196 protein-coding genes and 4 pseudogenes (2 of these 200 cut by a window edge) are annotated in these 230686 nt (G+C 60.5%); 83 read left to right on the forward strand and 117 right to left on the reverse strand.

Annotated features, from left to right (window positions below; all coding sequences use genetic code 11):
• Positions 1-1565, forward strand: partial view of a 2Fe-2S iron-sulfur cluster-binding protein gene (locus CRX69_RS16100; protein WP_107322321.1) — the 3' portion only. The gene continues 487 nt to the left of window position 1, outside the view; the window shows 1565 of its 2052 coding nt (coding positions 488-2052); the start codon falls outside the window, past its left edge; its stop codon occupies positions 1563-1565.
• Positions 1566-1759: 194 nt separating this feature from the next.
• Here the strand turns inward: CRX69_RS16100 and CRX69_RS16105 are convergent, their stop codons facing one another.
• Positions 1760-2665, reverse strand: coding sequence for an AraC family transcriptional regulator (locus CRX69_RS16105; RefSeq protein WP_107322322.1), 906 nt, complete (start codon positions 2663-2665; stop codon positions 1760-1762).
• A gap of 110 nt (positions 2666-2775) precedes the next feature.
• On the opposite strand from CRX69_RS16105, the gene CRX69_RS16110 reads away from it, so the two are divergent.
• Positions 2776-3123, forward strand: a complete 348-nt coding sequence (locus CRX69_RS16110) for a carboxymuconolactone decarboxylase family protein (RefSeq protein WP_047225688.1) — start codon at positions 2776-2778, stop codon at positions 3121-3123.
• A gap of 151 nt (positions 3124-3274) precedes the next feature.
• Positions 3275-3718, forward strand: a complete 444-nt coding sequence (locus CRX69_RS16115; protein WP_076384354.1) for an HIT family protein — start codon at positions 3275-3277, stop codon at positions 3716-3718.
• Between the two features lie 30 nt (positions 3719-3748).
• Here CRX69_RS16115 and CRX69_RS16120 read toward each other — a convergent pair whose 3' ends face one another.
• The 3 genes from CRX69_RS16120 to CRX69_RS16130 form a co-directional block, all read right to left on the reverse strand.
• Positions 3749-4999 (reverse strand): MFS transporter, encoded by a 1251-nt coding sequence (locus CRX69_RS16120; RefSeq protein WP_107322323.1) that lies wholly within the window; start codon positions 4997-4999, stop codon positions 3749-3751.
• Between the two features lie 120 nt (positions 5000-5119).
• Positions 5120-6886: a S8/S53 family peptidase gene (locus tag CRX69_RS16125; protein WP_107322324.1), complete on the reverse strand. Its 1767-nt coding sequence runs from the start codon at positions 6884-6886 to the stop codon at positions 5120-5122.
• 111 nt (positions 6887-6997) lie between these two features.
• On the reverse strand, positions 6998-7894 hold the full coding sequence (locus CRX69_RS16130; RefSeq protein WP_172833794.1) for an AraC family transcriptional regulator: 897 nt from the start codon (positions 7892-7894) through the stop codon (positions 6998-7000).
• Between the two features lie 143 nt (positions 7895-8037).
• On the opposite strand from CRX69_RS16130, the pseudogene CRX69_RS16135 reads away from it, so the two are divergent.
• The 3 genes and pseudogenes from CRX69_RS16135 to CRX69_RS16145 all read left to right on the forward strand — a co-directional run.
• A pseudogene (locus CRX69_RS16135) lies at positions 8038-8118 on the forward strand (3-oxoacyl-ACP reductase); the annotation flags it as partial.
• Positions 8119-8134: 16 nt separating this feature from the next.
• Positions 8135-8536 (forward strand): VOC family protein, encoded by a 402-nt coding sequence (locus tag CRX69_RS16140; protein ID WP_107322325.1) that lies wholly within the window; start codon positions 8135-8137, stop codon positions 8534-8536.
• Positions 8533-9510 (forward strand): saccharopine dehydrogenase family protein, encoded by a 978-nt coding sequence (locus CRX69_RS16145; RefSeq protein ID WP_107322326.1) that lies wholly within the window; start codon positions 8533-8535, stop codon positions 9508-9510. Before CRX69_RS16140 ends, CRX69_RS16145 begins: the two co-directional genes overlap by 4 nt.
• A 22-nt stretch (positions 9511-9532) precedes the next feature.
• Here CRX69_RS16145 and CRX69_RS16150 read toward each other — a convergent pair whose 3' ends face one another.
• Positions 9533-10456 (reverse strand): LysR substrate-binding domain-containing protein, encoded by a 924-nt coding sequence (locus CRX69_RS16150; protein ID WP_107322327.1) that lies wholly within the window; start codon positions 10454-10456, stop codon positions 9533-9535.
• A 113-nt stretch (positions 10457-10569) separates the two neighbouring features.
• Here CRX69_RS16150 and CRX69_RS16155 point away from each other — a divergent pair, with 113 nt between their 5' ends.
• Complete coding sequence (locus tag CRX69_RS16155; protein WP_177513909.1) at positions 10570-11820, forward strand: cation:dicarboxylate symporter family transporter; 1251 nt, start codon at positions 10570-10572, stop codon at positions 11818-11820.
• 3 nt (positions 11821-11823) lie between these two features.
• On the opposite strand, the gene CRX69_RS16160 is transcribed toward CRX69_RS16155, so the two are convergent.
• The 3 genes from CRX69_RS16160 to CRX69_RS16170 all read right to left on the reverse strand — a co-directional run bounded on the left by CRX69_RS16160 (position 11824) and on the right by CRX69_RS16170 (position 15559).
• Positions 11824-13419: an argininosuccinate lyase gene (locus CRX69_RS16160; RefSeq protein ID WP_107322328.1), complete on the reverse strand. Its 1596-nt coding sequence runs from the start codon at positions 13417-13419 to the stop codon at positions 11824-11826.
• 62 nt (positions 13420-13481) lie between these two features.
• Positions 13482-14723: an OprD family porin gene (locus CRX69_RS16165; RefSeq protein ID WP_076384365.1), complete on the reverse strand. Its 1242-nt coding sequence runs from the start codon at positions 14721-14723 to the stop codon at positions 13482-13484.
• A gap of 329 nt (positions 14724-15052) precedes the next feature.
• Entirely contained in the window at positions 15053-15559 is a 507-nt protein-coding gene (locus CRX69_RS16170; protein WP_076384367.1) for a transporter suffix domain-containing protein, read from the reverse strand.
• Positions 15560-15675: 116 nt separating this feature from the next.
• Here CRX69_RS16170 and CRX69_RS16175 point away from each other — a divergent pair, with 116 nt between their 5' ends.
• From CRX69_RS16175 to CRX69_RS16185, 3 genes are read left to right on the forward strand one after another with little or no spacing between them, the layout of a single operon-like run.
• On the forward strand, positions 15676-17202 hold the full coding sequence (locus tag CRX69_RS16175; RefSeq protein WP_047225699.1) for a TolC family protein: 1527 nt from the start codon (positions 15676-15678) through the stop codon (positions 17200-17202).
• Positions 17195-18334, forward strand: a complete 1140-nt coding sequence (locus CRX69_RS16180; protein WP_107322329.1) for an HlyD family secretion protein — start codon at positions 17195-17197, stop codon at positions 18332-18334. Before CRX69_RS16175 ends, CRX69_RS16180 begins: the two co-directional genes overlap by 8 nt.
• Positions 18324-19352 carry a DUF2955 domain-containing protein gene (locus tag CRX69_RS16185; protein ID WP_107322330.1) on the forward strand — a complete coding sequence of 343 codons (1029 nt, stop codon included), beginning with the start codon at positions 18324-18326 and terminating at the stop codon, positions 19350-19352. The genes CRX69_RS16180 and CRX69_RS16185 overlap by 11 nt, the downstream gene beginning before the upstream one ends.
• Before the next feature lie 204 nt (positions 19353-19556).
• On the opposite strand, the pseudogene CRX69_RS16190 reads toward CRX69_RS16185, so the two are convergent.
• From CRX69_RS16190 to CRX69_RS16225, 8 genes and pseudogenes are all read right to left on the reverse strand, one after another.
• Positions 19557-19652, reverse strand: a pseudogene (locus tag CRX69_RS16190) (transposase domain-containing protein); the annotation flags it as partial.
• Positions 19653-20663, reverse strand: a complete 1011-nt coding sequence (locus tag CRX69_RS16195; protein WP_047225703.1) for a zinc-dependent alcohol dehydrogenase family protein — start codon at positions 20661-20663, stop codon at positions 19653-19655.
• A 55-nt stretch (positions 20664-20718) separates the two neighbouring features.
• Positions 20719-21015 (reverse strand): ArsR/SmtB family transcription factor, encoded by a 297-nt coding sequence (locus tag CRX69_RS16200; protein WP_047225704.1) that lies wholly within the window; start codon positions 21013-21015, stop codon positions 20719-20721.
• 227 nt (positions 21016-21242) lie between these two features.
• A complete protein-coding gene (locus CRX69_RS16205) occupies positions 21243-21809 on the reverse strand; it encodes a nucleotidyltransferase family protein (protein WP_107322331.1) in 567 nt (188 codons plus the stop codon).
• 121 nt (positions 21810-21930) lie between these two features.
• Entirely contained in the window at positions 21931-22740 is an 810-nt protein-coding gene (locus CRX69_RS16210) for an NYN domain-containing protein (protein WP_107322332.1), read from the reverse strand.
• A 307-nt stretch (positions 22741-23047) separates the two neighbouring features.
• The gene (locus tag CRX69_RS16215; RefSeq protein WP_107322333.1) at positions 23048-24049 is read right to left on the reverse strand and encodes an NAD(P)H-quinone oxidoreductase; all 1002 of its coding nucleotides are present in this window, start codon (positions 24047-24049) and stop codon (positions 23048-23050) included.
• Complete coding sequence (locus CRX69_RS16220; protein ID WP_047225708.1) at positions 24046-24384, reverse strand: carboxymuconolactone decarboxylase family protein; 339 nt, start codon at positions 24382-24384, stop codon at positions 24046-24048. The genes CRX69_RS16215 and CRX69_RS16220 overlap by 4 nt, the downstream gene beginning before the upstream one ends.
• An 11-nt stretch (positions 24385-24395) precedes the next feature.
• On the reverse strand, positions 24396-25832 hold the full coding sequence (locus CRX69_RS16225) for an NAD-dependent succinate-semialdehyde dehydrogenase (protein ID WP_107322334.1): 1437 nt from the start codon (positions 25830-25832) through the stop codon (positions 24396-24398).
• Positions 25833-26074: 242 nt separating this feature from the next.
• On the opposite strand from CRX69_RS16225, the gene CRX69_RS16230 reads away from it, so the two are divergent.
• The 5 genes from CRX69_RS16230 (at position 26075) to CRX69_RS16250 (ending at position 32514) form a co-directional block, all read left to right on the forward strand.
• Complete coding sequence (locus CRX69_RS16230; RefSeq protein WP_047225710.1) at positions 26075-27001, forward strand: LysR family transcriptional regulator; 927 nt, start codon at positions 26075-26077, stop codon at positions 26999-27001.
• 383 nt (positions 27002-27384) lie between these two features.
• Positions 27385-27867, forward strand: coding sequence for a formate dehydrogenase subunit gamma (locus CRX69_RS16235; protein ID WP_047225711.1), 483 nt, complete (start codon positions 27385-27387; stop codon positions 27865-27867).
• Positions 27861-29420, forward strand: a complete 1560-nt coding sequence (locus CRX69_RS16240) for a formate dehydrogenase beta subunit (RefSeq protein WP_107322335.1) — start codon at positions 27861-27863, stop codon at positions 29418-29420. Before CRX69_RS16235 ends, CRX69_RS16240 begins: the two co-directional genes overlap by 7 nt.
• The gene (gene fdhF, locus CRX69_RS16245) at positions 29417-32293 is read left to right on the forward strand and encodes a formate dehydrogenase subunit alpha (RefSeq protein ID WP_076384379.1); all 2877 of its coding nucleotides are present in this window, start codon (positions 29417-29419) and stop codon (positions 32291-32293) included. Before CRX69_RS16240 ends, fdhF begins: the two co-directional genes overlap by 4 nt.
• Positions 32290-32514, forward strand: coding sequence for a formate dehydrogenase subunit delta (locus CRX69_RS16250; RefSeq protein ID WP_076384381.1), 225 nt, complete (start codon positions 32290-32292; stop codon positions 32512-32514). The genes fdhF and CRX69_RS16250 overlap by 4 nt, the downstream gene beginning before the upstream one ends.
• 98 nt (positions 32515-32612) lie before the next feature.
• On the opposite strand, the gene CRX69_RS16255 is transcribed toward CRX69_RS16250, so the two are convergent.
• The 8 genes from CRX69_RS16255 to CRX69_RS16290 all read right to left on the reverse strand — a co-directional run bounded on the left by CRX69_RS16255 (position 32613) and on the right by CRX69_RS16290 (position 40711).
• Positions 32613-33131, reverse strand: a complete 519-nt coding sequence (locus tag CRX69_RS16255; RefSeq protein ID WP_047225715.1) for an AidA/PixA family protein — start codon at positions 33129-33131, stop codon at positions 32613-32615.
• 303 nt (positions 33132-33434) lie between these two features.
• A complete protein-coding gene (locus CRX69_RS16260) occupies positions 33435-33797 on the reverse strand; it encodes a Na+/H+ antiporter subunit G (protein WP_047225716.1) in 363 nt (120 codons plus the stop codon).
• The gene (locus tag CRX69_RS16265) at positions 33794-34072 is read right to left on the reverse strand and encodes a K+/H+ antiporter subunit F (protein ID WP_047225717.1); all 279 of its coding nucleotides are present in this window, start codon (positions 34070-34072) and stop codon (positions 33794-33796) included. Before CRX69_RS16265 ends, CRX69_RS16260 begins: the two co-directional genes overlap by 4 nt.
• On the reverse strand, positions 34069-34557 hold the full coding sequence (locus CRX69_RS16270) for a Na+/H+ antiporter subunit E (RefSeq protein ID WP_047225718.1): 489 nt from the start codon (positions 34555-34557) through the stop codon (positions 34069-34071). The genes CRX69_RS16265 and CRX69_RS16270 overlap by 4 nt, the downstream gene beginning before the upstream one ends.
• Positions 34554-36236 carry a monovalent cation/H+ antiporter subunit D gene (locus tag CRX69_RS16275; protein WP_107322336.1) on the reverse strand — a complete coding sequence of 561 codons (1683 nt, stop codon included), beginning with the start codon at positions 36234-36236 and terminating at the stop codon, positions 34554-34556. The genes CRX69_RS16270 and CRX69_RS16275 overlap by 4 nt, the downstream gene beginning before the upstream one ends.
• On the reverse strand, positions 36233-36577 hold the full coding sequence (locus CRX69_RS16280; protein ID WP_047225720.1) for a Na+/H+ antiporter subunit C: 345 nt from the start codon (positions 36575-36577) through the stop codon (positions 36233-36235). The genes CRX69_RS16275 and CRX69_RS16280 overlap by 4 nt, the downstream gene beginning before the upstream one ends.
• The gene (locus CRX69_RS16285; protein ID WP_047225721.1) at positions 36577-39504 is read right to left on the reverse strand and encodes a monovalent cation/H+ antiporter subunit A; all 2928 of its coding nucleotides are present in this window, start codon (positions 39502-39504) and stop codon (positions 36577-36579) included. The genes CRX69_RS16280 and CRX69_RS16285 overlap by 1 nt, the downstream gene beginning before the upstream one ends.
• Before the next feature lie 181 nt (positions 39505-39685).
• On the reverse strand, positions 39686-40711 hold the full coding sequence (locus CRX69_RS16290; RefSeq protein WP_047225722.1) for a DMT family transporter: 1026 nt from the start codon (positions 40709-40711) through the stop codon (positions 39686-39688).
• Here CRX69_RS16290 and CRX69_RS16295 point away from each other — a divergent pair.
• Both CRX69_RS16295 and CRX69_RS16300 read left to right on the forward strand, forming a co-directional pair.
• A complete protein-coding gene (locus CRX69_RS16295) occupies positions 40706-41269 on the forward strand; it encodes a helix-turn-helix domain-containing protein (RefSeq protein WP_047225723.1) in 564 nt (187 codons plus the stop codon). The genes CRX69_RS16290 and CRX69_RS16295 overlap by 6 nt on opposite strands.
• Before the next feature lie 15 nt (positions 41270-41284).
• Complete coding sequence (locus CRX69_RS16300; RefSeq protein ID WP_076384385.1) at positions 41285-42724, forward strand: FAD/NAD(P)-binding protein; 1440 nt, start codon at positions 41285-41287, stop codon at positions 42722-42724.
• A 157-nt stretch (positions 42725-42881) separates the two neighbouring features.
• Here the strand turns inward: CRX69_RS16300 and CRX69_RS16305 are convergent, their stop codons facing one another.
• The 3 genes from CRX69_RS16305 to CRX69_RS16315 all read right to left on the reverse strand — a co-directional run bounded on the left by CRX69_RS16305 (position 42882) and on the right by CRX69_RS16315 (position 46069).
• A complete protein-coding gene (locus CRX69_RS16305) occupies positions 42882-43994 on the reverse strand; it encodes a Gfo/Idh/MocA family protein (protein ID WP_047225725.1) in 1113 nt (370 codons plus the stop codon).
• Between the two features lie 215 nt (positions 43995-44209).
• Positions 44210-44977, reverse strand: a complete 768-nt coding sequence (locus CRX69_RS16310; protein ID WP_047225726.1) for an SDR family oxidoreductase — start codon at positions 44975-44977, stop codon at positions 44210-44212.
• 24 nt (positions 44978-45001) lie between these two features.
• Entirely contained in the window at positions 45002-46069 is a 1068-nt protein-coding gene (locus tag CRX69_RS16315) for a phosphotransferase family protein (protein WP_107322337.1), read from the reverse strand.
• A 180-nt stretch (positions 46070-46249) separates the two neighbouring features.
• On the opposite strand from CRX69_RS16315, the gene CRX69_RS16320 reads away from it, so the two are divergent.
• Complete coding sequence (locus CRX69_RS16320; protein WP_107322338.1) at positions 46250-46645, forward strand: DUF4280 domain-containing protein; 396 nt, start codon at positions 46250-46252, stop codon at positions 46643-46645.
• A gap of 144 nt (positions 46646-46789) precedes the next feature.
• Here the strand turns inward: CRX69_RS16320 and CRX69_RS16325 are convergent, their stop codons facing one another.
• The 10 genes from CRX69_RS16325 to tssB form a co-directional block, all read right to left on the reverse strand.
• Entirely contained in the window at positions 46790-47332 is a 543-nt protein-coding gene (locus CRX69_RS16325) for a toxin-antitoxin system YwqK family antitoxin (RefSeq protein ID WP_107322339.1), read from the reverse strand.
• Between the two features lie 13 nt (positions 47333-47345).
• Positions 47346-49355: a type VI secretion system tip protein VgrG gene (gene tssI, locus CRX69_RS16330; RefSeq protein WP_107322340.1), complete on the reverse strand. Its 2010-nt coding sequence runs from the start codon at positions 49353-49355 to the stop codon at positions 47346-47348.
• An 18-nt stretch (positions 49356-49373) separates the two neighbouring features.
• Positions 49374-49817 carry a hypothetical protein gene (locus CRX69_RS16335; protein ID WP_047225731.1) on the reverse strand — a complete coding sequence of 148 codons (444 nt, stop codon included), beginning with the start codon at positions 49815-49817 and terminating at the stop codon, positions 49374-49376.
• 55 nt (positions 49818-49872) lie between these two features.
• Positions 49873-52416, reverse strand: coding sequence for a type VI secretion system ATPase TssH (gene tssH / locus CRX69_RS16340; RefSeq protein ID WP_107322341.1), 2544 nt, complete (start codon positions 52414-52416; stop codon positions 49873-49875).
• Position 52417: 1 nt separating this feature from the next.
• Entirely contained in the window at positions 52418-53443 is a 1026-nt protein-coding gene (gene tssG / locus CRX69_RS16345) for a type VI secretion system baseplate subunit TssG (RefSeq protein WP_107322342.1), read from the reverse strand.
• On the reverse strand, positions 53407-55197 hold the full coding sequence (tssF, locus tag CRX69_RS16350) for a type VI secretion system baseplate subunit TssF (RefSeq protein WP_107322343.1): 1791 nt from the start codon (positions 55195-55197) through the stop codon (positions 53407-53409). The genes tssG and tssF overlap by 37 nt, the downstream gene beginning before the upstream one ends.
• Positions 55181-55624: a type VI secretion system baseplate subunit TssE gene (gene tssE / locus CRX69_RS16355; RefSeq protein WP_107322344.1), complete on the reverse strand. Its 444-nt coding sequence runs from the start codon at positions 55622-55624 to the stop codon at positions 55181-55183. Before tssE ends, tssF begins: the two co-directional genes overlap by 17 nt.
• A 13-nt stretch (positions 55625-55637) precedes the next feature.
• Entirely contained in the window at positions 55638-56135 is a 498-nt protein-coding gene (locus CRX69_RS16360; RefSeq protein ID WP_047225736.1) for an Hcp family type VI secretion system effector, read from the reverse strand.
• A 180-nt stretch (positions 56136-56315) separates the two neighbouring features.
• Positions 56316-57797 carry a type VI secretion system contractile sheath large subunit gene (tssC, locus tag CRX69_RS16365; protein WP_047225737.1) on the reverse strand — a complete coding sequence of 494 codons (1482 nt, stop codon included), beginning with the start codon at positions 57795-57797 and terminating at the stop codon, positions 56316-56318.
• A 30-nt stretch (positions 57798-57827) separates the two neighbouring features.
• Positions 57828-58385, reverse strand: coding sequence for a type VI secretion system contractile sheath small subunit (tssB, locus tag CRX69_RS16370; RefSeq protein ID WP_047225738.1), 558 nt, complete (start codon positions 58383-58385; stop codon positions 57828-57830).
• A gap of 223 nt (positions 58386-58608) precedes the next feature.
• On the opposite strand from tssB, the gene CRX69_RS16380 reads away from it, so the two are divergent.
• Genes CRX69_RS16380 through tssA form a run of 5 tightly spaced genes read left to right on the forward strand, consistent with a single transcriptional unit; the run spans position 58609 to position 66137 of the window.
• On the forward strand, positions 58609-59070 hold the full coding sequence (locus tag CRX69_RS16380) for a hypothetical protein (RefSeq protein WP_047225739.1): 462 nt from the start codon (positions 58609-58611) through the stop codon (positions 59068-59070).
• 52 nt (positions 59071-59122) lie between these two features.
• Entirely contained in the window at positions 59123-60454 is a 1332-nt protein-coding gene (tssK, locus tag CRX69_RS16385; protein ID WP_107322345.1) for a type VI secretion system baseplate subunit TssK, read from the forward strand.
• An 18-nt stretch (positions 60455-60472) separates the two neighbouring features.
• Positions 60473-61234, forward strand: coding sequence for a DotU family type IV/VI secretion system protein (locus CRX69_RS16390; protein WP_107322346.1), 762 nt, complete (start codon positions 60473-60475; stop codon positions 61232-61234).
• Positions 61231-65052 (forward strand): type VI secretion system protein, encoded by a 3822-nt coding sequence (locus CRX69_RS16395; protein WP_107322347.1) that lies wholly within the window; start codon positions 61231-61233, stop codon positions 65050-65052. Before CRX69_RS16390 ends, CRX69_RS16395 begins: the two co-directional genes overlap by 4 nt.
• Entirely contained in the window at positions 65049-66137 is a 1089-nt protein-coding gene (gene tssA / locus CRX69_RS16400; RefSeq protein ID WP_107322348.1) for a type VI secretion system protein TssA, read from the forward strand. The genes CRX69_RS16395 and tssA overlap by 4 nt, the downstream gene beginning before the upstream one ends.
• On the opposite strand, the gene CRX69_RS16405 is transcribed toward tssA, so the two are convergent.
• On the reverse strand, positions 66134-67087 hold the full coding sequence (locus tag CRX69_RS16405) for a 2-hydroxyacid dehydrogenase (protein ID WP_107322349.1): 954 nt from the start codon (positions 67085-67087) through the stop codon (positions 66134-66136). The genes tssA and CRX69_RS16405 overlap by 4 nt on opposite strands.
• A 402-nt stretch (positions 67088-67489) precedes the next feature.
• Between CRX69_RS16405 and CRX69_RS16410 the strand changes: the two genes are divergently transcribed.
• Entirely contained in the window at positions 67490-68770 is a 1281-nt protein-coding gene (locus tag CRX69_RS16410; RefSeq protein ID WP_076384405.1) for a serine/threonine transporter, read from the forward strand.
• A gap of 256 nt (positions 68771-69026) precedes the next feature.
• Here the strand turns inward: CRX69_RS16410 and acnB are convergent, their stop codons facing one another.
• Positions 69027-71627 (reverse strand): bifunctional aconitate hydratase 2/2-methylisocitrate dehydratase, encoded by a 2601-nt coding sequence (gene acnB, locus CRX69_RS16415; protein ID WP_047225746.1) that lies wholly within the window; start codon positions 71625-71627, stop codon positions 69027-69029.
• A 408-nt stretch (positions 71628-72035) separates the two neighbouring features.
• Here acnB and CRX69_RS16420 point away from each other — a divergent pair, with 408 nt between their 5' ends.
• Positions 72036-72506 carry a DUF1289 domain-containing protein gene (locus CRX69_RS16420; RefSeq protein ID WP_047225747.1) on the forward strand — a complete coding sequence of 157 codons (471 nt, stop codon included), beginning with the start codon at positions 72036-72038 and terminating at the stop codon, positions 72504-72506.
• 27 nt (positions 72507-72533) lie between these two features.
• Here the strand turns inward: CRX69_RS16420 and CRX69_RS16425 are convergent, their stop codons facing one another.
• Positions 72534-73397 carry a universal stress protein gene (locus CRX69_RS16425; RefSeq protein ID WP_047225748.1) on the reverse strand — a complete coding sequence of 288 codons (864 nt, stop codon included), beginning with the start codon at positions 73395-73397 and terminating at the stop codon, positions 72534-72536.
• A gap of 159 nt (positions 73398-73556) precedes the next feature.
• Between CRX69_RS16425 and CRX69_RS16430 the strand changes: the two genes are divergently transcribed.
• Complete coding sequence (locus tag CRX69_RS16430; RefSeq protein WP_076384407.1) at positions 73557-74162, forward strand: MiaE family protein; 606 nt, start codon at positions 73557-73559, stop codon at positions 74160-74162.
• 135 nt (positions 74163-74297) lie between these two features.
• On the opposite strand, the gene CRX69_RS16435 is transcribed toward CRX69_RS16430, so the two are convergent.
• From CRX69_RS16435 to CRX69_RS16450, 4 genes are all read right to left on the reverse strand, one after another.
• Entirely contained in the window at positions 74298-74786 is a 489-nt protein-coding gene (locus CRX69_RS16435; RefSeq protein ID WP_107322350.1) for a GFA family protein, read from the reverse strand.
• A 190-nt stretch (positions 74787-74976) separates the two neighbouring features.
• Positions 74977-75594, reverse strand: a complete 618-nt coding sequence (locus CRX69_RS16440) for a DNA-3-methyladenine glycosylase family protein (RefSeq protein WP_107322351.1) — start codon at positions 75592-75594, stop codon at positions 74977-74979.
• A gap of 23 nt (positions 75595-75617) precedes the next feature.
• Positions 75618-76700, reverse strand: coding sequence for a bifunctional transcriptional activator/DNA repair enzyme AdaA (locus CRX69_RS16445; RefSeq protein ID WP_047225752.1), 1083 nt, complete (start codon positions 76698-76700; stop codon positions 75618-75620).
• Between the two features lie 66 nt (positions 76701-76766).
• The gene (locus CRX69_RS16450) at positions 76767-78221 is read right to left on the reverse strand and encodes a TrkH family potassium uptake protein (RefSeq protein ID WP_107322352.1); all 1455 of its coding nucleotides are present in this window, start codon (positions 78219-78221) and stop codon (positions 76767-76769) included.
• Positions 78222-78423: 202 nt separating this feature from the next.
• Here CRX69_RS16450 and CRX69_RS16455 point away from each other — a divergent pair, with 202 nt between their 5' ends.
• Positions 78424-79011: a LysE family translocator gene (locus tag CRX69_RS16455; protein ID WP_047225755.1), complete on the forward strand. Its 588-nt coding sequence runs from the start codon at positions 78424-78426 to the stop codon at positions 79009-79011.
• Positions 79012-79039: 28 nt separating this feature from the next.
• On the opposite strand, the gene CRX69_RS16460 is transcribed toward CRX69_RS16455, so the two are convergent.
• Positions 79040-79864, reverse strand: coding sequence for a helix-turn-helix transcriptional regulator (locus tag CRX69_RS16460; RefSeq protein WP_107322353.1), 825 nt, complete (start codon positions 79862-79864; stop codon positions 79040-79042).
• Positions 79865-80001: 137 nt separating this feature from the next.
• On the opposite strand from CRX69_RS16460, the gene CRX69_RS16465 reads away from it, so the two are divergent.
• Positions 80002-80964 carry a sensor domain-containing diguanylate cyclase gene (locus tag CRX69_RS16465; RefSeq protein WP_107322354.1) on the forward strand — a complete coding sequence of 321 codons (963 nt, stop codon included), beginning with the start codon at positions 80002-80004 and terminating at the stop codon, positions 80962-80964.
• Positions 80965-81218: 254 nt separating this feature from the next.
• Here CRX69_RS16465 and fabI read toward each other — a convergent pair whose 3' ends face one another.
• The 8 genes from fabI to gloB form a co-directional block, all read right to left on the reverse strand.
• Positions 81219-82013: an enoyl-ACP reductase FabI gene (fabI, locus tag CRX69_RS16470; RefSeq protein WP_003202751.1), complete on the reverse strand. Its 795-nt coding sequence runs from the start codon at positions 82011-82013 to the stop codon at positions 81219-81221.
• Between the two features lie 19 nt (positions 82014-82032).
• Entirely contained in the window at positions 82033-83643 is a 1611-nt protein-coding gene (locus CRX69_RS16475; RefSeq protein ID WP_076384417.1) for an ABC transporter ATP-binding protein, read from the reverse strand.
• A gap of 1 nt (position 83644) precedes the next feature.
• Positions 83645-84664, reverse strand: a complete 1020-nt coding sequence (locus CRX69_RS16480) for an ABC transporter permease (protein ID WP_047225759.1) — start codon at positions 84662-84664, stop codon at positions 83645-83647.
• Position 84665: 1 nt separating this feature from the next.
• The gene (locus CRX69_RS16485; RefSeq protein WP_047225760.1) at positions 84666-85739 is read right to left on the reverse strand and encodes a microcin C ABC transporter permease YejB; all 1074 of its coding nucleotides are present in this window, start codon (positions 85737-85739) and stop codon (positions 84666-84668) included.
• Positions 85740-85742: 3 nt separating this feature from the next.
• Positions 85743-87596: an extracellular solute-binding protein gene (locus CRX69_RS16490; RefSeq protein ID WP_107322355.1), complete on the reverse strand. Its 1854-nt coding sequence runs from the start codon at positions 87594-87596 to the stop codon at positions 85743-85745.
• Positions 87593-89425 carry an extracellular solute-binding protein gene (locus CRX69_RS16495; RefSeq protein WP_076384419.1) on the reverse strand — a complete coding sequence of 611 codons (1833 nt, stop codon included), beginning with the start codon at positions 89423-89425 and terminating at the stop codon, positions 87593-87595. Before CRX69_RS16495 ends, CRX69_RS16490 begins: the two co-directional genes overlap by 4 nt.
• A 162-nt stretch (positions 89426-89587) precedes the next feature.
• On the reverse strand, positions 89588-91018 hold the full coding sequence (locus tag CRX69_RS16500) for a transglycosylase SLT domain-containing protein (protein ID WP_076384421.1): 1431 nt from the start codon (positions 91016-91018) through the stop codon (positions 89588-89590).
• A 99-nt stretch (positions 91019-91117) separates the two neighbouring features.
• Positions 91118-91885 (reverse strand): hydroxyacylglutathione hydrolase, encoded by a 768-nt coding sequence (gene gloB, locus CRX69_RS16505; RefSeq protein WP_107322356.1) that lies wholly within the window; start codon positions 91883-91885, stop codon positions 91118-91120.
• 65 nt (positions 91886-91950) lie between these two features.
• On the opposite strand from gloB, the gene CRX69_RS16510 reads away from it, so the two are divergent.
• From CRX69_RS16510 to CRX69_RS16525, 4 genes are all read left to right on the forward strand, one after another.
• Positions 91951-92709, forward strand: a complete 759-nt coding sequence (locus CRX69_RS16510) for a class I SAM-dependent methyltransferase (RefSeq protein ID WP_047225765.1) — start codon at positions 91951-91953, stop codon at positions 92707-92709.
• An 89-nt stretch (positions 92710-92798) separates the two neighbouring features.
• The gene (rnhA, locus tag CRX69_RS16515; RefSeq protein WP_047225766.1) at positions 92799-93251 is read left to right on the forward strand and encodes a ribonuclease HI; all 453 of its coding nucleotides are present in this window, start codon (positions 92799-92801) and stop codon (positions 93249-93251) included.
• A 159-nt stretch (positions 93252-93410) separates the two neighbouring features.
• Positions 93411-94172, forward strand: coding sequence for a DNA polymerase III subunit epsilon (gene dnaQ / locus CRX69_RS16520; RefSeq protein WP_047225767.1), 762 nt, complete (start codon positions 93411-93413; stop codon positions 94170-94172).
• Positions 94173-94444: 272 nt separating this feature from the next.
• On the forward strand, positions 94445-95059 hold the full coding sequence (locus CRX69_RS16525; protein WP_047225768.1) for a GNAT family N-acetyltransferase: 615 nt from the start codon (positions 94445-94447) through the stop codon (positions 95057-95059).
• Here the strand turns inward: CRX69_RS16525 and CRX69_RS16530 are convergent.
• Together CRX69_RS16530 and CRX69_RS16535 are read right to left on the reverse strand one after the other, a co-directional pair.
• Positions 95025-95918 carry a LysR substrate-binding domain-containing protein gene (locus CRX69_RS16530; RefSeq protein ID WP_047225769.1) on the reverse strand — a complete coding sequence of 298 codons (894 nt, stop codon included), beginning with the start codon at positions 95916-95918 and terminating at the stop codon, positions 95025-95027. The genes CRX69_RS16525 and CRX69_RS16530 overlap by 35 nt on opposite strands.
• An 86-nt stretch (positions 95919-96004) precedes the next feature.
• Positions 96005-96268 (reverse strand): hypothetical protein, encoded by a 264-nt coding sequence (locus CRX69_RS16535; protein WP_047225770.1) that lies wholly within the window; start codon positions 96266-96268, stop codon positions 96005-96007.
• 184 nt (positions 96269-96452) lie between these two features.
• Here CRX69_RS16535 and CRX69_RS16540 point away from each other — a divergent pair, with 184 nt between their 5' ends.
• Positions 96453-97010, forward strand: coding sequence for an NADPH-dependent FMN reductase (locus CRX69_RS16540; RefSeq protein ID WP_047225771.1), 558 nt, complete (start codon positions 96453-96455; stop codon positions 97008-97010).
• Positions 97011-97116: 106 nt separating this feature from the next.
• Positions 97117-98400 (forward strand): arsenic transporter, encoded by a 1284-nt coding sequence (locus tag CRX69_RS16545; RefSeq protein WP_107322357.1) that lies wholly within the window; start codon positions 97117-97119, stop codon positions 98398-98400.
• A 129-nt stretch (positions 98401-98529) separates the two neighbouring features.
• Here the strand turns inward: CRX69_RS16545 and CRX69_RS16550 are convergent, their stop codons facing one another.
• A complete protein-coding gene (locus CRX69_RS16550; protein WP_107322358.1) occupies positions 98530-99495 on the reverse strand; it encodes a DUF1853 family protein in 966 nt (321 codons plus the stop codon).
• Between the two features lie 103 nt (positions 99496-99598).
• Between CRX69_RS16550 and CRX69_RS16555 the strand changes: the two genes are divergently transcribed.
• From CRX69_RS16555 to CRX69_RS16590, 8 genes are all read left to right on the forward strand, one after another.
• A complete protein-coding gene (locus CRX69_RS16555) occupies positions 99599-100489 on the forward strand; it encodes an NAD(+) kinase (protein ID WP_003202709.1) in 891 nt (296 codons plus the stop codon).
• A complete protein-coding gene (locus CRX69_RS16560; protein ID WP_171061363.1) occupies positions 100486-101460 on the forward strand; it encodes a metallophosphoesterase in 975 nt (324 codons plus the stop codon). The genes CRX69_RS16555 and CRX69_RS16560 overlap by 4 nt, the downstream gene beginning before the upstream one ends.
• A complete protein-coding gene (locus CRX69_RS16565) occupies positions 101457-102329 on the forward strand; it encodes a rhomboid family intramembrane serine protease (RefSeq protein WP_107322359.1) in 873 nt (290 codons plus the stop codon). Before CRX69_RS16560 ends, CRX69_RS16565 begins: the two co-directional genes overlap by 4 nt.
• Before the next feature lie 44 nt (positions 102330-102373).
• Positions 102374-102634 carry a YeaC family protein gene (locus CRX69_RS16570; protein ID WP_047225776.1) on the forward strand — a complete coding sequence of 87 codons (261 nt, stop codon included), beginning with the start codon at positions 102374-102376 and terminating at the stop codon, positions 102632-102634.
• Positions 102631-103461: a DUF2797 domain-containing protein gene (locus tag CRX69_RS16575; protein WP_047225777.1), complete on the forward strand. Its 831-nt coding sequence runs from the start codon at positions 102631-102633 to the stop codon at positions 103459-103461. Before CRX69_RS16570 ends, CRX69_RS16575 begins: the two co-directional genes overlap by 4 nt.
• A 13-nt stretch (positions 103462-103474) precedes the next feature.
• Positions 103475-106132, forward strand: coding sequence for an aminopeptidase N (pepN, locus tag CRX69_RS16580; protein WP_047225778.1), 2658 nt, complete (start codon positions 103475-103477; stop codon positions 106130-106132).
• A 412-nt stretch (positions 106133-106544) separates the two neighbouring features.
• Positions 106545-107597, forward strand: a complete 1053-nt coding sequence (locus CRX69_RS16585) for a WD40/YVTN/BNR-like repeat-containing protein (RefSeq protein WP_107322360.1) — start codon at positions 106545-106547, stop codon at positions 107595-107597.
• A gap of 43 nt (positions 107598-107640) precedes the next feature.
• The gene (locus tag CRX69_RS16590; RefSeq protein ID WP_047225780.1) at positions 107641-110016 is read left to right on the forward strand and encodes an efflux RND transporter permease subunit; all 2376 of its coding nucleotides are present in this window, start codon (positions 107641-107643) and stop codon (positions 110014-110016) included.
• Between the two features lie 61 nt (positions 110017-110077).
• Here CRX69_RS16590 and CRX69_RS16595 read toward each other — a convergent pair whose 3' ends face one another.
• The 3 genes from CRX69_RS16595 to CRX69_RS16605 all read right to left on the reverse strand — a co-directional run bounded on the left by CRX69_RS16595 (position 110078) and on the right by CRX69_RS16605 (position 117607).
• Positions 110078-114775 carry a dermonecrotic toxin domain-containing protein gene (locus CRX69_RS16595; protein WP_107322361.1) on the reverse strand — a complete coding sequence of 1566 codons (4698 nt, stop codon included), beginning with the start codon at positions 114773-114775 and terminating at the stop codon, positions 110078-110080.
• Positions 114776-114911: 136 nt separating this feature from the next.
• Entirely contained in the window at positions 114912-115631 is a 720-nt protein-coding gene (locus tag CRX69_RS16600) for a FadR/GntR family transcriptional regulator (RefSeq protein ID WP_047225782.1), read from the reverse strand.
• A 239-nt stretch (positions 115632-115870) separates the two neighbouring features.
• Positions 115871-117607, reverse strand: coding sequence for an IlvD/Edd family dehydratase (locus tag CRX69_RS16605; protein ID WP_047225783.1), 1737 nt, complete (start codon positions 117605-117607; stop codon positions 115871-115873).
• A 193-nt stretch (positions 117608-117800) separates the two neighbouring features.
• Here CRX69_RS16605 and CRX69_RS16610 point away from each other — a divergent pair, with 193 nt between their 5' ends.
• The 9 genes from CRX69_RS16610 (at position 117801) to CRX69_RS16645 (ending at position 124754) form a co-directional block, all read left to right on the forward strand.
• Entirely contained in the window at positions 117801-119123 is a 1323-nt protein-coding gene (locus CRX69_RS16610) for an MFS transporter (protein WP_107322362.1), read from the forward strand.
• A gap of 147 nt (positions 119124-119270) precedes the next feature.
• Positions 119271-120263 carry an AraD1 family protein gene (gene araD1 / locus CRX69_RS16615; protein ID WP_107322363.1) on the forward strand — a complete coding sequence of 331 codons (993 nt, stop codon included), beginning with the start codon at positions 119271-119273 and terminating at the stop codon, positions 120261-120263.
• Positions 120264-120275: 12 nt separating this feature from the next.
• On the forward strand, positions 120276-121856 hold the full coding sequence (locus CRX69_RS16620; protein WP_107322364.1) for an aldehyde dehydrogenase (NADP(+)): 1581 nt from the start codon (positions 120276-120278) through the stop codon (positions 121854-121856).
• Between the two features lie 235 nt (positions 121857-122091).
• Entirely contained in the window at positions 122092-122388 is a 297-nt protein-coding gene (locus CRX69_RS16625) for a DUF5629 family protein (RefSeq protein WP_173406906.1), read from the forward strand.
• Positions 122375-123550, forward strand: coding sequence for a lactonase family protein (locus CRX69_RS16630; RefSeq protein ID WP_107322366.1), 1176 nt, complete (start codon positions 122375-122377; stop codon positions 123548-123550). The genes CRX69_RS16625 and CRX69_RS16630 overlap by 14 nt, the downstream gene beginning before the upstream one ends.
• A 155-nt stretch (positions 123551-123705) precedes the next feature.
• Positions 123706-123885, forward strand: coding sequence for a hypothetical protein (locus CRX69_RS16635; protein WP_047225788.1), 180 nt, complete (start codon positions 123706-123708; stop codon positions 123883-123885).
• A 162-nt stretch (positions 123886-124047) separates the two neighbouring features.
• Positions 124048-124173, forward strand: a complete 126-nt coding sequence (locus CRX69_RS28080; RefSeq protein ID WP_256676792.1) for a hypothetical protein — start codon at positions 124048-124050, stop codon at positions 124171-124173.
• Between the two features lie 114 nt (positions 124174-124287).
• Positions 124288-124500, forward strand: coding sequence for a hypothetical protein (locus CRX69_RS16640; protein WP_047225789.1), 213 nt, complete (start codon positions 124288-124290; stop codon positions 124498-124500).
• On the forward strand, positions 124497-124754 hold the full coding sequence (locus CRX69_RS16645; RefSeq protein WP_107322367.1) for a hypothetical protein: 258 nt from the start codon (positions 124497-124499) through the stop codon (positions 124752-124754). The genes CRX69_RS16640 and CRX69_RS16645 overlap by 4 nt, the downstream gene beginning before the upstream one ends.
• A 19-nt stretch (positions 124755-124773) precedes the next feature.
• On the opposite strand, the gene CRX69_RS16650 is transcribed toward CRX69_RS16645, so the two are convergent.
• The 17 genes from CRX69_RS16650 to CRX69_RS16730 all read right to left on the reverse strand — a co-directional run bounded on the left by CRX69_RS16650 (position 124774) and on the right by CRX69_RS16730 (position 146931).
• Positions 124774-125391: a glutathione S-transferase gene (locus CRX69_RS16650; RefSeq protein WP_107322368.1), complete on the reverse strand. Its 618-nt coding sequence runs from the start codon at positions 125389-125391 to the stop codon at positions 124774-124776.
• Complete coding sequence (locus tag CRX69_RS16655) at positions 125388-129029, reverse strand: SbcC/MukB-like Walker B domain-containing protein (RefSeq protein ID WP_107322369.1); 3642 nt, start codon at positions 129027-129029, stop codon at positions 125388-125390. Before CRX69_RS16655 ends, CRX69_RS16650 begins: the two co-directional genes overlap by 4 nt.
• Positions 129026-130270 (reverse strand): exonuclease SbcCD subunit D C-terminal domain-containing protein, encoded by a 1245-nt coding sequence (locus CRX69_RS16660; protein WP_047225793.1) that lies wholly within the window; start codon positions 130268-130270, stop codon positions 129026-129028. The genes CRX69_RS16655 and CRX69_RS16660 overlap by 4 nt, the downstream gene beginning before the upstream one ends.
• Positions 130271-130427: 157 nt before the next feature.
• The gene (locus CRX69_RS16665; RefSeq protein ID WP_047225794.1) at positions 130428-132065 is read right to left on the reverse strand and encodes a BatD family protein; all 1638 of its coding nucleotides are present in this window, start codon (positions 132063-132065) and stop codon (positions 130428-130430) included.
• Positions 132062-133798: a vWA domain-containing protein gene (locus tag CRX69_RS16670; RefSeq protein ID WP_076384459.1), complete on the reverse strand. Its 1737-nt coding sequence runs from the start codon at positions 133796-133798 to the stop codon at positions 132062-132064. Before CRX69_RS16670 ends, CRX69_RS16665 begins: the two co-directional genes overlap by 4 nt.
• Entirely contained in the window at positions 133795-134874 is a 1080-nt protein-coding gene (locus CRX69_RS16675) for a vWA domain-containing protein (RefSeq protein WP_076384461.1), read from the reverse strand. The genes CRX69_RS16670 and CRX69_RS16675 overlap by 4 nt, the downstream gene beginning before the upstream one ends.
• A complete protein-coding gene (locus CRX69_RS16680; protein WP_047225797.1) occupies positions 134867-135361 on the reverse strand; it encodes a DUF4381 domain-containing protein in 495 nt (164 codons plus the stop codon). Before CRX69_RS16680 ends, CRX69_RS16675 begins: the two co-directional genes overlap by 8 nt.
• A complete protein-coding gene (locus CRX69_RS16685; protein ID WP_047225798.1) occupies positions 135358-136302 on the reverse strand; it encodes a DUF58 domain-containing protein in 945 nt (314 codons plus the stop codon). Before CRX69_RS16685 ends, CRX69_RS16680 begins: the two co-directional genes overlap by 4 nt.
• A gap of 10 nt (positions 136303-136312) precedes the next feature.
• Positions 136313-137272, reverse strand: a complete 960-nt coding sequence (locus CRX69_RS16690) for an AAA family ATPase (RefSeq protein WP_047225799.1) — start codon at positions 137270-137272, stop codon at positions 136313-136315.
• 208 nt (positions 137273-137480) lie between these two features.
• Positions 137481-139214, reverse strand: a complete 1734-nt coding sequence (locus CRX69_RS16695) for an ATP-binding cassette domain-containing protein (RefSeq protein WP_047225800.1) — start codon at positions 139212-139214, stop codon at positions 137481-137483.
• Positions 139215-139249: 35 nt separating this feature from the next.
• Entirely contained in the window at positions 139250-140425 is a 1176-nt protein-coding gene (locus tag CRX69_RS16700) for a YcaO-like family protein (RefSeq protein WP_223194324.1), read from the reverse strand.
• A gap of 574 nt (positions 140426-140999) precedes the next feature.
• Positions 141000-141977: a 2-hydroxyacid dehydrogenase gene (locus CRX69_RS16705; protein ID WP_047225801.1), complete on the reverse strand. Its 978-nt coding sequence runs from the start codon at positions 141975-141977 to the stop codon at positions 141000-141002.
• A 12-nt stretch (positions 141978-141989) separates the two neighbouring features.
• Positions 141990-143288 carry an MFS transporter gene (locus tag CRX69_RS16710; RefSeq protein WP_047225802.1) on the reverse strand — a complete coding sequence of 433 codons (1299 nt, stop codon included), beginning with the start codon at positions 143286-143288 and terminating at the stop codon, positions 141990-141992.
• A gap of 56 nt (positions 143289-143344) precedes the next feature.
• Positions 143345-144355, reverse strand: a complete 1011-nt coding sequence (locus tag CRX69_RS16715) for a sugar kinase (RefSeq protein ID WP_047225803.1) — start codon at positions 144353-144355, stop codon at positions 143345-143347.
• Entirely contained in the window at positions 144348-145130 is a 783-nt protein-coding gene (locus tag CRX69_RS16720) for a TIM barrel protein (protein WP_107322370.1), read from the reverse strand. The genes CRX69_RS16715 and CRX69_RS16720 overlap by 8 nt, the downstream gene beginning before the upstream one ends.
• Positions 145131-145279: 149 nt before the next feature.
• On the reverse strand, positions 145280-146305 hold the full coding sequence (locus CRX69_RS16725; RefSeq protein ID WP_076384465.1) for a LacI family DNA-binding transcriptional regulator: 1026 nt from the start codon (positions 146303-146305) through the stop codon (positions 145280-145282).
• Between the two features lie 272 nt (positions 146306-146577).
• Positions 146578-146931, reverse strand: a complete 354-nt coding sequence (locus CRX69_RS16730) for a hypothetical protein (protein WP_107322371.1) — start codon at positions 146929-146931, stop codon at positions 146578-146580.
• A gap of 467 nt (positions 146932-147398) precedes the next feature.
• Between CRX69_RS16730 and CRX69_RS16735 the strand changes: the two genes are divergently transcribed.
• Positions 147399-152267 carry an NAD-glutamate dehydrogenase gene (locus CRX69_RS16735; RefSeq protein WP_107322372.1) on the forward strand — a complete coding sequence of 1623 codons (4869 nt, stop codon included), beginning with the start codon at positions 147399-147401 and terminating at the stop codon, positions 152265-152267.
• Between the two features lie 191 nt (positions 152268-152458).
• Here CRX69_RS16735 and CRX69_RS16740 read toward each other — a convergent pair whose 3' ends face one another.
• The 3 genes from CRX69_RS16740 to pdxR form a co-directional block, all read right to left on the reverse strand.
• Complete coding sequence (locus CRX69_RS16740; RefSeq protein ID WP_107322373.1) at positions 152459-152863, reverse strand: cupin domain-containing protein; 405 nt, start codon at positions 152861-152863, stop codon at positions 152459-152461.
• Positions 152864-153002: 139 nt separating this feature from the next.
• On the reverse strand, positions 153003-153284 hold the full coding sequence (locus CRX69_RS16745; RefSeq protein WP_047225809.1) for an antibiotic biosynthesis monooxygenase family protein: 282 nt from the start codon (positions 153282-153284) through the stop codon (positions 153003-153005).
• 123 nt (positions 153285-153407) lie between these two features.
• Positions 153408-154841 (reverse strand): MocR-like pyridoxine biosynthesis transcription factor PdxR, encoded by a 1434-nt coding sequence (gene pdxR / locus CRX69_RS16750; RefSeq protein WP_107322374.1) that lies wholly within the window; start codon positions 154839-154841, stop codon positions 153408-153410.
• A gap of 205 nt (positions 154842-155046) precedes the next feature.
• Here pdxR and CRX69_RS16755 point away from each other — a divergent pair, with 205 nt between their 5' ends.
• On the forward strand, positions 155047-155487 hold the full coding sequence (locus CRX69_RS16755) for a carboxymuconolactone decarboxylase family protein (RefSeq protein ID WP_076384471.1): 441 nt from the start codon (positions 155047-155049) through the stop codon (positions 155485-155487).
• 25 nt (positions 155488-155512) lie between these two features.
• Here CRX69_RS16755 and CRX69_RS16760 read toward each other — a convergent pair whose 3' ends face one another.
• The gene (locus CRX69_RS16760) at positions 155513-161125 is read right to left on the reverse strand and encodes a putative Ig domain-containing protein (RefSeq protein WP_107322375.1); all 5613 of its coding nucleotides are present in this window, start codon (positions 161123-161125) and stop codon (positions 155513-155515) included.
• 392 nt (positions 161126-161517) lie between these two features.
• On the opposite strand from CRX69_RS16760, the gene CRX69_RS16765 reads away from it, so the two are divergent.
• The 3 genes from CRX69_RS16765 (at position 161518) to hemN (ending at position 164822) form a co-directional block, all read left to right on the forward strand.
• Positions 161518-161961 carry a CopD family copper resistance protein gene (locus tag CRX69_RS16765; RefSeq protein ID WP_047225813.1) on the forward strand — a complete coding sequence of 148 codons (444 nt, stop codon included), beginning with the start codon at positions 161518-161520 and terminating at the stop codon, positions 161959-161961.
• A 96-nt stretch (positions 161962-162057) separates the two neighbouring features.
• Entirely contained in the window at positions 162058-163437 is a 1380-nt protein-coding gene (locus tag CRX69_RS16770) for an oxygen-independent coproporphyrinogen III oxidase (RefSeq protein ID WP_047225814.1), read from the forward strand.
• A complete protein-coding gene (gene hemN / locus CRX69_RS16775; RefSeq protein ID WP_047225815.1) occupies positions 163434-164822 on the forward strand; it encodes an oxygen-independent coproporphyrinogen III oxidase in 1389 nt (462 codons plus the stop codon). The genes CRX69_RS16770 and hemN overlap by 4 nt, the downstream gene beginning before the upstream one ends.
• A gap of 90 nt (positions 164823-164912) precedes the next feature.
• Here hemN and CRX69_RS16780 read toward each other — a convergent pair whose 3' ends face one another.
• The 7 genes from CRX69_RS16780 to CRX69_RS16810 form a co-directional block, all read right to left on the reverse strand.
• A complete protein-coding gene (locus tag CRX69_RS16780) occupies positions 164913-167570 on the reverse strand; it encodes an excinuclease ABC subunit UvrA (protein ID WP_107322376.1) in 2658 nt (885 codons plus the stop codon).
• A 295-nt stretch (positions 167571-167865) separates the two neighbouring features.
• Complete coding sequence (locus tag CRX69_RS16785) at positions 167866-168831, reverse strand: phosphoribosyltransferase (protein WP_047225877.1); 966 nt, start codon at positions 168829-168831, stop codon at positions 167866-167868.
• Positions 168832-168919: 88 nt separating this feature from the next.
• Positions 168920-170173: a hypothetical protein gene (locus CRX69_RS16790; protein ID WP_157952131.1), complete on the reverse strand. Its 1254-nt coding sequence runs from the start codon at positions 170171-170173 to the stop codon at positions 168920-168922.
• A gap of 143 nt (positions 170174-170316) precedes the next feature.
• A complete protein-coding gene (locus tag CRX69_RS16795; RefSeq protein WP_107322378.1) occupies positions 170317-171693 on the reverse strand; it encodes an anthrax toxin-like adenylyl cyclase domain-containing protein in 1377 nt (458 codons plus the stop codon).
• Positions 171694-172031: 338 nt separating this feature from the next.
• Positions 172032-172445: a DoxX family protein gene (locus CRX69_RS16800; protein WP_107322379.1), complete on the reverse strand. Its 414-nt coding sequence runs from the start codon at positions 172443-172445 to the stop codon at positions 172032-172034.
• A gap of 150 nt (positions 172446-172595) precedes the next feature.
• Positions 172596-174155 carry a GMC family oxidoreductase gene (locus CRX69_RS16805; RefSeq protein WP_240539538.1) on the reverse strand — a complete coding sequence of 520 codons (1560 nt, stop codon included), beginning with the start codon at positions 174153-174155 and terminating at the stop codon, positions 172596-172598.
• A gap of 369 nt (positions 174156-174524) precedes the next feature.
• Positions 174525-175286 (reverse strand): alpha/beta hydrolase, encoded by a 762-nt coding sequence (locus CRX69_RS16810; protein WP_047225817.1) that lies wholly within the window; start codon positions 175284-175286, stop codon positions 174525-174527.
• Positions 175287-176105: 819 nt separating this feature from the next.
• Here CRX69_RS16810 and CRX69_RS28270 point away from each other — a divergent pair.
• Positions 176106-176300 (forward strand): annotated as a pseudogene (locus tag CRX69_RS28270) (response regulator transcription factor); the annotation flags it as partial.
• 42 nt (positions 176301-176342) lie between these two features.
• On the opposite strand, the pseudogene CRX69_RS27900 reads toward CRX69_RS28270, so the two are convergent.
• A pseudogene (locus CRX69_RS27900) lies at positions 176343-176522 on the reverse strand (Lrp/AsnC family transcriptional regulator); the annotation flags it as partial.
• A gap of 371 nt (positions 176523-176893) precedes the next feature.
• Between CRX69_RS27900 and CRX69_RS16830 the strand changes: the two are divergent.
• Both CRX69_RS16830 and mdeB read left to right on the forward strand, forming a co-directional pair.
• A complete protein-coding gene (locus CRX69_RS16830) occupies positions 176894-177358 on the forward strand; it encodes a transketolase (protein WP_107322381.1) in 465 nt (154 codons plus the stop codon).
• A gap of 57 nt (positions 177359-177415) precedes the next feature.
• Entirely contained in the window at positions 177416-180121 is a 2706-nt protein-coding gene (gene mdeB / locus CRX69_RS16835) for an alpha-ketoglutarate dehydrogenase (RefSeq protein WP_107322382.1), read from the forward strand.
• 89 nt (positions 180122-180210) lie between these two features.
• On the opposite strand, the gene CRX69_RS16840 is transcribed toward mdeB, so the two are convergent.
• On the reverse strand, positions 180211-182079 hold the full coding sequence (locus CRX69_RS16840; protein WP_107322383.1) for a hypothetical protein: 1869 nt from the start codon (positions 182077-182079) through the stop codon (positions 180211-180213).
• Between the two features lie 182 nt (positions 182080-182261).
• Positions 182262-182705 (reverse strand): CesT family type III secretion system chaperone, encoded by a 444-nt coding sequence (locus tag CRX69_RS16845; RefSeq protein WP_107322384.1) that lies wholly within the window; start codon positions 182703-182705, stop codon positions 182262-182264.
• Between the two features lie 600 nt (positions 182706-183305).
• Between CRX69_RS16845 and CRX69_RS16850 the strand changes: the two genes are divergently transcribed.
• The 12 genes from CRX69_RS16850 to CRX69_RS16905 all read left to right on the forward strand — a co-directional run bounded on the left by CRX69_RS16850 (position 183306) and on the right by CRX69_RS16905 (position 191352).
• Positions 183306-184283: a sigma 54-interacting transcriptional regulator gene (locus CRX69_RS16850; RefSeq protein WP_107322385.1), complete on the forward strand. Its 978-nt coding sequence runs from the start codon at positions 183306-183308 to the stop codon at positions 184281-184283.
• 29 nt (positions 184284-184312) lie between these two features.
• On the forward strand, positions 184313-184669 hold the full coding sequence (locus CRX69_RS16855; RefSeq protein WP_107322386.1) for a type III secretion system major pilin HrpA: 357 nt from the start codon (positions 184313-184315) through the stop codon (positions 184667-184669).
• A gap of 103 nt (positions 184670-184772) precedes the next feature.
• On the forward strand, positions 184773-185639 hold the full coding sequence (locus tag CRX69_RS16860; RefSeq protein ID WP_157952132.1) for a hypothetical protein: 867 nt from the start codon (positions 184773-184775) through the stop codon (positions 185637-185639).
• A 46-nt stretch (positions 185640-185685) separates the two neighbouring features.
• Positions 185686-186042 carry a type III secretion system inner rod subunit SctI gene (gene sctI, locus CRX69_RS16865; RefSeq protein WP_107322388.1) on the forward strand — a complete coding sequence of 119 codons (357 nt, stop codon included), beginning with the start codon at positions 185686-185688 and terminating at the stop codon, positions 186040-186042.
• 7 nt (positions 186043-186049) lie between these two features.
• A complete protein-coding gene (gene sctJ, locus CRX69_RS16870; RefSeq protein WP_107322389.1) occupies positions 186050-186853 on the forward strand; it encodes a type III secretion system inner membrane ring lipoprotein SctJ in 804 nt (267 codons plus the stop codon).
• Positions 186850-187371, forward strand: coding sequence for a type III secretion protein (locus CRX69_RS16875; protein WP_240539539.1), 522 nt, complete (start codon positions 186850-186852; stop codon positions 187369-187371). Before sctJ ends, CRX69_RS16875 begins: the two co-directional genes overlap by 4 nt.
• Before the next feature lie 25 nt (positions 187372-187396).
• Positions 187397-187975, forward strand: a complete 579-nt coding sequence (gene sctL / locus CRX69_RS16880) for a type III secretion system stator protein SctL (protein WP_107322390.1) — start codon at positions 187397-187399, stop codon at positions 187973-187975.
• 101 nt (positions 187976-188076) lie between these two features.
• Positions 188077-188301, forward strand: a complete 225-nt coding sequence (locus CRX69_RS16885; protein WP_107322391.1) for a type III secretion protein — start codon at positions 188077-188079, stop codon at positions 188299-188301.
• Positions 188288-188716 carry a type III secretion protein gene (locus CRX69_RS16890; RefSeq protein ID WP_107322392.1) on the forward strand — a complete coding sequence of 143 codons (429 nt, stop codon included), beginning with the start codon at positions 188288-188290 and terminating at the stop codon, positions 188714-188716. The genes CRX69_RS16885 and CRX69_RS16890 overlap by 14 nt, the downstream gene beginning before the upstream one ends.
• 1 nt (position 188717) lies before the next feature.
• On the forward strand, positions 188718-190793 hold the full coding sequence (sctC, locus tag CRX69_RS16895) for a type III secretion system outer membrane ring subunit SctC (RefSeq protein WP_107322393.1): 2076 nt from the start codon (positions 188718-188720) through the stop codon (positions 190791-190793).
• A complete protein-coding gene (gene hrpT / locus CRX69_RS16900) occupies positions 190790-190999 on the forward strand; it encodes an HrpT family type III secretion system protein (protein WP_177513910.1) in 210 nt (69 codons plus the stop codon). Before sctC ends, hrpT begins: the two co-directional genes overlap by 4 nt.
• Positions 191000-191004: 5 nt before the next feature.
• Positions 191005-191352: a type III secretion protein HrpV gene (locus CRX69_RS16905; RefSeq protein ID WP_107322394.1), complete on the forward strand. Its 348-nt coding sequence runs from the start codon at positions 191005-191007 to the stop codon at positions 191350-191352.
• A gap of 93 nt (positions 191353-191445) precedes the next feature.
• On the opposite strand, the gene CRX69_RS16910 is transcribed toward CRX69_RS16905, so the two are convergent.
• The 14 genes from CRX69_RS16910 to sctW form a co-directional block, all read right to left on the reverse strand.
• A complete protein-coding gene (locus tag CRX69_RS16910; RefSeq protein WP_177513911.1) occupies positions 191446-192867 on the reverse strand; it encodes a hypothetical protein in 1422 nt (473 codons plus the stop codon).
• On the reverse strand, positions 192855-193733 hold the full coding sequence (locus CRX69_RS16915) for a CesT family type III secretion system chaperone (RefSeq protein ID WP_107322395.1): 879 nt from the start codon (positions 193731-193733) through the stop codon (positions 192855-192857). Before CRX69_RS16915 ends, CRX69_RS16910 begins: the two co-directional genes overlap by 13 nt.
• A gap of 142 nt (positions 193734-193875) precedes the next feature.
• A complete protein-coding gene (gene sctU / locus CRX69_RS16920) occupies positions 193876-194952 on the reverse strand; it encodes a type III secretion system export apparatus subunit SctU (protein ID WP_107322396.1) in 1077 nt (358 codons plus the stop codon).
• A complete protein-coding gene (gene sctT, locus CRX69_RS16925; RefSeq protein ID WP_107322397.1) occupies positions 194949-195743 on the reverse strand; it encodes a type III secretion system export apparatus subunit SctT in 795 nt (264 codons plus the stop codon). Before sctT ends, sctU begins: the two co-directional genes overlap by 4 nt.
• Complete coding sequence (gene sctS / locus CRX69_RS16930) at positions 195743-196009, reverse strand: type III secretion system export apparatus subunit SctS (RefSeq protein WP_107322398.1); 267 nt, start codon at positions 196007-196009, stop codon at positions 195743-195745. Before sctS ends, sctT begins: the two co-directional genes overlap by 1 nt.
• A 7-nt stretch (positions 196010-196016) precedes the next feature.
• Positions 196017-196670, reverse strand: coding sequence for a type III secretion system export apparatus subunit SctR (gene sctR / locus CRX69_RS16935; protein ID WP_107322399.1), 654 nt, complete (start codon positions 196668-196670; stop codon positions 196017-196019).
• A complete protein-coding gene (locus CRX69_RS16940) occupies positions 196667-197047 on the reverse strand; it encodes a FliM/FliN family flagellar motor switch protein (protein ID WP_107322400.1) in 381 nt (126 codons plus the stop codon). The genes sctR and CRX69_RS16940 overlap by 4 nt, the downstream gene beginning before the upstream one ends.
• Positions 197037-197717, reverse strand: a complete 681-nt coding sequence (locus tag CRX69_RS16945; RefSeq protein ID WP_157952133.1) for a type III secretion system protein — start codon at positions 197715-197717, stop codon at positions 197037-197039. The genes CRX69_RS16940 and CRX69_RS16945 overlap by 11 nt, the downstream gene beginning before the upstream one ends.
• A gap of 38 nt (positions 197718-197755) precedes the next feature.
• Positions 197756-198316: a type III secretion system HrpP C-terminal domain-containing protein gene (locus CRX69_RS16950; protein ID WP_107322402.1), complete on the reverse strand. Its 561-nt coding sequence runs from the start codon at positions 198314-198316 to the stop codon at positions 197756-197758.
• A 7-nt stretch (positions 198317-198323) separates the two neighbouring features.
• Positions 198324-198767: a type III secretion protein gene (locus CRX69_RS16955; RefSeq protein WP_107322403.1), complete on the reverse strand. Its 444-nt coding sequence runs from the start codon at positions 198765-198767 to the stop codon at positions 198324-198326.
• Positions 198768-198769: 2 nt separating this feature from the next.
• Positions 198770-200119: a FliI/YscN family ATPase gene (locus CRX69_RS16960; protein WP_107322404.1), complete on the reverse strand. Its 1350-nt coding sequence runs from the start codon at positions 200117-200119 to the stop codon at positions 198770-198772.
• Entirely contained in the window at positions 200116-201075 is a 960-nt protein-coding gene (locus tag CRX69_RS16965; protein WP_107323269.1) for an FHA domain-containing protein, read from the reverse strand. Before CRX69_RS16965 ends, CRX69_RS16960 begins: the two co-directional genes overlap by 4 nt.
• 17 nt (positions 201076-201092) lie before the next feature.
• The gene (gene sctV / locus CRX69_RS16970; RefSeq protein WP_107322405.1) at positions 201093-203192 is read right to left on the reverse strand and encodes a type III secretion system export apparatus subunit SctV; all 2100 of its coding nucleotides are present in this window, start codon (positions 203190-203192) and stop codon (positions 201093-201095) included.
• Positions 203192-204304, reverse strand: coding sequence for a type III secretion system gatekeeper subunit SctW (gene sctW / locus CRX69_RS16975; RefSeq protein ID WP_107322406.1), 1113 nt, complete (start codon positions 204302-204304; stop codon positions 203192-203194). The genes sctV and sctW overlap by 1 nt, the downstream gene beginning before the upstream one ends.
• Before the next feature lie 246 nt (positions 204305-204550).
• Between sctW and CRX69_RS16980 the strand changes: the two genes are divergently transcribed.
• The 4 genes from CRX69_RS16980 to CRX69_RS16995 all read left to right on the forward strand — a co-directional run bounded on the left by CRX69_RS16980 (position 204551) and on the right by CRX69_RS16995 (position 207850).
• Positions 204551-205087, forward strand: a complete 537-nt coding sequence (locus tag CRX69_RS16980) for an RNA polymerase sigma factor (RefSeq protein WP_025213859.1) — start codon at positions 204551-204553, stop codon at positions 205085-205087.
• A gap of 97 nt (positions 205088-205184) precedes the next feature.
• Positions 205185-205544: a hypothetical protein gene (locus CRX69_RS16985; RefSeq protein WP_107322407.1), complete on the forward strand. Its 360-nt coding sequence runs from the start codon at positions 205185-205187 to the stop codon at positions 205542-205544.
• Positions 205545-205663: 119 nt separating this feature from the next.
• Positions 205664-206458, forward strand: coding sequence for a lytic transglycosylase domain-containing protein (locus tag CRX69_RS16990; RefSeq protein ID WP_107322408.1), 795 nt, complete (start codon positions 205664-205666; stop codon positions 206456-206458).
• Positions 206459-206512: 54 nt separating this feature from the next.
• The gene (locus CRX69_RS16995) at positions 206513-207850 is read left to right on the forward strand and encodes a hypothetical protein (RefSeq protein ID WP_107322409.1); all 1338 of its coding nucleotides are present in this window, start codon (positions 206513-206515) and stop codon (positions 207848-207850) included.
• A gap of 544 nt (positions 207851-208394) precedes the next feature.
• Here the strand turns inward: CRX69_RS16995 and CRX69_RS17000 are convergent.
• Entirely contained in the window at positions 208395-209393 is a 999-nt protein-coding gene (locus tag CRX69_RS17000) for an F-box protein (RefSeq protein ID WP_157952134.1), read from the reverse strand.
• Between the two features lie 1479 nt (positions 209394-210872).
• Positions 210873-212003 carry an FAD-dependent monooxygenase gene (locus tag CRX69_RS17005; RefSeq protein ID WP_240539540.1) on the reverse strand — a complete coding sequence of 377 codons (1131 nt, stop codon included), beginning with the start codon at positions 212001-212003 and terminating at the stop codon, positions 210873-210875.
• Positions 212004-212384: 381 nt separating this feature from the next.
• Between CRX69_RS17005 and nosR the strand changes: the two genes are divergently transcribed.
• From nosR to CRX69_RS17035, 6 genes are read left to right on the forward strand one after another with little or no spacing between them, the layout of a single operon-like run.
• Positions 212385-214553: a transcriptional regulator NosR gene (gene nosR / locus CRX69_RS17010; RefSeq protein WP_240539541.1), complete on the forward strand. Its 2169-nt coding sequence runs from the start codon at positions 212385-212387 to the stop codon at positions 214551-214553.
• Positions 214554-214606: 53 nt separating this feature from the next.
• Entirely contained in the window at positions 214607-216526 is a 1920-nt protein-coding gene (gene nosZ / locus CRX69_RS17015) for a TAT-dependent nitrous-oxide reductase (protein WP_047225819.1), read from the forward strand.
• 26 nt (positions 216527-216552) lie between these two features.
• The gene (locus CRX69_RS17020; protein WP_107322412.1) at positions 216553-217872 is read left to right on the forward strand and encodes a nitrous oxide reductase family maturation protein NosD; all 1320 of its coding nucleotides are present in this window, start codon (positions 216553-216555) and stop codon (positions 217870-217872) included.
• On the forward strand, positions 217869-218786 hold the full coding sequence (locus tag CRX69_RS17025; RefSeq protein ID WP_107322413.1) for an ABC transporter ATP-binding protein: 918 nt from the start codon (positions 217869-217871) through the stop codon (positions 218784-218786). The genes CRX69_RS17020 and CRX69_RS17025 overlap by 4 nt, the downstream gene beginning before the upstream one ends.
• Complete coding sequence (locus tag CRX69_RS17030; protein WP_107322414.1) at positions 218783-219613, forward strand: ABC transporter permease; 831 nt, start codon at positions 218783-218785, stop codon at positions 219611-219613. The genes CRX69_RS17025 and CRX69_RS17030 overlap by 4 nt, the downstream gene beginning before the upstream one ends.
• 31 nt (positions 219614-219644) lie before the next feature.
• Positions 219645-220172 carry a nitrous oxide reductase accessory protein NosL gene (locus tag CRX69_RS17035; protein WP_107322415.1) on the forward strand — a complete coding sequence of 176 codons (528 nt, stop codon included), beginning with the start codon at positions 219645-219647 and terminating at the stop codon, positions 220170-220172.
• A 50-nt stretch (positions 220173-220222) separates the two neighbouring features.
• On the opposite strand, the gene CRX69_RS17040 is transcribed toward CRX69_RS17035, so the two are convergent.
• The 11 genes from CRX69_RS17040 to CRX69_RS17090 all read right to left on the reverse strand — a co-directional run bounded on the left by CRX69_RS17040 (position 220223) and on the right by CRX69_RS17090 (position 229423).
• Positions 220223-221716 (reverse strand): nitrite reductase, encoded by a 1494-nt coding sequence (locus CRX69_RS17040; RefSeq protein WP_107322416.1) that lies wholly within the window; start codon positions 221714-221716, stop codon positions 220223-220225.
• On the reverse strand, positions 221713-222543 hold the full coding sequence (cobA, locus tag CRX69_RS17045; protein WP_107322417.1) for a uroporphyrinogen-III C-methyltransferase: 831 nt from the start codon (positions 222541-222543) through the stop codon (positions 221713-221715). The genes CRX69_RS17040 and cobA overlap by 4 nt, the downstream gene beginning before the upstream one ends.
• Before the next feature lie 37 nt (positions 222544-222580).
• Positions 222581-223777 (reverse strand): heme d1 biosynthesis radical SAM protein NirJ, encoded by a 1197-nt coding sequence (gene nirJ, locus CRX69_RS17050; RefSeq protein ID WP_047225825.1) that lies wholly within the window; start codon positions 223775-223777, stop codon positions 222581-222583.
• Positions 223778-223800: 23 nt separating this feature from the next.
• Positions 223801-224403, reverse strand: a complete 603-nt coding sequence (ahbB, locus tag CRX69_RS17055; RefSeq protein WP_047225826.1) for a siroheme decarboxylase subunit beta — start codon at positions 224401-224403, stop codon at positions 223801-223803.
• Positions 224378-224821: an Lrp/AsnC family transcriptional regulator gene (locus CRX69_RS17060; RefSeq protein ID WP_047225827.1), complete on the reverse strand. Its 444-nt coding sequence runs from the start codon at positions 224819-224821 to the stop codon at positions 224378-224380. Before CRX69_RS17060 ends, ahbB (CRX69_RS17055) begins: the two co-directional genes overlap by 26 nt.
• On the reverse strand, positions 224814-225326 hold the full coding sequence (gene ahbB / locus CRX69_RS17065; protein ID WP_107322418.1) for a siroheme decarboxylase subunit beta: 513 nt from the start codon (positions 225324-225326) through the stop codon (positions 224814-224816). Before ahbB (CRX69_RS17065) ends, CRX69_RS17060 begins: the two co-directional genes overlap by 8 nt.
• Positions 225323-225781 (reverse strand): Lrp/AsnC family transcriptional regulator, encoded by a 459-nt coding sequence (locus CRX69_RS17070; RefSeq protein ID WP_107322419.1) that lies wholly within the window; start codon positions 225779-225781, stop codon positions 225323-225325. The genes ahbB (CRX69_RS17065) and CRX69_RS17070 overlap by 4 nt, the downstream gene beginning before the upstream one ends.
• Before the next feature lie 2 nt (positions 225782-225783).
• Entirely contained in the window at positions 225784-226962 is a 1179-nt protein-coding gene (locus CRX69_RS17075; protein WP_107322420.1) for a cytochrome D1 domain-containing protein, read from the reverse strand.
• Entirely contained in the window at positions 226959-227288 is a 330-nt protein-coding gene (locus tag CRX69_RS17080; protein WP_107322421.1) for a c-type cytochrome, read from the reverse strand. Before CRX69_RS17080 ends, CRX69_RS17075 begins: the two co-directional genes overlap by 4 nt.
• Positions 227289-227407: 119 nt before the next feature.
• The gene (locus CRX69_RS17085; protein WP_047225832.1) at positions 227408-227719 is read right to left on the reverse strand and encodes a c-type cytochrome; all 312 of its coding nucleotides are present in this window, start codon (positions 227717-227719) and stop codon (positions 227408-227410) included.
• Positions 227720-227743: 24 nt separating this feature from the next.
• Entirely contained in the window at positions 227744-229423 is a 1680-nt protein-coding gene (locus tag CRX69_RS17090; RefSeq protein WP_047225833.1) for a cytochrome D1 domain-containing protein, read from the reverse strand.
• A gap of 198 nt (positions 229424-229621) precedes the next feature.
• On the opposite strand from CRX69_RS17090, the gene CRX69_RS17095 reads away from it, so the two are divergent.
• Positions 229622-230425: a CbbQ/NirQ/NorQ/GpvN family protein gene (locus tag CRX69_RS17095; RefSeq protein ID WP_076384504.1), complete on the forward strand. Its 804-nt coding sequence runs from the start codon at positions 229622-229624 to the stop codon at positions 230423-230425.
• Positions 230409-230686, forward strand: partial view of a cytochrome c oxidase subunit 3 family protein gene (locus CRX69_RS17100; RefSeq protein WP_107322422.1) — the 5' end (the start) only. It continues 310 nt past the right edge of the window; only the first 278 of its 588 coding nucleotides appear in the window; the start codon lies at positions 230409-230411; its stop codon lies off the right edge, out of view. Before CRX69_RS17095 ends, CRX69_RS17100 begins: the two co-directional genes overlap by 17 nt.

Here is a 230686-nt window from a genome sequence, read left to right on the forward strand (position 1 = left end):
CCGGTGACGTTCGGCACCTGGTGGCAACGGACCCATTGGCTCGTCGCCTGATCACGGCGGCTGATTCGTTCTACATCGCCACCTATGTGGAGCGCGACGGCGAACGGCAGGTCGATGCGTCCCACCGCGGCGGCAAGCCAGGTTTTGTGCGCATGGACGAGGACGGCACGCTGACCATCCCGGACTTCTCCGGAAATCTGTTCTTCAACACCCTGGGCAACATCCTGCTCAATCCCCGCGCAGGCCTGATCTTCGTCGATTTCAAGACCGGCGATCTTCTGCAAATGACCGGTTCCGCCCAAGTATTGCTGGACGATCCCGAAATTGCCGCGTTCCAGGGCGCCGAGCGGCTGCTGCGCTTCAAGCCGCAGCGCGTGGTTTACCGCCAGGCCGCGATCCCGTTGCGCTGGAAGGACCAGAGCGCGGGTGACTCGCCCAATTCATTGATGACTGGCAGTTGGGAGCAGGCCGCCGAGCGCTTGCAGGCCGAAGCCCTGCGGACCCAATGGCGCCCATTGCGCGTGGTTCGTGTGGTGGATGAGAGCCACAACATTCGCTCCTTCTACCTGCAAGCAGCCGACGGAGCGGGCGTGCCCCGGTTTGACGCTGGCCAGCACTTGCCCGTGCGGATTTCGCTGGAGGGGCAGAAAACACCCTCGATTCGTACCTACAGCGTGTCCAGCGCACCGTCGGATGATTTCCTGCGCATTAGCGTCAAGCGCGAGGGCTTGGTCTCCTCGCATCTGCATGACCGGATTGAGGTGGCGCAGCAGATCGAGGCGCGAGCGCCCCAAGGGCATTTCACCGTTCAGGCCGCTGAGCGGCGGCCCTTGGTGCTGCTGGCGGCGGGCGTGGGTGTGACGCCGCTGTTGTCGATGTTGCGCGAGGTGGTTTATCAGGGCCTGCGCATGAGTCGGATGCGTCCGGTCTGGTTGGTGCAAAGCGCGCGCACGGTTGCCGACCTGGCATTTCGCGAGGAAATCGATGAGCTGGTCAAGCGTGCCGCAGGCAAGGTAAAGGTACTGCGCCTGGTCAGCCAGCCGCCTACGGAAGGTGTGGGGCAAGGCTACGACGCGACGGGCAGGATCGATGTGGAACTGCTCAAGCAACTGCTGGCGCTCGATGACTACGACTACTACCTGTGCGGGCCCGGCAGCTTCACCCAGTCGCTGTATGACGGGTTGCGCAAATTGCGCATTCCAGACGATCGCATTCATGCCGAAACCTTCGGCCCATCCACACTGGTACGCGACGCCGAAGTCAGCGTGCCAGCGGCCCCGCAAGTGCCTGCATCGAGCGAGTCGGTGAAGATCCTGTTCGCCAGCTCCGGCAAGGAGGCCCGCTGGGAACCGGGCAGCGGGACCCTGCTGGAGCTTGCCGAAGCCCGGGGCCTGAGCCCTGAGTTCAGCTGCCGCGGCGGTTCGTGCGGCACCTGTAAAACCCGGCTAAGCCAGGGGCAGGTGCATTATCTGAACAGTCCGGCCGAGCCGGTTGCCGAAGATGAGGTACTGATCTGTTGCGCAGTACCGGCACAGGGGAGTGAGACCGTGGTTCTGGACGTTTGAGCAGGTGCTACACCCTCGCCAAAAGAGCAGCTTTTTGATCGTTCCCACGCTCTGCGTGGGAATGCATCCCGTGACGCTCTGCGTCACCTTCCAGAAGCGGAACGCGGAGCGTCCCTGGCGACATTCCCACGCAGGAGCGTGGGAACGATCGAATCTCTGGCTCCAATCGCCCAGCCCAGCGCCCTTGCCACAGGCTAGATCGTACGTCGCACTTTTCCTGGTGCTTGCCCATAAATCTCCTTGAACTTCTTGCTGAACGCCGCCTGGGATTGGTAACCGACCTGCACGGCAATATCGCTCAAGCCCAAATGTGAATGGCTGAGCAGACTGAACGCCAACTCCATGCGTATTTGCGTCAACAACACCCAAGGCGATACCCCGGCCACGCGAACGAAGGTTCGCATGAAGTTCGCGCGGGACATGTTCGCGAGGTCCGCCAGGCCCTGGATCGTCCACTCGTAGGCCGGATCTGCGAGCATCGCCTGCCAGGCTCGGCCCAGACGTTTATCGCCCAACAGCGCCAGCGAGCCGCTGTCCTGGCCGTGATTTGCCAGATGCGCACGCAGAATAAGCGTGAACAATGCCTGGGAAAGCGCATCGAGCAGAAAACGGGCACCGACCTTGGCCTCATCGGCTTCCGCACGAATGACTTCCACCAGCGCGGGTAGCGGACCGTTGGCCGACAACGCGCCGCTGGGGATGACCAGGTATTCGGGCAGGGAGGCAAACAGCAGTGAGGCCCGATTGAAGTGAAAGTCGCCACACAGCATGTCCAGTTCTGCACTGGCGTTGCCAATACGATGGACCGGCAGCGCGCCACCTGTGACGAGTTTCGGTGAAGTTGGCGCCACTGTTTTCCCAGGGCTGTGCATCAGGTGTCGCGCACCACGGGGCAGAAGCAGGATGTCACCTGCGCGCATGGGCAAACGCTGCCCATCGGGAAACTCCACCCGGCACTCTCCCGCCAACACGATGTGATAGGGCGCTCTGCCCAGGGCTTGCTGTTCATGATCCAGAGCCCAGTCACCCTGGAACTGACAGCGTAGATCCAGACTGCCGCGCACATTGGCCAGGCTGATGAGTCGATCGATCGCATTCATTTGAGAGCATCGCCAAAAAAACTGAGCGGATTGAACAAAATCGACCCGCGCCGGAGTGAAAAACTGAGGGCGTCGAAACAGTACACCCAACCCACTCAGGAGTTAATGCCATGTTCAATAACTGGTCTGAAATGTTGCCCACCATTCAAAAAGCCTTTGGCGCGCTGGGCAAGAGCAATCCGAAAATGGTCAAGGCCTACATGGCCCTTGGGGAGGCCGCCAGCGAAAACGACGTACTCGATGCCAAGACCCGCGAGCTGATTTCGATTGCCGTCGCGGTGACCACCCGCTGCGATGGCTGTATCGCCGCGCACACGGACTCGGCGATCAAGGCTGGGGCGAGCCGCGAGGAAGTGGCCGCCGCCCTGGCAACCGCGATCTCGCTGAATGCAGGCGCCGCGTACATCTACTCGCTGCGTTCGCTTGAAGCCTATGACACGTTGAAAAACCGCGCGTGACGCCACGCAACGTCAGGCCCCGGCACTGCAAAGTACCGGGGCTTTTGCCCGTTTTATGGAAAACAGCCAGTTGATTGTGCTAAACCTTCTGATCGTTCGATGCCGGCTTGCTGGCAGTCAACTGTCCTGACAACCGCTTAAGGGAATGATCATGAGCCTGCACGGCGATTACGATCCGCAGAACATCTTCGCGCTAATCCTTCGTGGCGACGCGCCGTGCTACAAGATTTACGAAGACGCCGATGTACTGGCTTTTCTGGATATCTTTCCTCAATCGCGCGGCCACGTCCTGGTGATTCCCAAAGCGTCCCAGGCCCGGAATATTCTTGATGTCGAGCCTGCGGCCCTCGGCGCGATGATGTCTGCCGTGCAGCGGCTCACACGGGTCATCGTGGACGAGCTGAAGCCCGATGGTGTGCAAATCGCGCAGTTCAACGGGGCTCCGGCCGGGCAGACGGTCTACCACATTCATGTACACATCGTCCCTCGCTGGGAGGGCGAGGAGGCGGGCATACATGGGCGGGGCAAGGCCGACCCCGAGGAGCTCAAAGTGCTGCAGGCACGTCTGGTCGAGCGCATCCGTGCAGGGGGCTAGCGCTGGCCCGATCCTGACGTAGGTAGCGAGTCAGTACACGGTTTTCTTGAAAGGGCGGGTGACCACGCCCGTGTAAAACGCCAGGATCGCGAGGCCTTGCACCACGACAGCGGCAATCACGATAGCGACGATGGCCTGGCTCGGTTCGGCAAAGACTGAACGGACTAGGCCGAAGAATGCTGGAGCGAAGGCATAGGTGGCTTGACTGATTGCGACCATCAGCGCAATCACCCTGGCGGTCTGTTCGCGGCTGAACTCAGTCTGGGCGATCAACGGCGGCAATGAAGTGGCGTTGCCGATTCCCGAACCGATCAACACCACCGCCACCCAGGCGACCGCCGGATGGATATCCAGGCCCAGGAGCATCAGTGTTCCAAGCATCTGAATCCCATAACCCAGGCAGGCCAGTTGACGGCGGTTGACGCCTTGGGTCATCAGGCGTGCGGCCACGTAACGCCCGCCCATGGCGCTGGCGGTGGCCAGGCCCATGGCGAATGAGGCGTCATGGGCGCCCATGCGTCCCGCCAGAATCGAATACAGGTGGGCGATCAAGCCTATTTGGGCGAACAACCCCAGGGACATGCCCGCTGCCAAGGAACGGAAACTGGCCGATTTGAGGGTTTGCGCCGCAGTCCAGGGTGTGGCGCTCGTGCCAGTCGCTATCGGTTCTGGTTGGTCGGCATTGTCCGGATGTTGGCCGAGGCTTTGAGGGCTTTTATTGAACACCAGAAAGGCGAAGCAGCCGAGCAGCACCACGGCTGCGAGGCTGATCACCAGCGCCGCCGTGGCAAAGCCAAAACGCTCGATCAGCAACACCCACAACGGCGAGAAAATCACCCCACCCATGCTGGCGCCGTTGTAAGCCTTGCCCAAGGCTTTGGGCCGCTCCTTGATATACCAGGGCGCGATCAGGGTGTTAACGGCAGCGGCGCCTAATGTCACCCAACCGATGCCCGAGCAGATGGCCCCGGCATACAGCACCCATAATTGGCTGGCCTGAGCCCAGATATTCACCCCGACCCCCAGCACCACGCTGCCCAGCAGGGTAACGGCCGGTACACCGAAGCGCGCGTAGAGCCTTGGCAGGTTGGCGATGACCAGGGTGCCGCTGAGAAAGTGCAACGTAACGGCCGCCGACACCTGGGCCACCGGCCAGCCGGTGCGATCCATCACGGCCTGCATATAGATTGGCGGCCCATAGAAACCGACCCCCCATCCGATCATTGCCAGGATGAATGTGCAGGTCAGTACGGTCTTTCCAAAAAAGCGGGTGGGTTTCATTGCCATCTCCTCCATGTGGGCTCACAGGTTATGCACCTGAGGCATCGCTCACTTCGAGGAGGGTCAAACTATGGATGTCGCTGCTGCCAATACTTTTTAATCCCACACCCAGTGCCAGGTTCAGCGCACGCGCGTGCGGCTCTGCTCCGCCAGGTCCAGCGCTTTTTGCATGTCCAATCGAGCCGAACGCCCCACGTCCTTGTCGTTTAGCTGATAGCTGCGCTCCGACGGCAGGATGGGCGCGGTGAGGTCCTCGCCATCCATCCGTTCGAAGTCGTGGTTTTCACCAATGGTCATGGCGCTGCGCCGGAGCAGCATGCGTAGCTGCTCGGGCTGAAGTTGCGGGTTGATGGACAGCATCGCCGCCAGCAAGCCCGCGACCATGGGCGTGGCATAGGATGTGCCGCAATGCACTGCGCCGTTTTCGCCGGCGCTGGTGGTCGAGGCGTGGGCGCAAGCGGCGGCGGTGATGTCCACGCGCATGTCGATATTCGAGGAGCTGCGCTTGACCGCATAGCCCGGGTCATCGACGGCAACCCCGGCGCGCTCGTTGCGCTGGTGCCCGCCGACCACCAGCAGTTGTTCGGTGATGAACGACGAGGGCAGGCGGTATTCATCGGTGCCCGAGAACGAAGACCCATTGCCGGCGGAGTTCACCACCACCACGTCGGGATGCTCCTTGCGCAGCCACAGGAAAAACTCTTCCAGCAGTTCCTCGTAACCGCTCATGGCGATGCCTGAGCGCAACAGCGAGTCGACTTCATCGCCTTTGACGTTTTTCGCGCCAACGCGGTGAATGCCCCAGCTCCAGTTGAGCACCCGCACGCCGTCCTCCACAAGATTGACCGAGGCGGCGATGTTGGCGGTGATCCCGGCATCGGAGTTGCGCTCGACAATGACTTCGAAACCACCGCTGGCTCTGTCCAGACCCCGGAGAAAACCGGTGTTTCCACCGTCATCCCAGCGCGCGGCGAGAATGCCGGCGACGGTGGTGCCGTGGTTGTCTGGCGTACTCGCATCGCGCGCATAGACGCAGGTGCGCGGCATCGAGCAGCCGCCGAGGTAGTCGGCGAAATCGGCGGTGTCGAAATCCACGTTACGTTCGATCAGGCCAATGCGCACCGGTTGCGGCGGGGGGGGCGGTTGCCGCGCAGGAATGCGCCGCTGGTAGTAGTTCACCGCGTCGAGAAAACGGTTGGCGGCCCATTCATCGGAGTCCAGGGCCGGCTTCTTCGGCTCTTCGGGGTGAGCGCTGGCTTGCTCGGCCTCTTCTGCCGCCGACTCCTCGATCACCACGGCATCGACACTGGTCTCGCTGCCCATCCGTAGCACCAGCGCGTCGCGCTGCACCAGATCCTTGGCAGGTAGCCGAAGCTGATACAGGTTCAGGGGAGCAATACTGCCGACGACCTTGGCGCCGTATTTTTGGGCGAGACGCTCAGCTTCCTGGCGCCCATCGTGATTTTCCTCGATCAACAGGCTCACCAGATCGACGTAGGTGCTCAAGCCGTCCATGTTCTTGGCGACTTCGTCCGGCCCGGCGGCCAATACGTGACTGTTGCGCAGGCTCAGCCAGGCTGCATTGCTGACGCGCTGCCCGTCTTCCAGCCAAATAGGGCCGCTCTGATAGGCGGCGCTGTCCAGGCGCACGCGCAGGTTTTGCCCTTCGCGTTGGACAATGAGCGCGGGTAGCGTTTTTTCACCGAGTTTCAGTTGTGGCGTTTGAGTATCCAAGCCATGCACCGTCAGGCACCAGTCCTGATGCTGGCTCTGCAGCAGGTCACCGCAGCGGTCCAGGCGTTCCAGACGCAGCGGTTCTTGTGCGGCGGCCGCCGTGCTGGCGGCCAACGTGAGCAACGTAGCGAGGACAGCAGATCGTAAGGACATGAGTCAGGTTTCTTTGCCGAGGGGCCTGGTGTTCCGACTGCCCCGTGGCCTGTTTCGTTCAGCGCGAACAGCAACGGTGACTGACTCACAGCATCCGGGGAAAAAACCGTTTCATCTGATCTGCTCGCCGAGGATTTCACCCTGAATTCTTGCCGCATCGCGTGCTGGGGGCAGTCCGAATACTCGTGCGTAATCGCGACTGAACTGTGTAGCGCTTTCGTAACCGACCTCCAATGCCGCGCTGGTAACGCTTTTGGCATGGGCGACCAGGAGTGTCCGAGCCTGAAGCAAACGCACTCTTTTTTGGTACTGCAGAGGGCTCAGCGCGGTCACGGCTTTGAAGTGACGGTGAAAGGCCGAAACGCTCATCGCAGCCCGTTGTGCCAGCGCTTCCACGCGAATGGACTCGGCAAATTCCCGGCGAATGTACTGGATCGCGAGGCTGACCCGAGCCATGGCGCTATCGGGTGCTGCGATATCACGCAGCATCCAGCCGTGAGGGCCTTGTAACACCCGGTAGAGGATCTCTCGTTCGTAAACTGGGGCAAGGGCCGCAATGTCTTCAGGCCGGTTCATCAACCGCAGCATGCGGACCCAGGCATCCATCAACTCGGGCGTGACTGAGGCTACCGAAAAGCCCGCATCCTTTTCGTATTGGCCGACAGGCTTTGGCAGGTCGGCGAGCAAAGTTGCCAGGACCGTCGGGTCGAGTGTCAGGCTGACCGCCAGGTAAGGTTCGCCGGACGCAGCGGGATGGACTTGGCCGACCGCTGGCAATTCGATGGACATGACGAAATAGGTCGCAGGGTCATAGTCCAGCGTACGGTCGCCGATGGTCATTGACTTACTGCCTTGCAGAATCAGATTGATCATCGGTTCGTAAACGGCGGCCAGCAAATGCGCCGGGATTTCACCCTGGACCATGGCCAGGCGCGGTATGCCCGTTTCCGTGCGGCGGTTCTCGGCCCGAGCAGCCAGGGCGCGCAGTTCATTGAGTGGGTTGGTCATGGGGCCATCTGAACGCAGGCGGATGCGTCCACGCAAGCAAAAAGTAGAAACAGGCAGGATTCGAGCAGGAACGGCTGCGCTCGCTACCAAGGCGATGGTTACTGTGGTGACTCAACTCAGTGACAGTGGCGCAGCGAATGAGCGTGATCGCCATGCTGCTGTCCGAAGAAGGACGCTGGATCAATGCTCAGACGATCGAAGTCGCGGGCAGCTACAACATCTGAATAGCGAGGCTAGCGCATGCTTGATCATATTTTTATCTCAGTCAGCGACATTGAGCGTTCCATCCGTTTCTACACCGCGACACTGACCCCGCTGGGCATTACCGTGCGACTTGATTACGACGGCAAGGACGGACCGCCAGGCCACCCGGATCTCAAGGGCTTCGGCGCCAATGGGCGGATGTTCTTCTGGTTGCGCGAGGGCGTGGTCGAGGGGCGAGCCGTGCATGTCGGTTTCGTGGCGAGCAGCAAGGCCGAGGTCAACGCGGCGTATGCGGAGGCCATGGCCAGTGGCGGCCGCGACAACGGCGCCCCCGGCGCACGTCTGCATTACGACCCCGATTACTACGCAGCCAATGTCCTTGACCCGGATGGCTACAGCCTCGAATTCGTCTACAAGAACTGGCAGCACAATCAATGAAAAAATTAATGATCTACGGCGCGACGGGCTACACCGGGCGCATGGCTGCCGAGCATGCCAAAGCGTTGGGGCTGGAATTTGTCATCGCCGGACGCAATGGCGAAAGGTTGCAGGCTCTGGCTGCTCAACTGAACGTCACGTACCGAGTGTTCAGCCCGGATAGACACGCAGCACAATCCCTGGAAGGCATCAGCGTGCTGCTGAACTTCGCCGGGCCTTTTGCACAGACAGCGCCCGCCCTGATGCAGACCTGCATCAAGGCTGGGGTCGACTACCTGGATATCACTGCCGAGATCAACGTCTATCGGCAGGCCGAACAGCTTGGCGCACAGGCCGTCCAAGCGGGTGTCATGTTGCTGCCCGGCGTCGGCTGGGACGTGGTGCCGACAGACTGCCTGGCCATGCATGTCGCCCGTCGTGTACAGGATCCGCAGTCGCTGAAGATGGCGCTGCAGGTCGCAGGCTCCATGTCACGGGGATCGGCTTTGAGCGTCAGCGAGATCATCGGCGCAGGGCTCTTGGCGCGGGTGGACGGATTGCTGGTTGCAACCCCCGACGCGCAGCCCCGGCATTTCGATTTTGGCGATGGCCCGGCACTGTGCGCACCGCTGTCCTTCGGTGATCTGATCACCGGGTGGCATTCCACCGCAGTCCCGAATATCGCCATGTTCGTGAATATCACCGGTGATGCCTTTCCCGAAGGCGACCTGTCACAACTTTCCGACGGCCCAAGCGTTGAACAACGTGAGGCCAACCGCGCCCGCGCCGTGGCAGAAGTCACAGGAGCTGACGGCACGGTAGCGCGTTCAATGATCGAGACCGTCAACGGCTACACCTACACCCCCCTGGCGGCTGTGGAGGCGGCGCGGCGGGTGCTGGACGGTGAGCGGCGGGCAGGCTTTGAAACCCCGGGCCGGATGTTCGGTGTCGGTTTCGCCGAGACGATTGCAGGGACGACAATCACTGATTTATAGGGCGCTATAGCGCTCCACACGATCACCCTACGGCCTGCTTGCGATATCCCTTCGCCAGGTCCCGAGCCAGCACGACGAAATTGCGCAATGCGGGCGATTCGTTGTCCTGGCGGCAGACCAGCGTCAGCGGTGCGACAAGGCGGGGGCGGGCGCCCAGGATGCGACGGTAGACGACACTTTCCCGGTGAATGTCGCGCATCGAGGCCGGCACGACCGAGACACCCTCACCAGCCGCAACCAGGCTGACATTGGTCAGCATTCTTTCCACTTCGAAAGCGACTCGCGGTTCGAAGCCGACCGCCTCGCAGGCGCGCAACAGATTGGCGTACATCCCCGGCGCGCCGGGCCGACGAACCAGGATAAAGGGCTCGTCACGTATGGCCCGCAGGTCTACGGCATCGGGGTGCTCGGCCAATGCGGGGTGGCCCACCGGCAACACCATCAATAATTCCTCCACCAGCAGGCGATGGAACTCGATCCCGTCTGGTCGGCTGACCGGCGCACGAAGGATGCTCACGTCCAACTGGCCGGCGCTGGCACGTTCGGTCAAGCGACCGGCGTTGCCTTCGGCGAGCGTGATTGCCACCGCCGGGTACTGTTCGCGAAAGGCACGGATGATGCGCGGGATCAGCGGGTGTGCCGCGGCTGATGAGGTGAAACCAATTGCTAATGTGCCTTCCACGCCCTTGGCCACCCTTGCAGCCCGACGCGAACCGTCCTGCACGCGGGCCAGGATGGCCTTGGCCTCCTCCAGAAATATTGCGCCACCGGTGGTCAGGTCAGCGCCCTTGGGATGGCGTTTGAACAATTCGAATCCGAGTTCGGTTTCCAGCGCGCGGATCTGTTGGCTCAGCGGGGGTTGTTGCATGTTCAGGCGCGCGGCGGCGCGGGTGAAATGCCCTTCTTCGGCGACCATGACGAAATAGCGGAGATGGCGAAGTTCCATATAAACGGGAGTCCTGGTGGGGCGGGAGCAGACCGGTGGCGCAACTGCGGCTCTTGATCGGTTAGGATACGGGGCACTGAAGCGACTAAAACAACAATATTGCGCGACGGCCCATGATTTTAGCCAAGCTATACCGCAACGATACCCTGCTGATCCTGATCGCGATTGCCCTGGGCATATCGCTTGGTGTCGTGCAGCCGCAATGGGCGACGCGGATGAAGCCGCTGAGCGATGTTTTTCTCGGCGTGATCGGCCATGCGGTACCCCTGGTAATGTTCGTGCTGGTGTCTTCTGCGGTGGCGGGCTTCGGCGAGCGCGGGCAAAAGACGCGGTGTGCCAGCCGCGTGCTGGCTTACTTCCTGCTGATGACCGTGCTGTCGCTGATCACCGGGGCGGCACTGGCGATATTGCTGGCACCTGGCGTCGGCGGTGAGTCGCTCCCGGCTTCCATCGCGCGGCCGATCAGCGATCTGCCCTCGGCGGTGATGACCAGCCTGGCTCAGATAATGGCTCATACCGTCATTCTTCCCGTGTTGTTGGCTGCATTGGTGTTCGGCCTGGGGCTTGGCTATGCCGGTGATGCGGGCGAGCCGCTGCGGCGCAGGCTGGATGCGCTGGTCGGCTGGCTGCTGTGGGCGCTGCGCAAGGTGCTCAGATTCGCGCCACTGGCCGCCTTCGGGGCGATGGCCTTCACGGTGGGGCGCTATGGGCCAGCATCCGCTTGGTCGCTGCTCAAGTTCGTGGGCACTGTCTACTGCGCCTGTTTGTTGTTTGTCACCCTGGTGCTGGGCCTGACGGCGCGGTGCACCGGCCTGGGGTTATGGCGTCTCATCGTCTATATCAAGGCCGAACTTTGTCTGGTGGCCTTTACCGGCGCTTCGGTGGCGGCGGTGCCAGGGCTGATCGAAAAGCTCGAGCGGGCCGGATGCGATCAGCGGGTGGTGCGGCTGGTGCTCAGCACTGGCTACACCTTCAATCTCACCGGCTCGAATATCTACCTGACCTGTGCCCTGGTGTTTCTCGCCCAGGCCGCTGGGGTAGTGCTGGATGGACCGCTTCTGGTAATGCTGTTGTTGGTGACGCTTGTGACCTCGATGGGCTCGACCAGCGCGGCTGGCTCTGCCTTTTTGACGCTTGCCGCCACGGTGGCCGGCCTGAATCTGGTGCCGCTGGAAAACCTCGGGCTCCTGCTCGGTGTCGAGCGATTGATGAAATGCCGATCACTGACCAACGTGATCGGCAACAGCCTGGCGTGTGTGGTGATCTCGGCCTGGAGTGGTGCGCTTGACCGCTTGGCCCTGCGCGAGGCGCTGATGCCCGGGAGGAAGGCGACGCTTCCCGACGCTGTGGCCGGGAAGCGCTAGGGCTCAGTTCTTCAGCAGTGCGCCAAAGGCATTGTCCAGGCTGGTCTCGGCCTTCGCCAGCCGCTCACGGCGACCATTGGCCCAGTGCTGATCACCGGCCAGCGCGTCGTTCGCTTCCTTGAGCATGCGCTTGACTTCGGCCGGTTGCGGGCCGCCCGTGCCGACGCGGGTCTTGACCATGTTCTGCGGCGACAAAGTGGCCCGGAAAGCTGGCTCAGTCAGCGGCAGGGTGCGGGTCTTCCAGTTGTACTTCTGCGCCGCTTTGGTGAACAGTTGCTGCGCCTCGGCGTAGGGGAAGTTGGCCGGCACGAAACCTTCCTTGCGCGCATGGCCTACCACCAGCGAGGCGAAACTGTGACCGATACGGAAGGGCACCTTGTGCTCGCGCTCCAGGGTGTCGGCCAGCTCCATCGAGGTGGTCCATTCGCCTTCCAGTTCCTCCAGCGCACGCTGCGGATTGATCACCAGCGCATCCAGGACCTGGCGCGTGCGGACGAACATCTGCTGCGCATTATCGAACAGCCCGAGTGCGTCGAAGGCGAACTTGTAGTCGGTCATGCCGGTGGTCACGTTGTGCGCACGCAGAGTGACGGTCTGGGCAAGACCGACCACATCAGTGGCCGATTCCCGCGCGCGCATGATCAGGCCCGGGTTGCGCTTCTGCGGCATGGCGCTGCTGGTGTAGGTGGCGCCTTCCTCAAGCAACAGCCAGGGCCGAATCTGATGATATTGCGTATGGATGTCGCCCAGCATCGCGCCGATACGAATCGCCGAGGATGAGGCAATCCCGGCCGCCTCAATAGGAATGTCATAGGTCGAGACCTGTCCGGCATCCAGCGAGTTTTCCCGGACGCCATCGAAACCGAGCAATTCGGCCAGGCGTTCACGGTTGAGTGGCCAGCCGGAATTGGCCAGCACCGCCGTGCCCATAGGGCTGAGATTCAGACGCTCATACAGCTCGCGTATACGCTGGGCGTCGCGCTCGAACGCGGCCTCATAAGCCAGCAGGTAATGGGCGTAGGTGATCGGCTGCGCCTGCACGCCATTGGTGTAGGCGGGGATCAGCGTATCGACATTGTCCTTCGCCAGCTTCAGCAGTTGCGCGCGAGTGTCATTCATTGCGTCGGTGTAATCCAGCAGTTGGCTGCGCAAGGTCGCGAGACGGTAGGTGGCGTACATGTCCTGGCGACTGCGGCCGGAGTGAATCAGCGAGGCCTGCGGGCCGATCTTGTCGATCATGATGCGCTCGATCTGTAGCACGTCGCTGGGCTTCTTGCCGTCGGGTTTGCCGGCCTGATCAATCACGTACTGAACGCCGCGGGCGATCTCTTGCCCTTGTTGGCGGCTGACGATGTCTTCTTCAGTCAGCATGACGATGGACGCCTTGTTGATCCGGTTGACCCAGGTGAACTGGTTGTCGTGCTTGCTGTGCTTGGCACCAGCACGATCGACCGTCGCGCCAATCTTCGCCGCCTCGGCCGCGCATTCGGCTGTGGTGCGGCAGGGCAGGTCGGCAGTGTCTGCCGCCTGTGCGCTCAGCTGGGTGGTGGCCAGGGCGCACGCCACGGCCAGGCAAAGCAGTGTTTTTCGCAAAGTCATGATCAATATCCTGTTCAGCAAAACCGTTGCCCGCTCGGGCAACGGTGCGGTGTGGGCGGGCGTTAGAGCAGCGACAATGTGTAGCTGAGGATGAAGCGGGTCTGATCGATGTCATTGCCCGTGCTTCGGTAGGTGCCGTTGCGCAGCTTCACGCCGAAGTTCTTCAGCGCGCCTTGCTGGAACACGTAGCCGATATCGGTATTGCGTTCCCACTCACGGCCGTCACGTCCGCCAGGGCCGTCGAAATCGTCGCCCCGCACATAGCGGGTCATGAAGCTCAACCCAGGCATGCCCACGGCCGCGAAGTCGTAGTCGTAGCGCAACTGCCAGGACTTCTCGCCGGGGCTGGCGAAGTCCGGCGAGATCATCACGTAGTTCACCAGATACGAATTGGTGCCATTGATATGCGGAAAACCCGTCTCGCCACTCATCTTCTGGTACGCCGCCCCGAACGCGTGACCGCCAAGCTCATAGGTGAACTTGGCGCCAAAGGCATCGTTGTCGACGTTGGTGTTTCCGGCCTCGGTGGAACGGGCGAAGCGCAGATCGCTCTTGAACGCCTGGTCCTCGCCCAGCGCCAGCACGTGCGCCAGGTTGAAGATGTGCTGCTTGTAGTTCTGATCCAGATGGCCGTAGTGATAGCCCGTGGTCAGTTTGGGCGTCCAACGATAACTGGCGCTGGCGAAATCGAACCGGTCACTGGCCTGACCGCCGCTGATGCCCTTGCCGGCCACCAGCATGTCCTCATTAGCGGGGGAGTTGCGCAGGCTGTTCTGGGTCAGGCGCCCCGCGTTCAGCGTCAGCCCGCTGATTTCCCGCGAGGTCAGCATCCCGCCGCGAAAAGTCTGCGGCAGCAGGCGCGAGTCGTTGGGCAGCACGGTCGGCAGCTTCGGCACCAACGTGCCGGCGTACAGCGTGCTTTTCGAATAACGCGCCTTGGCTGTCACGCCCAGCTGGCTGTACTCATCCGGTGCCTTGTCATCGCCGACCGGCAACAGGCCAGAGTTCTGCCGGTCCGGCCCCGAGTCGAGCTTTACCCCCAGCAGGCCAATCGCATCGATACCGAACCCCACCGGCCCTTCGGTGAATCCGGACTCGTAGTTCAATAGAAAGCCCTGCGCCCATTCTTCGCGTTTCGACTGGTTGGCGTCTTCCTGTCGGTAATCGGCGTTGAAGTAGAAATTGCGCAGTTCCAGCGATGCCTTGCTGTCCGCAAGAAAGTCGGCCATGACCACGCCCGGCAAACTCGCGCCCAGCGTAGCGGTCGCAATTGCCGCGGCGAGCGGCTTCGATGACCTGTGCATTGATGTCTCCTGATTATTTTTATTGGAGGTAGACGCCGCAGATAGAAGGCCACGCAGCGTCCGGGCGAATGCTAGTCACCGGTGCGAGGGAATTGAAAATATATGTTATGTACTGAGTTCAGATGTTTTGCGTATGGGTGGGGCGAGTTAGGGTTTTTTGCGGACTACTTACCGTGCTCAATGTTCATGTGTCGTTGGGGTTTGGGAAGCCAAGGACTGGCTTGCGAAGTCGCACCGCTGGACGTGCCAGCGATCGGGGGCGCCGGTCCTGATTGACGCTGGGCAGCTAACGTCCGCTAGGGTTGAAAGCCTTCGTTTCTATCGTCGACTCACGTCGCACTTGAGTCCGAGACACGTGCAGTTCGCACAAATAACGCGTGCACCTTCTCCCAGAAATTCCCCCCGAGTACAAAAAAGCTGCCAATCAGCATGACGTCACCCAGCAATTGGGCCTGCCAGAGGTTCGGTCTGAGACCTGGCCAGAAGGCATCGACGTAAGGCTCGAGGAATGAGGAGATCAACGGCAAGCAGAACATCACGATGCCGATTCGATGACGAACCGGGCCAACTTCGTCCTTCATGGAAGGCACAAGCCCGGACACGTAACCGACCAAGCTGCCCTTCAACTGCTGGAAGCCGGCCTTGCCCATGACGGCGATGACGAGAATCAGCAGGACTTTGTTGCTGATAAACAGGACCCCAGTCAGCGCTGCGATCTTTGATCCAGGCACATCGAGCGCCGCCGCGACTGGCACCATCAGCCAGGAGCCTAGCATCAGACAAATGATGGCTATACCCAGTTTGAAGCGCCATTTAGCGGTATGGGGGGAGTTCATGGCTGCCGTACCTTTTTGACGGGTCTTATCAAATATAACGATGCTGAAAAGCTTAGCAGTCTGCGGGCGATCAGGGCGTCTATGCTCCTGTAATCTTCCTTGACTGGAAAAAACGCATGCATCTGACGCGATCGGGCCAACTGCTAGTGTTTGGAGTGCTCGGCTTGAGCGGCTGCGTGCGCCTGGGGCCAGACTTTCAGTCACCGAGGGAGGCGTGGCCAGGACACTGGACTACTCCTGCCCTTGAGCAAGTCAGCCAACGCAGCCGGGCCCCGGACTTTCGTCAATGGTGGCAAGTTTTCGGCGACCCGGTCCTCAATCGTCTGATTGCCGAGGCGGATGCCAACAATTCAGACCTTAAAGTTGCCGGTCTGCGGGTGATTGAGGCGCGGGCCCAGCTGGGTATTGCCCAAAGCGGGCGTTACCCCCAACTGCAGCAAGCCAGCGCCGACAGTCTGTACTTCAACCGTCAGCAATCCGGCGGAAGTAGTCCGCAAAACAGTCATTTCTGGCAATACAGTGCGGGGTTCGACATTGGTTGGGAACTGGACTTCTGGGGGCGCTTCAGTCGCGCCATTGAATCATCCGATGCCAGTTACTTCGCCGCCCAGGCCAATTTCGAAGACGGGCTGGTTCTGCTGCGCGCCCAACTAGCCAGTACTTACTTTTCGCTGCGTACCACCGAAGCACGTTTGCGCGTGGCCAAGGAAAACGCCAAGCAGCAAAAGCGCAACTTCGAGATAACCGAGAAGCTGTTCAAGAGCGGCCAGAATGCAGAGCTCGACCTGCAACAAGCCAGAACCCAATACCTGGGCACCCTCAGTACCATCCCCAACTTCGAGGATCAGGTTCTGCGTACCCGTAATTCGTTGGCGGTACTGATTGGACGGCCGCCCGGCGCTCTGCCGCAACTGGTCGAAAATGAAGGATGGATTCCGCTGGTGGACCGTACCGTGCTGCAGGATGTACCGGCCAACCTGCTGCTGCGCAGGCCCGACGTGCGTGCCGCAGAACTCAATGTCGCGGCCCAGTCGGCCCTGATCGGCGTGGCCGAAACCGATTTCTATCCGTCGCTGACCTTGCTGGGCAGCATCGTTTGGACGACTGATACGCTCAATGGCACCCCCAGGAGTCTGGACCTGATCGGTGGCCCGAGTCTGCGCTGGAATCTGTTCGACCATGGCCAGATCAGTAATAACGTGCGCGTGCAGGATGCGCGGTTGCAGCAACTGATCGAAGGGTACCGCGAAAAGGTGCGCCAAGCGGCACGCGAGGCAGATGACGCAGCCAATGGACTGATCAAGTCCTTGGAGCGCGAAGCAATCCTGCGTGAGGCCGAAGTCGCCGCCAAGCGATCACTGGTGCTGGCCAACGCCCTGTATCGGGAAGGGTACTCGGACTTCCAGCGGGTGCTCGACTCGCAACGCGCACTGCTGGAGCAACAGGACAATTACCTGGTCAGCCGAAGCAATGCCGTCAGCAATGTGATTGCCCTATACAAAGCGTTGGGCGGCGGTTGGTACAGCGTCCAACCGAAAGTCGCCCCGGCCACCCGCCAGCAAATGGAAGGGCGCACGGACTGGGGCAACTTGCTGGATGAGCCTTCAGCAGCGGAACCGAAAAAGGTCAACAATCATGAGTGAAGCCGCGCAGTCTTCCACCGATGCCTCTTCCCCCGAGGCGCCAGAACCGCCAGTTGAATCCGGCTCAAAAGGCATCAAGTGGGTACTGATCTTGATCACACTGAGTCTGGTCTGGTACTTGTTGGCGGACCGCTTTACGCCTTATACGCAACAGGCTCGAGTCGGTGCCTTTGTGATACCGGTGGCTGCGGAAGTGGCTGGTCGAGTCATCCGCGTCAACGTGCGTAACAATCAGGACGTCAAGGCGGGAGACGTGCTGTTCGAAGTGGATCCTCAGCCATATCAGATTGCCGTGGACCGTGCGCATGCAGATCTTGAGTCCACCCGTCGACAGATCGGTGCCAGCACCGCTGGCATAGCCGCGGCACAAGCCAATTTGCGAGCGGCCCAGGCGAATGAACTCAAGGCGCGGCAGGACAACCAGCGGCTCGAGGGTTTGTACCGCGAAGACCCAGGCACCATTTCCGTACGCTTGCTCGAAGTATCGCGCGCCAACTACCAACAAGCGCTCAGCCAGGTCGCCGCCGCCCGTGCCGAGGTCCAGCGCGCGCGCGAGCAAGAAGGTGGCAGTGCGGAAAACAACGCTTTGCTGCGCAGCGCCGCCACCGCGTTGTCGAAAGCTGAACTCGACCTGGCTAATACACAGATTCGCGCACGTTCGGCAGGTTTGATCACCGATCTACGCACCGACGCGGGGCAGTTCGCAGCCATCGGCAGCCCAGTCATGACCCTGATCGCCATCCATGATGTGTGGATCAGTGCAGACATGACCGAAAACAACCTCGGTCTGGTCAAGCCCCAGACACCGGTGGCGATCGTCCTGGATGCATTGCCAGGCGAAGTGTTCGACGGGCGTGTACGCAGTGTCGGCTACGGCGTCAGCGTGGGGCCGACGACAGCGCCCGGTACATTGCCAACTGTGCAGAACAGCCGGGACTGGCTTCGTCCGGCACAGCGTTTTCCGGTGATCATCGAATTTTCCGAGGATTCAATGGCCAGGCTGCGTGACACTCGCGCGATACGTGCCGGTGGCCAAGCCGAGGTCATGGCTTTCCCCGCTCAAGGCAACCCGCTGAATCCACTGGGCCGCATATTTCTGAGGCTGATGAGTTGGCTGTCTTATGTCTACTAAGCGGACGCCGAGGACTCAGCGGGCGTTGCGCCTGGCTACAGGCACCGCGCTGTGCCTTGCGGTCAGCTTCGGCATGGCCTTGCCGATTCCCTTTATCGCGCCCGTGCTTGCGGTACTTTTGATTTCCACCCTCAATCGTCCGTTGCAACTCAAGGCCGGACTGACACTGGCCCTGGTCGCGATGTTGACCTCCGGTGTAGGCCTATTGCTTATCCCAATCCTGCGCTACTACCCGTTCAGCGGCGTTCTCCTGGTCGGCGTGAGCCTGTTCCTGGTTTTTCGATTGGGTCTGCGTGGCGGCAATAACCTGATCGTCACGTTTCTGGTGATCGGCCTGACCATGATCTCCTCAGCTGGCTTCGTCGATTTTGACTTGGCGATGATGATCATCGGTGCATTGGTTAAAGGCTTGATCCTCGCTGTCATCGTGCTGGCGATAAGTCATTGGCTGTTTCCCGAGTCAGCCAATACTCCGTCACCACCCGCGGCCCCGGCCTTGCGGGCGGAAGACGTCGACAGGGTTGCGCTACGGGCAGCGCTGATTGTATTGCCGGCGTTTCTGGTGGCCCTGATTGATCCGGCCACTTACCTGCCCATTGTCTTGAAAGCGGTCAGCCTGGGTCAGCAGAGTTCGACAACGACGTCGCGCAATGCCGCTCGAGAACTGATTGGCTCGACCTTGTTGGGAGGCCTACTGGCGGTATTGTTCTGGTGTGCACTGAGCCTCTTTGTACATCTATGGATGTTCTTCCTTTGGATGCTGCTGTTCGGCCTCGTGCTGGCGCGCAAGCTATATGGGCTAAGCCCTACACGGTTAAGCCCAGGGTTCTGGCTCAACAGCCTGATCACCCTGATTATTCTGCTGGGCCAGTCGGTTCAAGACAGCATTGCAGGCAAGGACGTCTACACGGCGTTTGCCGTACGCATGGGACTGTTCATTCTCGTGACGCTGTACGCCTGCCTGATGGTTCATATTCTGGATCAGCGACAACCAAGACGAGCTCAAGAATTAATCTGATGGATAGACCGCTTCATGGGCAATCCTTGCGATGAAATCCTCAGAAATCATGGCAAGGGGTGGCAAAAGCGTTTACTCACTTTGGGGCGATGCAGACTGCCGGTCGTGAAAGTCCACTATCGACTCATACTGTTTTAAACCGCAGGTCTTGAACTGCTCGGCGGTGTTTTCACACAGCCTGGACCCCTTGCTGCCGGTTGTGACAGGCAGCAAGGGGCCAATCTCTCTCGTGCGCTGCGTCGGCAGCCGTGGCAGCAGATCTTTGAGATAGGCATACGGATCATGCCCATGCATGCGTGCTTAGATATCCAGGCAAATTTTGCCGAAATGCTGGTTGGTTTCCTGATACTTGAACGCTTCGACAATCTCGCTCATAGGGAAATGACGATCAATAATCGGGCGCATGCCATTAGCATTGATGGCTCGGATCATGTCCTGCTGCTGGCTGCGGCTACCCACCAATACACCCTGCAGACGCACTTGCTTGATCAGTGCCGGTACAAAATTCATTGCACCGCTTACGCCACTCAATATGCCGATGACGGAGATGTGACCAGCAACCCGAATTGCACTCATCGATTGCTCAAGCGTCGCAGGGCCGCCGACTTCGATGATGTGGTCAACACCACGGCCACCCGTTAGCGCGCGTGCAGTTTCGCCCCAGTTGAGGTCTTTGCGGTAATTGATCACATGATCAGCGCCTAGCGCTTTCAGACGTTCAAGTTTTTCGTCGCTTGAAGAGGTCGCAATAACGGTAGCGCCGGCCATTTTAGCGAACTGCAGGGCGAAAATTGAAACGCCACCAGTGCCTTGGACGAGCACGGTGTCGCCCGGCTTGAGTGAGTCATCGGCCATCAGGGCGCGCCATGCAGTCAGGCCAGCGGTGGTAAGCGTCGACGCTTCAGCATGGCTGTAGCCAATAGGCGCGAGGGTGAACGATGTGGCGTTGGCCGTTACTTGCTCACGAGCGTAGCCGTCAATGCCATCACCTGGCACGCTGACAAAGCCTTCAACCAGTGGCGTACCGTTGATCCATTCCGGGAAGAAGGTGCTGACGACCGAGTCACCTACCTTGAATTCAGTGACATCTGGGCCGACAGCAATGACTTCACCTGCACCATCGGCCATGGGGATGCGTTTTTCGCTAGGGCCCCACATACCGCTGACCACCGCGAAGTCGTGGTAGTTGAGCGAGTTTGCATGAAGACGTACGGTGATTTCGCCACGCGCTGCGGCTCGGACTTCGCTGCTGCCAACCACAACCTTTTCATAGCCGCCACCGGGTTCAACGAAGATAGTTTTGCTGCTCATAGGGGTTCCCTCATGTTTTCTCATTACGCGAAATAACGAAATGAATGTTTAAAAATTACAATTCGATGATCAGCCTAGCCGCAAAGTCATTAATCGCCTGCTCATTGCGCCGGTAGTAAGTCCATTTTCCGATGCGGGTGGTCAGCACGAAGCCTGCACGTTGCAAGATAGCTAAATGTGCAGACGCAGTAGAAGGTGAAAGCCCCGCCTTGTGCTGCAAATGGGTGACGCACACGCCTATCGCAGGATCGCCATGATCCTGTGGGGGGAAATTACTGAGTGGGTCTTTGAGCCACTCCATCATTTGCATGCGAGTGTCATTGCCCAGGGCTTTGAGCTGTTCGAGTATCATGGGCGGCAATGTTACGCTTTTTTACGAAATGTTCAATAAGTAATCTATGGTCCCGCGCAAAGGGTTGAAATCAAAAACGCATCCAGCTGAATCGACCCCGCTATTTGTAGACGCCTTGAATGACTGCTTGGGCAGCCAGTAAAGTCATCAATATCGATATGTCTCACGCTGGGAAGGTGAGAGGGTATGCGCCTTTTGCTTGGCCGGGATACGCCAAGCGCTCCGATTCAACTTTGTGTTTCCACGATCCTGAGCCAAGGCCAGCGAGCCTGATAACTTTTCGCCTTCTGATCGAACAGATCCGGCTTGGGATTCTTTGGGTTGATGCGAAGGAACCCTTGCTCGGTGTCGGTCAGGCCGTTGGGGGCATAAACTTCGCCAGTTTCTATATCCAAACCAATGCAGGTACCCGAAACCAGGTAGCGATCAACTCCGTCTTTAGCCGACTGAAGCTGGGGATAGTCCGCTCCAAACCGCTGGCGGTACCACAGGTGAACGCGAGCCTGATTCTTGATCTCAACGTTCACTTCAAGGTCTTGGAAGAGACGCTGAGCTGAGTTGATGACCTCATTCTCAGCGTCCCAGGACAGATCACTGTCGAAGTAAAAAACGTCGTAATCCTTCACCCCCCAGGCGGGCGGCAGCTGTGACTGATGATTCCAGACGGCTTGGAACAGGCAGCCTGCAGTGAGCATGCATTGATTCAAACCGAGTGAAGGTAAGCGTGAGGTGATTTCCGCATTTATTGGATTGGCCATTGCTATCCTGACCAACCTTTCGACAGTCAATGTCATTTTCGTCCCTTTGGAATCGATCTAGTCCTGGCGACCGGCAATACATCATCGCTTGGTAAAATTTCTCCAATGACGGCGTTTCCACACACTCTGGGCCAAGAGCGGTCATTGGTTTTGGGGGCTACAAACCGGGCTGTCGATGCCGGGCATAGAGAATTGAACCACCCACTCCGGACGTTCCTCTAGCTTGCAGTTCAAACGTATCCGGATACCCCTTGATCAGTTCACTGAGCTTTTTGTAACCATGGGTGCGAGGGTCGAATTCAGGTCTCAATTTGCTGATGTTGGTGCCTAGCGCACCCAGGTGAACCCAGCCATCCTCGTCGGCAATGTCATCCAATATCTTTGCAATAAAACTTACGGGTGCCTTGGGTAGTTTTTTCGCCTCGGGCGTACTGGCGACATTGACGGTCTCAATTTCGGCGAGTGGCTCGGGTTCGGGGCGATCATGTCCATTGCTTGCAGCAACAAGCGCTTCACCGCGCAACAATTCGGTATAGATAAACTTGTCGCAGGCCGACACGAACGGTCTCGGGGTTTTTTCTTCACCAAACCCGTAGACCGTCAAACCTTCTTCTCGTAACCGCGATGCGAGCCGGGTGAAGTCACTGTCGCTCGAGACCAGGCAGAAACCGTCGAAGCGGCGGGTGTATAGCAGGTCCATTGCGTCGATGATCAACGCACTGTCTGTTGCGTTCTTACCTTTGGTATACGCGAACTGTTGAATAGGCTGAATCGAATGGTCGAGCAGCACCTTTTTCCATCCGCCCAACTGAGGGCCAGTCCAGTCGCCATAGATCCGCTTGACGTTGGCGACACCATACTTGGCGATTTCTTCGAATAAACCTTCAACAATTGCCGCCGCGGCGTTGTCGGCGTCGATTAACACTGCCAAGTGTTTTTGCGTGACGGTGGGTGCGTGGATGGCCATAGGTCGTCCTCGAGTTGAGGACTTAAACATACCGTTAAAGCAACGACGAACAAAAGGGGCGCCGCTGCCAGAGGGCATGAAACAGTGGGCGGCAGCGACAACAGGGGAAACCTATGGGCCAGGAAATGAGCCGGGTAATCAGGAGTCCGGGATGCCGATGCTGTTATCCGAGTTACTGAGAAGGCGAATACGACCGTAGTACCTGAGAAGCCATGGAACAACGGGCCTAGTCCTGTGAAGATGGTTTTTTCATCCTGAAGGGTGCCCACCAGGGGCACCGTTTCAGTTCTATCGCAAGACGCCAGACTCAAGCCAAGTCTTCAGGCTGCATGGTCAAAATGATTTTCCCGACGTTCTTGCAAGATTCCATCCGGCGATGTGCATCGGCGGCACGTGATAACGGGAACGTGCTGTCAACGACAGGCTCGAGGCTTGCAGCGCCATCGAAGCGATCAAGCCAATGCTCACGGAAGCGCCTGATCATGTCGTGCTTCTCCAGCTGCGTGCGGGACTTCATGACCGTGCCAATGATTTGCAAGTGACGGTAGAGGATATGCTCCAGCTCTATAGTTACTTTGCCGCCACCGCCGAGGATGCCAACCTGAATCAGGCGGCCGCCATGCGCAAGGGACGCGACGTTGCGTGCGAAGTAGGGCTCGCCGACGAAGTCGATGACGATATCGACGCCTCGACCGTTGGTTTTATCGGCAATGACTTCGGCGAAGTCCTGTGTCTTGTAGTCAATCGCGACATCTGCCCCCAAGTGTTCGACGCGAGACAACTTGCTGCCTTCAGTTGTCGCATACACCGTGGCGCCTGTGGCGTAAGCCAGCTGCACGGCGGCAGACCCAACGCCTCCAGCAGCAGCGTGAATCAGCACCGAGTCGCTGGCCTTGAGCCGAGCCAGATGCATCATCGCTTCATGGGCGGTGACGAAGACCTCCGGAATTGCTGCCGCGTGCACATAGTCCAGTTGGGCAGGGATGTGCATGGCCATGCGGTAGTCGATTCGAGCCAGTTCGGCATAGGCGCCGCCTCCAACAACGCCCATCACTCGATCACCCACCTCAAATCCGATCACCTCACTGCCTGCATCGATCACCTCTCCGGCGATCTCCAGCCCGATGATCAGGGAGTCGCCGAAATTAGGATGGCCATAGCCACCCGTTCGATGAGTCAGATCCGCACGGTTTACCCCCGCGGCATAGACACGCACTAGCAGGTCGGTAGGACGCACTTCAGGAGTGGCAACCTCTGCGAGTTCCAGAACGTCTGCGGCACCAAATTCTCTGATGTTGATGGCTTTCATGCTTGGTTGTTCTCCGATTCGGTAAACGTGGCGTTGGCGATAGCAGACGCGGTAATGGCGCCAGGGAATCCCACGTAGAAAGCCAGGTGCGTGATCGCCGCTGCAATTTCGTCATGGTTAACGCCATTGCCCACCGCCCGGCGTAAATGAGCGGGCAATTCTTCCGAGTGGCCCCCGGCGATCAATGCGGCCACGGTGATCAGGCTGCGGTCGCGGGGGGACAATGCCGGATCGCTCCAGATCTGCGGATAAAGCGTTGAGTCGACGAACTGCGACAGCTTGGGAGTGAATGCGCGCGCCGCCTCGCGGGGACTGCTGAAATTGATCTTGGACATGGGAATTACCCTTAAACCTGGCTGATGAATTTGTGGGTCAGATAGTGCTCGATGCCTTCAATGCCGCCTTCCGAGCCATGACCGCTTTCTTTCATGCCGCCGAACGGAAGCTCGGTGGCGACGATGCGGTATTGGTTGATCCCGATCATTCCGGCCTCCAATCCGTCAGCGACGTCAATGGCGGTTCGCGCACTGGATGTGAATGCGTACGCTGAGAGCCCGTAGGGCAGGCGGTTTGCTTCTTTCAGTCCATCCGCCAATTCATCGAACGGCATCAGCACTGCGATCGGGCCAAAGGGTTCTTCGTGCATGACTCGGGCGTTCAGCGGCACATCCGCCAGAACGGTGGGCTGGAAGAAGAAGCCTTCACGTGACAAGGCTTCGCCCCCGACCAATACCCGAGCACCTTTCTCGACGGCATCGGCCACCAGTTCTTCCATCTTTGCCAATTGCCTTGGGTTGGCCAAAGGGCCCACTTGAGTGTCTGGATGCAGGCCATCACCGATTCTCAGGGCTTTGGTTGCAGCGACAAAATGATCGACAAAAGCTTGATAGGCACCGCGCTGGATCAGAAAACGAGTGGATGAAATGCACACCTGTCCGGTCCCGCGAAACCGATTCGCGACACCTTCGGTTGCAGCCTTTTCAATATCTGCATCTGCGAATACGAGCACGGGGCCGTGCCCACCCAACTCAAGGGTGATGGGCTTAACGCCTTCGGCAGCTCGGGCAGATAGCAGGCGACCGATGGGCATTGAGCCGGTAAAGGTGACTTTGCGAATGATCGGTGAGGCGATCAGATGGCTGGACACTTGATCCGGTACGCCGAAGACCACCTGCAGCACCCCTTTGGGCAAGCCTGCGTCGTCGAGCGCACGAGCCAGGGCCAGCGCTGTGGAAGGACTTTCTTCACCTGGCTTGAGGATAACGCTGCACCCGGCGGCCAAGGCTGCCGAGAGCTTGCGGGCTGGAGTAATGGCCGGGAAGTTCCAGGGTGTGAACGCTGCCACTGGGCCGATGGCCTGGCGTTTGACCAGTTGCAGTACGCCAGGACGGTTGGCCGGTACCACGCGGCCATCAATACGCCGGGCACTCTCGGCGAACCACTCGAAGTATTCCGCCGCACGTATCACTTCATCCATGCTTTCACCCAGCGGCTTGCCTTCTTCCAGTGTCATTTGCGCGGCGATGTGCGGTGCTCGTTCAATGATCAGGTCGGCGGCCCGCTTGAGGATTTTTGCGCGTTTGTCAGGTACGGTCTGGCGCCATTGCTCGAAGCTCAGTCGAGCCACCTCAAGGGCGTTATCAAGGTCACCTGCGGTGGCGAGGGGGACGCGCCCGATCATCCGTCCGGTTGCCGGGTTAACGACAGCAGCAGTGTCGCGCCCTTGGTCACTGATCCATTCACCACCGATGAAAAGATAAAGCGGGTCGTAGGGAGTGTTCATGATGTGGCCTTCATTTGGTTGTCAGGGTTTGGTATGACGCTCGGCGCCTGAGTGGCTTTGCCGCAGGCCTGTTGAGGCGGCCTGTGCAACCAAGTCTATGGAAGGCGACACCGTTGATTTAGTCGGCCCAGAGGGAATCATTGTTGTCAGCAGAGGTAATATCGAGCATCGGGTCGAGCGTGTAGCATCATGGAAAAATGCGTGTTGTCACGGGTATGCGTCAGATCTGAAGGAAGGTCGCAATGGATAAGCTTTCGAACATGTCGGTCTACATAAAGGTTGTCGAGATGGGCAGTTTCACTGCCGTGGCAAATCATCTGGACTCCACAGTAGGTAACGTATCGCGTGCTGTTTCTGCGCTCGAAAATGTGCTCGATGCGCGTCTGTTGCAACGCTCGACCCGGCGCCTGTCGGTCACTGATGCGGGGCGGCGGTTCTATGAGCGGTGCACGAAAATTCTGGCTGATCTTGAGAGTGCGGAAGCCGAAGCAAGCAACGCGGCCTTGCAGCCCAGGGGAACACTCCGTGTGCATTGTGTACCCGGACTGGCTCGGCATCTGGTCACGGGGGCCGTGCTGGAATACCGCAAACATTTTCCGGATGTCACTGTGGATCTATTGCTTTCCCAGCGCATGCCTAACCTGCTTGAAGACCAGCTCGATGTCTCGATTCTGATTGCCCGAACGCTGCCTGATTCGGCGTATGTCAGCCAAAAGATCGGTGTCAGCCATTGCGTTCTGGTGGCGTCACCAGACTATCTGGCTCGACATGCGCCGCCCGTGACGCCGAAGGATCTCGATGATCACCAGTGTCTGCTGCTGGGCACCGTGGACTATGTCAGGGATGAGTGGCAACTGAAGAGCAAGGCGGGCGACGCGACATTTGTCCCTGCCGGGCCAAGTTTCAGCGTGAACGATATGGATGCGATGGCGGTGGCTATTCGGGAGGGGGCTGGAATTGGGTTGCTGGCCGGGTTTACGGCCGTCGAGGATTTGCGCTCCGGGAAGCTGGTGCGGGTTCTGCCTGACTTCCATACGTATGAGCGCAACGTCTATGCCATCTACAACTCACGACAGTTTGTCGATGCAAAAATCACCCGCTTCATCGACACGTTAAAGGATCGGGTTGGTCGTCAATTGGCAGCCACCGCTCAGGAGCTCATCCATTGAAATATCGCGAGTCATAAGTATTTTCACCTCGACAAGACAACTTTCGAGCAACTCGCCTAAGCGCAAGGATATGTAGCCCCCCAAAAACCACCACCGGTAGCATCGGCTGGCCAATACCCAATAGTGAATTAAGCTATGAGGGCTGACCGCCTCCCGGCTCAAGTCGCTTTCAGGACACGTTAAGTCGTCTGTGTGCAATCGCCGGCCCCCGGGAGTGGCAAGCTGTAACGATGCCCCGGACCTGGTGCGCCTAGACACTTGGCCGGAGAGCGAGAATGGTGACTGGATCAGCCACGCGTCCGTGACGTGGCCCGGCACCGCAGCCAAGACTCCGGACGGTCGTCGCGTTGCGGCGGTATCGTTCGAGATGCCGAGGTACGTTTATGCCTGATGAGACGCTTCACCTGCCTCTGATTCATAGCGTGTTGCAGCGCGAAAAGGACACTCCCGGTGCCTTGCTGCCGATTCTCCACGCCATCCAGGAAGGCTGCGGGTACGTTCCCGACGCCGCCGTCCCGGAGATTGCCCATGCCTTGAACCTCAGCCAGGCTGAAGTGCGCGGCGTAATCAGCTTCTACCACGACTTCCGTACCTCGCCGCCGGCGCGCCACACGCTACGTCTGTGCCGGGCCGAGTCCTGTCAGAGCATGGGGGCCGAAGGTCTGGCTGCGCAGTTGCGTGAGCAATTGGCGCTGGATGACCATGGCACCAGTGCCGATGGCAGCATCAGCCTGCGTCCCGTCTATTGCCTGGGTGCCTGCGTCTGTTCACCTGCTCTGGAACTAGACGGCGAGCTGCATGCACGGTTAACCCCCGAGCGCTTGCGCGAGCTGGTGAAGGGTTGTCTGGAGGAGGGCGCATGCTGAAGCTCTGTATCCCCCGTGATTCAGTGGCCCGTGTCGTGGGGGCGGACAAGGTCGCCGTGGCGCTGGTGAGTGAAGCCGAGCGTCGACAACTGCCGCTTGAACTGCGCCGCACCAGCTCCCGTGGGCTCTATTGGTTGGAGCCAATGCTGGAGCTTGAAACCGCCGAGGGCCGGCTGGGCTTTGGCCCGATCACGCCGCAAGACGTGCCGAGCCTGCTTGATGCCCTTGCAGGAGATCCCGCCAGTCATCCGTTGGCCTTGGGGCTGGTCGAGGAAATCCCGTACCTCAAAAGCCAGCAGCGTCTGCTGTTTGCGCGTGCCGGCATCACTCAACCGCTGTCCCTGGACGATTACCGTGCCCAAGGTGGTTTTCTCGGGCTTGCGCGGGCGATCCAGATGGACGGCGCCGACGTGGTCGCCAGCGTGCTCGATTCCGGCCTGCGCGGCCGCGGTGGCGCGGCGTTCCCGGCGGGCATCAAGTGGCGCACCGTTCGAGATGCGGTAGGCGCACAGAAGTATGTGGTGTGTAACGCCGATGAGGGCGACTCCGGCACGTTTGCCGACCGCATGCTGATGGAGGGCGATCCGTTCCTTTTGATCGAAGGCATGATTATCGCGGGCATCGCTGTCGGCGCGACCATGGGCTACATCTATGTGCGTTCGGAATACCCGGACGCGGTAGCCACCCTCAATGCCGCCCTGGGCATCGCTCGCCAGGCAGGTTATCTGGGGACGAACGTGGGCGGCAGCGGTCGCGCGTTCGAGCTGGAAGTCCGGGTGGGCGCGGGGGCCTACATCTGTGGTGAGGAAACCGCCTTGCTGGAATCGCTGGAGGGCAAGCGCGGCACCGTTCGCGCCAAACCGCCATTGCCGGCGCTGCAAGGTTTGTTCGGGCTGCCGACACTGGTCCACAACGTGCTGACCCTGGCCTCGGTGCCCGTGATCCTGGAGAAGGGCGCACAGTTTTACCGTGATTTCGGCATGGGCCGTTCCTTGGGCACGATGCCTTTTCAACTGGCGGGCAACATCCGTCACGGCGGCCTGGTAGAGCGCGCCTTCGGTTTGAGCCTGCGTGAGCTGGTGGAAGGTTATGGGGGCGGTACCGCCAGTGGGCGGCCGCTCAAGGCCGCGCAAGTGGGCGGGCCGTTGGGTGCCTGGGTGCCGCCTTCGCAGTTCGACACGCCGCTGGACTACGAGGCATTCGCCGCCATGGGCGCCATGCTCGGCCACGGTGGTGTGGTGGTTGCCGACGACAGCCTGGACATGGCCCGGATGGCCCGTTTTGCCTTGCAGTTCTGCGCCGAGGAATCCTGCGGCAAGTGCACGCCGTGCCGGATCGGTTCCACCCGTGGCGTGGAAGTGGTGGACCGCTTGATCGCCAGCACCGATGCCGCTGCGCGCCAGGAGCAGGCACGGCTGCTGCAAGACCTTTGCGACACCATGCAGTACGGCTCGCTCTGCGCCCTGGGTGGGATGACTTCCTTTCCCGTCGGCAGCGCCCTCAAGCATTTTCCCGCCGACTTCGGTCTGGCGACCACGGAGGCCGACCAATGATCAATATCTTCGACCCAAGCAGCGATATCGACCTCGGCACCCCGGCGCGTGAAAGCGACGTGCAGGTCAGCCTGACCATTGATGGCCGCGAAATCAGCGTCGCCTCTGGCACCTCGGTGATGCGCGCGGCGGCCATGCTCGGCACCACCATTCCAAAACTCTGCGCCACCGACAGCCTGGAAGCCTTCGGCTCCTGCCGCATGTGCCTGGTGGAGATCGACGGTATGCGCGGCTACCCGGCCTCCTGCACCACGCCGGTGACACAAGGCATGGTGGTGCGCACCCAAACGTCCAGACTGGCCGATCTGCGGCGCAACGTGATGGAAATGTACATTTCCGATCACCCGCTGGACTGCCTGACGTGCGCCGCCAACGGCAACTGTGAATTGCAGACGGTGGCGGGGCAGGTGGGCCTGCGCGAGGTGCGCTACGGCTACGAGGGTGCCAATCACCTGGCCGAAGCCAAGGACGTCTCCAACCCTTATTTCGAGTATGACCCGAGCAAATGCATCGTCTGTAACCGTTGTGTGCGCGCCTGTGAGGAAATCCAGGGCACGTTTGCCCTGACCATCACCGGACGCGGCTTCGATTCCCGCGTGGCAGCGGCCGGCGGTGACAACTTCCTCGACTCCGAATGCGTCTCCTGCGGCGCCTGTGTCCAGGCCTGCCCGACGGCGACCCTGATCGACAAGAGCGTTGTGGAGATCGGCCAGCCGGAGCGCAGCGTCATCACCACCTGTGCCTATTGCGGTGTAGGCTGCTCCTTCCGCGCCGAAATGAAAGGCGAGCAACTGGTGCGCATGGTCCCGGACAAGAACGGCCAGGCCAACCATGGCCACTCCTGCGTCAAGGGCCGTTTCGCCTGGGGTTACGCCACCCACCCAGACCGCATCACCAAACCGATGATCCGCAAGCACATCAGCGACCCGTGGCAGGAAGTCAGCTGGGAAGAGGCGGTCAACTACGCGGCCAGCGAATTACGGCGTATCCAGCTCAAATACGGGCGCGACTCCATCGGTGGCATCACCTCCAGCCGCTGCACCAACGAAGAAACCTACCTGGTGCAGAAACTGGTGCGCACCGCTTTCGGCAACAACAACGTCGACACGTGCGCCCGGGTCTGCCATTCGCCCACCGGTTATGGCCTCAAGCAGACCTTGGGCGAATCCGCCGGCACCCAGAATTTCGACTCGGTGATGAAGGCCGACGTGATCCTGGTGATGGGTGCCAACCCCACCGACGCTCACCCGGTGTTCGGCTCCCAGCTCAAGCGTCGCTTGCGCCAGGGCGCACGGCTGATCGTCATCGACCCGCGTCGTATCGATCTGGTGGACTCCCCCCATGCCCGTGCCGAACTGCACTTGCAACTGCGTCCGGGGACCAACGTGGCCATGCTCAATGCGCTGGCCCATGTGATTGTCACTGAGGGGCTGGTCAACCAGCCTTTTGTCGAGGAGCGCTGCGAGGCGGCGGACTTCGCCCGGTGGCGCGACTTCGTCAGCCAGCCGGAAAACTCGCCCGAAGTCCTCGGACCGGTGTGTGGCGTGCCCGCCGAGCAGATCCGCGCCGCCGCGCGGCTGTACGCCAGCGTTGACAATGCCGCTATCTACTACGGCCTCGGTGTCACCGAACACAGTCAGGGCAGCACCTCGGTGATGGGTATCGCCAACCTGGCCATGGTCACCGGCAATATTGGCCGTGAAGGGGTTGGGGTGAATCCGCTGCGCGGGCAGAACAACGTCCAGGGTTCCTGCGACATGGGTTCTTTCCCCCACGAGCTGCCCGGCTATCGGCACATTTCCAACGAAACGGTACGCGCCCAGTTCGAACAGGCCTGGAACGTGACCCTGCAACCCGATCCGGGGCTGCGCATTCCCAATATGTTCGAAGCGGCCCTGGACGGGACCTTCAAGGCGCTTTACTGCCAGGGCGAGGATATCGCCCAGAGCGACCCGAACACCCAGCACGTGACCGCGGCCCTGTCGGCCATGGAATGCGTGGTGGTGCAGGATATCTTCCTCAACGAGACGGCCAAGTTCGCCCATGTGTTCCTGCCGGGCAGCTCGTTCCTTGAGAAGGACGGCACCTTCACCAACGCCGAGCGCCGCATTTCCCGGGTGCGCAAGGTGATGGAACCGCTGGCCGGTAAGGCCGACTGGGAAGCCACCGTGGCCCTGGCCGATGCCTTGGGCTACAAGATGCACTACAACCATCCTTCGCAGATCATGGACGAGATCGCTCGCCTGACCCCCACCTTCAGCCGCGTCAGCTACGCCGAACTGGATCGTCACGGCAGCCTGCAATGGCCGTGTAACGACGCCGCGCCCGACGGCACGCCGACCATGCACATCGAGCAGTTCGTGCGTGGCAAGGGACGCTTCATGCTCACCGGCTATGTACCCACCGAGGAGAAGGTCAACAGCCGTTATCCGTTGCTACTGACCACCGGGCGGATCCTTAGCCAGTACAACGTCGGCGCCCAGACCCGACGCACCGACAACGTGGCCTGGCACGAGGAAGACCGGCTGGAAATTCATCCGACTGACGCCGAAAACCGCGGTATCGTCGAGGGCGACTGGGTCGGTATCGGCAGTCGCGCCGGGCAGACCGTGCTGCGTGCGAAAGTCACCGAGCGGGTGGCGCCAGGGGTGGTCTACACCACCTTCCACTTCCCCGAATCGGGCGCCAACGTCATCACCACCGACAACTCCGACTGGGCCACCAACTGCCCGGAATACAAAGTGACGGCGGTCGAGATCGTGCGGGTCAGCCAGCCTTCCGAATGGCAGAAGCGCTACCAGGCCTTCAGTGATGAACAGGGACGTCTGCTCAGAGAGCGTCGCCATGCCGAGAAAGCCGAGGTGCGGCGATGAGTTCCGAAAGCCTGATCAAGATGGCCAACCAGATCGCGCAGTACTTCGCCAGTGAACCGGATCACGCACAGGCGGTGAACGGCGTGCGCCAACACATGAAGAACTTCTGGACGCCGGCCATGCGTCGCCAGTTGAGTGCTTGGCAAACCGAGCATCCAGGCGCAGTACTGCATCCTTTGGTGCTGGCGGCACTGACGGAAACGACAGAGGGGGCGGTCTAGCGGGGCCTGCGATGGCGGGAACGGGCACAGCCCTGGCCGGTTCATCGTCGAAGACGTATGACAAAACCGATCAGGGCTGTGGTCAACTCAGGGATCTGTCAGTTGACAGTGATGTAGGGGTCCCAGCTGTAGTTCGGACCAATCTGGTTCAGGTTCCGGTCCAGCAGAACGAAGGTAACGGTGTACCAGAGTTTTCCTGCGTTCAGGGCCGTGGACTGCCAGAAGGTGTAGGTCACGTCAGTTTTGGCGATGCCGTGGGGGGCGCCCTTGTCCAGGTACGGCACCGGGATATTCGGGATGTTGTAGGAGATCGGGGTCGACATGGAACCTGGGTAATCACCGCCCTGGTGAGGATTGCCTTGCTGGACGTTGGTGATCAGTGCGACGCGGTCGAAGTTGCGCGACAGGGTCGTTGCGCGCCAGCGGATGTTGTCGCCGGGGTTCACGTCGATCCACAACTCGTCGCCACCTTCGCCGGTGTTGCCGCTGGCTTGCTTGTCGACCGCATCGCGGCTCACCAGCATGGCCACTGCGCCGCCGACATCGCCAGGATGGGCGATCAGGTAATCGGCATCAATCGTGACAAGCACATCAATTGTTTGGGTCGCTCCAGACATTTTGTTGCTCCTTGATCGTAGTGACATCGACGACCGCGCCCTCAAAGGGCGTCCGGGCCACCCGGTCCCTGGGTACGGTCTCGGGGGGAACGATAGAAGACGGCTTTATGGAGTCAAATTTCGATTTCTTGACGCTGAAAAAGCGCAGCGAAGCGCGACGGCGGCATGTCCTTGATTCGGTTCCGAACCGGACATTTTCGTAAGATGCATCGGGTGAAATTCTGGCGGCATGCGTAGGTGAAGGCGCACAGCGCATGTCTGTCTTTGCCTTCAATGCCGCCACGGACACGCCGCAGGAATTGGTCAGCCGCCGTGCTCGGTCCTGCGGCTGCTGACTTCCGCCGGTACGTCATCCCCGGCCATGCGTTTGCGAAACAACGCGGCGCGGGCCAGCAACAGGGTGGTCACCGGTACCGTGATGGACAGCAGGATCGGTATCAGCCAGGCATGCAGAACCGGCGCGGACTTGAGCGCTGAAAAATAGATGATCGAGGCCAGCGCCACGCACCAGGCGCCCAATGTTGAAGCCAGGGCCGGCGGGTGCATGCGCTGGAAATAATCCTTCAAACGCACCAGACCGATCGCTCCGGCCAGGGCGAACAGGCTGCTGAGCACCAGCAGGATCGCCACGGGAATTTCGACCCACATCGACAGTTCGCCGCTCATTCAATCACCTCGCCGCGCAACAGGAACTTGGCCAGGGCGAACGAGCCGACAAAGCCGAACAGGGCGATCATCAGCGCCGCCTCGAAATAGGTGTCACTGGCGTAACGAATGCCCAGCACCAGCATCATCAGCATCGCCACGATGTACAGATAGTCCAGGGCCAGTACCCGGTCTTGCGCTGACGGTCCCTTGAACAGGCGCAGCAAGGTCAGCACCATCGTCAGGGAGAACAGGAACAGGCTCAACAGGATCGCGTTGGACAGCAATGGGCTCATTCGAAAATCTCCATCAGCGGCCGCTCGAAGGTGGTCTTGAAGTGCGTAATGAATGCCGCTTCGTCTTCCAGATCGAACACGTGCAGCAGCAGGACGCTGCGATCCAGGGCCAGTTCCGACCAGACCGTGCCGGGAATCACTGTGGTGATCATCGACAGCGCCGCCAGGCCATTGGCATCGTGCAGGTCCAGCGGCACCTTGATGAACCGCGAGCGAGGTGGGTGGTGTCCAGCGTTGATCACACTCCAGGCCACGGCCAGATTGGACACCAGCACTTCGCGACCCACCAGCAGGAACAACCGCAGCACTGCCCAGGGCCGCCGAATATGGATGGGCCTGGGGCGCAACGGGCGCATCATTAAAGGTGCCAGCACGCCCAGTGCCGCTCCCAGCAGCAGATGCCCTGCACTGAGGGACAGGTTCAACAGCAGCCAGAGCAACCAGAGTGCCAGGGACAACCACGGAGCAGGAAACAGACGTTTCATGGTTGCACCTCTGTCAGTGTGCTGTCCGCTTTCGGGCCGGGGACGGGGCGGGTAGCGAGCACCGACATCACATAATGTTCGGGGGTGTTCAGCCCGGCGGCCGCCTCCTGGGTGTAGCGCAGCAGTGGCTCGGCCTTGAAGGTCAGCGCGATGCCCAACCCCAGGAGCACGATGATCGGCAGGCATTCGGAAGGTCGCAACAAGGGGGACGGTCGTTCTTGCGGCGTCCAGAAACGCTGGATACCCAGGCGCGAGAAAGCGATCAACGACGCCAGCCCCGACAGGATCAACAGCGCCAACAAGCCCCACGCCTGGTTCGACACCGGTTCCACACTGTCCCCAAGCCCCTGAGGATTGAGCAATGCGCTCATGAGCCCCAGCTTGCCGATGAACCCCGAAAGTGGCGGCATGCCCACCACCAACAGCGTGCAGGCGATGAAACTCAAGCCGAGGAAGGCCATGGTCCAGGGAATGACTTGCCCGATGACGGCTTTCTGTTCGTCATCGAGGTTGATGCCCTTGGGCGGTTGCAAGGATTCCAGTGGCCGAGGCAGGACATCGAGATCGTCCTCCAGCGACGGTTCATTGGCCGAGCGCGAGCGTTCGATCAGCTCGGCCAGCAAGAACAACGCACAGAGTGCCAGGGTCGAGCTCACCAGATAAAACAGCGCCGCACCCACCAGGTTTGGCTGGGCAAAGCCGATGGCCGACAACAGGATTCCGGCGGACACCAGGATACTCAGGCTGGCCATGCGCTCCAGGCGCTGGGCCGCAAGAATGGCGATGGCGGCACAGATGATCGTCGCCATGCCGCCGTAGATCAGCCAGTCGCCGCCGAAATATGCCGAGGCACCGGCCTGGCCGGAGAACAGCAACGTCCACAGGCGCAGGATCGTGTAGACGCCCACCTTGGTCATGATCGCGAACAGGGCCGCCACCGGCGCACTGGCGGCGCTGTAGGCCGGCACCAGCCAGAAGTTCAGCGGCCACATGCCGGCCTTGGCCAGGAACGCCACCGCCAGGATGCCCGCCCCGGCGTGCAGCAAGCCCCGGTCGGCTTCCGGTACCAGGGGCACCTTCAACGCCAGGTCAGCCATGTTCAACGTGCCGGTGACGCCATAGATCAGCGCCGCGCCGATCAGGAACAGCGAGGAGGCCAGCAGGTTGATGGAAATGTAGTGCAACCCCGACGACACCCGCGCCCGGCCCGAGCCGTGCAGCATCAAACCGTACGACGCTGCCAGCAGCACCTCGAAGAACACAAACAGATTGAACAGATCCGCGGTCAGGAAGGCCCCGTAGAGGCCCATCAACTGGATCTGGAACAGCGCATGGAAACTCGCGCCGGCGCGATCCCAGCGGGCTGTGGCGAACAGCAAGGCACTGACGCCGATGATGCCGGTCAACACCAGCATCAACGCCGACAGACGATCGACCACCAATACGATGCCGAACGGCGCCTGCCAGTTGCCCGGCAGGTACACGCCGATGGAGGCGGGCAGGGCCTGGTCCTGGGTCCAATGCAACAACAGCATGGCGATGCCCAGGCCCAGCAGGCTGGAAAACAGATTGATCCGCGCTTTGAGCGGGCGATGCTTCTCGCCCAGCATGAGCATCAGCGCAGCGGTCAGCAGCGGCAGCAGGATCGGCGCGGCGATCAAATGAGGCGTCAACGTCATTCCTTGGGCTCCCGACCGTCCACATGGTCCGTGCCGGTCAAGCCCCGGGAGGCCAGCAGGACCACCAGGAACAGCGCGGTCATGGCGAAGCTGATCACAATCGCAGTGAGAACCAGCGCCTGGGGCAGCGGGTCGGTGTAATGCAGCAGGTCCTGGGGTATGCCGTCCTTGATGATCGGTTCCTTGCCGATGAACAGGCTGCCCATGCTGAAGATGAACAGATTGACGCCATAGGACAGCAGGCACAGGCCCATGACCACTTGGAACGTCCGTGGTCGCAGCACCAGCCAGACCCCGGAGGCGGCCAGCACGCCGATTGCTATTGCGATGACTTCTTCCATCAGGCCGCGCCTCCCGCTACCGGTTGTGCAATGGGTTTTGGATGCAGGCCAGGCTTGTGGGCCCGCACCGACTGGTGAGCCAGAGCGGTGAGAATCAACAGGGTCGAACCGACCACCACGGCGTAGACGCCGATGTCGAAGAACAGCGCGCTGGCCAAATGAATATCACCCAGCACCGGCAACTCGAAATGCCAGGTGTGGGTGGTCAGGAATGGATAACCCACGGCCATCGCTCCAAGCCCCGTGACCGTGGCGAACAACAGCCCCGTGCCCATCCAGCGCAGCGGACGCAGGCTCATTTGCGCTTCGACCCATTGGGTGCCGGCGACCATGTATTGCAGGATGAACGCCACCGACATCACCAGCCCGGCCACGAAACCGCCACCGGGTTGGTTGTGTCCGCGCATGAACAGGTAGAACGACACCACCAGGGAGATCGGCAGCAGCAAACGCACCAGCACCGACGGCACCATCATGAACCCCAGCGCGGTATCACTGGCGTGGCGCGGGTTGACCAGGTCGGTGACCACGTCGGGCGCCAGCAGACGCTGTTGGGCCGGTAGCTGCATGCTTTCCTTGGGTGGCCGGAAACGTCGCAGCAGGGCGAAGACCGCCAGAGCCACCGCCACCAGCACCGTGACCTCGCCAAGGGTGTCGAAGCCACGGAAATCCACCAGCATCACGTTCACCACGTTGCTGCCGCCGCCCTCGGGCAAGGCCCGGCTCAGGTAAAACGATGAAATATCGTTGGGTGTCTGACGGGTCAGCATTGCGTAGGACAGCAGCGCCATGCCGCCACCCACGGCGATGGACAGCAGTAAGTCCCGCAGGCGGCGGATGCGCGCGCGTCGTTCGCTGTTGGGTCGCGGCGCTGCATCCTCGATCCGCCGGGGCAACCAGCGCAGGCCCAGCAGGATCAGCACGGTGGTGACCACTTCCACGGCCAGTTGCGTCAGGGCCAGATCGGGGGCCGAGAACCAGACGAAGGTCACGCAGGTCATCAGGCCGCAGACGCTGACCATGGTCAGGGCCGCGAGCCGGTGATACTTGGCTTGCCAGGCCGCGCCCAGGGCACAGGCAATTGCCAGCAGCCACAGGGTCACGAACACGATGGAGCCAGGGATCTTCGGCCGGTCACCCCACACCAGCGTGCTGTTGAGCATTGGGATCAGCCCGGCCAGTACGGCGGCCAGCACCAGCCAGAACAGCTGCGCTTGCAGGCGCCGGGTGCTGATCTTGCGCTCCAGCCGTCGGCCCTGGCGCATCATCAGCACCAGGCAGCGCTCGAACAGCCGCTTGCCGCTGAATCGGCCAATGAACGGTGGATGCTTGATGTGGCCCAGTTTGAACTGATTGCGCAGCAGCAGATAAAGCACGATGCCGCCGGACATCGCCACCAGGCTCATGATCATCGGCGCGTTCAGGCCATGCCAGATCGCCAGGCTGTACTCGGGCAACGGGCCGCCCACCACCGGCAACGCAGCGGCGGCCAGCAACGAGCCGACCACCTGGGCCGGGAAAATGCCCACCAGCAGACAGGCGAACACCAGCAACTCCACCGGTGCTCGCATCCAGCGTGGCGGTTCATGGGGGGTATGGGGCAGGTCGGTGGCCGGGGGGCCGAAGAACACGTCCACGGTAAAGCGCAGGGAGTAGGCGACGCTGAAGGTCCCGGCAATGGTGGCGATGATGGGTAGCGCCAGCTCGACCCAGGCCGTGGCGGAGATAAACACGGTTTCGGCGAAGAACATTTCCTTGGACAGGAACCCGTTGAGCAGCGGCACCCCGGCCATCGCCGCGCTGGCGACCATGGCCAGGGTGGCGGTGAACGGAATCAGCCGCACCAGGCCGCTGAGCCTTCGAATATCGCGGGTGCCGCTTTCGTGGTCGATGATCCCGGCGGCCATGAACAGCGAGGCTTTGAAGGTGGCGTGGTTAAGAATATGAAACACCGCCGCCACCGCCGCCAGCGGACTGTTGAGGCCCAGCAGCAGGGTGATCAACCCCAGATGGCTGATGGTGGAGTAGGCCAGCAGGCCCTTGAGATCGTTCTGAAACATCGCGCAGTAGGCGCCCAGCAACAACGTACAGGCCCCGGCGCCGCCGACGATGTAGAACCATTGTTCACTGCCCGACAGCGACGGCCACAACCGCGCCAGCAGGAATACGCCGGCCTTGACCATGGTGGCCGAATGCAGATACGCCGATACCGGAGTGGGCGCGGCCATGGCATGGGGAAGCCAGAAGTGGAAAGGGAACTGCGCGCTTTTGCTCAGCGCGCCGATCAGGATCAGCGGCAGCAGGATGGGGTAGAGGGCGTGGTCACGGATCACGTTGCCGGCAGCCAGGACCTTGTCCAGGTCATAGCTGCCCACCACATGGCCGAGGATCATCACGCCGGCCAACAGACACAGCCCGCCGGCCCCGGTCACCATCAAGGCCATGTAGGCACCGCGTCGGGCATCGGCGCGGTGATGCCAATAGCCGATCAGCAGGAATGAGAACAGGCTGGTCAGTTCCCAGAAAAACACCATCTGGATCAGGTTGCCGGAAATCACCAGGCCAAGCATGGCGCCCATGAAGGCCAGGAAAAACGCAAAGAAACGCGGTACCGGATCGTCCGGCGACATGTAGTAGCGGGCATACAGCGACACCAGCGTGCCTATGCCCAGCACCAGCATCGCGAACAGCCAGGCGAAACCGTCCAGGCGCAGCACGACATTCAGGCCCAGGCTCGGTAGCCAGAAGTACTCCTCACGAATCACACCGCCGTCGGCGATCTGCGGGTACAGCAAAGCCACCTGAACGGTGCCGACCAAGGCCACGAGGCCTGCCAGCAAGGATTCGGCGTTACGGGCGTTATGCGGCAGCAGCGCCGCGACACAGCTGCCGATGAAGGGCAAAAGCAATAGAACTATCAGTGACATAGGCTTCTATTCGGCGGGAGTTTGTCAGGGATCATACGTGGCGAGCGTCCGATCACCAACCGCCAGCCTGTCGCAGAATCCTACAAGGCCGGTGGAGTTTTCCTATTTTGCGTGGGGTAGGAGCCGCCGAAGACGGCGATCTTCCTAGAGGCAAAACTTCTCGAAAGGTTTTTCGATTGCCTCAGCGTTCGCGCTCGAGCACCTCATCCGCCTCGTTGACAATTTTGCCGCGGGTTTTCAGTTCACTGACGATCACCGCCGCCACGATCAACACCGCACCTACCAGCGCAATCGCCGGCAACCGCTCGCCGGCCAGGCGCCCGGCGATACCGGCCCACACGGGCTCGCCGGCATAGATCAGCGTGGCGCGGGTGGGCGAGACGCTTTTCTGCGCCCAGTTCATCGCCACCTGGATCGCCGCGCTGGCCGCCCCCAGGCCCACGGCGCTGATCAGCAATAGCCAGGAAAAGTCCGGAATTCTTTCCTGGGTGGGCACGACCATCAAAAATGCCAGCACCGCCGTGCTTGCCAGTTGCACCACGGTTACCCGGCGCACATCGACCTGGCCGGCGTAGGCACTGATCAGGATGATTTCGGCGGCAATGGCGATGGCGCTGATCAGCGTGGCGATTTCACCGGGGCTGAAATTCAACGATGCCCCGGCCGGGCCCGACACCAGCATCAACCCGGTGAAGGCCAGCATGATGCCCAGGCTCGGCATCAAGCCGGGCCGACGGCCCAGCACCAGCCACTGCAACAGCGGCACGAACGGCACGTAAAGTGCGGTGATGAACGCCGATTGGCTGCTGGGAATGGTCTGCAGGCCGACGGTCTGCAAGCCATAGCCGAGCATGATCGCCACGCCGATGAAGCTCCCGGCCTTGAGTTCGAACAGGGTCAGGTCCCGCAGATGCCGCCACGAAAACAGCGCGACAAAGGCAGCAGCGGCGGCAAACCGCAGGCCCACGAAAAACATCGGCCCGCTGACCGTCATGGCGTGTTGCACCAGCAAGAAAGTCCCGCCCCAGATCATGGTGATCAGCACCAGCACGCATTCGGCCTTGCTGAACCTTGAGAAACGGGAGGAAGCTTGAGGGGAGTTCACCGATGCCATGACCTTGCGCGCCACTTGAGGCGGACGCACAATGCGCCCGAAGAAGGTGGGCAGTATAATGCGCAACCCCAGCAGATGAGCAATATAGTGCACAAAGAAAACGGCCAGCGGGCATCCGTCCTGCAACACGTCAGCCAGAACGTCCGCCGCCTGCGGCACGCCGCGCAGCTCAGTCAGACAACCCTGGCCGAACTTTCAGGGGTCAGCCGGCGCATGTTGGTGGCCATCGAGGCCGGCGAAAAGAACGTCAGCCTGACCACCCTTGACCGTGTCGCCGAAGCCCTCGACGTGGCCTTTAGCGACTTGATTCAGGCCCCCGATGCCCGCGACCCGAGTCGCATCAACGAACTGGCCTGGGCCGGTACCATCCCCGGCAGCAAAGCCGTGCTGCTGGCCAAGGCCACCGCCAGTCGCGAAGTCGAACTTTGGGAATGGCGCCTGGAGCCCGGTGAGCATTACCCATCCGAACCTGATGCCGATGGCTGGAGCGAGCAGCTCTATGTGTTCGAAGGCTGCCTGACCCTGACGCTGGGCAGCGCAGAGCACCAGATAGGCGCCGGTGAGTTTTTCATGTTTGCCAGCAACCAGCCCCATGCCTATCGCAATGAGGGTCCGGTGGCGACGAGATTCGTACGCAACGTGGTGATTTGATTCCTGGAGAGCGACATGCATACAGCGCTGGATCGACCTGGCAGCAGCATCACCCGCGAGGCCGATGTCCTGATCATCGGCGGTGGTCTGAGCGGAGCCATGCTGGCGGCGCAGCTACTGCGCCTGCCTGGCCGGCGCAACGTGCTGATCGTTGAGCCGCGCAGCGAGTTGGGCCGGGGCGAGGCCTACAGCGCCGTGGAGCTGGGCCACACCTTGAACGGCAACGCCGCGCGAATGAGCGTCGATCCGGACAACGCCGATGACTTGACTCAATGGCTCGCCGAATTCATCGAAGCCGGTGGTTGGCCCGAGTCGGATCAGCAGCATGTACCGGTCAGCGAGCTGTTCCCGCCCCGGGGAATCTTTGGTTTATATGTGCAGCAGCGTCTGGCCGAAGCCCGGGCGCTGGGAGCCCGCAATGGCTCTGTGGCGGAGCATGTGCGCGGGGAGGCCGTGGATCTGCAGGTCGCCGGTGATGCCGTGCTGCTGACGCTTGACGATGGCCAGACGTTGCGCGGACGTTGCGCGGTGCTCGCCACCGGCATGTTCCCGGCGGCGCGCACCCCGCAGACCGAATCCAGCGGCTTGAATGCCGCCGCGCTGGACCCTTGGGATGTAGCGGCGATGCGTCGGCTCGATCCGCAATCCACGGTGTTGATCATTGGCTCAGGGCTGACGATGGTGGATGCCGTGGTGTCCCTCGAGCAGGCCGGGCATCGCGGACCTATCGAAGTGTTTTCCCGCCATGGCCTGCTGCCCCATGTGCGTCGACAACCGCCTGAGTGGGTGGACTTTCTCGCCGCCGATCACAGCCTCCGCTCGCCACGCCAATTAATGCGCGCTCTGCGTGAGCAATGCCGTCAGGCCCAGGCCGAAGGCATCGACTGGCAGGCCCCTCTGGACACGGTGCGTGCGCACATCGGGCGCTTGTGGAGCCAGGCCAGCGAGGTGCAGCGCCGGCAATTCGTGCGGCATGTACGACCCTGGTGGGAGAGCCATCATCATCGTTCGCCGCCTTTGAGCGCTGAGCTGGTGGCGCGGTTGCACGAGGAAGGGCGGTTGCGGATCCAGGCAGCGTCGTTCAAGGGGCTGGCGCCGTCTGCCGAGGGAGCGGTGAACATCCGCATTCGCCGAAGGGGCGAGGCAGACCTGACGGTGGTGCAGGGGGCTGCGCTGATCAACTCCAGTGGCATTGAATACGATTGGCGCCGGGTTGCACGACCGTTGCCCCAACAACTGCTGGCTCGCGGATTGGTCCAGCCCGGCCCGCTGGCCCTGGGCATCGCCGCCCGTCCCGATGGCGCGGTGCTGGATGCCCAGGGCGAGCCTGCCAGTCGTCTGTTCGCCATGGGGCCACCGTTGCGCGGGATGTGGTGGGAAAGCACCGCCGTGACCGATGTGGCGAGCCAGGCCAAGGCGCTGGCGGCACGGTTGGTTCAGTTGCAATCAACCTGAACATTGTCCCCCGTGGCGAGGGGATTTATCCCCGCTGGGGTGCGAAGCGCCCCTAAAGCTGACGCCTCGGTGTATCAGGCAGATTTTTTGGGGCCGCTGCGCGACCCAGCGGGGATAAATCCCCTCGCCACAAAGGGCGGCACAAATCGGCAGTGTGTCAGCCAGTCACGGTCACCCAGCGCTGTTCCCTCGCCGCCAGGCGAATCGCCGCCGCCAGCCGCTCCACTTCCCAGGCTTCTGCAAAATCGGTCCCGTCGCCGCCTTGGCCAGCGAGGGCCATGATCAGTTCCTGGACTTCCAGGGTCTTCAATTCGTTGTACCCCAACTGATGCCCGGCCGCTGGGCTGAACGCGGCATAGCCCGGCAGATCCGGGCCGGCCAGCAGACGTTGGAAGCCCCCGTGGCCGACGCGGCACAGGCGCAGTTCATTCAGCCGTTCCTGATCGAACGCCAAGGTGCCGAGCGTGCCGCTGATCTCAAAACTCAGGTGATTCTTGTAGCCGTGCTTGAGCCAACTGCTGCTGACCGTGCCTCGGGCGCCGCTGGTGAAGCGCAGCAGGGCGTGGACCTGGTCATCCACGGCGATGGTGCGCTGCTCAGTGTTGCCGGCACTGGCGGGGCGTTGGCTGTGTACGGTCTGGCTGTCGGCACACACGGCCTCGACATCGCCCAATAAATGACGGGCCATGGCCAGCAAGTGACTGCCCAGGTCCGCCAATGCGCCGCCAGCGTGGGCGGCTTCGCAGCGCCATGACCATGGTGAGGTCGGATCGGCCATGAAGTCTTCGCTGAACTCGCCCTGGAAACTGATGATCTGCCCCAGTTCCCCGCGCCGGATCATGTCACGCGCCCGTTGAATGACTGGATTGTGCTGGTAGTTGTAGCCGACCCGCGTGACCACGCCGGCCGCCTTGGCTGCCCGTTGCATCTGGTCGGCCTGTTCCAGCGACACGGCCAGGGGCTTTTCACAATAAACCGGCTTGCCCGCTGCCAGCGCAGCCATGGCCATCGGGAAGTGCAAATGGTTGGGCGTGGTGATGGCGATCAGGCCGACCTTCGGGTCGTCGATCAGTTGTTGCCAGTCGCTGTGGGCCGTCTCGAACCCCCAGCTCTGGGCGCACTGCCGGGCACGCTGGGGATCGGCATCGGCCAGCGCCGCCAGTGTCAGGTTCAGGGGGAGGTCGAACACCGCTTTGGCATTGTGAAACGCCAAGGCATGGGCACGGCCCATAAAGCCAGTGCCAATCAGACCGATGCCGAGTTCGCGCATGAGAAAGAGCCCTTTGAGTTTTTATTTTCAGAAGGGCTCTTTATGGAATAAATATTCGCATATTGCAAATACTGGAATAAATATTCTTTTGTTGGCGCTCACTGCACCACCCCCTGTGGGAGCGAGCCTGCTCGCGATAGCGGTGGATCAGTGACATCAATGCTGGCTGATCCAACGTCATCGCGAGCAGGCTCGCTCCCACAGGGGAAACATCATCAGGAGAGGAAACCCCCATCCACATTCAGCGCCACACCGGTGGTATAGCTGGACGCATCACTGGCCAGGTACAGCACCGCGCCGGCCATTTCGCTTGGATCGGCCACGCGCTTGAGCGGGATCTGCGCCAGGGCGGTTTTCAGGATCGCGTCGTTCTTGACCAGCGCCGAGGCGAACTTGGTGTCGGTAAGGCCCGGCAGCAAGGCATTGCAGCGGATGCCGAATTGCGCGCATTCCTTGGCGAACACCTTGGTCATGTTGATGACCGCGGCCTTGGTCACCGAGTAGATGCCCTGGAAGATCCCCGGCGAGATGCCATTGATCGACGCCACGTTGATGATGCTGCCGCCACCGTTTTCGCGCATCAGCTTGCCGGCTTCGACCGACATGAAGAAATAGCCGCGAATGTTCACGTCGACGGTTTTCTGGAATGCCCCCAGGTCAGTGTCCAGCACGTTGCAGAACTGCGGGTTGGTGGCGGCGTTGTTCACCAGGATGTCCAGGCGCCCGAACTGCTCGCGGATACCGGCAAATACCTGGCTGATCTGTTCCATTTCACCGATGTGGCAGGCGATGGCGGTCGCTTTGCCGCCAGCGGCGATGATGGCATCGGCCACGTGCTGGCAACCCTCGAGTTTGCGGCTCGAGACGATCACATGGGCGCCTTGCTGGGCCAGCAGTTTGGCGATGGCCTCGCCGATGCCGCGGCTGGCGCCGGAAACGAAAGCGATTTTACCGTCGAGGTCGAACAACTGAGTCTTGGACATGCTGTTTCCTTGTTATAGATGCGCTCAGAGCGTGGATTTGCTGATGACCTGCAGGCTCATCTGCTCCAGCAGTTTGTTCATCTGAACGAACTGCGCGAAGCGTTTGTCCTGGGTCTGGCCATGGAAGAAGCGGTAGTAGATCTGTTGGACGATGCCGGCCAGACGGAACAGGCCGTAGGTGTAATAGAAGTCGAAATTGTCGATGCGGATCCCGGAGCGTTCGGCGTAGTAATCGACGAACTCGCGACGGGTCAGCATGCCCGGTGCATGGCTGGGCTGGCGGCGCATCAGTTGTACCGGGGCCGGATCGCCGGCTTCGATCCAGTAGGCGAGGCTGTTGCCCAGGTCCATCAGCGGGTCGCCAATGGTGGTCAGTTCCCAGTCCAGCACGCCGATGATCTGCATCGGGTTCTCTGGGTCGAGGATCACGTTGTCGAAGCGGTAGTCGTTGTGCACGATGCTGGAGGTGGGGTGGTCGGCAGGCATCTTCTCGTTGAGCCAAGCCTTGACCACCTCCCATTTCGGCGCGTCCGGGGTCAGGGCTTTTTCGTAACGGTCGCTCCAGCCACGGATCTGCCGGGCCACGTAGCCTTCGGGCTTGCCCAGGTCGGCCAGGCCGCAGGCCTTGTAGTCAACCTGATGCAGTTCGACGAGGCGGTCGATGAAGCTCTTGCACAGGGCTTCGGTACGGGCAGCGTCAAAACCCAGTTCCGGCGGCAGGTCGGAGCGCAGGATGATGCCCTTGACCCGCTCCATCACGTAGAACTCGGCGCCCATCACCGACTCGTCGGTGCAGTGCACGTAAGCCTTCGGGCAATAGGGGAAACCTTCGCGCAACTGATTGAGGATGCGGAACTCACGGCCCATGTCGTGGGCGGACTTGGCTTTATGGCCGAACGGCGGGCGCCGCAGGACGAATTCCTGTTCAGGGTATTCCAGCAGGTAAGTCAGGTTCGAAGCGCCACCGGGAAACTGGCTGATCTGCGGCGTACCGGTCAGGCCTGGAATGTGGGCCTTGAGGTACGGGTCGATCAGACTGGCATCGAGTTCTTCACCGTCGCGGACACGGGTGGACTGATCAGTAAACGCCATGCTTATCCCTTCTGCTTATTTTGGAGGCCATCGATCATTGGCTAATCTAATGGCAGGTGAGAGGCGTCACAAGCACGCCAGGGTCTTATAGGTTAGCGTGTTGCAGGATAATCAGCGGGCCTGATGCCGGGTGGATGAGCTATGGTTTCAGCGTCTGTCGCTTTTCAGGGAGCCATCGCGATGGGATGCCCGCAAGTCTGTGGCACCGCAACCTTGCAATGCAGTTTCGGCGCCGCCCCGGCGGTGCTCAATGTGCTGCCGGTCAATCGGCTGCTGACCGGCGGGATGCCGGCGGCGAATATCATGGATCACATTCCTCTGGTGAACATCACCAGCTTCGGTATGTGTCAAAGCCTGGCTAACCCAACCGTCGCCGCTGCGACTGCCGCGGCATTGGGCGTGCTGACACCCATGCCGTGCATTCCTGCCACCGCTACGCCCTGGATCCCCGGCGGCCCGCCGACCTTGCTGTTGGGCAACATGCCGGCCATCGATGCCAACAGCACCCTGATGTGTACCTGGGCCGGGGTGATCAAGATCGTCGTGCCGGGGCAGGTGCAGATGCTCATTCCCTGATTGGTGCGGACCTACAGGTAGGGATGATTTCCTGTGGGAGCGAGCTTGCGCGCGATAGCGGCGGTTCAGTTGGTGGAGATGTTGGCTGTACCACCGTCATCGCGAGCAGGCTCGCTCCCACATGGGTAAGGGGAAAGATAATAATTATGCTTGCGCCGGATCACTCCAGCGCCTGAACCACCAGCGCACCCTGGAAATCGGCTTGCCCTCGGCGTCCAGTGGTCGGCCGTCTTCGGCATAAGCGTGTGCCGGTTCCAGCAGTTGGCCGTTGAGGTAGCGGGCCTCGACGGCGGGGTTGCCATTGGGGTGCATGCGTCGATAACGACCGTCACGCACACCGTCACGATAGAACTCGGACTCGGCCAGTTGCCCATCGGGGAAATAGTTGTTCGCTTCACCGTGCAGCAACCCACCCCGATAAGCGGCCTGGCGCTGCAGCCCGCCTTCGGCGGCGTAGAAGCTTGCCACGCCCTGCAGTTTGCCTTTGACGAAGGGCAACACCGCCGAGACTTTACCGTTGGGGTGATACAGCGTGCTGGTGCCTTGCAGCTCACCTTGCTGATAGTTGAGTTTCGCTTGCGGGCGCTGGGTCTCCTCAATCTGCAGCGGGCCGTCGAGGTGGCCGTCGACCAGTTGCCCGCTCAGGTGACTGTCGCCACGCTCCACGTCGAGTTTTTTCGAGGTCATTGGCACGCTCCCGTCAGTTGACCTTCACCAAGCCGCCCTTGATGGTCAGCATGCCGCCGCCGTCCACGGTCTGTTCGGCGGCGGCCTTGTTCACCAGGCTGATGCCGGCGTCGTTGGTCAGGGTGGTGCCGGCCTTGTTTTCCAATGACGTACCGGCCTGGTTGCTCAGGGCGGTTCCAGCCTTTTGGCTGATGGACGTGCTGGCCTGGGCCGCCAGGTCGGCACCGCTCTTGATCGCGAAACTGCCGCCGCTTTGCAGGGTCAGGGTGCCACTGACCTTGATGGTCAGGTTGCCGTCCACCGTCAGTTCATAGTTACCGGTGACCTTGTGCGCGTAGTTGCCCCCGGTGCTGTGGTTCTGGTCCGAACCCACGGTCACGGTGCGGGTGTCCTTCACATCGAGGCTGTCGCTGCCGGTCTGGATGGTCACGCTGCGTTTGCCCTTTTCCAGGGTGACGGTTTCGTCGCCTTCCTTGACCGTGCGAGTGCGCGCGTTCTGCACCGTGAGGGTTTCATCGTGACCGACCGTGGCGGTGGTGTCGTTGAGCACGTTGATGTTGAAGTCTTTCTGGGCCTGGAGAAAAACCTCCTCGGCGTCCTTCTTGTCCTCGAAGCGCAATTCGTTGAAACCGCCGCCGCCCTTGGACGAGTTGGTCTTGATCCCGGACTGGGTCTGGTTGGCCGGCAGCGCGTAGGGCAGGGCGTTGTCGCCGTTGTAGACACAACCGGTCACCAGCGGCCGGTCGGGGTCGCCGTCGATGAAGGTGACGATGACCTCCTGGCCGATGCGCGGCACGAACTGCATGCCAAACCCCTTGCCGCTCCAGGGCAAAACCACACGAACCCAGCAGGATGAACTCTCGTCGTTCTTGCCGGTGCGGTCCCAAGGGAACTGCAACTTGATCCGCCCGTATTCGTCGGTCCAGATTTCTTCGCCGGCCTTGCCCACCACCAGTGCCGTCTGGGTGTGCATGCGGGGTTTTTGCGTGGTGCGGGGCGGTCGATAAGTCGTGGCCTTGGGAATCGCCTCGAAGCGGTTTCGGTAGCTATCGTGGCTGGCTTCGTGGCTGACCGAGGTCACCACCCAATCGATATTCAGCGTCGAGTCTTCATGGCCGGCGAGGGTGAACCAATACCCCGGCACCAGCCAACGGCAGTCGCTTTCGCCGACAAACCGCTTCTCCTGACTGCGCAGGCCATCCACCCGTTGTTTGGTCAACGCATCGCCCTGGCCCTTGGCGTCATAGCCGCCCGGATGCTCGTATATCGAACTCGGCCCGGCGACGGCTTCGGCCTGGCTGAAGAGCGAAGTCGTTGGGGTGGTGAATTGGTAATCGGTCGCCTGGTACACCCCGGCCACCGCTTGCAGGCACACCTGGCCTGAGCGGATGCCATGCAGTTCCCGATCACCTATTTTCTGCCCGAGATAATTCACCGTCGGGCCATTGGGGATCGGCAAGAACGCATCATTGTTGTCAGCCAGCACCAGCGTGTGCGTGCCTTGCTCGTGGCTGAAAAACCAGAAAATCCCGTCTTCTTCCATCAAGCGCGAAACAAAGGCCAGATCGGTTTCGCCGTATTGCACGCAGTATTCGCGTGGTGTGTAGCTGCCGGTGAGTTTGAGCTGGAAATCGGTGAAACCATGGGCCTTGAAAATCGTGGTGACGATGTCCGAGGTGGCGAGGTTCTGAAACACCCGATTGTTGCTCGCCAGGGTCAGCCACCAAAGCCACGGGCGCAATAAAAGTTGATAGCGTTCGGCGGTGGCGTCGGCGGGGAGCTGGCGGATTTCCGCGACCAGACAGTCCAGCGGGCGCAACAAGGCGTCCTTGTGCAGGGTCATGGTGACATGGCTGGCGACAGCGCTGGTGAGGGTCAGCGAAGGGCCGTCGTTGATGCCGTTGAGGATGTGCGAGCCCAACGCATTGAGGCTCTCTTCGCCGGACAGCGATTCCGGATACAGCGCCGACAGCGTGGCCGCGGTGAGGGAGAGGGTGGTGTTGCTGTCGGTGGAGCGGGGCATTGATTGTCCTCAGCGCCTTTAAATATCGTCAGGAAATCCTTCGACCGGGCCTGCCCATAAACACGACTCAACCGGGAAAGGAACATTGTCCAGTTGATTGGTATTGACCCCAATGCGTTGAGCGCAAATTTTGTCAGGCTCGCCAACTTTTTTAATCTTGATGAATCCGCTATTTACGTAATCATCCACTTTCTTCATCTGTTTTGGTTTTATCCATGCGAGGTTGAAATACAAAACATAGACTTCTGACAGTTTGCTAATGCCGAGTTTTTCTTTTTTCTCTCGTATTTCAGACGGTGGTATGGTCGTTAAATAGAAACCTTCTTCATGCTGCTTTTTGAACCAGGCCCACTTTTGAGGTTGATTCATCGTGCATTTCCACTCCCGGACGGCGGGGGTGCCGATTTGATTATCAGTGATGGATTTGGCCGCTGACTGGGTGGTGTAGTGATAGAACTTCATAAGGGCTCCGGTCCAACTCAGAAAGTCTTAACAGGCGATGAACCACGACGGTTTGTCACTCCAACACCCACTCCGCCAACTTCCCCGTCACCTGCGTCATCAACACATTCTCCACATCCCTTGCTCCTGCCGCGCTGCACTTGGCCAACACGGCCTTGACGATCCCTGCGTCGAACTCGAACTGCTTGCCGGTCGCGGCCTTATACCGCCCACGCAGTTTCTCCAGCTTGGCCAGGACAATGGCTTCCAGCGTCGCCTCCTCCAGCGGCCGATACGCCACCACCGTCATGCGCGCCAGGAATGCGGGGCGAAACGCTTGCAGCAAGACTTTATGCAAGGCTTCGTTGAAGGCGTCGCTGCCCAGTTGCGCGGCTGGCGTGTCCAGGAGCAGTTCGGCGCCGACGTTGCTGGTGGCGAGCATCACCGTGTTCTTGAAGTCCACCACCAGGCCGGTGCCGTCTTCCATCAGGCCTTTGTCGAAGACGTTGTAGAAGGCCTCGAGCACATCCGGGTGGGCCTTTTCGATTTCATCCAGCAACACCACCGAGTAGGGTTTGCGCCGCACCGCTTCGGTGAGCACACCGCCGCTGCCGTAGCCGACATAGCCGGGCGGGGCGCCTTTGAGTTGGCTGACGGTGTGGGCTTCCTGGTATTCCGAAAGGTTGATGCTGATCAGGTTGCGTTCGCCGCCATACAAGGCATCGGCCAGGGCGTAGGCGGTTTCGGTCTTGCCCACGCCGGTGGGGCCCACCAGCAGGAATACGCCGACCGGCTTCTGCGGATCGGTCAGGCCGGCGCGGTAGGCTTGCAGGCGCTGAGCGATGGTGTTCAACGCGGTGTCCTGGCCCATAACCCGCAGGCCCATGCGCTGACCGAGGGTGCGCACGGCGTGGGCTTCGTCGGCGAGCATCTTGCCTACCGGGATGCCGGTCCAGCCGGCGATCACGGCGGCGACGGTCTTGCTGTCCACCTGTTCGGGTACCAGCGGATCGTCCTGGCGAATGGCATCCAGGCCGGCCTCCAGACGCAGCAGTTCGGCAGCCAGGTGGTCGATGCGGTTATCGATCTCGGTGTCGGGCTTTTCACCGTCGGCGCGCTCGCTCAAGGCCAGCAGCTCGCGGCGGGTGTCGAGCAGTTCGCGCACCGCTTCGCGCTCTTCACCCCAGCGGGTCTCCAGCTCGCGGATGGCCTGCACGTTGCCGCTCGACTCGGTTTCCAGCAGGGTGATGCGCTCGCGGTGATCCAGTCCGGTGGCCTGTTCACGGCGCAAGCGTTCGACTTCGTCCTTGAGGCTGTTCTGGCGATGGCGCAGGCTTTCCAGGGGCGGCGGCACATCGTGTTGGCCGAGGGCGACCCGCGCGCAGGCGGTGTCGAGCACGCTGATGGCTTTGTCCGGCAACTGTCGCCCGGAAATGTAGCGGTGGGACAGCTTCACCGCCTCCTGAATGGCCGCATCCAGCACGTGTACGCCGTGGTGTTGTTCCAGTTTGGTCGCTACGCCACGGAGCATTTCCACGGCGGTGAGTTCGTCCGGTTCTTCGACCTGCACCAGTTGGAAGCGGCGGGCGAGGGCCGGGTCTTTCTCGAAGTATTTTTTGTATTCCAGCCAGGTGGTGGCGGCCAGGGTGCGCAGTTCACCCCGGGCCAGGGCCGGTTTGAGCAGGTTGGCCGCATCGCTGCCACCTTCAGCGCCGCCGGCACCGATCAGGGTGTGGGCTTCGTCGATAAACAGAATGATCGGTTTTTCAGCGCTGCGTACAGCGTCAATCACGCCTTTGAGACGCTGTTCGAACTCGCCCTTGACGCCCGCGCCGGCCTGCAACAGGCCCAGATCCAGCACGCGCAAAGTGACCTCCTGCAACGACGGTGGCACGTCGCCTGCGGCAATGCGCAGGGCCAGCCCTTCCACCACGGCGGTTTTGCCGACGCCCGGCGCGCCCACCAGGATCGGGTTGTTCTGCCGACGTCTGAGCAGGATATCGATGCACTGACGAATCTCACCGTCGCGTCCGACGATGGGATCGATGCGTCCGTCCCGAGCGTCGGCGGTCAGGTCCTGGGTATATTGGTCGAGCACCGGGTCCTGTTTCGGTGGTGCCTCACCGGGTTTTACCGGGCGCACGCCGCCGACATGTTCCCGCGAGCTTTCGGTCCATTCCAACAGATGGGCGCGCAAGGCCTCCCGGGGAATGCGCAGCAGCGACGAGGCACTGTTGAGCAACAGGCTGCGACGCTCATCACGGTCCAGCAGTGCCAGCAACAACAAGCCGGAACGAATGCTGTCCAGGCCCAGCACGCTGGCCTGCACCACAGCATCTTCCAGCAGGCCGATGGTTTGCGTCGACAGGGCCGGCGTGCGGGTACTGCCGGATTTGAACAGCTCCAGGGCCTTGTTGATTTCTGCCGCCACCGCGTCGCGCTCCAGGCCAAAGCGCGGCAACAGGCAGGCAAAGTCACCGCCTTCGATGTCCAGCAGTTCCAGCAGCAGGTGCTCGATTTCCACATAGTGATGGCTGCGTTGCAGGCAGCGTTGCGCGGCGCGTTCCAGGGCGCGACGGTTGTCCGGGTTGAGGCGTCCGATCAGGCTGGCCAGTTCCATTTCAGGCGATCTCCGGCTGACGAAGGCGAGTTTCGATCCGTTGTACGGCAAGGTTCGGCTGGCGTTGCAGGCCACCGTTCCAGCTCAATCGCGGCGGCGCCTGGCGAACCAGTTGCAGTGGCCCGGCGCCACGGATCAGCAGCACCAGACTGCAATCCAGATCGGGACCGAAGTACAAGGCGTAAAGGCTGGCGAGTAACGGATGGGTCTCGCCGGTGGGCAGCAATGCATTGGCCTGAACCGCGGTCAGCGGGCCGAGGGTCAGGCGCACGCCGGCATGTTCGTCCCAGACCCGAGTGCCGGCGACCGCGCTGTGGCCCAAGCGCAAGTTGCGCCCGCCGGGCTGCAAGCGGCTGCGGCTGGCGGGGGGAATTTCGCGCCAGCCACCTTTGTAGGCGGTCAGTTCCACCGGCAGCCCGAACTGTTCGCGCACGATGGCCGCAAACCCGGCCAGGGAGCGCCGGCCATCGGCGTACAGTGCGGTACACGCCAGCACGCCCGCATCGGGCGCGGCCTGGCGTTCTTGCAACGCCTTGGGCAGCAGGCCGGTCAATGCACGCAATTGCGCCTGCACGGCAGACGCCGCCGGTGCGGTAAAACCCAGGGCGATGCGGTGTTTGCGCATCACTTTGTAGAGCAGGCTGAGCAGACGATGCTGGAACAGGTCGAGAAACTCCGCCGGCGCATGATCGCGCGCCCGTGCCCGTTGTTGCAGCCATTCCTGATAGGCGTAGGGCAAGGGGCCGTCGGGGCCGCCGAGGCCAAAGATCGGCGTGGTCAGGATGGGTGCCGTGCCGGGCTCCTGCTTCAGGCTTTCGACTTCACTGGCGGCGAACAGCGGTGTCAGCGGTCCCCGCAGGCGCAGGGCTTCGGCGTGGGGCGCGGTGCCGCTGCCCAGGGTTTCGGCCTGGGGCTGTTCGCGCTCCAGCACCAGCAATGCCTGAAGCCATTCGAAACGATGCGGGTCGCGCCGCAAACGTTCGCTCAGGTTCAGAGCGTCAGGGGTTTGCCGGCTTGGGGTTGCCATGTTTTCACCTCCCTGTCCGACTGAACGAGTACGGTGCGCACGAAACGATTGGCGGTGGCATAGAGGGAAAAGAACTGCGCCAGCACCCCGGAGAACAGCACGGCACTGCTGCCGACGAAGTGTTGCGGGTCCAGTTGCAGGCTTACTTGCAACCCGTTGCGCCACCCGCGCCAGGCGTCTTCGCCGACATGGGCGATGACCCGGTCACAAGCCAGTTCCAGCACCCCGGCGATCTGCCGCCGGGCGCTGGCCTCGTCCCGCAGATTGTGCAATTCGAGAATTTCCCGCAGCGCGTCGAGAGCCTGGGGACCTTCCACCAGCGACAGGTGGTTGAGGGTCAATTGCGACACCAGTCTCCAGCGCGATTCGCCATCCAGGCGTGGCAGGCTCTGCGGGCTGGGCGGGTTGCGCAGGCGAGCCCAGGCCACCGGCCCGGGACGCTCAAAACCCAGCGCGGTGCCGGACGGCAGGCTCTGGGCCAGATGGCGGTTGGTGCACAGCAACTCGGCGGTGAGGCTGTAGTCCCGCGTGTCAGCCAGCGGGTCGAACTGAGTGTCCACCAGGCTGACCATCAAATCGGTGCCCAGGCGATTGGGGCTCATGCCGCTGACTCGCCGCGCATGCCAGTAATAGGCCTGGTCGTTGCCGTGCTGGCTGCCGTAATAGGCCGGGACTTTGCGCACCCCCTGGCTCGACGTTGCGCGCATGCCGCGGATGCTGTGGATCTCGACGCTGTTCTCTCGATGACTGTCGGCCACCAGGCGGTATTCGCTGCGGGTGCCGTCCGGGCGTAGCGGCTCGGACGTCCTGGGGAACAAGTTGATCACTGGCGCGCAGCCCAGGGCGATGTCGCTGGCCTGGAGCGGAAGGCGGCTGACGGGCGCGCGGTCGAACACGATGTACAGGTACAACGCTTGGCTGTCGCTGGACGCTCCGGCCAGTGGCAGGTCGAAAAAGCCGAATTTGTCGGGGAAGGCAAAGTACTCCGCCAGCAGGCGCATGCCGGGATGCACCCCGTCCTCGTCCGGCAGCAAGGCTTGATCACTGGCGAAACCGACGATCTCCGGCAGGCCGGTCAGGGGTTCCGGCACGCTGCCCGGTGGGCCGGCCAGGACCTTCACGGCATGGGCGCCGAGCAGGTCATACAGCCAGGCGTTGATCATTGGTGAGGCTGCCAGGTGCACCCGCAGAGAATCGATCCCCAGCGTCGACCATTGGCTTTCCCCCAGGCAACGCAGGTTCAGGCGCAAGGCGGAACGCGCCTGCATCACCCCCGTCAGCGCCTGAGCCTCATCGCTGCCCAGCAGCAACGCTTCACTGACTTCGATCGGCCACAGGCGCACGGCGGCCGTGGTGCGAAAATGAATGCTCTGCCCCTTGTCGGTGGTGACGAACAAGGGCGTGTCCCGGGGCAGGGGGTAGCCTTCATTGAGGTTGCCTTTGCTCGGGTCGGGCTCGAACTGCACGATGGCGCAGGACGGCAGAGGACGCAGGGCCAGAGGGTAAAGCTGTTCGAGCAAGGCATCGCTGAACTCGGCGTAGTCGTCGTCCAGTCTTCGCTGCAAGCGGGCGGCCAGCAGTGCGAAGCCCTCCAGCAGTCGCTCGACATGCGGGTCCGGGCATTCGCCGGGAGACAGCTCCAGACGCCTGGCGACCTTGGGGTAACGTTCGGCGAACAGGCTCCCGGCATGTCGCAGCCAGGTCAGCTCACGCTGGTAATAATCCAGCAGTTGCGGGTCAATCGAGTCGCTCATGTCGTACCTCAAGGCCGTCGCCGGCGGGCTCGATGACAAATGCCACGGGCCATGAGTGCTGGTCGCCGCGCAACTCGCCCAATAGCCGTATGTTCAGTTGCTGGGGATGACCCGGCACAGGGTTGACCTGGACCTCGCCCAATCGCAGGCGCGGCTCGAAGTGGTTGATGGCCTGACGGATCTCGCGGGTCAGTTGGCGACGGTCATCGCTGCGCTGCTGTTGTAGCGCCGTCCAGTCAGCGATGCCGTAATCCAGAATGCTCGGCGGTTCGGTCAGCGCCTTCGGGCCGCGTCGGGTGTTGAACAGGCGCAGCAGTTCGGCATGAACCGAGTCCTGCAGCGCCTGCCGGTCGAACGCCCGCTCAGGGTCTTGCGCCGGGCTGGCCAGGCGGTCGAACAGGGGAGGGCGAAGCCCGAAACCAGCCATGGGCGCGGCTTCCTTACTTGGTCATCTTGTTGGCCGCCAGGTCCCACGTTGTGCCCGCCGTGCCTTCCTTGGTGCCGTCGTCTTTCTGCGCGGTGAGTTCCCATTTGATCTTGGTGAAGTTCAGCGACAGGGTTTCCACCGGTTTGCCGCCCGTACCGCCACTGACGCTGACGTTGGACAGCACGACGTTGGTCAGGGTGTAGACGATGAACGGCATGATCTGGCCGCTGCCTTCGGCGGCGTTGCGACCGATGGTGATGATGGCTTCGGGGATCGGTTTACCGGCGCAGCAATATTCGTTGAGGGTGGGGGTAGAACTGTCGACGAATTTGGTCAGGGTGAATTCGCCGATGTGGGGCCTGCCGGACGTACGTTCCGAGTTGCTGACGTCATTGGTGACTTGCATCGCCACGTTGTGGCTGTAGGACATGACTTCGATTTTGTCCGTGAAACCCTCAAGCAGGCTGTCGCCCTTGATGTCGCCGCCGAGGTCGAGAATGATCGCATCCATTGTGTGGAACTCCTGAATAAGACGAGATGGGGGGTGCCCAATACCGATCCGTTAAAGACGAACGCCGAACCTGTGGCGAGGGAGCTTGCTCCCGCTGGGTCGCGCAGCGGCCCCCTCTTTTGTGGGACTGCTGTGCAGTCCAGCGGGAGCAAGCTCCCTCGCCACATAGCTACATAGCCGTCAGGCCGCTACCGGCGGCGGCAGGGTCGCCACCAGGCGGATGGAAGCAGTCAGCTCCTCCAACTGGAAGTGCGGCCGCAGGAACACCGTGGCCTTGTAGGCCCCTGGCTTGCCCGCCACTTCCGTGACGTCCACCCGCGCTTCGCGCAACGGGTACTGCGCCTTGATCTCTTGCGGCGCGTTGTCGTTGATCAGCACGTAATCGGCGATCCAGTTATTGAGGTAGGTCTGCACGTTGTCGCGGGTCATGAAGCTGCCGACTTTGTCGCGCATGATGACCTTCAGGTAATGGGCGAAACGCGAGGCAGCGAGCACATACGGCAACATCGCCGAGATTCGCGCGTTGGCGTTGGCCTCGTTGGTGTTGTAGAGCTTGGCCTTGTTGGTGGTCTGGCCGCCGAAGAACACTGCCACGTCACTGTTTTTCTTGTGGCACAGGGAAATGAAGCCCAGGTCGTTGAGTTCTTTTTCGCGCCGGTCGGTGATCGCCACTTCGGTCGGGCATTTGAGCGACAGGTCCCCGGAGCTGGTGCGGAAGGTATGGGCCGGCAGGCCTGCTACCGCGCCACCGCCTTCGGCCCCGCGAATCGCCGCGCACCAGCCATATTTGGCGAAGGCTTCGGTGATGCGTTGCGACAGCGCCCAGGCGGCGTTGCCCCACAGGTATTTACTGTGGTCGGTGCCGTTGACGTCCTCGACGTAGTTGATGCCTTCCACCGGCAGTGTGTCCGGGCCGTAGGGCAGGCGCAGCAGAAAGTGCGGCAGCACCAGGGACACGTAGCGCGAATCCTCGCTTTCGCGGAACGAGCGCCACTTGATCAGCTCCTGGCTTTCGAAAATTTTCGACAGGTCACGGGGCACGGCCAGCTCGGTGAAGCTGGTCATGTCGAACAACCGGGGGCTGGCGGCGGCAATGAACGGCGCGTGCGCGGCGGCGGCGACGTTCGACAGTTTTTCCAGCAGGCCGATGTCCTGGGGGTGGCGTCCAAACGTGTAGTCGCCCACCAGCAGGCTGAACGGATGCCCGCCGAAGGTGCCGTATTCTTCCTCGTAGATCTTCTTGAACAGCGCGCTCTGGTCGAACTCGACGGCTTTTTCCAGATCGTTCTGCAGTTCTTTCTGGGTCACGTTGAGCAAGCGCAGTTTAAGTCGCGTGCTGGTTTCAGTGTTTTGCACCAGCAGATGCAGGCCGCGCCAGGAGGCTTCGAGTTTTTGCAGTTCGGGGTGGTGCAGCACTTCGTTGAGCTGGGCGCTGATCAACTGATCGATCTGGCTGATGCGGTCGTTGATCATGGCCACGGTGTCCTTGTCGATGGCCATGCCTTCGTCGAGGACCTGGGTGGCGAATTCGGCCAGCATGTCGCGGGCGTAGTCCTGCTGGCTGTCGTCGTGGGCCATGCGGCCTTCGGCGATGATCTTGTCCAGCAGGGACAGGGTCTGGGTCGTGCTCTCGCTGGTTTGAGCGCTGGATGAAGCAGGCATGGCTTTATCTCCCTTGAGTGATGAGCGCGATCAGGCCTGTGGTTCGGCCGGGGCTGGGTCATCGTTGGCGGCTTCGGTCGGCAGGTCTTGCGCATCCTGAGGGCGGGCTGACTTGATCTCTTGCAGGCCTTCGGTGTTGGCGATCACGTCGCGCAGCAGCTTGTCCAGGTCGTCGTTGCCATCAAGCTTGGTCAGCAGGTCCCGCAGACGCTGGCGGGCTTCGAACAGCCGGCGCAGGGGCGTGACCTGCTCCACAACCTTGACCGGGTCGAAGTCGTCGATGTGGCGGAAGTTGAGTTCGATGTTGAGCTTGCTGTCGTCACCGCTGAGGGTGTTATTCACCTGGAGCGTGGCGCGAGGGGAGATGGAGGCCAGTACCTCGTTGAAATTGTCGCGATCGATTTCGGTGAAGCGCCGCTCGTTGAGCTTGGGCAGCGGGTCCAGTGGTTTGCCCGAGAGGTCGGCCAGAATGCCGACCACCAGTGGCAATTCTTTCTTTTCGATGGCATTGCCGATTTCCACGTCATAGGTGATCTGGACGCGGGGAGGACGAACTCTGTCGAGCTTGTGCTGGGTACTTTCTGCCATGGCGGCCGACTCCGATGCATGTAGGGAGCAATGCATCGGGGGGCCCGCTCATCGCATTCCCTTGCTGATCCGCAGGTTGCAAATGGAGGGCAGTAGACCTGTCATTCCCTTGACGAACCTGGTGCATTCGACTGTGTGGGTCGAACTACCCAAGACGCTAGAACAGGTCTATAAAAATGCAAGCAAAAACAATTTTTGACCGCTGAGAAAAGGAAGATTCATTTTGCGTGTTCTTTTTTCCGGATTTTTTTTGAGCGTCGCGCTCACCGGTTGTTCGCTGTTTGCTCCCAGTGTCGACCTCGACAGTCTGACCCTGGACGTCGCGCCCCGAGCCAATGACGACACACCCATCGCAGTGGATTTTGTCGCCGTGAACGACCCGGATCTGCTCAAGCAGCTTTCGGGAATCAGCGCACGCCAGTGGTTTGCCGAGCGCGAACAGTTCCAGCGCGACTATCGTCAACTCATGTCGGTGTGGGGGCTGGAGCTGGTGCCGGGGCAATTCATCGACCGCCAACCCTTCCCTCTGGAGGGCAGGCGCGCCGCTGGACTTTTGGTCTTCGCCAGCTATAACACTCCCGGAGCCCACCGGCTTCGGCTGGACGATCAGCGCCAGGCTTGGCTGAAGTTCGAAAGTCGTGAGATGACCCTGGTGAACGATGGCCAGCTTGCCAGTCAGCCTTGAGTGACCGCGGGCCGCCCAGGGGCGGCGTCATTGGGATGTCGAAGGGAGTCGTATGAGTCTGTTACCTGACGCGGTTTGCTGGCACGAGGGCATGCAGTTGCTGCCCCAGCACTTCCAATTGCAAGGCCTGCGCGCCGAAGCCCTGGCCGCGCATTTTGCCGGCGCCTGCAACCCCTGGTTCTGGGGTGTCAGCCAGTTGGAGGTCGACCCTTCGGCCCTCAGCGCCGGCCAGGTCCGGCTGTTGCAGCTGCAGGGCACCTTGCCGGACGGGTTGCCGGTCAACGTGCAGGCCGGGGTCGGGCCGACCCTGGAGCTGGACATCACCGAAGCGGTGAACAAGACCGACGACGCGACGGTGACCGTGTACCTGGCCATCAGTCCGCTCTGGCGCGCCGGGCAATTGCTGCCGCTCAAGGGTCGGCTGCAATCGGTAGTGGGTGACGCCTTGCCGGACCTCACCAGCGGCGAGTTCCCCGAGTCCATCACGGTGTGGCGGCCGAACCCTCGGCTGTGCACACAACTGAGCAAGGCCGACTCGATCTGCCTGCCGCTGTTGCGCATCCGCAAGGAGGGCGGCGGTTTCCTGCGGGTGGCCTACACACCGCCGACGCCGATCCTGTTGCCGGAATCGATTCTTGGTCGGCGAGTGGCCGGGCTGTGTGCCAGGGCCCGGGAGAAATGCCTGTTCCTGGCCGGGCGCCTGCGTCAGGCCCAGGCGGCCGGTAACCAGGACGATGCCATGGAGATTCGCCGTCAATTGACTGCGTTGTGGGCGCGTTTGCCGGAAGTCGAAGGCGCGCTGAACACCCGGGTGGCGACGCCCCAGGCATTGCATGGTCTGCTGTTGGGGCTGGCTGGTAGCTGGTCGGCGCTCGATCCGCTGGCCGGTGTCCCGGCCTTTGCGCCATTGGATTTTCTTGAGTTGCAACGCGGCTATGAGCCGCTGCTGGACTGGTTGGAAAACACCCTGGAGCTGGTCCGCGCCGGTTATCGCAGCCTGGCCTTCGAGCGCGATGACCAGGTGTTCTCGATCCAGTTGCCCGACGACCAGCCGAACCAGCGCCTGGTGATCGGCCTGCGTATGCCCAACGGCGCCAGTGAGCAAGCCGCCGCCGAGTGGTTGCGGGGGGCGATCATCGCGTCGGCGCCGCACATCCCGTTGTTGAGTCGCCAACGCATGAGCGGTCTGCCCCATCAGGCCATGAGCCGCAACGAACAGGTGGCCTACAGCGTGGGTGACGACACCCGGTTGTTCGTGGTGGCCGCCAGCGGGCAATGGTTCGATGGGCAATTGCCGTTGCACATCGTAGCGCCGGCCTCGCATCAGGCCAGCAGTCCGTGGCAAGTGGTGTTGTTTGTGGCGCAAGCCGGTGAAAGCGCCTGATCGTAAAAGGGGAGTCGTATGCCTGACGGAAGTGGCGGGGCGGTTCGGAGTCTGCATGAGGCACCGCTGAGCAGTGCGTTTCGTCAGGCTTGGCTGAAGTGGTCCCAGGACTGGCAGGACTTGCCCAAGGACAGCGACCCCGCGGTATTGGTCAGCCGGGTGGTGGAGTTTTCCGGTCGAAGCGCCCAGCGGTTGTGGCGGGTGGCCTTTGCCACCGTGGGCGATGCGGCCACCGAGCAGGTCAAGGCATTGGTCTACGCCTTCGTGGCGCTGGTGGACGAGACCTTGCTGTTCACCCCATGGCCGGGACAACTGGCCTGGCAGCAGCATCCCCTCGAGTCGCGCATGTACTCCAGCCGTCAGGCCGGCGAACGGTTGCCGGCTGCGATCAAGAAACTGCTCGATGAGCAGATGCCCGGCACCCGTGACCTGGCCAACGTGTACCTGCAGTGTCTGATTCTCGGTTTTCAGGGCCGATTGCGGGGCGAGCCCGGTCAGGTCCAGCACGAAAAATGGCGGGTGGCGCTGTTCACGTTCGCCTGGCAGCACGAGCCCGATTATGTCGATGTCAGCCAGCGCCTGGCGATGTCTGCGGCGGCCACACCGATACGTGTCCCGGTTCAACAGTCGTTGCCGGACGGTTTGCGCCTGGGCCTGGTGATCCTGGCGATGGTGTTGCTGTTGACCGGGTTGGGGCAGGTGTTCTGGCGTGACATCCAATCAGAGCTTGAACCGGTGCTGCAACTGAACGAGTCGGTGGTTCAGGAGCAGGACTCATGAGCCTCTTGAGCATCGTCGCCCTGGTGTTGCTCGCCATTGTCGCGGTGCTGCTGATTGCGGCGGCGATCTGGTGGCTGCGCACCCAGGGCGGCGCGGCTATCCGCAGCTTCTATGGCGCGGTGCGCCACATGGAGCAGGAGCAAGGCACTCGGGACCGCTATCAGATGCCCTGGTTGTTGATGCTGGGCAACGAGGCCGATGGCGCGCAGTTGTGCGCCCAGTGGCGTTTGCAGCCGACAGACAAGGCGGCGTGGTTCGGCCGCTGGTGGTCGGATGCCGAAGGCGCGGTGCTGGTGGTGCCCCAGGCGCTGTTTTTGCCCGATGAGGGCATGAACATGCAGCGGGGCAACTGGTGGCGCCTGTTGGGATTGATTCTGCGCCTGCGCAGCAGACGGCCGCTGGATGCGGTGATCTGGACTGTGCCGTTCGGCAAGCTCGATGACATCGAGCAGACGACCGAGCTGAGTCTCAAGGTCCGGCGCTGTTTCATCGACCTCTTGCAACGGTTCGGTCTGAGCTTGCCGGTGTACGTGGTGATCACCGGGATGGAAGAACTGCCGGGGTTCCAGGAACTGGTCAGCGCCTTGCCCGCCCAGGCGCGGGAATCGACGCTGGGCTGGTCGTCGCCATATTCGCCCGAGGCGGCGTGGCAATCGCAATGGAGCGATCAGGCGCTGGATCAGGTCAACGCCGCATTGTCCCAGTCGATCATCGAAATCGGCGCGCTGTCGGGGCAGTTGAGCAGCGATCTGTATGGGTTGCCGGAGCGTTTCGAAGGGTTGCGGCGCGCCATGCAGCTGCTGCTGGAACCGGTTTTCCAGGGCAACGCGCAAGGCGAGGCACCGCGCTTTCGTGGCGTGTATTTCACCGCCAGCCAGGCGCCCGCCGTCACTGGCGATGGGTTGACCGCCAGCGACAGCGTTTTGCGCCAAACGGTGTTCGCCCGGCAATTGTGGTCGCGCCGGCTGGTGGCCGAGCGGGGGCTGGCCCAGCCGGTGCCACGCCTGCTGCGCTTGCGCCAGCGCTGGCATCGGCTGGGCGGTGGGGTGGCGCTGGTGGTCGGCGTGGTCTGGCTGGGGAGCATGGTCTGGGTCTGGCACGATTCGGTCGAGCAAGCCGAGGGCTTGTCGCGGTTGGTCCTCAGCGCGCACAAAAACCATGTCGTGGTCGACCCCGACAAGCCGCAACTGGAGCCGACCCGGCACAACGTGCAGAACTACTGGAACGTGCTGGAAAAAGCCCCGCGCTGGCGTTTCGTCTCGGTGGTGTTTCCGACTTCCTGGTTCTCCGCCGTGGACGTACAACTGGACAACGGCTTGCGCATGACCGCCCGCCATCATTGGATATTGCCGCTGCGTGACCTGCTGGTCTCGGACCTCGAACAACTCAAGGGCATCCGCAATACCGAGCGGCGCGGCAACGTGGAAAGCGAAGATCCGGCCCAATGGCAAAGTTACGTGAAAGCCAAGGACCTGGTTGAGCGTGCGGTGCGCCTGGAACAGCACAACCAGATGTTCAGCCAGGCGGTGAACAACCCCAAGGCACCGTTGGACGAGCTGGTGCAACTGAGCAACAACGCCCTGTCGTTGAACCTCAACACCGGGACCTTGAGCCGGGCGCGTTTTTACAATCGGGTGCTGTTCGATGCCCAGAATAGCGATTTGAAAGGCCTGGACCTGAACGCCGCGCGCCCGGTGATTGCCGATAACTTCATGGGCCTGATGCAGCGCTGGCTGGATCATTACTTTCTGGCGGACAACTTCGTGCGTCAGGCCGGTTACCTGAAGCTGCATCTGCAACGGCTTGAGGCCGGCGGCGGCAACTCCTTGAGCGAACTCGAAGAGCTGATGGCGTTGGTCGATGACCTGCAAAGGCTCGTCAGCCTGACCAACTCGGCCTGGGGCCGGGGCAAGGGGCAGGACCTGGTGCCCGGTTACACCCAGTTGATGGACAAGGTGGGCCACAGCACGCTGCTGGGGCCGGATCTTGAGCAGGATCTGCAGAGCCAGGCGGCAAAATTGCAGCAGAGCTTTCGCGACCAGTGGATCGTCCAGACCGGTTCCAGGGACAATCTGTTGGTCCAGCAGGGCAGCGGTTTGCTGGTGCTGCAGGAGCATGTCACGGCGCTGGACGGCGCGGTACAAGCGCTGTTCAAGCGTGACTTCGTGGCATTGGCCATGCAGAAGGCGCCGTCGGACAGTAACGCCGACTCGATGGGCCGGGGTGACAGCGACGATTTCAGCGTTGCCTTGAACTACTTCGCCAGCTACCAGAGCTACGCCAATGAAGAACTGCCGCGCATCCCGCCGGATTATCGTGGGGCGCTGATGGAGGCTGCTGAAAGCGCGGCGGCGCGGGCCATGTGGCTGAGTCTGGATGACAGCGAGCAACCGCTACCGGGCATGAGTTTCAATGTGCAGACCTCCCAGGCCGTTGCCCTGCAAAAAGCTTTCATGGATGTGAAGCGCAGCGATCTGGCGATTCGTTTTCAGCGCCTGCTCAACCGCCGAGCGTTGGCGCAGATCCAGAGCGGCCTGAACGAAATCGACGCCCAGCCACTGTTCACTCAACGTGCCGATGTCCAACGCTGGAACGGCTCGAAGAACTTCGGCTTGCAGTTGTACGGCGCCACTGATCCTCAGGACTTGAAGCTGAACCTCAACCAGCAGTTCGGCGCCATGCTACAGATCGCCGAGCATCGTATGCCTGCGCTGGAATGGCTGATTGTCCAGCAGGACAACCTGTCGGCCCTGGAGCACGATCAGGTTGCCCGGTTCATGGCGCTCAACGACGAACTGCTCAAATACAAAAACCAGAACCCGGCCAGTGCGGCTGCCCAGCTGGAGCAATTGGTAAGTCGCGATTTCATCGAAATGGACACCACGTCCTGCGCGCAGATTCTGCAAACGTCCAGCCTGCCCGGCGGACGTGGCGACCTGGCCGTGCGCACCGTTACGCTGCAACAAAGTGCCTTGCAGCGCTGCCTGTATCTACAACAGAACCAGGCGGCGACCGCCTGGAATGACCTGGCCAATTATTTCAATCAGTACCTGGCCGGGCGCTTTCCGTTTTCCCAGGACGTGCGGGCCAGCGATGCCGACCCGGCGCGGGTCCAGCGCCTGCTGGAGCTGATCGACACGCGGCTGCCTCAGGCACAGGCCGGACTGGCGTTGAGCCGGACGCCGGAGCGATTGGCGGCGGAGGATTTTCTCAACCGTTTGAAACAGGCCGGTGCCTGGCTCGGGCCGCTGTTCGTGCGGGACAAGAGTGGCTTGCTCGGCGTGGAAATGGACGTGCGCTGGCGAACCGATCGCGAGCAGGAACGCGGCGCGGATCAGGTGATCGCCTGGGGGCTGAACGCCGGCAACCAACAGATCAGTTACCCAGGTGAAACCGGGCAGAACCTGCGCTGGATGGTCGGCCAGCCGGTGAGTTTGACCCTGCGCTGGGCCCGTAACGGTTACCAGCGTCCGGCCAACGACCCCTTGCAACCCGACCTGGTGGTGCGCGATCTGGAAGCCGGCTGGGAGTACCAGGGGCCGTGGGCGTTGCTGCGCCTGATGCGCTCACTGGTGTCGAGCCAGCGCCAGCCGAACGCCGACTACACCGATTTCCCGCTGACCCTGCAACTGCCCGTGACGGCCCAGACCCAGGCGACCACGGCGCAACAGACCCAGATGTTCCTGCGTTTGTCGCTGATGAGCCAGGGTTCGAAGCTGCCGCTGTCGATTGCGCCGCTGCCGACCCAGGCCCCCCGTTCACCTTTCATGGCGACCTCATCGAGCACCGCCATCGCAACCCGCGAGGAGGGCTTGTGAGTTTGCCGATATCCCCTTTGCCCGAACTCATCCCCCGGTTGCTTGAGCCGATCAGCGCCGAATCGCCCTGTGGCCAGGATCTGCGCTACGAGCCGGAGTTCGACCAGTTGCGCGAGTTGCGCCGGGAGGACGACACCAGCCTGCCCACAGGTGTGTGGCAATCGTCGATCAAGCGCGCCCAATGGCCGGAACTGGAAAGACTTGCCACTGTGTTGCTGCTCGAGCGCAGCAAGGATTTGATGATCAGCGCCTGGCTGGGGGAGGCCTGGTTACACCTGACCGGGCTGGAAGGACTGCCGGGCAGCCTGGCGTTGGTGGCGGGTCTGTGTGAGCGCTACCCCGAGCAGCTGTATCCCCGGGCCGATGACGGTGACCCGTCGTGGCGGGTCATTCCGCTGGAGTGGCTGGCCCGTCGCTACAGCGAAGTGTTACTGACACGGGTGCCCTTGTTCGATGGCCGGGACCCTGATTTCGACGGTTTCTGCCTGGCCGACTGGCAACGCTTGCAGCGCCAGCAGGTGTTGGTCAACGACAGTAAAAACGCCAAGGCCTCGGCGGAAGCGGCGCGCAACGACCAGAAAAAACTTAGCGAACTGATTCGCACCACGCCATTGTCGTTCTGGCTGCATCGCCAGGGCAGCCTGATGCTGAGCCTGCAGCACCTGCAACGGCTCGAAGCCTGGAGTGATGCCTACCTGGGCGATCAGGCCCCAGGCTATTCCTCCCTGCAGGACGTGATACAGGCCTTGCTGACATTGATAGAGGAGTTCATTGCGATGAACCCACAGCAACCCACCGTCGTGCCGGCGCAAGCACCACCGCCGGTGACGCCGCAAACCGCCCCAGCGCAGGTGGGCGCCGCGGCAACCCTGGCTTTTCAGGAGCCGGCCAGCCGCGAGGAAGCCTATCGCCAGTTGCTGGTCATCGCCGGCTACCTGGCTCGCACCGAACCCCACAGTCCGGTGCCCTATTTGATCCGGCGCGGCGTGGAGTGGGGCAACAAACCGTTGAACGAGCTGCTGGGCGAACTGATCAGTGCCGATGCCGAATCCCGGCGCGTGTGGACGCTATTGGGCGTTCTCTAACGCTCCTCGTCGGGCAAGCGCACCGGCGTCAGTACCGGTTTGCCGGAAAAGAACGCGGTCAGGTTCTGGCCCACCAACTCCACCATAGCGCGGGTGGCTTCCGGCGACAGGCCTGCCACGTGGGGTGTGAGGACGACGTTGGGCAGGTTCTTCAGCGCCTGCGGCACTTCGGGCTCGTGATCGAACACATCCAGGGCCGCTCCGGCAATTCGCCGTTGTTCCAGGGCGCTGATCAGGTCGGCGGTGGCAACCACGCTGGCCCTGGCGACGTTCACCAGAAATCCTTTTGGACCGAGCGCATCCAGGCTCTGCTTGTTTATCAACTGCCGGGTATCCAGGCCGCCTGGCGTGGCGACGATCAGGAAGTCCGAGACCCGCGCCAGTTCCGTGGGCGTGGCGCAGAAGGTGTAGGGCACGTCGTTGCGTACCCGGCGATTGTGATAGCTGACACTCATGTCAAAGCCCAGGGCGGCCCGTTTGGCGATCGCCATGCCCACCGCGCCAAGGCCCAACACGCCCAGCCGCTTACCGGCCAGGGAAGGGCGCGCGCTCCTCGGCCATTCGCCCCGTCGCAGGGCGGCATCGCAATGGGGGATATCGCGCACCAACGCCAGCAACAGCGCCATGGCATGGTCGGCTACCGACGACGCATTGACCCCGGCGCCATTGGTCACCACGATGCCGCGCTGATGGGCGGCCTGCAGGTCCACCTGCTCGTAGCCGGCGCCGATCACGCAGATGATTTTCAGGTTGGGCAGGGCGGCAATTTCCTCGGCCGTCAAACCCAGGGGACCGCGGGTCAGTACCGCGCTGAACCGTTCTCCATGTTCGTGAATCGCCGTCTTGCGCTCGGCAGGCGTTGGCGCCAACTCCAAGTGATAGCCCTGGCGCTCAAGAATCGGCAGGTATTCGTTGACGGTTTCAACCAGTACAAGAACGGTTGCGGTCATGCTGTGCTCCTGTGGGCAATAGGACTGACGAAAAACCTGTGGGAGCGAGCCTGCTCGCGATAGCGGTGTCTCAGGAAATACCATGGCTGGCTGTTCCATCGCTATCGCGAGCAGGCTCGCTCCCACAGGGTTTTGTGCATTATGGCTTATCCTGCGCTGGTAACTGTTTCATCTGTTCTGAGTGTAGGAGTTGGCGCAAAACGGCGATAGGTCGGCGGCTTCATTCCCCGGCGTTATTTGCCGCAGATGCACCGTCCTCACAACCGCTCCTCAGCTAAGTCTTTGCTTCTGCTCGTTAATCCCGGACAATCGCGCCCCTGTTTCGGCCAGGGCGCTGCCTGTCGGGGTTTTCCGACTCGTCCTGGTCGGGTGCATGTGACCGGAATGCGGAGATCCGACCGGATGAATGATCAGGCCACTAGCGTCGAAGAACGCTTTGAAACGACAGCCCCAGCTACGCTCAGCCAGTGGGGGCGGCATGACACTACTTGGATGTTGGGCCTGTTTGGCACCGCCATCGGTGCAGGTACTTTGTTTTTGCCCATCAACGCCGGCCTCGGCGGTTTCTGGCCGTTGTTGATCCTGGCGTTGCTAGCCTTTCCCATGACGTTCTACGCCCACCGGGGGCTGACCCGTTTCGTGTTGTCCGGCCGTGAAGGCGCGGACATCACTGACGTGGTGGAGGAGCATTTCGGTATCAAGGCCGGTGCACTGATCACGTTGCTGTATTTCTTTGCAATTTTCCCGATTCTGCTGATCTACAGCGTGGCGCTGACCAATACGGTGGGCAGCTTCCTGGAGCATCAACTGCATATCCAGCCGCCACCTCGGGTGGTGCTATCGCTGGTGTTGATCCTGGGTTTGCTGGCAGTGGTGCGCTGCGGGGAGCAGGCGATCGTCAAGGCCATGAGCCTGATGGTCTATCCGTTTATCGTAGCGTTGCTGTTCCTGGCGGTGTTTCTGATCCCGCACTGGAACGGTGGCATCCTGACCACAGCGTCCACGCTGCCTGAACCTTCGGCGCTGCTGCATACCTTGTGGCTGGCGATTCCGGTGATGGTGTTCTCGTTCAACCACTCGCCGATCATCTCGGCGTTTGCGGTGGATCAGAAGCGTCGCCATGGCGATAACGCCGAAGTGCGCAGCTCGCAGATCCTCTCGCGCGCCCATGTGCTGATGGTGGTGATGGTGCTGTTCTTTGTGTTCAGTTGTGTTTTGACGCTTTCCCCGTCGCAACTGGCCGAGGCCAAGGCGCAGAATCTGTCGATCCTGTCGTACCTGGCCAACCACTTCAGCAATCCGACCATCGCTTTTGCCGCGCCATTGATTGCGTTCGTGGCGATCTCCAAGTCCTTCCTGGGGCATTACATTGGCGCCAGCGAAGGCCTCAAGGGCCTGATCGTCAAGAGCGGTCGACGTCCGGCGGCAAAGACCCTGGACCGTCTGACCGCAGCGTTCATGCTGGTAGTGTGCTGGATCGTCGCCACCCTTAACCCGAGCATCCTGGGCATGATCGAAACCCTGGGCGGCCCGGTAATCGCGGCGATCCTGTTCCTGATGCCGATGTACGCCATCCAAAAGGTCCCGGCCATGGCCCGTTACCGCGGCCAGGCGTCCAATGTGTTCGTGACGCTGGTAGGGGTGGTGGCAATTACCGCGCTGGTCTATTCCCTGACATCCTGACCGGATTCCCTGTGGGAGCGAGCGCGCTCGCGAAAGCGGTGGGTCAGCTTGCATTGATGTTGGATGTGCTGCCGTCTTCGCGAGCAGGCTCGCTCCCACATGGAGTCTTGGGTGTTCATAGATTCGTCATTCACCACAAGTCTCTGTGGGAGCGAGCCTGCTCGCGATGGCGTCAGTTCAGGTTGCATCGAAAACAGGCATAAAAAAACGCCGCCCCTCGCAAGAAGGGCGGCGTTTTTAGTCGAGCGTTGAAGCCTTAGGCTTGAACGACCGGGATGTTGGCATTGGCAGCCGCTTCACGGAACTCGGCGATCTGGTCGAAGCTCAGGTAGCGGTACACGTCCGCTGCCATGCTGTCGATCTTGCCGGCGTATTCCATGTACTCCTCGACGGTCGGCAGGCGACCCAGGATAGACGCCACGGATGCCAGTTCGGCCGAAGCCAGGTAGACATTCGCGCCGTCGCCCAGACGGTTCGGGAAGTTACGGGTCGAAGTCGATACCACAGTGGAGTTCGGTTCCACGCGTGCCTGGTTACCCATGCACAGCGAGCAGCCTGGCATTTCCATCCGTGCACCGGCCTTGCCGTAGATGCCGTAGTAGCCTTCTTCGGTGAGCTGGTGAGCGTCCATCTTGGTCGGCGGCGAGAGCCACAGACGGGTTGGCAACTGACCCTTGACCTGTTCCAGCAACTTACCGGCAGCGCGGAAGTGGCCGATGTTGGTCATGCACGAACCGATGAACACTTCGTCGATCTTCTGCCCAGCGACGCTGGAGAGCAGGCGGGCATCGTCCGGGTCGTTCGGCGCGCAGAGCACAGGCTCCTTGACGTCGGCCAGGTCGATCTCGATGACTTCGGCGTATTCGGCGTCCTTGTCGGCTTCCAGCAGTTCCGGGTTGGCCAGCCAGGCTTCCATCGCCTGGGCACGACGCTCCAGGGTGCGGGCATCGCCGTAGCCTTCGCCGATCATCCAGCGCAGCAGGGTGATGTTCGATTGCAGGTATTCGGCAATCGATTCCTTGGACAGCTTGATGGTGCAACCGGCAGCCGAACGTTCGGCCGAGGCGTCGGACAGTTCGAACGCTTGCTCGACGGTCAGGGTTTCCAGGCCTTCGATTTCCAGGATGCGGCCGGAGAAGGCGTTCTTCTTGCCTTTCTTCTCGACGGTCAACAGACCTTTCTGGATCGCGTAGTAAGGGATGGCGTGAACCAGGTCACGCAGGGTGACGCCTGGTTGCAGCTTGCCCTTGAAGCGAACCAGGATCGATTCCGGCATGTCCAGCGGCATGACGCCAGTGGCGGCGGCGAACGCCACCAGGCCAGAACCGGCCGGGAACGAGATACCGATCGGGAAACGGGTGTGGGAGTCGCCACCGGTGCCGACGGTGTCCGGCAGCAGCATGCGGTTCAGCCAGCTGTGGATGATGCCGTCGCCCGGACGCAGGGACACGCCGCCACGGGTCATGATGAAGTCAGGCAGGGTGTGGTGGGTGGTCACGTCGATCGGCTTTGGATAGGCCGCGGTGTGGCAGAAGGACTGCATCACCAGATCGGTCGAGAAGCCCAGGCACGCCAGGTCTTTCAATTCGTCGCGGGTCATCGGGCCAGTGGTGTCCTGGGAACCCACGGTGGTCATCTTCGGCTCGCAGTAGGTGCCCGGACGAACGCCGGTCACGCCGCAGGCCTTGCCGACCATTTTCTGCGCCAGGGTGAAACCCTTGGTGCTTTCGGCCGGGGCTTCCGGCTTCTTGAACAGGTCCGAAGCGGGCAGGCCCAGCTCGGCACGTGCCTTCTCGGTCAGGCCGCGACCGATGATCAGCGGGATACGGCCGCCGGCACGCACTTCGTCCAACAGGACCGGGGTCTTCATTTCGAAGGTGGCCAGGACTTCATCAGTGCCGTGCTTGCAGACTTTGCCAGCATGCGGGTACAGGTCGATCACGTCGCCCATGTGCATGTTGGACACATCGAATTCGATCGGCAGGGCGCCGGCGTCTTCCATGGTGTTGTAGAAAATCGGGGCGATCTTGCTGCCGAAGCAGAAACCACCGGCGCGCTTGTTCGGCACGTAAGGCACGTCGTCACCGAAGAACCACAGCACCGAGTTGGTGGCTGATTTACGTGACGAACCGGTACCGACCACGTCACCGACGTAGGCGATCGGGAAGCCCTGGCCGCGCATCTCTTCGATCTGCTTCATCGGGCCGGTCTTGCCTTGTTCATCCGGCACGATACCGTCACGGGCCATTTTCAGCATGGCCAGGGCGTGCAGTGGGATGTCCGGGCGGGACCAGGCGTCAGGAGCCGGGGAGAGGTCGTCGGTGTTGGTTTCGCCGGTAACCTTGAACACCCGAAGGCTGATCTTGTCGGCCAGCACGGGGCGGTTCTTGAACCACTCGCCGTCGGCCCAGGATTGCAGCACGCCCTTGGCGTGAACGTTGCCATTGCGGGCTTTTTCAGCCACGTCGTGGAAGGCATCGAACATCAGCAGTGTGTGCTTGAGTTCTTCGGCGGCTACGGGCGCCAGTTCGGCGTCGTCCAGCAGGTCCACCAGGGTCACGATGTTGTAGCCGCCCTGCATGGTGCCGAGCAGTTCAACGGCGCGCTTCTTGTCCAGCAGAGGGGATTGGGCTTCGCCTTTGGCCAGGGCGGACAGGAAACCGGCCTTCACGTAGGCGGCTTCGTCGACTCCAGGCGGAACGCGATTGGTGATCAGGTCAACGAGGAAAGCTTCTTCGCCAGCCGGAGGATTCTTCAGCAGCTCGATCAGGCCTGCGGTTTGTTCGGCGTTAAGCGGCTGGGGAACGATACCCAGTGCTGCACGCTCTTCGATATGTTTGCGGTAGGCTTCAAGCACAGTTATTACCCTCATCAGTGGTCCCAAATGGGTGTCCGGGACGCTCATCCAGAAACCCACGGTACTCATGCGCGTCGGAGGCTTTTTGAGCCACCACGCCAGAGTTTCCGCGAGTTCCTCACAGAAGCTGCTTTCAAAGTTTTACGCCTGCAGAACGGGGAGCTGATGAGGGTTGGCGTTGGGCTTTCCCCGCTGGAAAGACCCTCGGCCAACACCGCTCTGAAGGAACGACTGTGCTCGTGACGCTTTGAAAACAGCTTCTAACGGACATTGGCGCCTTAAAAGGCTGGCTGATTCTACGGCAAAAAAAAAATAAACGTAAGTTGGCCCCTGAAGTTTGAGGGGTGATCAATCTTAGACAAAGGGCTAACATGCCGGCCTGTCCTGCTTTTGCGTGTGTTTTTCCTTATGCCCAACCAGCTCATCAAGACCCCCTGCGTCGGCCTTTGCTCCACTGTCTACGGTGACCTGGTGTGCCGTGGCTGCAAGCGGTTCCACCATGAAGTGATTCATTGGAACGGCTATAACGAGGACGAAAAACGCGCGGTGTGGATGCGGCTTGAGCAGTTGCTGGTCCAGGTGATGGTGGCCAAACTGGAGGTTTTTGATCCTGCGCTGCTGCGCCAGCAACTGGAAACACGCAAGATTCGTTTTGTGCCGCACCAGTCGGAATATTGCTGGGCTTATCAATTGATCGCCCGTGGCGCGCGGGTGATCAACAACCTGGAAGCCTACGGCATGGTGCTGATGCCCGAATTTCGCGACTGGGACCTGCCGGACCTGCGCGACGCCATTGATCGGGAATTCTTCCTGCTGTCCGAAGCCCATTACCAGCGCTACATCGCGCCGGGCTTCCTGAAGGATGCCATTGGCGGCTGAAGGAGATGGCTTTTGTGGCGGGGGGTGTCAGTCCTTGACCGCCAGCTCCACCAGATGATCCTCGACCTCCTGCGGTTTGAGCACCAGCACGTCGCTTTCCAGCGTGTCGAGCACCGCTTCGGCGGTATTGCCGATCAAGACCCCTGACAACCCGGAACGCGCCACGGTGCCGATCACTGTCACCGCTGCCTGCAGCTTGCGTGCCATGTATGGAATCAGGACGTCCGCCGGACCTTCTTCGATGTGCAGGTGTTGGTCGTCGATGTCGAACTCAGCCTGGAACGCCCGGCATTGTTCGCGGTATTTGGCCTCGATGGTTTCCTTGAGCTGGAACGTCGGATCGGCGGAGGACAGCATCGGTGTGGGATGGGCGCTGATCACGTGCAGGTGCGCCTTGGCCAGGATGGCAATGTCGTAGCCGTGATCGATGATGGTGGAGTGCAGGTGGCGGTGCTCGCCGTCGGCATTGCCCACGTCGACGGCGGCCAAGATCACTTTGTCTTTCCAGGAACCGGCGGTTTTCACCAGCAGCACTGGAGTCGGGCAATGGCGCAGCAATTTCCAGTCCGCCGGGGTGAGCAGGGCTTTTTTCAGCGGGCTGTCGGGAAAGTGTTGCTTGATCACCAGGCCGCAACCTTCGGCCTGCTGTACGTCGATAATGGTTTCGTACAGGCTTTCGTTCCAGGCCTGTTCGGTGGTGACACTGTAGCCGTCGGCCAGCAACGCGGCCTTCAGCACGCTGAGCATGCCGGCATGGTCATGCTTCTTGTCACACACCAGCAGATGCAGGTGGGCCTGGGTGACACCGGCAATCAGCTTGGCGCGCTTGAGCGCGAGGCTTTCCGAATGTTCGGGGTCGATGACCACCAGAATGCTGCGAATGGCTTGCATGATCGGCGTCTCCAGCAATAAAAAGGCATGGCGTTGCTCAACTATAGTTGTTGTATGGCAGTCGTCGACTTGATGCATATCAACGGCGGTGGCTGGTGGTCTGGAGGCAGGCCGGTATAATCGGCGCCCTTCGCTCGACTCTCTTTTTCCGTGAGCCCCATGATCCTTCCCGAAATTCATGAATTCCTTGGTTGCCGCACTCCCGATGCCTGGGTCCAGGCGGCGCTGGCCGACCAGGAGACGCTGCTGATCGACCACAAGAACTGCGAATTCAAGGCCGCCAGCACCGCCCTGAGCCTGATCGCCAAGTACCACTCCCACGTTGACCTGATCAACCTGATGTCACGTCTGGCCCGGGAAGAACTGGTGCATCACGAACAGGTGATGCGCCTGATGAAAAAACGCAAGGTCGGCTTGCGCCAGCTCTCTGCCGGGCGTTACGCCTCGGGGCTGCGCAAAGTGGTCCGCAGCCACGAACCGGTCAAACTGGTGGACACTTTGGTGGTCGGCGCTTTCATCGAGGCCCGCAGTTGCGAGCGTTTCGAGGCCCTGGTGCCGCACCTGGACGAAGAATTGGGCAAGTTCTATTTCGGTTTGCTCAAAAGCGAAGCCCGGCATTTCCAGGGCTACCTGAAACTGGCCTACCAGTATGGCGACGCCAAGGACATCGCCCAGGTGATCGACAAGGTTCGTGACGCCGAGCAGGCGCTGATTGAATCGCCGGATGTGGAGTTTCGCTTCCACAGTGGTGTGCCTGCGGTATAGGGCTGTTTGCCCTGACGCCATCGCGAGCAGGCTCGCTCCCACATTTGATCTTCAGTGAACACAAGTAATGAGTACACCGAAAATCCCTGTGGGAGCGAGCCTGCTCGCGATGAGGCCTCACGCAGCTCTACATCCTTAATCGCTCAAACCCAGGCGCTCATGCCATTGGGCAATGGACTCCTGGGGATAGATCTCGAACTGCTGATCGCCGGCGTGCGCCTCGACTTCCACCCACGGCGCCTTGGAGCCCAGCATCAGATGGGTGTGCTCAGGCGGTACCGGCAACGGCGTGTCGATGGTAGAGGCGAACGGGTGGATCAGCTCAGGCCATTCGGGGCTGAATAGCCACAAGCCTGAACCGCAAAGGGAACAGAAATGCCGTTCGGCGCTGCTGCGGTGGGCGCGTTTATCCCCGTCATTCCTGAGCCGCGCATGATAGATCGAGATGTGCTTGCGACCGCGTACCTTCAAGCTCCGGGCATCGCCCCCCAGGTTTATCGCAAAGCCGCCTCCACCCTGGGTCTTGCGACAGATCGAGCAGTAGCAGCGCTGATAAGGGTAGGGGTGGGCGCTGTCGAGGCTGAACGACACCGCGCCGCAATGGCAGGATCCTTCGAGCTGCATGAGAACCTCCGGTTGGCAATTGGGAAGTGGCTCAGGACAGCCTAGACGGTCGGCATTTTTTGACAGCTGAATTCAGGCCGGCCATGCGGCAGCCATCGCGAGCAGGCTCGCTCCCACATTTGATCTTCAGTGAACACAAACACCGAAATCCCTGTGGGAGCGGCCTGCTCGCGATGAACGATGACGCGCTCTAGCGACCGGGCACCCGCCACAAATACCACGCCGCCACCGTCCGATGTGGGCTCCACGCCTGTCCAATCCCAACCATCTGTTTGCGCGTCGGTTGGACGTCCAAACCCTTGAGCCGCCGATACCCCTCACGCACTCCAAAGTCATCCGCCGGCAGGATGTCGGGTCGCTCCAGGCTGTAGATCAGCAGCATCTCCACGGTCCAGCGTCCGACGCCGCGCAGGGTGATCAAGCGTTCGATCAAGGCCTCATCATCCATGGCCAGCGCCGCGGGGTAGTCCGGCACCACCTCGTCCAGCGTCGCTTGAGCGATGCCCTGTATGGTCGCGATCTTGCTGGCGGAAAATCCGCAGTCGCGCATCTGTTGGAAGTCAGTCGCCAGGATCTGCTCAGGCCTGGGGAATATCGCTCCCGGAAACAGCCGCAGAAAGCGACCGAGAATCGCATCGCCGGCTTTAGCATGCAATTGTTGATAGGCAATCGCCCGGACGAGTGCTTCATACGGGTCGCGGGCCGGTTTGGGTTGCAGCAGGCAAGGGCCGATCATCTCGACATGACGGCACCAGTCTTCGTCGAGGCTTGCCAGAAAGGTGCTCGCATCGTGGTACGGGACAGGCATCAGGTGTTCACTCGGCAGGCTGATCAGAATGCCAGTGGCAGGGACACCTGCACCGCGGCCTTTTCCAGCCGCAACAGAAAAGCCTTGCGTGGCTGCCCGCCACCATAACCGGTCAACGAGCCATCCGCACCGATCACCCGGTGGCAGGGGATGACGATGGCCAGGCGATTCTGGCCGTTGGCCAGTCCCACCGCACGGCTGGCACCAGGACTGCCGAGGGCAGTGGCGATGTTGCCGTAGCTACGGGTTTCGCCGTAGGGGATTTTTTCCAGTTCAGCCCAGACCCGGACGGCGAAGGCGCTGCCGGGCATGTGCAGCGGCACGCTGAACGAGGTGAGCTTTCCAGCGAAATAGTCGGCCAGTTCGGTTTCGATCTGTTGCAAGTGGGGATTGTGCCCCGGGGCGACGGTATAGCCGTAGCGTTGTTGCAACTCTTCGATTTCCCGGGTCAGGGCCGGGCGGTCGAGGAACTCCAGCAACACCAGGCCGCGCCGTTCGGCCATGGCCAGCATCGGCCCCAGTGGCGTTGTCAGGCGGGTGAACAGCAGGGGTTCGCTGTGGGCGGCGCGGCCCGGTGTGATGTGGAAAGACTTCACGAAGGCGTCACGAAATCCGCTCAGGGACTCGTAGCCTGAGTCAAAGGCCGCATTGTCGATGGAAATCCCTTCTTTGATGCCCCCCAGGGCGATGCCCAGCCGTCGAGTGCGCAGGTACGCATGGAAAGTCATGCCGAAATGCTGCTTGAACCAGCGCCGCAGCTTCAGCGGTTCAATGCCTTGTTCCAGCAACAAAGCATCGGTCCAGCGCAGGTCGGGTTCGGCGTCCACGGCCTTGAGCAGCGCCTGGATCCAGGCGGGCGCGATGGCGGCGGCATCCAGCGGCTTGCAACGCAGACAGGCCCGGTAGCCGGCCGACATGGCTTCGTCAGCGTGGGCGAAAAATTCGACGTTTTCCGGCTTCGGCTTGCGCGCCGTGCAGCTGGGGCGACAGAAGATGCCGGTGGTCTTGACCGCCGTGAAGAACACCCCCTCGTAGGCGGTGTCTCGTTCGAGCATGGCGCGGACCATCTCGGCATGGGGTGGGAGCAGCGAGTCGTGTAGGTTCATGGGGGGAGCATAGAGCCAGGCCCGGGATGGCTCCACCGGAAAATCGACAGTGAATTTTCATCCGCCTCAATACTTCCAGAACACCGGCGTGAACAACACCAGCACGGTCAGAATCTCCAGACGACCCAGCAGCATGCCAATGGTCAGCAGCCATTTGGCCGCATCCGGCAAGGTGGAGAAGTTGCCGGCCGGTCCGATGATCGAGCCCAGCCCTGGCCCGACGTTGCACACGGCCGTGGCGGCACCGGTGAGGGCCGTCGTCCAGTCCAGGCCGATCAGCGCAAGCCCAAGGGCGATAGCGCCGATGGTAATGGTGAAGAAAAAAGAAAACGTCAGCAGCGAACGGACGATCTCTTCGTCGATGGGGTGCTTGTTGTATTTTTTCTGAATCACCGCCCGCGGATGGATCAGTTGTTTCAAACTGCCCATCAGTAAGGCGCCGGCCACCTGAAAACGAAAAATCTTTAGCCCGCCGGAGGTGGATCCCGAACAACCGCCGACAAACGTCAGGTAGAAAAATAGCAGCAGGGCAAAGCTGCCCCATAGCGAGTAGTCACCCAGCGCCACACCGGTGGTGGTGACCACCGAAGTCACGTTGACGGCTACGATGCGCACCGCGTCCAGCCAGGCGTAGTCGCTGTTCAGGCTCAGCCAGGTGCCCACCACGAGCCAGGTAATGACCAGGAATCCGAGGAATCCACGGACCTGATGATCCCTGAGCAACGCTCGTTTGTTCCCGCGCAACGTGGCGACATACAAGGTGAAGGGCAGTGCACCGGCGATCATGATAATCACCGAGATCCAGTGGATGGCCGGTTGAGACCAGTTGGCCAGGGACGAATCCGAAGTGGAGAACCCTCCGGTGGAAATCATGGTCATCGCATGGTTGATCGCTTCGAAAGGTGTCATGCCCGCCAGCCACAAGGCCAGGGCGGCCAGGGCACTCAAGCCTAAGTAGAGCCACAGGATGTAGGTCGCCGCCACATGGGAGCGCGGTGTGACTTTCTCCGACCAGTCCGATGATTCGGTCTGGAACAGTCGCATGCCGCCGACCCGCAGCAGCGGCAGGATGGCCACTGCCATGCCGATGAAGCCGATCCCTCCGAGCCACTGCAACATCGAGCGCCAGATCAGCAGGCCCGGGGAGGCATTGTCCAAGCCGGTGAGGATGGTCGAGCCGGTGGTGGTGATGCCGGACATCGTCTCGAAGAATGCGTCGGTGTAGCTGATGTGCTGGATAAACACCATCGGCAAGGCGGCGAAGGTGCAGACAACCACCCAACTGGCAGTGGTCAGCAGGTACATGTCCCGCGGACGCAGTTGTATGTGCTCTGGCCGACCACGTGCTACCAGCAAGATGCCGCAGACAAAGGTGATCAGGCTCGACCACAAGAACGCCGAGAGGTCATCGTTTCGCTCGTACACCATCAGCGTGAGAAGCGGGATTGCCATGCTCGCGGCCAGGGTGATCAGGAAAATGCCGAGGATGAATCCGATAAACCGCACAGCCGCAAGGGACATAAAACACGCCTGAAAGAATGAGCCGCCCAGTATCGATTTCGTTGACCGGACGCTGCGTAAAGTTTGCGTAAAAAAAAGCCCGAAACAGCACCTGTTCGCACGGCGCGCGGTGAGTCGTCGTCATTGGGCAGTTTTGTTCAATACCGCCAGTGGCGTGCAATTTACCTTGAACGCCACCTCACGGACATGAAGAAGGTATGCAATGAGTCTGATTATTTCCATGGCGGCGTTTGCACTCGTCGCGTCCATCACCCCCGGCCCGGTCAATATAGTCGCCCTCAGTTCCGGGGCGCGATTCGGCTTTCGTGCCACCTTGCGTCACGTGGCCGGGGCCACCCTGGGGTTTGTCTTGCTGCTGGTGTTGATGGGGCTGGGGTTGCACGAAGTGCTGCAGCGCTGGCCCGGCCTCACGCGAGTGGTGCAACTGGGGGGCGTGGGTTTTCTGTTGTTCATGGCCTGGAAACTGGCGATGGACAACGGGCAGCTGGGCGCCGGAGACGAGGAGCGGGCGCCGTCGATGTTTTACGGCGCGTTGATGCAGTGGCTCAACCCCAAGGCGTGGCTGGCCTGTGTGGCCGGGATGGGAGCATTCGTGGCCGATGGTGAGGCGCGGTTGGTGTGGCAGTTTGCGGCTATCTACCTGGTGATCTGTTATCTCTCGGTAGGCTGCTGGGCCTATGCCGGCAGTTTTCTGCGGGTCTGGCTGGGCAACCCGGCGACCATGCGCCTGTTCAATCGGACGATGGCGGCGTTGCTGGTGGTCAGTGCGGTGTATTTGTTGTTGCCTTGAGCCATCCCCGCGAAAGCAGGATCGGGTATCAACCGCGATATTGGCCCGGGGTGGCGGCCAGGTGTTGTTTGAAGGCGCGCTGGAAATGCGCCTGGTCGGCAAACCCGCTGTCCAGTGCGACATCGGCAATCAGCTTGCCTTCGCGTAACTGCCGACGGGCGAACTGGATCCGACGATTGACCAGGAAAGCATGGGGCGTCATGCCGTAATGGCGCTTGAAGGCCCGGCTCAGGTACGACGGCGAAAGTTGTGCGGCGGCGCAGATGTCTTCAAGTTTCAAGGCCTCGCTGCAATGGTCATGGATAAACTGCGCCGCTCGCATCAATCCCGGGTGGCTGCCACGGTCCGGGCGCCCGGCTGGGTTGAGCCGGTGTTGCAGGTCGATGAAAAACGCTTCGGCGGCGGCGTGTTTGCGGGCGATGTCGATCCGCTCATCCACCAGTTGGCCGTACAAACCCTGTAAGGCGGCAAACAGCTCGATGTCGCGGCTGTGGGTGGTGGCGAAGCCCTGAAAACCCAGGGTCTCGTCAAAGCCGATTCGGCGCTGCAAGTCCGTCAGCCACTGGGTGTCGACGTACAGCATTACATACGACCATGGCTGATCATTGATCGGGTTGCACGCATGGACATCGCCGGGGTTCATCAATACGACCGTACCGCTCTCTACCTGGAAATTCGATTGCTCATGAAGGTAGGTGCTGCGCCCGGCCGTGATAGCCCCGATGGAAAAGTGGTCATGGGAATGACGCGAATAGCAGACCTTGCGTCCATCGGTGATGCCCCGGGCTTCGATGAAGGGCAGCGCTGCATCACGCCAGAAACGTGGGGCGGCATCATGGGGGGCGGGCTTCATCGGTCGGCGTCCTCGTCTTGAACCTGTGTCGCAGTGTATTAGGCCCTGTCGATAAATGCCTGTTTGATTTGACGCATTGGTTTGAAGGGGAGTGGGCCTGGGCTAGACTTCAACAAGCCCTCTCGATGGAGTTCCCGATGCCTGCGCCAGGTAAACCGGATAACGAAGCCGTTCGCCTCAAGAATCTGCACTCGCTCAAGCTGCTCGACACCGCGCCCGAGGAGCGCTTCGACCGCCTGACTCGCCTTGCCCGGCGTTTGTTCGATGTGCCCATTGCGCTGGTGTCGCTGGTGGATGCCAACCGTCAGTGGTTCAAGTCCAACGCGGGCCTGGACGCCAGTGAGTCCGGACGCGACGTTTCATTTTGTGCACACGCCATTTTGCAGGATCAGATTCTGGAGGTTTGCGACGCGGAGCAGGACGAGCGGTTTCGCGACAACCCGTTTGTCACCGATAAACCCGGCATTCGTTTCTACGCCGGGCAGCCGTTGGCACTGGATGACGGCAGCAAGCTTGGAACCCTGTGCTTGCTGGACACCAAGCCGCGCAAGCTCAATGACGAAGAACGCGAACTGCTGCGCGACTTGGCCAGCATGGCCGAGCAGGAAATGATTGCTGTGCAGATGGCGAGCATGGACGAACTGACCTTGCTGTCCAATCGACGTGGTTTCAAGACGTTGGCCCAGCATGCGCTGAGCGTTTGCGAGCGCCTGTCGCGTCCGGCAACACTGCTGTTCTTCGACCTCAACGAATTCAAGCTCATCAACGACCGCTTCGGACACGCCGAGGGCGATACGGCACTAAAAACGTTTGCCGACGTGCTACGCATCGCCTTTCGCGAAAGTGATGTGATCGGTCGTTTGGGTGGCGATGAGTTCGTGGCGCTGCTCACCGGCTCTGCCCATGTCGAAACCTCGGCGATCATGGCGCGACTCAGGGAAATCCTTGATGAGCGCAATGCGATGTTGCAGCGTGGCTATGACATCCGTTTCAGCGTGGGCCAGATCGACTATGACCCGAAGCGTCATCAGTCCATCGACAGCCTTTTGGCGGATGCTGATGATGCGATGTACATTCAAAAACAGGCTGGTTCGCGCTGACGGCCTCACATCAAGCCCTTATGTGTGCAGGTCCATCGTCATCGCGAGCAGGCTCGCTCCCACAGGGGATTTGCGGTTTGCCCGAAGTCTATGAGCAACTCGGAAAATGTGGGAGCGAGCCTGCTCGCGATAGCGGTGGCCCATTCAACACGAATGCAAGCTGACCCGCCGCCATGACCAGAGCGGAATAAAAAACGCCGCTTGTCCCTTTTCAGGACAAGCGGCGTTTTTACGCAGCGGATGTGACGTGAAGATTACTCTTCGATGTTACCCATGGCGGTGGTGTTGAAGCCGCCGTCCACGTACATGATTTCACCGCTGATGCCCGAGGCCAGGTCCGAGCACAGGAAGGCGCCGGCGTTGCCGACTTCCTCGATGGTGACGTTGCGACGCAGCGGGGTCTGCGCTTCGTTGGCGGCCAGCATTTTGCGGAAGTTCTTGATGCCGGAAGCGGCGAGGGTACGGATTGGACCGGCCGATACGCAGTTGACGCGGGTGCCATCCGGGCCCAGGGAGCCGGCCAGGTAACGCACGCCTGCTTCCAGGGAAGCCTTGGCCATACCCATCACGTTGTAGTTCGGCATGGTGCGCTCGGCGCCCAGGTACGACAGGGTCAGCAAGCTGCCGTTGCGGCCTTTCATCATTTCACGACCGGCTTTGGCCAGGGCCACAAAGCTGTAGGCGCTGATGTCGTGGGCAATGCGGAAGCCTTCGCGGGTGGTGGCTTCGGTGAAGTCGCCGTCCAGTTGATCGCCCGGGGCGAAGCCCACGGAGTGCACGATGCAGTCCAGGCCGTCCCACTTCTTGCTCAGTTCTTCGAAAACCTTGGCGATTTCTTCATCGCTGGCCACGTCGCACGGGAAGCACAGCTCAGGGCTCGAGCCCCAGCCTTGTGCGAACTCTTCGACGCGACCCTTGAGTTTGTCGTTCTGATAAGTGAAGGCAAGCTCAGCGCCCTCGCGATGCATGGCGGCGGCGATGCCGGATGCGATGGACAGCTTGCTGGCGACACCGACGATCAGTACGCGCTTACCGGCGAGAAAACCCATGTGTTGCTCCTCTTTCAGGTTATTCGGCAGTTGTTGGGGCCAGGAAAGCGGCCTCCAGCAACTGCTGTGTATAGGGGTGTTGCGGCGCGGCGAATATGCTGCGGGCATCACCTTGTTCGACCACTTGGCCATGCTTGACCACCATCAACTGGTGGCTCAGCGCTTTGACGACAGCCAGGTCATGGCTGATAAACAGGTACGTCAGGTTGTACTTGGTTTGCAGCGACCGCAACAGCTCCACCACCTGGCGTTGCACGGTACGGTCCAGGGCCGACGTCGGTTCATCCAGCAGAATCAACGCCGGCTTGAGCACCAGGGCCCGGGCAATGGCGATACGCTGCCGCTGCCCTCCGGAAAATTCATGGGGGTAGCGGTTCCGAGTCTCCGGATCCAGGCCTACCTCCTTCAATGCCGCGATTATCGCTTGTTCCTGCTCGGCTGCGGTGCCGATCTTGTGGATCCGCAGGCCTTCGCCGACGATCTGGCTTACACACATCCGTGGGCTCAGGCTGCCGAACGGGTCCTGAAACACCACTTGCATCTCCCGGCGCAGTGGCCGGACCTGTTGCTGCGACAGGCAGTCCAGCTGCTTGCCTTCAAAGCGGATCCCCCCCTGGCTGCCGATCAACCGCAAGATCGCCAGCCCCAGGGTGGACTTGCCGGAGCCGCTTTCGCCAACGATACCCAGGGTCTGGCCCTGGGGCAGGCTGAAGCGGATACCGTCCACGGCCTTGATGTAGTCCACCGTGCGTTTGAACAGGCCTTTCTTGATCGGGAACCAGACTTTCAGGTCCTCGACCTGCAACAGCGGCGGGCCGACCACGTTGGTCGCCGGGTTGCCGCTGGGCTCGGCGGCCAGCAGTTCCCGAGTGTACGGATGCTGCGGCGCGCGGAACAGCTCTTCGCACGATGCCTGTTCGACGATGCAACCGCGCTGCATGACACATACGCGATGAGCAATTCTTCGCACCAGGTTCAAATCGTGGCTGATCAACAGCAGCGACATACCCAGCCGCGCCTGCAAATCCTTGAGCAATTCGAGGATTTTCAGCTGGACGGTGACGTCCAGTGCCGTGGTCGGTTCGTCGGCAATCAGCAGCTCTGGTTCGTTGGCCAGGGCCATGGCGATCATCACTCGCTGGCGCTGGCCACCGGACAGTTCGTGGGGCAGGGCCTTGAGGCGCTTGTGCGGCTCGGGGATGCCCACCAGTTCCAGCAACTCCAAGGTGCGACGGGTAGCGACCTTACCGGACAGCCCCTTGTGAATGCCCAGCACTTCATTGATCTGCTTCTCGATGCAATGCAGCGGATTGAGGGACGTCATCGGCTCCTGAAAGATCATCGCGATCCGGTTACCCCGGATGTGGCGGATAGTCTTTTCTTTCAACCCGAGCAAATCCTGGCCGGCGTACTGGATGGTCCCGCTTGGATGGTGGGCCAACGGGTAGGGCAGCAACCGCAGGATTGAGTGGGCGGTCACCGACTTGCCTGAGCCGCTTTCGCCGACCAGGGCCATGGTTTCGCCACGCTTGATGTCAAAACTGACGCCTTCGACCACCCGTTGCCGACGTTCGCCGACGATGAACTCCACGGCCAAGTCGCGCACTTCGATCAGATTGTCCTGATTCATTTCATTTCCTCGGATCGAAGGCATCGCGAGCTGACTCGCCGATGAACACCAGCAGGCTCAGCATGATCGCCAGTACGGCGAACGCGCTGATGCCAAGCCACGGCGCCTGCAGGTTGGATTTGCCTTGGGCCACCAGTTCACCCAGGGACGGAGCGCCCGGAGGCAAGCCAAACCCGAGGAAATCCAGGGCCGTGAGGGTGCCGATGGCCCCGGTGAGAATGAACGGCATGAACGTCATGGTCGAGACCATGGCGTTGGGCAGGATGTGGCGGAACATGATCGCGCCGTTCTGCATGCCTAATGCCCGCGCGGCACGCACGTATTCCAGGTTGCGCCCGCGCAGGAACTCGGCGCGGACCACGTCCACCAGGCTCATCCAGGAGAACAGCAGCATGATGCCCAGCAACCACCAGAAGTTCGGCTGCACGAAGCTGGCCAGGATGATCAACAGGTAAAGCACCGGCAGCCCCGACCAGATCTCCAGGAAACGCTGGCCGGCCAGGTCGACCCATCCGCCGTAAAAGCCCTGCAAGGCGCCGGCGATCACGCCGATGATCGAGCTGAGGAGGGTCAGTGTCAGAGCGAACAGCACCGAAACACGGAAACCATAGATCACCCGGGCCAGCACATCGCGGCCCTGGTCGTCGGTGCCCAGCCAGTTGACCGAGGAGGGCGGTGCCGGGGCGGGGACCTTCAGGTCGTAATTGATGCTCTGGTAGCTGAACGGGATCGGTGCCCACAGCACCCACGCGTCCTTGGCGGCCAGCAGTTCGCGGATGTATGGGCTCTTGTAGTTGGCTTCCAGCGGAAATTCGCCGCCGAACGTGGTTTCCGGGTAGCGCTTGAGTGCCGGGAAGTACCAGCCGTCGTCGTAGTGCACCACCAGCGGCTTGTCATTGGCGATCAACTCGGCGCCCAGGCTGAGCCCGAACAGGATCAGGAACAGCCACAGCGACCACCAGCCACGCTTATTGGCCTTGAACAATTCGAAACGGCGGCGATTGAGGGGGGACAGGTTCATCTCAATGCTCCCGGCTTTCGAAGTCGATGCGTGGATCGACAAAGGTGTAGGTCAGGTCACCGATCAGTTTCACCACCAGCCCCAGCAAGGTGAAGATGAACAGGGTGCCGAAGACCACCGGGTAGTCACGGTTGATTGCCGCCTCGAAACTCATCAAACCGAGGCCATCAAGGGAAAAAATAACCTCTACCAGCAACGAGCCGGTGAAGAAGATTCCGATGAACGCCGAAGGGAAGCCGGCAATCACCAGCAGCATGGCGTTGCGGAACACATGACCATAGAGCACCCGATTGCGGGTCAGGCCCTTGGCCTTGGCGGTGACCACGTACTGCTTGTTGATTTCATCGAGGAAGCTGTTCTTGGTCAGCAGGGTCATGGTGGCAAAGTTGCCGATCACCAGGGCCGTCACGGGCAAGGCCAGGTGCCAGAAATAGTCGAGGATCTTGCCGCCCATGCTCAGTTCGTCGAAATCGTTGGACGTCAGCCCCCGTAGCGGGAACCAGTTGAAATAGCTGCCGCCGGCAAACACCACGATCAGCAGGATGGCGAACAGGAACGCCGGGATGGCATAGCCGACGATGATCGCCGAACTCGTCCAGACGTCGAAATGACTGCCATGCCGCGTCGCCTTGGCGATCCCCAGCGGGATCGACACCAGGTACATGATCAGCGTACTCCACAGCCCTAGCGAGATGGAGACCGGCATTTTTTCCTTGATCAGGTCGATGACCTTGGCGTCTCGGAAAAAACTGTCACCGAAATCCAGGCGAGCGTAATTCTTGATCATGATCCACAGGCGTTCCGGCGCCGACTTGTCGAAGCCGTACATGCGCTCGATTTCCTTGACCAGCGCCGGGTCCAGCCCCTGAGCGCCGCGATAGGCGGAGCCGGCCACCGACACTTCGGCACCGCCACCGGCAATGCGGCTGGTGGCGCCTTCGAAACCTTCGAGTTTGGCGATCATCTGCTCCACCGGCCCGCCGGGCGCGGCCTGGATGATCACGAAGTTGATCAGCAGGATGCCAAACAGGGTCGGGATGATGAGCAATAGACGCCGAAAGATATAAGCCAGCATCGGTTACTCCACACTCGCCGGGGCGACGATTTTTTGCTCGATGACCTGTTTTTCCACCTCGATGGAAGGCTTGACGTCTGGCTTGACCCACCATGTGGTGGTGCCGATGTCGTAGGTCGGGGTGATTTTTGGATGGCCGATGTGGTTCCAGTAGGCTACGCGCCAGGTCTTGATGTGCCAGTTGGGGATCACGTAGTAGCCCCATTGCAACACCCGGTCCAGCGCCCGGGCGTGGGCCACCAGGCTCTTGCGTGAGTCGGCGTTGATCAGTTGCTCCACCAGTTGGTCGACGGCGGGGTCCTTCAGGCCCATGGTGTTGCGGCTGCCGGGATTATCGGCGGCGGCCGACATCCAGAACTCGCGCTGTTCGTTACCCGGCGAGCTGGACTGCGGGAAGCTGCCCACGATCAGGTCGAAATCCCGCGAGCGCACGCGATTGATGTATTGGGACACGTCGACCCGGCGGATCACCAGTTCGATGCCCAGGTCACTGAGGTTACGCTTGAACGGCAGCAGCACCCGCTCGAATTCGGTCTGGGCCAGCAGGAACTCCAGCACCACGGGTTTGCCCTGGGCATCGACCATCTTGTCGTCGACGATGCGCCAGCCGGCCTCTTGCAGCAATTGATAGGCCTTGCGCTGCTGGTCACGAATCATGCCGCTGCCGTCGCATACCGAAGGCTGGAAGGCCTGGGTGAACACCTGCTCGGGGATCTTGCCACGCAACGGCTCGAGGATCTTCAGCTCGTCTTCGCCGGGCAGGCCGGTGGCGGCCATCTCCGAGTTTTCGAAATAACTGCGGGTGCGGGCGTAGGCACCGTGGAACAGTTGTTTGTTGGTCCATTCGAAGTCCAGCAGCAGGCTCAAGGCCTTGCGCACCCGCACGTCCTGGAAGACCGGGCGGCGCAAGTTGTAGACAAAGCCCTGCATGCCGGTGGGGTTGCCGTTGGGGATCTGTTCCTTGATCAGCCGGCCTTCGGTCACGGCCGGGATGTTGTAGGCGTTGGCCCAGTTCTTGGCAGCCATTTCCAGCCAGAAATCGAACTGCCCGGCCTTCAGTGCCTCGACCGCCACGGTGTTGTCGCGATAGTAGTCGGTGGTCAGCACGTCGAAGTTGTAGAAGCCGCGGTTGACCGGCAGGTCCTTGCCCCAATAGTCCTTCACGCGTTCATAGCGAATCGAACGGCCAGCCTTCACTTCGGCGACCTTATACGGACCGCTGCCGAGGGGGATCTCCAGGTTGCCCTTGTTGAATTCGCGCCCGGCCCACCAATGCTTGGGCAATACCGGCAGTTGGCCGAGGATCAGCGGCAATTCGCGGTTATTGGTGTGCTTGAACTTGAACAGCACCTTGAGCGGTTCTTCGGCGATGACTTCGGCCACGTCGTTGTAATAACCGCGGAACATCGGAGCGCCGTCCTTGGTCAAGGTCTGGAAGCTGAACACCACGTCCTCGGCGCGTACGGGATGGCCGTCGTTGAAGCGGGCTTCGGGCCGCAGGTAAAAGCGCACCCAGGCATTGTCCGGGGCCTTCTCGATTTTTTCGGCGATCAGGCCATATTCGGTGAAGGGTTCGTCCAGGCCTTGTTTGGCCAGGGTGTCGTAGATCAGGCCGATGTCATCGGCGGGGACGCCCTTGCTGATAAAAGGGTTGAGGCTGTCGAAGCCACCAAACCCGCCCTGACGAAAAATCCCGCCCTTGGGGGCGTCAGGGTTCACATAATCGAAATGCTTGAAGTCGGCCGGATATTTCGGCGGCTCGTTGTACAAGGTCAAGGCGTGCTGCGGTGCGGCACAGGCCAGTCCGGCGAACAACAGGCCGCTGGCCTGCAGGAGCAGGGCGCGTAAAGGCTTCATTGATCTTTCTCCGAAGATTTCAGCCACCATGCGCTCAAACCCAGGGTGTAGGGCGGCGTAGTGACAAAGGCAAACCGGTTACGGTAGGCCAGGCGATGATAATTGAGATACCAGTTAGGGATGCAGTAGTGCTGCCACAGCAGCACACGGTCCAGGGCTTTGCCGGCGGCGACCTGTTCGTCACGGGTGCGGGCAGACAGGAGCTTTTCCAGCAGGTGATCGACCACCGGGTTGTTGATGCCGGCGTAGTTCTTGCTGCCCTTGACCCCCGCCTGGCTGGAATGGAAGTACTGCCATTGCTCAAGACCCGGGCTGAGGGTTTGCCCCAGGGTTAGCAGGATCATGTCGAAGTCGAACTGGTCCAGACGCTGCTTGTATTGAGCGCGATCCACCGTACGCAGGCGGGCCTGGATGCCGATGCTGGCGAGGTTTTCCACGTAGGGCTGCAGGATGCGCTCCAGGTTCGGGTTCACCAGCAGGATCTCGAAGCGCAGGGGCTGGCTGTCGGCGTTGAGCAGGCGCTGGCCGTGGATGGTCCACCCGGCTTCCTTCAGCAATCCCAGGGCTTTGCGCAGGGTTTCCCGGGGGATGCCCCGCCCGTCGGTTTTGGGCAGGCTGAAGGGTTGGGTGAACAATGCGGGCGGTAGTTGTTCCCGGTACGGCTTGAGCAGCAGCCATTCGTGGCCCACCGGAAGACCGCTGGCGGAGAATTCACTGTTGGGGTAGTAGCTGAGGGTGCGCTTGTAGGCACCGCTGAAGAGCGTGCGGTTGGTCCACTCGAAGTCGAACATTAGCCCCAGGGCTTCACGAACCTTGACCTGGGCGAACGTGCTGCGCCGGGTATTCATGAACAGACCCTGGGTCTGGGTCGGGATCTGGTGAGCAATCTGCGCCTTGATCACCTCGCCGCGATTGACCGCCGGGAACCGGTAGCCGTTGGCCCAGTTTTTGGCCTGGTGTTCAATGTAGATGTCGAATTCCCCGGCCTTGAAGGCTTCAAAAGCCACTTCACTGTCGCGGTAGAACTCCACGTCCATCCGGTCATAGTTGTATTTGCCGCGATTGACCGGCAGGTCCTTGCCCCAGTAATTCTTGACCCGCTCAAACACCAACTGGCGACCAGGCTGCACTTTGGTAATCCGGTAAGGGCCGCTGCCCAAGGGCGGTTCGAAGGTGGTGGCCTTGAAGTCGCGGTCTTTCCAGTAATGCTGGGGCAGCACCGGTAACTCACCCAGGCGCAGGATCAGCAGCGGGTTGCCCGTACGCTTGAACACAAAGCGGATTTTCAGCGGGTTGAGGATGTCGACCCGTAGCACTTCCTGAAGGTTGGTGCGGTACTGCGGATGACCTTCCTTGAGCAGCGTTCTGTAGGAGAACGCCACGTCATAGGCGGTAATCGGCACGCCGTCGTGAAAACGGGCTTCGGGTCTGAGGTTAAACACCACCCAACTGCGGTCTTCGCTGTATTCCACTGACCGGGCGATCAGGCCATAGCTCGACGTCGGCTCGTCGCCGGAAGGCGCATACTGACCGGTGCCAACCATCAGCGGTTCGTTCAACTCGTTGATGCCGTATTGCAAGAAGTTGGGCGTCGAAACCGGGCTGCTGCCCTTGAAAGTGTAGGGATTGAGCGTATCGAAGGTGCCAAATGCCATGACCCGCAAGATACCGCCCTTGGGCGCTTGCGGGTTGACCCAGTCGAAGTGGGTGAATCTGGCCGGGTACTTGAGCGTGCCGAACTGCGCATAACCATGGCTTTCGCTAATGGTTGCGCCGGCGGGAGAGCTCAAGGCCAGGCTGATCAGGAGCAGGAGGAGGGGACGTATCAAGTCTGAGATCCGATCCAGGCGGCTTGGGCTTTATGGCCCGTACAGTAACAGCTTGTATCGGCAGGAAAAAGGCGGGAGCCGAAAGCTTCAGGGATTACCCGAAACCGTGGCGAGGGAGCTTGCTCCCGCTGGGCTGCGAAGCAGCCCTCTCTTCAGTCAGGCTTAGTGCGGAGAGTAAACCGTCAGCATCTGCCCAGGCTTCAGTGCCTTGCCTACCCGTGGATTCCAGCGCTTGAGGTGCTGCATTTCCACGTTGAAGCGTTTGGCGACCACGTACAGCGAGTCGCCTTGCTTGACCTTGTACTGGGTTTGTTTCTTTTTATTCTTGCTGCTGGCAGCGACTACCGTGTTGACGCGTTTGCGGGTGTCTTGCATGACCAGGGTCTGGCCGATCTTGAGTTTGTTGCCGCTCAATCTGTTCCAGCGTTGCAAGTCTTTGATCTGAACGTTGTTGGCCTTGGCGATCAGCCCCAGGTTATCGCCACGCTTGACGCGATAGGTGCGCTTGGCGCCCGCCACCGTGCTTTCTTCGGCTGAGTCAAAAACCGGTTGGAGCGATCGTTTGCTGATCAGTTCTTCCGGACGCATGGTGGACAGGCTGGCGGTCAACAACTGGGCCTTGGACGTGGGCACCAGCAGGTGCTGCGGGCCATCGATGGTGGTGCGCTGCTTGAAAGCCGGGTTGAGCTGGAACAGCTCGTCTTCGTCGATGTCAGCCACCGCCGCGACTTTGGACAGGTCCATGCGCTGGTTGATCTCGACGACCTGGAAGTACGGTTCGTTGGCGATCGGGTTGAGGTTGACGCCGTAGGCCTCGGGAGAAAGCACGACCTGGGACAATGCCAGCAACTTCGGCACATAGGCCTGGGTTTCGCTGGGCAGCGGCAGGTTCCAGTAATCGGTGGGCAGGCCAAGTTTTTCGTTGCGCTCGATGGCGCGGCTGACCGTTCCCTCGCCTGCGTTGTAGGCAGCCAGCGCCAACAGCCAGTCGCCGTTGAACATGTCGTGCAGGCGCGTCAGGTAATCCATCGCGGCCGTGGTAGAGGCCGTGATGTCGCGACGCCCATCATAGAAGCGGGTCTGGCGCAGGTTGAAGTAGCGCCCCGTGGACGGGATGAACTGCCACAGGCCCACCGCATGGGCCCGGGAATAAGCCATGGGGTTGTAGGCGCTTTCGATCACCGGCAGCAGCGCCAGCTCCAGGGGCATGTTGCGTTCTTCAAGGCGTTCGACGATGTAATGAATGTACAGGCTGCCGCGTTCGCCGGCGTTTTCCAGAAAGGATGGATTGCTGGCGAACCACAGGCGTTGCTGCTCGATACGCGGGTTGACGCCGGCGGTTTCCTGCAGCTGGAAGCCCTGGCGCATACGCTCCCAGACGTCCTGAGGCACTTGAGGGACGGGTTTTTCAGTGAGCCAGATGGGCTTCTGTTTGGCGCGAGCGGCGATGTTCGGCGTGTGCGCCACATCGCTCTGCGGCACCTGGCTCGTGCTCTGGCAGCCCGCCAGGGTGGCGGACACAGCCACTGCGACAGCTTGAGCCAAGCGGGTCAATGTGTCTGACTGGACGGACTTACGTATAGATGACGACATTGGCTGGAAGTAAGTTCCGGGCAAAAATGTCGGCCGATTCTAGGAAGCGCACCCCAACAGGTCAACCTTTCAGAATTTTTGTATCAAACGCCAGCGGCCTTAGAACTTATCTTTCCACGCCCTCAAGGCCGCAAAAACCTCACTCGGCGTCTGGTTACGCTGGCCGTTCCGTTCGTCTGCTTTTTGTTTAACGGATGTTTCAGCGGTACGCAGGAACGGATTGGTGAGCTTTTCAAGTGCCAGGGTCGAGGGCAGGGTCATGACGCCGGCGTTGCGTTGCTGGCTGACTTTTTCCAGGCGCGCGGCAACGTCCAGGTTGCCCGGCTCTACCGCAGCGGCGAATCTAAGATTGCTGAGGGTGTATTCATGGGTACAGTAGACCAGCGTATCCTCAGGCAGAGAGGCCAGGCGGCTGAGGGACTGATGCATTTGTGCAGGCGTGCCTTCGAAGAGTCGCCCACAACCGGCGGCAAACAGGGTGTCGCCACAGAACAGCAAGCCATGATGGTAATACGCGATATGCCCCAGGGTGTGGCCGGGTACGGCGTAGACATCGAAGTCCCAGCCGAGGACGCTGAGCTGGTCGTTGTCCTGCAGCGCCACGTCCCGCGCCGGGATGTTTTCACTGGCCGGGCCGTAGACGGTGGCGTGTGTCGCGTTTTTCAGTGCCTGGACGCCGCCGACATGGTCGTGATGATGGTGGGTGATCAGAATGTCGCTCAGGACCCAGCCTGGATGGGCGTCGAGCCAGGCCTGCACCGGCGTGGCGTCGCCGGGGTCGACGACGGCGCAGCGTTGAGTGGCGTGGTCCTGTAACAACCAGATGTAGTTATCGGTGAACGCGGGCAGGGCACTGATCTGTATCATCGCGGAATTCGCCAAGCAGAAAACAAAGGCGCATCTTAGAACTTCCTGACGCGTTGGAGAATGCAATGACCGATGAAGCGTTCGCTCAGGCTGATCCCGACTGGCTTGCGTTGATCAGCGCCGCTCGTGAGTGGCTGTCCGGCCCTGTCGGGCAATTTTTGCTGGAAGAGGAGCGGCGCATGCTCGAAGACGAGCTGGGCCGGTTCTTTGGTGGCTATCTGGTGCACTACGGGCCTTCGGCGCAGACCCCGCCGTCGGCGCCGCAGGTTCAGCGTAATGTACGCCTGGGGGCACCATTGCCTGGCGTGGAGATCGTTTGCGAAGAGCAGGCCTGGCCGTTGAGCGAGCATGCCGCCGATGTGGTGGTGATGCAGCACGGGCTGGATTTCTGTCTCTCCCCGCACGGGCTGCTGCGCGAAGCCGCCAGCAGCGTCCGTCCTGGCGGGCATCTGCTGATCATTGGCATCAATCCCTGGAGCAGTTGGGGGTTGCGTCACGTGTTCGCTCACGATGCTTTGCGTCAGGCTCGCTGCATCTCGGCGTCAAGGGTCGGTGACTGGCTCAACCTGCTGGGCTTCGCGCTGGAGAAACGTCGCTTCGGATGCTATCGTCCGCCGCTTGCGTCGCCCAAGTGGCAGGCCCGTCTGGCCGGCTGGGAGCGCAAGGCCGGTGAGTGGCAACTGTCCGGCGGCGGCTTCTATTTATTGGTGGCGCGCAAGATTGCGGTCGGGCTGCGCCCGGTTCGTCAGGCGCGACGCGAGCCGATGGGTAAGCTGATTCCCTTGCCGATGGCCAAGGTCAATCGTCGCCACATCGAGCCTTAACCCTTTTCTGATGGTCTGGCGGCATTTCGGTTGCGGGCGTTGTCGTTCCCGTCCGGCAGGCCTTTGCATTTTTTTCTGGATGGATTGGCATGAGCGATAGTGTAGAACTCTTCACTGACGGCGCCTGCAAGGGCAATCCCGGCCCGGGTGGCTGGGGGGCGCTGCTGGTATGCAAGGGTGTCGAGAAGGAACTCTGGGGCGGTGAAACCAATACCACCAACAACCGTATGGAGCTGATGGGCGCTATTCGGGGTCTGGAAGAGCTTAAGCGGCCTTGCGACGTATTGCTGGTGACCGACTCGCAATATGTGATGAAAGGCATCAATGAGTGGATGGCCAACTGGAAGAAGCGTGGCTGGAAAACCGCTGCGAAAGAGCCGGTGAAGAACGCCGATCTGTGGAAGCTGCTCGACGAGCAGGTCAACCGTCACAACGTCACCTGGAAATGGGTGCGCGGTCATATCGGCCATCACGGAAACGAACGGGCCGACCAGTTGGCCAACCGTGGGGTGGATGAGGTGCGGGGTTTCAAGCAGGCCTGATACGAGTGGTGTCGGGGCCTGAACAGGATGATCTGTGGCGAGTGGGCTTTGCTCCCACAGCTTCGCTCCCATAAGCCAGGTTTCAGGTAAGTCCCCTCGTTACCGGAGCGTGTTAACATCGCCGCTTTTGCAAGCATGCCCGTTGAGAGCTGAACACTGATGGCCAACAGATCTGTTGTACTGGATACCGAAACCACCGGCATGCCGGTGACCGATGGTCACCGGATTATCGAAATCGGCTGTGTCGAGCTGATCGGCCGACGCCTGACCGGTCGCCATTTCCATGTTTACCTGCAACCGGACCGCGAAAGTGATGAAGGCGCCATCGGCGTCCACGGCATCACCAACGAGTTCCTGGTGGGCAAGCCGCGCTTCGCTGAAGTGGCCGATGAGTTCTTCGAGTTCATCCAGGGTGCGCAGCTGATCATCCATAACGCGGCGTTCGACGTTGGCTTCATCAACAACGAGTTTGCCCTGATGGGGCAGCACGACCGGGCCGATATCACCCGGCACTGCACCATCCTCGATACCTTGATGATGGCTCGGGAACGGCACCCGGGGCAGCGCAACAGCCTCGATGCCTTGTGCAAGCGCTACGGCGTCGACAACTCCGGTCGTGAACTGCACGGCGCCTTGCTCGACTCGGAGATTCTCGCCGACGTCTACCTGACCATGACGGGTGGCCAGACCAGCCTGTCCCTGGCCGGCAACGCCTCCGATGGCAATGGCACGGGTGAGGGTTCAGGTAACCAGGCAACGGAAATCCGTCGTTTGCCCGCTGACCGCACGCCAGGCCGGATCCTTCGCGCCAGCGAAAACGACCTCGCCGAACATGCCGCGCGTCTGGAAGCTATCGCCAAATCTGCCGGTGCTCCGGCACTGTGGACGCAACTGGTCGAATCCCAGGCCGCGGCGAACTGATCTTGCGCCACGGTCGTACCCTTTGTGGGAGCGAGCCTGCTCGCGATGCAGGCGGCTCGGTCTGTCTGTTGGACCATGGAGATCCCATCGCGAGCAGGCTCGCTCCCACAAGGGCAGTCTTCATTCATTTCTCGCCACAATCGCCAGTACCTTCTAACCTGAGGTAACGGGCAGGCTACGGATACCCGCTTGATGTATGAAGTTTCGAGAGGCAAGGGCAATGGATGGCAGAGCGCCGTTGGTTGTCTCAAGGAATGAGGACTTTTCCCAGTATGCAGCCGGTCATGAATCCCAAGCACCCCGGCCTGTCGGTGCGTGTCGTCGATGACGGCTTTGCCGCCTACATCTGGGGCAGCGACTTCAGTTTCGAGGTCAGCGCCTATGGGACGGCGCAGGTGGGTCGGCCGGTGAGCCAATGGCCAGTGACGCCCATTGCCCCTTATCGTAAATGCTATGGCATCGATCCTGAGGAATTCAGCAGTTTCCGGGACGCTCCGGACAGCGAGATCTTCATGGCTTACCTCGATGACCAACCGGTAGGGCATCTGGTGGTGAGTACCAACTGGAACGGTTTTGCCCACATCGATGAGCTTGCCGTGCATGCCCCGGCCCGTCGCCACGGTGTGGCCAGGGCATTGCTGGACGTCGCTCATTTCTGGAGCCGCAAGAAAAAACTGCCGGGCATCATGCTCGAAACCCAGAACAACAACCTGGGCGCGTGCCGGCTCTATGAGCGTTGCGGTTACGTGCTGGGCGGGATCGATCACCTGCGCTATCGCGGCATTGACCGTCATACCGCCGAGGTGGCGTTGTTCTGGTACCGGTTGTTCGACGATCCACTGGGCATGGCGATCAGTGGCCCAACAGCGCCTCGGCTTGTTCCGTAATCAGTTCCAGCAGCGACTGGAGGGTGGGAGAGGTCGCCGTGCCATTCAGACTCAGCGCATACAGGCAGATGGGAATGGCGGGCGATACCGGGCATACGTCCAGCCCGCCGTCCTTGGCACCTGAAGCGGTGAAGGGGTCGACGATGGCAAGCCCTTCACCAGCCTCGACCATGGCGCGCATCATCTGATGGGTCTGTACGCGGATCTGGATGACCGGCGCGGGGCGTAGCGCCGCCAGCTTATGGTCGAACGCAGGGCTCAGCGGGTCGTGGCCATCCAGGCCCACCAGCGACTGGCCGGCCAGATCCTGAACCGAAATGTATTTTTGCCGCGGTTGCAGCCAGCCGTGGGGCGCCAGCAATTGCAGTTTGCCCTGGGCGATCATCTGGCACTGGATGTCGGAGTGTTCGGGGTCGTGCAGACTAAGGCCCAAGTCACTGTCGCGCAGCAGAAGGCTCTGAACAATGTCTCGGGTCGGTTGGCTGAGCAGGGTGCAAGGGGCGTCCGGATGGCGTCGACGCAGGGCAGCGATACTTTGAGGCAGTAACTGCTGGGCCAGCGGTGGGGTGCAAATGATGCGCAGGGGCGGCGCCTGATAGTGTTTCAGGCTGCTGGCCAGGCGTTGCACCGGTTCGAGGGTGTCATACACGCGGGTGATGCCGTCGCGCAACTCAAGGGCTTCGCGAGTCGCCTGCAATCGCCCGCGCACACTGGCAAACAGCATGAAACCCAACTGCAGCTCGGCATCGCGCAGCGTCGCCTCCACCTCTGCCACCGGTAATTGCAGCCATTCAGCCGCCGTGCCGAGGTGGCCGGTCTGCAACAGCGCCTGGATCACTTCGATGTGGCGTAAACGCATGCAAGCAGTCCATGTTGGGCGGGAGAGCCATTGAGTGGCTGAATCCTAACCCAAGTCCGGGCATGACTTCTGCTCATAACAACAGGTTATGAAGCAATTAGCGTTTCAGCGGGCGTTTGAGCGGGCGGTAGCGTTTCCGGTTCGCGGGTTAATTCAATCTGGGACTGCACCAGCATGAATTTGCCGTCTTCGAGTTGGTTGACGCGATCTCCGATCGCCAGCTTGAAAGTGGTCACAGGCTCCTTGCCGTTACCGTCGGGCGACGGGGTCGATTCTTGGTATTCATGCACTGAATAGACGCGACCTTCGGCGTCCCGTGCATGAAATTGTCCGACAAGTACTGCTGCCATTGCTTAGAACCTCTGGAAATAAATCACTCGATTTGCGGTTCTGTAGACCTTGGTCAAGCGCGGTAAGTTTTCCTACATGAAAAAAATAGTCCAGTCGGAAGGTTTTCGGTTCTCCGCTGGTCCAATTGTTCGCCCGATCATCTATAAATGGGGCTCCCTTGAACCCATCGTCGAGAAGTGTCCAATGAGTAATGTCTACACCGTGGCCGTTTTAGTGGGGAGCCTGCGCAAGGCTTCGATCAATCGCAAGCTGGCTCTGGCCCTGGCGGATCTGGCGCCGAGCAACCTGAAGCTGGAAATCATCGAGATAGGCGACCTGCCGCTCTACAACGAAGATATTGACGTCACACCCCCACCAGCCTACAGCACTTTCCGTGAGCAGGTTGGCGCGGCCGACGCATTGCTGTTTGTCACGCCTGAATACAACCGCTCGGTTCCGGCCCCGATGAAAAATGCCATTGACGTCGGCTCGCGGCCTTACGGCAAGAGCTGCCTGAGCGGTAAACCGGGTGCGGTGATCAGTGCCTCGCCGGGAGCCATGGGTGGTTTCGGCGCCAATCATCATTTGCGCCAGTCCCTGGTTTTCCTCGATGTGCCTTGCATGCAACAGCCGGAGGCTTATCTGGCCGGTGCGGGGAGCGCGTTCGATGAGCAGGGCGAGCTGTCTGAGTCGGTGAGGCCGTTTCTGCAGAAATTCATTGATGCCTATGGCAAGTGGGTTGAACAGCACAAAAAGGCCTGATGCCCGGCATTTTCAGGCATGCATAGCGGGTGAGGGGTTTATCCCCTCGCCACAAGGCGACCCTTCTTTTCCCCCTACTAAATCCCTTCTTTCAAGGCTGTTGCGCATGCTCCTCGCGTCGTTGATTTTTCTGCTGACCATTACATTGGTGATCTGGCAACCCAAGGGCCTCGGTGTTGGCTGGAGTGCAACGCTCGGTGCGCTGCTGGCGTTGTTGAGCGGGGTGGTGCAGGTCGGTGACATTGCCCTGGTGTGGCAGATCATCTGGAACGCCACCGGTACGTTTATCGCGCTGATCATCATCAGCCTGTTGCTGGACGAGGCTGGGTTCTTCGCCTGGGCCGCCTTGCATGTGGCCCGCTGGGGCCGAGGCAGCGGGCGCAAGCTGTTTGCGTTCATGGTGCTGCTGGGCGCGCTGGTGTCGGCTTTGTTCGCCAATGACGGCGCGGCGTTGATCCTGACGCCCATCGTAATTTCGATGCTGCTGGCCTTGCGTTTTTCTCCGGCGGCAACCCTGGCATTCGTGATGGGCGCCGGCTTCATTGCCGATAGCGCGAGCCTGCCGCTGGTGGTGTCGAACCTGGTGAACATCGTCTCAGCCGACTTCTTCGGCATTGGCTTCAACCGTTACGCGGCGGTCATGGTGCCGGTGAACCTGGTCAGCGTCGCGGCCAGCCTGGCGATATTGCTGTGGTTCTTTCGCCGCGACATCCCGCGCGACTATGACCCGCATCAACTGGATGCCCCGGCGAGTGCCATCCACGACAGGGCCACCTTCTTCGCGGGCTGGGCGGTGTTGGCGATTCTGCTGCTTGGTTGCTTCGCCCTCGAGCCGTTGGGCATTCCCATCAGCGCGATTTCGGCGGTCTGCGCCGCGTTATTGCTGGCCGTCGCGGCCCGCGGTCACAAAATCTCCACTCGCAGGGTCATGAAGGAGGCGCCGTGGCAGATCGTGATCTTCTCCCTGGGCATGTATCTGGTGGTCTATGGCCTGCGCAATGCGGGGCTGACTGGCTACCTGGCGCAATGGCTCGATGGTTTCGCCGCCTATGGTGTGTGGGGGGCGGCGATGGGCACCGGACTGTTGACGGCTTTGCTCTCGTCGATCATGAACAACCTGCCGACGGTGCTGATCGGTGCCTTGTCCATCGATGCCAGTCAGGCCACCGGGGTGGTGAAGGAGGCGATGATCTACGCCAACGTCATCGGCAGCGACCTGGGCCCGAAAATCACTCCGATCGGCAGCCTGGCGACTTTGCTTTGGCTGCACGTGCTGGCGCGCAAGGACATCCGGATTGGCTGGGGGTACTACTTCAAGGTCGGGATTGTGCTGACCGTGCCGGTGTTGTTGGTGACGTTGGCGGCGTTGGCGTTGCGGTTGTCTATTTAGACCGCGTTGACTTTATCGCGAGCAGGCTCGCTCCTACATGGATGCAGTGTTGCCATTGAAGTTGCAAACGCCGCGGTCACTGTGGGAGCGAGCCTGCTCGCGATGAGGCCCGGACAGACGCCGCCCATCTCACCCATTCCCCGGCACATCCGGCCAACGATCCGCCACCAGGAACGCTCGCTCGGTTTCTTCCCACTCACCCTCGGCATTTTCACTCAGGCGCACCATCAATTGTGCGGGGGCCATGGGGTCGAGGGCCATTCGCCAGGCATCCAGTTGCCCGGCGCTCCAGGTCTGGTCCGCCGGATAATGGGCCGGGGCGAGCCAGCCAGCCCGGGGCAGGGGTTGCCAGCGCCCCGGCGGACGCTGGGCAACGAACGCCGGCCAGTCCCGCTGATGCAGCCACCTTCCGCGCAAATGCCTGGGATGGGCGCCGGTTGGGGGTTCGGCTTGGCCGGGCCACGGGTAAAGCAGATAGCCGCCTAGCCAGAGTTCCGAGCGAAACAGCTCGATGCCCGAGGGTTCGATGCCCAGCGTTGCCAGGGCCTCTCGGCTTTCCGGGCGAGCGGAGATTGGTAGCTGGTGTTCGCGCAAATGCGCCAGTTTAAGGTCGAGCCGGTCATGGCAGCCCGGGCCGAGCCATTGTGCGGTGTCCTGCCCGTGGCCGTTTTGCGGCCCGAGGTACAACTTGATCGCCAGTTCCAGGTGGTGGATGCCGTCGCCATCGCGCAGCAGCAGGTCCAGTTCACCCAGGGTCTGGCCCTGGTGGCGGATCGGCAGGTTGGCGGCGATCAGCTCAATGCCCGGCGCGTGCTGCACCGCAAACTGCCACAACCGTTCGTAATACAGACCCAGGCGCCGGGTTCTGCCCTGGGACAGGCAATGCAGTAACGGATAGCTGTCGCGGTCCAGTTGTCGCAGCCACTGTTCCAGTTGATGAGGCTGTTGCACCCAGTCGCTGCCGGTCAGGGGATGGCGTTGGGGCCAGGGCGTGTCGATCAGCATCGGCGGGGCAAGGATCGCCCACGCCAGGTCGCGCACTTCGGGATGGCGCAGGCGGCGGGGCAAGTCGAGCAGTTCGGGGAACAGGATCATTTTGCGAGCATAGCCTGCGTCGAAGGCTTAAAGAATTTTGTCTATGGGCGGCTTTCGCCCATAATCGTGTTTTTCGCCCGACGCAGACCCTCGCAGGAGCCCCATGGAGCAATTTCGCAATATCGGCATCATCGGTCGCCTGGGCAGTTCGCAGGTGCTGGACACTGTTCGCCGACTCAAACGTTTCCTCCTGGAGCGGCACCTGCATGTGATCCTCGAAGATACCATCGCCGAAGTCTTGCCTGGTCACGGCCTGCAGACTTCGTCGCGCAAGATGCTCGGCGAAGTCTGTGACATGGTGATCGTGGTCGGCGGCGATGGCAGTCTGCTGGGGGCCGCCCGAGCCCTGGCGCGGCACAACATTCCGGTACTGGGCATCAACCGGGGCAGCCTGGGGTTTCTGACCGATATCCGCCCCGACGAGCTGGAAACCAAAGTGGCCGAGGTATTGGACGGTCACTATCTGGTGGAGAATCGCTTCCTGCTGCAAGCCGAGGTGCGCCGTCACGCCGAAGCCATCGGCCAGGGCGATGCCCTCAACGATGTGGTGCTGCACCCCGGCAAATCCACGCGGATGATCGAATTCGAGCTGTATATCGACGGTCAGTTCGTCTGCAGCCAGAAGGCCGACGGCCTGATCGTCGCCACGCCCACCGGCTCCACGGCCTATGCGCTTTCCGCCGGTGGCCCGATCATGCATCCCAAGCTCGACGCTATTGTGATTGTGCCCATGTACCCCCATACCTTGTCTGGGCGACCCATTGTGGTCGATGGCAATAGTGAGCTGAAAATCGTCGTGTCCAAGGATATGCAGATCTACCCGCAAGTGTCCTGTGACGGCCAGAACCATTTCACCTGCGCGCCGGGTGACACCATCACCGTCAGCAAAAAAGCGCAGAAGCTGCGCCTGATCCACCCGCTGGATCACAATTACTACGAAGTCTGCCGGACCAAGCTCGGCTGGGGCAGTCGATTGGGGGGTGGAGGCGACTGATGCTCGATCCTGCGCGCAGTTACGACCTGATCGGCGACGTGCACGGATGCGCCCTGACCCTGGAACGCCTGCTGGACCGCCTCGGTTATCACAAGCAGGGCGGCGTCTGGCGGCACCCGTCGCGCATGGCCGTGTTCCTGGGGGACATCATCGACCGTGGTCCGCGGATCCGCGAAGCCCTGCACATCGTCCACGACATGGTGGTGGCCGGTCAGGCGCTGTGCATCATGGGCAACCACGAGTTCAACGCCCTGGGCTGGAGCACGCCGGCGTTGCCGGGCAGCGGCCAGCGCTACGTGCGCGAACACACCCCGCGCCATGCCCGTCTGCTCAACGAAACCCTGACCCAGTTCGAGCAGCATCCGGGCGACTGGCATGACTTTCTCAAGTGGTTTTACGAGTTGCCGCTGTTTGTCGATGCCCAGCGCTTTCGGGTGGTCCACGCCTGCTGGGACAACGGTCTGATCGAGCCGCTGCGAGGCTTGTTCCCGGACGGCTGTATCGACGAGCACTTCCTCCAGGCCTCGGCGGAGCCGGGCAGTTTCGCCTGCACGGTGTTTGATCGCCTGCTGCGCGGTACCGACATGCGCTTGCCCCATGGCCTGACCCTCACCGGCGGCGACGGCCTGACCCGTTCGTTCTTTCGCACCAAGTTCTGGGAAGACGATCCTCAGACCTATGGAGACATCGTGTTCCAACCCGACGCCTTGCCCGAACCGGTGGCTCGCACGCCGCTGTCGCCCGACGAAAAGAATAATCTGCTGCGCTATGGCGTGCATGAACCCATGCTGTTCGTCGGTCATTACTGGCGCAGCGGCAAACCCGCGCCGATCCGCTCGAACCTGGCCTGCCTGGATTACAGCGCGGTGCTTTACGGAAAACTGGTGGCCTATCGTCTCGACGCAGAAACCCGACTGGACCCGCATAAATTTGTCTGGGTCGATGTCGAACGGCCGGAGGAACTGCGATGAGCGTCGTGGCGGTCTTGCGCTTGCCCTTGGCCGAGGATCTGAGCGGCTTCGTCAAATTGCTGCAACGCATGCAGGTGCCCCATCGGGTCAGCGAGGAGGCGGGCGAGCAGGTGCTCTGGGTGCCCGATGAAATCTGCGAAGACGTGCGCTCGTTGTATGCACGCTTCCCGAGCGGCGATCCCGAGCACCAGTTGGAGTTGCCGGGCACCGGCAGCACGTCGCGACGGCCTGGTTTCGTCCAGCAACTGACCCGCAGCCCGGTTACAGCACTGGTGTTGCTGCTGAGCCTGATCGTCGGCGCCGTGACGTTGCTGGGGGAAAATCTCGAGACCTTGCGCTGGCTGACATTCCTGGAGTTTCGCGTCGTCGGCGACTATATCCATTTCACGCCCCTGGCCGACAGCCTGGCGGCAGGGCAGTGGTGGCGCCTGGTGACGCCGATGCTGATCCATTTCGGTTTCCTGCACATCGCCATGAATGGCATGTGGTACTGGGAACTGGGACGGCGGATTGAAGCGCGCCAGGGCGGCATCAACCTGCTGGGGCTGACACTGCTGTTCAGCCTCGTGTCCAACTTCGCCCAATATTTCTTCAGCGGCCCGACCTTGTTCGGCGGCTTGTCCGGCGTGCTCTATGGTCTGTTGGGGCACTGCTGGATCTTTCAACTGCTGGCGCCGAACCCGGCCTATCACTTGCCCCGTGGGGTGCTGGTGATGATGCTGGTGTGGCTGGTGCTGTGCCTGTCCGGGCTGATCTCGCTGATCGGTTTCGGCGAAATCGCCAACGCGGCCCACGTCGGCGGGCTGCTCATCGGTTGCTTCACGGGTTTGTTGGGCGGGCTGTTCGCTCGTCGTAAAATGGCCCTCTGACGGCGCCTGTAATATTTGAATATGCGCGATTGCGCGGAGAACCCATGTCCTCGTTCAACGAAATGATCAAAAACATCACCCCCGAGATCTATCAGAGCCTGAAGCTGGCGGTGGAAATCGGTAAATGGGCCGATGGCAACAAGCTCACCGCCGAACAGCGCGAATTGTCGCTGCAGGCGATGATCGCCTGGGAGATGCAGAATCTGCCCGAAGAGGAACGCACCGGCTACATGGGCCCGCAGGAGTGCCAGTCGAAGGCCACAGAAGTGCCGAACATCCTGTTCAAGTCGGATGCCATCCATTGATCGAGATTGGCCGCGGTGCAATCAGCAAGATGTCGGCACGCCTTGACGGGCCGACCGTTCAATACGCCTTTCGCCTGGGCGATACCGAGGTGCCAGTCAACCCGTTGATTGGCAGCACGGTGCGCCTGGAGTTTCTCGGTGCGATCCACTGCAGCCATTGCGGACGCAGGACCAAGACCAGCTTCAGCCAGGGTTATTGCTACCCCTGCATGACTAAACTGGCCCAGTGCGACCTGTGCATCATGAGCCCTGAGCGCTGCCACTTCGATGCGGGCACCTGCCGCGAGCCGGCCTGGGGCGAACAGTTCTGCATGACCGATCATGTGGTGTACCTGGCCAATTCCTCGGGCGTGAAAGTCGGCATCACCCGCGCCACGCAGCTGCCGACCCGCTGGCTGGACCAGGGCGCCAGCCAGGCGCTGCCGATCCTGCGGGTCGCCACTCGCCAGCAATCGGGCTTTGTCGAAGACCTGTTCCGCAGCCAGGTGGCGGACAAGACCAACTGGCGCGCATTGCTCAAGGGCGACGCCGTGGCGGTGGACCTGCCGCAGATCCGCGATTCGCTGTTCGAGAGCTGCGCCGAAGGACTGCAAGGCTTGCAGGAACGATTCGGCCTGCAAGCGATCCAGACCATAGCGGACGTCGAGCCGGTCGAGATCCGTTATCCGGTGGAGCAATACCCGGCCAAGATCGTCAGCTTCAACCTGGACAAGAACCCGATTGCCGAAGGCACGCTGCTGGGGATCAAGGGCCAATACCTGATTTTCGACACTGGCGTGATCAATATTCGTAAATACACGGCTTATCAGCTCGCCGTGCATCAGTAGAAGGATTTGCCCCATGCGCACCGAACAACCGAAGATGATTTACCTGAAGGACTATCAGGCGCCCGAGTACCTGATCGACGAGACGCACCTGACCTTCGAGTTGTTCGAGGACCACAGCCTGGTCCATGCGCAACTGGTGATGCGCCGTAACCCCGAGCGCGGTGCCGGCCTGCCGCCCCTGGTGCTCGATGGCCAGCAGCTGGAACTGCTCTCGATCAAGCTCGATGACACCGACCTCAATCCGCTGGACTATCAGCTGGACGCCAGCCACCTGACCCTGCAACCCAAGGCCCCGGCCTTCACGGTGGACACCACTGTCAGGATCCACCCGGAAACCAACACCGCCCTGGAAGGCTTGTACAAGTCCGGCAGCATGTTCTGCACCCAGTGCGAGGCCGAAGGTTTCCGCAAGATCACCTATTACCTCGACCGCCCGGATGTGATGAGTACGTTCACCACCACGGTGGTGGCCGAGCAGCACAGCTATCCGGTGTTGCTGTCCAACGGCAACCCGATCGCCAGCGGTCCCGGCGAAGATGGCCGGCACTGGGCGACCTGGGAAGACCCGTTCAAGAAACCCGCCTACCTGTTTGCCCTGGTGGCCGGTGACCTGTGGTGCGTCGAAGACACCTTCACCACCATGACCGAGCGCACCGTGGCGCTGCGCATCTATGTCGAGCCGGAAAACATCGATAAGTGCCAGCACGCCATGACCAGCCTGAAGAAGTCGATGCGCTGGGATGAAGAGGTCTATGGCCGTGAGTATGACCTGGACATCTTCATGATCGTCGCGGTCAACGACTTCAACATGGGCGCCATGGAAAACAAGGGCCTGAACATCTTCAACTCCAGCGCAGTGCTGGCCCGCGCCGAAACCGCCACCGATGCCGCGCACCAGCGGGTCGAAGCGATCGTTGCCCACGAGTATTTCCATAACTGGTCGGGTAACCGCGTGACGTGCCGTGACTGGTTCCAGTTGTCCCTCAAGGAAGGCTTCACTGTGTTCCGCGACGCCGGTTTTTCGGCCGACATGAACTCAGCCACGGTCAAGCGTATCCAGGACGTGGCGTACCTGCGCACTCACCAGTTTGCCGAAGACGCAGGTCCCATGGCCCACCCGGTGCGCCCGGACAGCTTCATCGAAATTTCCAACTTCTACACCCTGACCGTGTACGAAAAGGGGTCGGAAGTGGTCGGCATGATCCACACCCTGCTGGGGGCCGAGGGCTTTCGCAAGGGCAGCGACCTGTACTTCGAGCGCCACGACGGCCAGGCCGTGACCTGCGATGACTTCATCAAGGCCATGGAGGATGCCAACGGCGTCGACCTGAGTCAGTTCAAGCGCTGGTACAGCCAGGCGGGTACGCCACGGCTGGCGGTCAGCGAGTCCTACGACGCTGCTGCCCGAACCTACAGCCTGACCTTCAGCCAGAGCTGCCCACCGACCCCGGACAAAATGGAAAAACTGCCATTTGTGATTCCCGTGGAGCTGGGTTTGCTGGACAGCAAGGGCAACGAAATCCCTCTGCGCCTGGCCGGCGAAGCGGCGGCAACTGGCACGTCCCGGGTGATCTCGGTGACCGAAGCCGAGCAGACCGTCACCTTTGTCGACATCGCCGAAAAGCCGTTGCCTTCGTTGTTGCGCGGCTTCTCGGCCCCGGTGAAGCTGAGCTTCCCGTACGATCGGGACCACTTGATGTTCCTGATGCAGCACGACAGCGACGGCTTCAACCGCTGGGATGCCGGCCAGCAGTTGTCGGTGCAGGTGCTGCAGGAACTGATCGCCCAGCATCAGAAAGGCGAAAATCTGGTGCTGGATCCGCGTCTGGTCAGCGCTTTGCGTAGCGTGCTGTCGGACGAATCCCTGGATCAGGCCATGGTCGCGGAAATGCTCTCGCTGCCAAGCGAGGCTTATCTGACGGAAATCAGCGAAGTGGCCGACGTGGAGGCGATCCATGCCGCGCGGGAATTCGCCCGTCAGCAACTGGCGGACAATCTGTTCGAAGCCCTGTGGCTGCGCTATGAGGCCAACCGTGACCTGTCCAAGCGCACGCCGTACGTGGCCGAGGCCGAGCATTTCGCCCGCCGTGCCTTGCAGAACATCGCGCTGTCGTACCTGATGCTGACCGACAAGCCGGAAGTGCTCAGTGCCACCCTGGAGCAGTTCGACACCGCCGACAATATGACCGAGCGTCTCACGGCCCTGGCGGTGCTGGTCAATTCCCCGTTCGAAGCCGAGAAGGCCAAGGCGCTGGAAGTGTTCGCGGAGAACTTCAAAGGCAACCCGCTGGTCATGGACCAATGGTTCAGCGTCCAGGCCGGCAGCCCGTTGCCGGGCGGCCTGGCGCGGGTCAAGGCCTTGATGGAACATCCGGCGTTCAATATCAAGAACCCGAACAAGGTACGCGCTTTGGTGGGGGCGTTTGCCGGGCAGAACCTGATCAACTTCCACGCGGCTGACGGTTCAGGTTATCGCTTCCTGGCGGATCTGGTGATCCAGCTCAATGGCTTCAACCCGCAGATCGCCGCACGGCAACTGGCGCCACTGACCCGCTGGCGCAAATACGACAGTGCCCGCCAGGCGCTGATGAAAGCCGAGCTGGAGCGCATCCTGGCGTCCGGCGGGCTGTCGGCCGATGTGTTCGAAGTGGTGAGCAAGAGCCTGGCGTGACCTTGGCACCGCGGTCTGCCTTGCAGGCCGCGGTGTTCCCATCGCGAGCAGGCTCGCTCCCACAGGTGATCTTCAGTGAGCATATATCTTGTGTTCAACATTGATCCCTTGTGGGAGCGAGCCTGCTCGCGATGGCGTCAGACCTGTCTACACAACAACCGCCTCGATAGCCTGCCATAACCTCCCCGAATACCCCTTCATTCACCCCCGACCGCACTGCGCCACGGTTAACAAAAGATAACGCGGCGTCGATTGTCAGACCTTTCCAAAGCCCGATAGGATAGGTCAGCTTCCGAAGTGGCTCTAGATTGCAGGTTTCAGGACTATGCTCCAGAACAGTCAATCACGATGAGCCCGCTTACGGCGCCCTGAAGGGTTGAATGACCTAACAATAATAATGGGGGAAAGGTCTATGAATGAGCCTGTCATGGCTGTGGGCCGCTGCCGGCCGCCGGTACTGCGCAGAGTCGCGTTGCTGGTCTCGGCGCTCTCGCTGCTGGGCTCTGCCGTGTTGTCTGCACCGGTGATGGCCGTAGCGGCTTCGACATCCGATGTCATCTATTCCGTCGAGTCGGCCAAGGCCAGCAAAACCCTGATGCTCGATGTGGTCCATGCCGGCAAACGCCTGGTGGCGGTCGGTGATCGCGGGCACATTGTCTATTCGGACGATCAGGGCGGTTCCTGGACTCAGGCCAAGGTGCCGACCCGCCAGTTGCTCACCGCAGTATTTTTCGTCGATGACAAACACGGCTGGGCCGTGGGGCACGACGCGCAGATACTGGCCAGCGAAGACGGTGGCAGCACCTGGACCAAGCAATTCGAAGACCTGCCCCGTGAATCGCCGCTGCTGGACGTCTGGTTCAAGGACGCGAGCAACGGTTTTGCCGTGGGCGCCTACGGGGCGCTGTTCGAAACCACCGACGGCGGCAAGCACTGGGAAGAGGTCGGGGATCGTCTCGACAACGAAGACCAGTTCCACCTCAACGCGATAGCTGCGGTGAAAGACGCCGGGCTGTTCATCGTCGGTGAGGCTGGCAGCATGTTCCGCTCCAGCGATTGGGGCCAGACCTGGGAAAAGATCGAAGGCCCATACGAAGGTTCGCTGTTCGGCGTCATCGGCACCGCTCAGCCTTCAACGCTGTTGGCCTACGGCCTGCGCGGCAACCTCTATCGCTCCACCGATTTTGGTAGCACCTGGGAGCAGGTCGAGCTCAAGGCCACCCGCGGTGCCCTGGAATTCGGCCTGTCCGGGGCCACGCTCTTGCCAGATGGCTCCATCGTAATTGTCGGCAATGGCGGCAGTGTGGTGCGCAGCAGTGATGACGGCGTGACCTTCAGCGTGTTCAACCGCCCGGATCGGATTTCCGTGGCGGCTGTCACGGCGGCGGGCAACGGCAATCTGATCCTGGCAGGACAGGGTGGCGTTCATGCCACCACCCCCACCGGCGCTGAATTGAGCAAATGAGCCGCAAACATCCGGCGGGCACAATAACAAGAAGGCGGACCCCATGAGCAGTCATCACCAAGACAAGGCGACGTTCCTCGAGCGCCTGATTTTCAACAACCGCCCGGCAGTGATCGTCATTTGCCTGTTGGTCAGTATTTTCCTGTTCTGGCAGGCCACGCTGATCCGGCCGTCCACCAGTTTCGAAAAGATGATCCCCCTCGAGCACCCCTTCATCGAGAAGATGCTCGAACACCGCAATGACCTGGCGAACCTGGGCAACACGGTGCGGATTTCCGTGGAGGCCACCAACGGTGACATTTTCTCCAAGGATTACATGGAGACCTTGCGCCAGATTCACGACGAGGTGTTCTACATTTCCGGCGTCGACCGCTCCGGCCTCAAGTCGTTGTGGAGCCCGAGCGTGCGCTGGACCGAGGTGACGGAGGAGGGCTTTGCCGGTGGTGAGGTGATTCCCCAGAGCTATGACGGCTCGGCAGACAGCCTCGACCTGTTACGCAACAACGTGCTCAAGTCCGGCCAGGTCGGACGTCTGGTAGCCAACGATTTCAAATCGAGCATCATCGATATCCCGCTGTTGGAGTCCTATCCGGACCCGCAGGACCAGGGCAAGCTGCTGGCCCTGGATTATCAGAAGTTCTCCCACGAACTCGAAGACAAGATCCGCAACAAGTTTGAAGCCCAGAACCCCAACGTAAAGATCCATATCGTGGGCTTCGCCAAGAAGGTCGGTGACTTGATCGACGGCCTGACCATGGTGGTGATGTTCTTCGGCGTGGCCTTCATCATTACCCTGGTGCTGCTGTACTGGTTCACGAACTGCATGCGCAGCACCATTGCAGTGCTGAGCACGACCCTGGTGGCCGTGGTCTGGCAGTTGGGGCTGATGCACGCCGTCGGTTTCGGGCTCGATCCTTATTCGATGCTGGTGCCGTTTCTGATCTTCGCCATTGGTATCTCCCACGGCGTGCAGAAAATCAACGGTATCGCTTTGCAATCCAGTGAAGCGGACAACGCCCTGACGGCGGCGCGGCGCACATTCCGCCAGTTGTTCCTGCCGGGGATGATCGCAATCCTGGCGGATGCCGTCGGCTTCATCACCTTGCTGATCATCGACATCGGCGTGATCCGGGAACTGGCCTTCGGTGCGTCCATCGGCGTGGCGGTGATTGTGTTCACCAACCTGATCCTGTTGCCGGTGGCGATTTCCTATGTCGGCATCAGCAAGCGTGCCATCGAGCGCAGCAAAAAGGATGCGACGCGGGAGCATCCGTTCTGGCGCCTGCTGTCGAAGTTTGCCAGCGCCAAAGTCGCGCCGGTGTCGATCATCCTGGCCTTGATCGCCTTTGGTGGCGGCCTCTGGTACAGCCAGAACCTGAAGATCGGTGACCTGGACCAGGGCGCGCCGGAGTTGCGTCCGGACTCGCGCTACAACCAGGACAACAACTTCATCATCAGCAACTATTCCACCAGCTCCGATGTCCTGGTGGTGATGGTCAAGACCAAGGCTGAAGGCTGCTCACGCTATGAAGCCATGGCTCCCATCGACGAGCTGATGTGGAAAATGCAGAACACCGAGGGGGTGCAGTCGGCGATCTCCCTGGTCACCGTGTCCAAGCAAATGATCAAGGGCATGAACGAGGGCAACCTGAAATGGGAAACCCTGTCGCGTAACCCAGACGTGTTGAACAACTCCATTGCCCGGGCCGATGGCCTGTACAACAACAACTGTTCCGTGGCCCCGGTGTTGGTTTTCCTCAACGACCACAAGGCCGAGACCCTGGACCGCGCCGTGAAGGTGGTGCAGGAGTTTGCCAAGGAAAATAATCGCGACGGCCTGGAGTTCATCCTCGCCGCCGGCAACGCTGGCATTGAGGCTGCAACCAACGAAGTGATCAAGGAATCGGAACTGACCATCCTGGTCCTGGTGTACATCTGTGTGGCAACCATGTGCATGATCACTTTCCGTTCCTGGGCGGCGACGCTGTGCATCGTGCTGCCGCTGGTGCTGACCTCGGTGTTGGGGAACGCCCTGATGGCCTTCATGGGTATCGGTGTGAAGGTCGCGACGCTGCCAGTGGTGGCGCTTGGCGTGGGGATAGGCGTGGACTACGGCATCTATATCTACAGTCGCCTGGAAAGCTTCCTGCGGGCCGGCTTGCCGTTGCAAGAGGCGTACTACCAGACGCTGAAGTCCACCGGTAAGGCCGTGTTGTTCACAGGCCTGTGCCTGGCTATCGGTGTGTGCACCTGGATCTTCTCGGCCATCAAGTTCCAGGCCGACATGGGGCTGATGCTGACGTTCATGTTGTTGTGGAACATGTTCGGGGCACTGTGGCTGCTGCCGGCGCTGGCGCGGTTCCTGATCAAACCTGAGAAAATGGCAGGGCAGAAGAGTAAGTCGTTGTTTGCCCATTAATACATGTGGCGAGGGAGCTTGCTCCCTCGCCACATGTATTACGCCAGCCTTTGAACAGAGATCAAGGCGCCAACGGCAAGAACTTGCTCTGCGCCAACGGCCTGCCGATCTGTCCTCGATGCACATTCACCACCGCATAAGGGCTTTTCGCCTTGGCCAGCATCGAGTGATAGTGCTCCCGGCGTTGCTCCTTGGTTTTCAGATGCGCGACGCTGAAATCCGCTTTCGGCGTATCGGCCGCCTCGTAGTGAAAATGCGCATACCACAGCGGCCAACCGTCGCGGTCATTGATGGCGTACTCCTGAAGGAAATCCTTGCGCTCGCTTTTCAAGGCTTTGCGTTCGCCGAGCCGGGCAACCTGTATCAGGTTCTTTTCGAACAGGTAGCGCAGGTTGCTGTCGGTGGGCGGCAATTTGAAACTCAGTTCGGTACGCAGGGCGCTGCCCCGGGTAGCCAGGCGGGAAGCTGCGTTTGACAGTTCATCGATCAATGTTTGATCTGCTGGTGTGCGCGGTTTTGTCGAGGCGGTGAAGGCCCTTTCCAGTTCTTCGCAGCGTTTGCGGTAGCGACTCGCCTCATTGTTCATGATCTCCTCGATTTCCTGAGGAAAGCGGCACTGGGTTTTATACCGCTCTGCGCTCAGTAAACTGTTTTCCAATTGATCCAGCAGCTTGCGCGCTTCGCTCTTGATCGTTTTGATCGCTCTGGTGCGCGGTGGTGGCGGAACCGGTCGTTGTACTTCGACGATGTCCCAGACGTCATCGTGCTGTGAATACGTGGCGAGTAACTCGTCATCGACTTCGGAGCGTAACTCGACGACTTCAATCGGCAGGGAGGTGCCGGCGGGTTTCAGATCACCAATCAACACGCCGCCCTTACGGGTTTTGATCACCTTTTTTTGCGGACGCCCGCTCGCCGTTTTGGTGCGTTTTTGCGGACGCTTGCGCGGTTGCGGCGCCGGTTTTAGCTCGGCGGACAATGTCTTGGAGGCGTCGTCATAGAGCTGTTCGATCAGCTTGAACAGCCTGTCGAAATAGGATGGGTCAATGTCGCTGGCATTGAGTGCCTTGATGCCCTGCATGGCATCAAGGGAAGCGCCATAGTTTTCGGTCAGACTTTCCAGCACTTCAAGCCGCTCCGAAGGGGGCAGGTCATATGTTCCCAGGTCGGAGTGGGAGCGCACCTGTTCCAGCAAGAACTTGATGAGGTTATGCAGACTGGCGGGAAGGTCGGAGTCGGGGTTTTTGACCAGCAGGGCCCCGAGTATGGGTAACTGCACGGCCTTGGTGGCCAGCGCCGTTCTTTCTTCCTCGGGACGGTCCTTGGTCAGCCGCTCGAATATCTGCGCGCCTTCGGCATCCAGGTTCAATAGCGCGTCCAGGTGTCGATCTTTGAGTTCCAGCCAATAGATGGAACGATCGTTGATGACGCTCATTGCGTCGAGGTACGCAAAGTAGCCTGCGGGGTTGTCGGCGACAGCCTCCTTCAACGCCGGTCCGTTTTTTATGAATTGGATATTGGCGGCATCCAGGGCCAATAAATCCAACTCGACGACAAGAAAGGCTTTACGGGCATTGTTGACCACGTTTTCCATCAGGGCGCGAAGCATTTCCGGGGGCAATGTCATGTCAAGGCCGGCATATTCGGTTGCTTTGTTCAGCAGCCGCAGATAGTCGTCAGTCTGGTCCTGGAGCAATTCATAAAACTGCGTACGTTTTGCCGCACGTTGCTCCTCGGTAAAGGCGCCTTCCTGAGTTCTGCTCATGACTTCCTGGGCAACTTGCACGGCCTTTAGCTTATCGGCTTCCTGTGCATGATAATTCGCCAGCTCCCGGCTCAGTTCCATCCCCCGCTGGGCCCTGAGCTTGCGCAGTTCGGCCACCCGCTTTGGGGGCATACCCCCGCGCAGACGCAGGCGTAGATCCATGGACCAGTTGCCTTGGGTATCCGATTTCAACACCGGACCATTTTTTGCCGAGTCTCGTGGAGCCTGCGGGTCGACGATCACCGTATTGCCGTCCGGCTCCGGACTGATCCGATAGAGTAGGTCTTCCACCAGTGCGTGCCATTTGTTCTGGATGACGTACAAGCCTGTGTAGGGGCCATATTTGATCGGTTCAGGCATTGAAGTGGGACGTGGCACCTGTAGCCGCTGCAGCCGGTTACGTTGTTCCGCTGTCAGGCGCTGGCGGGCACTGGCGAAACTGAGATCCAGGTGCCTGCTGGCGCCCTGCAAGTGTTCGCCGGGCAAGCCCACCGGCCCTTCGAGAATGCGGGGCGACGCAGGCGCGGGCCATTGCTCAGGGATGGTGCGTGGCGCAGGAGGACGCATCGCCTGTTCCTTCAGTGCATCGGGCAACGGTGCATGGGACAAGGCGCTGATGGCGGGAAACTGGTGTACCAGCATGCCGAGGTTGAGCAGCAGATCGACAGCGGCCAGTTCCCGGGTCACCGGGTCTTCGCTGCTCAGGGCCGGGATATCCTGGCTGGCGCTGGCCATCAGGCTCCACAGCCAGAAGGTGACCATCACCGGACCGCGCAGTAAGGGCATCAGCAGCGTATTGAACAGCAGGCTGCCGCCCTTGAGGAGCAAGGCCCAGCGGCTCTCGCTGTTGGAGACTGAATCACGGTCGGCCTGGGAGATCAGGGCGCGGGCATTGCTGCCGTACAGATACTGCATCAGTTCGCCGTTGCGCAGGAACTGCCGCAGTTCATCGTTTGCACCGTCGATGGCCAGCGTCGCAGGGGCGGGCTTGGCGGGGAGGTTGAATTCATCGCCCTGGAAAAACCGCACGATGTGCGGCTCCTGGAAGCCGCCATTGGCATAGATCGGTCGTGCGGCATCAGTCATCCAGGTCAGGATGCTTTTTTGCAGGTCCCCTGGGGTGACGACGGCCTTCAGCAGTGCCTCGCGCGTCGGGAACTCTTGCAACGAGGGCGCGTAAAGTGGGCGATACAGCAGGTGTGGTCCGGTTTGGACATTCTCCGGCTCGATAATGAACATATTGTTCACGATGTCGGGGTGGGCCTCGGGTTTGCGCAGGAAGGCCAGGTGGCGGATGACCACCGACTGGCCGCTGACCTGTTGGCTATCTGCGTCGGGATTGAGGAGCGCTTCAACCAGGCCCAGTCCTTGGCGGGTCACACCGTTTTCGTGGTTGAGCATTTGCTGGAGGGCTTCAAGCGTTAGCTGTGCCGGAATCTGTTCGGCAAACATCCGCTGGCGTTCCTGGGCTTGAGGTACATCGTCCAACAGCCGTTGTTGCAGGTAGCGGGGATAGGCCGAACCAATGTCGACCTGTTCGATCAGCCCGTTCTTGCGGGTAATGAAGTCCGGCGTCAACCACCGGGGCAGCGTCAGGCCCAAGCGATGGCTGAGGATCAGGTTTGCACTCGGTCGGGCGATGAGGTTGTTGATGGCCAGCTCGGTCAGGCTCATCGTCCGTTTTTCGATGATCCCTGTGGTCCCGGGATAACCGGCCGCCACGCTGAAGGTCAGTTCTATATCATCAGGCTGGTATTGGCTGGGTTGAGCCTTGTCCGGGTGGCTGTCGTTGGTTTGCCGCATCTGTTTGAGCAGGGCGTCGGCGGTAAAGGCCTTGATGTCTTCAATGTCGCTGAGAAAGGTGCGGCCCTGGTGGCGTTTTTTCGCGCTGGCCAATGTCAGGCTGTAGTGCTGGAATTTCGTTTGATCGACGATGGAAGCTTTTTTCAACCAGTCGGGCAACAGCGGCTCGATCCGTGCCGACGTTTCCGGCGTCAGACGCGGCGCGTCAAGCAGATAACGGGCAGGGTCGCTCAGCTCCTGGTAGAGCGTCGACAGGTCTTGCAGGCCAATCCGCGAAGGCAACTGCACTGCGTTCAGGTCGGCCAGTTGCTGCTCCAGCACCATAGCCGCCTGGGTGTCGAAGACATTGCCACTGATCTCGTTGCGTTGACAGGTGAGCGTGTCGACCACATACCGGCTGGCGATCAGTGCGCCCCAATGGTGATTGAAGGCTTCCAGGGATGCAAACGACTGCACGGCGCCGCCAGGGCTGCATAGCAGGAGGAGGGTGACGCCCTTTTTGGAGTGGTCCAGGAGAATTTCGCTGCCGGTCAGCACGGTGTTGGAGCCGTCTCGGATGAGCTTGGTTTCCAGGCTGTAAGCGTAGACGGGGGATGGGTTGTTGCGGCGAAAGCGCTGCTCGCGCTCCGGCCAGCGGACGATCTGGTCCAGGGCTTCGCGCGCCTGGTCAGTGAGGCCGGGTTGTCGCAGCCTGCGGATAGACAGCGTGTTCTTCAGTGCATCGCTGAGCCAGCGCCAGCGGCTGAGGTTATTGCTTGTGTCGATTCCGGCGTTCCAATAGCGGGTCAGCGCATCCTCCAGCCCGATCGGTACGGTCCAAGGCAGTTCAAGCAGCAGTTTTTCGATGACCTTGATGTCCAGCTTCCCGTCGTCTGGTGAGAGCTCGCGGGGCGGTGCGTCGGAAAGAAAACAGCGACGCCCACCGCGCTCCGTGAAATCCACGGGCGTGCCGAGGGCCAGGTATTCGAGGACGCGGGGCATGAACGGTTGGAGCGTAAAGCCGCGAGAGGCTGGGTCCGGTGTGGCCAATCGGGTCTTGGACAGGTCGAAGGTCAGCGAGGGGTATTTTTCCTTGATGGCTTGCTCGAGCATGCGTTGCGCGATTTCTTCGAAGGTCGGGCGGCTGGCAAATAGCAGGCTGACCCTTTGTGCCAACGCGGGGAGCGTATTGGCCGGAGCGGGTGCGGTCATATGAAATCCTTTTCATAAATTCATGGCCGCCGGGAGTGACGACGAGGGAAGTATCGACATCCCGCTCCTGCGAGGGCGGTAAATAAATACCACCCTGGCGAATGCGGGTTATGCCTGGCCTCGTCGGGAGGGAAGATCAGGAAGGATCTGCGCCCAGCACCACATTCAGTGCGCTGCGGGCATCGTCAAGCTGCACCAGCGTGGCATGGCGGGCGCCGAGGGCGTCGCGGTTCTCGATGGCGGTGAGGATCGCCTTGTGGCGCGGCATCGCCAGTTCATGCAGGTTGGGCCGCTGGTTGGAGTGCTTGAGGGCTTCGGCGATGGCCACCGACAACATGTTGCACAGGTTGGCGAGCAGGTCGTTGTGGGTGGCATCGGCGATGCGGCTGTGGAAGTCCAGGTCCGGTTGCAGCACCGCTTCGGGGGTCGGTGCCGCCTCCATGCGCTGGTAGGCCTCGCGGATGGCAGCGATGTCGGTATCGTTGGCGAACTGTGCGGCGAGGGCCGCGGCGGCCGGCTCGATGATGCTGCGCACGCTGGTCAGCAGATTGAAGAACTCATTCTGCGGGCTGCTTTGCATCAACCAGTGCAGCACATCGGGGTCGAGCATGTGCCATTCCCGACGCGCCTTGACCACCGTGCCAACCCGTGGCCGCGAATACACCAGACCCTTGGCTACCAGCACGCGCGTGGCCTCGCGCAACACCGGACGGCTGACGGCATACTCCTCGCACAACAAAGCTTCGGCGGGCAGTTTATCGTCGGGTTTGAACCGCCCGGAAACGATCTGCATGCCCAGTTCCTGGACGATGCGCGCGTGCATGCTTTTGCGGTCGGAGGGTTTACGGTAGTCCATGGGGGGTGGCGCGATCCTGTGCGAAGGGGATGCTGCGCATGATAGCAGGCGCGGCGAGGGCGGGTCGCTAGTGCGATTTTGATGTACACCCGAACCCATTGTGGGAGCGAGCCTTTGTGGGAGCTGAGCTTGCTCGCGATGAGGCCCTGCCAGTCAATATCTCTGTTGTCTGTTACACCGCTATCGCGAGCAAGCTCAGCTCCCACAAAAAGCTTGCTCGCGCAAGGGGATGAGTGGGGTCAGTGGGAGTGACGCGGCACCTCGGCGCCGCGGCAACCGACCAGGAAGTCGAAGTCACAACCCTGGTCCGCTTGCAGCACATGGTCGATGTACAGCTGGCGGTAGCCGCCCACCAACAGGTTCTGCGCTGGCGGGAGGTCGGCCAGGCGGGCGGCCAGTTCGGCGTCGCAAATGTCCAGGTGCAGACGCCCGCTGGCGCAGTCCAGTTCGATCCAGTCACCTTCCTTCACGGCCGCCAGTGGTCCGCCGGCTGCGGCTTCCGGAGCCACATGCAGCACCACGGTGCCGTAGGCGGTGCCGCTCATGCGCGCATCGGAGATACGCACCATGTCGGTCACGCCCTGGGCCAGCAACTTGGCCGGCAAGCCCATGTTGCCCACTTCGGCCATGCCCGGATAACCCTTGGGCCCGCAGTTCTTCATCACCAGGATCGAGCTGGCATCGACATCCAGTTCCGGATCATTGATCCGCGCCTTGTACTCGTCGAAGTTCTCGAACACCACCGCGCGACCACGATGTTGCATCAGCTCGGGCGTGGCGGCGGAGGGTTTGAGTACCGCGCCGAGGGGGGCCAGGTTACCGCGCAGCACGCAGATACCGCCGTCGGCCCGGATCGGGTTGTCCAGGGTACGAATGACTTCGTCCTGGCCATAGATCGGTGCGTCCTTGGTGTTCTCGCCAAGACTCTTGCCGTTGACGGTCAGCGCGTCGGGGTTAGGGATCAGGTTGGCTTCGCCGAGACGGCGCAGCACGGCGGGCAAACCACCGGCGTAATAGAACTCCTCCATCAGGAAGCGTCCGGACGGCTGCAGGTCGACGATGGTCGGCATGCCTCGACCGATGCGGGTCCAGTCGTCCAGGTCCAGTTGCACGCCGATGCGTCCGGCAATGGCCTTGAGGTGGATCACCGCGTTGGTCGAGCCGCCGATGGCTGCGTTGACCCGGATGGCGTTCTCGAAAGCCTCCTTGGTCAGGATCTTCGACAGCTTCAAGTCTTCACGGACCATTTCCACCGCACGCATGCCGGACATGTGGGCCAGCACATAACGGCGCGCGTCCACCGCCGGAATCGCGGCGTTGTGCGGCAGGGACGTGCCGAGGGCTTCGGCCATGCAGGCCATGGTCGAGGCGGTGCCCATGGTGTTGCAGGTCCCGGCCGAGCGGGACATGCCGCCCTCGGCCGCAAGGAAATCATCGATCGTGATGGTGCCGGCCTTGACCTGTTCGCTCAACTGCCAGACCACCGTGCCCGACCCGATGTCCTGGCCCTTGTGCTTGCCGTTGAGCATCGGTCCGCCGGTAACGACGATGGCCGGCACGTCACAACTGGCGGCCCCCATCAGCAAGGCTGGGGTGGTCTTGTCGCAACCGGTGAGCAGCACCACGCCGTCAATCGGATTGCCGCGAATGGCTTCCTCCACATCCATGCTCGCCAGGTTGCGCGTCAGCATGGCAGTCGGGCGCAGGTTCGATTCGCCGTTGGAGAACACCGGAAACTCCACCGGGAAGCCCCCGGCCTCGATCACGCCGCGCTTGACGTGTTCGGCGATCTGCCGGAAGTGCGCGTTGCATGGCGTCAGCTCCGACCAGGTGTTGCAGATGCCGATGATTGGCTTGCCATGAAACTGATGGTCGGCGATGCCCTGATTTTTCATCCAACTGCGGTACATGAAGCCGTTTTTGTCGGCGGTGCCAAACCATTGGGCCGAGCGCAGGGAGGGTTTCTTATCAGACATGATCGATTCTCTTATTGTATGACTATATTGTTTTAGCTTGCGCCTAACATAAGCGCAATTTGCTCGGTTTGGAAGTGTTGTTGGGTAAATAGTATTACTATATAGTCCGATTCAACGGAGGGATTGTCCTGGCGCTCATTGGTCAGAGAAATCCCCCAAGGTTCTATAACAACAACAATCGGAGACCGGTCCCATGAGCCAGGAATTGCGGCTGATTCGCCGCATCACGCTGAAACTGATTCCTTTCCTGATCCTGCTATACCTGATCGCCTACGTGGACCGTTCAGCCGTGGGTTTCGCCAAGCTGCACATGGGCGCCGACATCGGCATCGGCGACGCCGCCTACGGCCTGGGCGCGGGGTTGTTTTTCATTGGCTACTTCCTGCTTGAGATCCCCAGCAACCTGATGCTGGAACGCTTCGGTGCCCGGCGCTGGTTCGCGCGGATCATGATCACCTGGGGCGCCATCACCATCGGCATGGCGTTTGTGCAAGGGCCTTACAGCTTCTATGTGATGCGCTTTCTGCTCGGCGCGGCGGAAGCCGGATTCTTCCCCGGCGTGCTGTACTACATCACCCAATGGTTCCCGGTCCGCCATCGCGGCAAGATCCTGGGCCTGTTCATTTTGTCTCAGCCCATCGCCATGATGATCACCGGCCCCGTCTCCGGCGGCTTGCTGGGCATGGACGGCATCCTGGGCTTGCACGGCTGGCAGTGGTTGTTCATCGTCATCGGTCTGCCGGCGGTCTTGCTGACCTGGCCGGTGCTGCGTTATCTGCCGGATGGTCCGCAACAGGTGAAGTGGATGGACCAGGCCGAAAAGGACTGGCTGACCGGTGAACTGAAAAAAGACCTTGAGGAATACGGCCAGACCCGGCACGGCAATCCGCTGCACGCCTTGAAGGACAAGCGTGTCCTGCTGCTGGCGCTGTTCTATCTGCCGGTGACCCTGAGCATCTACGGGCTGGGCCTGTGGCTGCCCACGTTGATCAAGCAATTTGGCGGCACCGACCTGGTGACCGGTTTCGTGTCCTCGGTGCCCTACATCTTCGGCATCATCGGTTTGCTGATCATTCCTCGCAGTTCCGACCGCTTGAACGATCGCTACGGTCATCTGGCCGTGCTCTATGTGCTGGGCGCCATCGGTCTGTTCCTCAGTGCCTGGCTGACGGTGCCGGTGTTGCAACTGGCGGCGCTGTGCCTGGTGGCGTTCGCGCTGTTTTCCTGCACCGCGGTGTTCTGGACCTTGCCGGGGCGTTTCTTTGCCGGCGCCAGTGCGGCGGCGGGTATCGCGCTGATCAACTCGGTGGGCAACCTGGGTGGCTACATCGGGCCGTTCGTGATCGGTGCGCTGAAGGAATACACCGGCAACCTGGCGTCGGGGCTGTACTTCCTGTCCTGCGTGATGGTGTTCGGCCTGGTGTTGACCGGCGTGGTGTATCGCCTGCTGGAGCGCAAGCATGTGCTGCCGGCGGAGCAGTTCGCGGCCAGCGCCCGGGGGGCGACGCGGACCTGAGGTGATTGAAATCCCCTGTGGGAGCGAGCCTGCTCGCGATTGCGATCTGTCAGTCGCATCAATGTTGCTGACCCAACGCTATCGCGAGCAGGCTCGCTCCCACAGGGATCAGCGTGTTATTCAAGCTTTGTTTGCAGGGAGAAAAATATGCGTTTAGTTCAGTTCGAATTGAATAACGGCGAACGCCGCGTCGGCGTGGTCGATGGCGAGCAAGTGCGCGAAGTGCAGGGCGCCCGGACCGTGCGCGACCTGGCTCTGGCGGCCATTGAGGCGGGTGTGAAGCTTGAGCAGCAGGTCAACAGCCTGGGCCTGGGAACCGCCCATGACTACCCGCAGTTACTCAGCGAACTGCGCATTCTGCCCCCGCTGGACCACCCGGACCCGGCGCACCTGCTGGTCAGCGGCACCGGCCTGACCCACCTGGGCAGTGCCTCGGCCCGGGACAAGATGCATCAGCAGGCCGGCGACGAAACAGCCATGACCGACACCATGCGCATCTTCAAGTGGGGCGTGGAGGGCGGTAAGCCTCAGAGCGGACAGGCCGGTGTGCAACCGGAGTGGTTCTACAAGGGCGACGGCAGCATCGTGGTCCGTCCGGGCCATCCGTTCCCGCTGCCGCCGTTTGCCGAAGATGCCGGCGAAGAGCCGGAAATCAGCGGGTTGTATGTCATCGGCCACGACGCTAAGCCATACAGACTGGGCTTTGCGGTGGGTAACGAGTTTTCCGATCATGTGATGGAACGCAAGAATTACCTGTACCTGGCCCATTCGAAATTGCGCAGCTGCAGCTTTGGCCCGGAACTTCGCCTGGGTGAACTGCCTCAACATCTTTCCGGGACCAGTCGTATCCTGCGCAACGGCCAAGTACTGTGGCAGAACGAATTTCTCAGTGGCGAGGCGAACATGTGCCACAGCCTCGAAAACCTTGAGTTCCACCATTTCAAGTACAGTCAGTTCCTGCGTCCGGGTGACGTGCACGTGCATTTTTTCGGCACCGCGACCCTGTCGTTCGCCGACGGCATCCGCACGCAACCGGGGGACGTGTTCGAAATCAGCCAGGCCGAATTCGGCGCACCGCTGGTCAACGGCATTGCCCCGGTGGACGCGGTGTTCAACCCGGGTACTATCGGCACACTTTAAAGGAGACTTTCGATGAACCAGATCCTTGGCCACAACTACATTGGTGGCGCGCGTAGCGCGGCCGGCCAGACACGCTTGCAGAGCCTTGACGCCAGCAGCGGCGAAGCCTTGCCCCATGAGTTCGTCCAGGCGACGGCCGAAGAAGTTGACGCTGCCGCCAAGGCTGCGGCTGCCGCTTATCCGGCCTACCGCCGCTTGAGCGCAGTGCGCCGGGCCGAGTTCCTCGAAGCCATTGCCGATGAGCTGGATGGCTTGGGCGATGAGTTCGTGGCCGTGGTCTGCCGGGAAACCGCCTTGCCGGCGGCGCGGATCCAGGGTGAGCGCGGTCGCACCAGCGGTCAGATGCGTCTGTTCGCCAAGGTCCTGCGTCGCGGCGATTTCTACGGCGCGCGCATCGACCGTGCCTTACCGGAACGCACACCGTTGCCGCGCCCGGACTTGCGTCAGTACCGCATCGGCCTGGGGCCGGTTGCGGTGTTTGGCGCCAGTAACTTTCCTCTGGCATTTTCTACAGCCGGTGGCGACACCGCGTCGGCCCTGGCCGCGGGTTGCCCGGTGGTGTTCAAGGCCCACAGCGGCCACATGGCAACGGCCGAATGGGTGGCTGATGCGATTATCCGCGCGGCTGAAAAAACCTCGATGCCCGCCGGCGTATTCAACATGATCTACGGCGGTGGTGTTGGCGAATGGCTGGTCAAGCATCCGGCGATCCAGGCGGTAGGCTTCACCGGTTCCCTCAAGGGCGGCCGGGCCCTGTGCGACATGGCCGCCGCGCGGCCCCAGCCGATCCCGGTATTCGCCGAGATGTCGAGCATCAACCCGGTGATCGTGTTGCCGCAAGCGTTGGAAAAGCGTGCCGACAGCGTCGCCCGCGATTTGACCGCTTCGGTGGTGCAGGGTTGTGGCCAGTTCTGTACCAACCCCGGTTTGGTGATCGGTATCCGCTCGCCGCAATTCAGCGCCTTCACCCAACAAGTGGCCGCGCTGATCGGCGATCAGGCCCCGCAAACCATGCTCAATGCCGGCACGCTGCAAAGCTACGGCAAGGGCCTGCAGAAGTTGCTGGCTCACCCGGGCATCGAACATCTGGCCGGACGTGCGCAACAGGGCAACCAGGCCCAGCCGCAGTTGTTCAAGGCTGACGCCAGCTTGTTGATCAACGGTGACGAGGCGCTGCAAGAAGAAGTGTTCGGCCCGACCACGGTGTTTGTCGAAGTGGCGGACCCAGCCGAGCTCACTGCCGCGCTGAACGGCCTGCACGGTCAGTTGACTGCAACCATGATCGGGGAGCCAGCGGATTTCGAGCAGTTCAGCGAATTGACTCCGTTGCTGGAGCAAAAAGTCGGTCGCATCCTGCTCAACGGTTATCCAACCGGCGTCGAGGTTTGCGACTCGATGGTCCATGGCGGGCCTTACCCGGCGACGTCCGATGCCCGTGGGACTTCGGTGGGTACGCTGGCGATCGATCGTTTCCTGCGCCCGGTGTGCTTCCAGAACTACCCCGACAGCCTGTTGCCCGAGCCTTTGAAAAACGCCAATCCGCTGGGCATCCAGCGATTGGTCGATGGGGTGCCGGGGCGCGAGGCGCTCTGATCGCAGTCAGGCAGTTGCATTGAAGTTCAATGGGTTGCCGCTATCGCGAGCGGGCTCGCTCCCACAGTGGATGGGTGGTGAATACAAGATGTGTGTTCGCTGCAAATCCAATTGTGGGAGCGAGCCTGCTCGCGATGGCGATCTGGCAGTTGACCGTGCTTTCGAACCTTTTGGCCCAAGGCCCACTCCCACATTGGGTTATCATGAGCACTTTCCCAACGACCGACTGATCGCCATGACTGCCTTGACCGACACCCTGCTGCACGCCCTCGAAACCTGCGACATGCTGATCATCGACGGGCTGCACGCATTCGATTTTTCCCTCGACGAACAAGACCAGTTGCACGTCGAGTGCATGAACGGTCGCACTCTCGAGCATTGGCGCTTCACGCCTGCGCAGATGGAGGCCGCGACGTTCGACGTGGTCAAGAAACACTGGATCATCACCAGCGATTCGGGCGACCACCACTTGGAGTGCGTGGAAGCGACCAGCGGCCACGACGATGAGGAAGACACACATGAGGATGCGTAGTTTCTGGCCCTTGTTGATGGCCGGTAGCGTGGGTGCCATGGGCGTCCAGGCAGAGACCGATGAGCGCCATCAACTGTTGGTGGGTTCCTATACCGCCGGCCAGAGCCAGGGCATCTACCGCCTGCAATTCGACAGCCGCAACGGCCAGCTCGATGCCCAGCCGTTGCAAGTGATCAAGACCGACAACCCATCGTGGCTGACCCTTTCCAGGGACATGAGCCGGCTGTTCGTGGTGAATGAAAACGGGCCGGGGCAAAAAGACCCGGTGGGCAAGGTCAGCAGCTACGCCATTGACCCGAAGACCCATGAGCTGAGCCTGATCAGTCAGGTGCAGTCATTGGGCAACGAACCGACTCATTCGAGCCTCAGTGGCGATGGTCGACATTTGCTGGTCAGCAACTATTCGGTGGTGGAAGACCCGGGAGGCACCCTGGCGGTGTTGCCGGTGGGAACCGACGGTAAGCTGTCGCCGGTGGTGCAACTGAGCAGCCATCAACCGAGTCGGATCAATCCCGAGCGGCAGATGTCCGCCCATGTGCACTCGGCCGTGTCTTCGCCCGATGGCAAGTACGTGTTCGCCAGCGACCTGGGGGCGGACAAGGTGTTCATCTACCGCCACGACCCCAAGGCCAACCCCGAACTGCCACTGACCGCCGCCGATCCGGCCTTCGTGCAGTTGCCGCCCGGCAGCGGCCCGCGTCATTTGCTGTTCAGCGCCGACGGCAAGCATGCGTGGCTGACCATGGAAATGAGCGCCCAGGTGGCGGTGTTCGATTATCAGGATGGGCGTTTGACCCAGCGGCAACTGGTCGACCTGGCAGCGGGCAAACCACAGCCCGGTAGGGCGGCGGCAGCGCTGCATGCCTCCAAGGATGGCAAGTTCCTGTACGTCAGCAATCGTGGCACCACCAACGAAGTGCTGGTGTTCGCCATCGACCCGACTGCCGGCACGCTGACAGAGCTTCAGCGCCGCTCCGTGGAGGGGGATCATCCGCGGGAATTCAGCCTCGATCCGAGCGGGAAATTCCTGCTGATCGCCAATCAGAAGAGCAACCAGATCGTGGTTCTCGAGCGTGACCCCAAGACCGGCCTGCTGGGTAAAACCGTGCAAAAGCTGGCGATGGATGCGCCGAGCGACTTGAAGTTCATGCTCCCTCAGTAAAGCGCAGGCCCCGATTTTCGGGGCCTGCGTCGCTGTATCAACAAGACTGATATTCGCTAGTGTTGCAAAGCATTTCAAAGCGAGACGCCTCGGCGCGTAAGTTTGCTTCACGGCCCAACCGGGCAGGTAAGCCAACTCATCCGAGGACTATCGACATGAATCTGAATCTCTTCTCCGTGATCGCTGCTTCCGCTATCTCCGCCACCGTAGCGCTGCCAGCCAGTGCCAACATTGAAATCAGCGACAAGAAAAATCGCACCCAGAGCTATACCGAAAAATACCTGCAACAGAGCGCCAACTTCTACGCCGCCCTGGACCACAAGACCCAACACTGAACCGCGCTGAAGACTGAAGCCTGCGATCTTTTCATCTTTGAAAAAGAGAAAAAATCGCAGGCTTTGCCTGCTCCTACGAAAAACCCGCTGTAATATCACATGGCCATGTGTTTAAATTTGACGCTAGTAAATTGACTCCTTCTCCAACAAGAGATCGACACTATGGCGATGCGTCTGGCAATGATGCTGCTGTTTCTCTATTCCACCCCCATTGTTTCGGCCGCCCAGCCGACCCCCGGCGAGCCGGACGCTGCTCGTGAGCGATTATTGAGCCTGCTTAGGGACTGATCTGTTTGGATTAGTAATCAATAAAACTGATAGACACTATGCGTATTTGTCGCTATTAAAATCGGTTTAGTTGATTGATTCTGTGGGCACTGAAACATGCCCACGGAGAACCCCATGGCCAGCGCAATCCTATCTTCTGCCAGACACGGCGCGTACATCGCCATCGGCCTGTACGTGGCGATGGTGTTGGTGGTCAGCCTCGGTGCCCAATACCAAGGCTCTGTCGAAACCTCTCTCCAGGCCGCCCGGCCTTCTGTTCATTATGGTTCCCCGGTTGCCCGCGCCGCGCTCGAGCATGGCGCCGCAAAAGGGGCGGTCGGCGCATGAACAGAAGCAAGTTTTGGGTGATCGCATTCCTGGCGTTCATCACCAATGGTTTTTCATTGCTGGGTCTGGGGCAAGCCTCGGCGGGATCTCTGGCGCGGACCATCGAGTGCAACCACAACATCGCGCACAACATCCTGACCGCCAAGGCTTTGGGGGCGTTGGTGGGGAATCCGCCGGTCAAGCCCAGGCTTGCCGTCTTCGGGCCTTTCCAGGTCGATTGTGCAGTGGTGCGCATGTGCAGCGTGGCTGCCTGAAGCAAGCCACAAAAGCTGTTCACCGGGTGGGTGATTGCTTGGCCATGATCGCCACGAACAACTCGGAATCCAGCAAGCCTTGCAGCCAACGCTGTAGGCGAGGGTAGGGCGCTGCGGCAAACCATTCCCGGTCGACATGAGCAAACTGCCGTACGAACGGCATCACCGCCACGTCGGCCAGGCTCTGGTGAGCCGCTGCCAGAAATGCTCGGGTTTCAAGCAACGCTTCCAGCCTGCGCAAGAAGACCTCGCCCTCGGTCCGATAATGTTCCAATGGATACTCGGGATGGCGCTCGGGGTATTTGTAGCGGTTCAGATAAAGCTTGAAGACCTGGTCGTTTTCCTCGATCAACGCGGCTGTCAACGCCTGGCCTTCGAGGTCGCCAAGCAATCTCCAATTATCCGGATCATGCTGCGCCAGGGCCCAGTGCATGATCTCCAGGCTTTCATCAATCACCTTGCCATCGACCTGCAGCACCGGCACCGTACCCTTGCTGGAAAGCGCCAGCATTTCGGGCGGCTTGGCCTTGAGGCTGACTTCGACAATGTTCAAATCGACCGCGCTGTAGCGCAACGCCATGCGCGCTCGCATCGCGTAGGGACAACGCCGGAACGAGTAGAGCGTGGCGCGGCTCATTTCACCTCCACGGTACTCAAGCCATTCCCTTGACGACGAACCTGGATCTGCACCGGGATCCGCTCATGCATTTCCTGCACGTGGGAAATCACCGCAACCTTGCGTCCCTGGGCTTGCAAACCGTCGAGAGCATCCATGGCCAGTTGCAGCGATTCGGGGTCCAGGCTGCCAAAGCCTTCGTCAATGAACAGCGATTCGATTTTCAGCGTGCTGGACGCCATCGAGGCCAGGCCCAGCGCCAAGGCCAGGGAAACCAGGAAGGTTTCACCGCCGGACAACGAATGCACCGAGCGCAGCTCATCGCCCATCTCTGTGTCCATCACCAGAAGCCCCAACATGCTGCCACCGCGTTTGAGCCGGTAGCGGCGCACCAATTGTCGTAGCTGCACGTTGGCGTGATGCACCAGCAAATCGAGGTTGTACGCCTGCGCCAGCTTGCGGAAGCGGTCGCCGGTGGCCGAACCGATCAGCGCATCGAGCCGTGCCCAGCGCTGGTACTCGGTATAAGCCTGTTCGATCTGCTGGGCCAGGGCCTGGTTGGCGTTCTGCCTGCGCTGGTCCTCGGCCTGTTCGGCGCGTAGTTCGGCGCAGCGCTGCTCGCTGGCGGTAAATTGGCTTTGAAGTTCGGTGAGGGCCTGGGCCAGTTGTTCAGATTCCAGATTGCCGTTGTGCTGGGCCTGATGCTGTTGCAGGCGCTGCTCGCGTTCAGTAAGCAACACGCGGGCTTGCTCAATGGCTTTTTCGCTGTTGAGCAGTTGTTGGCGCAGTTGGCCGACGCTTTGCTCGTCCAGGTCAAGCAAGGCGGCCAGAGAGGCATCATCCAGTTCCGGGTGGCTGGTGCGCCATTGTGCGATGCCAGCGGCCAAGGCCGTGTGTTCAGTGTCCAGCGCTTGAGCCTGTTCCTGGCGGGCCTTGAGTTCGGCGGCCAGTTCCACTCGGTTGTGGCGTAGCGCTTGCAGTTGTTGATTGGCCGCTGTTTCGGCGCTGTGGGCCTGTTCCAGGGCCTGGTCGAGTTGCTGCTGCCATTGTTCGGCGCTGGTGTGTTCGCCCAGCAATTGCTTGAGCCGCTGCTGGCAGGCCTGCTGTTGTTCCGTCAGGGCGCTCAGTTGCCGTTGCGCCAACTCCAACTGCTGGAGGCGGGTATGCTGGCGATCCTGCTCTTTCTCCAGGGCCTGCTGACGCTGAAGCTGCTCGCTGAGTTCGTCGCGTTGCTGTTCCAGGTGCGCCAGGCGTTGAGCGATCTGCTGGTCAAGCTGCATGAAGGTCGCGGCCGGCTCGGTGCGCAGGGCCTGTAGTGTGTCTGCCGGCAACAGCGTACGGAAGTGGCTCAGTTCCTCGTCCAGGCGCTGGCGATCCCGGGCCAGCTCCTGCTGTTGGTTGTTCAGGTGCAATGATGCCTGCTGATGCGCAGTTTCAGCCTCGCGCAAGTGCTGCGCCAGGCGCGCGGCGTCCTGTTGCAGCGTCAGCAGGGCGGCCTGGCGTTGTTCGTCCTGACTGATGCGCAGGTTGAGCTGACTGCTTTGCTGGTCCAGCCAGGCGTCGCGTTTGGCCGCATCCTGGGCCAGCAGTTGCACCGAGAGCGGATGGCTTTCAAGGGCGGGCGCCAGACTTTGATGCTGGCTGGCGAGCTGTTCCTGTTGCTGCTTGAGTTCTTTGAGCTGGGCGATGACGCCGCTGTATTGCGCGCGCAGGTCGATGACTTTTTCATGGAGCGACTCGACGGCTTTGCGTGCATTGGCCTCTTCGGTTTCATCAAAACGCCCCAGGTTTTGCAGCAAGGCTTCGGGCTGATGGTAAGGATGCTCGACGCTGCCACACACCGGGCATGGCTGGTCATCCTTGAGCTGTTCACGCAATTGTTCGACGCTTTCGCTGCGGGCCAGGCGCTGACGCTCCAGCAGTTGGCGGGTGACGCTCAGGGTCTGTTCGGCAATCGCCAGTTCGGCCTTGGCTTCGCTGCCTTCGCGTACCAATCGGTCGCGTTCCTGCAACGCCTGTTGCTGGCGCTGTTCAAGCTCGGCACCTCGCTTGTCCAGCTCTTGCTGGCTGGCCCAGAGCCGCGTCAGATCCTCGAATGCACGCAGTTGCTTGCGATTGTCTTGCAGCAGATTAGCGAGCAACTGGATCTGCTCGGCCACCGCTTGCGGTTCGGCGTCGGCTTCCTTGTAGAGCACTTCGAGGTTTTGCCGGTGGGTTGCCAGGTGCTCGGCGGCGTGGGCGGCATTTTGCTCCAGGGTGGCGAGTTCAACCTGACCCTGGTTCAGGCGATTGCCAATCAGCATCAGCTGTTGGAGGCGATCACGATAGGCCTGCCAGGCGTCGCTCAACGGCGCCAGGTGAGTGCTTTGTTCAAGCTCCCCGGCGATTCGCTGCAAGCGCTCGGCCACCTGTTTTTGCTGCTCAAGCAGCGTGTCGATGGTGCGCTGGCCTTCGCTACAGGCGTGTTGTGCCTGCTCCTGGCGTTCGGCGCTTTGGCGAGCCTCCTTGTCGAGGCGGGCGAGGGTGCCTTGTTCTTCAAAGGCCTGGCGCAGCAAGGGGGCGCTGTCGGTGCTTTGTTGTCGGGCTGCGGTCAGCGCCAGTTGCGCAACGCCCAGGCCTTTCTCCAGCTCGGCCTGGCGTTCATGCAGATCGATCTGTTGCTGGTTGAGCTGCTGAACCTGTACCGCCAGGGGTTCGAGCTGCCGGGTCAGTTCCGTCTGGCGGATGAACTGATGCCGTTGCGGCGCGAGTTGTTCCAGGCGGGTCAGCTTCAGGCGTTCGTCGGCCAGGGCGTCCCAGTCAGCTTGGGCCTGTTGCAGTTGCTCGGCGGCGCTGGCCCGTTGCTCTTGCAACTGGCGCAGTTCCTTGAGCCAGGTGTGTTGCTGCTCCAGTTGCTTGAGTTGCGCCTGTTGGGTCTTGAGCTGTTGCTGGGCTTCGTTGAAGCGCTGGTCCAGTTCGGCGCGGGCCTCTGGGGCCAGGGGTGTGACGCCCGTGGCCTGGTCCTGCAATTGCTTGTGGGACTCTTTGGCTTGCTTGGCCTTGTCGAAGGCGCGCCGGCCCAATCGGGTATACAGGGCCGTATCAGTGAGCTTTTCCAGCAGCTCGCTGCGGTCGTTGTCGTCGGCCTTGAGAAATGCGCTGAACTCGCTTTGGGCCAGCAACACGGCACGAGTGAACTGTTCAAAGTTCAAGCCCAGGGCGGCTTCGAGCTGGGCCTTGTATTCGCCTTTCTGACTCGCCAGCAACTGATCGTTGTCCAGATCCCGCAGGCTCTGGCGGCTGGCTTGCAGCTTGCCACCGGCCTTTTCCCGGGCGCGATTGGCTTCCCAGCGCGCCCGGTAGCGACGGCCGTCGATGCCGCGAAAATCCACTTCGGCGTAACCATCGCCAGTACCACGGCGCAGCAGCGTACGCGGATCGCCCGTAGCGATTTCGCCGTCGGCGTCCGGCACCTTGGCGTCGCGCCCGGTGTTGTTGAGGCGCGGCACGGCGCCGAACAGCGCCAGGCACAACGCGTCGAGCAGGGTGCTTTTACCGGCGCCTGTGGGGCCGGTGATGGCGAACAGGCCTGCACTGGCAAGCGGTTCGGCGGTGAAGTCTATTTCGAAGGGCCCGGCCAGGGACGCGAGGTTCTTGAGACGGATCGCGAGAATTTTCATGGCTGCTCGCCCTCCATCTGCACGTCTTGCAACAGCACGGCAAAATCCTTGAGGGTCTGTTCGTCCACTTCGTTGCCGTAGGTGTCCTGCCAGGCGCGGCTGAACAATTCCTGCGGGCTCAACTGATCCAGTTCCACCAACGCGGCGCCGTCATCGACGTTTGTGCTGCCGCCGTTGCCGGCGTATTCGGCGGCGATCCGCACCAGGCGCACGGCTTTGCCTTGCAGGGCGGTTTCCACTTGATGGCGCAGGTCAGGCTGCGGCTCATCGAGGCGCACCCGCACCTCCAGCCAGGGCTGGCGCTGGACATCGGCCAACAGGTCGATGTCCGGCAGGTCCTTGAGTTGCACCAGAATATCGGCCAGGGGTGCCGGGCCCAGGCGCTGCAGATTGACGGCCCGGGGAATCAGCCGTGGCTCGACTTTGACCAGGGTTTCGCCTTCCAGGGTGATATCGAGAATCTGATGCTGATAACCGATTTCCGAAAATGACAATGGAATCGGCGAGCCGCTGTAGCGGATGCGCTCTTCGCCGTTGACCTTTTGTGGTTTGTGCAAATGGCCGAGGGCGACGTAGCTGATGCTCGGGCCGAACAGGCTGGCGGGCAGGGCCTCGGCGTTGCCAATGATCAGGCTGCGCTCGGAATCCTCGGACACCGAGCCGCCGGCCATGTGAGCGTGGCTGATGGCGATCAGCGCCTGGCCCTTCTTGCGTTTGTCGTTGGCGGCGGCGATCAGCCATTCATGGACCTGACCGATGCCCCGCAGGTAATCGTCACCCAGTTGTGCGCCGGTCACCTCGGCAGGCCGCAGGAATGGCAGGGCCAGGCACCAGGCCTTGACCTTGCCCTTGGCGTCGGGCAACGGCAGCAGCAAGCGCTCGACGTCCAATTGCCCGTCGTCCAGCCACAACACCCGGCCCAGGGCATGGGTGCGCAACCGACGCATCAGCGGCGCTGGCAGTTCGATGCGCGAACCGGAGTCGTGGTTGCCGGCGATCATCACAATGGTCAGGTTGGCGTTTTGTTCATGGGCACTGACGATGAAGTCGTACAGCCGCTCCTGGGCTTTGACCGGCGGGTTCACCGTGTCGAAGATATCCCCGGCAATCAGCAGCACGTCGGGCTTTTCACTGGTCAACTGACGCAGCAGCCAGTCAAGGAAACAGGCGTGTTCGAAGTCGCGTTCCTGACCGTGCAGGTTTTGCCCAAGGTGCCAGTCGGAGGTGTGGAACAGACGCAAGATGAACTCCAGAAAACAGATGATGGCCGCGGGAAGAGAGGCGGCTAAAAGATGGAGAGTTTACTGGGAAACAGAGGAGAGAAACCGGGCAACTTCTCCAAATGAGTTGGCACCACTCCTGTGGCTAGCCACAGAAGCGCTATGTCCCGCAAAGGGATCACTTGGGGTAGAGCGGTGGCAAGCCACTGTCGCCGGCCGGGTCCTGGAAGCCTTCCGCAGCGGGAATGGTACGAATGGCTCGCCACAGATCTTCGCCCTGCCAATATTGACCCGTTTCGCTGTAGAGCGCGCCGTTGAGGCCGTCCAGGGCGTCGGACAGTGGCACGAAGCGCGCAGCCATGTCGGCCAGGGTTTCCGGTTGCTGGCGAGCCCAGGCGTCCAGCGCCTGGCGTGTAGCGTGGGAGTCGTTGGCCAGGCAGGCACGCTTGAGGTCGTCCAGCAAGGTCCGCGGGCTCGGCCCGGCCTGGGTCGCGCGCAGGATGGCCGGCTGCGAACGGGCGCGCCACCACAGGCCCAAGCCCAGCAGCGTGGTGCAGGCCAGGATGAAAGTGCTCAATTGCCAATACCGCAAGGTGTCGCTGTCGACGATCGTCACAATCTGAGGTGTGCTTGTTGGCGTGTCCACCATCAGGCTCGGATTGTTCGCCACTTGCAGGGTCCGCGCTGGAAGGCTGGTGCGGTCCAGGTGGTCTTCCCGGGTGTTCCACCAAACCACTTCCACCGGCGGCAGTTCAATGGTCCCGCTGCGGTTGGGCACCAGGGCCTCGCGGTCTTCACGGCTGCCCACCAAACCGCGCTCGCTGCTGCGACTGCTGAGTACCGGTTGGTCGGGGTAGCGCCGCAGGCCGCTGATTTCAGTGGCTGGCAGGGGCGGTAGCTGGGCGCTGGCCAGGCCCTCGGCTTCCAGGGTCAGGCTGCGGGTCAGGGAGTCACCCACCTGGCTGTGGGTTGGCTCCGGGCTCCAGCTCTCGCTCAAGGAAAGGCTGCGCGCCGGCAGCCAGGGCACATCTGCCGGGTAGCTGGCGGGCTTGGGGTTGACGGTCAGGCGCAGTTGCTCGGAACTGACACGCATCAACTGGCCGGGCTTGGGCCCCGACGGCGCGGTTCCCTGGGCCACCGGCTCGACCAGGGTGGCGCTGAAGGTCTGGGCCGGGATCATCAATTCGCCGCTGCGCTGGGGGTAGATGCCGTAGCGCAGTTCGATCACCCCGTGGCGTACGTTGTTGATGACCTTTTCGTAGGTGCGTGATTCGCCCAGTTGCTCGGTACGGGCATCGGGAATGTGCAGCGGTGTCAGGCTGCTGTCGTCGTACAGCGACACCGAATGGTAGATGCGCAAGGTCAGGATCGCCTGTGCCTGCACATAGACGTCGGTCTGGTCGAGGCTGGCCTCGATGAACACCGGGGCCAGTTTGCCCGGCTCATTGCGCGTTTCGCTTTCGATCACTTGCAGGGTGATCGGCTGGCTGGTCACTTCGCCCAATTGCAGGGGCGGGATGACCACGGTGCCACTTTGGCGCGGCAGCAGGGTGACGATCCAGCGGGTGGTGGCGCGATTCTCGCCGTCAAGAGTCGTCAGTTGGTTGACCTGGCGGGTGCCGCGCACTTCGAACAGCGCCTGGAGCGGGCTCAGGTCGGGTTTGCCGAACAGTGTGGCGTCATTGGACTCCAGGGTCAGTTCCACGGTCTCCCCGGAATTCAGGCGCCCGCGATCCACACTGGCAGTCAACTGTACGGCCTGGGTTCCAGATGCCCAGAGCAGCAACACGAGGAGGTAGGCGGTGAAGCGGGTCATGGGGTTTTTCCCTGGGCCTGATGGCTTTGCTGTTCATACCAGAATTTACGTCTGAGCAGTTCGCCCGGATTATCCGGGATCTGGCGCAGCCATTGTTCCAGTGCCTGGCGCTGTTCTTCGTCGTTGCGCTGGCCGGCCGCGGGGCGCAGTGGTGGGGTCGTGGTCCGCTCATCAGGCAACTCGCTGCCCGGCACATCCTGGGCACCAGGCGGTTGCGCTGCCTGGGGTCCCTGGGATTGTTCCGGTGTCGCGGTCGCTTCGGAGGAGGGCTGTCCCGGCGCAGAAGTTTGTGCCTGGGCATTGGCGTTCGGTGCTTGCTCGGCGGGCCCTGGCTGCTCACTTTCACTGGGTTCAGGTTCGGCAGGTTTTGCTGTCTGCTCTTTGAGCAGGCTCTGCACCAGTGCTTTGTTGGTTTGGGCCGGACGCAGGTCCGGTTGCAACTCCAGCGCTTGCTCGTACGCATCCAGCGCGGCGTCCAGTTCGCCGCTTTTGGCCAGGGCGTTGCCGCGGTTGTAGTGGGCGCGGGCGTCGTTGCCCTCGGCAAAGCGGCGAGCGGCTTCGCTGTAGGCACCGGCTTCATACAGGGCCACACCTTGCCATTGGTGGTCCTCGAAGTGGACGGCAGCCTCGGCCGGACGCTTCTGCTTGAGCAGGTGCTGGCCTTGTTGATCGGGGCGCAGCCACAGGTCCTGGAGTTCGAAGGCATGACCGGTTTGCGGCACCATGAACACCCACGGCAGGCAGAACAGCCAGCCGCGCCGTCCGGCGCAGGCGGCCAGCAACAACAGCGGCAGGAGCAGCCAGTAGCCATGGTCCGCCCAGGTATCCAGGCGCAACGTCTGACCGTCGCTGCGCAAATGGCGAGGGCCGTCCAGCAGCCCCAGGCCACGCAGGTCGCTATCGTCCAGGCGCGCCGGGCGATAGCGGCCGTCCAGCTCATTGAGGAAGGACTTGAGGCTCGGGCTGTCCAGGCGCGGTACCAGAATCGCGCCCTGGGCATCCTTGAGGTAACTGCCATCTTCCTGGGTTACCGGGGCGCCTTCGCGTGTTCCGATGCCCAGCATCAGCAATTGCGTGGCAGATCCATCGAGGATCTGGCGGATATGCTCGCGTTCCTGTTCGTTCAACGATGAACCTATCAGCAGGATCCGACCGTGACCAAGTCCGCTCTGATCCAGCAGGGCCATGGCCTTGTTGACCGCCAGGTCGGCGCGATGGCCGTTCTGGGGCATGATCGAGGGGGTGAGTGCTTCCAGGAGGTTGGCGCTGGTGGACAGGTCGTCGGACAGCGGCACCAGCGTATGGGCACTGCCGGAATAGACGATGATTGCGGTCTGAGCATCGCTGCGGCTATGCAGCAAGTCCAGCACCTTGCGCCGGGCTTGTTCCAGACGCGTGGGCGGGACGTCGGCGGCGAGCATTTGCGGTGTCAGTTCCAGCACCACCACCAGCGGATCGGCAGGTTTTTGGCTGGTCTGTTCGACCCGTGCCCAACTGGGGCCCAGCAGCGCAAGCACCACCAACAGCCAGCCCAGGCCAAGGGCAACCCACGGGAGTTTGCTTTCGCGGCCGTTGCCGCCACTGAGCAGCACGGCATGAAACGCCGGCGGCAGGATCATTTGCCAGCGGCCCACGCGTTTCTGCCGGTGCCACAGGTGCCACAGCAGCCACCCCAACAAAGGCAGCAGCAATAGGAACCAGGGACGCAACCAGTGTGGCCAGAGAGCGATCATCGGCGTTTCCCCAGGCGCATGCGCTTGAGTCGACGGCGCCACTCGGAATGCTCTGCCGGTTGGAACAATGGCTGGGTGAACAGCCGCTGCAGAGGGTTGTCCGGCCAGCGTTCCCGGGCTACCAGCAAAACGCTCAGCAGCAGCGCAACGGCCAGGGGCCATTGGTAAAGTGCCTGGGCGGGGCGCGCCTGGGTCGGCTGTTGGGTCACCGGTTCGAGCTGGTCGAGGGTGGTCTTGATCGCCAACAGTTGTTGGCCATCCTGGGCGCGGAAATACTGGCCGCCCGTGGTTTGGGCAATTTCCCTGAGTGTCGCTTCGTCGAGGTCCAGGCTCGGGTTGACCCCGACAAACCCTGCTGTGCCACTTTCTTCCGGATCGGCGCCAATGCCAATCGGGTAGATCTTCACGTCTTCTTCGGCGGCCAGCCGCGCGGCGGTCAGCGGGTCGATTTCCCCGCCGTTGTTGGCGCCATCGGTCACCAGGATCAGCACGCGGCTGTTTGCCGGACGTTGACGCAGGCGCTTGAGCGCCAGGCCGATGGCGTCGCCGATAGCGGTGTTCTTGCCGGCGATGCCGATGCGCGCTTCATCCAGCCACAGCCGCACGGTGCGACGGTCGAAGGTCAGCGGTGCCTGGAGGTAGGCCTGGCTGCCGAACAGGATCAGGCCGACCCGATCACCTTCGCGGCTCTCGAGAAAATCTCCCAGCAGGTGCTGGACCAGCGCGAGGCGACTGATTTCCTCGTCTTGCCAGCGCATATCGGGAAAGTCCATGGACCCCGAGACATCCACCGCCACCAACAGGTCACGACCGCTGGCAGCGATCGGCAACGGCTCACCCAACCATTGCGGGCGGGCAGCGGCAATCAGCAACAGCAGCCAGAGCAGGATGAAGGGTGCCTGCTGACGCCAGGTCGGCAGATTGCTTCGGGCCCGGCGCCCCACGAGACCTTCGAGGTCGCCCAGGAAACTGACCCTGAGGGCCGGCTCGCCACTGTCGGCCGCCGGCAGCACCAGGCGCATCAGCCAGGGCAGCGGCAACAGCGCGAAAATCCACGGCCAGGCGAACTCAAACATGTTTGCGAATCCAGATTTCGACGGCCTGGGTCAGGCCGGCAATGGCTTTGTCATCGAGCTTGCATTCGGGCTTGTAGGCGCCTTCCACCAGCACCATCCAGCGGGTCAGGCCTGCCGCCGGGCAGCGGTTATCCAGGAAAGCCAGCCATTTACGTCCGTTGAGGGTGTGACTCTGGCTGTACGGGTAGTGGTTGCGACACAGGCGCTTGAGCAGCCCGTTGAGCTGTTGCAGCCAGGCGCCGGCAGGGGCGCCATCGTAGGGTTTGGGCAGTTGGGCGAGTTCCGCCAGCGCGGCCAGGCGCGCCGGGTCCAGGGGTTGCTCGGCGCGCACGGTGGAGCGCTTGGCGGGAAGGAACCGGCGCAATTGCCACAGTCCAAGCCCCAGCAACGGCAATACCACCAGCAGCAGCCACCAGCCCGGCGCGGGAGGCCAGAAGCCGATGGGTGGCGGCGTGATCAGTGGCTGCAGTTGATCGAGACTGCTCATCGGCTTTTCCCCGACCGCTTGGGGTTCAGGTATTCGCGTAGCTGTTCGACCATGTCGCCCTGGGTGCTCAGGGGCATGAGCAGAATCCGCAGCTTCTGGGCCAGCAATTCCCAGCGCTCCTGGCGCGCCTCGGCCTGGGCGCGATAGGTCTGGCGCAGTTCGAAATTCAGGGTGTCGAGTTCCAACTGCGCGCCGCGCTGGGCGAAACGCAGCAATCCGGCGGCGGGCAGGGCGTGATCCAGCGGATCCGAAAGCGGCAACAGCAACAGGTCGCAATGGCGTGACAGCAGGCTCAACTGTTGCTCGGCGCTGTCGGACAGCGCGCGCTCATCGCAAATCACGATCACCAGGCTGCCAGGGCGCAATACTTCCCGGGCCCGGCGCAAGGCGTTGCCGAACGAATCGCGGTCCGCTTCGCCCTCGGTATGCAGCGATTGATTGACCCGCACCAGGCGGTTCAGCAGTTGCAGAAGGCTCTGTTTGCTGCGCCGAGGCTTGACCTCGTAATGGGTGTTATCTCCGAACACCAGCCCGCCGACCCGGTCGTTGTGCCCCAGCGCGGCCCAGCCGATCAGGCTGGCGGCCTGGGCCGCGAGCACCGACTTGAACATCAGCCCCGAGCCGAAGAACAGCCGATGGCTTTGCTCGATCATGATGAAGATCGGCCGCTCCCGCTCCTCATGAAACAGCTTGGTGTGGGGCTCCTGAGTACGAGCGGTCACGCGCCAGTCAATGGTGCGTACGTCGTCGCCGGCCTGATAGACCCGCACCTGATCGAAATCCACGCCGCGCCCGCGCAGTTTGGAGTGGTGCAGGCCGATCAGTGGGCTACGTTGGCCCGGCGTCGAGAACAACTGCACTTCACGCACGCGATGGCGCATCTCGATCAGCTCCGAAAGGCTGACGCGGATGCCCGGTACGGGCGCCAGTGGGTTGTTCATGGCTGGCTACTCAAGCGACGGCGACGACGTCGAGAATCCGCTGCACGACGCGGTCCTGGTCAATACCGGCAGCTTCGGCTTCGAACGACAGAATGATGCGATGGCGCAGCACGTCGAACAGCACGGCCTGGATGTCTTCGGGGCTGACGAAGTCGCGGCCGGCGAGCCAGGCGTGGGCACGGGCGCAGCGGTCCAGGGCAATGGAGCCTCGCGGGCTGGCGCCGTAGGCGATCCATTCGGCCATTTCCGGGTCGAACTTGGCCGGCGTACGGGTGGCCATGACCAGTTGCACCAGGTATTCCTCCACGGCGTCGGCCATGTACAACCCGAGGATCTCCTTGCGTGCGGAGAAAATAGCCTGCTGGCTCACGCGGCGCTCGGGCTTGGTTTCGCCGTGCAGCGCTTCACCTCGGGCCTGCTGCAGAATACGACGCTCCACCGCGGCATCCGGGAAGCCGATCTTGACGTGCATCAGGAAGCGGTCGAGCTGGGCCTCGGGCAGCGGGTAGGTGCCTTCCTGCTCGATCGGGTTTTGCGTGGCCATCACCAAAAACAGGGGCGACAGCTCGTACGTGCTGCGCCCGACGCTGACCTGGCGCTCGGCCATTGCTTCGAGCAAGGCCGACTGGACCTTGGCCGGGGCACGGTTGATTTCGTCCGCCAGCACCAGGTTGTGGAAGATCGGCCCCTGCTGGAACACGAAACTGCCGGTTTCCGGGCGGTAGATTTCCGTGCCGGTAATGTCGGCGGGCAGCAGGTCGGGGGTGAACTGAATACGATGGAACTGCGCTTCAATGCCCTCGGCCAGCTCTTTGATGGCCTTGGTCTTGGCCAGCCCCGGCGCGCCTTCCACCAGCATGTGGCCGTCAGCGAGCAGGGCGATGAGCAGACGCTCGATGAGTTTTTCCTGGCCGAGGATCTGCGTTGAAAGAAAGGTTCGCAGCGCCAGCAGCGCTTCACGATGTTCCATCGGTGACTGTTCCTGGAAAGGGTGGCCCAGGCGTTCGGATAACGTCGGGGCTGGGGGCGTTACTTTAATGCATGGCGGGGGGTGGCGACTAACGGGATTTTGTTTGGTGTGCGGATTTGTGATCGGTTTGGATTCATTGTGGGATCTGAGGTGAACACCGACTCTATGAACACCCCTGATCGGCTCCCGCAGGGACTGGCGTTTAGATCTATTCCTGTATGCCTGCTAGTGCCGTGTCCTGAAAGTCATTGAGCAACAATTTGATTGCCGGTCTGTCGGCCAGCTCCTGCCAACACCCGTCGTCAACAATCGCGCCGTCGCGCAGGACGATGACCCGATCAAAGCGCTGTAGATGCTCGAAATCATGAGTGACACAAATTAGCCCGCGTTCTGCGAAGGTATCGAACAGCAAGTCCCATAGGGAGTCGGTCAACCCGGGCTCGATTGATGCACTGGGTTCATCGAACAAATTGAATCGCCCAGGCCTGTTGATCAGACGCAGCAGTGACAGACGCTTGGCTTCACCGCCAGAAATATTCGATGCGTGTTCACTGATGTTCCGTTCACAGACAATGTCCTGTAGCTGCAGTCGTCGTATTGCCTGGTCGAGGTGAGGCGACGCTTTAACGCCAAACAGAACGGACCTTTCAAAGAGACCTTCGAGAAAACAGGGCTGCTGAGGGCAGTACCTCAATGCACTCAAGTGGGCGCGAGGATTCAGTTGCGAAACGGGAGTTGCGTCGATGCTCAACTGATTTCGCGTTTCTTGATCAAGACCAGCGAGAACTTCCAACAAGGTGGATTTGCCCGCACCGCTCTGGCCGATGATCGCCACGGATTGACCTTGAGTAAATCTCAGGCTTTGCGTGATCGACAAGCGAACGTCGCCATTTTCGGTCAGTACGCACGGATCCAGAATCAGTGTCGATGCCCCTCGAAAATTGACTTCCGATTGCCGATTGCCATGGTCAAAATTTGGGAGCAAAAGCAGGCTTTGAAGTCGACGCTGATCGGCAAGAAACTGATCCAGCACACGATAGCCCTCCGTTAACGCGGCGATATTGAGTAAGTAACTGCCGGCGATGGAAAAAATGGCCACCAGTTGTCCGACACTGATACTGGGCTGGTTCGACAGTTGATCAACAACCCCCCATCCCAGTAATCCGCCCGTGGAGAGGCTGACGAACAGAATCTTGGCAGCGCTCAAGAAACCACCCGAGGTTGCCGCGGTCACCGCAGTATTGGCATAGCATTTGAAGGCCTCATTCAACGGCTGTGTGGCGGTTGACTCGGCGTTTTCCAGCTTTATTGCTTTGCCTGCATTGAGCGTGTTGTATAGGTGGGCGCTCAATTCATCTTCCTGCTCGTTGACAGCGTCAATGTGCTTCCTGCGCCATCTGATAATTTTGTGGCTGACAATCAGGTAGATAAATCCTAGACCCGTCATGCTCACAAAAACTTCAATGCCACCCATGTAAAAAAAAGCGCCGCCAACGATCAAGAACTCCAGGCACAGCGGCAGTCCGACGGTAACAAAAAACGTCAATAGTTGTTCGTGAGCGGTAATTCCACGCTCCACCGACTTTATGAAGTGACCGATTCGCCATGAATTGAACCGGGCAAATTCCTTGCGCATAAGGTTTGCCAGCCATTCAATAGATGCGGCCATGATAATTTGCTGGACAAGCTTGGATAGGAAATGGATCTGTAGCGGGCTGATAATTGCCTGCACGCACCCAGCGAGCACAAGGCCTGCCGTAAGAGTGAGCATTAGGTTGACGGTTGCATGTTTCTCGCCGTACAGGGTGTCGACGATTGCCCCCAGGAGCAAAGGTGGGGCGAGTGCGATGAGCTTGAGCACCAGGATTGTTGCAATGGTGGATGCCAGAAGAGTCGTATGTTTTTTGCAGGCAGTTCTAATGAGCGTTTGCATAGGATGCATACGACCGTCCGTTATTGTTTTATGGGTGGCTGGTTTCAACTGCTGAGTAATACATGCTGAGGTACAACGAGTTGCCCATTTCTAATGATGTTGAAGCGTTCAAGTCCAGGGATGTAAGCCTGGGTAACGATGCTGTTGTTTGGGAAGCGCGCTACAGTTCTATAGAATATTTTTTTGTCGGACTTCGATGTGGCTTTGTGCAGCGTGTCTAATTGTGTCGGGACAGTTTCATTGTAGTCGTGTGGTGGGCATTCAAGCTCAGGAAGGTTCAGGTCCCTAACAGGTGCCAAGTCGATTAAATTTTTAAGGATTTTTGAGTGCGACAATAACTTGACAGTTTTTCTATCCATGGAATCTTCAAAGACATCATATAGACTCTCGGATTGGAGTTGTTCAGTCACCGCTCTCTGAATGGCGGTGCAAATGTCCATCGAACAGCCTGAGCCAATAGCTGAGAGAGGCTGGTCTCCAGGGCCGGCTTTGGGAAAGGCAACGGCAAAGTAAACAGATAAGACATCTTTGATAATGATGATCTGCAGTTTATTGGCGGGTTCTAAGGCGGAAGGGTCGTTGAGGAGCGCCTTGTTAAGCAAGCTCGTCGACGGTTTGTATAGGTCCATCTTGGGGCCGATTCCGCATATCGCCATGAAAAAAAGAGATAAGACATGTCGTTCGATTATTTCCTGAATGCCATGCAATAAAGCTTCATTTTCGGTGCAGCCAAAAGCAATGCCTGAGTTGGATGAGTAACGTGCCAAGAATTGCATGGTAGAACGCGTGTCGTTGGAGTTGCTTCGGGCAGCAGCAGGGCAGAGTAGAGCGCTTGGAGCAATCAGGTGTTCTTTTTTATCCAGCGATGTGAGAGTGAAGCAGTCTATTGGTTCGTCGCTGTATGGCAGGCGGGTGAAGAAACCGTCGTATTTAGCTGCTTTCTGACTGGCAATACTGTCGGTGCTGTGCCATGTCGACTCATGATTAGGGGCTAGAAAAGAGCTGGCATGCTCGATGGTTTCTGCCAGCGCACCTATAAGTGCGTCCGGCCCTTTACCCGCACCTGACTCAATAAAATGATTGTCACTATCAAAAAGCTCCGCCGTTGCCACTAGCCTGGAGGGTGTCGTATAGCGGGCCTCGGCTCTAAAACCGAGCGTGTGCAGGGTGGACATGATATTGAATAGAGCTTCGGTAGATGTTAGTTCGCGTTCTGGCATAGAAACCTCTAGGTTTAGGCGCCGAAAGGTGGAAACCTTTCGGCGCCTGTTCACAGGCACTTAATCGATCAATGATTTCAGTTGATCAGAGATGCAAAAAAGTTGGCTTCGGTTGTCAGAAGCCCTTTGGAAAAGCCCATTGCCTGCGGCAGAACATCAAAGGTGTTGATTTCAGAACGCTTCCTACCCATGTCATATACTCCTTTATTGATTATTCAGTGTCGCTTAGCGATCACCTAACTTGCGCGTTTTTGTGCAAGTGCATAATTAATAACACTGGGCTTTTGGATGGGCTAGGATGCAACTTCCGATGCTGGTGTAGGCCTGTTCTTGGCGATCGGTAGGACGTGCCTGAGGGAAGGTGGTTTTTTGTTGAAGTTTGCTTTTCTGGGCTATCTACTCAATGGGTTGAGTGGTTTATTCATCCCGGGATGAAGTGCCGCTAGAGTAATTGAGCAAGATTCAAAGGAGGGGTGTTGCCAGTCGGCTATCCAGTACTGGCAGAACCGGTGGCGAGGGGAGAGATTCCCTCGCCAAAAAGCTGCGCTTGGCTTCATTCTCGTGGACGAACGAATCAACCCTCCCACGCCTCCGGATTCACCAGATTCACCGGTCGCTCTCCCGCCAACGCCATCAGGAGATTATCCACCGCACAGCGCGCCATTGCCTCCCGTGTCTCGTGGGTGGCCGAACCCATGTGCGGCGTTGCCACTACGTTATCCATTTGTAATAACGGTGAGTCCGCACTCAGGGGTTCGCGCTCGAACACATCCAGCCCCGCGCCACGGATCTGTCCGTTGCGCAGGGCGTCGATCAGAGCGGCTTCGTCCACCACCTTGCCTCGGGAGATATTGATGAAGATGCTTTCGGGACGCATCTGCGCGAACGCTTGTGCACCGATCAGCCCTTGGGTTTCTGCCGTCAGAGGCAAAGTCAGACAAATGAAATCCGCCTGTCGCAACAGCGTCTCGAGGTTGCAATAACGGGCCCCGAAACGTTGCTCGACCGCGGGCTTGGGCGAATGGCTGTGGTAGAGCACCGGCATGCCGAAACCGAAATGCCCGCGCTGGGCCAAGGCTTCGCCGATGCGGCCCATGCCTATTATGCCGAGGGTCTTGCCATGGACATCGGTGCCGAAATGTTTGGAGCCGATGCTCTGTTGCCACTGGCCTGAGCGGATCAGGTTGGCCAACTCCACCACGCGCCGAGCCGTTGCCAGGATCAGTGCAAAACCGGTGTCCGCGGTGGTTTCGGTCAGCACGTCCGGGGTATTGGTGAGCAGGATGCGGCGTTCGGTCAGATAGTCGATGTCGTAGTTGTCGACCCCCACCGAGACGCTGGCGATGGCTTGCAGGTTCGGCGCTGAGTCCAGTAGTGGCGCATCCAGTTTCAGGCTGGCCCCCAACAGGCCATGGGCGCCAGGCAAGGCGTCGCGCAATTGGGCCAGGCCTGGCGCATCGAGGTGCTCGATGAGGGTGACCTGGGCCTGAGCTTGCAGACGGTCCATCAGTTGCGCCGAGAGCGCTTTGTACAACACTACGTGCTTTTTCATGGAGGGCTCGATTCAGGACTGTGCGGACGCCGGGTGTGGCGTCGCGGTTTGAGACACGGCGCGGTCGCTGGCGCCGGGCTTGAGGGCCAGGGTCAGTACCACCGACAACAGCAAGGCGCCACTCATTAGTAGAAAGGACATACCGGGAGAGCCGGTGGTGCCGTTGAGATAGCCCACCAGGTACGAGCCGCCGAACGAACCCAACGCGCCCATGCTGTTGATCAGTGCCATGGCACCGCCGGCGACGTTGGCCGGCAGGATCTCTGGAACGATGGCAAAAAACGGCCCGTACGGCGCGTACATGCAAGCCCCGGCAACCACCAACAAACTGTAGGACCACCAGAAATGCTCAGGCCCCAGCAAATAGGAGGCGTAAAACGCGACGGACGCGATCAGCAGCGGCGGCCAGACGAAACGTTTGCGCTTCTGCGCCTTGTCCGACGCCCAGGACACGACCAGCATGGCGACTACTGCCGCCAGGTATGGCAACGACGACAGCCAACCGGCCTCGACAATGCTCATTTGCAGGCCAGCCTTGAGGATTGACGGCAGCCACAGCACGAACCCGTAGACCCCAATGCTCCAGCAGAAAAATTGCAGTGCCAGGATGATGACTTTGGGTGAGCGGAAGGCTTCGGCATAGTTTTTCACGGCCTTGATACCGACCTGTTCAGCCGCCAGCGCGCTTTCCAGGTCTTGTTTTTCCTGGTTGCTGAGCCACTTGGCCTGGGACGGACGATCATCAGCCAGGCGCCACCAGATAAAGGCCCAGAGCACCGCCGGCAGACCTTCGATGATGAACATCCAGCGCCAGTCGAATTGTTGCACCAGATAGCCGGACACCACGGACATCCACAGCATGGTGACCGGGTTACCAAGGATCAGGAAGGTGTTGGCACGTGAGCGTTCGGCCCGGGTGAACCAGTGGCAGAGATACACCAGCATGGCCGGCATGACCGCAGCTTCGACCACGCCGAGCATGAAGCGGATCACGATTAGCCAGTAAGCATTGGAGACCACGCCCGTCAGGGTCGCCAGCGAGCCCCAGAGGATCAGGCTGACAAAAATCAGCTTCTTTACACTGTGTCTCTGCGCGTAGATCGCCCCCGGTACCTGGAAGAAAAAGTAACCAAGGAAAAACAGTGCGCCCAGCAATGAGGACAGCCCCGGGGTGATCATCAGATCCTCGGCCATGCCCGAGGCGGCGGCGAAGCCGTAGTTGGCCCGGTCCAGGTAAGCCAGGCTGTAGGTGATGAAGACGATGGGCATGATGTACCACCAGCGGCGGGTGGCGAGGTTGAGCGTTTGCATGTCGTTGACTCCTGAGCTTGTTGTTTTTGTTGCAGCAGGTGTGTTTTGTGGTGGTTCTAATCGCGAGCAGGCTCGCTCCCGCATGAGGATGCGTCGACCCTGTGGGAGCGAGCCTGCTGGCGATTGGCATCATTAAATTCAGCCAGTAACTCAATGCGCGTCGGCAATCCCTCCATGTCTCCACGGCTCTGCACTGCGCGGCTACCAATCCAGTTGGCGCGCTGTACGGCTTCGGTGATGGCGCGGCCTTCGAGTAACGCACTGATCAGGCCGACCGCGAAGCCATCGCCGGCGCCCACGGTGTCCACCACCTGGGCCACCGGCACGCCGGCAACTACGCCCTGGCCTAGCTGAGTGCGGAAATAGGCGCCATCCGCGCCGAGCTTGATCACGACGATTTCGGCACCCAGGTCCAGATAGAACGCGGCGATGTCGGCCGGGTCGTCGAAACCAGTCAGCAAGCGACCTTCGCCGAGCCCCGGCATGACCCAGTGGGCGAGGGCGGCGAGGCGATTGATTTCGTGAATCATCATCGACTCGCTAGCCCACAGGCTCGGCCGTAGGTTGGGATCGAAGGACAGGCTGCGGCCGGCCTCGCGCATCCGCATCATTAATTCAGAGGACATCTCACGGGCCGTGACCGACAAGGCCGGGACGATGCCGGTGGCGTGCAAGTGGCGGGCTTCGAGCTGCGAGGGGGCGATGGTGTCGATCGACAGATGACTGGCCGCCGAGCCGCGACGGAAATATTCGACTTGTGGGTCGCTGCCATCGTCGCTACGGGATTTGAACTGGAACCCGGTGGGGTGGGCTGGATCGACCGTCACGTGGCGACAATCCAGGCCTTCGTTTTCCAGCGTCTGCACCACGAAGCGTCCTAGGGAGTCAGCACCCACCCGGCTCAGCCACGCCACTTTGAAGCCCAGTCGCGACAGACCGATGGCCACGTTACTGTCGGCCCCGGCGACGCGCTTGTGGAACTGCTCGACATTGGCCAGGTCACCGCGCTGGTCGGCCACCAGCATCGCCATGGTTTCGCCGAAAGACAACACATCGAACTCAGGCATGGGCTGGCTCCCGGCATGATTGGCCTAGGCGGGCAAGGGTGGCGACATGTCCCGCAGTCAACTGCAGCAAATCATCGTCTTGCAGCGGATATTCGGCTGCGCGCATTACACCAGCGGGCATGTGTTTGAACAGTTGTTCCCACAGATGCAGGTCTGTCATCGCCGGAGGCACCGCGACCAGTTTGCCGTCGGCGCGCCGGGCCACGGCCTTGCAATGCACATAAGCCACATACCGCCCAAGCTGTCGGGCGGCCACAGCGGCCGATTGGTCCTGCCATTGCCAGTTGCCAATGTCGAAGGTCATACCGATGGGCAGCGCTTGCTCCTCTGTCGCAGCAAAAAAACGCTGTAATGGTTCGATCCGCCCGCCTTGCAGGGTCTGGTCGTTTTCCACCAGCAATCGCACCGGGCTGGCGGCCAGCGCATCCGCCAGGGCTGGCAGATCATGGGAGTCGGTGAAATAGCCGAGAGAGACTTTCAGCCATGCCGAGCCAAACGCCTCGGCACGTCGCAAGGCAAGTGACAGGGCGGGATTGGGCTTGGGCTTGCCGGCGAGCCACAGCTCAAGTGGAGAGGAAAAAATACTTTGCAGTCCTTTGGCCAAGGCACCGGCGGCCAGTTTAGCGGGCTGTTCAGTGGTGAGCAGTTCTTCGCGCCATTCGATCCGTGAAGCGCCAGCGGCAGCCAGCAGATCGATAAAACTGCCTTGGCCCTGTTGCCGTACCAGATCGGCACCGTAGCTGGAAAGGCTGATGGAGACGGGTGGGTTGTGCATTGTTTTTATACCTCTGAAACCGGTTTCAGTTTTGTGCAAAAAAAAGTTGTGCTTGAGAGGGCCCTATCGCGAGCAGGCTCGCTCCCACAGGGGACTCCAGTGCGATGCAGATCCAGTGTGGGAGCGAGCCTGCTCGCGGTAGGGCTTTATCACCGACCATTTCCCCGCGTGGACCCACGCTCGATCAACCGCGCCGCAAAATCCAGGGTTCGCACCGGCCCGTTATCGCCACGCAAGCGCTTGAGCAAACATTCGAACGCGCTGGCGCCGATCTCGGCCGTCGGTTGGGCCAGGGCGGTGATGCCGCTGCCCACCAGCGGGTACCAATCCAGATCATCGAGGGCGATCAGGCCTACATCGTCGAACAAGTGGCAACCCAGTTCGCGCAGCACCGTCGTGGCGGCCAGGGCGGCAATGCCATTGGCGCAGAACAATGCTTTGGGGCTATGTCCCGGCGGGGCAAGAAAGTTCTTGATGTGCGTGGTCAACTGATCACAGGTTTCCACAACGGTGCCGGCCAGGGCAGGCCGTCGTTGAATGCCGGCCTTGAAACTCTCGACCCGTTCGATCCGCGAGCTGGTGCCGTCGAATGGTTCGGTCACCAGCAACAGATCGCGGTAGCCCCGCTGTTCGAGATGATCGAGCGCCATCTCGACGGCCGCCGGATTGTCCAGGCCCACCAGGTCGCTTTCCAGTCGATCGACCTTGCGATCGACCAGCACCAGGGGCATTTCACTGCGCAGTTCCAACAATTCATCACGGTGGTGGCCGAGGGTGTTAACAATCAGCCCTTCGATGTTATAGGCGCGCAACAAGGCCAGATGCTGGCGTTCCTGCTCATCGTCGCGGTCGGTGTTACACACCACCAGGCTGTAGCCGTGGCGACGGCAGGCTGTTTCCACGCCGTGCATCACGGCAATTGAATAAGGGTTGCGGATATCGGCCACCAGCATGCCGATCAGGCGTGTGCGTCCGCGCTTGAGGCCGCGGGCCATCTGATTCGGACGGTAGCCCAGTTCGCTGATCGCTTGCTCGATGCGTTGAGCGATGGCCTCGGAAAGCAGGGCGCGATCCTCGCCAATGAAGCGCGAGACGCTGGCCTTGGAGACCCCCGCGCGTTCGGCGACATCAAGCATGGTCACGCGGCTGCGCTGGGCGGCGGAAAAAGGGTTCATCAATTGAAACCTGCTTATTTTTGTTAGTGGCTTTGAAACCGGTTTCAGAAGACCTCAGAACCCAGCGGGTCGTCAAGAGCGACGCGACATAAGAACGACCGACGGTGGTTTACCTCAGCCCAGGAAAGCGCAGGTATCGTTCCTGACGAGTATCTGGTCCATGACGCGGACGGCAATCTTGTGCCGGCGCAGGAATAAGTTAGGCGGGGTGCCTCCAAGTTCCTTGTGGCGAGCAAGCATGCTCGTCGCAGGGAGTCAGTCGCGCTTCAGGTTCAGAGCTGGCTTATATAGGTGCCCGTCCCCTTGAGGATGTTCTGCAACGTCAGTTCCACCTCCGCCAAATCCGCCGCATCGGTGTCGTGGGTAATCTCCAGCACATCATCCCCGTTCAGCACATCGGCGTCCGATGCGGCAATTTCGATTTTCAGCAGGGTCGGGCTGAGGGTCACTTTGACGCCTTCCAGTGTCGAAGGCTCACCCTCCAGGGCGATTTCCAGTTCGTCTTCGTCGGGGTAGCGGGTCATCAGGAACATTTCGCCCTGGGTGCTGTGGCAGCACAGCATGGCCATGTTGTCTTCTTCCTCGTCGCATGGATTGGCGATCAGAAGGGCGGTGGTCATTTGCATGGTGATGGCTCCTGGCTCGATGAGCCTTGCTGGGCGCAAATAAAGTGGATTTTGCCAGCCCGAACGACTTTCTGCTGGATTACTGCAGTCACACGCAGAATATGCGCGCAATTTCACAGCGCAAGGTGCCGTTTTGCTCGCTGGGCTGCTACGGTTGTTCGATGCAAACCGGCTGTTTAGCTTGCCGTTGACCGAATATGTCGCAGCGCTGCAAGCAGGCACATTGTCGCACTCGTTAAGCTGCACGGCGGATGTACACCTGCAAAGGGCACCACGAGGGCTTTTTGCAGGTGTCCATTACATGGAAATTACATGGAAAAGGATGTGACCTGCCGGTCTCGTCCAGCTTCACCCACCTGTCGTCCTGTTTCCTCTGCCCGAGAATCAGGAACAGGATGGCCGACAGCCCTGAAAAAGGGCTGCACGCGACGCTTCCATCAATAACAAGCCCAAGCGGAGTACCACAGATGGCGTTCTTCACCGCAGCCAGCAAAGCCGACTTCCAGCACCAACTGCAAGCGGCACTGGCGCAGCACATCAGTGAACAGGCACTGCCACAAGTGGCGCTGTTCGCTGAACAATTCTTCGGCATCATTTCCCTCGATGAACTTACCCAGCGCCGGTTGTCCGACCTCGCCGGCTGCACCCTGTCTGCCTGGCGCCTGCTTGAGCGCTTCGATCATGCGCAGCCGCAGGTCCGCGTCTACAACCCGGATTACGAACGCCACGGCTGGCAGTCGACCCATACGGCAGTGGAAGTGTTGCACCACGACCTGCCATTTCTGGTGGATTCGGTCCGCACCGAACTGAACCGTCGCGGTTACAGCATCCATACCCTGCAAACCACCGTGTTGAGCGTGCGTCGCGGCAACAAGGGCGAGTTGCTGGAGATCCTGCCCAAAGGCACCCAGGGCGATGGCATCCTCCAAGAATCCCTGATGTATCTTGAAATCGACCGCTGCGCCAACGCCGCCGAACTCAACGTCCTGAGCAAGGAACTTGAGCAGGTGCTGGGCGAAGTGCGCGTGGCGGTGGCTGATTTCGAACCGATGAAAGCCAAGGTCCAGGATATTCTGTCCAGCCTGGACAACAGCGCCTATGCCATCGATGCCGACGAAAAAGGTGAAATCAAGAGTTTCCTGGAATGGCTGGTGGGTAACCACTTCACCTTCCTTGGCTACGAAGAGTTCGTGGTTCGTGATGACGCCGATGGCGGCCATATCGAATACGACGCCGATTCGTTCCTCGGCCTGACAAAACTGTTGCGTGCCGGCCTCACGGTCGATGACCTGCGCATTGAAGACTACGCCGTCAATTACCTGCGTGAACCGACCCCGCTGTCGTTCGCCAAGGCCGCACACCCGAGCCGTGTACACCGTCCGGCTTACCCGGACTACGTATCGATCCGTGAGATCGACGCCGATGGCAAGGTCATCAAGGAATGCCGCTTCATGGGCCTGTACACCTCGTCGGTGTATGGCGAAAGCGTGCGCGTCATCCCGTACATCCGTCGCAAGGTCGAGGAAATCGAACGTCGCTCGGGCTTCCAGGCCAAGGCGCACCTGGGCAAGGAACTGGCCCAGGTGGTCGAAGTGCTGCCCCGTGACGATCTGTTCCAGACCCCGGTGGACGAGCTGTTCAGCACCGTGATGTCCATCGTGCAGATCCAGGAACGCAACAAGATCCGCGTATTCCTGCGCAAAGACCCGTATGGCCGTTTCTGCTACTGCCTGGCCTACGTGCCGCGCGACATCTATTCCACCGAAGTGCGCCAGAAGATCCAGCAAGTGCTGATGGAGCGCCTGAAGGCCTCGGACTGCGAGTTCTGGACCTTCTTCTCCGAATCCGTGCTGGCCCGTGTACAGCTGATCCTGCGGGTGGATCCGAAGAACCGTCTCGACATCGACCCGGTCTTGCTGGAAAAAGAAGTGGTGCAGGCCTGCCGCAGCTGGAAGGACGACTACGCCAGCCTGGTGATCGAAAGCTTCGGCGAAGCCCATGGCACCAACGTGCTGTCCGATTTCCCGAAAGGCTTCCCGGCCGGCTACCGCGAGCGTTTTGCCGCGCACTCGGCCGTGGTCGACATGCAGCACCTGCTGAGCCTGAACGAAAAAAATCCGTTGGTCATGAGCTTCTACCAGCCGCTGGGCCAGGTGTCCGGTCAGCGCGAGCTGCACTGCAAGCTGTATCACGCCGACACGCCGCTGGCGCTGTCCGACGTGCTGCCGATCCTGGAAAACCTCGGCCTGCGCGTGCTGGGCGAGTTCCCGTATCGCCTGCGCCACACCAATGGCCGCGAGTTCTGGATTCATGATTTCGCGTTCACCGCCGCCGAAGGCCTGGACCTGGACATCCAACAGCTCAACGACACCTTGCAGGACGCCTTCGTCCACATCGTGCGTGGCGATGCCGAGAACGATGCATTCAACCGCCTGGTGCTGACCGCGGGCCTGCCATGGCGCGACGTGGCGCTGCTGCGTGCCTACGCCCGTTACCTGAAGCAGATCCGCCTGGGCTTCGACCTGGGTTACATCGCCAGTACCCTGAACAACCACACCGACATCGCTCGTGAACTGACCCGGTTGTTCAAGACCCGCTTCTACCTGGCGCGCAAACTCAGCGGCGACGACCTGGAAGACAAGCAGTTGCGTCTGGAACAGGCGATCCTCACGGCACTGGATGACGTTCAGGTGCTCAACGAAGACCGCATCCTGCGTCGCTACCTGGACCTGATCAAGGCCACCCTGCGGACCAACTTCTACCAGACCGACGCCAACGGGCAGAACAAGTCCTACTTCAGCTTCAAGTTCAACCCGCACCTGATCCCGGAACTGCCGAAACCGGTGCCCAAGTTCGAGATCTTCGTGTATTCGCCTCGGGTCGAAGGCGTGCACCTGCGCTTCGGTAACGTTGCTCGCGGTGGCCTGCGCTGGTCCGACCGTGAAGAAGACTACCGCACCGAAGTGCTGGGTCTGGTCAAGGCCCAGCAAGTGAAGAACTCGGTGATCGTGCCAGTCGGCGCCAAAGGTGGTTTCCTGCCGCGACGCCTGCCGCTGGGTGGTGGCCGGGACGAGATCGCCGCCGAAGGCGTGGCGTGCTATCGCATCTTCATTTCCGGCCTGTTGGACATCACCGACAACCTCAAGGAAGGCGCACTGGTTCCGCCGACCAATGTTGTGCGTCATGACGACGATGACCCGTACCTGGTAGTGGCTGCGGACAAAGGCACTGCAACCTTCTCCGACATCGCCAACGGCATCGCCATCGACTACGGCTTCTGGCTCGGCGATGCGTTCGCTTCCGGCGGTTCTGCCGGCTACGACCACAAGAAAATGGGCATTACCGCCAAGGGCGCGTGGGTCGGCGTACAGCGTCACTTCCGTGAGCGCGGTATCAATGTCCAGGAAGACAGCATCACCGTGGTGGGCGTTGGCGACATGGCCGGCGACGTGTTCGGTAACGGTCTGTTGATGTCTGACAAGTTGCAACTGGTGGCAGCCTTCAACCACCTGCACATCTTCATCGACCCGAACCCGGAGCCTGCCAGCAGCTTCGCCGAGCGCAAGCGTCTGTTCGACCTGCCGCGTTCGGCCTGGACCGACTACGACACCAGCATCATGTCCGAAGGCGGCGGTATCTTCTCGCGTAGCGCCAAGAGCATCGCCATCTCGCCACAGATGAAAGAACGCTTCGACATCAAGGCCGACAAACTGACCCCGACCGAGCTGCTCAACGCCTTGCTCAAGGCGCCGGTGGATCTGTTGTGGAACGGCGGTATCGGTACTTACGTCAAGGCCAGCAGCGAAAGCCACGCCGATGTGGGCGACAAGGCCAACGATGCGCTGCGCGTGAACGGCAACGAACTGCGCTGCAAAGTGGTGGGCGAGGGTGGCAACCTGGGCATGACTCAACTGGGTCGTGTCGAGTTCGGCCTGCATGGCGGTGCCACCAACACCGACTTCATCGACAACGCCGGTGGTGTGGACTGCTCCGACCACGAAGTGAACATCAAGATCCTGCTCAACGAAGTGGTGCAGGCCGGCGACATGACCGAGAAGCAACGTAACCAGTTGCTTGGCAGCATGACCGACGAAGTCGGTGGCCTGGTGTTGGGCAACAACTACAAGCAGACCCAGGCCCTGTCCCTGGCGGCACGCCGCGCATTCGTGCGCATTGCCGAATACAAGCGCCTGATGAACGATCTGGAGGCACGAGGCAAGCTGGATCGCGCCATCGAGTTCCTGCCGGCCGAAGAGCAACTGGCTGAACGCGTCGCGGCGGGCCAAGGCCTGACCCGTGCCGAACTGTCGGTGCTGATCTCCTACAGCAAGATCGACCTCAAGGAAGCGCTGCTCAACTCCCAGGTACCGGATGACGACTACCTGACCCGTGACATGGAGACCGCGTTCCCGCCGACACTGGTGAGCAAGTTCTCCGAAGCCATGCGTCGCCATCGCCTCAAGCGCGAGATCGTCAGCACCCAGATCGCCAACGACCTGGTCAACCACATGGGCATCACCTTCGTTCAACGGCTCAAAGAGTCCACCGGCATGAGCCCGGCGAACGTGGCTGGCGCTTACGTGATCGTGCGGGACATCTTCCATCTCCCGCACTGGTTCCGTCAGATTGAAGCCCTGGATCACCAGGTGTCGGCTGACGTGCAACTGGAGCTGATGGACGAGCTGATGCGCCTGGGTCGTCGTGCGACGCGCTGGTTCCTGCGCAGCCGCCGCAACGAGCAGAACGCTGCCCGTGACGTTGCTCACTTCGGTCCGCACCTGGCGGCGCTGGGCCTCAAGCTCGACGAACTGCTGGAAGGCCCGACCCGCGAAGGCTGGCAGACCCGCTACCAGGCCTACGTAGCAGCCGGCGTGCCGGAACTGCTGGCGCGCATGGTTGCAGGCACTACGCACCTGTACACCTTGCTGCCGATCATCGAAGCGTCCGATGTCACTGGCCAGAACGCCGCCGATGTGGCCAAGGCCTACTTCGCGGTAGGCAGTGCCCTGGACATCACCTGGTACTTGCAACAGATCAGCGCGCTGCCGGTAGAAAACAACTGGCAGGCCCTGGCCCGTGAAGCGTTCCGCGATGACGTCGACTGGCAGCAACGGGCGATCACCATTTCGGTCCTGCAGCAGGGCGACGGCACCCAGGAGGTGGAAACACGCCTGGCGCTGTGGCTGGAGCAGCATCACGACATGGTCGAGCGCTGGCGCGCCATGCTGGTGGACATCCGTGCCGCCAGTGGCACGGACTACGCCATGTACGCGGTCGCCAACCGCGAACTGCTGGACCTGGCGTTGAGTGGTCAACCGGTCCTGCCGGCCAACTGATCCGGCGTTGAATGAAAAAGCCCCGCATTGAGAGATGCGGGGCTTTTTTGCGTTTGTAATACGCGATTGGTTGGAGCGCAGAGCCCCTGTGGGAGCGAGCCTGCTCGCGATGGCGTTTGACCCGCGACATTGATGTTGACTGACACCCAGCTATCGCGAGCWGGCTCGCTCCCACAGGGGGCTCAAAGGTGTTAGTTCTTCAGCGGAATCAACACCGCCTCATCCTTGTCCATCACCATGAACACCAACAGTTTCGCCGGCTCGGTCGAGCTGGCGTTTTTCGAAACCAGATGCTCGGAACCCGCGGCTTCGTACCAGAACTCCCCGGCCTTGTAGGTGGTCGCCGGCTCGCCTTTGACCTGGGAGGTGATGGCGCCTTCCAGCACATAGGCCATGGCCGTTCCTTCATGTTTGTGGGCGACGGACGACTGGCCGGGGGCGTAGTCGACGGTCAGCATCATGGCTTTTTTACCAGGCAGGTTCTTCAGCATCTTCTCCTGCAGCACGTTGACCTTTTCCGAGGGTGCGGTTTCGTGGGCATAGACCGGGGCCAGAGGCAGCAGGCTGAGGGTAGCGATCAGGCAGAGGGTTTTCATGGCAATGACCTTCGTGGGTTTGAGTGAGTTCGCGCTGTGGCAGCGATGGATTCACCCTAAGCCCCACGGAGGGGCAAACAAACGTCCAATCTTTCGGAAGGCGGGTAGACCAATGCCGCGATCCACTCCAAGACAAAGGTCAGCGGTTGAAGTCCACGCTTCGAGCCAGACGGTTGTCGATCAGGCCGATGAACCCTTGCACTTCAGGGCAGTTGAAATGGGCTTGCATCGCCGCTTCCGATTGCCAGCGGGCGCTGACGGTCCAGCGGTCACCGTCGTCCGGGCAACGGTCGACCATGTAGGCATCGCACCCCGGTTGTGCACGCAGGGTTTCGACGATTTGCTGCAACTGGCGGCCCAGTTCTTCCGAGCGCCCGGCGGCGGCTTGGACCTGTACGGTATTGATCACCTGGCGAGTCATGGTTCTGGCTCCTGAATCAAGTCGGACGGGATTGGCTCGACAATCAACGAGACCCCTGCAGGATAGGCCTGTATTTACGAGGCTAAAACAGCCAATGGGCGGATAAATGTCCAGTCCAATGGCTCAGGCGACCTGCTGCAAAATGTCCCGCAAACGGTCCAGGGCGGTGTCGATGTCGAGGGTTTCGATGGCGCCAAAACCGAAAAACAGACCCGGTCGCACCGGGGCGTCGTTGAAAAAGCCATCGAGACGGTACAGCCCGACTTCGGCTTTTTTCGCCAGTTCGATCACCAGTGCCAGATCGATGGGCACCTTGCACAGCACGGCCAGGTGGAAGCCTGCGGTGGTAGGAACCGCCTCGAACCAGGGCGACAGGTCCCCGGCCATGCGCGCCAGGATTCGCTCGCGGCGGCCGGCATACAGCGTGTGGCAGCGGCGGATGTGCTTCAGCAGGCAGCCCTCGGCGATGAACTTGGCCAGTGCCCACTGGGGCAGGGTGGAGGTGTGTTGATCGGTGAGGCGCTTGGCCAGGATCACCGCTTCGAGGATCGCCGGTGGCAGGATCGCGTAACCGAGGCGCAGCTCCGGCAACAGCGTTTTCGAGAAGGTGCCGACGTAGGCCACGATCCCGCGGTCGTCCATGCTTTGCAGTGAGTCGGCCGGCCGGCCTTCGTAACGAAATTCGCTGTCGTAATCATCCTCGATGATGATTGCCCCCAACTCGTAGGCCCGCGCCAGCAAGGCCTCGCGGCGGGCCTGGCTCATGGGCATACCCAAAGGAAACTGGTGGGACGGCGTCACATAAATCAGGCTTGTGCCGTCGGGAATGAGGTCTACCCGCATGCCCTGGTCATCTACCGGTATCCCGACCACCGTGGCGCCATGGGAGCCAAACAGCAGGCGTGCCGGCGGATAGCCCGGGTCCTCCATAGCCACCAGGCTGCCCGACCGGGTCAAGACCCGCGAGATCAGATCCAGGGCCTGTTGTGCACCGTTGCACACCACTACGTCATCGTCCTGACAATTGACCCCGCGGGAAAAAGCAATATGCCGGGCAATGGCATTGCGCAGCGCCGGCAAACCCTCGGGCTGGCTGTAGAAGCCCTTGGCGCTGGCGATCTGGCGCAAGGCGTGGGCGGTACAACGTCGCCAGTCGTCCAGGGGAAACTGCCCTTTGCCGGTGGCGCCGCCGATGAAGTCATAACGCAGCGCACCTTCAAGGGGGGGATGGCGCATCAGGTCCGGCATGTTGCGCCAGGTCTCGACGACATCGGCGCCGGCCAGCTCGCGGTGGCTTTGTTTGCGCACGATTGGGGCCGGGCGCGCATTGACATAGGTGCCCTTGCCAATGATGCCGGTGAGAAAGTTTTCGTAGGTCAGTTGGGCGTAGGTGTCGGACACGGTCTTGCGTGAGACGCCCAGTTGTTCAGCGAGCAAGCGGCTGGGCGGCAGTTGCGTGCCGGCGGCCAGGCGACCACTTTCGATGGCACTGCGCAGTTGTTGATACAACTGGCCCGCCAGGTCTTTGCGGCCGTTGATGACAACATGAAGTTCCATACCCGCGCGCTCCTGGGCGATTGTGTGGCGCTAGCCCGCAAAGGCGCAAGATTAACCGCATTGTGCGTATGCATAGAAGTTGCGTGGAGAAAATCGCGCTGATTGGTCTGCTATGAACTGGTCCGGTTTTTTTCGACACATTGGATCTGTCGCGCAGCGTGCTCACGGCCTACCGTGGAGATACCGATCAGCACGGAATTGCGCCATGAGCCAGCGTCTGGATTACTACAGTGCGTCCCCAGGGGCGATGAAAGCCATGATTGGCCTTGAGGCGCTAAGCAGTCGCCTGAGTATAGAGCCGGGATTGCTGCATCTGATCAAGATCCGTGCCTCGCAGCTTAACGGCTGTGCGTTTTGCACCGACATGCATTCGGTGGATGCGCGTCGCCTGGGTGAGAGCGAGCGGCGCCTGTTCGCCGTGGCGGTGTGGCGCGACAGTGGCTTTTTCACCCCCCGCGAACGCGCCGCCCTGGCTTGGACCGAGGCGGTAACGCTGTTGGCCGAAAGCCAGGTGCCGGATGAGGTCTTTGCCCAGGCCCGCGCCGTGTTCAGCGAGGAGGAACTGGTCGACCTCACGCTGGCGATCAGCACCATCAACAGCTGGAACCGGCTGGCGGTGAGTTTCCGCCAGAGCCCCGGTTCCTGATGGTTGATCGATCTGCCTGCTCCCGTCAGGCCGTGAAGTCGCTGGCATGCAGCTCCTTGACCCCCACCAGTTCGAATTCGAACTCGGCGCTGGCGTCGGCATTTACACTGCCGTAGAGGATGCCATCGGCAAAGCGCAGTTGACCGGTGGCATCGGCGCTAAAGGCATTGCTGCCAATGAACGTGAAGGTGTCGATCTCGGCGGTCAGCGGATTGGCGTCCAACCCGGTGAAGTCCAGTTGGTCGAACTCGGTGCTCTTGAAGCCGCTGATGACATCGCGTAGCGCCCCGATGCCCATGTCCGACAGTGCTTCGAATGCATATGTGTCTGCACCCGTACCGCCGCTCAGGCTGTCAGTGCCTGCGCCGCCGATCAACCGGTCATCGCCCGAGCCACCCACCAGCGTATCGTTGCCCGCCCCACCGTTGAGCACGTTGGCGCCGCTGTTACCCGTCAGGTTGTCGGCGTAGGCACTGCCGGTCAGGTTCTCGACATACTTGAAGGTGTCGAGGCCCGAACCCACGGTGTTCTGTTGCGCGGAGGTGGACAGGGTGGCCGTGACACCGGCCATGGCCCGTTCGAACGAGACCGTGTCATTGCCATCACGGCCGTCCAGCACGTTGTTGCCGGCCCCGGCAAACAGTATGTTGTCCAACGCATTACCGGTGCCATTGGCGGCGTCGGGGGTATCGATGTACAGGTTTTCGACGTTGTTGTTGAGGGTATAGGCCGTCAAGCTGCTGTGCACGCTGTCGATCCCGCCAGACACCGGGTTGCTGTTGGTCTCGATCACGGTATCGCCGGTGTTGTCGACATAGTAAGTGTCGTTGCCATCGCCCCCGCTCATGCTGTCGGCCCCGGCGGCGCCATCAAGCACGTTGTTGGCGGCGTTCCCGGTGATGAAATTGCGCCGTTCATTGCCGGTGCCGTTGATGTCCGATACGCCGGTGAGCACCAGATTCTCCAGGTTATCGCCCAACGTCCAACTGACCGAGGCCTGCACCGTGTCGATCTGTGCGGTCGAGGTGTTGCTTTCCACCACGCTGTCGAACGCGTTGTCGACCACATAGATGTCGTTGCCGTCGCCGCCGGTCAAGCTGTCGGCGCCCAGGTCTCCGTCCAGGGTGTCGTTGCCCGAGCTGCCCACCAGCGTATCTGCCTGGTCGGTACCGGAAATCATCCCGCCTTCGTTCTGGGCATCATCGAATATGTCCTGCACGCTGTTGTTGTCATCAGGATTGCCCTGGAAACCCAGGTCATCGGCGATGTAATCGGCCAGGCGCTGGCCGACGATTTCCGCCGATTCCTCGTGCAAGTGCCAGACGTCGTCGGGATACACCAGTGGGTCGACTTCGTAGCGCAAGGGCAGATCGGTGTAGTCCACGGCCAGTTTCACGTCCGCGCGCTCGGCGGCGATGGCCTCCTGGGTGGCGCGGACATAACCGACACCTTCGACAATATCGGCGATCTTCTCTTCCGAATAGCCACGGGCACGCGCCGCGTCCTGTTGGTAGTGCCCGGTCTCCATAAGGTAGACGTTGAAACTGCCGAACTGGGCGTGCAGGTAATCAAACACGGCCAGCGTTGCGGTCTTGTAGGCCGCCGCTGCAGCTTCCTTGTCGGAGGCACGGGCGATCTCCTGGGCCGCTTCCTCGCCTTGGCCCCAAACGATGCCCATGGTGACGTTGTCGATGGCCCTGAGCTCGGCAAGCTGATCCTGCAACAACGCCACGGCGCGCAACAGCGCAGGCCCCGGTTGGTTGGTGTCGGTCAGCCACCAGCACAACTTGAGCTCCTCGGCGCCCAGGGTCGACAGGCCATTGACCGTACTGCCACCCACCGCGATGTCGATGCCATTGCCGTCGGCATCCTCGAACTGACTGCGTACGTCATAAGGGGTGTACTTGCTCAGGTCATTGACCAGCATCGACGTACCGGACTGATCGTCGTCCTCGGTCATGCGCAGCAGGCGCGCATTGGACTGGCCGAGGGTCGGCAGGTAGAGGATGTCCTGCTGGGCGCGCTCGCCGAACACGAAGTCATCGGCGGTCAGGGTGTTGAGGTAGTTACCGCTGAGGGCGATTTCGAAGCGATTGCCGTCGGCGTCCGCTTCGCTGGATTTGATGTAGGTCTTGTCGCCGGCCGAGTTGAGGGTCATGTACAGCGTGCCGTTGCTGCCATTGCCGAGGCCGAGATAGCCCAGGCCGGAGACATCGATCTTGTCGACGCCCACGGTGAAGTCATAGATCGTGTCCGTGGCCGTGACCCCGCCGGTGTCGTAGTCGCGGTAGCTGTCGAGCACGTTGGTGTAGCGGAAGGTGTCGGCACCGTCGCCACCGTACAACGAGTCGCGACCGGCGCCACCATCGACAATGTCCGCGCCAGTGCCGGCCCTGATCGTGTCGTTGCCGCCCAGGCCGAGGATCAAGTCCGCGCCCGCGGTGCCAGTGAGGGATTCGGCGTTGTTGGTTCCGGTGATGGTATTGTCCGGCGCATCGGCCACTGCCAGGGCGAAGCTGTCGCTCACCGAGGCACCTGACGGATCGGTGGCCTTGACCAGTACGTTGTAGTTGTCTGCCGCCGTGCTGGTGGGTGTGCCAGCGAAAGTCAGATTGTTGGCATTGAAGCTCAGCCAGGCGGGCAGGGCGCTGCCATCGGCCAAGGTGGCGGTGTAGGTCAGCACATCCTGATTGGCGTCGCTGAAGCTGTCGGAGGTCACGGTGTAGGTGAACGGCGTACTTTCGGTAGCGTTCTGGTCGAGCAGGGGGATAACCACCACGGGCGGCACATTGCTGGGGGTGTTCTCGTCGGCGAAGACGAAATGACTGGCGGTCAGGCTGCTGACCAGGTTACCCGCCAGCGACACTTCGAAACGGTTGCCGTTGGCATCGACCGTGAGGTCTTTGAGGTAGGTGCGGTTGGTCGAGCTGCTGTAAGTCACCTGCAGTGTGCCGCCCTGGCCATTGCCCAGTCCGGTGTAGCCGAGGGCCGATACATCGATCTTGTCGGCGGCCACGTCGAAATCGAGGATCTGGTCACTGGCGCTGGTGGAACTGGTGCGGTAGCTGTCGAGTTTGGAGGTATAGCGAAACACGTCGGCACCCGCGCCGCCGGTGAGTTTGTCCACGCCAGTGCCGCCCACCAGAATGTCGTTGCCAGCCCCGCCATTGAGGGTGTCGTTACCGGCGCCGCCATACAGTTGTTCGTTGGCCGCGGTACCGGTCAACGTGTCGTTGTTCGGCGTGCCATTGATCACGATGGGCGCGGCCGGCACGTCCTGCACCGCCAGGGTGAAGCTGTCGCTGACGGTGGCGTTGCTGCCGTCGGTCGCCGTGACCTGTATGGAATACGTGCCTGATGCTGTATCACTTGGCGTGCCGCTGAATGTGCGGCTGGCGGCATCGAACACCAACCAGCCGGGCAGGGCGCTGCCGTTGGCGAGGGTGGCGGTATAGCTGAGGCTGTCGTTGTCCGGGTCGGTAAAACTGGTGGCCGGCACCACGTAGCTGAACGGAGTGTTTTCGGTCGCATTCTGATCCAGCAACGGCGTGGCCAACACCGGTGCCTGATTGGTGGGCGAGGCGGTGGCGAAGACAAAATTGGCGCTGGTCAATGTGTCGAGGTAGTTGCCCTCCAGCGCCACTTCGAAGCGGTTGCCATTGGCGTCGGCGGTCAGGGATTTGATGTAGGTCTTGGTCCCGGCGCTGTTGAGTACCACGTACACGGTGTCGTTCTTGCCGTCACCAAGGCCGGTGAAGCCCATGGCCGACAGATCGATCTTGTCGGCGCTGACATCGAAATCGGTGATCACATCGCCCAGGTTGACGCCGCCTGTGTTGTAGTTGCGGTAGCTGTCCAGACGGTTGGAAAACACAAACGTATCGGCCCCGGTGCCACCGGTGAGGGTGTCCATGCCGGCCCCGCCGTCGAGCTTGTCGTCGCCCGCGCCACCACTGAGGCTGTCGTTGCCCGCCAGACCCAGCAGGGTGTCGGCCGAGTCACTGCCGATCAGCGAGTCACTGCCACTGGTGCCGGTGACCACCCGATTGAAGATGAAGTTGCTGGCGGTCAGGGTACTGGTCAGGTTGCCCGACAGAATCAGCTCGAAGCGATTGCCGCTGGCGTCGGCATCGTAATCCTTGATGTAGGTGCGGTCGCTGCTGGCGCTGTAGCTGATCTGCAATGTGCCGCCACGGCCATTGCCCAGGCCGGTGAAGCCCAGGCCCGCGAGGTCGATCTTGTCCTGGGTAACGTCGAAATCAGTGATGGTGTCGTCGAAGCTGGTGGTGGCGTTGCGGTAACTGTCGGACTGGCTGGCGAAGCGAAACGTATCGGCGCCGGTGCCGCCAGTCAGTCTGTCGATGCCCGCGCCACCCACCAGGATGTCGTCACCCGCGCCGCCATTGATGGTGTCATTGCCGGCACCGCCGTAGAAAATCTCGTTGGCGGCGCTGCCCAGCAAGGTGTCGTTGCCGGCGGTACCTTGCACGGTGGTCACCGGTACCGTGGCGCTGACATAGCTGCCGTCGCCATAGACCAGCGTCGCGCCCTTACTGGTGTGACTGATGGTGTTGGCGATGATCGCATTGCGGTCGGTGCCGTCTTCGTTGCGTTCGGCAACGCCGTAGGTCGACAGGTCGCTGCCGCTGATGATGTTGCCCTGGATCAGGTTGTCGCTGCCGTTGAAGTAGCGACCGGACACGCCCAGGGTGTCGTCGTAGGACTGGATGATGATTTCCGGTACCGGATTGCCCAGGGAGTTGTTGTTGAGGGTGTTGTCGATGACTTCAACGTGGTTGCTGCCGTAGATGCGGATCCCGGCGCTGGCGTTGTCGTGGATGTCGACGCCGCTGACGGTGACGTCGCTGGACAGCTTGATCAGTACGCCTTCGCCGCCGTTGCCATACACCTCGCCGCCGGTGATGGTGATGTTGCTGGGGGAGGGGATGTCCTCGCTGCCGCGCTGCACCACGATACCGTTGCCGCCGTTGTTGTAGGCAACGTTATTGGTGAGGGTGAAGTCGTGGGTGCTGGTGACGACGTTGAAACCGTGGCGGTCATTGTCGTAGGCGACGTTGTTTTCAAAGGTGCTGTCACTGAGGAAGTCAGCAACAAAACCGTCCAGGCCGTTGCCGTGGGACACGCTGTTCTTGATGACCATGTTGACGGTCTGCTCGTGGGGGTCGAAGCCGTACCCGGAGCAATCCTTGATCTCGACGCTGTCGAGGGTGACGTTGGAGTCGTAGCCTTCTTCGCCGGGAATGTAGCCGTTGAACCAGCCGTCGATCTTGCCTGTGGTGTTGTCGCGATTGCCGTCGATGGTGAGATGGCTGACGCCGAAATCGTGGGTTTCTTCACCGTAGGCCGAGCGGATGATGCCGGTGATCTTGGTGTCGGAGCCGTCGGCCACCTTGACGGTGGTTTCGCCCATGCCGTCGCCGTACAAATAGACGTTGCTCTTGAGCATCAGGCAACCGTCGGAGGGTTCCTCGCCGGCCGAAACGATGTAAGTCCCGGTCGGCATGTACACCTGCCCGCCGCCTGCGGCAGCCGCCGCATCAATGGCACTTTGTATTGCCGCCGTGTCGTCGGTGATGCCATCTCCTTTGGCGCCAAAATTTTGTACGTTGAAAATCATGAGCTTATCTCCGTATCGGGCTGGAACCACGGTAGAAGCCAATATTCCATCGGCGGCCACCGTGTTATGACCCGCAGGAGCGCAAAAGTTGTGACCGCATATCGGCAAAGCGTCAAAAAACGAACGGGCTGATCAACGGTCGGAACGACTTCAACAACAGGTAACGTTCTGTTGACGCTTTTGGGTTCACACAACCCTTGTGGAAGCGAGCCTGCTCGCGATAGCGGTGTGTCAGTCGATGAGATGCAAGCCGAACCGACGCTATCGCGAGCAGGCTCGCCCCCACAGGTGTTGTATCGGGTTTCCTTGATTGGCATCAACCCCCAATCCGAAGCCGCGGGATAACCTCGACTAAACCATCGCCCGATGATTCAGGGGCGACCGAGGAGCCCATGAGCTATCCGCTATTCCTGACATTGCACCTGTTTGCCGCGCTGGTTTTCATTGGCACGGTGTTCTTCGAGGTGCTGTTCCTGGAGAGCATCCGCAAACAGCTGCCCGCCAAAGTCATGGTGCTGCTGGAACAGGGCATCAGCCGGCGTGCCCGGCAGTTGATGCCCTGGGTGTTGCTGACGCTGTTCGGTGCCGGCGCTGCCATGGTCTGGCTGCGGTACTGGCCGACGCTTTCCGCGCCATGGGAGTCTTCTTTCGGGTTGCTGCTGGGCCTGAAAATAGCCTTGGCGGGCAGCGTACTCGGGCATTTCCTCTGGGCCATGTGGCTGTTCAGAAGCGCCCGCATGAACGCCCGTTACGTGCAGATCATCCATACCAGCGTGTTCATTCATCTGCTGGCAATCGTGCTGTTGGCCAAGGGGATGTTTTACCTGACCTGGTGAGCGGTTGCGGGACGTATGCAAGGCGCTTGATACAGGTCAAGGCGACCCACCGGGACAAGTCCGACACTGTGCCTGCGCAGCCATTCGGAGATTGTCATGTTTGACCTGTTCCACACCCCCGGTGATAGAGCCCCGCGCCGTACCCCGGCGGTGGCTGATGTCGATTGCCCGGTCGGTACGCGCAAATTCCATACGGGGGTTGGCTCGCTCGATCTGCTTCGGGAGTTGCGCGACAGCCGCCATAAACGGCGGCCGCTGTCCCTGGCGGTGCATCTGCCTTCGCGCTTGCGTTTGTCATCGTGTTCGCCCCTGGCGAGCGTGTGCCGGTGTGGCGAGATCGAGGGCTATCTGCAACACCTGACCTATGAAATCGGACTGGTCGGTTGTCACTTGGGCGCAGGGCGTCGGGTCGAGGCGTTCTGCCTGACTGGCGGTACGCCGGTGATCGCCCATTTGCAGCGGCTGATGGATGACCTGCGCAAACGTTTCGAGTTCTGTGAATACGACAGCGCCGAACACAGCATCGAGGTCGACCTGCATCACACCGACTGGTCCACCATGGGGCTGATTCGCGACCAAGGGTTCACCCACGTCAGCATCGGCGTGCCAGACATTGGCCTGGACAGCGATTTGTCCGTGGATTGCTATCAGAACCCGGCACCGATTCATTCGCTGATCGATGCCGCGCGAACCTTCGGTTTCCGTTCCATCAACATCGATCTCGGTTATGGCCATGCCTGGCAAACGCCCCACAGCTTCGCGCGCAAACTGGCCACGCTGATCGAACTGGAGCCCGACCGGCTGCATGTGTTCGACTACGCCCATGCGCCGTATCGTTATCGTTCGAAAAAACACCAAGCGGCGGATGCCTTCAGCAGCCAGGCCGATACAGACACCATGCGCCAAATCTGCTGCGAGCAACTGACCGGGGCGGGGTATCACTACATCGGGTTGGGGCAGTTCGTCAGGGCGGACGATGACCTGGCCGTCGCCCAAGAGCACGGGCGCCTGCACCGCAATTGCCAGGGTTTCACTCGGCGCGGTTGCTGTGACCACTTGGGTTTCGGCCTGTCGGCCATCACCCAGATCGAACACTTGTACGTGCAGAACACCGATGACCTGCTGGAGTACTGCCAGCAGCTGGACGCCGGGCAGTTGCCTGTGTGTCGCGGCTGGCGCTGTGAAGCGCAGGACCTGCTCAGGGCCGCGGTGACCGAGCAACTTGCCTGCGACCTGGAGCTGGATATCCCGGCCATGGAAGCGCGTTTCGGCGTGGTGTTGCGCGATTATTTCGCGTCCATCTGGCCGCAGTTGGAGGTATTGCGCAGCCAGGGTTTGATCGAATTGACCAGCCGTTTTATCGGTATCTTGCCCGCCGGGCGCCTGAGTGTGGATGCGATCTGCAATCTGTTCGATCCAGTTCCCGACGACGCAGGCACTTTGACCGGCCCCTTTGACAGGTTGACCCCATCATGAATGCTGTATCCGCTTTCAATCGCGCCCTGGTCGAGAAGTACGACCGTCCGGGGCCGCGCTACACCTCCTATCCGACGGCCCCGCAGTTCCATCAGGCCTTTGCCATGGATGAGTACCGCCAGGCCGCCGAGCTGAGCAACCAGGCCCCGGTGCCCAAACCCTTGTCGGTCTACATCCATATTCCGTTCTGCCAGAGCCTTTGCTACTACTGCGCGTGCAACAAAATCATTACTCGCAAGACTCATCGCGCCGCTGAATACCTGACTTACCTCAAGCGTGAGATCGGCCTGCAGGGGGCGTTGTTCGACCGCTCGCGCAAACTGACGCAACTGCACCTGGGCGGTGGCACGCCGACCTATCTGACCCATGAGCAACTGGCCGATCTGATGGAGTGCCTGCACCAGGCGTTCGACATGGACGACAGTGACGCCCATGAGTTTTCCATCGAGGTCGATCCGCGGACCATCGATGCCCAACAGATCCAGGGGCTGCGCCAGCTGGGGTTCAATCGCCTGAGCTTCGGCGTCCAGGATTTCGATGCCCAGGTGCAAGCCGCGGTCAATCGGGTGCAGAGCGAGGCCCAGGTCGTCGAGTTGGTGGAGGCGGCCCGGCTGGCGCGTTTCAAGTCCGTCAGTGTCGATCTGATCTACGGCTTGCCGCTGCAAACCATCGCCAGTTTCGATGTGACCCTGAGCAAGATCATCGCCCTGCGTCCCGACCGGATCGCCGCCTACAGCTATGCGCATCTGCCGCAACGGGTGCGGGCGCAACGGATGATCCGACCCGAAGACATGCCGCCGCCGGAGCGCAAGCTGGAGTTGCTGGAACTGACCATCAATCGTCTGACCGAAGCCGGTTATGTCTACATCGGCATGGACCATTTCGCCTTGCCGGACGACGAGTTGGTGCGCGCTCGGGTCCAGGGCACGCTGCAACGCAACTTCCAGGGGTATTCCACCCATGCCGATTGCGATTTGATCGGCCTGGGTGTGTCTTCGATCGGTAAGGTCGGTGACAGCTATGGTCAGAACGTCAAGGAGCTTTCTCAGTACTACGCTCGCCTGGATCAAGGCCTGCTGCCGGTGCAGCGCGGCTATCGCCTGAGCGACGATGACCGGTTGCGCCGCGAGGTCATCAGCGAATTGATGTGCCATGGACGGATCGATTTCACCCGGATCCAGATCAGTCACGGTGTGGGTTTCAACGAGTACTTTGCCGATGCCCTGGTCCGGCTTGAGGAACTGGTGCGCGACGGACTGCTGGAGATCCACCCCGACTCGCTGGTGCTGCTGCCCCAGGGGCAATTGATGATGCGCAACGTGGCCATGGCTTTCGACGCGTACCTGGGCGTCGACCAGACGGTCCAGTATTCGCGTACGGTTTGACGTTATGACGAGAGCTGGCCGTTCCCGCTGGCTGCGCAGCCAGCGGGGATAACCCCCTCGCCACAGGCCGTGCGCCAGGCAGGTTGCCCTTCAACCTCCAGGCTGCAGCACCCTGCCCAGAAAGGCCGCCGTTCGACTTTCCTGGCATTTCGCGACCTTCGCCGGAGCCCCGCATACCACGACTTTCCCGCCCTGGTTCCCAGCGCCCGGGCCGATGTCGATGACCCAATCACTCTGCGCCACCACGCGCATATCATGCTCCACCACAACCACGCTGTGGCCTTCATCCACCAGGCGATTTAATTGCACCAGCAAGCGATCCACGTCCTGGGGATGTAAGCCGTTGGTTGGCTCATCCAGCACGTACAAAGTGGCGCCCCGGGCTTTGCGTTGCAGCTCGGTGGCCAGTTTGATGCGCTGGGCCTCGCCGCCGGACAGTTCCGTGGCCGGTTGACCCAGGCGCAGATAACCCAGCCCGATATCCTGCAGCACTTGCAGTGAGCGCTTTGCCGACGCCTGCTCGGCAAACACCTCAAGCGCCTGGTTCACGGTCAGTTGCAACACCTGAGCGATATTCAGCCCCTGCCAGTTCACTTCAAGGGTCTGGGGGTTGTAGCGAACCCCGTGGCACGTGGGGCAGGGTGCATACACGCTGGGCATGAACAACAGCTCGACGCTGACGAAGCCCTCGCCCTCGCAGGTTTCGCAACGGCCTTTGGCGACATTGAAGGAGAACTGTCCCGCATCGAAACCCAGTTCCTGCGCCTGAGGCGTGGCGGCGAACAATTTACGTACGTGATCGAACAGCCCGGTGTAGGTGGCGAGGTTGGAGCGCGGGGTGCGACCGATGGGTTTCTGGTCCACCTGGACCAGCCGCTTGACCGACTCGAGTCCGGCGGTGACGTGGCCACCGCTGGTTTGCAGCGGTTCATCTTCCAGGCTTTGTTCGTCGGCTTCGGCGTTGTGGCTGGCCTGGCCCAGATGGCCACCCACCAGGTCCAGCAGGGCCTGGCTGACGAGGCTGGATTTACCCGAGCCGGAAATGCCGGTCACGGCGCTGAAGCAACCCAAGGGAAAGGCGGCGCTGAGGTTGTCGAGATTGTTGCGGGTGATGCCTTCCAGGCGTAGCCAATCCTTGGGTGTTCGAGGCGTACGCCCCGCAGCGCTGTCCTGGGCAAACAGGTAGGCGCGGGTGCGTGACTCCGGCACCTGCCGCAGGCCCGCGGGTGGGCCGCTGTAGAGGATTTTTCCGCCTTGTTCCCCCGCGTCGGGGCCGACGTCGATGAGCCAGTCGGCGCGGCGCATGGTGTCCAGGTCGTGTTCGACCACAAACACCGAATTACCCGAGGCCTTGAGGCGTTGCAGGGCCTGGAACAGCGCTTCGCTGTCGGCCGGGTGCAGGCCGGCAGAGGGTTCATCCAGCACATAGATCACGCCGAACAGCTGGGAGTTGAGCTGGGTTGCCAGGCGCAGGCGTTGCAGCTCGCCGGAAGACAGCGTCGGTGTGCTGCGCTCCAGGGCCAGGTAGCCGAGGCCCAGGTCGATCAAGGTGACGATGCGCTCCAGCAATTCAGTGGCGATGCGTTGGGCGGCCAGGCGTTTTTCCAGGGACAGATTGTGGGTGTGGCGTGCATCAGGCCCGCCGGCATGGGGATTCTCACCCCGAGCGGCGCGTTGCTCGCGGGCCTCGCGGGTTTGCTGGTGGGTGAGGGTTGTTCCCGGTTCCTCGGCTTGCGCCAGATAATCGGGGGCGGCAACGCCCTTGAGCACCTCGGCCAGTTCCAGCAACGGCAGGTGGGACAGTTCGGCGATGTCCAGGCCGGCAAAGGTCACCGTCAGTGCCTGGCGCTTGAGGCGTTTACCTTCGCACACCGGGCAAGGGCTGGCGCGCATGTATTGCGCCACGCGTTTGCGCATCTGGGCGCTTTGGGAGTGCATGAACGTGTGCAGCAGGTAGCGTCGGGCGCCGCTGAACGTGCCTTGATAGCTGGGCTCGAGTTTGCGCTTGAGGGCTGCGCGGGTCTGGGCCGGGGTGAGCCCGGCGTACACCGGGACAGTGGGGGTCTCTTCGGTGAAGAGAATCCAGTCACGCTGTTTTTTGGGCAGGTCGCGCCAAGGAACGTCGACGTCATAACCCAGGGTTACCAGGATGTCTCGCAGGTTCTGGCCCTGCCATGCCATGGGCCAGGCCGCCACGGCGCGTTCGCGGATGGTCAACGAAGGGTCCGGCACCATGGACGCTTCGGTCACTTCATAGACCCGGCCCAGGCCGTGGCACTGCTGGCAGGCACCCTGAGGCGTGTTGGGCGAGAAATCCTCGGCGTACAGCATCGGTTGGTCGGCCGGGTAGCTACCCGCTCGGGAGTAGAGCATGCGGATCAGGCTCGACAAGGTGGTGACGCTGCCCACCGAGGATCGCGCGCTGGGCGTGCCGCGCTGCTGTTGCAAGGCCACCGCTGGCGGCAGACCTTCGATACTGTCCACGTCCGGCACGCCCACCTGGTCGATCAGGCGCCGGGCATAAGGCGCGACTGACTCGAAATAACGGCGCTGGGCTTCGGCATAAAGCGTGGAAAAGGCCAGCGACGACTTGCCCGACCCCGACACGCCAGTGAATACCACCAGGGCATCGCGAGGGATGTCGACGTCGACATTCTTGAGGTTGTGCTCGCGGGCGCCACGCACCCGGACGAAACCGGTGTCTTCAGGCAATGGCGAAGCGGAGGCGGGACCGGAGCGTGGGGGCATGGAGCGTTCCTTGTTTGCGTCTGTTCAACGCGTGGAGGCTTTCTGGCGAAACGGCGTCACTCGGAGAGTGGAACCTGAGTCACAGCACTGATATTTATGCGACCGGGTTCGTCGATTCTCGTGCAATAAAAATTTTCTCCGAAGCGAAGAGATGAGAAAAGCTTCGCAATTGTCATGGAAACGGACCCCGGATGCCTCGATCAAAGCTGTTCACTGCTCTGTTTGTTGCGCTGCTGTGGATGATAACCAGCGTGGCCCGCAGTGATAACCAGCGGCGTGTTCGCCATTTTCGCGTTCAGGATGGCGCCCCAGGCGTACCGTGTTTCCAATCTGCCGCGCCGATCAATCTTCCCCGGCCGCACCCGGCATCCCACCAGATGACCCGCAGCAAAGGCGCTTGCTGCGCGATCAGGATCGCTTGTGTCGGGTCGCTTTCAACGAAGTGCGTGCACCCCAACTGTACGCATGCCCGGGCTTTGTAGAGGGCAACCTGTTCTGGGCTGTCGTTGCACGAGCGGGTATCTCTCATGATCAGCGGTGTCCCGCTATGGCCGTGCTGGCTTAGCCAGGCTTGAGTACGAACGCGATCCATCTCCGGGCGCCCGGTGATAATCGCCTTCACCCGCCCCAGAGGGGGCAGCTGCTTGAAGGGCTCGAGGCGGTCGCGTTCGCCAAGCGCCGCACTCAAGTCCGCCGCATAACGTTGGAGCGGGATATCTGGAAGCAGTATTCCGTCGAGGTCGATGGCGTACACGTCGTAATCATGGTCATGGGCCATCCTGCCGGTACGCCCGCCACCGGTGTCGATCCAGCGATCGCGATAGGCGCAGGTAAGGGCTTGGCGCTCCCAAGGGAACTGCAAGAAATACCCTCGCCCGTCCAGCCCGTAATCGGGGCGTATACCGCTTAGGTCGTCAAAGCCGACAGTGAAAACCCTCACGATCAATCCCCTGCGCTGCAAGAATGCCAGGCAGTCCTTCAGGGTGTGCCCGGTGCCAGCGATGTCTTCACAGAGCAACACCTTGCTGCCTGGTGGAGGAAGGGGGATCGACGAGTCCCAAATCACGCTCCGATCGACCCGGTAATAGCGCAAAAAGGCCGGTTCAACGCCCGTGGCATGCGAGACCATCAGCGCTAAGGGGCCTCCACCTCGCAATATACCGATGATGCTACTGAACGCTTCTTCGAGAAGCGTAGGCTGTATCGACGCGACCAAGCGATCCATCTGCTCATACGAGATAGGCAGCACGGGTTTGAGCACGTGCGATTTCTGGACAGACACTGTTTTATCCGGTGATGAAAGCGAGTGTTCGGTGGGTGCTTGATGGCCCTACGGAGCCGTGACAGGGCTATGGGGTTGGCACAGGGTTCGATGTCCAGTCGTTTGACTCACCACCGTCGGCGTCTATTAAGGAAAGTCTGAAGGACAGATCGCGATACTCGCCCAGGGAGTGTCGCGCTTCTTCGGAGAGATCCGAGAACGCCGCTTCGCCATGCTTGTCGACCAGCTCCAAAATCGCGTCGAGCGCCGCACGGGTCTTTGGGCTGAGCGCTTGATAAGCCTCGGCACCGGCCTTGATCGCTGGATCATCGGGTTCGCCGGGTTCGACGCGACTCAGTCTGGTATCGGAAGCCCGGTTGACTGTTTCCAATGACATGTCGGTCAGCGCCAACGAATCCAGGCTGCTTCGCTTAGGACGCGAAGCGCCGATTCCAGCGGTCCGCTGCGGCGGTAATGCGTCGAGTTTGCGCCGGGTATCTTGTTCCTGCTGATCGACTTTTTCTTGTTTGGACTTAAGGGCTTTACGTGCCATGCCGATAGGGGTGTAAAGCGCACTCAAGGCGGCCATTGCTTTCGCCTCCAGTGGACCTTTGCCCTGACGAAGGGCCATCTGATGGCGCGCGGATAGGGCAGAACGTTCTAAAAATTTGGCATCATGTATCGCGCTTCTCCATAGCTCAGGTTCTGATTTTTTTCCCGAGGCAGGCAATTGCTGGTTTTCCTGCACGAGACGTTGGTATTGCTTGCGAACGTCTTGTTTATCCAGTTTTCGACCAACGAACTGTTCATCGATTTTCTCAATCTGCTCTCGAGCATATTCGCTCAGCCTGGGCAGGTCCTGTCTACGGGATTCAACACCCGGCTTCGAGAAAAGAAGGTTGAGTTTTTTTGATTTTTCCTTTGCCGCATGATGAGGTTCAGTCGAACGGTTGGCTTCTTTCGACCGTTCCATGAGCACGACAGTTTCGGTGGGACCCGATGCGTAGGATTTATGTTTGAGTTCAAAAATGTCGTAGCGCTGTTGCTCATTCTTTCTTGCATGCACGAGCAATTCACCCGGACTGGTATTGCCTTGACGTAGCAATAGCTTGAATGTTGCCTCGTTGTGCTCAGTTGAGTAGAGGTTCAGCGTCCCATCGGCAATGGCGTTGGCAGCCATATGGGTAATGGCCGACTGAATCATGTCCGGGGAGGTCTCCTTAAAAGCATCAAGGGTCTTTTTACTCAAATGTGCGGGTGAAAGTTTATCGACGTGCTCGGTTTGAGCCGAAGTTTTGGCAGACTCGATGGCTTGCCCATGCCGCAAGCGACCAAGGAACACGGGAGAGCTGCTTGCACCCGGTATCATTTGCTTTCTCTCCTCATGCGCTTATGCAAATTGGTTCGGTCAAATGAGTGGCCAATAGTGTTGTGCCAGTTCCCACGTCAGCTGGATAAATTTGCACCGTATAAGTCGGCGAGGATTTACCCGGTCAATCCACCGGACTGAATTCGCCGCTGCTCGGCAACCACTTTCAATAAATCCAGATCAGACTGGGAAATATGACTGCCACGCCGGCTGCCTTGGCCGGACGCTATACTCCCGCGACGAGTCTCAGGGGGCGAAAGAGTCGACGACTGACTACTGAGCTTGCGCTCGATTTCTTGACTGCGGTTGGCGACGTTAGTCTTTAATTCGTCATCAAACCAACGCCTGTTTCCGACCAGCACATAGCCTGTATGACCGCTTGCGTGAGCATCACGTGCCTCCTCCAGGAAATCGTTTAACTTGACCTTGTCCGGTATGACCGCAATGGCGCCAAATTCGCCCAGTGCTTGCGGAGCAATGACGGTAGCTGGAAGGTTACTGTGCATGTTTGTACTAGGGTTGCCTTCGTCCGAGCCATGATGAACCAGGTTCCAGTCTGATGGATCATCAACATTCAGATGTGTTTTCAACTTGCCGCGTAATGAGTGGTTGATGTCGTCAATGACTCGTTCCTCGAGGCGGGTGACATAATCAACAGTCGGGGCGGCACCCGCCGTCTCTTTGACGGCGACATTTTCATATTTCGATCGAATGTAGGCGATACCAAGATCGGTGGGCTGCTCGTTTGGCGCAGCTGGTTTTGCCGAGCCTCGTCGTTGACTCTGTTGCGGGACGTCATCCCACTGCGGCATCAAAAACAGCAAGTCGTAGTCGGCGGTGAAGGGAAGAGCAGGCTTGCCGTGAGGTTGAACGTTCGGTGCCAGCACTTCAACAGCCTGACCGTCTATGGCTATTCGATAGGTGCCGTTTGCGGTTTTATCAGCAGTGAAGTTAAACGTGGTCCCATCCTCCCTGGTACTTGCGAACGCAGGCGGAACAAGCGGTCTTATCAAATTGTGTTGCTTCAGGTAGTCCATGCGTGCTGCTGGCAGTTCCAAAGGCACCTTAACCGCGTGGCCGCTCTCCACGCACCGCTCGATTTGCAGATTCGCTTTCTCCATATCGGCCGGTGTCGTGCTGCCTTTTCCACTGAGCTGCTGATTTGCCGGAATAAAACCGAACAGCGGGCCGACCATGGAACTCTTCCCTTTTATATTAAGCCCCTTGGTGGGATAGCCCATCCCTATCAGCTGTGCGTTGTGTGGATCAACAGGGCGGAAAGCGATAATGCATCGATGCTTCCGAGCGATGTCATGGAGCTGGTGCAAGTGCTGCGCACAGATGCCTGTTTGCTGGCTGACTTTATCGATATCGTCGCGGACGACCTCAGTCAGCGGGCGGGCAGAAACTGCTGTGGTATGCCCGGCCTCAGGTGCTTTATCGGCGTTAAAGCTGAACGTTTGGTTCCATTGCACCGGGCCTAAGCTACTCATTCCATCCGCTTCCAGAATTTAGTTCTCGAGTAGGTGGCGATTTCAGGCATGTCGGTTCCGCACGCCTCGGGCATTTGCTCCTGGAGGTTAGGGCCGGCCGAGTTGAATACCGCCTAACGCATTCATGATCATCTGCTTGTCGCCTTCATAGTTATGCGGCGTGATGCTTCTGGTCCCGGAAACCGTGGGTGATGGCACCGAAAAAAACGCGCCCCGAAGGCGCGCGTTAAAAATTGGCTGGATGCGGCCAACCAAAGGAGCTGATGACTGGACTTGCGCTGCTGCTTGATCGGCGAATCAAATCAACCGCATGCGGTGTGCCCATAAACGCCTGGCGCTCAGAAACGTGATATTCGCCCTTTGCTTTCAACCAACGGCAGCAGGGAACGGACGGCATCGCTGCGCAGGTAAAGCGAAGCCCAGGCCGCAATGCCCAATAGCCCACTGATGATCTGCGAGGCGGAGCCCAATTCACCCAGGCGCAAATGGGTGCAAATGGCGCCACCCAGGAATCCTGTCACCAGTATTGCGCCCAACACGGCGGTTCTCGGAATCACATAGAGCACGGTGCAAACCAGGATGATGCTGCCAATGACAGAGGAGAGGTGATCGGGGAATCCGGTCAGCTCCATGTTTTTTGCGAGGACTTGGGGCGCGAAAATATTCACACCGGCGTCGGCAAGTAATGCCAACACCACCAGAGCGCCCAGGACTCTGCCCGTCCAGTGCGCGACGCCGGTTTTTTTCTGCATATCTGAAATCATGATTAGGACCGTGGTAAAACTCATTGGGTGGGTTGACGCACAGGCGTTAATTCAAGCAAGGCCCGGTTCTCCCGCAGGGTTCGGCGCAGCCCTCGGCGAGTGGCCGGCTCGAACACAGTCACCGGCGCCTGCTGACGCTCAAAGCTCGTAAGCGGACCGTATAGCCTCAACGGCCCGCTCGCCGATCACGACGCACGGTGCCATCGTATTGCCGCTCGTGATATGCGGCATGATGGAGGCATCGGCAATGCGCAGTCCCTGGACGCCGTAGACGCGCAGTTGACTATCGACCACGGACATTGCGTCCTGGCCCATTTTTGCCGTACCGCATTGGTGCCAGTAAGTAACGGCAGCGTTGCGAGCGTAATGTTCGAGCGATTGGATGTTGAGTTTTCCAGGCAGGCTTTCACGTTTGACCAAGCCCTTGAATGGCGCCTGCGCGCCCAGTTCCTGGACAAATCGGATGTTTTCCAGCGCGTTGCGCCGGTCGGTGGGATGCGACAGGGTGTTGGGCTGGATGATCGGCGCATCGGTCACATTCGGGCCGCTGAGCTTGACCCGGCCGCGACTTTCCGGATGGGCAAGGCCTGCGAACATTGTCCAGCCATGTGCGGGAACGCCGAGTGAGGCGTTCTCTGCGCTGGGCACTGGAAATTCAACTTGGCAGTGGAACATATCGGGGAGATGCAAAGCGCTTTCGCTGCTCCAGTAGAGCGTCGCCTCCGAGCCGCCGTAACCCACCGGTTGTGGAGCCGCGTATTCGAAAATAACGGCAAAGGACACGTGGTCCTGATGATTGGCGCCAACGCCGGGGAGATGCTGGACGAACGGAATACCATGGCGCTGCAGTTCCTCCTCCGGCCCCACGCCTGATTGCATCAGGACCTTGGACGTGTTGACCGCCCCCAACGAAAGAATGACTTCGTGATCGGCGTAAAAGCACTCGATCTGCCCATCTTTTATGGTTTCTACGCCGATGGCGCGTTGGTCCCTGAAGAGTACGCGACTGACAAGCGTATCAGTCAGGACCGTGAGGTTGGGCTGACCACAGCGTGGAGCGACGTAGGCGCGGTAAATGGAATTACGCCGGCCGTCCTTGACGATGAGGTCGTTCAAGGCTGCACCTCCGCGGCCTTCCATCATGGCGCCGTTCGGGTTCTCGAAAACCGGTATACCCATGCCGGCAGCCGCACTGATCATGGCGTTGGCAATCGGTTGGGCGTCTCGCACAGGCGCGACATGAACCGGTCCGCCCTTGCCGCGACGCACCGGATCGCAGGTGCCCTGATAGTCTTCCACGCGTTGATAAATTTTCAGGACCGACGCGTAGTTCCACGCCGGGTTGCCACTGAGTGCGGCGAAGTCTTCCCAGTCGTTTTTATGGCCGCGGGCCCACAGCATGACATTGACGCTGGACCCGCCCCCCAAGCCGCGGCCCATATTCAATGGGATTTTCCGGTCGTTGAGATGAGGGTTCGCGGCGCCCACGAAGTTCCAGTCGCGCTCGGTGCCCAGGTTCAGCGGCCAGTTCCCCGGTTCCAGCACGTGGGGGTGGTCATCGCTGCCTCCCGCCTCGATGAGCAACACTTCCACCTCGGGATTCTCGGCCAGTCGTCCGGCCACGACGGAGCCGGCGGTTCCCGCGCCACAGACGATGAAATCGAAATGGTGTTTATTCCGCGCGCAATTCATAGGCATGAGCGAGGTTCCTTGGTCGGGGTGGTATCGCTCGCCAGGTTCAAGCGTAGATCGAGGTGCAAAATCATTGCTGGGGAGAACATGCGGTGAATCTCGCTAGGGTATTGATAGGGGAAGCCGGGCACGATGACGGGGCCATCGACTGCCGTTTTGTTTGCTGGGCAATGAGTGACGGCAGGGGGGCAAAAGGTTCCAACGGATGTTTGCCGTCGGCTGGGTAGCAGGAGGCGAAGCTCAATCTCGCCAGATGTGACGACCGTTGCGAGGGAAGTGCGTTGCGTCCGAGCTTCCGCCACCCTGTCCTGAGACCGGTGGCAATCCACCCTGACACAGCACTTCCCTCGATCCCGGCGCAGAAGAGGCCTGAAATTATTGGCTCTTCTGAACAGCCTGGATGATGACTTTTGCAACATCTGCCGGGCGTGACTGTTGCGGCACGTGGCTGGCGTCGATTTCGGTGACCTTGGCACCGATCTTCTTGGCGAAAGCTCGCTGCAGATCAGGCTGGATCATCCGGTCTTCCTTGGCCACGACGTACCAGGATGGCTTGCCTTTCCAGGCGGCGGCGCTGGTTTTGTCATCGAATGCCGAGGCGCGGATCGGCCCTTGCGTCGCGGCCATTACCGCGGTTTGCTCTGCGGAAAGATCCTGGGCAAAACCGGTGGCCATGCCCTCGGCGGTCATGTACAAGAAACCGTTTTTGTCGGCGGCGATGTCTTTCACGCCGGACGGAGCAGGGTAGTCCTTGCCCAGGTCTTTACTGGCTTGACCGGCATCCGGAGCGAACGCGGCGACGTACACCAGGCTGCGTACTTTCTTGTCGGTGCCAGCCTCGCTGATGACGGTACCGCCCCAGGAGTGGCCGACCAATACGACATCGTTCTCCTGGTTGTTCAGCACACGCTGCGTGGCGGCGACATCGTCAGCCAGCGAGGTCAGCGGGTTTTGTACCACGGTGACCTTGATGCCTTCCGCCTGCAGCAGCGGGACGACCTTGCCCCAATCGGATCCGTCGGCGAAAGCGCCATGGACGATGACGACAGAAGGTTGCTGCGCCGCGGCATGGACCGCGCCGCCGAACAATGAACAGGTCATGGCGAGTGTGAGGGCAAGGGCCTTGGGTTTGAACATGATGCGATCTCCTGTGTGGGGTGAGCGCAGTTTCAGCAATACTCGGCGGCTGAGGTATCGGTCATTTATCCGAGGCGGTGAATAATGTTCAATCGAATGCCCGGAGGAAACGACATGTCGGCAGGTGGCGCGGCTGCGACCCTCAAAGCCCTGACGCTGGGGTGGATTGGAGGCTAAGTCGAATAAGTCTTTTGTTTCAATCGCTTGGCAGCATCGTTGATTTCGGCAGGTTCACTTGCGCGCGGGTGGGAAAAAGCCTGGACAGGCGCCAAGTTATTTTTATTGCGTGGTTTCTAATTTACTTGCAATAAAAATCGTTTTTATGATCATTAGAAAAATATTGTTTCGTATTTTATTGAAAAGATGCAACACGCTTTTTATTGAATCTACCTAAGATTAAGCAGCGGACCTGTCGAACAAGCTGAATAAAATAACCAGGAGCTGAGCATGATGGACCTGAACGGTTTTAGTTGCCTGTCAAGCAATGCCGAGAGCCACGTCATGGCGGCTCATCATGTCTGGCTCATTCCTGGAGCACTTCCAGACGACGGTTTTGAAAAGAACGCGGGGGTGCCTCATTGGACATCGCGCGCCTGTGGCCAGGCTGTTGGGTGCTCGTTGGCAGCTCAGGGGGCGGTGCAGTCTTATGAGCGGCTCGATGGCCGCGGCTACGTCCGCGGCTTCGAAGGTGATGCAGTGCAGGTCCGCTATCGGCTGCGGGTTGCAACACTGACCTTGCAAGCATTGCGCAGCCAGCCACCGCGGCAACCCGGCTTGAGCGAGAAGGGCAGGCGCGCCATGGCCGTCTCCAGAGCAAGCAGCAGCCCACTCTCCGAACGTGAAACACAAATCTTGCGCTGCATCAGTGAGGGCGGCAGCAACAAGGAAGTGGCGCGTCAGCTTGGCATCAGCCCGAGTACGGTGCGCACTCACGTCGAAAGCATGTTCCGCAAACTGCAATGCACCACTCGTGCAGCGGCCACACTCAAGGCGCTGAGCCTGGGGTTGATCTGATTCAGAGCGAAGACGGCATCTGGCGCATCCCCATGAATTGTCCAACCCCCTGATCAGCCCAGCCTGCTTGAGCCGTTCGGCACGTCTCAGGCACGCCGGGGCGCTCAATTTCGCTGTGTCGGTCAATGCAACGTTGGAGATGGATGCATCGCGCTGCAAGGGGTTGATAATCGCGCGGTCGGTGCGATCAGGCTGCACGGGGCAGGGCACGGGAGGTATCAGGTTTTCGTTGTTTGTTTATTGTGTTAGCGATGGCTGCGGAGCAATAACAAAATGAAAATACTGGTTGAATCGAAATAATGTTTTTTAATTGGCGAGTAACTTGCAACACATATTTTAGTTTTTTTTCTTACTATTTATTCATCGAAGTCACTGCGCGCGTTTGGATATCCAACTCGTAGCGAGTTCCCTGAGGGGGCAAAAGTGCTTTACGCGCATTTGGGTGGAGTGTCTGCCCTCAATGCCTATAGTTTCCTGTTCCGTAACGGTTGAGATGTATCGGCGCACGACAATCGAGGAGCGAGCCTGGCGACAGGTTCGCTCTCCAGGATCAGGTCGTGCAAATGGGTGCAGATTATCGGGGAGTGAGTGCAATGGATGCGATGTCGCAAGCAGCAGCCTGGATCAAGGAGCCTTCGGCGGATGTCGGGGTGGTTATTGTCATCAGCGCGTCGTTACCCAAATACATCATTGATCAGGTGCATGTCGCAATAGACGACTGGGACCAGGTTGCCTATCTGGCGGTCCAGCGTCCGGCAGAGTTGATGCTCGACTGGCTGCAGTCAGGGGCGAAGCCGATGCAGTCGGTAACAACTTCTCGCTGTCAGGCCAAGCAGCTACTCAGTCCAGTGTGTCCAAATTGCTTTTTGTTGGATGTCGAAGTCGAAGCAGTCCCAGGCCTCGCCTGGCTGGGGTCGGTCTGTGGTCACAAGCTGCGAGTCCTTGAGTTGAGCATCGACGGACCGTCCAGCACGGACATGGACCAACACGTCGAGCGGATTCTGTCGGCAGCTCAAACCCTGGCCCGGTGCCTGCTGCAAGAGCGATGCGTGCTCTAGCCTAGGGCGTCATCGGTACGCCTTCGAAACACTCCCTGAACCACGCAGGAGTAGTTCATGAACTCGTTCGTCCTTAAAAACACCTTGCCAGCCCAGGCCGAGGAAGATGCACAGGAACTTGCCGAGTGGCACGATGCCTTGCTTTCGGTCATCGCCCACCGCGGGGAAGCCCACGCGGGGCGGGTGCTCGACCTGCTCGTCGCTGTCGCTGGTCGCGCTGATTTAGGCTGGCGGCCCCGCTTGGGTACACCCTACATCAACAGCATAAGCGTCGAGCAACAACCTGCGTTTCCAGGAGACCTGGCCACCGAAGAGCGCCTGGCGTCGATCATCCGCTGGAATGCTTTGGCAATGGTGGCTCGGGCCAATCAGGTGTATGGAGAACTGGGCGGACACATTGCCAGTTATGCCAGTGCAGCGGATCTATTCGAGGTCGGCTTCAATCATTTCTTCAAGGCGCGCAACGAAAACTCCGCTGGCGATCTGGTGTTCTATCAGGCGCACTCGGCGCCCGGTGTATATGCCCGGGCCTACCTTGAGGGGCGCCTTGATGAAACAGACTTGCAGCATTATCGGCAGGAGATCGGTGCTCGCGCAAAAGGCGCCAGGGGCTTGTCCAGCTATCCGCATCCCTGGCTGATGCCGGACTTCTGGCAGTTCCCGACCGGTTCCATGGGGATCGGCCCGATCAGTTCGATCTACCAGGCTCGCTTCATGCGCTATCTGGACCATCGCGGCCTGAAGAACACCCGCGGCCGGACGGTCTGGGGCGTATTCGGCGACGGTGAAATGGATGAGCCGGAAAGCATGTCGGCGCTCACACTCGCCGCGCGTGAAAGGCTCGACAACCTGGTCTGGGTGGTCAATTGCAATCTGCAGCGCCTCGATGGTCCAGTGCGAGGCAACGGCCGAATCATCGACGAGCTGGAGGCATTATTTGCAGGCGCCGGCTGGAACGTCATTAAGTTGGTCTGGGGCTCGGATTGGGATTCGCTATTTGCGCGCGACCACGACGGCGCCCTGGTTGAGGCATTGTCGAATACTGTCGATGGTCAGTTTCAAACGTTTGCCGCCAAGGACGGGCGGTTTAATCGCGAGCATTTTTTCGGACAGAGCGAAGCGCTGGCGCAATTGGTTCGAGGCCTGACCGACGAGGATATTGATCGCCTCAAGCGCGGCGGTCACGACATGGTGAAAATTTTTTCCGCTTATCACCGGGCCGCGCTCGAAGACACAAAGCCGACGGTGATTCTCGCGCAGACGAAAAAGGGTTTTGGCATGGGGGAGGCCGGGCAGGGCAAGATGACCGGGCACCAGCAGAAGAAGCTCGACAGTGAAGCGCTCCTCGCTTTCCGCAATCGCTTCAATCTGCCACTGACCGACGACCAGGCGACCTCCCTGGCGTTCTTCAAGCCCGACGCCGACAGTGCGGAGATGCGCTACCTCCATGAGCGCCGTCGGGCGCTGGGCGGCTACTTGCCGACACGGCACTCGTCGTGTGACGACGATAAGGTTGCCGTGCCCGAGATCGATCGTTACGCCAGTTTCGCCATCAATGCCGGAAATAAGGAAATGTCCACGACCATGGCCTTCGTGCGCATGCTCAACGGGCTGCTGCGGGACACCACGCTGGGTCCACGCATTGTGCCGATCGTGGCGGATGAGGCACGCACATTCGGCATGGCCAGCCTGTTCAAGCAGATCGGTATCTACTCCAGCGTAGGACAACGCTACGAGCCAGAAGACATCGGGTCTATCCTCAGCTATCGCGAAGCGCAGAATGGCCAGATTCTCGAAGAAGGCATCAGCGAGGCCGGGGCAATCAGCTCCTGGGTGGCCGCCGCCACGAGCTATTCGGTGCATGGGTTGCCGATGTTGCCGTTTTATATCTATTACTCGATGTTCGGCTTCCAGCGCATTGGCGATCTGATTTGGGCGGCGGCCGATCAACGTGCTCGCGGCTTTCTTCTCGGCGCAACCGCCGGTCGCACGACGCTGGGCGGCGAAGGCCTGCAGCATCAGGACGGCAGCAGCCATTTGATGGCCGCGACTGTACCCAACTGCCGCGCCTATGATCCGGCGTTCGCCGGTGAGTTTGCGGTGATCCTGGATCACGGCATGCGCCAGATGCTGGAGCGCCAGGTCGACGAGTTCTACTACGTCACCCTGATGAATGAAAACTACCCGCAGCCCGACCTTCCAGGTGGTGTTGAGCAAGACATTCTCAAAGGCATGTATCTGTTTGCCCGGAACGAATTGCAAGACCCTCGTGGCAGCGTCCAATTGCTCGGATCTGGCACTATCCTGCGCGAAGTGATCGCGGCCGCCGAACTGCTCGCCAACGACTGGAACGTTGACAGTCAGGTCTGGAGCGTCACCAGTTTCACCGAACTGGCACGGGACGCGCGCGAGGTCGAGCGCCACAATCGACTGCATCCTCAACAGCTTGGGCGCAGAAACCATCTACAGGCGTCGCTCAATAATGCGACGCCCGTCGTCGCCTGTAGCGATTACGTCCGGGCCGTGCCAGCGCTGATAGCCAGCTACATTGAGCCTCGCTACACGGTGCTCGGCACCGATGGTTTCGGCCGAAGCGATACCCGCGCTCAACTGCGTCGATTCTTCGAAGTGGATCGTCATCAGATCGTTCTGAGCGCCCTGACCGCGCTGGTTCAAGCACAGACACTGGCGCCGCAGGTGTGCGTCGAAGCGATTGCCCGGTACGCCATCGATGTGGATTGCCTGGCGCCGTGGGAGGCGTGAACAGGGTGCGTCGATAACACTTCAACCTGCAGCACTGATGATATGTCTGCAGGCTGGAGTGTTCAGCTATCCGGATGCTATCGAGCCGCTCACTTCTGCGGCACAGCCTCAGGTGGTTGTGGGTCCGCCACGTCATCAGCGTTGTTCCCCACGCGAGCGGTAACCTGCTTGATTGCAAGCTCGGTGAGTTCGGTCGGCGCCTGGGATGCTATTTGCAACCCTCCTCGGATACGGTGAAAGGTGTTTTCCGCGGTTCTGCCCCAGGTTCCCGGCATGGAACCGTGCGGTAGATCGGCCCGATCGGGCGACCGGATGTTCTGCATTGCCGTTTGTGTGCGTGGGAAGTTGGACGTGGGTACTTGAGCGGGGGCGCCCGGTCCGGGCAGCTCTTGCGTTTTTCGCTCCTTTTCAAGCGCCGCCAGACGAGCCTCGGTTTCAGCGCCCGCCTGAAAGCTCGCATAGGCCGGAATAAGGAGAGCAGGCGAGCCCAATGCGGCCAAAAGCACCTGGCCAAACTGCTGCGCCGGCGTGTCTGAGCCAAAGGCCCGTGCCGCTGAGCTGACGCCCATGGCGCTGCCCAACCCGGCAAGTGAGCCGTAGGTTTTACTGAACAGGCTTTGACGAACCTCAGGATTGCTCGGGTCGCTGGCCAACACCGCGTCCGAAGCCGCTTTTGCCAGGCGATTGGCCAAAGGTTTGTCGACTTCCTTGAAGGTGTGGGTCGGCAATTCACGTCCGCGTCGATCAGCAACGGTGCTGCGCAGTTGCGCGCCCGATTGCACGCCGCCCATGATCAAGCCACCCGCCATGGAGGCCAGCGTGCGGGGACCAAACTGCTCCACTGGGATATGCGGCTGGGCTAACCCTATCCCTTGCCGGATGCCTTGTGCCAGGCCAAACGCGCCGAAGGCTTCAGCCTCGCCAATGCCGGTTCCATTCTTGTTGGCTTGCTGGGCGTTGAGATGGCGACCGCGCAGTTCATCAACCTCCTGCATGGCGACGTCTTTTTGCTCTGCGGTCAGGGGCTTGAGCTCGCCATCGACAATAGCCCGGGGATTCGGGTTTGGAATGACCTCTGACGCTTTCACCGGTTTAAGCGCCCACCCCCCCATCATCTCCTGACTCATGGGCTTGAGCAGGTTGGTGCCTACTTCATGTGCCGCCGCCATCACGGGCGCGGTAGCGAATGCCTGGGCCTTCAGGTCCGGGACCGCAGACTCTACGACCGCGCGGGCAAAGCCGAAAGCCAGGCCCGATGCGAGCATTTGTGGCACGGCGCCCGCGACGACCGCCTTGGCAGTCGCCCCCCAGCCGTCGTTGTGCTGATGGAGCTGCTGAAGCTTGGCGGGAAGTTTGGCGTTATCCAGCGCATCTTTGAATTCGCCATCGACTGAGGTGTGCTCGACCAAGTCACTGAGCATCGTGCTGATACGTTCCCAGTCCTCTGACGGTTGCTTCAATTGCTTCAGCGCGCTGACCGTTGCGTCCGCTTTGGTCAAGGCCGTTTTCAACGCGTCGGGTATCAGGTTCACGGTCTGTTGGGCATGAAGCGCGAAGGCGTTTTCGCTACGTTCTATGTGCTGTCGGTCGGCAGCCGACAGCTGTGGATCGGTCAATGCCTGTTCGTAGAGAGCGACGTGTGCGCCAAGCAAATCAGTTTGTGCGCGCACTGCCTGTGTCAGCACCGTTTGGTAAGCCTCCAGATCCGGTGGTTGTTGTGGATCCTCAGTCAGCTTTTCCAACTCATGGATCAGCGTCTGTTGCGCTTGCTTGGCATCGGCCAGTAAGCGTCCGGTCATGGATTCGGGCGCTTTCCCATTGGCTTTCGCAAATAGCTTGTCATTTATGTCAGCGTAGGCAGTACCGGGGTGCTCCTGCAGATATCTACCTTCCAGAACCATGCGCTGCTTGGCTACCGCGGCGTCAAAGCCGGACCGCCCCAATTGGGGAGCCAACAACGCGGCCTCCCTGGCTAGCGCGGGGGAGGGCTGTCCTGGTTGTGGCGACTGATGAGCTTGGGGGGCTGGGTTGTTGACGGGCGCGCGAGGGCGCATGGGCGTCAATGCGATATCTGTCCGCGGTGTGGACTGTGATCGTGTTGGGGTGAAGGGAAAAAAATTTCCTGCCGGTAGCGTCGGACCTAGCATAAACCCCCCAGACTCGTGCGCGCTGAAGGTGCGCGTTTTGCGCTCTCATCGAGAAAGTAGCTGTGCTGCCATGATTGCGCATACTCAGCGATATGCCCCAGCAACTGCACGAACTGTGGTGCGCCGATCTGGGTCAGCTCAACTGTGCAACTGAACTGTACTTGGCCCGTGTCGTCGTTGTGTGAAAAGCAACAGGGACGGTCTGCGCTGAATAAATGAAAATTGACATTCATAAGCTGAAGCAGGACGGCATCTCTGCGTCGATCCGGTAACGGGCCGAAGTCTGCGTGAATCATGACGGTATCGGCTAAGTTGGCAAAACTGAAGGCAATGCCTTTCACGTTTAGCTGAACCCGATCTAAATCAATCGCAGCCACAGGGATCTGAGAAAGCTGACAGATATCTGTAACAAATCGATGGTAGCGCTCATTACTCATTTTTTTATTCTCTGAGCTGTTAGAAGGTGAAACAGTTGTTCTTTTTATTGCGTCGAACTGTCTCAAGTACTGAGTGGCGCATGCCGTCGACCAGGTTCCATGTTTTTTTAAAAAATAACGTCAAACGTAAAATGTTTATCGAACTTTCTCGAGGGCTCCGGTCAAACCGCGTTGTATCCAAACTGTGAAGTAATACCATTAAAATGAGCGTCGGCGATTGACAGGGTTTGGGCGAGCGGTATTCTCTGCCGCCCTAAAGCACCAGTTATTGAATGGCTTTCAAGAAGAAGCACTGACAACGACCAGAGAAAACGGGTCGGTACGATAGTGCCAAGTGGCCATTCAAATTGTTTCAAAAAATATCACTTACGCTCGATGGAATAACTGATCGCAGCGCGCGTCACACACGCACTTTTGGATCTGCCGTGGCATTTGATCAATAAATAGACTGTAGGCGCTATGCGCGTGCAGTCGTCAGGCTTGGTGTAACGGGTCTGTCCGACCTGCGATCATCACTAATGATCGCGCAGCTTATGGCCATGCTTCGCCTCGTGCTTGCAGCGGGAGGGCGTATGAAGTAGTGCCGATCACGGGGTTTATATGGGTGTGTGCGATTACTTTTACTGCGGACCTGACAACATTGCCGAAGCGCCTGATATCAAGGTCATCGCCCAAAGTACTTCACTGCTTGGCGTCGACCTGTTGCTTTCTGGAGAGACGGGGACCGGCAAGGACACCCTGGCTCAGCGCATTCATTCAATGTCTGGGCGCAAGGGTGCGTTTGTCGCGATGAACTGTGCGGCAATCCCGGAATCATTGGCTGAAAGTGAATTGTTTGGTGTGGTCAACGGTGCGTTCACCGGGGCTAATCGCTCGCGAAAGGGCTACATCGAGGCTGCGCAGGGCGGGACTTTATACCTCGACGAAATCGATAGCATGCCGCTCAGTTTGCAGGCCAAGTTGCTGCGGGTCCTTGAGGTGCGAGCGATTGAGCGCTTGGGCTCTACCACGGTCATTCCGTTGGATATTTGTGTGATTGCATCGGCTCAGCGGCCCTTGGCCGAGTTGGTGGAGCGGGGCGAGTTCAGGCGCGATCTGTATTTTCGGCTCAACGTGCTGACGATCCAGTTGCCAGCGCTACGTGACCGTCGCGAAGATATCGTTCCGCTGTTTTCCCAGTTCGTGACCGCAGCTGCGCAAGATCTGGGGTGCGAGCCTCAGGCTATATCGCCCGAACTCATGCAAGCGCTCTTGGGTCATCCCTGGCCGGGCAATATCCGCGAGTTGAAATCAGCGGCCAAGCGATTTGTTCTTGGCTTGCCGTCGATAACCCTGAACTCAAGCACGGAGATCGAGGGGCGCACGCTCAAGGCACAAATGCGGGCTATCGAACGGATCCTTATTCAGGAAGCCCTCAAGCGTCACGGGCACTCGATTGATGCTGTGAGTGTGGAATTGGGCATACCCCGTAGAACGCTCTATCACCGGATCAAGTCGCTGGACGTATTTGGCAAAGCGTCTTCGCTTGAAAAAAATCTGGAACCTGATTTAAAGAACTTTCCACCCACTATTACCTAGCGAGCCCGCTAGAGTATGAGGAGTTTATTATGCCAGGTATCTCGAGCAACCCTTTTAGTACCATCACCAATACGCTGGGTAGTGCGGCAAACATGGGTGTCAACGCATTTGCCGGTGCCAAGCAAGAAGCTAATAGCGTTAAAGCCAACGCTGCTACGCAAGGTCAGTTGAGTCAAGCAGCTTCAGGGGGTGAATCAATGAGCGCCCAGCTGGACGTTATGAAGCGCAACGATAAGGAACAGGCCGGATTGATTAAGTTGCAAGGTGATGCGGCTTTGCAAACGATGAGGCTAAATACAGCGAGCGCTATCGATTCCGCTCGCTCCGACGCAGCGAGCAAGTCTATTTCCAATATGGCTGGGCAGGCTAAGGCCATCAGTTACTAAAGATCCATCCTCCCTCCTTCCTCCCCCCCCTTTTTATTGTTGTGGTGATCAAAGGGGGGGGTAACATTCAGCGAGAACCTTAAAGTTTATGAGTAATATAAGCATGGCAGTACCGCTTGTCGGCGGGTTAGGTGTCACTAGTATTTCTCAACCTAAACATGCCGACTCATCAAAAGTCTCACCTTCTTTATCGGGTGTCGTGACGGAGCTTGCTAACTCCCTGATGCCCGGTGGAAAAGTTGATCTTAGTAGTCCATTGGGAAAGATGGTGCATGACAAACTTTCCGAAAATAAGGGGATGGGGCTTATGGGGTTGGCAGCAAACCCTCAAGAGACCCTGAAAAATGCCATGATGGACATTGTTAAAGATAAGATGGGGAGCAACTTTATCGCCAATGCTGGAAGCAGGGACAGTCAGGACCTTATGGGGCAAGTTGTGAGTGGGTTGGGGCAATCTGCGCTGAATAACGCTCTACAGCCCAAAGGTGACGGCACTACCTTTTCCAAGGAAGACAAGCCGTTGCTTCAGCAAGTGGCTGATTATATGGATAAGAACAAAGCCGCCTTCGGAGCGCCAGATTCTGGGTCATGGAGCAAAGAACTGGATGAAGACAATTATCTGTCCAAGGGCGAAACCGCCAAATTCAAACAGGCACTCGAGCAAGTCTCTCAACATATGACAGGCGGGTCCAATAGAACCGATTATCCGGGTAGTGAAAGGATGATGGGAGGCGGACAAGGTGGTTTCGGCAGCAGCCCTGCGCTATCGACTGGTGGCGCGAGTGAGATAGACCAATTGCGCCAGATGTTAAATAGCAACGAAGGCATGGAGGCTTTTCAACAAGGGTTGCAGTTGGGGTTGGGAATCGCTTCCGGCACGCCACCTGGCCTTGCGATGAATCAAGGCGAGCATACGGCTTCCCAGGCTGCTCGGAACGTCCTTGACGTGATGCGCGCCAGCGTAACGTAGTCCTCAGTTCAATAGTCCATCGTCCACGTCCTACAGGAGAAATCAGGTGACCATTTCCAACGTGAATTCATTCAGGAGCGCTGCACCTGAGCATGAGCTGGAGATGGTTTCCGCTCCTGCTCAAGCTGATGTCGACTTATTCGATAGTGCGATGCGCAGCAATCGAGAACCTGGCGGTATGGCGAGTAACCTGATGAGCGCAGTATCGGATCGTCTCACTGGTCAAGCCGAGCTGGCGCATCAGGCTGAACGCGCGATCAAGTCCGCCTCGGAGTCAACGGATCCGATGGATATGCTCAAAATGAATGGCGCCCTTTCCGAGTATGCATTGCAAACGGCGCTCACCACCAAGGTCGTCAGTAAAGGCGCACAAGTGCTGGATAAACTGACTAATCTGCAATAGGTTCTTCGTGAAAGTATCCGGCTTATTAACGGTTCTGGCTTTTCTGGCGCTCGCCGGATGCAGCGACGACACCGTCTTGTTCAGCGGCATGACTGAGCAGCATTCCAACTCAGTAATCGCCAAGTTGGCTCAGGAACATATAGCGGCCCGTAAGCAGATGGAAAAAGCCGGCGTTACCGTAATCGTCGCCAATAGTGATGTGAACCGTGCGGTGAGGGTGCTTGATGCTGCCGGTCTACCTAATCAGACACGGACCAGTCTTGGCGAGATATTCAAAAAGGAAGGGGTCATCTCCACACCGCTGGAAGAGCGGGCTCGCTACATTTATGCGCTGTCGCAAGAATTGGAGTCGACGCTGTCCCAGATTGACGGGGTCATCGTGGCTCGTGTGCATGTCGTCTTGCCGGAGCGCATCGCACCGGGCGAGCCGGTTCAGCCGGCTTCCGCCTCGGTGTTCATCAAGTATGCGGCGTCGACGCTGGATCCGGACAGTGTGCGCGGGCGTATTCAACAGATGGTTGCCAGCAGCATTCCGGGGATGAGTCAGGACAGCAGCTCCGCAAAGAAATTTTCGATTGTATTCGTGCCATCGGTGGAGTTTCAGGACCCGGAGCATCTTGTGCCTTTCGGACCGTTTCTGATTGACAGCGAGGATGCCGGCTTCTGGTGGGTGATGGTCATTGCCTTGCCGCTGTGCCTGGTGTCCATGGCGGGGGGCGCAGTCCTGATGTTGCGTCCAGACTGGCGCCAGGCTTTGTTTGCACGCTTGCGCGCCAGGCGTAGGCCAACCGGCTTGCCCGCACAGCTATGACCGATGAGCAATGGGTCGGGTGGTGGTGCTGCACGTGGCGCTGGATGCACCCAAAGTGGAAGTCCAGCGTGTGGGAGCAATGGGGGATTGATTTTGATGTTGGCATGGGCGTCTGGCGCAGCCGACACGACGCGTTGCTGGCCTTGCTGGGCATCGCTCCTTCGGCTCCGCCCGAGCCGGACCCCAACGTTATCGAATGGCTGTCTTTGACAGATGCACAAAGGTTGCAGGCTTTGGCTCTGGTGCGCGCAATCTGTTTTGCCACGCCAAATGATCAGTTGTCCGACGCGCAGTGGTTCTGGTGTCGGGGTATCGCCAAGGCGCTACGCCCTGGGCTGTGGTTGACTGATGAGGTCACGGACCCACGCGCAATGCTGGCCGGCTGGCTGGGCGAGCGATGTTGGTCGCGCTTGCGCCTGTTGTGGGCGCCCGACGAGACACTCGAGCCCGCTTTTAACCTTCCCACGCGCAAACTCGATGCGCTGTGGCGTTCTGTGTTGTGGAGGGTTTGGGCATGACGGGTACACAGGTTAAAGGTCGGAAATGCTGATCCGCCGAAATTTGTCCTTGGGCGATCGCGAGGTGAAGCGCGAGTTGGTCGTCCGTCGAGAGCAGTTTGCTGACTACCGGACAGCCGTCGATGTGATGTCGCGAGCACGGGCCGAAGCGGATGCGATATTGCTGGAGGCCGGACGCCGGCAGCAGGAATACCTGGATCGAGCGTTAGCTGAATTCTGGGGGCAGGCCAGTTTTTTCTTGGAGGCGCTGGAGGCTGAGCGCCAACAATGCAGGAACAGTGTGATAGAGGTTTGCCGGGAGCTATTGAACGTCATCATAGGCCGGCTGTTTGATGAGTGCCCCCCCGAGGTGCGTGCCAGCATTCTGCTGGAACATCTGGCGGCCAGCCAGGTATACCCGGCGGTTAGCGCCACTTTGAAGTGCCATCCCGAGCGTTATGGCGAGGTGCAGGCTTGGCTTGCAGCTAACAACGCTTCCGTTCTGTGGCAACTAAGAGACGACATTACGATGCCGATCCAGTCCATTCGCCTGAGCACCGAGACCGGCGAGTACGACATTGATTGGACCGGCTTGCGGCGTTCGTTTCAGGTCGCAGATGCATGACATTCGACATATCACCGCATGTTTGACGTCGACCATTTTCTTGGAACCTCAAAGATAATTGTCGCCACTCATATTGCGTAAATTCCCTGGGAGATGCACGCATGATCAATTCCAAGTCCCTTCTAAATCAATTGGAAAACAACTTCTCCAATGCAATTGGAAACTATGATGACGCCGCGATGAACGCTGCTGAAAGTGCCGATGTGGAAGACATGAGGGCGTTCGTTCAAGCGACCCAGTCGCTGTCCACCGCGGCCACTGTCATGAGCGAAGGTATGCGCGCTCATCACGGCATGAACAAAGCGATCATCGATGGAATTCAGTGAGTTCAGCGCGCGACTGAATCTGTGGCTCGATGAACCTTCGGCCGCGCATCTGGACTGCTGGGTTGACGATGCAAATGTGCAGCTTGCCCGGGTAGAAGGTGGGATCCGCTGTAGCATCGACGTGCTGGATCCGTTTGACGCCAGCGCTCCTGATCGATTGATGGGCATCCTGGGGCAGGGCGGTGCGAGTGTCGCGTGCCGTTGCCCGGGGGCGTTGGGTACCGACCCGCAAAGCCAGTGTCTGGTGCTGTTGCACTGGATGCCCCCGCCCAGCTCGGTCGAGGCCTTACTGGGGGTGCTACAGACTCTGGCAAACCAGCGCGCCGCCATGCTTAGCCTGATGCACAAAACCTTATTTGATTCGTCTACGGCCGAGTCCCGTCTAGCAACTACTAATTGGCGCACTGGAGTGTGATATGCGTAAGGCCTACCGGTGGATACCGTGGCTGTTATTGGGACTGAGCGCCCCGGCGTTCGCGGCGATACCGCCAGCGTGGAAACAAACGGCCTATGCGTTCGACGCGCAACAGACCGAGCTTTCAAGCGTTCTTGAAGCATTTGCCCGAGAGTTTGGCGTTAACCTTGAGATGGACCCCGTTGAAGGCATCGTTGAGGGGCGTATCCGGGCGGATAGCCCGCAGGCGTTTCTTGATCGATTGGGCCAGCAGCATCAGTTCCAGTGGTTCGTCTACAACAACACCCTCTACGTCAGCGCCGCCCGTGACCAGATAACCGAGCGAATCGAGGTGTCCCCGGACGCCGTTGATGACCTCAAGGGCGCATTGACTGAACTCGGTTTGCTCGATTCACGATTTGGCTGGGGAGTCCTGCCGGATGAGGGCGTGGTGTTGGTCAGCGGACCTGCGCGGTATGTTCAGTTCATTCGCGACTACAGCAGCAATGTCGACAAACCTGAGGAAAGGCAGGACGTCGTGGTGTTGCCGTTGCGTTATGCGAACGCCGCCGATCGCACCATCAGTTACCGGGACGAACAGCTGACCGTTTCAGGGGTAGCCACGATTCTCAAGGAGTTGCTGGACAGTGGCCCGCGGGGCGGGTCAGGGAGTGTTTTCAACGGGCTGCAAGGCGCGGCGCTGGGAACTGGTACAAGCGGCGGAAGCAGTTTTGCAGGTACTCCGAGCTTGCTGAGCGGTTTGGCCGACGATCAGTTGCAGCAAACGTTGGATAGTGTGGCTACCGGCTTCGGGGCACAAAGCAAGGGGCGCTCCGCTGGCAGGTCGCGAATACGGGTCGCCGCCGACGTACGCAACAACGCGGTGCTTATCTACGACTCACCCAAGCGCAGGGCCTTGTACGAGAACCTGGTCAGGCAGCTTGATGTGCCGCGCAACCTGATCGAAATCGATGCGGTGATCTACGATATCGACCGCGACGAGTTGAACGAGTTGTCCAGCAACTGGAATGTCTGGGCCGGAGGGACCAACGTCAGAGGGTCCTTGCTTGAATCAGGCAGCTCCACGCTGTCGGCCGAAAACGCCGGACGGTTCGCCCTGGCGGTCCGTACGCTGGAAGCCAAGGGGGCGGCGACAGTGATCAGCAATCCTTCGATCCTCACTTTGGAGAACCAGCCCGCTGTCATCGATTTCAGCCGGACCGAGTTCCTCACCGCGACGGGGGAGCGTGTTGCCGATATCCAGCCGATTACTGCCGGTACCAGCCTGCAAGTGGTTCCGCGCTCGATGCAACACAATGGCAAGACGCAGGTGCAGTTGATCCTCGATATCGAAGACGGACAAGTCGAAGCATCGCTGCTTGATGACACCAAACCCAGCGTGCGTAACGGCAGTGTCAGCACTCAGGCGGTCATCGCCGAGCGGGGATCGTTGGTCGTTGGTGGTTTTCATTCTCTGCAATCGAGCGACAAGGTAAGCAAAATCCCTTGGCTCAGTGACATTCCGCTCATTGGCAAATTGCTGTTCACGTCCAGTAGCCGCAGCACCAACAAGATAGAGCGCTTGTTCATTCTTACGCCTCGGTTGGTGGGCAACCAGGTTGACCCGGCCCGGTATGTAGAAACCGGTAACCCGGAAGATATCGATTCCGCCGCCCGGCGAATCGACGGTCGCCATGGCGATGGGCAACCCACTCGCGTTGATATTCAGCGCGCGTTCACTCAGTTGTTGAGTGATGTGCAACCGACTGGCTTTACCCCGAGTAACGAGCCTTTATTCATGCCGGCCACTTTATGCGCGACGCAACAGGGCCTGGTCATCGACGCCGATCGCAGCCAGTGGTATGGGCGCAACGCCTGGAGTATTGGCGTGGTGGTCGCGCGCAATACTGGTGATAAACCGCTGCGTATTGATGAAAGCAGTTGTGGCGGGCGCTGGGTGCTGGGTGTCAGTGCATGGCCTCGCGCTTGGTTGCAGCCTGGGGAACAAAGCGAAGTCTATGTCGCGGTGCGTAATCCCCAGTCGCTCAAGAGCAACGTGACCCTTCGCGACTCATTACTCAAGGAGGCAACCCGATGACCAAGATGAACTGGGCTGCGTTCGGCCTTCTGTGTGTGATGCTCTCCGGTTGCTCGACGACCTCGGGCGGCTGTTCGGGACAGTCTTGCGACCGTCCCGACTCCAATAATCGGGAGCTGGTGATCTGGTGGCCAGCGGACATGCGTACTGGCCTGGAAAATCCGCAGGACACCGCGGACTATACTGTCGTGCCACTGCGGGATTGAGCACCATGATACAAGTCTCGGGGAAAGCGGAGTTCTACGAACGGGTGGCTGCTGGGCAAACAGCGGTATGGCCGGTAGCAGCGGGTGTTTCTTTCGTGAGTCGGCATGAGCACCATGATTGGGGTATAGCGTTGCACATCGACAGTCGCGCGCTGCAGCCCCAGCAATTGCGTGAGGCGCTGGAACGGCGCTTCACGCAATCCTACCTGTTCCCTGACTATTTTCTGTTTCTCGATGCCCACCGCGATTTCGTCGTCTGGCATGCGGTGCCGTCATCCTCCCATGGTCGCGCGGTGCTCGATAATATCTGCCAACATCAGTTGCTGTTGGCAGGTTTGAGCCCCTTGGACTGACCTGCGATCAAATGCGCCAGTAATGTTTACTGGCGCATTTTCCCTTCCTTTTGCAATCCCTGAACTGTTGGCCGCGCTGCGTTACGTTGCGGCTCAAGCTGGTTGTTGCCCGGCAGCAGCCGTCGCCGCTTGTTTGTCAACAGCCTTGCGCACACTCGCGTGGGATTGGAACGTTTGATTGACCGTGCGATAGGCCAAGCCCATCGCCGCTGCGGTCCCCATATTCCCGAGAAAGCCGGAGAGGGCGGGCGGAACCTTGTCACGCAATGCTTCGCCGGTGGCCATATTGATTGCGCCAGCCAGACTGGCCCAGGCGACTCGGGCGGGGGATTGGTCCAAGACCCGGCCATAATCCTTGAGCGGCAGGTTCGGCTTCAACTCTTGGTTGGTGCCCACCTGACGCGTGTCGAAATGCCGCTGCAGATGGTTGTCGAGGGTCGCGACAACGGTGTTGAATGCCGCGCGCGTGCCGGCGAGGGACTGAATGGAAGAGGCCAGTGCTTCGCCCAATAGCGGTTGCTGATCCGGCCCGAGCAGTGCCGGACTCGTCAACGTCTGGCCCGGTGGCAAGACTTGTTCACTGATGGAGTCGAGCATGAAACCCATGCTCAAGGTCATGGCGCCGTAGGCCCAGCCGAGCGTCGGCATATTATCCTCGTCGACCCCGTAGGTCTTGGTGTTGTCCTGGGGGGCGGTCATGCTGAAGGTGGCCTGCATGGTTTCGCGAGAAAGGGCATAAATCACGTCGCGTAGCTGAGTGGCCAAAACCCTCGCACTCAGCGCACCGTCACCACGCGCGGCGCCCATGGCGCCCATGCCCAGATAAAGCGCTTCAGCGACGATCTGGTTGCGTGTGATGTTGCGCGAATCGCGCTTCATCTGCAGGCGCAGCGTGTCTTGCTTATCGGGCGTCAGAGCGTTCCATTTCGCTTCGCTAAGGGCGAAGTGTCCACGTACCGCATCGCTGGAGTCGGCGGCGAGACGATCCAGGCGCGGTTGGCGTACGTAGAGCTGGGTGGCAATGGTCGTCAGTGAGACAGCGGCCTGCAAAGTCAGCATTGCCCCCGGGCTTTTTTTCGCCAGCCCCTCGTTGAGCGCACTGTAGGCATGCATGAACGCCAACTCGCGAAGATAGGTAGGCGCTCCGCAGTTGACCATCTGTTGAACCGTATGGCCCGCAGCGGCAAGCGTTGTGCGGCAGGAAGGCAAATTAGCCGCGCTGTCGCTCAACGCGAGCTTTGCTCCGCGCTCGACCTTGTTGCCCAGGGCCACGCCGTGTTCCTTGGCGCTTTCCCAGAGCGCGCCCGTGGCTCTGCCGGCCGGCGCCAGATAGTCGCGATGGAAGGCCTGGCTCAGTCCTGTCACATGTGCGCGGGCGCGCGAAGTGAAGCCAGGCAAGTGAGCGGGTGCCTCGCCGCGCTCCACAGCATTAATATCAGCGGTGGGATGTCGATGCCGCAGCTCGATTTGCGGTTCTGGCAGGATACGTCCCAGGTTAGGTGTTATCGGGTCCATGCAATATTCCTTGCTGGGCGAATGGCCGAGGTGTGCATGAAGCTCTCGGCCAGTTGACCGAAATCCAGCAGCCATTCGGCAAATGCCTGACCGTCCAGCCCCGTGCTGTTCCAGCGCGCCTGTAAGGCGCTGCCGTGTGGCGCGAGGACCACGGCAGATTGGGTCAGCATCATCAGGTGCAGGTTGGCCAGTAGCGCGCGTTCGCGTTGCGTCGCCGTGTTCAGCGAAGTCGGCAGCAGCGTACTGATCAGCAGATGTTGGCGATCACTGTCAGCGATCACTTCATAGGCACGCCCGTTGGCCTGAATCACGCCGACGGTCAATATCTGCTCGAAGGGCGGGGCGGCGATGTCCAAGTGCTGCAGCGCAGCGATCAGTAATGGACGATGCCATTCCCGATTCATCGCTGCCTGCGCCTGTTGCTCCGCGTGCTCAACTTGCCTCGGTGCCGTGGTGACCGGTCGAGGTGCGCCGCTTTGGTTGCCTTGAAGTGCGGTGGCGCCCGCCACGAGGCTCTCGGCGACGGACAAGAGATGGCTCAGTTCATCGGCAAGCATTTCACGCTGATGTTGCGGCTGCGAGATAAGGCGCAGTACGAGCACGGCGTCACCGCTGTCGTTCAGGCTCACGCTGCTACTGCTCATTGCCGATATGGCGCAATTGGACCGCAGCAGCAGCTCGCTCCAAACCTCAACCGGCAAACCGTTGGGGCGTGGCAGAAGACCCAGCACCACCCACTGCTGCACAGGCGACGTTTGCCAGAGCGACAATTGCAAGGTCAGCCCCGGCAACGACAGTTGGGCGCTACGGGAGAACGCTCGCGCCTGCACAGAGGGAATGCCGAGCCGCTCTGCGGCCTCCAACAACCATGTGTTCGTTTGCTCTGAGAGCGGGATTGATCCCGGAGATTGGGAGCGCGAGCTCGACGAATGCATGGGGAAAACTTCCAGAAGTTTTTACCGCCATTAAAGCGCGCAGGTATTAAAGTTTTATGACTGGGATGATGGATCAGTGGGTTTCCAGCTGGATGATTTCTTCTGTGACTTCATCAAGCTGGCGAATGACTTGGTAGATATGGGCGACCTCCAGCAAGGTTTCGCGCGGTATATGGCGACCTGTGCGAACGATGTACAACGCGCGCGCCAGCCAGACACATTGGACCACCGGGATCTTGGCGTTCTGGGCGCGCTTGATCAGCGCCAGAGCATCATCGTCTTGTCCTTTGCAATGAATCAGCGGCAAAGGCGTCTGGCCTGGTCGGTAGTACAGTGCCACGGCGTAGTGGGTCGGGTTGACCAACAACAAGTCGGCGTCCTCCACCGGTCGGGGGGCGGTGCTGGGTTCGGAGTTGAGCAGTTCGTGCGCCAGCTGACGACGATGGCCTTTGACGTGCGGATCGCCTTCGGACTGCTTGTATTCCTGCTTGATGTCTTCGTGGCTCATGCGCAGTTTCTTGGCGTGAAAGTATTTTTGCAGGGCAAAGTCGACCATGCCGATCACCAGCAGCAGGCCCAAAGTGTTGCGCAAGATGCTCTGAAACACCTCCAGCAACGAGCGCCAGTAGGTGACGAGATCGGTGTCGGCCAACAGCACCAGCTTGCCCAGGATGGGCATGATCGAGACATACAGAATGACCGCAATGGCCAGCGCTTTGAGGACGCTCAGCAGCAGGTTCATCAGATTCTGTTTAGAGAACATCTGCTTGATCTGGCCGATTGGATTGAGCTTGCCGAGATCGACCTTCAGGGCCTTGGGCGCAAAGAGGAAGCCGATCTGCATCCAGGTGCCGGCCAGACGTATCAGAATCGCCACGCCGACGCTGGCGACGATGAAGGAAACAAGTGTCCACAGCGCTGTGCCGCTGAGCTCAATGGCAGTACTGGCGAAGGGGTCGTTCAGTCGTCGCAAGGGTAATTCGGTGAGGTGCTGCAGGCGTGTCATGCTTTCCTCGGCCATGCCCAGACAGACTTCGCTGACCACCATCAGCACCAGCAGTTTGGCCAGGTCCTGGCTCTGCCCAACCTGGCCTTTTTCCCTCGCGTCGCGTTCTTTCTTCGGCGTCGCCTTTTCGGTTTTTTCGCTCACGGGACTTTTACCAACAGGTTCAGCAGAAATTTCAAATCGAACCAGCGATCGAGTTCGGCGTTGCCCAGATCCAGGAGTGTGGGCAGATACACCAGCAGAAACAGCAATCCGATGACGCTCTTGGCCGGCATCGCCAGAATCGAAACATTCAGTTGCTGGGCATAAAGACCGACGATGGCGAAAGCGGCCTCAATCAGCAGCAACAGGCCTATGAACGGCGCCGCGTAAAGCAATGCGTGCTGCATGGTCCTGTTCAGCTCGCCAAGCAGTATGTCCAGCCCCTCTACCGTCATGTTCGGCATCCAAGCGGTGGGCGGCCAAATGATGTAGCTGTCCCAGATGACCTGGGTAATCAGCGAGAGGCCGCCGGACAGGATGACTAGCATGATCAGCACTTCCTGCAGCAACTCGCCCAGTGGCGTCGCGTCGGGCCCCAGGGAAGGGTTGATCTGGCCGCCGCTGAGAGCGCCGCGCTGGCTGTCGAGCAAGGCGCCTACCGTTGCGAACATCCAGAACGGCATATACAGCAGCAACCCCAACAGCACGCCCAGGACCATTTCCTTGAGCAACAAACCGCCGATCATCAGCCAGTTCTCATGTTGCCCAGACAACACCCGACCGATGCTCGGCGCTGGAACCATCGCAACCGCGCAGGTCACGGCGTAACGCAGCGGCCCCTTGAGGTATTTGAAGCAAAACGCTGGCACCAGCATCATGCACGGCAGAATCCTGGCCATGGCTAAAGCGATACCGAGCATCAGTTCGAACAAATACTCGGCATTGAATGGCATCAAACGGCGCCTCCGGTGCGCGCGATCAGGTCGAACGCCATGTTGATGAACAGGATCAATTCAACGCCGATCCAGCGGCCGGTCGCCGCCAGGGTCACGCCCACGGCGACCAGTTTGATACCAAAGGGCAGGGTCTGGTCCTGGATCTGCATCAAGGCTTGCACGAGAGACGTCAACACGCCTACCAGCACCGCGACCAGCAGCGGTGGTGCGGTAAGAATCACCACCAGGTACATGCCCTGTTTGAACAACTCCAGCGCTTCCACGGCAGCCTCACAGATAGGAATAGAACAGACTGTCGAGTAACCGCGTCCAGCCCTGGACAAGGACGAACAGCAGCAATTTGAGCGGCAGCGAAATGGTCATCGGCGAGACCATTTGCATGCCAAGCGCAAGCAGCAGGTTGGACACGATCAGATCAATGACGATGAACGGAATGTAAATCAGAAAACCGATCTCGAACCCGGCCTGCAGCTCCGACAATACGAAGGCTGGAATCGCCAGCAGCAGATCCTTGCTGCTGGCTTTTTCGGCCAGTTCCGCAGGCCACATACGGTGGGTGTTGTCGACCAGATGCGCCAGGACGTCCGGATCGGTGTTACGGCTCATGAAGTTTTGCAGCGGGGCGATGACCGTGTTCACGCTGGCTTGAAGTTGTTCGGTAGTGCCTATCTGCAAAGGATTTTCAGCCACCCGTTGCTGGATTTCATAAGCCACCGGAGCCATCACGAACATCGTCGCCGCCAGGGCAATGCCATACAACGCCATATTGGGCGGAACCTGTTGCACGCCGATGGCATTGCGCGTTATCAGCAACACCATGGAGATTTTCAGAAATGCGGTGCAGACAATCAAAAACAACGGGATCAGCGAGAGCGCACCCAGAAACAGCGCGAGCATGATCGGGTTCATGCCATCCAGAATCATTGATCAAATACCAAGCGAGTGATTTGCATGCCCAAGCGTCCATCCACGTCTACCAGCTCACCGTAGGCGACCACCCGCTCTTCATGGCACAACGTCGCTGCGCCCGGCGCCATGCCCGTGACATCCACCACGGAACCGGCCGCCAGGCGGCCGAGCGCTTCGAGGCTCAGCTTCACTTCGCCGCACCGTACGGTCAACGCCAGGGTCACACCGGCCAAGGGCGATGGCGGCTGCGGCGCAGCGTCTTGCGGGAGGGCGTCGTCTGGCTGCGCCGGATCGAGCCGTTCCTGCTGGTCGTCGTTCGCTTCCCGGGCCGCCAAGTCATCGTTACTGTCGAACTCGTACAACGGTTCTTCATCCTGCAGTTCATTGCTCATGAATGGAGCCTTCTTCGTGAATCAGCCTGAGCTGTAAGTGATCATTCCGGTCTTCGCTACAAACCGCCCACCGCTGGTTGCCCAGTTGCAGGTTTCCCCGACCTTGAACGTCGAAGACCGCCTCGGCAGGCAACAACACATCGCCTGGACGTAATGAACGCAGCTGATTGACCAGCAAATCCATGCGCCCAACGATGACCGGATGAGCCAGGACCCAACGCTCAGGCACGGTTTGCTCGATAAATCGCCACGGTGCGTCATTCAGTATCTGCAGCAGCGATTCGGCGCCGAGGCTTAGCGTTCCGTAGGTTTTCTCGACATTGCGCTCAATGAGCACGCGACAATCCCAGCGGTCATCCAGTACCGGTTCCTCGGCGAGTGGCGCCAACGGTGCGAGCAGGTCGGACAGCATCGGCGCCATCTTTTGATTGATCAGCTGCCAATACCACGCTTGTGGCGGCTGGACGGTGAGAACGGGAACTTCACCGCACAGACTCAGCAGCGCATCGGCGTTCGATAACAGCAGGGGGCCGTGTCGGCTGGACAAGCCTATCCAGCGCTCATCGGCAATGGCGCCGCAGGGTGTCAGCGGACCGAGCGTCATGCGTATCTTTTCAGCTCCGCTGGTGAACTCCAGGAAACGGCCGCGCCCCAAGGTCAGGGAGGCCATTGCGGCCGTGCTCGACAGGCGTCGCAGGCTGAGTTTTTTCATGCAGGCCCCGTCGGCTGTAATCTCAGCTCGACGTCATGGTCCAGCGCCTCGGCGAACGCTTGCTGGCAGGCGCCATGGTGCTTGGTCAATCGCTCCAGGACGTCTGCGCGTTCCAGACCAAGCTCGATGTCCCAATGGCTGTCTCGTTTCTGGGCACGAATCTGGACCTTGCCCAGATTGGGCATGAGCAGGGTGGCGCTGAAAGGACGATTGCCCTGTTGCGGCAACTGCAGCGCCAGTTCATCAATCAACTGTGTCGGTATGCCGTCGAGCGGCGCGAACATCGAGAACGTGCTCGCACCATTGCCCGAGCTGCCCTGGTCGTCCGAGTAGGCGGGCGGCGGTGGCACAAGCATCTGCATGAACAACATCGCGTCGGCGTCCAGCGGCCTGGCGCCGTCGTTGGCAGACCTGACCTCGGCCGGACGGTTGCGCTGGACCTCGGTGCCTTTGCTCGACGGCGCCGAGGATGCCGCAGCAGTGGGTTTTGCTGTAGGCGCGGCAGGTGCCTGTGGAGTAGGGCGTTGGGGTGGCGTGTGCTTGATGGGGCTAGTCATGTCTCACTTATTCCTCACTGAGTGTCTCGCTCATGCAGGCAAGTTTTTCCACCGCGCGTTGCCGTGCCTTGACGTCCAGCTGTGCTTGTTGCAACGACTGTTCCTGCGCTTCGATGTGCAAGCGCAACTGGCTGACGTCCTGGCGGATCTGGGCGAGGCGATCAAGCATGCGTCGCTCCTTTTCGTGCCAGCGGTCGATATCAGCCAGTTCCAGAGTGGTTTGCAGGTGGGTATCGGCTAACGATCGCCGCTGGCGCTTCTGATTGGTACGTTCCTGGTTCATTGAGCTTTCGCTGACCAGCAGTTGCTCGCGCAACCTCGCCACCTCTCGTGCAAGGCGCGCACGGGCACGTTCGGCACTGGCCTGGCGGTGCTGACGCAAAGGGCCGAGCAGGCCGATGACGCGCTCCAGCGCCTGGCGCTCCGGGTCCGTATCGAGATCTTCGTCCAAGGTCAGTCCACCAGTTGCGAGGTAATGTGATTGAGTTGGGCGAGTGTTTCTTCAAGCGCTACCGGCCCGCGCAGGTCCTGGCGAAGGAAGCGGTTGATGCTGTCGTTCAGTTGTACCGCCAGATCAGTGACCGGGTCGGCGCCGGCCTGGTATTCACCCAGGCGCAGGAGCATTTCCACCTGCTTGTAGGCCGCCATCAACTGGCGCAGACGATTATTGGCCTGGACATGCTCGCGGCTGGTGACGTTGCCCAGGATCCGGCTGATGCTCGCGGACACGTCAATGGCCGGATAGTGTCCACGCTCGGCCAACTTGCGCGACAGCACAATGTGCCCGTCGAGCAACGACCTGACTTCGTCGGCGACAGGGTCGTTCATCGAGTCGGCCTCGATCAGCACGGTGTAGATGGCGGTGATAGAGCCGTTCTCGCTCATGCCGGCGCGCTCGACCAGTTGCGGCAGCAGGGTGTAGACCGAGGGGGGCAGGCCGCCGCGTCCGATCGGTTCCCCGGCGGCGATGCCGATTTCGCGTTGAGCACGGGCAAAACGGGTGAGCGAGTCAATCAGCAAGAGCACTTTCATGCCGCGCTGACGGTAGGCTTCGGCGATAGCGGTAGCGGTGAAAGCGGCGCGCGCACGCTCCATGCTGGAGCGATCCGAGGTGGCACAGATCAGGACCGAACGTTGGCGTAGTTCATCATCCAGTTCATGGTCGAGGAACTCGCGTAGTTCGCGTCCCCGTTCGCCGATCAGGCCGAAAACGATGACGTCGCAATCCATATTCCTGGCCATCTCCGCCAGCAGCGTGGTCTTGCCGCAGCCCGCTCCGGCGAACAATCCGACACGCTGCCCTTCGCCCAATAGGATGGCGCTGTCGATGGCGCGAATACCGGTGGGCAGCGGGTTGCTGATGCGTGGTTTTTGCATCGGCGGGAGGGCATCGGCAATCACCGCCGTGGTGCTGCGACAGTCATGGACATCGGCAAAAGCGCCGAGGCCGTCGCCCAGCAACGGTCGACCAAAACCATCGAGCACGCTCCCGAGCAACTGATCATCCACCCCTATGCGATGAGCTATTCCAAGTGGTTGGATACGGGCCCCGACTTGAATGCCGGCAGGGGTGCCCAGGGCGCTGAGCAGCGTGCATTGGTCGGTAAAGCCGACGATCTCCGCCAGCATTGAGCTGCCGTCCGCCTTGCTGACCTCGCAAAGATCGCCAATCTTGGCCGCAGGCACCTGGCACTCGAGCAGGATCCCGCTCACCGCCGAAACCTTGCCGCTGATCCGCACCGCCGAACAACTGGTCAGCCGCGCGCGCTGTTGTCGAGCCCATTGTTCAAGCGCATCGGTCACCAGCTCACCTCGATATGCTGGTCACCATCGAAGATGATTTTGTGCTCTTCTATCCGCGTCAGACGCAGCCCCTGCACCACATCGCCAACATAAATTTGCAGGCCGTCGGCGGTCACCAGGTGAGCGTTGTTGCCAGCGATAATTTGCACCAGGGTGAACGGCAAGCTGGTCCCGACGATGCCGACTTGATCGACTATCGGGACCGTGGTGGGGTAGCGCTCTTTGAAACTCTTGAGCATTCGCTGATAGACCTCCAGCGCTTCCTCCTTGAGGTTGCCTTTGAGCACCAACCCTTCGTCAAGCTCCTCGACGGTGACCTCCGTGAGCAGGCGTTCTGCCAATTGAGTGGTCAGGAGCCGGCGGACCTGTTCGCGATTTTTCAGATGTGTGCTGCCGGAGGATGAGGAAGGCCCGGTAGCAGGGGAAGGTTGCGCCGGGCTTTGAGGCGCCTTGGCGGCGGTAACCTTGACGGCGCTCGGCGGGGCTTCGGACTGGCTAAGGCCCCAGGCGCCACCGACCAGGCCTACGACCACGCCTGCGATCACCGCCGATACCAGCTTCAAGGATGGCACGCCTGGCATCGATTTACGCGTGGGAGACGCTGACGACTGAGGCGGCTGGCCGTTGGCATCCGCAGGCGTGACCAGAGCCGGTACGTCAGGCCAGGGCTCTTCGGCGGATGCCAGGCACAGCCAGACGTTTGCGATGGCGAACGGTTGGTTCGGCGTCAATGTCATAGCGTTTGACGCACGCCCTTCGTCGTCGTTGATCGGCATCTGTTCGGCAGCCAGGTTCCAGCCTTCCTCGGTTCTGCTCAACCGACAGTGGAGCGAGGCGATGCCCGGGTCGTACAGCGCCAGATCATGGTCGTCGTTGGCGCCGATCACCCATTGGTCACCGACCAACGGCAATGCCGCGCCCTGGTGCAGCCCATTCAATACACGTAGTTCAAACATCGCGAAGGCACTCGACATCAAGCCGCATAGTCGTCTTCCAAGGGCAGGAATTCATTTTCCAGGTCGAAACGGCCGAGGACCTTCACCTCGGAGGCATTGGTGATCTCGGCAAAGGAGAGCACCGGAACGTGATGGAACTCGTCCTGCAATAACGTCCGTAGCGGAGCGCGCAGATCCTGGGCGACCAACATCACCGCGCGTTCTGACGAGCGCTGCGGGAAAGCCATGCGCAATTGTTGAACCAGCATCAGGCTGGATTCGCTGTTCAGGGCAAAGAACGTCTCGGTTTGCGTCTGACGCAGGCTGTCACGCAGGATGCCTTCGCTCTCAGGGGTGAATAGCCAGACGAGTAACCCCTCCTGGCTGCAATACTGGTTGTAGATCAGCGACTTGAGGGCGATACGTACATAATCGGTGAGGGCCAGGACATCGCGCTCATGTTGCCCATGTTCGATCAAGGTTTCGGCGATCACCCGGATACCGCGCAGCGGCACGCATTCGGAAGCCAACCGCTGCAGCACCTGAGAAAAACGCGCGAGAGGCATGACGCGCTGCAGCTCCTGCGCCAGTTCCGGTTGTTCTGTTTCCAGCCAACCGAGGATCGCTTTGGTTTCCTGCAGCCCGATGAATTGCGGCCCGCAAATCTGTAGCGCGCGCTCCATGCGTTCGATAATCAGCGTACTGGGGCTGATGGGCTGCGTATTACTGTTGTTCAACAGCTCCGCATCGGTGGGTACCCAGATCCATTGGCTTTCCTGCCGTTCCGAACTGCCTTTGCTGTATTGCTGGTCGTTCTCAATGGCCTGTGAGGAGCCATCGATAGCCACCAAGGTCTCGCTGAACGTGGCCCTGAGTACGGGGACCTCATACACCGTAAAGCGGAATTCATCCGGCTCCAGATGCGCCTGGTATTCGATGATGAACGAGGGCAGCGTCAGCCCGAAGTTCACCACTAGGCGATTGCGCCGTTGACGAATTTCGCTGACCAGGGCTTCGATCCGCTCAAGACTCTGGCTGGGATGAAATTGCAGGACAAACTGGCGGCTGGGCAGGAACATTCGCAGGTCTTCCTGTCCGTTATTTTCCGGGGTTGTTGGGGCCGCTTGATCTTGATTGCCCTTGGGCTTGGCGCGATTGATCTGCAACAGGCCGCCGCCACAACAGATGATGGCGATCGTGACGAACACCATGGTCGGCATCCCGGGCATGGCGGCGAAGCCGAGCATCGCCGCCGAGGCGATGATCCAGGCCTTGGGCTGGCTGGTGATCTGTTCGGCAATTTCACGGCCGATATTGGCCGGCCCGGCGGCATCTTCGTTCGGCACGCGAGTGATGATCATGCCGGCCGTCACGGAGATCAGCAGCGCGGGGATCTGTGCAATGAGGCCGTCGCCGATGGTCAGTACCGAATACAGCTGCACTGCATCGCCGGCAGTCATGCCGTGTTGTATGACTCCTATGGTGATACCGCCAATCATGTTGATCGCGACGATGATCAGGCTGGCGATTGCGTCGCCGTTGACGAACTTCATTGCTCCGTCCATTGCGCCAAACAGCTGGCTCTCCTTGCCAAGCTCCGAGCGCCTGCGCTTGGCCTCGTGGACGCTGATGAGGTTGGCACGTAAGTCGCTGTCGATCGACATCTGTTTGCCGGGCATGGCGTCAAGCGTGAAGCGTGCGCCTACCTCGGCCACCCGTTCCGACCCCTTGGTGATGACCATGAAATTGACCACCGTCAAAATCATGAAAATCACCATGCCGACCGCCAGGTTGCCGCCCACCACGAATTGTCCGAACGCTTCCACGATGTGGCCGGCGTCCTGGTCCAGCAGAATCAGGCGTGTCGTGGCAATCGACAGCGCCAGGCGAAACATGGTTGTGATCAGCAGCACCGAAGGGAACGTCGAGAAGGCGAGTGGGCGGGGCAACTGCATGGCCAACATGATCAGCAGACAGGAGATGCAGATGTTCACCGCGATCAGAATGTCTACCAGCCAGGTGGGTATCGGGGTAATCATCATGAACACAATGGCCAGCACGATAAACGCACCGACGACTTCTGAGCGGCGCATCGCCGCGAGTGCCAAACGGTTTAGCAGGTCGATAATCAGATTCATCAGGCCGGGTTCCCCTTGAGCTGGTTTTGCTCTTGCTGAGTGAGTTCGGCCATCAGCAACAACAGGTTCCCCAAAGCATTCTGCCGGGACTTGAGGTCTTGCCACAGCAAGATAGGCAGCTGTTGGAGCATCGGGCGCAGGCCGTTGAGAAACGACAACTGATGCTTGAGTTGCGCGCCGCCGATAAATTGCGTGAGTTGCAAGGTTTCCTGCAGGTTCATGCCCTTGCCCGAGAGTACGAGCAGGTGTTTGAGAAACGTCGGTGCGCTGACCTGCAGTTGCGGGTTCTTGTCACGCATGCGCCCGAGCAGGTGTTCGCAGCTTTTAAGCAGCGTCGATACATGCTTGGCGGTATTCACGCCATGCATCAAGGTGCGTAATTGCTGGCGAGGACTCGATGGATTGACTGAGGCAAGGTCGTCGGCAATGGCACGACGCAGGTCGCGCAAGGTCGGCTCGAACTGCGCTTCGCCATCCTCCTGACCCAGTAGCGTGTCGATGAGGCTGGATATGGTGGGCTGGCCTACGACGCCGTTGTAATACAATTCCCGCAGATTCTTGCGTCGCTGCGAGTCCAGCCCCGATCTGGAAAAGGCCCGGGCAGTATTGATACCCGCGCGGGCTCTGTTGCCATGGCGCTGCCGGAGTGCGCTGGCGTGATCCGACAGCACCTGGTGCTCATCCCGGGCACCTTCGTGATGCGCTTGTTTCATGGCTGCTTGCAGCATGACGTGCGCTTTGGCCGGGTCCCCGCCAGCGAAGGCGAGCACCCGGCCAAGCAGCGACTCATCAGAGCGTTGACGTTTCAGGGTCTGGCGCAGGGTACGCACTGCTTCATCCAGCCTTTTGTCATTACTGCCCATCAGCATCTGATAAAGCTCACCGAGCTTCATCGCCTTTGATTGCAAGACGGTACCGCCGATGACCAGCTCACGCTGGCTGAGCTCTTTGCTTTGTTGGATCAATGCCGAGGTGAATCGCGCCACCTGGTGCGGCGTGGTGCCCTGATCTTTTGCGATGTGCGACGCCGTCTTCGTAGCGGATAACGCTGGGCGGGCGCTTGCCGGATTGACCGAATGAATCGCGACTGGGGTGAAACCGGGGATTTTCATGGGACGGCATCGATGCAAAGAGTCATGCGCAATGAGTGGCGCAAACCCACCATCGGGTTCCTGAACTCAGAGCTTTCGCGCGGGCGTGCATAAATGCGCGACGACTTCGATCGGTTTATGCAAAAGATTGCACGAACAGAAAAAAACTTAAAAAAATCTTCATGAATAACAGTGCCTTAGATCGCGCAAACGGTTGGCACGCATATCGCTCTTACAGCCGGACTTACCGCCAAATGGTTATTGTCCATGTGTGTAATCAACTCGATCACTTATCCGGCTCCGGCTTCTCTCCTTCGTCAGCTCGACCGCAGGATGGTGCAGAAGGTGCGGTTGTTTATCAGGGCAAAGGTCGCGAACCCTGATGATGCGGAGGATCTGCTCCAGGCAACCTTCCTCGAAGCGCTACGTAACGAGCACAAGTTTCGGCACGACTCGCTGCTGCTGACCTGGCTCTGCGGCATTGCCTTCAACCTCATTCGCAGTCATTTCAGGCGCCTCTACAACCAGCCGTTTCATGACGACCTGCAAGAGTGCGGTGTATTGGAAATGGCCGACAGTCGCGATGTTGTGTCCGAGGTCAGTGGCTTGCGTCAGCTGGTGCGAGTCTTTCGTGCGATGGAAACCTTGCCGCCGAATATGGAGGAGGTGATTCGGGTCGCGATGGAAATGGAAGGTAATTACCTGGAGACCGCCGCTCGGCTGGATATACCGGTTGGCACGGTGCGTTCGCGTTTGTCGCGGGCCCGCGAGCAACTCAAGCGGCGAGTCTCCAGCGAGTACTGAGCCCAAGCGAATCTGCGCCACGGCGACAAGAACAGGGAACCTCTTTCGCCTCTGGCTCCACGCATTATTTAGATCCCATCTTCAAGGAGTGCCCGGTATGCGAATTTGCATCGCTTACAGCCAAGGGCCTGATGACAATTCGAAGGCCGGACAAGTTATTGCACGGATTGCGAACTGGACATTCGAGACATCATCGGTAAGCGCCGGGAATGTGCAGGCGAACCTGGCTTCCAGCCGAACATTACTGGTATTCAGGCCAACCAGCATTGAGCTGGTATTGCAGGAAACGACCAGAGCGCTCGTCGAAAAATCACCTTCAGCCAAACGTCAGTTTGATCGACTGATGAGGCGATTATTCGATACCGGCGCTGTTTCGCAGCCCACACATCAAACCGCTTTGCCTGAGCACTACGCCTTCGAACCGATCGCCACCATGTCAGCGAACCTGGAGCATTGATTTTGAGCCTGTCTATCTCTCCCATTCGTAGCTCCACCCCCGACACGCTCCTTGCGCCTGAAAACCACAATGAGCGGTTTAGACGGCACGCCGGTTCAAATCCCGAAGTGGCTGGCGATATGTTCGCGGCTCGCCCCGAGCGGCCGATCAATTTCGGCCCGCCGCCGGAGGTGCCTAACGGGCCTGTGCCTGCACAGAAGAGTGATACCGAGCAAACTGAGCTGATGATGCAACTGATGGAAGTCATCATGAAGGCCATCATGCAGTGGCTCCACGCCTTGATGAATCAACAGGAAGGGGGCGGGGGAGGTGGGATTGCCCAACCGGGGCATCACCCCCACAACACGTTGATGGCGCAACCGGGCGGTTCTGCTGCGCCTGGCGGTGGAGTCAACAATGCCCAGGCCGGTGGCGTGGCAGGCAGTCCGGCCTTGAGCGGTCAGGGTGGGTTGCACTTGCCCGCGCAATTGGAGCCGTATCGCCAGGATATCGTGGATGCCTCCAATGCTACGGGTGTTCCAGGCAACGTGATAGCAGGGCAGATCTGGGCGGAGTCCAGAGGCAACCTGAATTCCAGCAGCACCAATGTCAACGGCAAGACCGACGCTGGCTTGATGCAAGTCAACGCCGACACGTTCGCTCAATTGAAGAGGGACAATCCGGCGCTGCTTGGCAATGCCGACGTCAACAACCCCCGGGACAACATCATGGCGGGTGCCCTCTATTTGCGCGATCAGACCAATGCTTTCGGTGGCGACATCAGCGCAGGACTGCGCGCCTATAACTCCGGCCCCGACAAGGTGAATCGCAACGATTTGGCGGATACCGGAGGGGTAGGGGATCCCGGTTATCCGGCCAACGTATTGAAGTTCGCCGAGATCATTGGAAGCGGCAGAGGTCAACTGCCTGGCTGATAGACACGTCGCGTTTGCGCAGAACATAAACCCGCATGTAAGGAGTAGCACCTCATGGGTATCAATAGAGCCGAATCGCCCGTGTCACTGCGCACACTAGAGAGCCGTCATGTTGACGATGCGCGATCAACGCACCTGGAGCGAACAGGGGACGTATCGTCTGTTGATGGAGACAACTCTCCAGAGCTGATCGCGCTGAAGGACAAACTTGACGGCCTGTTCGAACCCCATCGGACGGCTGAGAACCATGAGGCCATCAATGCCTTGATTCATGATCGGGCCGTTGAATTGAAGGAAATGGGAGAGACGCCGGAGACGGTCGAAGCGTTGCTCGACAAAGCGGCGCGCATGGATCGTGTAACGGCTCCGGTGCAAGGTGGGGTGGCTTCCGTACCCTTTGCGGCGGCCTCGGTTGTTTTGGACAAGGCGCCCAAGTTGACGGCTCATGTTGCCGATAATCCAGCCTTGACCGGCTTTGTGGCGGGCGCTTTTTCCGGTGCGGTGGATGCAGTAGGCGGTGGTCTGCTGGCGAGAGCCACGCACGACACTTATTGGCTAAAGCCGCCGCCGGAAACCCTGGAGCCGGTGATGCAACAAGCGCTGACCAGCAAAAAGGAGGAAACCAGGGTGAGTAACGCTGGGGAATGTGCGCTGTCCTGGCAGACTTTCAGTGCTCGCAATGCTGTGCGCTTGGTGGTAGCGGGTGCCATGAATGCCACAGTCGGACCGAAGGCTGCCTCGGCGGTTGATACGGCTATCACCTCAGCGGGAAGTTTGGCTGCCGGCGCAGGTTATGCCCATCTTATGAATAAAAACGACTTGCAGGCCCATCGTGCCGGGCCCGCCTATCTTTTAGGTCGTACCGACTGGAAGACTCAATATCAAGCGCTGAAAGAAAGTACACCACTGAGCCCGTTGGCAAACGGCGCCAAACGTATGGCCAAGCTTCCCCTGAGCTTGTTGACCGATGTGACACCGGCTTTGAGTGGCGCGGTATCCTTTTCAAGTCTGGTCTCCAACGCAGGCGTACTGGGTGGCGGTTTCGCTTTGACATCGCTGGCTCGCGATGCGGCCAAAGACCTGGCAACCCAGAAAGGTCTGGGGCCAGGAGAGGTCGCTGTGGTAGACCACACGGTTAACCTCGCCATGTCGGCACTTACTTTTGGTTCTTATGGGGTGGCCAGTGTTGCAACCGAGCCCCTCAGCGATGCGGCCGTAAAAGTATTGCAAGAGGATGTTCCCGCCAAAGCGCAGGAAGTTGCTGATGCAACTCTCGAGACCGGCAAGGCGCTGGCGCGAGACGCTGTCACTACGGCGAGAGAAATAACGGACCGCGTGTTGGAGCATCGCAGACTCAGAGAGGGTCGCGGTGCGACGGAGAACCCCGTCTGATTCACGCGTCTCGGATGATGTCGGTAGGCGTAGTCAGGTGCTGCTGATTGGATAAACACTGAGGCTACCAACTATAAGAATACAAAAAACGGGATGAGCAAGTGGCGTCATGCGCCTTATTCAAGGGCGGCAGAGAAATCGAATTGAATGAGGAACCTTTAAACTAATAGGCACCACTCATTTAGTGCGATGTCATCGCGAAGACTACGTTTCATCACTCATTAATAAAGGGGTGGCATATGAAAAAAGCAACTTTTAAAGCTGTTGGTTCGGTTAAAACCTACCTGGTATTGGCTATCTCGGCTGCTGGGTTCGCTTCTCAAACCGTAATGGCAGGTGGTATTAGTCCAGGCTGGTAAATATCCAGTTTCTAGTGCTATGAGTATGCGCTTGGCATTCATGCCAAGCGCTTTTTTTTTGCCGCAGCAAAATGGCGGGGCATTTTTAAAGCTGTAAATATCTGGCTAAATGCAAGGCGTCAGGGTGATAGGCACCATCCTGTATTTTTAGCCTCAGATGCCCATTATGCGATCCTATCTACCTATCAAGCCCAGCGTTGAAGCTTATTCAGTCTGGCCATAAGCTCATCCTGCTCTGAGGCACGCAGCGAGGCAACTGCTCGGGTCGCGGAAGATAACGGGTTGATCATAGGAATTGAAGGTGTGTAGTTCGTTGCATATAAGCTTTCCATTGCGCTTATATGCTGCTTGAGCGCGGCACTTCGATCTTCCTCGGGTAGATGTTGCAACCCATGCAGGTTCATATTTCTCAAGGTCCAGGCCATCTGGTCTTTTGTTGTCCTCATTCCCATGGGCTGGGCCGATGTGACGACTTCACGCAACTTGCTTGATGCAGCCAAGCCTGTAGTGGCCAAGACCGGCGCGCGTGTGAAGTTCAACAACGACGCCATTGCGCCCGCCAGTTTCATGCTTTGCCGGGGTGAGGTATCAATTAATGATAGAGTCTGCTCGATCGTTTTTTTCAAATGCTCAACGTCTCGAGTACCCTCGCTTAACTCTGAAAGTTGGCGTTGCAAATAGGTTGCCAGGTGGCGACTCAGTTCTTGATGATCTGCAGAGTGGAGGGGTGAGGCTAATAACCTTAAGGCATCGTCTATTGCCTGGGGGGCAGCGCGTCCATGACCAGCATTGAACTGGCGGACCAATTTCTGCAATTGGTTATGCTCCCGGCCGGCGTTGGGTAAGGTCTGGTGATAAGCACGCGCTGTCCTGGCGAGCGCAGCCTTGTCTTTTGCGGGCAAATGACCGGCCACCTCCAAAAGGATATCTTGCGGAACATTGCTCAAAGGGCTGGGCCCGAGTGAGTGGTCTGCAGATGAATGATTAAACTGAATACCCGTCAAGAGTGACTCGCGTGGATGGTTCGCAGGGGCATCCTGTCGTGCCGGCGCTGTTTGCCTTCCGGTAGGTTGCACATCGTGTGGACGGGCGGCTGGGCCGGCGGCAGGAGCCTCTGGCGGTAATGGATCGATCGAGGTGGCGTCGCTATGATATTTGCGCACGCCGGAAATACAGTTGCCCATTGTGATTACTCCCTGTGTATCAAATCCAATGAGTGGTTCCAGATTCTCTGCGAGTTCCCAAACCCGATCACAGCTACAGCAACTGTTATGTAAGGACAGGGACCGCGGGAATTTCGCAGAATGTAACGATGAAGGGAACTCACCGCAAACAAGTAGCCACTCACAGCCACGTGATTCGCCTGAACCCAGGCGTTATCTTTAATGTTGTTACTTTTACCGTTGGTTACATTGCGCCTCTACCACCGGGAAAAATCTCAACCTGATTCATATTTGATTTTTAATAGGTTCAATGAGAGGAAAGCAAATGTCAGCTCGAATTCCAGGCGGGGTATATTTCCCACCGGTGAGGCATATCGACGCTCATACTGAAACCCATGTGAATCAGCAGGAAGCTAGTTCGAGGGAGCCTCACGACGCTGCCTCACCGCCGTCCAGGCGCTTTGAGCGCGGCCGTATCAGTCCTTTTCCTGTGGGAGAGTCCAGCGTTCCAGCCTCCCGATCGCACGGGCCCTTTGAGCAGGGGCGTATTGAGCCTTTTCTCGTAGGAGAGTCCAGCGTTCCAGCCTCCCGGTCGCACGGGCCCTTTGAGCAGGGGCGTATTGAGCCTTTTCTCGTAGGAGAGTCCAGCGTTCCAGCCTCCCGGTCGCACGGGCCCTTTGAGCGTGGCCGTATCGATCCTTTTCCTGTAGGAGAACCCAGCGTTCCAGCCACACGGCCGCTCAGTCGCTTTGTGCCAGGCCGCATCAATCCTTTTCATGTGGGAGAGTCCCAAAGTCTAGCCTCAAGTTCGGCAAATACTCCGCAGGGGGAACGCATCATTCGGCCGCCACTTCGACATGAGCAACACCAGGCTCTTCCTTTATCGGCTCTTGAACTGTCTGCAAATTTCGCCAGAGAAGGAGGGCGCGGTCATGACAGTGAAGAGACACAGCCTTACACCTCGCTACCCGTAGCACTTCAGCAATCCGCTGATGCAGCGCGCGCGAGGCGTCATCGACCGAATTTTTCTGAGATAAGAGATTCTGGCCAAGGCACACCCACTCAGCCCTCTTTACAGGGCCATGGAACCGTACCTCCACCACGTTATTCCACGTTATTCGTCGGGAATCCGGACGAACTCCCCCCTCCGGACGAACTCCCCCCTTACACCATCACCGAGGAATAGACGTCTAAACAGTAAGCGGCATGCCCGTGGTGATGTGATTGTTGTGCGCTACACGGACGACAGCGGGTTGGGTTTCAGGGAAAAAGCTGAGCACTGATAACTCTGCCAACACGTGGCCCAGCCTTGCCGCTCGGTAGGACTCCTATACCTCTTCTGATGCCTAAGATGAGACCCGCTTGGGCGTTGGACTGTGGTGGGGGTAGTCCGCGGTCTAGGTAGCGACGCGCATAACCATGGGCTCGGTGACGAGCCAGATGGCGTCGATGCGGATCACTCGGACAGCTCACGGACAAAGCAGGGCCCCGTATCTTCAGTCAAAGGGGGGCCGCCAAAGGCGAGTAACTCCGTGCATACAATCTGTTACCGAGCACTTTGAGGACGGCGTTGCGCATCGGAGTCGGCCACGCCCGCATTTTATCCCGGGCTGCACATTGCTTTTGCGTCCATTCCACGCGATGTCTGCGTTTGGCGGTGTAAGTCGCGAGTGCGTCATCTGGGCTCCCTGCTGCGGCTATAGACTCTGCCAATACCAGCGCATCCTCAAGAGCCATGCCCGCGTTCTGCGCCATACTCGGTGAGGCTGCGTGAGCCGCATCGCCAATGAGCACAACACGTCCCTTTACCCAATCGTCCATGACGACTTGTTCTATTTTGCTGAAATGCACCAGCGTGCCTTCCGGTATCTGCGTAATGAGCGGCAAAATAGGACCGGAAAAATCTTTGAACAGTGCTGGCAGCGATGCTTGCGCGGTTGTGCTCTGAATGTCCTGGAAGGCGAGCGCGGTATCGGCGTATACATAGATGTCATTGGCGTTTACGGGAATTGCGAGCAGAGCTTTGCGATGACCCAGCATCGCCGTCCAGCTATCAATGGCTGTGGTGTTACGCGTTATGAAGCGCCAGCTGACATTACCGACGTAGGTCGGATTGATCGCCGGGAACAGCATGCCGCGTACCGATGAACCAATACCATCAGCACCGATGACAATGTCATAAGTGGAGGATGAACCATCGGAAAAGCTCACCTGGCATGTCGTGGCTGATAGCTTGATCGTTTCTACCGCCAATCCAAAACGTAGCTGAGTCCGAGACAAGGATTGACGCAGAATGCCGTGCAACCCAGCGCGAGGAAGTGAGAGGCAGGGCCCGCATGATCCCCACACGTCTTGGGTCTGTGTCACAGATAGCTGCCTGCCGTTTTTGTCGAGGATGCTTTGGGTGCGGATGACGGCGGCGGCACTTTGAACACGGTCGAGCAGGCCCAGTTGTTTGAGCGCGCGGCCAGCGTTTCCCGGCAGAAACAGTCCTGAGTCACCAGAGGCCTCGTCAGGGCGGCGTTCCACCAAATCTGCCTGGTAGCCTTTGAGTTCAAGCGCTCTGGCCATGGAAAAACCGGCGATTCCGCCACCGACAATCAAAATTCTCATCCACAAGCCCTCAGTCATATCAAGTCTTTGTAACAACAGCCAAAGTTGGCAATTTATTCCGGCGGTGTAATGCAACTATCAGGCAGGGCTGCTTCTCCAGCTTGCCTATGGATGGAACTGCGCCCATTTCGAAGGGCTGCACACATTAGTCGAATCGATGAGTGGCTCCACCGCTACGAAGAGTTCCCTGCGTTGTGTGAACGCAAGCGCTTTCTCGGCAGTGCCCGCTAAAAATAAAGCAGTGCGCGGGGACCGTGGCTCACTTGGACCAGCCGCCTGATTGCGTCGAGCCCGGCACTCGTAGGAGTTCATGTCCTCAACTTGATTTCAATCAAGGGCCGCGCAGGGGAGTGGGTCCTACCATGATCGCCAAGATCCTGTCCTTAAGCCCTGGCGTCCATGACCCCTCCCTTTGTGATGCTGCACCCATCCCGCTTCTGGCTCCATGGGCTGTTCGTTCTCCTGCTGTTGATCGCAAGCCTCGCCCAGGCCAAGGACTACGGAGATATCCAGCAACAGCGCATCCACCAGGTCCTGAGCCCGGTCGATTCGATCTCCGAGCCCGACGGCCCCTTCAAGGTTCGCAAACTGTCCGCTGCCGGCAAGGTCGTCGGCTATGTGTTCCAGAGCTTGGATGTGGTGGACATTCCCGCTTATTCAGGCAAGCCCATCAACGTCCAGGTGATCCTCGATCCGGCCGGTGTGATCCTCGATGCTTTTGTGCTTGAGCACCACGAACCGATCCTGCTGATCGGCATTGCCGAAGAAAAACTCCACGCGTTCAGTGCCCGCTACAGCGGCATCAAGGTCAATCAACGGGTGGTGGTGGGGCATTCCAGCGACCCCAACGCGGTGACGGTGGATGCAATTGCCGGCGCCACCGTGACGGCGATGGTGGTCAATGAAGTCATCATGCGCGCCGCTCACGATGTCGCGGTTTCCCTGGAGCTGGTCAAGGGGGACGCGGGGTTGGCGGTGGCGCCGGCACGCGTGCGCGATGACCTCTACGAACCCGCCGACTGGAAAACCTTGACCGGCAACGGCGCGGTGCGTCGCCTGCACCTGACGCGCGGCCAGGCCGATGCTTCCTTCAAGGGGACCGAGGCCGAGGGTGTTGAAGCCGCCAGCGCCGAGCAAGCAGACGACACCTTCATCGACCTGTATGTCACCCACCTGAACCCGCCCACCATCGGTCGCAACCTGCTGGGCGAGGCGCAATACCGCACGTTGATGGCCGAACTCAAACCCGGCGAGCAGGCCATCGCCGTGATGGGCAGCGGTCGCTATTCCTTCAAGGGCTCGGGGTATGTGCGCGGCGGCATTTTCGATCGGGTACAGGTGCGTCAGTTCGGCGACGCCATCAGCTTTCGCGACCTGGACTTCCAGCGTCTGGACGACGTGGCGCCGACGGACATGCCGGAGTTCGACGAAATGGCGATTTTCATCGTCCGCGCCTCCCACCGTTTCGACCCGGGTTCGCCCTGGAGCCTGGAGCTGCTGGTGCGTCGTCAGACCGGACCTGTCAGTGGCATCTTCAGCAGCTTTGAACTGGCTTATCAATTGCCCGAGCCCTATCTGGAAAGGCCATTGCCAACGGCTGAACAACTGGCAGCTGCCGAAGAAGCCAGCCGACCGATGTGGTTGACCCTCTGGTACCAGAAAAGCCTCGAGATCAGCGTACTGGGCGTGGCCCTGCTGGTGCTCACGGCGATCCTGTTCCTGCAGGATGCGCTGGCCCGGCGCCCGAAGCTGTTGCACTGGGTCCGCCGTGGCTACCTGATGTTCACCGTGGTGTTTCTCGGTGGTTATGCATTGGCCCAGCTGTCGGTGGTCAATGTGCTGACCTTCGTTCATGCCCTGTTCGAAGGCTTTCGCTGGGAACTGTTCCTCACCGATCCGCTGATTTTCATCCTTTGGGTGTTCACCGCCGCCAGCATTCTGTTGTGGGGGCGCGGGGTGTTCTGCGGGTGGCTGTGTCCGTTCGGTGCGTTGCAAGAGTTGCTCAACGAGCTGGCGCGCAAGTTGAAAGTGCCGCAGTACGAGCTGCCGTTCGCCGTCCACGAGCGACTCTGGGCAATCAAATACATCATTTTGCTGGTGCTGTTCGGCGTCTCGCTGGAGTCGATGTCCAGCGCCGAACGGTTGGCCGAAGTGGAGCCCTTCAAGACCGCCATCACCCTCAGGTTCGACCGTCAGTGGTGGTTCGTGGCGTATGCGCTGGGTCTGCTGGTGGTCAACCTGTTCACCCGCAAAGTCTATTGCCGCTACATCTGCCCGTTGGGGGCCGCCCTGGCGATGCCGACCCGGCTGCGATTGTTCGACTGGCTCAAGCGCCGCAAGGAATGTGGCAACCCCTGCCAGCTGTGCGCCAAGGAATGCGAGATCCAGGCGATTCACCCCGATGGCCGGATCAACGCCAACGAATGTCACTACTGCCTCGATTGCCAGATGACCTGGCACAACGAAAACAAATGCCCGCCACTGATCAACAAGCGCAAAAAGCGCAGCAAGGCGAGCGCGACCGAGACGCAACTGATTCCCGTGGTGCAGGTGACCCCGGCGCCTTAAGACACCCGAATGTCCTGTCCCTTGACCCTTTCATTCTTCATGGAGCACACAGCATGAGCGATAAAAAAACCGAAACCAGCGGCGCGGTCGAAGAACCCAGGGGCGTCAGCCGTCGAGGATTTCTAGGGACCAGTGCGGTGACCGGCGCCGTACTGGCCGGCGCCACGGCGCTGGGCGGCGCGGTGTTCACCCGTGAGTCCTGGGCTGCGGCGGCCAAGGAAGCCAAGTCCAAAGTCCACGTCGGCCCCGGCGAGCTGGACGACTATTACGGTTTCTGGAGCGGTGGCCATCAGGGCGAGGTGAGGGTGTTGGGCGTACCGTCCATGCGCGAGCTGATGCGTATTCCGGTGTTCAACGTCGACTCGGCCACCGGTTGGGGGCTGACCAACGAAAGCAAGCGCATCCTGGGTGACAGCGCCAAGTACCAGAACGGCGACTGCCATCACCCACACATCTCCATGACCGATGGCAAATACGACGGCAAATACCTGTTCATCAACGATAAGGCCAATTCCCGGGTCGCGCGCATTCGCCTGGATATCATGAAGTGCGACAAGATTCTCACCGTGCCCAACGTCCAGGCGATCCATGGCCTGCGCCTGCAAAAGGTGCCGTACACCAAGTACGTGTTCGCCAACGCCGAATTCGTCATCCCGCACCCCAATGACGGTCGCACGTTCGACCTGCAAGACAAGAACAGCTACACGATGTTCAACGCCATCGACGCCGAAAAAATGGAAATGGCCTTCCAGGTGATCGTCGACGGCAACCTGGACAACTCCGACGCCGACTACACCGGCAAGTACGCCGCTAGCACCTGCTACAACTCCGAGAAGGCCTACGACCTGGGCGGCATGATGCGCAACGAGCGTGACTGGGTGGTGGTATTCAACATCCCGCGCATCGAAGCGGCGATCAAGGCCGGCAAGTTCATCACTCTGGACGGCTCCAAGGTGCCGGTGGTCGATGGTCGTAAAACCGATGGCAAGGACAGCGCGTTCACCCGCTACATCCCGGTGCCGAAGAATCCCCACGGGCTCAATACCTCGTCCGACGGCAAATACTTCATCGCCAACGGCAAGCTGTCGCCCACCGTCTCGATGATCGCCATCGACCGGCTGGATGATCTATTCGACGACCGCTACAAAGACCCGCGCGAGGTGATCGTCGCTGAGCCGGAACTGGGCCTGGGGCCGTTGCATACCACCTTCGACGGGCGCGGCAATGCCTACACCACCTTGTTCATCGACAGTCAGGTGGTGAAGTGGAACATGGACGAGGCCATCCGTGCCTACAAGGGCGAGAAGGTCAACTACATCAAGCAAAAGCTCGATGTGCAGTACCAACCCGGCCACAACCACGCGTCCCTGACCGAAACCAGCGAGGCGGACGGCAAATGGCTGGTGGTCTTGTGCAAGTTCTCCAAGGACCGCTTCCTGCCCACCGGTCCGCTGCACCCGGAAAACGACCAGTTGATCGACATTTCCGGCGAAGAGATGAAGCTGGTACACGATGGCCCGGCCTTTGCCGAACCCCATGACTGCATCCTTGCCCGGCGTGACCAGATCAAGACCCAGAAGATCTGGAGCCGCACCGATCCGTTCTTCGCTGAAACCGTGGCCTTGGCCAAGAAGGATGGCATCAACCTGGAGACCGACAACAAGGTCATCCGTGACGGTAACAAGGTGCGGGTCTACATGACTTCGATGGCGCCGGCCTATGGCCTGACGGAGTTCACCGTCAAGCAAGGCAACGAGGTGACGGTGACGATCACCAACATCGACCAGATCGAAGACGTCTCCCACGGCTTTGTCATGACCAACCACGGCGTGAGCATGGAGATCAGCCCGCAACAGACCTCGTCCATCACCTTCATCGCCGACAAGGCCGGTTTGCATTGGTACTACTGCAGCTGGTTCTGCCACGCCCTGCACATGGAAATGGTCGGGCGCATGCTGGTTGAAAAGGCCTGAGCAGGTTCAACGAGGAGACGGGTTCAATGACCGGTAACCAGCAACAGCCTGCGGGCTACGCTCGCGCACCGGTCATTGCCCTGGTGCTCCTGCTACTGTCGGGCGGCGCGCTTGCCGCGCCGCAGCCGATCACCGACTTGCCATTGCAGGCCGACGGTGAACGGCAATGGCGCCTGCCTGCGGGCCAATACCGCGGCTCGTTCAGCATCGACCAACCCATGACCCTCACGTGCGCGCCGGATGCGGTATTCCAGGGGCAGGGTGAGGGCAATGGGTTGATCATTCGCGCCCCGAACGTCCAGGTCCAGGGCTGTACCTTCCTGAACTGGGGCCACGACCTCACGGCCATGAATGCCGCGGTGTTCATCCAGCCTGTCGCCCAGGGTGCGGTGGTCCGTGCCAACCGCATGCAGGGCCAGGGTTTCGGTATCTGGGTCGATGGCGCGCGGGACGTCAGCCTGATCAACAACCGCATCCAGGGCGATCCCGGGCTGCGCTCCCAGGACCGGGGGAACGGCATTCACTTGTACGCGGTACACGGTGCCCGGGTCATCGGCAACCACGTACGCGAGACCCGCGACGGCATCTATATCGACACCTCCAACGGCAACCTGCTCGAGGGCAACATCCTTGAGGATTTGCGCTACGGCGTGCACTACATGTTCGCTAACGATAACCGTCTGTTGGGCAACGTCACCCGGCGCACCCGCACCGGTTATGCCTTGATGCAAAGCCGTCAACTGACGGTCATCGGCAACCGCTCCGAACAGGACCAGAACTACGGGATCCTGATGAACTACATCACCTATTCCACCCTGCGCGACAACGTGGTCACCGATGTTCGCGACGGGTCCACCGGCGACACCATGATCACCGGTGCCGAGGGCAAGGCCCTGTTCATTTACAACTCATTGTTCAACCGCATCGAAGGCAATCATTTCGAGCGCAGCGCGGTGGGCATCCACCTGACCGCCGGTTCGGAGGACAACCGCATCGCCGGCAACGTGTTCGCCGGCAACCAGCGCCAGGTCAAATACGTGGCCACGCGGTTGCAGGAGTGGTCGGTGGACGGGCGCGGCAATTACTGGAGTGATTACCTGGGTTGGGATCGCAATGGCGACGGACTGGGAGACGTGGCCTATGAACCCAACGACAACGTCGATCGCCTGCTGTGGCTGTACCCCCAGGTACGGCTGTTGATGAACAGTCCGGGTATCGAGCTGCTGCGCTGGGTACAGCGGGCGTTCCCGGTCATGAAATCCCCCGGGGTGATGGACAGCCATCCATTGATGCACGCGCCGCTCCAGCCCCCGCCACGCAACAGTGCTCAGGAGGACGCGTCTTGAACGTCGTCGAGATCGAAGGCGTCAGTCAGCGCTACGGCAATGCCGCTGTGCTGCGCGGGCTGAACCTGAACCTGGCCCAGGGCGAAGTGCTCGGCCTATTTGGGCACAACGGTGCGGGCAAGACCACGACCATGAAACTGATACTCGGTCTGCTGCGCGCCAGTGAGGGTCAGGTGCGAGTATTTGGCCGGGAGCCGAGTGATCCGGGCGTGCGCAGAATGCTCGGTTACCTGCCGGAGAACGTGATGTTCTATCCGCAGTTGAGCGGGCTGGAAACCCTGCGCCATTTCGCCCGGCTCAAGGGCGCGGCGCCAGAACAGGTCGAGCGCTTGCTGGAGGAGGTAGGGCTGGCGCAAGCGGCCCGGCGGCGTGTGCGCACGTACTCCAAGGGCATGCGCCAGCGCCTCGGGCTGGCCCAGGCCTTGCTTGGCCAGCCGCGACTGCTGTTGCTGGACGAACCCACCGTCGGCCTGGACCCCATCGCCACCCAGGACCTCTATCAACTGCTCGATCGGCTGCGCTGGCAGGGCACCAGCATCATTCTTTGTTCGCACGTCTTGCCTGGCGTGGAAGCTCACATCAACCGCGCCGCGATTCTCACCCAAGGTCGCCTGTTGGCCCTGGGCAGCCTGGACCGGTTGCGCGAAGACGCGGGGCTGCCGACGCTGATCCGCGCCTCGGGCCTGTCGCGGGCCGACTGGCTTCGCCAGCATTGGCGCAGCGAAGGGCACCTCACCCAAGGGTGGGGCGCGCAAGGGCTGCAGGTGTCCGCGCCGGATGGCAGCAAACTCAAGTTGCTGCGCCAGTTACTGGCCCAGGATGACCCGACGGATGTCGAGATCAAACCGCCGTCCCTGGAAGATTTGTACCGTCACTACATGGTTCGCGCGGCGACCGAGGAGGCCGGCTCATGAACCCGATCTGGAACATGGCCCGCAAGGAATTCAGTGACGGCTTGCGCAACCGCTGGTTGTTGGCGATCAGTCTGTTGTTCGCCGTGCTGGCCATCGGCATCGCCTGGCTTGGCGCGGCGGCGTCCGGCCAGTTGGGGTTTACCTCGGTGCCGGCAACGGTGGCGAGCCTGGCCAGCCTGGCAACGTTCCTGATGCCGTTGATCGCCTTGTTGCTGGCCTATGACGCGATCGTCGGCGAGGACGAGAGCGGCACCTTGCTGCTGTTGCTGACGTATCCGTTGGGGCGCGGGCAGTTGCTGCTGGGCAAGTTTGTCGGTCACGGCCTGATCCTGGCGCTGGCGACCCTGATCGGCTTTGGTTGCGCGATGTTCGCCATAGCCCTGCTGGTGGACGATATCGAGCTGAGCCTGCTGCTCTGGGCCTTTGGCCGCTTCATCGTCTCCAGCACGCTGTTGGGTTGGGTTTTTTTGGGGCTGGCCTATGTGCTGAGCAGCCTGTCGGCGGAGAAATCCACCGCCGCCGGGCTGGCGCTGGGGGTGTGGTTTTTCTTCGTGCTGGTGTTTGACCTGGCGTTGCTGGCACTGCTGGTGCTGAGCGAGGGCCGGTTCAGTCCGGACCTGCTGCCGTGGCTGTTGCTGTTCAACCCCACCGATGTGTATCGGCTGATCAACCTGTCGGGGTTCGACGCCGGTTCCAGCGGCCTGGCAGTGCTGACCTTGGGCAGCGACCTGCCGATGCCCGGGCCTTGGCTCTGGCTGTGCCTGTGGTTGTGGATGGCTGTGCCGTTGTGGCTGGCCTATCGGTTGTTCAACCGTCGGTGTCCGTGATTTCTGATCTTGATAGAGGGAGCATGTAACGATGAACAGGGTGTATTCGAGGACAGGCCGAGTTCTCGCCGGAGTGTTGGTGTGCCTGGTGCTGGTGGCATGCGGCAAGCCTGAGTCGACACCGGCCTCAAAGGCGGCGCTGGCGTTCCATCCCAGTGACGAGTGCCATGTCTGCGGCATGGTCATCACGGATTTTCCCGGACCCAAGGGCGCCGCAGCGACCGCCAGCGGCGTGAAGAAGTTCTGCTCGCCGGCCGAGATGCTCGGCTGGTGGCTGCAGCCGGAGAACCATCGGGCCGACGTCCAGTTGTACGTCCACGACATGGGGCGCAGCCACTGGAACACCCCGGATGATGAGCACCTGATCGATGCCCGGACCGCCTATTTCGTCGTCGGCTCCAAGCTCAAGGGCGCCATGGGCGTCGTCCTGGCCACGTTCGCCGACGCCCAGGCGGCGGAAAAACTCGCCCGCGAGACCGGCGGCCAGGTGCTGCGTCTGCAAGACATCGACCAGAAGCTGCTGGGACAGGCCACCGCTATGTCGCCGATGAATCATTGAACGAGCAACCTGCTCCCGCTGAGGTGAGCAGGTTTGCCCTGATCGCCCGTTCAGTGAGACGTACCTTCGGCAAATTCGATCTTGTTGCCCACGTTGTATTTGCCTGAAGGTTTGTTCATGGGCAGGCGCTTGATTTCCTTGAGGGTGTGGCTGTCGTAGACGATCAGCGCGCCGTCGGTGTCCCAGATGCTCAACAGCAGGTAGCGGCCGTCGTGGGTAAATTCGACGTGGGCGGCGGTTTTGCCGGGCATGGGGCGCAAGGTGTGGGCGATTTTCAGGGTCTGTTTGTCGATCAGGTGGATGGCATCGTTGCCGGCGGCGAAGAACACGTCGGTCCAGGCATAGCGGGAGTTGGCATGGCTGCGCAGGAAGAAACCCGGCCCGAGGGTAGGGATCTGCCTGATGACTTTCCAGGTGTTGATGTCGATCACCGACACCAGTCCTTTGCTGATGTTGGGGGTCGCGAACACCCAGCGGCCATCGCGCTTCCAATAGGTGCCCGAGCCCAGGTGCGGCATGCCCGGCAAGCTGATGTCGCTGACCACCTGGCCACTGTCAAGGTCGATCACCTGTCCACCCTGGGCCTTGCGCGAGGTGGCGAGCAACTGGCGATAGTCGGGTGAGAAGGAAAAGTCATCCAGATGATCCTGGACCTCGATGCGCCTGGGCACGAAGTCCGGGTTCGGACCGGTGGGCAGTTCCCAAACCTCGTTCACATCCTTCAGTGCGACGATGAAGCTGTTGCGCGGCGCAGCGGTATAGACCGCGCTGACCCGCGAAGCTTGGCCATCCCTGCCCAGCGTCGCGATCGTCTTGACCAGGGACAAGTCCCGGGCATCCAGCACCGCCAGATTGCCGGGCAGCGAGTTGCCCACCAGCACCCAGCGACCGTCCTTGCTCACCGCCAGGTTGCGAGTATTGAGCCCGGCCCGCACTTCGGCGATCAGCTTGAGGTTGTGCAGGTCATACAGGCTGATCCAGCCATCGCGCGACGCCAGGTAGACAAAACGCCCGTCCGGGGAAAACTTCGGTCCGCCATGCACTGCAAAGTGCGAGGCGAAGCGCGCGAGCACCTCGAACCGATCCCCGTCGACCACCGCGACGTGATGATTGCCGGCTTCCACCACCACGAACAGGTTCAGCGGGTCGGCCCGGTGTTGCGGCTGGTCGGGCAATGTGGCGACGTCCACCAGCACCCGATGACTTTGGCGAATATCCTCTTCATTCCAATTGGGCGCGACGCTGGGCGGACGCTGGAGATAAAGCGCCAGGGCGTCGATTTGTGCAGGCTCCAGCAGCGTACCGAAGGCCGCCATCTGACTGGCGGGGCGGCCATTTTCGATCACCTGGCGAATTTCGCCGGGCTTGATCCGGCCCAGGCTCTGGGGCAGTAACGCCGGCCCGGCGCCGCCGATGCGGTTCACGCCGTGGCATTGTTGGCAGAGCTGCTGGTAATTGCGCTCGGCCTGTTCCAGGTCGGCACCGGTGGTAACGGCGCCATGGCTCGTACCGATCCACAGCATCGCAAGCCCGATGCGTTTCATAGCGCCACCTTCAAAGGCTGGGGTTTGGGATGAACGCGCGCCGGATGCTGCATCGGCTGCTGGGCAAACAAGCCGACCACCTTACCGATCACCGTCAATGTCGGCAGCCCTTCAACGCAATCTCGTGCCATGGCCGGCAGTTGTTGCAGGGTGCCACGTAGCACCTGCTGGTCGGGACGAGTGCCGTTGCTGATCAATGCCGCCGGAGTCTCGGCGGCCAGGCCTGCGGCCATCAACCGTGCGGCAATGCTGCCCAGGTTCGACAAGCCCATGTAGAACACCAGGGTCTGGCTATCATCCGCCAGGCTTTGCCAAGGCAGGTTCAGATCACCTTCGCGCTGCAAGTGGCCGGTGATGAAACGGCAGGAATTGACCAGGTCGCGATGGGTCAGCGGAATGCCGGCGTAGGCGCTGCAACCGGATGCGGCAGTGATACCGGGCACCACCTGACAATCGATACCACGGGCCAGCAAGTATTCCAGCTCTTCGGCACCGCGACCGAAGATGAACGGGTCGCCGCCCTTGAGCCGGACCACCCGCTGGCCCTGGTCCGCGAGGTCGGCCAGCAATTGGTTGATCTGGGCCTGGGGCAGACTGTGGCAGCCGGCGGCCTTGCCGACGTAATGTCGGGCGCACGTCAGCGGGATCAAACCCAGCAGTTGCGCACTGATCAGGCGGTCGTAGACCACCGCGTCGGCCTGCATCAACAGGCTCCAGGCGCGTAACGTCAGCAAACCAGGGTCACCGGGACCGGCGCCGACCAACGCGACTTCCCCCGGTCTGAAGGACGATTGCAGGGCAGCGGGCAGAACGATAGAGGCAGACATGGGACTTCCTTGGTTCATCATCAGGTTCGCCGTCGGGTTATCGGGCGCAGGGCAATGCAACGCTGGGAATCAAAGTGCTGGGGAGCGTGTGCAAGCCGATTTCGTCATCGCTGAGGTGGCAGCCGGGGTCCTGGCCCCACAGGTCGCCGTCGGCCCAGGCGCGTGTGCGGGTGTTGCCATTGCAGATGGCCAGCCAACGACACTGTCCGCAGCGGCCACCCACGGTGCGCGGATGCTCGCGCAGTTTTTGCAGCAGAGCGTCGGGACGTTCCAGCCAGAGTGTGCGAAAGGGCGTCCGGCGCACGTTACCCACCGAGTGCTGCCACCAGTAAGTGTCGGGGTGTACCTCACCGGTGTTGTCGATATTGGCAATGCCGCTGCCCGAGGCGTTACCGCCCCAAGCCTTGAGCATGCGTTCCAGTTCGGCGTAGTGATGGGGCAGGCGTGAGGCTACCCATTGCAGCAACAGCACCGCATCGGCGTCGTTGTTGCCGCTGACGAAGTCCGTGTCGCGTCCGTGCAGGATGTCGCTCCAGGCCCGCTCGAAGATCAGGAGCATGGCCTCGCGGCTCATCTGTTGCCGGGCGTCGAGCTGACGACTGCGCTTGCCGCGACCGCTGTAGTTGAGGTGCGACAGGTAGAATTTCTGCACGTCGTATTCGCTCATCAGATCCAGCAGTCGCGGTAGCTGGGTGTGGTTCTGCTGGGTCAGAGTGGTGCGCAACCCGACCCGAATCCCGCGTTCGCGACACAACCTGATGGCCGCCATGGAACTGGCGAAACTGCCTTTGAGCTGGCGGAAGGCGTCGTGCGTCGCTTCCAGGCCATCGATGCTGATGCCCACATAATCGAAGTTCGCCGCCTCGATCTGCTCGATGTTGCTCGGGTCGATCAGCGTACCGTTGGTGGAAAGCGCCAGGAAGAATCCCTTGCGCCGGGCATAGGCACTGAGCTGGAACAGATCCTCGCGCAGCAGCGGCTCGCCGCCGGACAGGATCAATACCCGTACGCCCGCGTCATGCAGGTCGTCGATGACCTTGAGCGCCGCGGCCGTGTCCAGCTCATCACGAAACACGCTGTCGGCCGAGGTGGCGTAGCAGTGTTTGCAAGTCAGGTTGCAGCGCCTGAGCAGATTCCAGATCACCACCGGCGCTCGTGTACTGCCCGGTGGTGCAACACGCGGCGCGGGACATTGACCGGCCAGGGCACGCAGGTAATGGCTGATCCTCAACATAAGTCACTCCTTCCTTGTGGGGGCTAGGTTTGCCCGCCCTGAAGCCGATGCGGTCCCTCAGAAACCGAGGCGGCTGTTTCGCGAGCAAGCTTTGCTCCCACCGGCGACAGGCGCAGGCCGGTTTTTTTCAGGATGCGGCTGCTCACCAGCATGTCGTCGGCGCTACAGGCCTCACCCAGCAGATAGCGCAGGTGCTCGCGATAGCTGTCGATTTCCTCGCGACTGCGGCCATGGACCATGGCAAACAGGTTGTAGCGCCAACCGGCCCGGCGTGGGCGGCGGTAGCAGTGGCTGACAAAAGGCTGCGCACCCAGCAGCGCGCCCAGGCGCGGCACATCGGCGTCGGCGACATCCCAGACAGTCATGCCGTTGTGGCGATAACCCAGGCGATAGTGATTGGGCACCGCGGCGATGCGGCGGATCGCGCCTTCGGCCTGCAAACGCTTGAGCAGGTCGAGGGTCGATTCCACGCTCAGCCCCAGTTGCTCGGCCAGCCAGGCCCAGGGATCTTCGAGCAAGGGCAGGCCGTCCTGGGTCAGTTCCACCAGCCGCAGGGCCAGTGGCGTTTCATCCAGGCGAGGCAGCGTCTGCGGCAACGGCTCAGACCGGGAAATACAGGCCGACATGGTAAGTCTCCTCCTTGGGCAGGTTCAGCGGCTCCAGGCCGGTCAGGCGTTCGATACGCAACAAGGTGTCGCTGATCGCCTGTTCACTGGGGCAGGCAAGCACGAACCACATGTTCCAGGCGTGCTCGCGACGGTAGTTGTGGGCCACTTCGGGCATGGCCGCGAGCAGCTCGGCGATGGTGTCGAAACGCGGTTCGGGCACCGCCAGCGCCGCCAGGGTGAACGCGCCGCCCAGGCGGTCGATGTCGAACATCGGGCCGAAGCGGGTGAGTACGCCGTCGTTGAGCAACTCGTGCAGCCGGTCGAGCAGTTCGGTACTGCTGCTGTCCAGTTCATCGGCCAAGGCTTGCCAGGGCTGGCGTACCAGCGGCAAACCCAGTTGCAGGCGATTGATCAGGCGTCGGTCCAGGTCATCCATCGATCGCCACTCCGGCCGGTGTTGCGTAGCGTCCGCCACACTGCTTGAACAGGTGTGTGCTGAACAGCAACTGGTGCGGCAGATCACTCAACCAGTGCTCCTCCAACAGTGCCTGGACCTGGGCCTCGACACGGTCGCGCTGGCGACCGTGGATCATGCAGAACAGGTTGTATTGCCACTGGGGCAAGCGTCGTGGTCGTTGATAGCAAAGGCTGATGCCCGGCGCCTGGCCAAGGCGGCGACCGACTTCATCGACCAATGCATCCGGCACGTCCAGCACCAGCATGGCGTTGGCGGCAAAGCCCAATGCGCGGTGATTGACCACCAGGCCGACGCGGCGGAACAAGCCCTGTTCCTGCCAGTGCTGCACCTGGTCGAGAACCTGTTGTTCGCTGGCGTCGATCTGCTCGGCCAGGGCCTGGAAGGGCCGTGATGTCAGGGGCAGGCCGGTCTCCAGCAGACGGCGCAGTTGCAGTGACTGGTGGTCACTCAGGGTCGTGTTCATGGGGTAGCCTCCAGGGCAAAGCCCAGGTCGATGCGGTAAGCGGTCAGCATGGGCAGGTCCAGCGGCGTGAGGCCGGTGTCGTTTTCCAGTTCCCGGAGGATGTTGTCCAGGTGGGCACGATCAGGCCCGGTCAGCACAAACCAGAGGTTGTAGCGATGTTCGCGGGCGTAGTTGTGATTGACTTCCGGGTACTGACTGACGCGCGCTGCGACCTGGTGCAATCGGTCCACGGGCACCGCCAGGGCGGCGAGGGTGCTGGCCCCGGCTCGGCTGTGTTCGAACACCGGGCCGACCCGTGACAGGGTGCCCGCCAGTTGCAGGTGCTGCAGACAATCGAGCACCTGGGCTTCGCTGCAACCCAGGGCATCGGCCATTGCCCGATAGGGTTCGGCGCACAACGGCAGACCATGCTGGAACTGATCGATCAGGCGGCGGGCGAGTGGGCTTGGTGTCATGGTCAGTACCCCGGTTTGTGCGCACGGCTGCTGAAGAAGATGCCGCTGGGGCTCAGGGCAGGCAGGCTGCTCAGGCGTTCGAGCCGATACGGATCCCAGACCTGCACCTCACCGCCATCGCGAGCGGACAGCCACAGCTGGTCGCCCCGAGCGGTGAATTCCATGTGCAGCACCCCAGGCCCTGGTCGCAGGTCGGCGATGATGGCGTGAGTCTGGGTGTCGATGACCTGCACCCGGTCATTGTCCGGGTAGGCGAAGTTGACCCACAGCTGTCGGCCATCGGGACGGGCGGTGACAAACACCGGTTGGCCGGCCACGGCGACGGCGTCGACCGGTTGCCAGGAGCGGGCGTCCAGCACCAGCACCTGATGATGGCCAACGGCGGGCACAAAGGCCTGTTGATCGGCCAGGGCCCAGCCTTCCAGGTGGGGCATCTTGTATACCGGGAGCCGCGCCTCGCCGCGCCCGTAATGGTCCAGCACCCGTTTCACGCCGCGCTCCGGGTGCCAGAGGTCAAGTTGCGCCATGCCGTCCTCACCAAACAGTCCGGCCATGTAATAACGCCCGTCCGGCGTAATCAGTGCGTCATAGGGTTGCCGACCGATGGCGGTGAAGCGTTCGATGCGTGGTGTCTGGCCCTGGCTGAAATCGGCGGTCCAGATTTCGCCGGTGTCGAACAGGCTGAATACGAAGCTCTGCCCCGGCGCGTCCACCAGGCCGACCACCCGCGAACGTTTTTGGCCGTCGGGCAATGGTGTGGCCGGAATGTCCGCGACCGGTTCCAGTGTCTGCGCGTCGAATACCTTGACGCCGCCGGGTTCGTAGTTGGAGACGGCGATCAGCTTGCCATCCTGGCTGATCGCGCCACCGATGCTGTTGCCGCCCTGAATGATGCGGTGGTCGATGCGTGCGCTCAGCAAGTCGACCTTGCTTAAGCCGCCATCGCGGCCAAATACATAGGCATAACGTTGGTCGCGGGAAAACACCACCGAGGCGTGCGACAGATCCCCCAGCCCTTCGACGCGGGCGAGGGCGGTGCGGGTGGCGCTTTCGATGATTTGCAGGCTGCCGGTGGCGCGCTCCACCACCACGCCCAAGTCGCCGGTGCCGCGCAGCGGTGGCTGGGCACAAGCCGAGAGCAACAGCACGCAGGCGGTGAGAGACAGCAGAGATCGGATCATGGGGCGGGAGTTCCTTGAAGGAGCCGGTCCACCAACCAGCGAATATCGTCGGGACCGAGCAGCGGCTCCCAGCCGGGCATGGCGCTGCCGGGCCGTCCCTGGGTGACAGTGGCGATGAGGCTGTCGCGGGTTTTTCCCTCCAGGGCATCACGGGTCAGGGGTGGACCGAGGCCACCGGTCAGGTGCAGGCCATGGCAGGCGCCGCAGTCCTGGACCAGCAGGTGTTGTAGTTGGGCCTGGCGCTGGTGGTCGGGAGCGGCCAGCACCGGGGTACAGAAGACGAAGAGGAGGGTGGTCATCCGGGATGCACAGCGGTGTCGGTCCATGACGTACTCCTGTTTGAGAAATAAAGCCGAGAGCGGCCCCTGTGGTGGGAGATTTATGTGGGAGCAAACCTTGCTCCCCCATAAATCCCCTCGCCACAGGGAGATGCTCTTAATCAACGTTACTTAAGGGTCAAGACCCACGCCGCGAGGATCTTGGCTTCTTCATCGGTCACCGGATTGGCCGGCATCGGCATTGGTCCCCAGTTTCCTTGCGTGCCTTCCTTGATGTGCTTGGCCAACAGCTCTTGTGCTCCGGCGACGCCGGCATTCTTTGCCGCCACCTCCTTGAGCGCCGGCCCTACCAACTTGGTGTCAATGGAGTGGCAGGCGCCACAGGGTTTGCTCTTGAACAGTGTCGGGCCGTCCTGGGCCAGTGCCGGTTGCAGGCTGAATGCGGCACTCAAGGTCAGGGCAAGCAGAATAGGCTTCATGGTTTTTCCTCTTATTGATGGGGCTCAATAGATGTCGTGTTGGGTGTTGTAAACGTTGAATTTTCCGGTAGGGGTGATCAGGCGTTTGTCCTTGATCACGCTCTTGAGCTTGAGGGTCTTGTCATCGATCACCACCAGCGCCGACTCGTCTTCCTGGCCGCTCCAGACCGAGAACCAGACTTCATCGCCGGCCTTGTTGTATTCCGGTTGCACCACGCGCATCGCACCTTTCTTGATACCGGCGTACTCGGCAATCGGCAGCACGGTGTAGCCGGCGTCGAGCTTGTCGATGTCGAACACCGCCACTGATTGGCTGAGCTTGGTGTCGGGGCTCAGGGTGGTGTCGACGTACAGGTGACGGGACTTGGGATGGGTCTTGATGAACAGCGAACCGCCACCCTGACCCTGGAGCGAGCCCACCTGTTTCCAGGCATATTGCGGATGCTTGACCGGGTCGGTGCCGATCAGCGAGACGCCGGCATCACCCAGGTGACTGGTAGCCCAGACCGGGCCGTAGAGCGGATGGTTGAAGTTGGCGCCGCGTCCCGGGTGCGGGGTTTTACCGACATCCACCAGGGCGGTGAGCTTGCGCTCCTTGGAGTCGATGACTGCCACCTGGTTGGAGTTGTTCGCCGCCGTCATGAAATAGCGATGGCTGCTGTCCCAGCCACCGTCATGCAGGAACGGTGCGGCGTCGATGCTGGTGATGGTGAGGTTCTTGATGTCCTGATAGTTGACCAGCATCACCTTGCCGGTTTCCTTGACGTTGACGATGAACTCCGGCCACTCATGTGACGCGATGATCGCCGCGACCCGCGGTTCGGGGTGATATTGCTGGGTATCGACGGTCATGCCGCGCGTCGAGACGATCTGCCTGGGCTCCAGGGTCTCGCCGTCCATGATGGTGAACTGCGGCGGCCAATACGAGCCGGCAATGGTGTACTTGTCTTCGTAGCCCTTGAACTTGGAGGTTTCCACCGAGCGGGCCTCGATCCCGACTTTGATCTCGGCCACCTTGGTCGGCTCTTGCGGCCACAGGTCGATCATGTCGATCTTGGCGTCCCGGCCGATCACCAGCAGGTAACGCCCGGACGCCGAGATACGCGAAATGTGCACCGCGTAACCGGTGTCGATCAGCTTGACGATCTTTTTGCTGTCGCCGTCGACCAGGGCAATCTTGCCGTCATCGCGCAGGGTGACTGAAAACAGGTTTTGCAGGTTGAGTGAATTGAGTTGCCGGGTGGGCCGGTCTTCAGGTTTGACCAGCACCTTCCAGGTCTTGAGGGTTTCGGCCATGCCCCATTCCGGTGGGGTAGGCGGGGTGTGTTGGATGAACTTGGCCATTACCGTGATCTGGTCTTTGGTCAGGGCGTTGGAGGTGCCCCAGTTGGGCATGCCGGCGGCTGAACCGTAGGTAATCAGCGCCTCCAGGTAGGCCTGGCCGCGGCCCTGAGTGATGTCGGGTGTCAGCGGTTTACCGGTGGCGCCCTTGCGCAGCACACCATGGCAGCCGGCGCAGCGCTGGAAGTAGATTTGCTTGGCCGCGTCGAAGTCGGCCTGGCTCAGATCCGGCGCGCCTTCGGTCTTGACCATGCGGGCGTCTTGCGGCGCAGCGGGTGGGTTGGCGAAGGCATTGAGTGCAGCCAGCGCCGTACACAGCGCCCCGACCCCCATGACCCACGATTTTTTGTGGCTGATCAGCATTCCATTTCTCCTCAGGCATGACCCGCGCGGCCCTGCAATTGACGTTCGGCGCGCAGATTCTTGGTGCGCTGCAAGGCTATGCCCAGGCCGGTGGTTACCCGCTTGACGGCGATCAAGTTTGCCGGCCACAGCCCTTGCCAGGTTGTCGCAGGGGCCCGTAGCGTGGCTGGCAATCGTGTTATCTGATCAGGTCATGCCATGAACGCTATCCACACCCTTGAACACCCGGCCGAACCTTTCTACCAACCCCAGGACAACGAGCTGGCGTTGTTCGAACAGGCCTGGCGGCACGGCATGCCGGTGCTGGTCAAAGGCCCCACTGGTTGTGGCAAGACCCGTTTTGTCCAGCACATGGCTCACCGTCTGAAATTGCCGCTGTACACCGTGGCCTGCCACGATGACCTGAGCGCAGCCGACTTGGTGGGTCGTCACCTGATCGGCGCCCAGGGCACTTGGTGGCAGGATGGGCCTCTGACCCGAGCGGTGCGCGAGGGGGGCATCTGTTATCTGGACGAGGTGGTGGAGGCACGCCAGGACACCGCAGTGGTGTTGCATCCCTTGGCCGATGATCGCCGGCAGCTGTACCTGGAACGCACCGGCGAGGTTCTCCAGGCACCGCCGTCGTTCATGCTGGTGGTGTCGTACAACCCCGGTTACCAGAACTTGCTCAAGGGCATGAAGCCCAGCACCCGCCAGCGTTTCGTGGCGATGCGCTTTGGCTATCCCACGGTTGCCGATGAAGAGCGCATCGTTGCCCGCGAGGCCGGAGTGGATATGGCTCTGGCGGCCCAGGTGGTGCGGTTGGGGCAGGCGCTGCGTCGGCTAGATCAGCATGATCTGGAGGAGGTGGCCTCCACGCGTCTGCTGATTTTCGCCGCGCGCATGATCGGAGCCGGCATGGACCCGCGCCAAGCCTGTCTGGCCTGTCTGGCCGAGCCGTTGAGCGACGATCCGCAAACCGTTGCCGCATTGATGGATGTGGTCGATGTCCACTTCGGCTGAAGCCGCTGCGCTGTCCACCCGGCGATTGCCAGGGGATCTGGCAATGTGGTTTTTCATCCTCGCCGAACTGACGGTGTTTGCCTTGCTGATCCTGGCATTCGCCGTCGCCCAGGCATTGAACCCGCCGTTGTTCAGCGAAGGCCGGCAAATGCTGGATCGTTCCACCGGTCTGGCGATGACCCTCAGCCTGCTGAGCGCCGGGTTGTTCGCAGCCTTGGCCCAGGAGCAAGTCCGACAGGACCGGCCACGCCAGGCGGCGCT

Source organism: Pseudomonas rhizophila (genome assembly GCF_003033885.1).
Classification (GTDB): domain Bacteria; phylum Pseudomonadota; class Gammaproteobacteria; order Pseudomonadales; family Pseudomonadaceae; genus Aquipseudomonas; species Aquipseudomonas rhizophila.

Excerpts from the sequence above, each read along its gene's own strand:
- CRX69_RS16445 (WP_047225752.1), bottom strand. The coding sequence starts at position 76,700 with ATGAACCTACACGACTCGCTGCTCCCACCCCATGCCGAGATGGTCCGC.
- CRX69_RS16125 (WP_107322324.1), bottom strand. The coding sequence starts at position 6,886 with ATGTCCTTACGATCTGCTGTCCTCGCTACGTTGCTCACGTTGGCCGCC.
- CRX69_RS16425 (WP_047225748.1), bottom strand. The coding sequence starts at position 73,397 with ATGCAAGCCATTCGCAGCATTCTGGTGGTCATCGACCCCGAACATTCG.
- CRX69_RS17020 (WP_107322412.1), top strand. The coding sequence starts at position 216,553 with ATGACCGGTAACCAGCAACAGCCTGCGGGCTACGCTCGCGCACCGGTC.
- CRX69_RS16655 (WP_107322369.1), bottom strand. The coding sequence starts at position 129,029 with ATGAAAATTCTCGCGATCCGTCTCAAGAACCTCGCGTCCCTGGCCGGG.
- fabI (WP_003202751.1), bottom strand. The coding sequence starts at position 82,013 with ATGGGTTTTCTCGCCGGTAAGCGCGTACTGATCGTCGGTGTCGCCAGC.
- CRX69_RS16265 (WP_047225717.1), bottom strand. The coding sequence starts at position 34,072 with ATGAGCCCATTGCTGTCCAACGCGATCCTGTTGAGCCTGTTCCTGTTC.
- sctW (WP_107322406.1), bottom strand. The coding sequence starts at position 204,304 with ATGAAAATCCCCGGTTTCACCCCAGTCGCGATTCATTCGGTCAATCCG.
- CRX69_RS16455 (WP_047225755.1), top strand. The coding sequence starts at position 78,424 with ATGAGTCTGATTATTTCCATGGCGGCGTTTGCACTCGTCGCGTCCATC.
- CRX69_RS16645 (WP_107322367.1), top strand. The coding sequence starts at position 124,497 with ATGAACAGAAGCAAGTTTTGGGTGATCGCATTCCTGGCGTTCATCACC.
- CRX69_RS16600 (WP_047225782.1), bottom strand. The coding sequence starts at position 115,631 with ATGGACTACCGTAAACCCTCCGACCGCAAAAGCATGCACGCGCGCATC.
- CRX69_RS16420 (WP_047225747.1), top strand. The coding sequence starts at position 72,036 with ATGCCCAACCAGCTCATCAAGACCCCCTGCGTCGGCCTTTGCTCCACT.
- CRX69_RS16165 (WP_076384365.1), bottom strand. The coding sequence starts at position 14,723 with ATGCACAGGTCATCGAAGCCGCTCGCCGCGGCAATTGCGACCGCTACG.
- CRX69_RS17040 (WP_107322416.1), bottom strand. The coding sequence starts at position 221,716 with ATGAAACGCATCGGGCTTGCGATGCTGTGGATCGGTACGAGCCATGGC.
- CRX69_RS16720 (WP_107322370.1), bottom strand. The coding sequence starts at position 145,130 with ATGCACAACCCACCCGTCTCCATCAGCCTTTCCAGCTACGGTGCCGAT.
- CRX69_RS16460 (WP_107322353.1), bottom strand. The coding sequence starts at position 79,864 with ATGAAGCCCGCCCCCCATGATGCCGCCCCACGTTTCTGGCGTGATGCA.
- CRX69_RS16535 (WP_047225770.1), bottom strand. The coding sequence starts at position 96,268 with ATGGCAGCAGTACTTGTCGGACAATTTCATGCACGGGACGCCGAAGGT.
- CRX69_RS16155 (WP_177513909.1), top strand. The coding sequence starts at position 10,570 with ATGATTTTAGCCAAGCTATACCGCAACGATACCCTGCTGATCCTGATC.
- rnhA (WP_047225766.1), top strand. The coding sequence starts at position 92,799 with ATGAGCGATAGTGTAGAACTCTTCACTGACGGCGCCTGCAAGGGCAAT.
- CRX69_RS16635 (WP_047225788.1), top strand. The coding sequence starts at position 123,706 with ATGAATCTGAATCTCTTCTCCGTGATCGCTGCTTCCGCTATCTCCGCC.
- CRX69_RS17095 (WP_076384504.1), top strand. The coding sequence starts at position 229,622 with ATGAACGCTATCCACACCCTTGAACACCCGGCCGAACCTTTCTACCAA.
- CRX69_RS28080 (WP_256676792.1), top strand. The coding sequence starts at position 124,048 with ATGGCGATGCGTCTGGCAATGATGCTGCTGTTTCTCTATTCCACCCCC.
- CRX69_RS16745 (WP_047225809.1), bottom strand. The coding sequence starts at position 153,284 with ATGACTCGCCAGGTGATCAATACCGTACAGGTCCAAGCCGCCGCCGGG.
- CRX69_RS16120 (WP_107322323.1), bottom strand. The coding sequence starts at position 4,999 with ATGAAACCCACCCGCTTTTTTGGAAAGACCGTACTGACCTGCACATTC.
- CRX69_RS17060 (WP_047225827.1), bottom strand. The coding sequence starts at position 224,821 with ATGGATGACCTGGACCGACGCCTGATCAATCGCCTGCAACTGGGTTTG.
- sctC (WP_107322393.1), top strand. The coding sequence starts at position 188,718 with ATGCGTAAGGCCTACCGGTGGATACCGTGGCTGTTATTGGGACTGAGC.
- CRX69_RS16480 (WP_047225759.1), bottom strand. The coding sequence starts at position 84,664 with ATGAACCTGTCCCCCCTCAATCGCCGCCGTTTCGAATTGTTCAAGGCC.
- CRX69_RS16170 (WP_076384367.1), bottom strand. The coding sequence starts at position 15,559 with ATGAACTCCCCCCATACCGCTAAATGGCGCTTCAAACTGGGTATAGCC.
- CRX69_RS16570 (WP_047225776.1), top strand. The coding sequence starts at position 102,374 with ATGTCCTCGTTCAACGAAATGATCAAAAACATCACCCCCGAGATCTAT.
- CRX69_RS16475 (WP_076384417.1), bottom strand. The coding sequence starts at position 83,643 with ATGAATCAGGACAATCTGATCGAAGTGCGCGACTTGGCCGTGGAGTTC.
- CRX69_RS16650 (WP_107322368.1), bottom strand. The coding sequence starts at position 125,391 with ATGAGCCGCGCCACGCTCTACTCGTTCCGGCGTTGTCCCTACGCGATG.
- CRX69_RS16185 (WP_107322330.1), top strand. The coding sequence starts at position 18,324 with ATGTCTACTAAGCGGACGCCGAGGACTCAGCGGGCGTTGCGCCTGGCT.
- CRX69_RS17005 (WP_240539540.1), bottom strand. The coding sequence starts at position 212,003 with ATGACTGAGGGCTTGTGGATGAGAATTTTGATTGTCGGTGGCGGAATC.
- CRX69_RS16625 (WP_173406906.1), top strand. The coding sequence starts at position 122,092 with ATGACTGCCTTGACCGACACCCTGCTGCACGCCCTCGAAACCTGCGAC.
- CRX69_RS16665 (WP_047225794.1), bottom strand. The coding sequence starts at position 132,065 with ATGACCCGCTTCACCGCCTACCTCCTCGTGTTGCTGCTCTGGGCATCT.
- CRX69_RS16280 (WP_047225720.1), bottom strand. The coding sequence starts at position 36,577 with ATGGAAGAAGTCATCGCAATAGCAATCGGCGTGCTGGCCGCCTCCGGG.
- tssG (WP_107322342.1), bottom strand. The coding sequence starts at position 53,443 with ATGGCAACCCCAAGCCGGCAAACCCCTGACGCTCTGAACCTGAGCGAA.
- CRX69_RS16830 (WP_107322381.1), top strand. The coding sequence starts at position 176,894 with ATGGATGCGATGTCGCAAGCAGCAGCCTGGATCAAGGAGCCTTCGGCG.
- CRX69_RS16105 (WP_107322322.1), bottom strand. The coding sequence starts at position 2,665 with ATGAATGCGATCGATCGACTCATCAGCCTGGCCAATGTGCGCGGCAGT.
- CRX69_RS17085 (WP_047225832.1), bottom strand. The coding sequence starts at position 227,719 with ATGAAGCCTATTCTGCTTGCCCTGACCTTGAGTGCCGCATTCAGCCTG.
- CRX69_RS16140 (WP_107322325.1), top strand. The coding sequence starts at position 8,135 with ATGCTTGATCATATTTTTATCTCAGTCAGCGACATTGAGCGTTCCATC.
- CRX69_RS16440 (WP_107322351.1), bottom strand. The coding sequence starts at position 75,594 with ATGCCTGTCCCGTACCACGATGCGAGCACCTTTCTGGCAAGCCTCGAC.
- tssC (WP_047225737.1), bottom strand. The coding sequence starts at position 57,797 with ATGCCTGCTTCATCCAGCGCTCAAACCAGCGAGAGCACGACCCAGACC.
- CRX69_RS16675 (WP_076384461.1), bottom strand. The coding sequence starts at position 134,874 with ATGTTTGAGTTCGCCTGGCCGTGGATTTTCGCGCTGTTGCCGCTGCCC.
- CRX69_RS16685 (WP_047225798.1), bottom strand. The coding sequence starts at position 136,302 with ATGAACAACCCACTGGCGCCCGTACCGGGCATCCGCGTCAGCCTTTCG.
- CRX69_RS16260 (WP_047225716.1), bottom strand. The coding sequence starts at position 33,797 with ATGAGCGGCGAACTGTCGATGTGGGTCGAAATTCCCGTGGCGATCCTG.
- CRX69_RS16735 (WP_107322372.1), top strand. The coding sequence starts at position 147,399 with ATGGCGTTCTTCACCGCAGCCAGCAAAGCCGACTTCCAGCACCAACTG.
- CRX69_RS16435 (WP_107322350.1), bottom strand. The coding sequence starts at position 74,786 with ATGCAGCTCGAAGGATCCTGCCATTGCGGCGCGGTGTCGTTCAGCCTC.
- CRX69_RS16410 (WP_076384405.1), top strand. The coding sequence starts at position 67,490 with ATGAATGATCAGGCCACTAGCGTCGAAGAACGCTTTGAAACGACAGCC.
- CRX69_RS16760 (WP_107322375.1), bottom strand. The coding sequence starts at position 161,125 with ATGATTTTCAACGTACAAAATTTTGGCGCCAAAGGAGATGGCATCACC.
- CRX69_RS16255 (WP_047225715.1), bottom strand. The coding sequence starts at position 33,131 with ATGTCTGGAGCGACCCAAACAATTGATGTGCTTGTCACGATTGATGCC.
- nosZ (WP_047225819.1), top strand. The coding sequence starts at position 214,607 with ATGAGCGATAAAAAAACCGAAACCAGCGGCGCGGTCGAAGAACCCAGG.
- CRX69_RS16275 (WP_107322336.1), bottom strand. The coding sequence starts at position 36,236 with ATGACGTTGACGCCTCATTTGATCGCCGCGCCGATCCTGCTGCCGCTG.
- CRX69_RS17075 (WP_107322420.1), bottom strand. The coding sequence starts at position 226,962 with ATGATCCGATCTCTGCTGTCTCTCACCGCCTGCGTGCTGTTGCTCTCG.
- CRX69_RS16855 (WP_107322386.1), top strand. The coding sequence starts at position 184,313 with ATGCCAGGTATCTCGAGCAACCCTTTTAGTACCATCACCAATACGCTG.
- CRX69_RS16335 (WP_047225731.1), bottom strand. The coding sequence starts at position 49,817 with ATGAAGTTCTATCACTACACCACCCAGTCAGCGGCCAAATCCATCACT.
- CRX69_RS16565 (WP_107322359.1), top strand. The coding sequence starts at position 101,457 with ATGAGCGTCGTGGCGGTCTTGCGCTTGCCCTTGGCCGAGGATCTGAGC.
- CRX69_RS16950 (WP_107322402.1), bottom strand. The coding sequence starts at position 198,316 with ATGACTAGCCCCATCAAGCACACGCCACCCCAACGCCCTACTCCACAG.
- CRX69_RS16640 (WP_047225789.1), top strand. The coding sequence starts at position 124,288 with ATGGCCAGCGCAATCCTATCTTCTGCCAGACACGGCGCGTACATCGCC.
- CRX69_RS16705 (WP_047225801.1), bottom strand. The coding sequence starts at position 141,977 with ATGAAAAAGCACGTAGTGTTGTACAAAGCGCTCTCGGCGCAACTGATG.
- tssB (WP_047225738.1), bottom strand. The coding sequence starts at position 58,385 with ATGGCAGAAAGTACCCAGCACAAGCTCGACAGAGTTCGTCCTCCCCGC.
- ahbB (WP_107322418.1), bottom strand. The coding sequence starts at position 225,326 with ATGAACACGACCCTGAGTGACCACCAGTCACTGCAACTGCGCCGTCTG.
- CRX69_RS16315 (WP_107322337.1), bottom strand. The coding sequence starts at position 46,069 with ATGGCGTTTACTGATCAGTCCACCCGTGTCCGCGACGGTGAAGAACTC.
- CRX69_RS16240 (WP_107322335.1), top strand. The coding sequence starts at position 27,861 with ATGCTGAAGCTCTGTATCCCCCGTGATTCAGTGGCCCGTGTCGTGGGG.
- CRX69_RS16945 (WP_157952133.1), bottom strand. The coding sequence starts at position 197,717 with ATGGCCTCCCTGACCTTGGGGCGCGGCCGTTTCCTGGAGTTCACCAGC.
- CRX69_RS16620 (WP_107322364.1), top strand. The coding sequence starts at position 120,276 with ATGAACCAGATCCTTGGCCACAACTACATTGGTGGCGCGCGTAGCGCG.
- CRX69_RS16810 (WP_047225817.1), bottom strand. The coding sequence starts at position 175,286 with ATGTTCAAACCCAAGGCCCTTGCCCTCACACTCGCCATGACCTGTTCA.
- CRX69_RS16990 (WP_107322408.1), top strand. The coding sequence starts at position 205,664 with ATGTTCGCGGCTCGCCCCGAGCGGCCGATCAATTTCGGCCCGCCGCCG.
- tssE (WP_107322344.1), bottom strand. The coding sequence starts at position 55,624 with ATGGCTGGTTTCGGGCTTCGCCCTCCCCTGTTCGACCGCCTGGCCAGC.
- CRX69_RS16730 (WP_107322371.1), bottom strand. The coding sequence starts at position 146,931 with ATGCAAATGACCACCGCCCTTCTGATCGCCAATCCATGCGACGAGGAA.
- CRX69_RS16695 (WP_047225800.1), bottom strand. The coding sequence starts at position 139,214 with ATGCATCCTATGCAAACGCTCATTAGAACTGCCTGCAAAAAACATACG.
- CRX69_RS16205 (WP_107322331.1), bottom strand. The coding sequence starts at position 21,809 with ATGACATTGACTGTCGAAAGGTTGGTCAGGATAGCAATGGCCAATCCA.
- CRX69_RS16890 (WP_107322392.1), top strand. The coding sequence starts at position 188,288 with ATGGAATTCAGTGAGTTCAGCGCGCGACTGAATCTGTGGCTCGATGAA.
- CRX69_RS16310 (WP_047225726.1), bottom strand. The coding sequence starts at position 44,977 with ATGTCCAAGACTCAGTTGTTCGACCTCGACGGTAAAATCGCTTTCGTT.
- tssF (WP_107322343.1), bottom strand. The coding sequence starts at position 55,197 with ATGAGCGACTCGATTGACCCGCAACTGCTGGATTATTACCAGCGTGAG.
- CRX69_RS16325 (WP_107322339.1), bottom strand. The coding sequence starts at position 47,332 with ATGACCTCGAAAAAACTCGACGTGGAGCGTGGCGACAGTCACCTGAGC.
- sctR (WP_107322399.1), bottom strand. The coding sequence starts at position 196,670 with ATGATTCTGGATGGCATGAACCCGATCATGCTCGCGCTGTTTCTGGGT.
- tssI (WP_107322340.1), bottom strand. The coding sequence starts at position 49,355 with ATGCCCCGCTCCACCGACAGCAACACCACCCTCTCCCTCACCGCGGCC.
- CRX69_RS17070 (WP_107322419.1), bottom strand. The coding sequence starts at position 225,781 with ATGACACCAAGCCCACTCGCCCGCCGCCTGATCGATCAGTTCCAGCAT.
- CRX69_RS16905 (WP_107322394.1), top strand. The coding sequence starts at position 191,005 with ATGATACAAGTCTCGGGGAAAGCGGAGTTCTACGAACGGGTGGCTGCT.
- CRX69_RS16160 (WP_107322328.1), bottom strand. The coding sequence starts at position 13,419 with ATGACTTTGCGAAAAACACTGCTTTGCCTGGCCGTGGCGTGCGCCCTG.
- hrpT (WP_177513910.1), top strand. The coding sequence starts at position 190,790 with ATGACCAAGATGAACTGGGCTGCGTTCGGCCTTCTGTGTGTGATGCTC.
- CRX69_RS16595 (WP_107322361.1), bottom strand. The coding sequence starts at position 114,775 with ATGACCGCACCCGCTCCGGCCAATACGCTCCCCGCGTTGGCACAAAGG.
- CRX69_RS16145 (WP_107322326.1), top strand. The coding sequence starts at position 8,533 with ATGAAAAAATTAATGATCTACGGCGCGACGGGCTACACCGGGCGCATG.
- gloB (WP_107322356.1), bottom strand. The coding sequence starts at position 91,885 with ATGATACAGATCAGTGCCCTGCCCGCGTTCACCGATAACTACATCTGG.
- CRX69_RS16910 (WP_177513911.1), bottom strand. The coding sequence starts at position 192,867 with ATGGACCCGATAACACCTAACCTGGGACGTATCCTGCCAGAACCGCAA.
- CRX69_RS16860 (WP_157952132.1), top strand. The coding sequence starts at position 184,773 with ATGGCAGTACCGCTTGTCGGCGGGTTAGGTGTCACTAGTATTTCTCAA.
- CRX69_RS16585 (WP_107322360.1), top strand. The coding sequence starts at position 106,545 with ATGAATGAGCCTGTCATGGCTGTGGGCCGCTGCCGGCCGCCGGTACTG.
- CRX69_RS16180 (WP_107322329.1), top strand. The coding sequence starts at position 17,195 with ATGAGTGAAGCCGCGCAGTCTTCCACCGATGCCTCTTCCCCCGAGGCG.
- fdhF (WP_076384379.1), top strand. The coding sequence starts at position 29,417 with ATGATCAATATCTTCGACCCAAGCAGCGATATCGACCTCGGCACCCCG.
- CRX69_RS16150 (WP_107322327.1), bottom strand. The coding sequence starts at position 10,456 with ATGGAACTTCGCCATCTCCGCTATTTCGTCATGGTCGCCGAAGAAGGG.
- tssK (WP_107322345.1), top strand. The coding sequence starts at position 59,123 with ATGAGTCTGTTACCTGACGCGGTTTGCTGGCACGAGGGCATGCAGTTG.
- hemN (WP_047225815.1), top strand. The coding sequence starts at position 163,434 with ATGAATGCTGTATCCGCTTTCAATCGCGCCCTGGTCGAGAAGTACGAC.
- CRX69_RS16285 (WP_047225721.1), bottom strand. The coding sequence starts at position 39,504 with ATGTCACTGATAGTTCTATTGCTTTTGCCCTTCATCGGCAGCTGTGTC.
- CRX69_RS16485 (WP_047225760.1), bottom strand. The coding sequence starts at position 85,739 with ATGCTGGCTTATATCTTTCGGCGTCTATTGCTCATCATCCCGACCCTG.
- CRX69_RS16110 (WP_047225688.1), top strand. The coding sequence starts at position 2,776 with ATGTTCAATAACTGGTCTGAAATGTTGCCCACCATTCAAAAAGCCTTT.
- CRX69_RS16450 (WP_107322352.1), bottom strand. The coding sequence starts at position 78,221 with ATGTCCCTTGCGGCTGTGCGGTTTATCGGATTCATCCTCGGCATTTTC.
- CRX69_RS16465 (WP_107322354.1), top strand. The coding sequence starts at position 80,002 with ATGCCTGCGCCAGGTAAACCGGATAACGAAGCCGTTCGCCTCAAGAAT.
- CRX69_RS16500 (WP_076384421.1), bottom strand. The coding sequence starts at position 91,018 with ATGTCGTCATCTATACGTAAGTCCGTCCAGTCAGACACATTGACCCGC.
- CRX69_RS16510 (WP_047225765.1), top strand. The coding sequence starts at position 91,951 with ATGACCGATGAAGCGTTCGCTCAGGCTGATCCCGACTGGCTTGCGTTG.
- CRX69_RS17000 (WP_157952134.1), bottom strand. The coding sequence starts at position 209,393 with ATGGGCAACTGTATTTCCGGCGTGCGCAAATATCATAGCGACGCCACC.
- CRX69_RS16725 (WP_076384465.1), bottom strand. The coding sequence starts at position 146,305 with ATGAACCCTTTTTCCGCCGCCCAGCGCAGCCGCGTGACCATGCTTGAT.
- CRX69_RS16765 (WP_047225813.1), top strand. The coding sequence starts at position 161,518 with ATGAGCTATCCGCTATTCCTGACATTGCACCTGTTTGCCGCGCTGGTT.
- CRX69_RS16305 (WP_047225725.1), bottom strand. The coding sequence starts at position 43,994 with ATGCGCGAACTCGGCATCGGTCTGATTGGCACTGGCTTTATGGGCCGT.
- CRX69_RS16805 (WP_240539538.1), bottom strand. The coding sequence starts at position 174,155 with ATGCCTATGAATTGCGCGCGGAATAAACACCATTTCGATTTCATCGTC.
- CRX69_RS16845 (WP_107322384.1), bottom strand. The coding sequence starts at position 182,705 with ATGAGTAATGAGCGCTACCATCGATTTGTTACAGATATCTGTCAGCTT.
- CRX69_RS16770 (WP_047225814.1), top strand. The coding sequence starts at position 162,058 with ATGTTTGACCTGTTCCACACCCCCGGTGATAGAGCCCCGCGCCGTACC.
- CRX69_RS16875 (WP_240539539.1), top strand. The coding sequence starts at position 186,850 with ATGACCGATGAGCAATGGGTCGGGTGGTGGTGCTGCACGTGGCGCTGG.
- CRX69_RS16545 (WP_107322357.1), top strand. The coding sequence starts at position 97,117 with ATGCTCCTCGCGTCGTTGATTTTTCTGCTGACCATTACATTGGTGATC.
- tssH (WP_107322341.1), bottom strand. The coding sequence starts at position 52,416 with ATGGAACTGGCCAGCCTGATCGGACGCCTCAACCCGGACAACCGTCGC.
- nirJ (WP_047225825.1), bottom strand. The coding sequence starts at position 223,777 with ATGTTGAGGATCAGCCATTACCTGCGTGCCCTGGCCGGTCAATGTCCC.
- sctV (WP_107322405.1), bottom strand. The coding sequence starts at position 203,192 with ATGAATCTGATTATCGACCTGCTAAACCGTTTGGCACTCGCGGCGATG.
- CRX69_RS16390 (WP_107322346.1), top strand. The coding sequence starts at position 60,473 with ATGCCTGACGGAAGTGGCGGGGCGGTTCGGAGTCTGCATGAGGCACCG.
- CRX69_RS16965 (WP_107323269.1), bottom strand. The coding sequence starts at position 201,075 with ATGTTTGAACTACGTGTATTGAATGGGCTGCACCAGGGCGCGGCATTG.
- CRX69_RS16795 (WP_107322378.1), bottom strand. The coding sequence starts at position 171,693 with ATGAGTAGCTTAGGCCCGGTGCAATGGAACCAAACGTTCAGCTTTAAC.
- CRX69_RS16710 (WP_047225802.1), bottom strand. The coding sequence starts at position 143,288 with ATGCAAACGCTCAACCTCGCCACCCGCCGCTGGTGGTACATCATGCCC.
- CRX69_RS16605 (WP_047225783.1), bottom strand. The coding sequence starts at position 117,607 with ATGTCTGATAAGAAACCCTCCCTGCGCTCGGCCCAATGGTTTGGCACC.
- CRX69_RS16395 (WP_107322347.1), top strand. The coding sequence starts at position 61,231 with ATGAGCCTCTTGAGCATCGTCGCCCTGGTGTTGCTCGCCATTGTCGCG.
- nosR (WP_240539541.1), top strand. The coding sequence starts at position 212,385 with ATGACCCCTCCCTTTGTGATGCTGCACCCATCCCGCTTCTGGCTCCAT.
- CRX69_RS16550 (WP_107322358.1), bottom strand. The coding sequence starts at position 99,495 with ATGATCCTGTTCCCCGAACTGCTCGACTTGCCCCGCCGCCTGCGCCAT.
- CRX69_RS17030 (WP_107322414.1), top strand. The coding sequence starts at position 218,783 with ATGAACCCGATCTGGAACATGGCCCGCAAGGAATTCAGTGACGGCTTG.
- ahbB (WP_047225826.1), bottom strand. The coding sequence starts at position 224,403 with ATGTCGGCCTGTATTTCCCGGTCTGAGCCGTTGCCGCAGACGCTGCCT.
- CRX69_RS16700 (WP_223194324.1), bottom strand. The coding sequence starts at position 140,425 with ATGCCAGAACGCGAACTAACATCTACCGAAGCTCTATTCAATATCATG.
- CRX69_RS16680 (WP_047225797.1), bottom strand. The coding sequence starts at position 135,361 with ATGAGCAGTCTCGATCAACTGCAGCCACTGATCACGCCGCCACCCATC.
- CRX69_RS16300 (WP_076384385.1), top strand. The coding sequence starts at position 41,285 with ATGCATACAGCGCTGGATCGACCTGGCAGCAGCATCACCCGCGAGGCC.
- pdxR (WP_107322374.1), bottom strand. The coding sequence starts at position 154,841 with ATGGAACTTCATGTTGTCATCAACGGCCGCAAAGACCTGGCGGGCCAG.
- CRX69_RS16220 (WP_047225708.1), bottom strand. The coding sequence starts at position 24,384 with ATGTCCAAGATCAATTTCAGCAGTCCCCGCGAGGCGGCGCGCGCATTC.
- CRX69_RS17090 (WP_047225833.1), bottom strand. The coding sequence starts at position 229,423 with ATGCTGATCAGCCACAAAAAATCGTGGGTCATGGGGGTCGGGGCGCTG.
- cobA (WP_107322417.1), bottom strand. The coding sequence starts at position 222,543 with ATGTCTGCCTCTATCGTTCTGCCCGCTGCCCTGCAATCGTCCTTCAGA.
- CRX69_RS16320 (WP_107322338.1), top strand. The coding sequence starts at position 46,250 with ATGGGATGCCCGCAAGTCTGTGGCACCGCAACCTTGCAATGCAGTTTC.
- CRX69_RS16250 (WP_076384381.1), top strand. The coding sequence starts at position 32,290 with ATGAGTTCCGAAAGCCTGATCAAGATGGCCAACCAGATCGCGCAGTAC.
- CRX69_RS16780 (WP_107322376.1), bottom strand. The coding sequence starts at position 167,570 with ATGCCCCCACGCTCCGGTCCCGCCTCCGCTTCGCCATTGCCTGAAGAC.
- CRX69_RS16995 (WP_107322409.1), top strand. The coding sequence starts at position 206,513 with ATGGGTATCAATAGAGCCGAATCGCCCGTGTCACTGCGCACACTAGAG.
- CRX69_RS16555 (WP_003202709.1), top strand. The coding sequence starts at position 99,599 with ATGGAGCAATTTCGCAATATCGGCATCATCGGTCGCCTGGGCAGTTCG.
- CRX69_RS16755 (WP_076384471.1), top strand. The coding sequence starts at position 155,047 with ATGAGCCAGCGTCTGGATTACTACAGTGCGTCCCCAGGGGCGATGAAA.
- araD1 (WP_107322363.1), top strand. The coding sequence starts at position 119,271 with ATGCGTTTAGTTCAGTTCGAATTGAATAACGGCGAACGCCGCGTCGGC.
- CRX69_RS16200 (WP_047225704.1), bottom strand. The coding sequence starts at position 21,015 with ATGATACTCGAACAGCTCAAAGCCCTGGGCAATGACACTCGCATGCAA.
- sctL (WP_107322390.1), top strand. The coding sequence starts at position 187,397 with ATGCTGATCCGCCGAAATTTGTCCTTGGGCGATCGCGAGGTGAAGCGC.
- CRX69_RS16715 (WP_047225803.1), bottom strand. The coding sequence starts at position 144,355 with ATGCCTGAGTTCGATGTGTTGTCTTTCGGCGAAACCATGGCGATGCTG.
- CRX69_RS16690 (WP_047225799.1), bottom strand. The coding sequence starts at position 137,272 with ATGGAACATCGTGAAGCGCTGCTGGCGCTGCGAACCTTTCTTTCAACG.
- sctT (WP_107322397.1), bottom strand. The coding sequence starts at position 195,743 with ATGCCATTCAATGCCGAGTATTTGTTCGAACTGATGCTCGGTATCGCT.
- pepN (WP_047225778.1), top strand. The coding sequence starts at position 103,475 with ATGCGCACCGAACAACCGAAGATGATTTACCTGAAGGACTATCAGGCG.
- CRX69_RS16885 (WP_107322391.1), top strand. The coding sequence starts at position 188,077 with ATGATCAATTCCAAGTCCCTTCTAAATCAATTGGAAAACAACTTCTCC.
- CRX69_RS16130 (WP_172833794.1), bottom strand. The coding sequence starts at position 7,894 with ATGACCAACCCACTCAATGAACTGCGCGCCCTGGCTGCTCGGGCCGAG.
- dnaQ (WP_047225767.1), top strand. The coding sequence starts at position 93,411 with ATGGCCAACAGATCTGTTGTACTGGATACCGAAACCACCGGCATGCCG.
- CRX69_RS16530 (WP_047225769.1), bottom strand. The coding sequence starts at position 95,918 with ATGCGTTTACGCCACATCGAAGTGATCCAGGCGCTGTTGCAGACCGGC.
- CRX69_RS16225 (WP_107322334.1), bottom strand. The coding sequence starts at position 25,832 with ATGAACACTCCCTACGACCCGCTTTATCTTTTCATCGGTGGTGAATGG.
- CRX69_RS16230 (WP_047225710.1), top strand. The coding sequence starts at position 26,075 with ATGGATAAGCTTTCGAACATGTCGGTCTACATAAAGGTTGTCGAGATG.
- CRX69_RS16490 (WP_107322355.1), bottom strand. The coding sequence starts at position 87,596 with ATGAAGCCTTTACGCGCCCTGCTCCTGCAGGCCAGCGGCCTGTTGTTC.
- CRX69_RS16850 (WP_107322385.1), top strand. The coding sequence starts at position 183,306 with ATGGGTGTGTGCGATTACTTTTACTGCGGACCTGACAACATTGCCGAA.
- CRX69_RS16985 (WP_107322407.1), top strand. The coding sequence starts at position 205,185 with ATGCGAATTTGCATCGCTTACAGCCAAGGGCCTGATGACAATTCGAAG.
- CRX69_RS16210 (WP_107322332.1), bottom strand. The coding sequence starts at position 22,740 with ATGGCCATCCACGCACCCACCGTCACGCAAAAACACTTGGCAGTGTTA.
- CRX69_RS16630 (WP_107322366.1), top strand. The coding sequence starts at position 122,375 with ATGAGGATGCGTAGTTTCTGGCCCTTGTTGATGGCCGGTAGCGTGGGT.
- CRX69_RS17035 (WP_107322415.1), top strand. The coding sequence starts at position 219,645 with ATGAACAGGGTGTATTCGAGGACAGGCCGAGTTCTCGCCGGAGTGTTG.
- CRX69_RS16740 (WP_107322373.1), bottom strand. The coding sequence starts at position 152,863 with ATGAAAACCCTCTGCCTGATCGCTACCCTCAGCCTGCTGCCTCTGGCC.
- CRX69_RS16175 (WP_047225699.1), top strand. The coding sequence starts at position 15,676 with ATGCATCTGACGCGATCGGGCCAACTGCTAGTGTTTGGAGTGCTCGGC.
- CRX69_RS16405 (WP_107322349.1), bottom strand. The coding sequence starts at position 67,087 with ATGACCGCAACCGTTCTTGTACTGGTTGAAACCGTCAACGAATACCTG.
- CRX69_RS16270 (WP_047225718.1), bottom strand. The coding sequence starts at position 34,557 with ATGAAACGTCTGTTTCCTGCTCCGTGGTTGTCCCTGGCACTCTGGTTG.
- CRX69_RS16525 (WP_047225768.1), top strand. The coding sequence starts at position 94,445 with ATGCAGCCGGTCATGAATCCCAAGCACCCCGGCCTGTCGGTGCGTGTC.
- CRX69_RS17080 (WP_107322421.1), bottom strand. The coding sequence starts at position 227,288 with ATGGACCGACACCGCTGTGCATCCCGGATGACCACCCTCCTCTTCGTC.
- CRX69_RS16940 (WP_107322400.1), bottom strand. The coding sequence starts at position 197,047 with ATGAGCAATGAACTGCAGGATGAAGAACCGTTGTACGAGTTCGACAGT.
- CRX69_RS16430 (WP_076384407.1), top strand. The coding sequence starts at position 73,557 with ATGATCCTTCCCGAAATTCATGAATTCCTTGGTTGCCGCACTCCCGAT.
- CRX69_RS16980 (WP_025213859.1), top strand. The coding sequence starts at position 204,551 with ATGTGTGTAATCAACTCGATCACTTATCCGGCTCCGGCTTCTCTCCTT.
- CRX69_RS16215 (WP_107322333.1), bottom strand. The coding sequence starts at position 24,049 with ATGAAAGCCATCAACATCAGAGAATTTGGTGCCGCAGACGTTCTGGAA.
- CRX69_RS16800 (WP_107322379.1), bottom strand. The coding sequence starts at position 172,445 with ATGCAGAAAAAAACCGGCGTCGCGCACTGGACGGGCAGAGTCCTGGGC.
- CRX69_RS16195 (WP_047225703.1), bottom strand. The coding sequence starts at position 20,663 with ATGAGCAGCAAAACTATCTTCGTTGAACCCGGTGGCGGCTATGAAAAG.
- CRX69_RS16670 (WP_076384459.1), bottom strand. The coding sequence starts at position 133,798 with ATGATCGCTCTCTGGCCACACTGGTTGCGTCCCTGGTTCCTATTGCTG.
- CRX69_RS16610 (WP_107322362.1), top strand. The coding sequence starts at position 117,801 with ATGAGCCAGGAATTGCGGCTGATTCGCCGCATCACGCTGAAACTGATT.
- CRX69_RS16540 (WP_047225771.1), top strand. The coding sequence starts at position 96,453 with ATGAGTAATGTCTACACCGTGGCCGTTTTAGTGGGGAGCCTGCGCAAG.
- CRX69_RS16235 (WP_047225711.1), top strand. The coding sequence starts at position 27,385 with ATGCCTGATGAGACGCTTCACCTGCCTCTGATTCATAGCGTGTTGCAG.
- CRX69_RS16360 (WP_047225736.1), bottom strand. The coding sequence starts at position 56,135 with ATGGATGCGATCATTCTCGACCTCGGCGGCGACATCAAGGGCGACAGC.
- CRX69_RS16590 (WP_047225780.1), top strand. The coding sequence starts at position 107,641 with ATGAGCAGTCATCACCAAGACAAGGCGACGTTCCTCGAGCGCCTGATT.
- CRX69_RS16115 (WP_076384354.1), top strand. The coding sequence starts at position 3,275 with ATGAGCCTGCACGGCGATTACGATCCGCAGAACATCTTCGCGCTAATC.
- mdeB (WP_107322382.1), top strand. The coding sequence starts at position 177,416 with ATGAACTCGTTCGTCCTTAAAAACACCTTGCCAGCCCAGGCCGAGGAA.